The 230,686-nt window shown below is 57.0% G+C and carries 189 protein-coding genes, 2 CRISPR repeat arrays, 1 riboswitch and 1 other annotated feature (1 of these 193 cut by a window edge); of the genes, 77 read left to right on the top strand and 112 right to left on the bottom strand.

The genetic code is table 11. From position 1 onward, the window contains the following. The 3 genes from glnD to FKM52_RS05375 all read left to right on the top strand — a co-directional run. A protein-coding gene (gene glnD, locus FKM52_RS05385; RefSeq protein WP_141175158.1) for a bifunctional uridylyltransferase/uridylyl-removing protein GlnD crosses the window boundary here: on the top strand, positions 1 to 1,994 show its 3' portion. It extends 661 nt beyond the left edge of the window; 1,994 of the gene's 2,655 nt are visible here — the last part of the coding sequence; its start codon lies beyond the left edge, outside the window; it ends in the stop codon at positions 1,992 to 1,994. A gap of 106 nt (positions 1,995 to 2,100) precedes the next feature. After that, positions 2,101 to 2,928, top strand: coding sequence for a 2,3,4,5-tetrahydropyridine-2,6-dicarboxylate N-succinyltransferase (gene dapD / locus FKM52_RS05380; RefSeq protein ID WP_141175157.1), 828 nt, complete (start codon positions 2,101 to 2,103; stop codon positions 2,926 to 2,928). Positions 2,929 to 3,284: 356 nt separating this feature from the next. Beyond that, positions 3,285 to 3,677, top strand: a complete 393-nt coding sequence (locus FKM52_RS05375) for a DUF3461 family protein (protein ID WP_141175156.1) — start codon at positions 3,285 to 3,287, stop codon at positions 3,675 to 3,677. A gap of 36 nt (positions 3,678 to 3,713) precedes the next feature. Here FKM52_RS05375 and FKM52_RS05370 read toward each other — a convergent pair whose 3' ends face one another. From FKM52_RS05370 to dgt, 3 genes are all read right to left on the bottom strand, one after another. Continuing rightward, positions 3,714 to 4,871, bottom strand: a complete 1,158-nt coding sequence (locus FKM52_RS05370) for a CdaR family transcriptional regulator (protein ID WP_141175155.1) — start codon at positions 4,869 to 4,871, stop codon at positions 3,714 to 3,716. 227 nt (positions 4,872 to 5,098) lie between these two features. Further along, positions 5,099 to 6,520: a serine endoprotease DegP gene (gene degP / locus FKM52_RS05365; protein ID WP_141175154.1), complete on the bottom strand. Its 1,422-nt coding sequence runs from the start codon at positions 6,518 to 6,520 to the stop codon at positions 5,099 to 5,101. Positions 6,521 to 6,669: 149 nt separating this feature from the next. After that, positions 6,670 to 8,160, bottom strand: a complete 1,491-nt coding sequence (gene dgt, locus FKM52_RS05360; protein WP_141175153.1) for a dGTPase — start codon at positions 8,158 to 8,160, stop codon at positions 6,670 to 6,672. A 104-nt stretch (positions 8,161 to 8,264) separates the two neighbouring features. Here dgt and mtnN point away from each other — a divergent pair, with 104 nt between their 5' ends. The 3 genes from mtnN to FKM52_RS05345 all read left to right on the top strand — a co-directional run bounded on the left by mtnN (position 8,265) and on the right by FKM52_RS05345 (position 10,105). After that, on the top strand, positions 8,265 to 8,963 hold the full coding sequence (mtnN, locus tag FKM52_RS05355) for a 5'-methylthioadenosine/S-adenosylhomocysteine nucleosidase (RefSeq protein ID WP_141175152.1): 699 nt from the start codon (positions 8,265 to 8,267) through the stop codon (positions 8,961 to 8,963). Next, positions 8,956 to 9,759 (top strand): vitamin B12 ABC transporter substrate-binding protein BtuF, encoded by an 804-nt coding sequence (gene btuF, locus FKM52_RS05350; RefSeq protein WP_141175151.1) that lies wholly within the window; start codon positions 8,956 to 8,958, stop codon positions 9,757 to 9,759. The genes mtnN and btuF overlap by 8 nt, the downstream gene beginning before the upstream one ends. A 91-nt stretch (positions 9,760 to 9,850) precedes the next feature. After that, positions 9,851 to 10,105, top strand: a complete 255-nt coding sequence (locus FKM52_RS05345; RefSeq protein ID WP_141175150.1) for a Csu type fimbrial protein — start codon at positions 9,851 to 9,853, stop codon at positions 10,103 to 10,105. A 51-nt stretch (positions 10,106 to 10,156) separates the two neighbouring features. Here FKM52_RS05345 and erpA read toward each other — a convergent pair whose 3' ends face one another. Together erpA and clcA are read right to left on the bottom strand one after the other, a co-directional pair. Continuing rightward, positions 10,157 to 10,504, bottom strand: coding sequence for an iron-sulfur cluster insertion protein ErpA (erpA, locus tag FKM52_RS05340; RefSeq protein WP_141175149.1), 348 nt, complete (start codon positions 10,502 to 10,504; stop codon positions 10,157 to 10,159). A gap of 88 nt (positions 10,505 to 10,592) precedes the next feature. Continuing rightward, positions 10,593 to 12,002, bottom strand: a complete 1,410-nt coding sequence (clcA, locus tag FKM52_RS05335) for a H(+)/Cl(-) exchange transporter ClcA (RefSeq protein WP_141175148.1) — start codon at positions 12,000 to 12,002, stop codon at positions 10,593 to 10,595. A 169-nt stretch (positions 12,003 to 12,171) separates the two neighbouring features. Here clcA and hemL point away from each other — a divergent pair, with 169 nt between their 5' ends. After that, entirely contained in the window at positions 12,172 to 13,455 is a 1,284-nt protein-coding gene (gene hemL, locus FKM52_RS05330) for a glutamate-1-semialdehyde 2,1-aminomutase (protein ID WP_141175147.1), read from the top strand. Positions 13,456 to 13,483: 28 nt separating this feature from the next. Here the strand turns inward: hemL and fhuB are convergent, their stop codons facing one another. From fhuB to hrpB, 8 genes are all read right to left on the bottom strand, one after another. Further along, positions 13,484 to 15,466, bottom strand: coding sequence for a Fe(3+)-hydroxamate ABC transporter permease FhuB (fhuB, locus tag FKM52_RS05325; protein WP_141175146.1), 1,983 nt, complete (start codon positions 15,464 to 15,466; stop codon positions 13,484 to 13,486). Next, positions 15,466 to 16,341 carry a Fe(3+)-hydroxamate ABC transporter substrate-binding protein FhuD gene (gene fhuD / locus FKM52_RS05320; RefSeq protein WP_141175145.1) on the bottom strand — a complete coding sequence of 292 codons (876 nt, stop codon included), beginning with the start codon at positions 16,339 to 16,341 and terminating at the stop codon, positions 15,466 to 15,468. The genes fhuB and fhuD overlap by 1 nt, the downstream gene beginning before the upstream one ends. A 15-nt stretch (positions 16,342 to 16,356) precedes the next feature. Further along, positions 16,357 to 17,151: a Fe3+-hydroxamate ABC transporter ATP-binding protein FhuC gene (gene fhuC / locus FKM52_RS05315; RefSeq protein ID WP_141175144.1), complete on the bottom strand. Its 795-nt coding sequence runs from the start codon at positions 17,149 to 17,151 to the stop codon at positions 16,357 to 16,359. A 52-nt stretch (positions 17,152 to 17,203) separates the two neighbouring features. Then, on the bottom strand, positions 17,204 to 19,366 hold the full coding sequence (gene fhuA, locus FKM52_RS05310; RefSeq protein ID WP_141175216.1) for a ferrichrome porin FhuA: 2,163 nt from the start codon (positions 19,364 to 19,366) through the stop codon (positions 17,204 to 17,206). 298 nt (positions 19,367 to 19,664) lie between these two features. After that, positions 19,665 to 19,988, bottom strand: coding sequence for a hypothetical protein (locus tag FKM52_RS21900; protein ID WP_246085495.1), 324 nt, complete (start codon positions 19,986 to 19,988; stop codon positions 19,665 to 19,667). Beyond that, a complete protein-coding gene (locus FKM52_RS22075) occupies positions 19,981 to 21,609 on the bottom strand; it encodes a methyl-accepting chemotaxis protein (protein ID WP_281284967.1) in 1,629 nt (542 codons plus the stop codon). The genes FKM52_RS21900 and FKM52_RS22075 overlap by 8 nt, the downstream gene beginning before the upstream one ends. Positions 21,610 to 21,977: 368 nt before the next feature. Further along, positions 21,978 to 24,491, bottom strand: a complete 2,514-nt coding sequence (gene mrcB, locus FKM52_RS05295) for a bifunctional glycosyl transferase/transpeptidase (protein ID WP_141175142.1) — start codon at positions 24,489 to 24,491, stop codon at positions 21,978 to 21,980. A gap of 87 nt (positions 24,492 to 24,578) precedes the next feature. Further along, positions 24,579 to 27,020 (bottom strand): ATP-dependent helicase HrpB, encoded by a 2,442-nt coding sequence (hrpB, locus tag FKM52_RS05290; RefSeq protein WP_141175141.1) that lies wholly within the window; start codon positions 27,018 to 27,020, stop codon positions 24,579 to 24,581. 76 nt (positions 27,021 to 27,096) lie between these two features. On the opposite strand from hrpB, the gene thpR reads away from it, so the two are divergent. The 9 genes from thpR (at position 27,097) to panD (ending at position 34,116) form a co-directional block, all read left to right on the top strand. Further along, positions 27,097 to 27,630 carry an RNA 2',3'-cyclic phosphodiesterase gene (gene thpR, locus FKM52_RS05285; RefSeq protein ID WP_141175140.1) on the top strand — a complete coding sequence of 178 codons (534 nt, stop codon included), beginning with the start codon at positions 27,097 to 27,099 and terminating at the stop codon, positions 27,628 to 27,630. Continuing rightward, entirely contained in the window at positions 27,627 to 28,331 is a 705-nt protein-coding gene (sfsA, locus tag FKM52_RS05280) for a DNA/RNA nuclease SfsA (protein WP_141175139.1), read from the top strand. Before thpR ends, sfsA begins: the two co-directional genes overlap by 4 nt. Positions 28,332 to 28,510: 179 nt before the next feature. After that, complete coding sequence (dksA, locus tag FKM52_RS05275; protein ID WP_038628110.1) at positions 28,511 to 28,966, top strand: RNA polymerase-binding protein DksA; 456 nt, start codon at positions 28,511 to 28,513, stop codon at positions 28,964 to 28,966. A gap of 62 nt (positions 28,967 to 29,028) precedes the next feature. After that, positions 29,029 to 29,961 (top strand): tRNA glutamyl-Q(34) synthetase GluQRS, encoded by a 933-nt coding sequence (gene gluQRS / locus FKM52_RS05270; protein WP_141175138.1) that lies wholly within the window; start codon positions 29,029 to 29,031, stop codon positions 29,959 to 29,961. A 37-nt stretch (positions 29,962 to 29,998) separates the two neighbouring features. Beyond that, complete coding sequence (gene pcnB / locus FKM52_RS05265) at positions 29,999 to 31,405, top strand: polynucleotide adenylyltransferase PcnB (protein ID WP_141175137.1); 1,407 nt, start codon at positions 29,999 to 30,001, stop codon at positions 31,403 to 31,405. Beyond that, entirely contained in the window at positions 31,402 to 31,905 is a 504-nt protein-coding gene (gene folK, locus FKM52_RS05260; RefSeq protein WP_141175136.1) for a 2-amino-4-hydroxy-6-hydroxymethyldihydropteridine diphosphokinase, read from the top strand. The genes pcnB and folK overlap by 4 nt, the downstream gene beginning before the upstream one ends. 100 nt (positions 31,906 to 32,005) lie before the next feature. Continuing rightward, complete coding sequence (gene panB, locus FKM52_RS05255) at positions 32,006 to 32,800, top strand: 3-methyl-2-oxobutanoate hydroxymethyltransferase (RefSeq protein WP_141175135.1); 795 nt, start codon at positions 32,006 to 32,008, stop codon at positions 32,798 to 32,800. A gap of 14 nt (positions 32,801 to 32,814) precedes the next feature. Continuing rightward, positions 32,815 to 33,669, top strand: coding sequence for a pantoate--beta-alanine ligase (panC, locus tag FKM52_RS05250; RefSeq protein WP_141175134.1), 855 nt, complete (start codon positions 32,815 to 32,817; stop codon positions 33,667 to 33,669). A 66-nt stretch (positions 33,670 to 33,735) separates the two neighbouring features. Next, a complete protein-coding gene (panD, locus tag FKM52_RS05245) occupies positions 33,736 to 34,116 on the top strand; it encodes an aspartate 1-decarboxylase (RefSeq protein WP_141175133.1) in 381 nt (126 codons plus the stop codon). Between the two features lie 519 nt (positions 34,117 to 34,635). On the opposite strand, the gene FKM52_RS05240 is transcribed toward panD, so the two are convergent. The 5 genes from FKM52_RS05240 to FKM52_RS05220 all read right to left on the bottom strand — a co-directional run bounded on the left by FKM52_RS05240 (position 34,636) and on the right by FKM52_RS05220 (position 39,089). Beyond that, positions 34,636 to 34,902: a hypothetical protein gene (locus FKM52_RS05240; RefSeq protein ID WP_141175132.1), complete on the bottom strand. Its 267-nt coding sequence runs from the start codon at positions 34,900 to 34,902 to the stop codon at positions 34,636 to 34,638. A gap of 1,089 nt (positions 34,903 to 35,991) precedes the next feature. After that, the gene (locus FKM52_RS05235) at positions 35,992 to 36,246 is read right to left on the bottom strand and encodes a hypothetical protein (RefSeq protein WP_141175131.1); all 255 of its coding nucleotides are present in this window, start codon (positions 36,244 to 36,246) and stop codon (positions 35,992 to 35,994) included. Positions 36,247 to 36,802: 556 nt separating this feature from the next. Further along, positions 36,803 to 37,027 (bottom strand): hypothetical protein, encoded by a 225-nt coding sequence (locus FKM52_RS05230; protein WP_141175130.1) that lies wholly within the window; start codon positions 37,025 to 37,027, stop codon positions 36,803 to 36,805. A gap of 368 nt (positions 37,028 to 37,395) precedes the next feature. Further along, entirely contained in the window at positions 37,396 to 38,166 is a 771-nt protein-coding gene (locus tag FKM52_RS05225) for an ABC transporter permease (RefSeq protein ID WP_141175129.1), read from the bottom strand. Further along, the gene (locus FKM52_RS05220) at positions 38,163 to 39,089 is read right to left on the bottom strand and encodes an ABC transporter ATP-binding protein (protein ID WP_141175128.1); all 927 of its coding nucleotides are present in this window, start codon (positions 39,087 to 39,089) and stop codon (positions 38,163 to 38,165) included. The genes FKM52_RS05225 and FKM52_RS05220 overlap by 4 nt, the downstream gene beginning before the upstream one ends. Before the next feature lie 112 nt (positions 39,090 to 39,201). Here FKM52_RS05220 and can point away from each other — a divergent pair, with 112 nt between their 5' ends. Continuing rightward, positions 39,202 to 39,864, top strand: a complete 663-nt coding sequence (gene can / locus FKM52_RS05215; protein ID WP_141175127.1) for a carbonate dehydratase — start codon at positions 39,202 to 39,204, stop codon at positions 39,862 to 39,864. An 81-nt stretch (positions 39,865 to 39,945) separates the two neighbouring features. Here the strand turns inward: can and hpt are convergent, their stop codons facing one another. Continuing rightward, entirely contained in the window at positions 39,946 to 40,482 is a 537-nt protein-coding gene (gene hpt, locus FKM52_RS05210) for a hypoxanthine phosphoribosyltransferase (RefSeq protein WP_141175126.1), read from the bottom strand. A gap of 240 nt (positions 40,483 to 40,722) precedes the next feature. Here hpt and FKM52_RS05205 point away from each other — a divergent pair, with 240 nt between their 5' ends. Next, positions 40,723 to 42,006 carry a cystathionine gamma-synthase family protein gene (locus FKM52_RS05205; protein ID WP_141175125.1) on the top strand — a complete coding sequence of 428 codons (1,284 nt, stop codon included), beginning with the start codon at positions 40,723 to 40,725 and terminating at the stop codon, positions 42,004 to 42,006. A gap of 642 nt (positions 42,007 to 42,648) precedes the next feature. Here the strand turns inward: FKM52_RS05205 and FKM52_RS05200 are convergent. After that, entirely contained in the window at positions 42,649 to 43,257 is a 609-nt protein-coding gene (locus tag FKM52_RS05200; RefSeq protein WP_181407890.1) for a lytic polysaccharide monooxygenase auxiliary activity family 9 protein, read from the bottom strand. Positions 43,258 to 43,639: 382 nt separating this feature from the next. Then, on the bottom strand, positions 43,640 to 45,244 hold the full coding sequence (gene cueO / locus FKM52_RS05195) for a multicopper oxidase CueO (protein ID WP_141175124.1): 1,605 nt from the start codon (positions 45,242 to 45,244) through the stop codon (positions 43,640 to 43,642). A gap of 194 nt (positions 45,245 to 45,438) precedes the next feature. Between cueO and FKM52_RS05190 the strand changes: the two genes are divergently transcribed. The 3 genes from FKM52_RS05190 (at position 45,439) to speD (ending at position 47,590) form a co-directional block, all read left to right on the top strand. Next, positions 45,439 to 45,786: a YacC family pilotin-like protein gene (locus tag FKM52_RS05190; protein WP_141175123.1), complete on the top strand. Its 348-nt coding sequence runs from the start codon at positions 45,439 to 45,441 to the stop codon at positions 45,784 to 45,786. A gap of 107 nt (positions 45,787 to 45,893) precedes the next feature. After that, a complete protein-coding gene (gene speE, locus FKM52_RS05185) occupies positions 45,894 to 46,763 on the top strand; it encodes a polyamine aminopropyltransferase (protein ID WP_141175122.1) in 870 nt (289 codons plus the stop codon). A gap of 17 nt (positions 46,764 to 46,780) precedes the next feature. After that, entirely contained in the window at positions 46,781 to 47,590 is an 810-nt protein-coding gene (gene speD, locus FKM52_RS05180; RefSeq protein ID WP_141175121.1) for an adenosylmethionine decarboxylase, read from the top strand. 40 nt (positions 47,591 to 47,630) lie between these two features. Here the strand turns inward: speD and FKM52_RS05175 are convergent, their stop codons facing one another. From FKM52_RS05175 to dtnK, 3 genes are read right to left on the bottom strand one after another with little or no spacing between them, the layout of a single operon-like run. After that, the gene (locus FKM52_RS05175) at positions 47,631 to 48,404 is read right to left on the bottom strand and encodes a DeoR/GlpR family DNA-binding transcription regulator (protein ID WP_141175120.1); all 774 of its coding nucleotides are present in this window, start codon (positions 48,402 to 48,404) and stop codon (positions 47,631 to 47,633) included. A gap of 6 nt (positions 48,405 to 48,410) precedes the next feature. Next, the gene (locus FKM52_RS05170) at positions 48,411 to 49,394 is read right to left on the bottom strand and encodes a D-threonate 4-phosphate dehydrogenase (RefSeq protein ID WP_141175119.1); all 984 of its coding nucleotides are present in this window, start codon (positions 49,392 to 49,394) and stop codon (positions 48,411 to 48,413) included. Then, positions 49,384 to 50,646, bottom strand: a complete 1,263-nt coding sequence (gene dtnK / locus FKM52_RS05165; protein WP_141175118.1) for a D-threonate kinase — start codon at positions 50,644 to 50,646, stop codon at positions 49,384 to 49,386. The genes FKM52_RS05170 and dtnK overlap by 11 nt, the downstream gene beginning before the upstream one ends. A gap of 282 nt (positions 50,647 to 50,928) precedes the next feature. Between dtnK and FKM52_RS05160 the strand changes: the two genes are divergently transcribed. From FKM52_RS05160 to FKM52_RS05135, 6 genes are all read left to right on the top strand, one after another. Continuing rightward, positions 50,929 to 52,080 (top strand): iron-containing alcohol dehydrogenase, encoded by a 1,152-nt coding sequence (locus FKM52_RS05160; RefSeq protein WP_141175117.1) that lies wholly within the window; start codon positions 50,929 to 50,931, stop codon positions 52,078 to 52,080. A 2-nt stretch (positions 52,081 to 52,082) separates the two neighbouring features. Further along, on the top strand, positions 52,083 to 52,967 hold the full coding sequence (locus FKM52_RS05155) for a dihydrodipicolinate synthase family protein (protein WP_141175116.1): 885 nt from the start codon (positions 52,083 to 52,085) through the stop codon (positions 52,965 to 52,967). 84 nt (positions 52,968 to 53,051) lie between these two features. Further along, positions 53,052 to 54,467 (top strand): sodium:solute symporter family protein, encoded by a 1,416-nt coding sequence (locus FKM52_RS05150; RefSeq protein ID WP_141175115.1) that lies wholly within the window; start codon positions 53,052 to 53,054, stop codon positions 54,465 to 54,467. Position 54,468: 1 nt separating this feature from the next. Beyond that, complete coding sequence (locus tag FKM52_RS05145) at positions 54,469 to 55,653, top strand: sialidase family protein (RefSeq protein WP_141175114.1); 1,185 nt, start codon at positions 54,469 to 54,471, stop codon at positions 55,651 to 55,653. Positions 55,654 to 55,675: 22 nt separating this feature from the next. Further along, a complete protein-coding gene (locus tag FKM52_RS05140; RefSeq protein ID WP_141175113.1) occupies positions 55,676 to 56,152 on the top strand; it encodes a NanQ anomerase/TabA/YiaL family protein in 477 nt (158 codons plus the stop codon). Then, on the top strand, positions 56,149 to 56,829 hold the full coding sequence (locus FKM52_RS05135; protein WP_141175112.1) for an SDR family NAD(P)-dependent oxidoreductase: 681 nt from the start codon (positions 56,149 to 56,151) through the stop codon (positions 56,827 to 56,829). The genes FKM52_RS05140 and FKM52_RS05135 overlap by 4 nt, the downstream gene beginning before the upstream one ends. Before the next feature lie 60 nt (positions 56,830 to 56,889). On the opposite strand, the gene yacL is transcribed toward FKM52_RS05135, so the two are convergent. Continuing rightward, positions 56,890 to 57,252 carry a protein YacL gene (gene yacL / locus FKM52_RS05130; protein WP_141175111.1) on the bottom strand — a complete coding sequence of 121 codons (363 nt, stop codon included), beginning with the start codon at positions 57,250 to 57,252 and terminating at the stop codon, positions 56,890 to 56,892. Between the two features lie 497 nt (positions 57,253 to 57,749). Here yacL and FKM52_RS05125 point away from each other — a divergent pair, with 497 nt between their 5' ends. Continuing rightward, the gene (locus tag FKM52_RS05125) at positions 57,750 to 61,430 is read left to right on the top strand and encodes a S6 family peptidase (protein WP_141175110.1); all 3,681 of its coding nucleotides are present in this window, start codon (positions 57,750 to 57,752) and stop codon (positions 61,428 to 61,430) included. Positions 61,431 to 61,499: 69 nt separating this feature from the next. Here the strand turns inward: FKM52_RS05125 and acnB are convergent, their stop codons facing one another. Continuing rightward, a complete protein-coding gene (gene acnB, locus FKM52_RS05120; protein WP_141175109.1) occupies positions 61,500 to 64,097 on the bottom strand; it encodes a bifunctional aconitate hydratase 2/2-methylisocitrate dehydratase in 2,598 nt (865 codons plus the stop codon). 737 nt (positions 64,098 to 64,834) lie between these two features. On the opposite strand from acnB, the gene mgtA reads away from it, so the two are divergent. Next, a complete protein-coding gene (gene mgtA, locus FKM52_RS05115) occupies positions 64,835 to 67,522 on the top strand; it encodes a magnesium-translocating P-type ATPase (protein ID WP_141175108.1) in 2,688 nt (895 codons plus the stop codon). 378 nt (positions 67,523 to 67,900) lie between these two features. Here the strand turns inward: mgtA and FKM52_RS05110 are convergent, their stop codons facing one another. Then, positions 67,901 to 68,410 carry a phenolic acid decarboxylase gene (locus tag FKM52_RS05110; protein ID WP_141175107.1) on the bottom strand — a complete coding sequence of 170 codons (510 nt, stop codon included), beginning with the start codon at positions 68,408 to 68,410 and terminating at the stop codon, positions 67,901 to 67,903. 629 nt (positions 68,411 to 69,039) lie between these two features. Here FKM52_RS05110 and FKM52_RS05105 point away from each other — a divergent pair. Next, positions 69,040 to 69,666, top strand: a complete 627-nt coding sequence (locus FKM52_RS05105) for a hypothetical protein (protein ID WP_141175106.1) — start codon at positions 69,040 to 69,042, stop codon at positions 69,664 to 69,666. A 450-nt stretch (positions 69,667 to 70,116) separates the two neighbouring features. Here FKM52_RS05105 and cas2e read toward each other — a convergent pair whose 3' ends face one another. From cas2e to casA, 7 genes are read right to left on the bottom strand one after another with little or no spacing between them, the layout of a single operon-like run. Continuing rightward, a complete protein-coding gene (gene cas2e, locus FKM52_RS05100; protein WP_141175105.1) occupies positions 70,117 to 70,410 on the bottom strand; it encodes a type I-E CRISPR-associated endoribonuclease Cas2e in 294 nt (97 codons plus the stop codon). 2 nt (positions 70,411 to 70,412) lie between these two features. After that, positions 70,413 to 71,330: a type I-E CRISPR-associated endonuclease Cas1e gene (gene cas1e / locus FKM52_RS05095; RefSeq protein WP_141175104.1), complete on the bottom strand. Its 918-nt coding sequence runs from the start codon at positions 71,328 to 71,330 to the stop codon at positions 70,413 to 70,415. Next, positions 71,330 to 72,034 carry a type I-E CRISPR-associated protein Cas6/Cse3/CasE gene (gene cas6e / locus FKM52_RS05090; protein WP_141175103.1) on the bottom strand — a complete coding sequence of 235 codons (705 nt, stop codon included), beginning with the start codon at positions 72,032 to 72,034 and terminating at the stop codon, positions 71,330 to 71,332. The genes cas1e and cas6e overlap by 1 nt, the downstream gene beginning before the upstream one ends. After that, entirely contained in the window at positions 72,034 to 72,759 is a 726-nt protein-coding gene (gene cas5e, locus FKM52_RS05085) for a type I-E CRISPR-associated protein Cas5/CasD (RefSeq protein ID WP_141175102.1), read from the bottom strand. The genes cas6e and cas5e overlap by 1 nt, the downstream gene beginning before the upstream one ends. 9 nt (positions 72,760 to 72,768) lie before the next feature. Next, a complete protein-coding gene (gene cas7e, locus FKM52_RS05080) occupies positions 72,769 to 73,833 on the bottom strand; it encodes a type I-E CRISPR-associated protein Cas7/Cse4/CasC (protein ID WP_141175101.1) in 1,065 nt (354 codons plus the stop codon). A gap of 22 nt (positions 73,834 to 73,855) precedes the next feature. After that, complete coding sequence (casB, locus tag FKM52_RS05075) at positions 73,856 to 74,446, bottom strand: type I-E CRISPR-associated protein Cse2/CasB (RefSeq protein ID WP_141175100.1); 591 nt, start codon at positions 74,444 to 74,446, stop codon at positions 73,856 to 73,858. Beyond that, a complete protein-coding gene (gene casA / locus FKM52_RS05070; RefSeq protein WP_141175099.1) occupies positions 74,439 to 76,010 on the bottom strand; it encodes a type I-E CRISPR-associated protein Cse1/CasA in 1,572 nt (523 codons plus the stop codon). The genes casB and casA overlap by 8 nt, the downstream gene beginning before the upstream one ends. A 925-nt stretch (positions 76,011 to 76,935) precedes the next feature. Here casA and cas3 point away from each other — a divergent pair. Together cas3 and FKM52_RS05060 are read left to right on the top strand one after the other, a co-directional pair. Continuing rightward, on the top strand, positions 76,936 to 79,659 hold the full coding sequence (gene cas3, locus FKM52_RS05065; protein WP_141175098.1) for a CRISPR-associated helicase Cas3': 2,724 nt from the start codon (positions 76,936 to 76,938) through the stop codon (positions 79,657 to 79,659). 221 nt (positions 79,660 to 79,880) lie between these two features. Continuing rightward, complete coding sequence (locus FKM52_RS05060) at positions 79,881 to 80,066, top strand: hypothetical protein (RefSeq protein WP_141175097.1); 186 nt, start codon at positions 79,881 to 79,883, stop codon at positions 80,064 to 80,066. Between the two features lie 91 nt (positions 80,067 to 80,157). On the opposite strand, the gene FKM52_RS05055 is transcribed toward FKM52_RS05060, so the two are convergent. Next, complete coding sequence (locus FKM52_RS05055; protein WP_141175096.1) at positions 80,158 to 80,577, bottom strand: helix-turn-helix domain-containing protein; 420 nt, start codon at positions 80,575 to 80,577, stop codon at positions 80,158 to 80,160. Continuing rightward, the gene (locus FKM52_RS05050; protein ID WP_141175095.1) at positions 80,574 to 80,885 is read right to left on the bottom strand and encodes a type II toxin-antitoxin system HigB family toxin; all 312 of its coding nucleotides are present in this window, start codon (positions 80,883 to 80,885) and stop codon (positions 80,574 to 80,576) included. Before FKM52_RS05050 ends, FKM52_RS05055 begins: the two co-directional genes overlap by 4 nt. Before the next feature lie 157 nt (positions 80,886 to 81,042). After that, positions 81,043 to 82,718: direct repeats of the CRISPR family, unit length 29 nt; unit sequence CGGTTTATCCCCGCTGGCGCGGGGAACAC. A 358-nt stretch (positions 82,719 to 83,076) separates the two neighbouring features. On the opposite strand from FKM52_RS05050, the gene hutI reads away from it, so the two are divergent. From hutI to FKM52_RS05020, 6 genes are all read left to right on the top strand, one after another. Further along, a complete protein-coding gene (hutI, locus tag FKM52_RS05045; RefSeq protein WP_141175094.1) occupies positions 83,077 to 84,309 on the top strand; it encodes an imidazolonepropionase in 1,233 nt (410 codons plus the stop codon). Further along, a complete protein-coding gene (gene hutG / locus FKM52_RS05040) occupies positions 84,306 to 85,259 on the top strand; it encodes a formimidoylglutamase (protein ID WP_141175093.1) in 954 nt (317 codons plus the stop codon). The genes hutI and hutG overlap by 4 nt, the downstream gene beginning before the upstream one ends. Before the next feature lie 69 nt (positions 85,260 to 85,328). Further along, positions 85,329 to 86,066, top strand: coding sequence for a histidine utilization repressor (locus tag FKM52_RS05035; protein WP_141175092.1), 738 nt, complete (start codon positions 85,329 to 85,331; stop codon positions 86,064 to 86,066). A gap of 290 nt (positions 86,067 to 86,356) precedes the next feature. Beyond that, complete coding sequence (gene hutU / locus FKM52_RS05030; protein ID WP_141175091.1) at positions 86,357 to 88,042, top strand: urocanate hydratase; 1,686 nt, start codon at positions 86,357 to 86,359, stop codon at positions 88,040 to 88,042. 1 nt (position 88,043) lies between these two features. Beyond that, complete coding sequence (hutH, locus tag FKM52_RS05025) at positions 88,044 to 89,573, top strand: histidine ammonia-lyase (RefSeq protein ID WP_141175090.1); 1,530 nt, start codon at positions 88,044 to 88,046, stop codon at positions 89,571 to 89,573. An 81-nt stretch (positions 89,574 to 89,654) separates the two neighbouring features. Next, on the top strand, positions 89,655 to 91,043 hold the full coding sequence (locus tag FKM52_RS05020) for an amino acid permease (protein WP_141175089.1): 1,389 nt from the start codon (positions 89,655 to 89,657) through the stop codon (positions 91,041 to 91,043). Between the two features lie 12 nt (positions 91,044 to 91,055). Then, a CRISPR array of direct repeats spans positions 91,056 to 91,755; the repeat unit is 29 nt; unit sequence CGGTTTATCCCCGCTGGCGCGGGGAACAC. A 552-nt stretch (positions 91,756 to 92,307) separates the two neighbouring features. Here FKM52_RS05020 and lpdA read toward each other — a convergent pair. From lpdA to pdhR, 4 genes are all read right to left on the bottom strand, one after another. Beyond that, entirely contained in the window at positions 92,308 to 93,732 is a 1,425-nt protein-coding gene (gene lpdA, locus FKM52_RS05015) for a dihydrolipoyl dehydrogenase (protein WP_141175088.1), read from the bottom strand. A gap of 219 nt (positions 93,733 to 93,951) precedes the next feature. After that, positions 93,952 to 95,964 carry a dihydrolipoyllysine-residue acetyltransferase gene (gene aceF / locus FKM52_RS05010; RefSeq protein ID WP_141175087.1) on the bottom strand — a complete coding sequence of 671 codons (2,013 nt, stop codon included), beginning with the start codon at positions 95,962 to 95,964 and terminating at the stop codon, positions 93,952 to 93,954. Positions 95,965 to 95,977: 13 nt separating this feature from the next. Then, complete coding sequence (gene aceE / locus FKM52_RS05005; protein WP_141175086.1) at positions 95,978 to 98,641, bottom strand: pyruvate dehydrogenase (acetyl-transferring), homodimeric type; 2,664 nt, start codon at positions 98,639 to 98,641, stop codon at positions 95,978 to 95,980. A 242-nt stretch (positions 98,642 to 98,883) separates the two neighbouring features. Further along, entirely contained in the window at positions 98,884 to 99,648 is a 765-nt protein-coding gene (pdhR, locus tag FKM52_RS05000) for a pyruvate dehydrogenase complex transcriptional repressor PdhR (protein WP_141175085.1), read from the bottom strand. Positions 99,649 to 100,188: 540 nt separating this feature from the next. Between pdhR and aroP the strand changes: the two genes are divergently transcribed. The 3 genes from aroP (at position 100,189) to FKM52_RS04985 (ending at position 104,104) form a co-directional block, all read left to right on the top strand. After that, entirely contained in the window at positions 100,189 to 101,544 is a 1,356-nt protein-coding gene (aroP, locus tag FKM52_RS04995) for an aromatic amino acid transporter AroP (protein ID WP_141175084.1), read from the top strand. Positions 101,545 to 101,708: 164 nt separating this feature from the next. After that, a complete protein-coding gene (locus tag FKM52_RS04990) occupies positions 101,709 to 103,124 on the top strand; it encodes a glycoside-pentoside-hexuronide (GPH):cation symporter (protein WP_141175083.1) in 1,416 nt (471 codons plus the stop codon). Next, positions 103,121 to 104,104 carry a glycoside hydrolase family 43 protein gene (locus FKM52_RS04985; RefSeq protein WP_141175082.1) on the top strand — a complete coding sequence of 328 codons (984 nt, stop codon included), beginning with the start codon at positions 103,121 to 103,123 and terminating at the stop codon, positions 104,102 to 104,104. The genes FKM52_RS04990 and FKM52_RS04985 overlap by 4 nt, the downstream gene beginning before the upstream one ends. Here the strand turns inward: FKM52_RS04985 and ampE are convergent. The 3 genes from ampE to FKM52_RS04970 all read right to left on the bottom strand — a co-directional run bounded on the left by ampE (position 104,075) and on the right by FKM52_RS04970 (position 106,779). Further along, entirely contained in the window at positions 104,075 to 104,929 is an 855-nt protein-coding gene (gene ampE / locus FKM52_RS04980) for a beta-lactamase regulator AmpE (protein ID WP_141175081.1), read from the bottom strand. The genes FKM52_RS04985 and ampE overlap by 30 nt on opposite strands. Continuing rightward, positions 104,926 to 105,501 (bottom strand): 1,6-anhydro-N-acetylmuramyl-L-alanine amidase AmpD, encoded by a 576-nt coding sequence (gene ampD / locus FKM52_RS04975; RefSeq protein ID WP_141175080.1) that lies wholly within the window; start codon positions 105,499 to 105,501, stop codon positions 104,926 to 104,928. The genes ampE and ampD overlap by 4 nt, the downstream gene beginning before the upstream one ends. A gap of 75 nt (positions 105,502 to 105,576) precedes the next feature. Further along, positions 105,577 to 106,779, bottom strand: a complete 1,203-nt coding sequence (locus FKM52_RS04970; protein ID WP_141175079.1) for an amino acid deaminase — start codon at positions 106,777 to 106,779, stop codon at positions 105,577 to 105,579. 176 nt (positions 106,780 to 106,955) lie between these two features. Here FKM52_RS04970 and nadC point away from each other — a divergent pair, with 176 nt between their 5' ends. The 4 genes from nadC to hofC all read left to right on the top strand — a co-directional run bounded on the left by nadC (position 106,956) and on the right by hofC (position 111,101). Beyond that, on the top strand, positions 106,956 to 107,873 hold the full coding sequence (gene nadC, locus FKM52_RS04965) for a carboxylating nicotinate-nucleotide diphosphorylase (protein WP_141175078.1): 918 nt from the start codon (positions 106,956 to 106,958) through the stop codon (positions 107,871 to 107,873). Positions 107,874 to 108,074: 201 nt separating this feature from the next. After that, a complete protein-coding gene (gene ppdD / locus FKM52_RS04960) occupies positions 108,075 to 108,524 on the top strand; it encodes a prepilin peptidase-dependent pilin (protein ID WP_141175077.1) in 450 nt (149 codons plus the stop codon). Then, on the top strand, positions 108,524 to 109,909 hold the full coding sequence (gspE, locus tag FKM52_RS04955) for a type II secretion system protein GspE (RefSeq protein ID WP_141175076.1): 1,386 nt from the start codon (positions 108,524 to 108,526) through the stop codon (positions 109,907 to 109,909). Before ppdD ends, gspE begins: the two co-directional genes overlap by 1 nt. Next, positions 109,902 to 111,101: a protein transport protein HofC gene (hofC, locus tag FKM52_RS04950; RefSeq protein WP_141175075.1), complete on the top strand. Its 1,200-nt coding sequence runs from the start codon at positions 109,902 to 109,904 to the stop codon at positions 111,099 to 111,101. Before gspE ends, hofC begins: the two co-directional genes overlap by 8 nt. Here hofC and FKM52_RS04945 read toward each other — a convergent pair. Further along, positions 111,098 to 112,138 carry a GMP reductase gene (locus tag FKM52_RS04945; protein WP_141175074.1) on the bottom strand — a complete coding sequence of 347 codons (1,041 nt, stop codon included), beginning with the start codon at positions 112,136 to 112,138 and terminating at the stop codon, positions 111,098 to 111,100. The two genes, hofC and FKM52_RS04945, sit on opposite strands and share 4 nt — an antisense overlap. A gap of 241 nt (positions 112,139 to 112,379) precedes the next feature. On the opposite strand from FKM52_RS04945, the gene coaE reads away from it, so the two are divergent. Genes coaE through yacG form a run of 3 tightly spaced genes read left to right on the top strand, consistent with a single transcriptional unit; the run spans position 112,380 to position 113,955 of the window. Next, positions 112,380 to 112,991, top strand: a complete 612-nt coding sequence (gene coaE / locus FKM52_RS04940; protein ID WP_141175073.1) for a dephospho-CoA kinase — start codon at positions 112,380 to 112,382, stop codon at positions 112,989 to 112,991. A 4-nt stretch (positions 112,992 to 112,995) separates the two neighbouring features. Then, positions 112,996 to 113,739 (top strand): cell division protein ZapD, encoded by a 744-nt coding sequence (gene zapD / locus FKM52_RS04935; protein ID WP_141175072.1) that lies wholly within the window; start codon positions 112,996 to 112,998, stop codon positions 113,737 to 113,739. A gap of 9 nt (positions 113,740 to 113,748) precedes the next feature. Next, on the top strand, positions 113,749 to 113,955 hold the full coding sequence (gene yacG / locus FKM52_RS04930; protein WP_141175071.1) for a DNA gyrase inhibitor YacG: 207 nt from the start codon (positions 113,749 to 113,751) through the stop codon (positions 113,953 to 113,955). 13 nt (positions 113,956 to 113,968) lie between these two features. On the opposite strand, the gene mutT is transcribed toward yacG, so the two are convergent. The 22 genes from mutT to ilvI form a co-directional block, all read right to left on the bottom strand. After that, positions 113,969 to 114,367 (bottom strand): 8-oxo-dGTP diphosphatase MutT, encoded by a 399-nt coding sequence (mutT, locus tag FKM52_RS04925; RefSeq protein WP_141175070.1) that lies wholly within the window; start codon positions 114,365 to 114,367, stop codon positions 113,969 to 113,971. A gap of 72 nt (positions 114,368 to 114,439) precedes the next feature. Further along, complete coding sequence (gene secA, locus FKM52_RS04920) at positions 114,440 to 117,145, bottom strand: preprotein translocase subunit SecA (protein WP_141175069.1); 2,706 nt, start codon at positions 117,143 to 117,145, stop codon at positions 114,440 to 114,442. A 77-nt stretch (positions 117,146 to 117,222) separates the two neighbouring features. Further along, entirely contained in the window at positions 117,223 to 117,732 is a 510-nt protein-coding gene (gene secM / locus FKM52_RS04915) for a secA translation cis-regulator SecM (RefSeq protein ID WP_141175068.1), read from the bottom strand. 282 nt (positions 117,733 to 118,014) lie between these two features. Continuing rightward, entirely contained in the window at positions 118,015 to 118,932 is a 918-nt protein-coding gene (gene lpxC, locus FKM52_RS04910) for a UDP-3-O-acyl-N-acetylglucosamine deacetylase (protein ID WP_141175067.1), read from the bottom strand. Between the two features lie 99 nt (positions 118,933 to 119,031). Continuing rightward, complete coding sequence (ftsZ, locus tag FKM52_RS04905; RefSeq protein ID WP_141175066.1) at positions 119,032 to 120,192, bottom strand: cell division protein FtsZ; 1,161 nt, start codon at positions 120,190 to 120,192, stop codon at positions 119,032 to 119,034. A gap of 72 nt (positions 120,193 to 120,264) precedes the next feature. Further along, positions 120,265 to 121,521, bottom strand: coding sequence for a cell division protein FtsA (gene ftsA / locus FKM52_RS04900; RefSeq protein WP_141175065.1), 1,257 nt, complete (start codon positions 121,519 to 121,521; stop codon positions 120,265 to 120,267). Continuing rightward, the gene (ftsQ, locus tag FKM52_RS04895) at positions 121,518 to 122,354 is read right to left on the bottom strand and encodes a cell division protein FtsQ (RefSeq protein WP_141175064.1); all 837 of its coding nucleotides are present in this window, start codon (positions 122,352 to 122,354) and stop codon (positions 121,518 to 121,520) included. The genes ftsA and ftsQ overlap by 4 nt, the downstream gene beginning before the upstream one ends. Position 122,355: 1 nt before the next feature. After that, positions 122,356 to 123,276 carry a D-alanine--D-alanine ligase gene (locus FKM52_RS04890; RefSeq protein ID WP_141175063.1) on the bottom strand — a complete coding sequence of 307 codons (921 nt, stop codon included), beginning with the start codon at positions 123,274 to 123,276 and terminating at the stop codon, positions 122,356 to 122,358. Beyond that, entirely contained in the window at positions 123,269 to 124,744 is a 1,476-nt protein-coding gene (murC, locus tag FKM52_RS04885) for a UDP-N-acetylmuramate--L-alanine ligase (protein WP_141175062.1), read from the bottom strand. Before murC ends, FKM52_RS04890 begins: the two co-directional genes overlap by 8 nt. Positions 124,745 to 124,795: 51 nt before the next feature. Further along, positions 124,796 to 125,854 carry an undecaprenyldiphospho-muramoylpentapeptide beta-N-acetylglucosaminyltransferase gene (gene murG / locus FKM52_RS04880; protein ID WP_141175061.1) on the bottom strand — a complete coding sequence of 353 codons (1,059 nt, stop codon included), beginning with the start codon at positions 125,852 to 125,854 and terminating at the stop codon, positions 124,796 to 124,798. After that, complete coding sequence (gene ftsW, locus FKM52_RS04875; RefSeq protein WP_141175060.1) at positions 125,851 to 127,068, bottom strand: cell division protein FtsW; 1,218 nt, start codon at positions 127,066 to 127,068, stop codon at positions 125,851 to 125,853. The genes murG and ftsW overlap by 4 nt, the downstream gene beginning before the upstream one ends. Continuing rightward, positions 127,068 to 128,384 (bottom strand): UDP-N-acetylmuramoyl-L-alanine--D-glutamate ligase, encoded by a 1,317-nt coding sequence (gene murD, locus FKM52_RS04870; protein ID WP_141175059.1) that lies wholly within the window; start codon positions 128,382 to 128,384, stop codon positions 127,068 to 127,070. The genes ftsW and murD overlap by 1 nt, the downstream gene beginning before the upstream one ends. A 2-nt stretch (positions 128,385 to 128,386) precedes the next feature. Beyond that, a complete protein-coding gene (gene mraY / locus FKM52_RS04865) occupies positions 128,387 to 129,469 on the bottom strand; it encodes a phospho-N-acetylmuramoyl-pentapeptide-transferase (RefSeq protein WP_141175058.1) in 1,083 nt (360 codons plus the stop codon). Then, entirely contained in the window at positions 129,463 to 130,824 is a 1,362-nt protein-coding gene (gene murF, locus FKM52_RS04860) for a UDP-N-acetylmuramoyl-tripeptide--D-alanyl-D-alanine ligase (protein WP_141175057.1), read from the bottom strand. Before murF ends, mraY begins: the two co-directional genes overlap by 7 nt. Continuing rightward, positions 130,821 to 132,308, bottom strand: coding sequence for a UDP-N-acetylmuramoyl-L-alanyl-D-glutamate--2,6-diaminopimelate ligase (gene murE / locus FKM52_RS04855; RefSeq protein ID WP_141175056.1), 1,488 nt, complete (start codon positions 132,306 to 132,308; stop codon positions 130,821 to 130,823). The genes murF and murE overlap by 4 nt, the downstream gene beginning before the upstream one ends. Beyond that, on the bottom strand, positions 132,295 to 134,061 hold the full coding sequence (locus tag FKM52_RS04850; protein WP_141175055.1) for a peptidoglycan glycosyltransferase FtsI: 1,767 nt from the start codon (positions 134,059 to 134,061) through the stop codon (positions 132,295 to 132,297). The genes murE and FKM52_RS04850 overlap by 14 nt, the downstream gene beginning before the upstream one ends. Positions 134,062 to 134,076: 15 nt before the next feature. Beyond that, entirely contained in the window at positions 134,077 to 134,397 is a 321-nt protein-coding gene (ftsL, locus tag FKM52_RS04845) for a cell division protein FtsL (RefSeq protein ID WP_141175054.1), read from the bottom strand. Next, a complete protein-coding gene (rsmH, locus tag FKM52_RS04840) occupies positions 134,394 to 135,335 on the bottom strand; it encodes a 16S rRNA (cytosine(1402)-N(4))-methyltransferase RsmH (protein ID WP_141175053.1) in 942 nt (313 codons plus the stop codon). Before rsmH ends, ftsL begins: the two co-directional genes overlap by 4 nt. Before the next feature lie 3 nt (positions 135,336 to 135,338). Further along, the gene (gene mraZ, locus FKM52_RS04835) at positions 135,339 to 135,797 is read right to left on the bottom strand and encodes a division/cell wall cluster transcriptional repressor MraZ (RefSeq protein ID WP_141175052.1); all 459 of its coding nucleotides are present in this window, start codon (positions 135,795 to 135,797) and stop codon (positions 135,339 to 135,341) included. 539 nt (positions 135,798 to 136,336) lie between these two features. Then, the gene (gene cra / locus FKM52_RS04830) at positions 136,337 to 137,347 is read right to left on the bottom strand and encodes a catabolite repressor/activator (RefSeq protein WP_141175051.1); all 1,011 of its coding nucleotides are present in this window, start codon (positions 137,345 to 137,347) and stop codon (positions 136,337 to 136,339) included. Positions 137,348 to 137,542: 195 nt separating this feature from the next. Then, positions 137,543 to 138,034, bottom strand: a complete 492-nt coding sequence (gene ilvN / locus FKM52_RS04825; RefSeq protein ID WP_141175050.1) for an acetolactate synthase small subunit — start codon at positions 138,032 to 138,034, stop codon at positions 137,543 to 137,545. 2 nt (positions 138,035 to 138,036) lie between these two features. Further along, complete coding sequence (gene ilvI, locus FKM52_RS04820; protein WP_141175049.1) at positions 138,037 to 139,761, bottom strand: acetolactate synthase 3 large subunit; 1,725 nt, start codon at positions 139,759 to 139,761, stop codon at positions 138,037 to 138,039. A gap of 736 nt (positions 139,762 to 140,497) precedes the next feature. Between ilvI and leuL the strand changes: the two genes are divergently transcribed. From leuL to leuD, 5 genes are all read left to right on the top strand, one after another. After that, a complete protein-coding gene (gene leuL, locus FKM52_RS22175; RefSeq protein WP_141175213.1) occupies positions 140,498 to 140,581 on the top strand; it encodes a leu operon leader peptide in 84 nt (27 codons plus the stop codon). Positions 140,582 to 140,681: 100 nt separating this feature from the next. Then, positions 140,682 to 142,247 carry a 2-isopropylmalate synthase gene (gene leuA / locus FKM52_RS04810; RefSeq protein WP_141175048.1) on the top strand — a complete coding sequence of 522 codons (1,566 nt, stop codon included), beginning with the start codon at positions 140,682 to 140,684 and terminating at the stop codon, positions 142,245 to 142,247. Positions 142,248 to 142,249: 2 nt separating this feature from the next. Beyond that, a complete protein-coding gene (leuB, locus tag FKM52_RS04805) occupies positions 142,250 to 143,341 on the top strand; it encodes a 3-isopropylmalate dehydrogenase (RefSeq protein ID WP_141175047.1) in 1,092 nt (363 codons plus the stop codon). A gap of 4 nt (positions 143,342 to 143,345) precedes the next feature. After that, on the top strand, positions 143,346 to 144,743 hold the full coding sequence (leuC, locus tag FKM52_RS04800) for a 3-isopropylmalate dehydratase large subunit (RefSeq protein ID WP_141175046.1): 1,398 nt from the start codon (positions 143,346 to 143,348) through the stop codon (positions 144,741 to 144,743). Positions 144,744 to 144,753: 10 nt separating this feature from the next. Continuing rightward, positions 144,754 to 145,359, top strand: a complete 606-nt coding sequence (gene leuD, locus FKM52_RS04795; RefSeq protein ID WP_141175045.1) for a 3-isopropylmalate dehydratase small subunit — start codon at positions 144,754 to 144,756, stop codon at positions 145,357 to 145,359. 56 nt (positions 145,360 to 145,415) lie between these two features. Here the strand turns inward: leuD and FKM52_RS04790 are convergent, their stop codons facing one another. Further along, on the bottom strand, positions 145,416 to 146,594 hold the full coding sequence (locus FKM52_RS04790; protein WP_141175044.1) for a sugar efflux transporter: 1,179 nt from the start codon (positions 146,592 to 146,594) through the stop codon (positions 145,416 to 145,418). 325 nt (positions 146,595 to 146,919) lie between these two features. Between FKM52_RS04790 and sgrR the strand changes: the two genes are divergently transcribed. The 4 genes from sgrR (at position 146,920) to thiQ (ending at position 152,058) form a co-directional block, all read left to right on the top strand. Further along, positions 146,920 to 148,590, top strand: a complete 1,671-nt coding sequence (gene sgrR / locus FKM52_RS04785; protein ID WP_141175043.1) for an HTH-type transcriptional regulator SgrR — start codon at positions 146,920 to 146,922, stop codon at positions 148,588 to 148,590. Between the two features lie 35 nt (positions 148,591 to 148,625). After that, positions 148,626 to 148,743: riboswitch (TPP riboswitch) on the top strand. 45 nt (positions 148,744 to 148,788) lie between these two features. Continuing rightward, positions 148,789 to 149,775 carry a thiamine ABC transporter substrate binding subunit gene (thiB, locus tag FKM52_RS04780; RefSeq protein ID WP_141175042.1) on the top strand — a complete coding sequence of 329 codons (987 nt, stop codon included), beginning with the start codon at positions 148,789 to 148,791 and terminating at the stop codon, positions 149,773 to 149,775. After that, positions 149,751 to 151,361 (top strand): thiamine/thiamine pyrophosphate ABC transporter permease ThiP, encoded by a 1,611-nt coding sequence (thiP, locus tag FKM52_RS04775; protein ID WP_141175041.1) that lies wholly within the window; start codon positions 149,751 to 149,753, stop codon positions 151,359 to 151,361. Before thiB ends, thiP begins: the two co-directional genes overlap by 25 nt. Then, positions 151,345 to 152,058, top strand: a complete 714-nt coding sequence (gene thiQ, locus FKM52_RS04770) for a thiamine ABC transporter ATP-binding protein ThiQ (protein WP_141175040.1) — start codon at positions 151,345 to 151,347, stop codon at positions 152,056 to 152,058. Before thiP ends, thiQ begins: the two co-directional genes overlap by 17 nt. A gap of 4 nt (positions 152,059 to 152,062) precedes the next feature. On the opposite strand, the gene FKM52_RS04765 is transcribed toward thiQ, so the two are convergent. Then, complete coding sequence (locus tag FKM52_RS04765) at positions 152,063 to 152,827, bottom strand: DedA family protein (protein ID WP_141175039.1); 765 nt, start codon at positions 152,825 to 152,827, stop codon at positions 152,063 to 152,065. 278 nt (positions 152,828 to 153,105) lie between these two features. Here FKM52_RS04765 and polB point away from each other — a divergent pair, with 278 nt between their 5' ends. The 3 genes from polB (at position 153,106) to rluA (ending at position 159,199) form a co-directional block, all read left to right on the top strand. Further along, positions 153,106 to 155,466: a DNA polymerase II gene (polB, locus tag FKM52_RS04760; RefSeq protein WP_141175038.1), complete on the top strand. Its 2,361-nt coding sequence runs from the start codon at positions 153,106 to 153,108 to the stop codon at positions 155,464 to 155,466. 155 nt (positions 155,467 to 155,621) lie between these two features. After that, on the top strand, positions 155,622 to 158,525 hold the full coding sequence (rapA, locus tag FKM52_RS04755) for an RNA polymerase-associated protein RapA (RefSeq protein ID WP_141175037.1): 2,904 nt from the start codon (positions 155,622 to 155,624) through the stop codon (positions 158,523 to 158,525). 20 nt (positions 158,526 to 158,545) lie between these two features. Continuing rightward, positions 158,546 to 159,199, top strand: coding sequence for a bifunctional tRNA pseudouridine(32) synthase/23S rRNA pseudouridine(746) synthase RluA (rluA, locus tag FKM52_RS04750; protein ID WP_244316871.1), 654 nt, complete (start codon positions 158,546 to 158,548; stop codon positions 159,197 to 159,199). 1,713 nt (positions 159,200 to 160,912) lie between these two features. Here rluA and djlA read toward each other — a convergent pair. Next, positions 160,913 to 161,737 (bottom strand): co-chaperone DjlA, encoded by an 825-nt coding sequence (gene djlA, locus FKM52_RS04745; protein ID WP_141175035.1) that lies wholly within the window; start codon positions 161,735 to 161,737, stop codon positions 160,913 to 160,915. A 180-nt stretch (positions 161,738 to 161,917) separates the two neighbouring features. Between djlA and lptD the strand changes: the two genes are divergently transcribed. Genes lptD through apaH form a run of 6 tightly spaced genes read left to right on the top strand, consistent with a single transcriptional unit; the run spans position 161,918 to position 168,719 of the window. Continuing rightward, entirely contained in the window at positions 161,918 to 164,278 is a 2,361-nt protein-coding gene (gene lptD / locus FKM52_RS04740; protein ID WP_141175034.1) for an LPS assembly protein LptD, read from the top strand. Between the two features lie 54 nt (positions 164,279 to 164,332). Then, positions 164,333 to 165,628 (top strand): peptidylprolyl isomerase SurA, encoded by a 1,296-nt coding sequence (gene surA, locus FKM52_RS04735; RefSeq protein WP_141175033.1) that lies wholly within the window; start codon positions 164,333 to 164,335, stop codon positions 165,626 to 165,628. Further along, positions 165,618 to 166,610, top strand: a complete 993-nt coding sequence (gene pdxA / locus FKM52_RS04730; RefSeq protein WP_141175032.1) for a 4-hydroxythreonine-4-phosphate dehydrogenase PdxA — start codon at positions 165,618 to 165,620, stop codon at positions 166,608 to 166,610. The genes surA and pdxA overlap by 11 nt, the downstream gene beginning before the upstream one ends. Next, positions 166,603 to 167,424 (top strand): 16S rRNA (adenine(1518)-N(6)/adenine(1519)-N(6))-dimethyltransferase RsmA, encoded by an 822-nt coding sequence (gene rsmA, locus FKM52_RS04725; protein WP_141175031.1) that lies wholly within the window; start codon positions 166,603 to 166,605, stop codon positions 167,422 to 167,424. Before pdxA ends, rsmA begins: the two co-directional genes overlap by 8 nt. A gap of 3 nt (positions 167,425 to 167,427) precedes the next feature. Then, a complete protein-coding gene (apaG, locus tag FKM52_RS04720; protein WP_141175030.1) occupies positions 167,428 to 167,805 on the top strand; it encodes a Co2+/Mg2+ efflux protein ApaG in 378 nt (125 codons plus the stop codon). A gap of 53 nt (positions 167,806 to 167,858) precedes the next feature. Beyond that, positions 167,859 to 168,719 carry a bis(5'-nucleosyl)-tetraphosphatase (symmetrical) ApaH gene (apaH, locus tag FKM52_RS04715; protein WP_141175029.1) on the top strand — a complete coding sequence of 287 codons (861 nt, stop codon included), beginning with the start codon at positions 167,859 to 167,861 and terminating at the stop codon, positions 168,717 to 168,719. Positions 168,720 to 168,894: 175 nt separating this feature from the next. Here apaH and folA read toward each other — a convergent pair whose 3' ends face one another. Next, positions 168,895 to 169,380 (bottom strand): type 3 dihydrofolate reductase, encoded by a 486-nt coding sequence (gene folA / locus FKM52_RS04710; RefSeq protein ID WP_141175212.1) that lies wholly within the window; start codon positions 169,378 to 169,380, stop codon positions 168,895 to 168,897. Positions 169,381 to 170,320: 940 nt separating this feature from the next. Between folA and FKM52_RS04705 the strand changes: the two genes are divergently transcribed. Then, positions 170,321 to 170,851 carry a bactofilin family protein gene (locus FKM52_RS04705; protein WP_160250768.1) on the top strand — a complete coding sequence of 177 codons (531 nt, stop codon included), beginning with the start codon at positions 170,321 to 170,323 and terminating at the stop codon, positions 170,849 to 170,851. 105 nt (positions 170,852 to 170,956) lie between these two features. Here FKM52_RS04705 and FKM52_RS04700 read toward each other — a convergent pair whose 3' ends face one another. The 10 genes from FKM52_RS04700 to ribF form a co-directional block, all read right to left on the bottom strand. Further along, the gene (locus FKM52_RS04700; RefSeq protein WP_244316974.1) at positions 170,957 to 172,093 is read right to left on the bottom strand and encodes a porin; all 1,137 of its coding nucleotides are present in this window, start codon (positions 172,091 to 172,093) and stop codon (positions 170,957 to 170,959) included. Between the two features lie 154 nt (positions 172,094 to 172,247). After that, positions 172,248 to 175,472, bottom strand: coding sequence for a carbamoyl-phosphate synthase large subunit (gene carB, locus FKM52_RS04695; RefSeq protein ID WP_141175026.1), 3,225 nt, complete (start codon positions 175,470 to 175,472; stop codon positions 172,248 to 172,250). Positions 175,473 to 175,498: 26 nt separating this feature from the next. Continuing rightward, positions 175,499 to 176,644, bottom strand: coding sequence for a glutamine-hydrolyzing carbamoyl-phosphate synthase small subunit (gene carA, locus FKM52_RS04690; RefSeq protein ID WP_141175025.1), 1,146 nt, complete (start codon positions 176,642 to 176,644; stop codon positions 175,499 to 175,501). A 468-nt stretch (positions 176,645 to 177,112) separates the two neighbouring features. Then, positions 177,113 to 177,931 carry a 4-hydroxy-tetrahydrodipicolinate reductase gene (gene dapB / locus FKM52_RS04685; RefSeq protein ID WP_141175024.1) on the bottom strand — a complete coding sequence of 273 codons (819 nt, stop codon included), beginning with the start codon at positions 177,929 to 177,931 and terminating at the stop codon, positions 177,113 to 177,115. A gap of 334 nt (positions 177,932 to 178,265) precedes the next feature. Next, the gene (locus tag FKM52_RS04680; protein WP_181407889.1) at positions 178,266 to 178,556 is read right to left on the bottom strand and encodes a hypothetical protein; all 291 of its coding nucleotides are present in this window, start codon (positions 178,554 to 178,556) and stop codon (positions 178,266 to 178,268) included. 495 nt (positions 178,557 to 179,051) lie between these two features. Then, positions 179,052 to 180,005 (bottom strand): 4-hydroxy-3-methylbut-2-enyl diphosphate reductase, encoded by a 954-nt coding sequence (gene ispH / locus FKM52_RS04675; RefSeq protein WP_141175023.1) that lies wholly within the window; start codon positions 180,003 to 180,005, stop codon positions 179,052 to 179,054. Beyond that, positions 180,002 to 180,457, bottom strand: a complete 456-nt coding sequence (gene fkpB / locus FKM52_RS04670) for an FKBP-type peptidyl-prolyl cis-trans isomerase (RefSeq protein WP_141175022.1) — start codon at positions 180,455 to 180,457, stop codon at positions 180,002 to 180,004. Before fkpB ends, ispH begins: the two co-directional genes overlap by 4 nt. Further along, positions 180,454 to 180,966 carry a signal peptidase II gene (gene lspA / locus FKM52_RS04665; RefSeq protein WP_141175021.1) on the bottom strand — a complete coding sequence of 171 codons (513 nt, stop codon included), beginning with the start codon at positions 180,964 to 180,966 and terminating at the stop codon, positions 180,454 to 180,456. Before lspA ends, fkpB begins: the two co-directional genes overlap by 4 nt. Continuing rightward, a complete protein-coding gene (gene ileS, locus FKM52_RS04660) occupies positions 180,966 to 183,782 on the bottom strand; it encodes an isoleucine--tRNA ligase (RefSeq protein WP_141175020.1) in 2,817 nt (938 codons plus the stop codon). Before ileS ends, lspA begins: the two co-directional genes overlap by 1 nt. A 27-nt stretch (positions 183,783 to 183,809) precedes the next feature. Further along, positions 183,810 to 184,748, bottom strand: a complete 939-nt coding sequence (gene ribF, locus FKM52_RS04655; protein ID WP_141175019.1) for a bifunctional riboflavin kinase/FAD synthetase — start codon at positions 184,746 to 184,748, stop codon at positions 183,810 to 183,812. A gap of 317 nt (positions 184,749 to 185,065) precedes the next feature. Between ribF and rpsT the strand changes: the two genes are divergently transcribed. Further along, positions 185,066 to 185,329: a 30S ribosomal protein S20 gene (rpsT, locus tag FKM52_RS04650; protein ID WP_141175018.1), complete on the top strand. Its 264-nt coding sequence runs from the start codon at positions 185,066 to 185,068 to the stop codon at positions 185,327 to 185,329. Positions 185,330 to 185,391: 62 nt separating this feature from the next. Here rpsT and FKM52_RS04645 read toward each other — a convergent pair whose 3' ends face one another. The 5 genes from FKM52_RS04645 to dnaK all read right to left on the bottom strand — a co-directional run bounded on the left by FKM52_RS04645 (position 185,392) and on the right by dnaK (position 192,558). Further along, positions 185,392 to 186,732 carry a ferredoxin reductase domain-containing protein gene (locus FKM52_RS04645; RefSeq protein WP_141175017.1) on the bottom strand — a complete coding sequence of 447 codons (1,341 nt, stop codon included), beginning with the start codon at positions 186,730 to 186,732 and terminating at the stop codon, positions 185,392 to 185,394. A gap of 306 nt (positions 186,733 to 187,038) precedes the next feature. Next, positions 187,039 to 187,944, bottom strand: a complete 906-nt coding sequence (gene nhaR, locus FKM52_RS04640) for a transcriptional activator NhaR (protein WP_141175016.1) — start codon at positions 187,942 to 187,944, stop codon at positions 187,039 to 187,041. Between the two features lie 59 nt (positions 187,945 to 188,003). After that, a complete protein-coding gene (gene nhaA, locus FKM52_RS04635; RefSeq protein ID WP_141175015.1) occupies positions 188,004 to 189,155 on the bottom strand; it encodes a Na+/H+ antiporter NhaA in 1,152 nt (383 codons plus the stop codon). 250 nt (positions 189,156 to 189,405) lie between these two features. After that, the gene (dnaJ, locus tag FKM52_RS04630; protein WP_141175014.1) at positions 189,406 to 190,545 is read right to left on the bottom strand and encodes a molecular chaperone DnaJ; all 1,140 of its coding nucleotides are present in this window, start codon (positions 190,543 to 190,545) and stop codon (positions 189,406 to 189,408) included. 108 nt (positions 190,546 to 190,653) lie between these two features. Beyond that, entirely contained in the window at positions 190,654 to 192,558 is a 1,905-nt protein-coding gene (dnaK, locus tag FKM52_RS04625; RefSeq protein WP_141175013.1) for a molecular chaperone DnaK, read from the bottom strand. 304 nt (positions 192,559 to 192,862) lie between these two features. On the opposite strand from dnaK, the gene satP reads away from it, so the two are divergent. Next, a complete protein-coding gene (gene satP / locus FKM52_RS04620; RefSeq protein ID WP_141175012.1) occupies positions 192,863 to 193,432 on the top strand; it encodes an acetate uptake transporter in 570 nt (189 codons plus the stop codon). Between the two features lie 34 nt (positions 193,433 to 193,466). On the opposite strand, the gene FKM52_RS04615 is transcribed toward satP, so the two are convergent. The 3 genes from FKM52_RS04615 to tal form a co-directional block, all read right to left on the bottom strand. Continuing rightward, positions 193,467 to 194,777 carry an MFS transporter gene (locus FKM52_RS04615; protein ID WP_377092334.1) on the bottom strand — a complete coding sequence of 437 codons (1,311 nt, stop codon included), beginning with the start codon at positions 194,775 to 194,777 and terminating at the stop codon, positions 193,467 to 193,469. Between the two features lie 115 nt (positions 194,778 to 194,892). Next, positions 194,893 to 195,480 carry a molybdopterin adenylyltransferase gene (gene mog / locus FKM52_RS04610; RefSeq protein ID WP_141175011.1) on the bottom strand — a complete coding sequence of 196 codons (588 nt, stop codon included), beginning with the start codon at positions 195,478 to 195,480 and terminating at the stop codon, positions 194,893 to 194,895. A gap of 133 nt (positions 195,481 to 195,613) precedes the next feature. Continuing rightward, the gene (tal, locus tag FKM52_RS04605) at positions 195,614 to 196,567 is read right to left on the bottom strand and encodes a transaldolase (RefSeq protein WP_141175010.1); all 954 of its coding nucleotides are present in this window, start codon (positions 196,565 to 196,567) and stop codon (positions 195,614 to 195,616) included. Positions 196,568 to 196,776: 209 nt separating this feature from the next. On the opposite strand from tal, the gene yaaA reads away from it, so the two are divergent. Continuing rightward, positions 196,777 to 197,553: a peroxide stress protein YaaA gene (gene yaaA, locus FKM52_RS04600; RefSeq protein WP_141175009.1), complete on the top strand. Its 777-nt coding sequence runs from the start codon at positions 196,777 to 196,779 to the stop codon at positions 197,551 to 197,553. Between the two features lie 99 nt (positions 197,554 to 197,652). Here the strand turns inward: yaaA and thrC are convergent, their stop codons facing one another. The 5 genes from thrC to FKM52_RS04575 form a co-directional block, all read right to left on the bottom strand. Then, the gene (thrC, locus tag FKM52_RS04595; RefSeq protein ID WP_141175008.1) at positions 197,653 to 198,939 is read right to left on the bottom strand and encodes a threonine synthase; all 1,287 of its coding nucleotides are present in this window, start codon (positions 198,937 to 198,939) and stop codon (positions 197,653 to 197,655) included. A 3-nt stretch (positions 198,940 to 198,942) separates the two neighbouring features. After that, positions 198,943 to 199,872 (bottom strand): homoserine kinase, encoded by a 930-nt coding sequence (gene thrB / locus FKM52_RS04590; RefSeq protein WP_141175007.1) that lies wholly within the window; start codon positions 199,870 to 199,872, stop codon positions 198,943 to 198,945. A gap of 2 nt (positions 199,873 to 199,874) precedes the next feature. Further along, positions 199,875 to 202,337 (bottom strand): bifunctional aspartate kinase/homoserine dehydrogenase I, encoded by a 2,463-nt coding sequence (gene thrA, locus FKM52_RS04585; RefSeq protein WP_141175006.1) that lies wholly within the window; start codon positions 202,335 to 202,337, stop codon positions 199,875 to 199,877. Positions 202,338 to 202,363: 26 nt separating this feature from the next. Beyond that, positions 202,364 to 202,482, bottom strand: a sequence feature (Thr leader region). Continuing rightward, positions 202,421 to 202,489: a thr operon leader peptide gene (gene thrL, locus FKM52_RS21795; RefSeq protein WP_208852814.1), complete on the bottom strand. Its 69-nt coding sequence runs from the start codon at positions 202,487 to 202,489 to the stop codon at positions 202,421 to 202,423. It overlaps the preceding feature by 62 nt. A gap of 206 nt (positions 202,490 to 202,695) precedes the next feature. Further along, positions 202,696 to 203,376, bottom strand: a complete 681-nt coding sequence (locus FKM52_RS04575; protein WP_141175004.1) for a tRNA/rRNA methyltransferase — start codon at positions 203,374 to 203,376, stop codon at positions 202,696 to 202,698. Positions 203,377 to 203,969: 593 nt separating this feature from the next. Here FKM52_RS04575 and arcA point away from each other — a divergent pair. Further along, positions 203,970 to 204,686, top strand: coding sequence for a two-component system response regulator ArcA (gene arcA / locus FKM52_RS04570; RefSeq protein WP_038628413.1), 717 nt, complete (start codon positions 203,970 to 203,972; stop codon positions 204,684 to 204,686). Positions 204,687 to 204,729: 43 nt separating this feature from the next. Here the strand turns inward: arcA and creA are convergent, their stop codons facing one another. Further along, on the bottom strand, positions 204,730 to 205,203 hold the full coding sequence (gene creA / locus FKM52_RS04565) for a protein CreA (RefSeq protein WP_141175003.1): 474 nt from the start codon (positions 205,201 to 205,203) through the stop codon (positions 204,730 to 204,732). Between the two features lie 197 nt (positions 205,204 to 205,400). Here creA and robA point away from each other — a divergent pair, with 197 nt between their 5' ends. Beyond that, complete coding sequence (gene robA, locus FKM52_RS04560) at positions 205,401 to 206,279, top strand: MDR efflux pump AcrAB transcriptional activator RobA (RefSeq protein ID WP_141175002.1); 879 nt, start codon at positions 205,401 to 205,403, stop codon at positions 206,277 to 206,279. Between the two features lie 38 nt (positions 206,280 to 206,317). Here the strand turns inward: robA and gpmB are convergent, their stop codons facing one another. Continuing rightward, on the bottom strand, positions 206,318 to 206,965 hold the full coding sequence (gpmB, locus tag FKM52_RS04555; RefSeq protein WP_141175001.1) for a 2,3-diphosphoglycerate-dependent phosphoglycerate mutase GpmB: 648 nt from the start codon (positions 206,963 to 206,965) through the stop codon (positions 206,318 to 206,320). A 51-nt stretch (positions 206,966 to 207,016) separates the two neighbouring features. Here gpmB and yjjX point away from each other — a divergent pair, with 51 nt between their 5' ends. Then, positions 207,017 to 207,553: an inosine/xanthosine triphosphatase gene (gene yjjX, locus FKM52_RS04550; RefSeq protein ID WP_141175000.1), complete on the top strand. Its 537-nt coding sequence runs from the start codon at positions 207,017 to 207,019 to the stop codon at positions 207,551 to 207,553. A 6-nt stretch (positions 207,554 to 207,559) separates the two neighbouring features. Here the strand turns inward: yjjX and trpR are convergent, their stop codons facing one another. Next, positions 207,560 to 207,883 (bottom strand): trp operon repressor, encoded by a 324-nt coding sequence (trpR, locus tag FKM52_RS04545; RefSeq protein WP_141174999.1) that lies wholly within the window; start codon positions 207,881 to 207,883, stop codon positions 207,560 to 207,562. Positions 207,884 to 207,927: 44 nt separating this feature from the next. Then, the gene (sltY, locus tag FKM52_RS04540; protein ID WP_141174998.1) at positions 207,928 to 209,859 is read right to left on the bottom strand and encodes a murein transglycosylase; all 1,932 of its coding nucleotides are present in this window, start codon (positions 209,857 to 209,859) and stop codon (positions 207,928 to 207,930) included. A gap of 197 nt (positions 209,860 to 210,056) precedes the next feature. Between sltY and deoR the strand changes: the two genes are divergently transcribed. Then, the gene (gene deoR / locus FKM52_RS04535) at positions 210,057 to 210,821 is read left to right on the top strand and encodes a DNA-binding transcriptional repressor DeoR (protein WP_141174997.1); all 765 of its coding nucleotides are present in this window, start codon (positions 210,057 to 210,059) and stop codon (positions 210,819 to 210,821) included. Between the two features lie 142 nt (positions 210,822 to 210,963). Then, positions 210,964 to 212,631, top strand: coding sequence for an energy-dependent translational throttle protein EttA (gene ettA, locus FKM52_RS04530; RefSeq protein ID WP_141174996.1), 1,668 nt, complete (start codon positions 210,964 to 210,966; stop codon positions 212,629 to 212,631). A 29-nt stretch (positions 212,632 to 212,660) separates the two neighbouring features. Here ettA and FKM52_RS04525 read toward each other — a convergent pair whose 3' ends face one another. Next, positions 212,661 to 213,557, bottom strand: coding sequence for a LysR family transcriptional regulator (locus FKM52_RS04525; RefSeq protein WP_141174995.1), 897 nt, complete (start codon positions 213,555 to 213,557; stop codon positions 212,661 to 212,663). A gap of 95 nt (positions 213,558 to 213,652) precedes the next feature. On the opposite strand from FKM52_RS04525, the gene FKM52_RS04520 reads away from it, so the two are divergent. Further along, complete coding sequence (locus FKM52_RS04520) at positions 213,653 to 214,654, top strand: zinc-binding alcohol dehydrogenase family protein (protein ID WP_141174994.1); 1,002 nt, start codon at positions 213,653 to 213,655, stop codon at positions 214,652 to 214,654. Positions 214,655 to 214,943: 289 nt separating this feature from the next. Here FKM52_RS04520 and FKM52_RS04515 read toward each other — a convergent pair whose 3' ends face one another. The 4 genes from FKM52_RS04515 to serB form a co-directional block, all read right to left on the bottom strand. Continuing rightward, entirely contained in the window at positions 214,944 to 215,852 is a 909-nt protein-coding gene (locus FKM52_RS04515) for a LysR family transcriptional regulator (protein WP_160250778.1), read from the bottom strand. Positions 215,853 to 216,489: 637 nt separating this feature from the next. Further along, positions 216,490 to 217,722 (bottom strand): multifunctional transcriptional regulator/nicotinamide-nucleotide adenylyltransferase/ribosylnicotinamide kinase NadR, encoded by a 1,233-nt coding sequence (gene nadR / locus FKM52_RS04510; RefSeq protein ID WP_141174992.1) that lies wholly within the window; start codon positions 217,720 to 217,722, stop codon positions 216,490 to 216,492. Positions 217,723 to 217,790: 68 nt separating this feature from the next. Further along, positions 217,791 to 219,173, bottom strand: coding sequence for a DNA repair protein RadA (radA, locus tag FKM52_RS04505; protein ID WP_141174991.1), 1,383 nt, complete (start codon positions 219,171 to 219,173; stop codon positions 217,791 to 217,793). Positions 219,174 to 219,189: 16 nt separating this feature from the next. Next, positions 219,190 to 220,164 carry a phosphoserine phosphatase gene (serB, locus tag FKM52_RS04500; RefSeq protein WP_141174990.1) on the bottom strand — a complete coding sequence of 325 codons (975 nt, stop codon included), beginning with the start codon at positions 220,162 to 220,164 and terminating at the stop codon, positions 219,190 to 219,192. A gap of 180 nt (positions 220,165 to 220,344) precedes the next feature. Between serB and FKM52_RS04495 the strand changes: the two genes are divergently transcribed. Beyond that, complete coding sequence (locus tag FKM52_RS04495) at positions 220,345 to 220,998, top strand: YtjB family periplasmic protein (protein WP_141174989.1); 654 nt, start codon at positions 220,345 to 220,347, stop codon at positions 220,996 to 220,998. Between the two features lie 78 nt (positions 220,999 to 221,076). On the opposite strand, the gene deoD is transcribed toward FKM52_RS04495, so the two are convergent. The 10 genes from deoD to prfC form a co-directional block, all read right to left on the bottom strand. Next, on the bottom strand, positions 221,077 to 221,796 hold the full coding sequence (deoD, locus tag FKM52_RS04490) for a purine-nucleoside phosphorylase (RefSeq protein WP_141174988.1): 720 nt from the start codon (positions 221,794 to 221,796) through the stop codon (positions 221,077 to 221,079). A 62-nt stretch (positions 221,797 to 221,858) separates the two neighbouring features. Continuing rightward, the gene (deoB, locus tag FKM52_RS04485) at positions 221,859 to 223,082 is read right to left on the bottom strand and encodes a phosphopentomutase (RefSeq protein ID WP_141174987.1); all 1,224 of its coding nucleotides are present in this window, start codon (positions 223,080 to 223,082) and stop codon (positions 221,859 to 221,861) included. 121 nt (positions 223,083 to 223,203) lie between these two features. Beyond that, a complete protein-coding gene (deoA, locus tag FKM52_RS04480) occupies positions 223,204 to 224,526 on the bottom strand; it encodes a thymidine phosphorylase (RefSeq protein ID WP_141174986.1) in 1,323 nt (440 codons plus the stop codon). A gap of 108 nt (positions 224,527 to 224,634) precedes the next feature. Further along, a complete protein-coding gene (gene deoC, locus FKM52_RS04475) occupies positions 224,635 to 225,414 on the bottom strand; it encodes a deoxyribose-phosphate aldolase (RefSeq protein ID WP_141174985.1) in 780 nt (259 codons plus the stop codon). A gap of 353 nt (positions 225,415 to 225,767) precedes the next feature. After that, positions 225,768 to 226,541: a TatD family hydrolase gene (locus FKM52_RS04470; protein WP_141174984.1), complete on the bottom strand. Its 774-nt coding sequence runs from the start codon at positions 226,539 to 226,541 to the stop codon at positions 225,768 to 225,770. Beyond that, entirely contained in the window at positions 226,538 to 227,593 is a 1,056-nt protein-coding gene (locus tag FKM52_RS04465) for a patatin-like phospholipase family protein (RefSeq protein ID WP_181407888.1), read from the bottom strand. The genes FKM52_RS04470 and FKM52_RS04465 overlap by 4 nt, the downstream gene beginning before the upstream one ends. A gap of 8 nt (positions 227,594 to 227,601) precedes the next feature. Then, a complete protein-coding gene (locus tag FKM52_RS04460) occupies positions 227,602 to 227,787 on the bottom strand; it encodes a CsbD family protein (RefSeq protein WP_141174982.1) in 186 nt (61 codons plus the stop codon). Positions 227,788 to 227,842: 55 nt separating this feature from the next. Next, on the bottom strand, positions 227,843 to 228,004 hold the full coding sequence (locus FKM52_RS04455) for a DUF1328 domain-containing protein (RefSeq protein ID WP_071883711.1): 162 nt from the start codon (positions 228,002 to 228,004) through the stop codon (positions 227,843 to 227,845). A gap of 128 nt (positions 228,005 to 228,132) precedes the next feature. Continuing rightward, a complete protein-coding gene (gene osmY / locus FKM52_RS04450; RefSeq protein WP_141174981.1) occupies positions 228,133 to 228,747 on the bottom strand; it encodes a molecular chaperone OsmY in 615 nt (204 codons plus the stop codon). A 317-nt stretch (positions 228,748 to 229,064) separates the two neighbouring features. After that, positions 229,065 to 230,654 carry a peptide chain release factor 3 gene (gene prfC, locus FKM52_RS04445; RefSeq protein WP_141174980.1) on the bottom strand — a complete coding sequence of 530 codons (1,590 nt, stop codon included), beginning with the start codon at positions 230,652 to 230,654 and terminating at the stop codon, positions 229,065 to 229,067. Positions 230,655 to 230,686: the final 32 nt, after the last annotated feature.

The following is a 230,686-nucleotide window of genomic DNA, read 5'->3' as shown; positions in this document are numbered from 1 at the left end:
GCGATATCCACACATTGCTGTGGGTGGCGCGGCGCCACTTCGGCGCCACCTCGCTGGATGAGATGGTCGGCTTCGGCTTTCTCACCGAGGCGGAGCGTAACGAGCTGAACGAGTGCCAGGCGTTCCTCTGGCGCATTCGCTTTGCGCTGCACCTTACCCTGCCCCGCTACGATAACCGCCTGCTGTTCGATCGCCAGCTAACCGTGGCGCAGCGCCTCAACTATCAGGGCGAAGGCAACGAGCCGGTAGAACGCATGATGAAAGATTTTTTCCGCGTCACGCGCCGCATCAGCGAGCTGAACCAGATGCTGCTGCAGCTGTTTGACGATGCGATTCTGGCGCTGGACGCCACCGATAAGCCGGTGCCGCTTGATGACGATTTCCAGCTGCGCGGCAGCCTGATCGACTTGCGCGACGACGCGCTGTTTAACCGCCAGCCGGCGGCTATTATGCGCATGTTTTGGGTAATGGTGCGCAATGAGAACATCAAAGGCATTTACTCCTCCACCCTGCGCCAGCTGCGCCACGCGCGCCGCAACCTGCAACAGTCGCTCTGTTATCTGCCGGAAGCGCGCCGTCACTTTCTGGCGATTCTCAGGCATCCCGGCGCGGTAAGCCGGGCGCTGGTGCCGATGCATCGCCACAGCGTGCTGTCGGCCTATCTGCCTCAGTGGAGTAAAGTAGTCGGCCAGATGCAGTTCGATCTGTTTCATGCCTATACGGTGGATGAACATACCGTGCGCGTACTGCAGAAGCTGGAAAGCTTCGCCAGCGAAGCGACGCGCTCGCGCCATCCGCTGTGCGTCGAACTGTGGCCGCGCCTGCCGCAGCCGGAGCTGCTGCTGCTGGCGGCGCTGTTTCACGATATCGCCAAAGGACGCAACGGCGATCACTCCATTCTCGGCGCGCAGGATGCGCTGGCGTTCGCCGAGCTGCACGGCCTGAACTCGCGCGAAACGCAGCTGCTCGCCTGGCTGGTGCGCCATCATCTGTTGATGTCGGTTACCGCCCAGCGCCGCGATATCCAGGATCCGGCGGTGATCCAGCAGTTTGCCGAAGTCATGCAGAATGAAAATCGCCTGCGCTATCTGGTCAGCCTGACCGTGGCGGATATCTGCGCTACCAACGAAACGCTGTGGAACAGCTGGAAGCAGAGCCTGCTGCGCGAGCTGTTCTTCGCCACCGAGAAACAGCTGCGGCGCGGCATGGAAAATTCGCCCGACCTGCGCGAACGCGTGCGTCATCACCGCCTGCAGGCGCTGGCGCTGCTGCGCATGGACAATATTAATGAGGAGGCGCTGCATCAGATCTGGAGCCGCTGCCGCGCCGACTATTTCCTGCGCCACACGCCCAACCAGCTCGCCTGGCACGCCCGCCATCTGATGAACCACGATCTCAGCCAGCCGCTGGTGCTGGTCAGCCCGCAGGCGACGCGCGGCGGTACCGAAATCTTTATCTGGAGCCCGGATCGCCCCTATCTGTTCGCCGCGGTGGCGGGCGAGCTGGATCGACGCAATCTCAGCGTGCATGATGCGCAGATTTTCACCAGCCGCGACGGCATGGCGCTGGACACCTTTATTGTGCTGGAGCCGGACGGCAGCCCGCTGGCGCCCGATCGCCACCAGATGATTATCCAGGCGCTGGAGCAGGCGATCGCCCAGACCAGCTGGACGCCGCCGCGCACCCGACGCCAGTCCGCCAGGCTGAAACATTTTAACGTCGATACCGAAGTGCGTTTTCTGCCGTCGTTTAACGATCGCCGCACCTGGCTGGAGCTGGTGGCGCTCGATCGCCCCGGCCTGCTGGCGCAGGTAGGCGAAGTTTTCGCCGATTTAGGCATTTCGCTGCACGGCGCGCGCATCAGCACCATCGGCGAACGGGTGGAGGATCTCTTTATTCTGGCCGACGACGAGCGCCGCGCGCTGAGCGCAAATTTGCGCCACAGGCTGCAACAACGGTTGACACAGGCCCTTAATCCAAACGATAAAGTGTGATCCAGATTGATTTTTTACTACCGTTGTTCATCAGCTATCGGGCCAGCGGCGGCGCCTCGCTCGTTCCTGACCGACGATGAATGAAATAACCAGGATGGAAAAGCAAATGCAACAGTTACAGAGTGTTATTGAGAGCGCGTTTGAGCGCCGTGCCGACATCACGCCCGCCAGCGTGGACGCCGCAACCCGCGATGCGATCAACCAGACCATCGCCCTGCTCGACAGCGGCGCGCTGCGCGTTGCCGAGAAGATCAACGGGCAGTGGATCACCCATCAGTGGCTGAAAAAAGCGGTGCTGCTCTCTTTCCGCATCAATGACAATCAGGTAATTGAAGGCGCGGAAAGCCGCTACTACGACAAAGTGCCGATGAAATTCGCCGCCTATGACGAAGCGCGTTTCAAACAAGAGGGTTTCCGCGTGGTGCCGCCGGCGGCGGTGCGTCAGGGCGCGTTTATCGCCCGCAACACCGTACTGATGCCCTCCTATGTCAATATCGGCGCTTACGTTGACGAAGGCACCATGGTAGATACCTGGGCGACCGTCGGCTCCTGCGCGCAGATCGGCAAAAACGTTCACCTCTCCGGCGGCGTCGGCATCGGCGGCGTACTGGAGCCGCTGCAGGCCAATCCGACCATCATCGAAGACAACTGCTTTATCGGCGCGCGCTCTGAAATTGTGGAAGGCGTTATCGTTGAAGAGGGAGCGGTGATTTCGATGGGCGTCTATATCGGACAGAGCACCAAAATCTACGATCGTGCAACCGGCGAAGTTCACTATGGCCGCGTACCGGCCGGTTCGGTGGTGGTTTCCGGCAACCTGCCGTCAAAAGATGGTTCTTACAGCCTCTACTGCGCGGTCATTGTGAAAAAGGTTGATGCGAAAACGCGCGGCAAAGTCGGCATTAATGAGCTGCTGCGCACCATTGATGAATAATGTTCGGCCTTCAGCCCCGCTTACGCAGCGGGGCTGAGGCTTCCCGGCGTCATACGCGCCTGCGTCACGCCGCGCGCCGTATCGTCCCGGCCGCACATTTCCCGCTTTCGCTTACGCTTCATGCTTGCTTCTCGCCGCCGGCGGCGGCAAAGTAAACACGCGTCTGTTTTTTATGCGGGCGATAATTCATCGCAGCACTTTCTGCGGCGCAATGTGCCGAAGTTCGTCGTTTATGTCTACAGTGTTCACAGGCCCTTTATCCTGCTTAGGCAGAGTGCCGTCCGGCCCGCCAGGCCGGCAAAGTGTAACGGAACCGTCGCGACGCCCCCTATTTCACGTTCACAGGAAGCATTGCCATGTATGACAATTTAAAAAGCCTGGGCATTTCTAATCCGGAAGATATCGATCGCTACAGCCTGCGTCAGGAAGCGAACAACGACATTCTGAAGATTTACTTCCGCAAAGATAAAGGCGAGTTTTTCGCCAAAAGCGTCAAGTTTAAATATCCGCGTCAGCGCAAAACCGTGGTCGCCGACGGTCTTGGTCAGGGCTACAAGGAAGTGCAGGAGATCAGCCCTAACCTGCGCTACGTTATCGACGAGCTGGATCAGATTTGCCAGCGCGATCAGATCGAGATCGATTTGAAACGGAAAATTCTTGACGATCTGCACCACCTGGAGAGCGTGGTATCGAATAAGATCGCGGAGATCGAATCCGATCTAGATAAGCTGACCCGCAGCAGCCGCTAACACAACGCGCCGCGCGCCGCCGCGGCGCTTCCTGCCTCAGGGCTGATCGTCCAGCTGCAGCGCTACATACAGCAATAAGCGATCGTCAAAATGGCTCAGGTTAAGCCCGGTCAGCTCAGAAATCCGGTTCAGCCGATATTCCAGCGTATTACGATGAATAAACAGCGCGCGCGCGGTGGCGGAAGGCTGCACGTTATTGCTGAACCAGGCGATCAGCGTGCGTCGCAGCAGGCCGTTATTATCCATCGCCTTCAGCTTCAGCAGCGGACGCGCCAGCTCATTGGCCTGCCAGCCGCCGCGCAGGCTGTCGAGCAGTACCGGCAGCACCAGATCCTGGTAAAAATAGCTGCGCTGATCCGGCATGCGCTGCTTGCCTACCATCATGGTGGTGCGCGCCGTGCGGTAAGAACGGGCGATGCTGCCCGCACCGGTAAAATAGTTGCCCAGCGCAATGCGGATACGCAGATGCCCGTTCTCTTTCATCCGCCCCAGCAGCTGCTCTACGCGGCGGCGATGTTCATCCTGATCGTAGCGCCCGTGCGCGTTCAGCGCCGGCTTCAGCACCACCATCTCCGTTAGCGACACAATAGCGATCAGGTTATCGCGCTCCGGCGTGATCAGCAGCGTTTGCAGCTGCTGCAGCTCCGCCATCGCGCTGTCCACGCCGAGCTGGCCGCTGTCCACCTCCACCACCGCCGCCACGCGCGGCTGATTAACATCGATGCCGAGCCGCTGCGCCCATTCCATCAGCGCCGGAGAGAGGCTTTCGCTGCGGATCAGGTTGAGCACCAGCTCCTCGCGCAGACGGCTGTCCTGCGCCAGCATATGCAGCAGCCGCGCCTGCTCCAGCATCATCTCCGCCGTCATGCAAACCAGCTCGCCATACTGCCGCAGCGAAACGGGATCGCCGGTCAGGCCGATAACGCCGACAATCTCTCCGGCAATGCGCAGCGGCAGGTTAACGCCGGGACGCACCCCGTGCAAATGACGCGCTACCGCATCGTCAATATCCACGATACGCGCCTGCGACAGCGCCAGCAGCGCGCCTTCGTGCAGTTCGCCAATGCGCTCCCGATCGCCGCTGCCGATAATCCGGCCGCGCGCATCCATAACGTTAACGTTGCTGTCGATAATCTTCATCGTACGCGCAACGATATCCTGGGCCAGACGAGCATCCAGGTGATAGTTAGCCATCATTTACTCCTGCAAAGCCGGGGAGCCACAGCATAGGTGGAGAGCCAGGCTGGCGCATTGTGCGAATGCACAAAACACCGTTTCGGTTGAAAAATTTGCGGCGAATATCACAAACGAGCCGGCGGCCGGCAACACTGCGCCCCAGGCAAGCAGAGGCGGCCGGCAGCTAAAAAAAAAGGCCCGCTTAGCGGGCCAGATAAAGGACAAAGAGCTATTGCAGAAAAATATTACTGCATCAGCAGATAGATATTGCTGTCGCCGCGTTTGATATTCAACGCCAGCACCGACGGTTTGGTATCCAGAATCTTACGCAGTTCACCAAGGTTGGTCACCCGCTGCTGGTTCACGCCAAGGATCATATCGTCTTTTTTCAGGCCGATACGCGCGGCGGCGCTGCCCGGCTTCACGCTGTCAACGCGCACGCCTTTCTGTTCATTAACCACCGCATTGCTCAGATCGGCGCCTTCAATGCCGGTATAGATGGTGGCGGAATCAACCTTATCCTGCGAGCTCTGCTGCAGTTCTACCGTGACCGTCAGCGGTTTGCCGTCACGCAGCAGGCCCAGCACCAGTTTGGTGCCGACCGGCAGCGAGCCGACTTCGGCGCGCAGCGCGGCGAAGCTGGAGATCTGTTTTTTGTTCAGCGAGATAATCACGTCGCCCGCCTGAATGCCCGCTTTCGCGGCGGAGGATTTCGGCATTACCTGGCTGACAAAGGCGCCGCGCTGGGCGTCAACCTTCATCGCCTTCGCCAGCTCAGAGTTAAGCTCGGTGCCCATGATGCCCAGTTCGCCGCGTTTCACCTGACCAAACTCCACCATCTGCGCGGTAAGGTTTTTCACCATATTGCTGGGAATAGCGAAGCCGATACCGATATTGCCGCCGTCCGGCGCCAGAATAGCGGTATTGATGCCGATCAGTTCGCCGTTCAGGTTAACCAGCGCGCCGCCGGAGTTGCCGCGGTTAATCGCCGCATCGGTCTGGATAAAGTTCTCATAGTTTTCCACGTTCAGGCCGCTGCGGCCCAGCGCGGAGACGATGCCGGAAGTCACGGTTTCGCCCAGCCCGTAAGGGTTGCCGATCGCCACGGTATAATCGCCGACGCGCAGCGTATCGGAGTCAGCGATCTTAATCGCGGTCAGGTTTTTAAATTCCTGCAGCTGGATCAGCGCGATATCGGAACGCGGATCCTTACCGATCACTTTCGCCTCATAGCGACGTCCGTCGCTGAGCTGCACCTGAATTTTGGTGGCGTTATCCACCACGTGGTTATTGGTTACCACATAGCCTTTTTCCGCATTAATCACCACGCCGGAACCCAGCGCGCGGAATTTTTGCTGCGGCGCATTGCCGCCGGGCGCCCCGCCCTGGCACATCGGCGAGCCCTGGAACGGCGAGCCCTCCTGACAGAAAGGCGAATTGTCGCCAAAAAACTGCTGGAACTGCTGCGGCAGGCGCGGCGTACGCACCGTCGTGCTGCCTTCAACGTTGATGCTGACCACCGAAGGCATTACCTTTTCCAGCATTGGCGCCAGGCTCGGCAGCTGTTGGGTAGAAGAAGCGGTTTCCGCGGCCATCACATACGCAGGGCTCATTGCCATTCCCAGGCTTAAGGCCAGCGCGCTTAATACAAGAGCTGTTTTTTTCATTCGTCTGTACTCGTATTGAATCCAATGAAGCTAACCATAACGATGGTAGTGTTGATGAGATTAATTTTTTCCCGCAAAGTTCATCGGTAACTGTCGGGCAAAAGTAAAAAAATATTCTTCATCTTTACAAAACTCCTTTTATTACTTCACTATCCAACCGCCATTAAACGCCGGTATTCATCCCAGGCATAAAGATCGGTCATACCGCTAATGTAATCCTGAATCAGACGCGCACGGTAATAACGCTCCCACAACAGCCGCTGATATTTGTGCTCAATCTTCACCGTACGCATATGCTGTTGATAAGCACGCCGATGCTTGCCGGAAAGCTTGTGGAACAGCCGGGTCTCAATGGGATGTCCGGCAAGGAAATCCTCCGTCATTAATGTGGTAAAAGATTCATAATTCAACCCCAGCAGGGGCTGATAAATATCCAGCAACCCCTTAATCACGCGGTAGCCCTGTAATTCCAGCTGTTCAACTTCGGAATGGTTAAATACGTGGCGCCGCGCGACGGTCTTAAATAACGCCAGCAGACGTCCCTCTTCTCCCTCATCTTCCAGCAGCGCATGATTAAAGTCGCCGTTAAATATCGCCGCCAGATTATTCACAAAGCGGTTTACCGCATGGCTCACCAGCACGTTTTGCACGCTGACCCGCAGCGACATGAAAAACTGATCGCTTCTGCCGCGAATTTTCTTAGCGTTCGCCTCGCGCCAGGCATAGCCCACGGTGCGGCTAAAAGCATCGCCGTTACGTACCGTTCCCCACTGCTGCTCCAGGTAGCCATACAGCGTATCGACGTTAAAGATCGCCTTCTCCACCGCATCATCCAGATCGGCGATACAGTAGGAAATGTCATCAGCGGCTTCCATGATCCAGGTTAACGGGAAGCGGTGGTGCTCCGGCAGCTGCGTCGCAGCGCGCAGATCGGCGATATAGTGGCGTTCCGAGAGATAAAAGCCGGGCTTCTTCATCAGCGTGGCGAACGCCGCCGGCTTCTCGCCCTGCCACCAGGCGGGCGCGGTATACTTCAGGATACAGGCCACCTGACAATAGGTCAGGTTCAGCTGCAGCAGCGTATGCACCAGGCGGATCGCCTGCGCATTGCCTTCAAAATGGCACAGATCCTGGCGAATCATGGCGTTAAGGCGGTTAAAGTCGGCGCGCTGCGCGGCGTCGTTTACTCCGGCAATCAGCGGGTCCACCAGTTCGGCAGGCAAATTCGCATCGAACCAGTCATTAATCGCCGCCTCGCCGAAGTGGCCGAACGGCGGATTGCCGACATCATGCAGCAGGCAGGCCATTTCCACCAGGCTCTCAAACGCGCCGCTCAGCTCCTGCAAACCATACTGCTCCAGCCCGCCGCGCGCCTTCAGCGTTTCAAGGATCTCTTTAGCGATATAGCGGCCGGTTTGCTGCACCTCCAGCGAATGGGTCAGACGCGATCGCACCGCGGCGTTGCGCTCCAGCGGAAAGACCTGGGTTTTTTGCTGCAGTCGGCGAATCGCGGCGGAGTTGATAATGCGCCCGCGATCGCTTTCAAAATGGCGGGTAATGGCGTGCTCGCCCTGCGGCGCTTCCCGGCTGTTCCACGGACGCTGAAAGCTGATGCGCTGGCGGAAGTTAATCTTGTCCATCGATTCCCCTTGTTGCGGCATGAAAACATCTCTCTGCGGGCATGTGATAGACTATGCAACACTTCAAACGCTGAATTCCACTTTAATTACTAGCGAGCAACTCTATGAAAGCAGGCATTATTGGTGCAATGGAGCAGGAAGTTACGCTGCTGCGCGATAAAATCGAAAACCGTCAAACTCTTTCCATCGCCGGATGCGAAATCTATACCGGCACCCTGAATGGCGTAGAGGTTGCGCTACTGAAGTCGGGTATCGGCAAAGTCTCTGCGGCGATGGGCACCGCGCTGCTGCTGGAACGCTGCCGTCCCGATGTGGTTATCAACACCGGTTCAGCAGGCGGCCTTGCCGCTTCGCTGCAGGTGGGCGATATCGTGGTATCAGATGAGGTGCGCTATCACGACGCCGACGTTACCGCTTTCGGCTATGAACCGGGCCAGATGGCGGGCTGCCCCGCCGCTTTCCCGGCCGACGATAAGCTGATCGCCGCGGCGGAAAGCTGCATCAAACAGCTGGATCTGCATGCGGTGCGCGGACTGGTGGTAAGCGGCGACGCCTTTATCAACGGTGCGGAGCCGCTGGCGCGTATTCGCGCTACCTTCCCGCAGGCGATCGCGGTTGAGATGGAGGCCACGGCGATCGGCCACGTCTGCCACCAGTTCGCCACGCCTTTTGTAGTGATCCGCGCTATCTCCGACGTGGCGGATCGGGAATCCCATCTCAGCTTTGAAGAGTTCCTCAGCGTGGCGGCGAAACAGTCTTCGCTGCTGGTGGAAAGGCTGCTGGGCCAGCTGGCGCGTGGCTAACAGGCTGCTGGCGCTGCTGGCGCTCTGGATCTGTTCCGGTCTGGCGCTGGCGGCGGGGGCGCCGCGCGTAATTACGCTGGCGCCTCACCTGACCGAACTGGCGTTTGCCGCCGGAATTACGCCCGTTGCGGTTAGCGCCTGGTCCGACTATCCGCCGGAAGCGCGGCAGATTGAGCAGGTGGCTAACTGGCAGGGCATTAAGGTAGAGCGGATTCTGGCGCTGAAGCCGGATCTGGTGCTGGCATGGCGCGGCGGTTCGCCGCAGCGGCAGATCGATCAGCTGCAGGCGCTGGGCATCAAGGTCGCGTGGCTCGATCCCGATTCCGTAGCCGGGCTTTCCGGCGCGCTGCGGCAGCTGGCGCCCTGGAGTCCGCAGCCTGCGCTGGCGCAACAGGCCGCCGATCGGCTGGCGGCGCGCTTTAACGCGCTGCGCGCCCGCTACGCCGATTCCGCGCCGCGCCGGGTATTTCTGCAGTTCGGCCTGCAGCCGCTGTTTACCGCCGCGCGCAATACGCTGCAAAACCAGCTGCTGACGCTGTGCGGCGGCGAAAATATCTTTGCCGACAGCGCGGCGCCCTGGCCGCAGGTGAGCCGTGAACAGGTGCTGACGCGTCATCCCGCTCTGATTATCGTCCCTGGCGATGAGCAGGCCGCCGCGCGCGCCTTGAACTTCTGGCAGCCGCAGCTCAAGGCGACAGTAGTCGCCATCCCGGAAGACTGGCTTAGCCGCGCCGGGCCGCGCAGCGTGCTGGCCGCCGAAAAACTCTGCCAGGCGCTGCACCCAGCGGCGATCTGACTAAAGTTTCCGCCGGTTTTACCGATAGCACTTTTACCGAGCGAAATACTATAAGTCGCCGGGTTGATATCTTTTAACACCAGGAAAAATTATGAAGGCCATTTACTTCGCCTGCGGGCTGTTAATGGCGGCGGGCGCACAGGCGGCGACCATTTCCGGCACCATAAATGTCCGGCTGACGATTACTAACCAGTGTCAGATCAACGGGCAAGCCATCACGCCGCAGGGTCAGCCCTCTGTTAACTGCGTGCCGCAGCCTTCCGCTCAACCGAAAGTAACGTTAAGTACGCTGGAACAGGAGGCGAATATCAAACAGGAAACGCGCCTGATTACCGTTGAATGGTAACGGCGCAAGAAAAACGGCGTGCGTTACCCGGCGGTAAAGCACGCCCGCCTGTCAGACGCTGAACGAAGAACCGCAGCCGCAGGTGCTTTTTGCATTAGGATTAGTGACGATAAAACGTGAGCCTTCCAGCCCTTCGGTATAGTCCACCGAGCCGCCCACCAGATATTGCAGGCTCATCGGATCAACAACCAGCGAGACGCCGGCTTTCTCAATGGTCATATCGCCATCGTTGATTTTATCGTCAAAGGTGAAACCGTACTGAAAGCCGCTGCAACCGCCGCCGGTAATATAGACACGCAGTTTCAGATCGGGGTTCTCTTCATCAGCGATCAGGGTCTTAACCTTGCTGGCTGCCGCATCGGTAAACTGCAGCGGCAAAGCTGCTACTTCATCACTCATTGAATTACTCCGCAATTAATCAGGCCGTAACCTGTCAGGCCAGAAATAGCCGTGCTTGTCAATATTATCTAATAGCCTGGTACAGCAATCAAGTATTCGCGCTCGCACTCTGTGCCTTTTCCGCCTCCTGCTGCTTCGCCAGGGTGCGCGCCAGCAGCGTGGAGTAGATCGGCTTGCCGCCGAGAAACTGCGCCACCAGCGTCGCGCCGAGGCAGGTAATAATCATCGGTAAAATCAGCTGATAGTTATCGGTCATCTCCAGCACCAGCACGATGCCGGTCAGCGGCGCGCGTACCGATGCGGCGAACAGCGCGCCCATACCGGCGATGGCGAAGGTGCCGGGATCGAGCGTCAGCGAGGGCAGCAGCGCCGCGCTGGCCATACCGAACGCGGTGCCCAATAGCGTGCCCAACGCCAGCATCGGCGCGAAAATGCCGCCCGGCGCGCCGGAGCCGAAACAAAGCAGCGTGGTCACCACCCTGGCGATAAAGATAAACAGCAGCGCGCCGACGCTGTAGTGCCCCGCCGTCGCCAGCGGAATCAGGTTAAATCCGCCGCCGGCCGCCTCCGGCTCGATAAGCGCGAGCACGCCGCAAACCCCGCCCAGCAGCGCGCCGATAATCAGCGCTTTTTTCATCACGCCGCCGTGCAGCCGCTGGAAAAAATCCTGGGTGCGGAAAAGCAGCTGGTTAAACAGCACGCCGACGGCGCCGAACAGCATCCCCAGCAGCAGATAGAGCCACAGCGTATTTACCGGCGCGCCGGCAAGCTTGCCGACGGCGATCACCGCCTGCTCGCCGTTAAAGTAGCGGAAAACGATGCTCGACATAATTACGCCGATAAAGACCGCCTTAATCGAAATCAGGCTGTAGCGAAACTGCAGGCGCATCTCTTCGATAATAAACAGGATGCCGGCCAGCGGCGCGTTAAACGCGGCAGAAAGCCCGGCGGCGGCGCCGGTCGCCAGCAGCGAGTGGCGCGCTTCAGCGCTGCGCATCCGGAACAGATCGAGCACCATGCGGCCTACGTTGCCGCCCAGCTGCACGGTCGGCCCCTCCCTGCCCAGCACCATGCCCGCGCCCAGCGTCCCCATGCCGCCGAGAAATTTGACCGGGATAACGCGCCACCAGCGCACCGGGCGCAGCTCCTCCAGCGCGCCTTCGATTTCCGGGATACCGGAACCGCCCGCCTCCGGCGCAAAGCGGCGCACCAGCCAGTAGCCGAACACCGCCAGCACGGCGGAAAGGATAAAGGCCAGCGGAAACGCCAGCCACAGATGATCGCCGGTTGTGGCTACCACGCCCATCCGCCAGAGCTGCACCGCAGTCACCGCTTTTTCAAAGGCGACGCCGACCAGCCCGGCCAGCGTACCGACCACGCCGGCGACCACCAGTATCGCCACCGGCGTCTTATCACGACGCAACAGCATTCGCAGAAAATCGGTACGGCGCAGAGGCACCACATGCAGTTGTTCTGTGGAAGTCGGAGTTTGTTTCATAATACTCGTATCGGAAAGGTAGAAAGATAAGCAAGCCCGCTATAATACGCCGCACCGCAAGCCTGGGCAAAAATTGCCGTTCTGAGCAACAATCTTAGCGCGTGCCTTTCAACGCGCGTATAAGTTCCCTTAGAATAAGCGAGTTTTTACCTAATTCAGGAGCCGATTGATGAGTAAGTCCGAACACCTGTATCACCAGGCGCAGCGTTCTATCCCCGGCGGCGTTAACTCGCCGGTGCGCGCCTTTAACGGCGTCGGCGGCGTCCCCTTGTTTATTGAGCGTGCCGACGGCGCCTGGATTTACGATGCCGACGGCAAAGCCTATATCGACTATGTCGGCTCCTGGGGGCCGATGGTGCTGGGCCATAACCATCCGGCTATCCGTAATGCGGTTATCGAGGCGGCGGAACGCGGCCTGAGCTTCGGCGCGCCAACCGAGATGGAAGTCAAAATGGCGGAGCTGGTTTGCGAACTGGTGCCGTCGATGGATATGGTGCGTATGGTCAACTCCGGCACCGAAGCCACCATGAGCGCTATCCGCCTGGCGCGCGGCTTCACCCACCGCGATAAGATTATTAAGTTCGAAGGCTGCTATCACGGCCACGCCGACAGCCTGCTGGTAAAAGCGGGTTCCGGCGCGCTGACGCTCGGCCAGCCCAATTCGCCGGGCGTACCGGAAGATTTCGCCAAACATACCCTGACCTGTACCTATAACGATCTTGCTTCAGTGCGCGCCGCTTTTGAGCAGTATCCGCACGAAATCGCCTGCATTATCGTCGAGCCGGTCGCCGGCAATATGAACTGTATCCCGCCGCTGCCCGAATTCCTGCCGGGCCTGCGCGCGCTGTGCGATGAGTTCGGCGCGCTGCTGATTATCGATGAGGTGATGACCGGTTTCCGCGTGGCGCTGGGCGGCGCGCAGGCGCACTACGGCGTCACGCCGGATCTGACCTGCCTCGGCAAAATTATCGGCGGCGGTATGCCGGTTGGCGCCTTCGGCGGGCGTCGCGATGTGATGACGGCGCTGGCGCCGACCGGCCCGGTTTATCAGGCCGGCACGCTCTCCGGCAACCCGATCGCCATGGCGGCGGGCTACGCCTGCCTGAATGAAATCGCCCAGCCCGGCGCCCACGCCACGCTGACGGCATTGACCACCCAGCTGGCGCAGGGGCTGCGCGAAGCGGCGCAGGCAGAAAATATCCCGCTGGTGGTTAACCACGTCGGCGGCATGTTCGGCCTGTTCTTTACCGATGCCGCGCAGGTAACCTGCTATGCCGACGTGACGCGCTGCGATACCGAACGCTTTAAGCGCTTCTTCCATCTGATGCTGGAAGAAGGCGTCTATCTGGCGCCCTCCGCCTTTGAAGCGGGCTTTATGTCGCTGGCGCACAGCGCGCAGGATATTCAGCGCACCGTAGAAGCCGCACGGCGTAGTTTTGCCCGCCTGGCATAAGTAACAAGGGCGCCCTGCGGCGCCCTTGTTATATCGTTTTACGCAACAGCCAGATAAAATAAGGCGCGCCGATAAAGGTCGCCAGCAGCCCGGCCGGGATCTGGTTTGGAAACGCCGCCATTCTGCCGCACCAGTCGGCAATCAGCATCAGCCCCCCGCCCAGCAGCGCGGCCACAACCAGCTGCGGCAGCGCGCGGCGAAAGCCGAGCATACGCGCCATATGCGGTGCCATCAGCCCGACAAAACTCAGCGGCCCGATAGTCAGCGTTGCGGCGGCGGTCAGCGCGGCGGCCAGCAGCAGCAGGCTCAGGCGTACCGGCGTCAGCGCGATACCGATGGCGCGCGCCGTCGCGCCGCCGAGCGGCAAAATCGTCAGCCAGCGGCTGGCCAACGGCGCAATCCCCACCAGCGCTACCGCCACCAGCGCGGTACGCGCTGCCTGCGGCGCATCGATACCGTAGGTTGAACCGGAAACCCAGCTCAGCAGCATCGCCATGCGCGGATCGCCGCTGGCCAGCAGCATCGCCAGCAGCGTGGTAAAAGCGGTGCCGATCGCCACCCCCGCCAACAGCATACGCTCCGGCGAAAAGCCGCCGCGCCCCGCTACCAGCATAATCAACAGCAGCGTTGCCGCCGCGCCGAGGCTGCCGGCAGGCAGCAGCCAGCCGAAGGCGTCGCCCGGCACCAAAAACAGCATTAATACCACGCCGCAGGCCGCGCCGGAGCTGATGCCCAGCACTTCCGGGCTGGCCATTGGGTTGCCGGTCAGCCGCTGAATCAGCGTGCCCGCCGCGCCGAGCATCACGCCCGCCGCCAGCGCCGCCGTCATGCGCGGCGCCCGCCACGGCTGCAGCTGATGCCAGAGTTCGCCGCTGGCCCACTGCCAGCCCTGCGCATCGCGTCCCAGCGCCAGCGCCGTCGCCGCCAGCAGCAGCAGTACGCCCAGCGCCGCCAGCGTCCAGAGCAGCACGTGCCGGCGCTCCAGCGGCAGCCGCTCAGCCGGGTTAAGCTGCGGCGGCACGGCGGCGCTACGCAGACGCGGCAGCAGCCACAGCAAAATCGGCGCGCCGGTCAGCGCGGTTAAGGTGCCGGTAGAGACTTCGCGCCAGTGATCGGCCAGCCAGATAACGCACTGATCCGCCAGCCAGAGCAGCAACGCGCCAGTCAGCGGCGCCAGCAGCATGCGGCTAAGCAGGCGCCGGGCGCCCAGCAGCTTCGCCAGCAGCGGCGAGAACAGCGCAATAAAGGCGACGATGCCGACGGCGTTGACCAGCATGGCGCTTAGTACAATCGCCAGCCCCAGCGTCGCCAGCCGCACCAGCGCAAGCGCCATGCCGAGATTTCGCGCTACGCCGTCATCCAGCCCCAGCAGCGTCAGCGGCCGACGCAGCAGCAGCGCCAGCAAAAAGCCCGCCAGCAGGCGCGGCAGCAGAAAGGTCACGTTGCTCCAGTCCTGCTGGCTCAGAGAGCCGGTGCTCCAGAGGAACAGGTTCTGCAGCTGATCGTGTTTGAAAATCGCGAAGATCTGGTTGACCGCGCCGCAGTAAAGGCTCATCACCAGCCCGGCGAGAATCAGCGTCACCGGCGACAGACGTTTTCCCCAGGCGATGCCGAACACCAGCAGGCCGATCAGCAGCGCGCCGATCAGCGCCGCCATATGCTGCGTCAATTGCCCGCCCGGCAGCGCCCAGAGCGTGGCCACCGTAATGCCCAGCTGGGCGCCGCTGGCGACGCCCAGCGTGGTTGGCTCCGCCAGCGGATTGCGCAGCGCCTGCTGGAACAGCACGCCCACCAGCCCCAGCCCGGCGCCGGCCAGCAGCGCGATCGCCAGCCGCGGCAGCAGGCTGAAGTGAAATACCATCTGATCGATATTATCGATATCCGGCTGCCATAGCGCCTCCAGCCACTGCGCCTGCGGCAGATGTTGGCTCAGATTGAAGCCGGTCAGCGCCAGGGCGCCGATAAACAGCGCGACCATCGGCGCGACGGAAAAGGTAAAACGTGCGCGCATTATGCCTCCAGTTCGTGGGCGAGAGTACGGCAAAACTCCATTGCCGAGAGCGTGGCGCCATAAAACCAGATGGTGGGTACGCGCCTGAAACGCTGCTGCCGGACAAAGGGCAGCGACTGCCACAGCTCGGTTGCGCCAACCTGCGCCATCAGCGCCGCATCGCCATGATCGAAACAGATCGCCTCGGCGTCGCGTACGCTGGCCAGCCGTTCAATGCCGACCACCGCGCTGCCCCAAAAGTTGGTTTCGCCCTGCCAGGCGCTTTGCAGCCCCAGTTCCTGTAGCGTTTCCAGAAACAGGCTGCCCTTGCCGAATACGATAACGTGGCGGCTGTCGATCAGCGACATCAGCAGCAGCGGCTTCGCGGCCCAGGGCGCCAGTCGGGCGCGCATCTCGCTGATAAAGCTGGCGAACTGCTGCAGGTGCGCCTGCGCCTGCGGCACTTTGCCGATGCGCTGCGCCAGCTGCATTAAAGAGTGGCGCGCCGAGGTAAGCGGCTTCCCCTCTCCGCTGTTAAAGGCGAATCCCAGGCAGGGCGCAATACGCGCCAGCCTGGCCGGCGAAGGGCCGTAGCCGCTGGAATAGAGAATCAATGAGGGGCGCAGCTGCGTCAGCAGCTCCATATTGGGTTCGGTACGCAAACCGACATCGATCACGCTGGCGGGCAGCTGCGGCTTGCCGACCCAGTCGCGATAGTTGAACAGCTCCGCTGCCGCCATCGGCACCACGCCCAGCGCCATCATCAGCTCTATCGGCAGCCATTCCAGCGCGACGATGCGCCGGTTATCGATCGTTTCCGCCCGCACGCCCTGCTGCCAGAGCAGCGGAGAGAGCGCCATTGCGGCAAGCAGTTGTCGACGGGTTATTGCTGGCATAAGCGCATCCTTGTCTCAGTAAACGAAGCTGACCGGCGCGCCGCCCTGCGGGTGCGGCAGAATGCCCATGGGAATGTTATAGATGCGCTCCAGCACCTCGCTGCGCATGATATCGCCCGGCGCCCCCTGAGCGATGCTCTCGCCCGCGCGCAGCGCAACCAGATAATCACAATAGCGCGCCGCCATATTGATATCGTGCAGCACGGCGATCACCGTCAGGCCGCGCTGCCGGCTGAGATTTTGAATCAGCGCCAGCACCTCAACCTGATGCGCGATATCCAGCGCCGAGGTCGGCTCATCCAGCAGCAGGCAGCGGCTGTTTTGCGCCACCAGCATCGCCAGCCAGGCGCGCTGCCGCTCGCCGCCGGAGAGGCTGTCCACCAGCCGCGCGGCGAACGGCTTCAGCCCCACCAGCGCGATCGCCTCCTCCACCCTGGCGCGATCCTCTTCGCCGTAGCGTCCCAGCGCGCCGTGCCAGGGATAGCGCCCTATCGCCACCAGCTCACGCACCGTCATTCCTTCCGCCGCCGGCAGCTGCTGCGGCAGGTAGGCGACTTCGCGCGCGAAAGCTTTGCTGCTCCACTCCGCCACCGGCTTATCGTTCAGCAGGATGCGGCCTTCGCTGGCGGTCTGGTGACGCCCCAGCATTTTCAGCAGCGTTGATTTGCCGGAACCGTTATGGCCGATCAGGCCGGTGACTTTCCCGGCGGGAAAAGTTAACGAGAGAGGATGCAGCAGCGTGCGCCCCGGCACGCGGAAACTGACGCGATCGAGTGAGAAAGTGGTGCCCTGCGGCGATGAATATGACATGGTTATCTTCAGCGGTAACGGGCGCGACAGAGGCCGCGCCCGGTTAAGTTGGTCAGAAACGGAACGTAGCGGTAGCGACGACCTGGCGTCCTGCGCCCCAGAAGCAGCCGTTGGTCTGGAAGCAGCTGGCAACATACTCACGATCCAGCAGATTATTAACGTTCAACGCAACGCTGGAGCCATACATGCCGAAGCGGCCGAGATCATATTTAACCACCGCATCCCAGACGGCCGCGCTGCCGACTTTAAAGGTATTGGCGGGGTCGCCATAGCTGGAGCCGATCAGGCGTCCGCCCGTGCCCAGCGTCAGGCCGCTTAACGCCCCGTTATTGAAGGTATAATCGCCCCACAGCGATGCCATCTGTTTCGGCACCTGTACCGGCGTATTGCCCTTCAGCGTGGTATCTTGCGTATATTCAGCATCGGTCCATGTATAAGACGCCGTCATATTGACACTCGGCGTGAGCGCGGCTTTTCCTTCCAGCTCCAGGCCGCGAACCCGTATTTCGCCAGCCGGAACCTGGGCATACGGGTTGCCCGGCGCTGTCGTCAGATTATTGGTTTTCGTCAGCTGATAAACCGCTGCGGTCAGCACCAGCGGACGATCTTTCGGCACATATTTTACCCCCGCTTCATACTGCTCGCCTTTTGAAGGCGCATAGGAGACGCGCGGATCGCCAAAGACATCAAAACCGTTGGGCTCAAAGGACTGGCTGTAGCTGAAGTAAGGAGAAATTCCGTTATCGAATAAATAGTTAATGCCGCCGCGCCAGGTAAACTGGCGGTCGGTACGGGCGATGCTGCCGTTGTCGCTGCGCACGGTGGTAGATTGCTGCGACCAGTCATAGCGGCCTCCCAGCGTTAACACCCAGCGATCCCACTCCATCTGATCCTGAACATAGAGCCCGGTCTGCTTCATTTTGTTGAGCTGATAAGGCTCAGCGGCATCAAAATCAAAATCTTCCCAACGCGGGTTATAGAGATCGAGCGCGGGCGCTGAACCAAATTTCGCGTAAATATCATTGCTCATGCGCTGAAAATCAACGCCGGTCAGCAGCGTATGCGCCACCTCGCCGGTAGCGAACTTACTTTGTAGCTGGGTATCTACCGTGAAGTTATGCAAACGCTCGCTATCCACCACGGTGCCGCGCGTTAAATAGTGGCCGACATCGCCGGGAGCGATATCTTTACAGCTTTCGACGGTGCAAATACCGGTACCGTAGACGCTTTTTTGCGCGCTTTTAATCTGGGTATAACGCAGATTCTGACGCAGCGTAAAGGTATCGTTAAACGCATGGTCAAAACTATAGCCAACCATACGCTGATAGCGTGAATAGCTGTTATTCGCCGCGCCTTCGTTAAAGTCGTTCGGCAAACGGCTGCCGTCGGGCAGCGTCTGCACGGTGCCCTCTTTCGGCAGCCAGCCATAATAGCCGGTAGCCGGATCGTTCTGAATATTCGACAAGAACGTAAAGCTGGTTTTTTCATCCGGACGCCAGCTAAAGGAAGGCGCGATGGCGTATCGTTTCTGTTTTGCGTGTTCCTGCTGGTCATCGTTAGCGCGCGCGACGCCGGTCAGGCGATAAGAAAAGGTTCCGTCATCGTCCAGCGCATCGCTAAAGTCGAATCCGGTCTGCATCAGGTTGTCGGAACCCATTTTGAACTGCACTTCGCGCAACGACTCGCTGGTGGGGCGTTTGCTGACCATGGCGACAATGCCGCCAGGGTTGCTGCGGCCATACAGCACTGAGGTTGGCCCGCGCATTAGTTCAACGCGTTCCAGCATATAGGGATCGACAACCGCTTCGTTGTAGAAATTACCCTGAAGTTTAAGACCGTCCAGGTAGTTATTCTGGTTCAGGCCGATGGCTGAGAAGCCGCGGATAATCACCATATCATAGGTGTTGGAAGAGCCGCGGCTGGCAACGGTTACGCCCGGCGTGTAGCCCAGCGCCTCTTTTACCGAAGCGGGCTGGCGCATATCCATTTCCTGACGCGTTACGACCGATACCGACTGCGGGTTCTTCTCAATCGGGGTATCGGTTTTGGTGCCGGTGGCGCTGTGTTTAGCAGCGATAGTCGGCGCCGGGCCCCATGCGCTCTCCTGCGGCACGCCGGCAGAAGCATCCACCACGAGGGTTTCCCCGGCGGCAAACGCCGTACCGCCGCCGGCCAGGGTCAGGGCCACCAGCAGCGCCAGCGGCCGTTTCAACATGCCCGCCGAGGCGGACGCTGCAAGAATAGTTTTATGCGCGTTGACCATTATCTTTTCTCTGATAAAAGGGGAAATATATTAAACAGAAATGTAAACGAGAATTATTCTTATGCTTATTATTGAGGGTGGATGATATGCGAAACAGAGCAACGACTGCAAGCGGTAATGGCCGCCCGCAGCCCAACGCTGGCGAGCTTTCAGGCAACCTCGCGGCTGCTATGTGATAAATCAAAAAGGGCGCCGCTAAGCGGGCGCCCGTAAAGCAAAAAGATAAATAAGGTAAAGGAGCAACCCGACGTCAGGCTGCGGTTCCGGCGCCCTTGTCATCGGTGCGGAACACGGCAACCGACTCACGCAGCGCCCTCGCCTGCTCCGCCATAGAAGCGGAGGCGACGGCAGATTGCTCTACCAGGGTAGCGTTCTGCTGAGTAGTCGTGTCCATCTGGCTAACGGCAATGTTGATCTGCGAAACGCCCGCGCTCTGCTCTTTGGACGAATCGGAGATTTCCTTAACCAGCTGCGTGGTTTGCTCAATGGCCGTTACGCTCTGATGCACCTTCTCCCTGGCATCCTGCACCATGCTGATCCCTTCCATCGAATGGTTAACGGATTTTTCAATCAATCTCTCTGGCCGCCGTTGCCGAGCGCTGCGCCAGCGCGCGCACCTCGCCTGCCACCACGGCAAACCCTTTACCATGCTCGCCCGCGCGCGCCGCTTCAACCGCGGCGTTCAGCGCGAGGATATTGGTCTGGAAGGAGATGCCGTCAATCACGCCGATAATTTCCTGAATCTGGCCGGAGCTGCTGTTGATCTGCTCCATCGACTTCAGCACCGACTCCATCGCTTCGCCGCCGCACAGCGCCGCCTCGGTCGCCGCCTGGGCGATTTCCGCAGCATGACGGGTGTTATCGGCATTTTGATTAATAATCGATGCCAGCTGCTCCATACTGGCGGCCGTTTCCGCCAGCGAGGCAGCCTGCTGTTCGGTTCGGGCGGAGAGATCCTGGTTGCCGTCGGCAATCTCCGCCGAAGAAGAGGCGATTTTGTCCGCGTTCTCTTTAATGGTGAACACCAGCGTGGACAACCTGGCGTTCATTTCCCCCAGCGAGCGCAGCAGCGAGGCGGTTTCGTTATTGCCTTCGGCGTGAATTCGGCTGGTTAAATCGCCTGCCGCTACGTTTTGTGCAATTATTGTGGCTTCATTTAGCGGCCTGGTGACCGTTTTCACAATGTAGACGGCGAAAACAACCGTCACCAGCATCAGCGCCAGTAGTAATCCCAGCAGCTCAAACTGCGCCCGGCGTTTGCTGCTCGCCTGATCGTTCAACAGTATTAATAACGAATCTGCCGCTTCATTACCTACCGTTTCAAATTTGTCCAGAATCCGGGTAAAATGCGAGGTATAGTCATTTACCGTCAGATCCGTCGCCTTATGCTGATTAAAAATATCATAGGCTATCTTTAAAGTATCCATCGCCTCCTGCCAGCTGGTTTCCACCGCGTCGCCAATCTGCGCTTTTAACGCGGGATTAAGGGCAAAGGCTTTGTCAAAGTTTTTATGAAACAGCGCCATGGTGGCTTTGGCCTGTTCGATATGGTAAGCGACGCGCATATAGTCCGTTTCTTTCTTGCCATATCTGTCGGCCAGAACTTCAGCGCCCTCGCTGCGGACGCGCGCCAGCTTATCAATCACGTTCGGGATTTCATTAAAGGTGCTCACAATCAGCTGATAGCTGATCAGATCGGCATCCAGCGATAGCTGATAGAAATCCAGCGAATCGGCGACGACGTCAAGCATCTCATCCAGTATCCGCTCGTGCTGAAGATTATTCTCCATAGCCGACAGCCGTTGCGCGGCAAGCGCGCGCTGCAACGCCTCCCAGCTCTTCGTCAGAACCTGCATTTTTTCCAGCGCCTGCCCGGCGCCGTCCTGCCTCAGCGCGTCAGTCAGCTGGGTATGCAGCCGCTCCGCCTCATTTTTCAGCGCCGCGCGCGCCGTTGCTTCCGGCTTCTCACCGGCAATGACCAGATAGCTTTCCTGCCAGTGGCGTTGATAAACCCCCAGCAGCCTGAGAAACTGTTTTTCTACCGGTACGCCGCCCACTTCCAGGTGCTTTACCGTAATAGCGTGGTTCCCTGTATTAATGAGTAAAGCAGTAGGCAGAATAAACAGAATCAGCGCCATTACGCCCAGTATCGCTAATTTAGCGGAGAGATTGATATTCCTTAATAAGCTTCCCACAGTAAACTCCGTTTTTATTTTATGAGGTAAAGTTAAAGAGAAAAATCGGAAGGCTTAAGACTTACCAGCTGAATATTAACCGCCTTTAAGCCGTCAATTTTGCCTGTTATTACGCGCCCAATTTGTAATTGCTTTATTAAGCGGCAATAGCGAGCGTAATTCTGAAGTAATTATCCTTTTGGTTAATTAAAAAATAACACACAGGAAATCATCAGGGCAAATAAAACAAAAACTTTAACCACAGACGCAACAACGAGAAGCGTTCATCAGGAGAAGAGAGAATAAAGGAAACAGGCTGTAAAGCCGAAAGGGAATTAAAAAATAACGGGCGCCTGGGCGCCCGTTAACTTCCATGCCGCGCGGCGCGATTAGTTGCCGCCGAACATATCTTTAATCCAGCCGGCAACGCTATCGCCGCTTTGCTGCTGCGGCGGCTGTTGTTGTTGCTGTTGCTGCTGTTCCATTTGCTGCTGCATCTGCTGCTGCCACTGCTGCATCTGCTGCTGGCAGAGCGCGTTGGCGTCGGTAGTCCAGACCGGCAGCGTGCGCCAGCCGCTGCTGCCGCTATCGCAGACGAAGTTGCCGGCGGAATCGACGGACATTGAGGCGATATCCTCCGGCGGCGTCAACAGCAGCGGCATCGGCGCCTGGTTTTCCAGATAGCGGCGATAGAGCTGCATCGCCCCGGAAGAACCATACAGCCTGGTAGGCTGGTTGTTATCACGACCTACCCAGGTAATAGCCACCTCTTTGCCGTCGATGCCGGCAAACCAGCTATCGATCTGGTTGTTGGTGGTGCCGGTTTTGCCCGCCAGATGTACGCCCGGATATTTCGCTCCCAGCGCGCGCGCGGTGCCGCGCGCGGCGACCTGCTGCATGGTATAGAGCGTCAGATAAGCCGCCTGGGCGGGCACGACGCGCTCCGCCTGCGGGAAGCTTTGGTTGAGCACGCTGCCATCTTCCGCAATCACCGAACGCACCGCGGAAAGCGGCGCGCGGTTGCCGCCGCTGGCAATGGACTGGAACGCCTGCGCTACCTCAATCGGCGTCAGGTTGAGCGCGCCAAGCAGCATCGCCGGAACCGGATGCAGCTGATCTTTCGGCAGCCCCAGCTTCGTCCAGGTATTGATCACGTTATCCAGCCCCAGCGTCATGCCGAGATTAACCGTCGGCACGTTCATTGAGTTGGTTAAGGCGTCCACCAGCATCACCTTGCCGCTAAAGCGTCGATCGTCGTTCTGCGGTTTCCAGACCTGACCGTTGGACATTTTCAGCGCGACAGGTTCATCGGCGATCCAGGTGTTAAGGCGATAGGTATCGGGCTGCGACAGCGCCGTCAGATAGGTAGCGGGTTTCGCCAGCGAGCCGATGGAACGACGCGCCTGCATTGCCCGGTTGTAGCCCGCAAACTGCGGATCCGCCCCGCCCACCATGGCGCGCACCTCGCCGCTGAAGCGATCGACAATCACCATTGCGGTTTCCAGATCGTGCAAACCGCGCTGTTTTTTCAGCGCCGGCACGCCCTCTTCCACCGCTTTTTCCGCCGCATCCTGCGAAACCGGATCGAGCGTGGTGAAGATCTTCACGCCAGAGAGATCTTTCACCTTGTCGCCCAGCTTCGCCTGCAGTTCGCCGCGCACCATCTGCATAAACGCGGGCTGCGGCGTAATCACGCCGCCCTTCGGCTGAACGCCGAGCGGACGCGCGCTGAGCATGTCATACAGCTCCTGATCGATAACTTTCTGCTGCTGCAACAGGCGCAGCACCAGATTACGCCGCTCCAGCGCCAGCTTCGGATTACGCCACGGATTATAGAGCGAGGCGCCCTTCACCATGCCTACCAGCAGCGCCTGCTGATCGAGGCTCAGCTCATCTACCGGACGCCCGAAGTAATAAAGGCTGGCCAGCGGAAATCCGCGAATCTGATCGCTGCCCGCCTGGCCGAGATAGACCTCGTTCAGATAGAGCTCCAGAATGCGATCCTTGCTGTAGCGCGCATCCATAATCAGCGCCATATAGGCTTCGTTGGCCTTACGCCACAGCGAACGTTTGTTGGTCAGGAACAGGTTTTTCACCAGCTGCTGCGTCAGGGTACTGCCGCCCTGCACCGCGCGCCCGGCGGTGATGTTCGCCAGAAAGGCGCGCCCGATAGAGTAGAAGCTGATGCCGTCATGCTCGTAGAAATGGCGATCTTCGGTAGCAATCAGCGTATCCACCAGCAGATCGGGGAAGCCGGCGCGCGGCACAAACAGCCGCTGCTCGCCGTTCGGCGACTGCAGCATGGTGATCAGCCGCGGATCGAGACGGAAGAAGCCGAAATCACGTCCGTTATCGAGGTTTTTAATCTGGCTGAGCTCACCGTTGCTGAAAGAGAGGCGAGCGCGAATCTGCCCCTCTTTGCTGTCGGGGAAATCAAACGGACGGCGGATCATTTCGATGCTGTTCGCCTGCACGGTGAACTCGCCCGGACGCGTCATGCGCGTGACCTGACGATACTGCGTGCCCTCCAGCAGCGCGATCATCTCTTTTTTGTTCCAGGACATGCCTGGCTCCAGATTGACCATACGGCCATAAACCGCCGCCGGCAGCTGCCAGACTTTGCCGTCGATGCGGCTGCGAATTTCCGAATCGAGCCAGACGCCATAGGCCGCCATCACCACAACCAGCACGATGAATAGCTTAATCAGCCATCCCAGCCATCTTCTTTTTTTGCTGCGCGGCGGCCGCCTTTTTCCTTTACGTGGCACCGGTCTTTCCTCCAGCTCGTCATCATTCTGTTGGTCGTTGTACTCTTCCCTGCGGCGCCCCTGGCCGCCGGCTTTACGCGGCGGCGGCGGCTGTTTTCCTTTGCGCCCGATTGGTTCGCGATCGTTCCCAGACATTGGTTCGTTTCTCCAGATATGGCCGGTTACTCTGTTCTTACTGCAGCGCTTCGGAAAGCGGAACCCTCCGAAAGCGGGCCGATGTCGCTACTGCGGCGCGGCATACTTTTTCGTGCGGCGCGTCGGCTGCGCGCTCGCCGGATCGTCGGGCCACGCATGTTTAGGGTAGCGCCCTTTCATCTCTTTCTGTACCTGCGGATAAGCGCCCTGCCAGAAAGCGGCGAGATCGCGGGTAATTTGCAGCGGGCGCTGCGCGGGCGATAGCAGCTCCAGCACCAGCGGCACGCGCCCTTCAGCAATCGCTGGATTCTGCGCTTCGCCAAACATCTCCTGCAGGCGCACCGCCAGCGCGGGCGGCTTTTCGCTATCGTAGCGAATCGGCAGGCGGCTGCCGGTGGGCACAGTGTAATGAGTTGGCAACGCACTATCCAGCCGCTGGCGCTGCGACCATGTGAGCAAATGTAATAGCGCCCCGACCAGGCTAATCTGGCGCAGCCCTTTGATATCGCGCACGCCGCTCATCTCCGGCAGCAGCCAGCGCTCAAGCGTGGCGAGCAGCGTCTCATCATCCATTGGCGGCCAGCTCTCTTCCGGCAGCCACTGCGCCGCGCAGTGCAATCGCAGCCGCAGCTGCTGCGCCTCTGGCGTCCAGTTAAGCACCGCCAGGCCTTTTTCGCGAATCCAGCGCAGCATCGCCGGGTGCAGCACCTCCGCGTCCGGCTTCGCCAGCGGCGCGGATTTCAGCGCCAGCACGCCGATCTTATCGCGCTGCCAGGCGCGCAGCGTGCCCTTTTCCTCATCCCATTCAATATCGGTTTCGCTACGCAGCAGGCGCGGGCAGTCGCGCTGCAGCGCGGCGATATCAACCGGCAGCGCCAGCAGAATGCGCGCCTCCGCCTGCGCATCGCTTTGCAGCAGCTGCGGCGCGATCAGCCACTCGTGGCGCGTCAGGGCATCGTCATGATCGAGCATCGCGCCTGGTCCGCCCGCCAGCTGATAGCGTCCGCTTTCGCCGCGTCGACGCGCCAGCCGATCGGGATACGCCTGCGCCAGCAGCGCCGGCGCCAGCGTAATATCCAGTTCGCCGCCTGTCGCGTTCAGCCGGCGCAGCAGCTGGCGCGCGCGCTGCTGCCAGCCGTGATGAGAGATAAACAGGTGATCGGCAAGATTACGGCTTCCCTGACGCGGCGGCTCCTCCAGCATCGCCGCCAGCCGGGCGGCGGTGGCCTGCGCATCGCTCCCGCGCGCCGCGATCAGCAGCGCCGCCAGGCGCGGCTCGCTGCCCAGCTTCGCCATCGCCCGTCCCTGCGCCGTCAGCTGCCCTGACTCATTAATCGCGCCGAGCTGCAACAGCAGTTTTTGCGCCGCCAGCAGCGCGGGCGCGGGCGGCTGGTCGATCCAGCAGAGCTGCCCGGCGTCATGACATCCCCACTGCAGCAGATCGAGCCACAGCGCGCTGAGATCGCTCTGTAAAATATCCGGCTCGCCCTGCGCGGCGGCGCGCTCCGCCTGCTCGCGGCTGATTAAATGCAGGCAGATGCCCGGCGATAAACGTCCGGCGCGTCCGGCGCGCTGCGTCATCGAAGCCTGGCTGATACGCTGAGTTTGCAGACGCGTAATACCGCTGCGCGCATCAAAGCGCGCCGTGCGCTCCAGCGCGCTGTCCACCACCAGCCGAATGCCGTCGATAGTTAAGCTGGTTTCGGCAATATTGGTCGCCAGCACCACTTTGCGCTTACCGGCGGGCGCCGGCAGAATCGCCTGCCGCTGCGCCGCCAGCGGCAGCGCGCCGTACAGCGGGCACAGTTGCGTATCTTTATCCACCCGCGAAGCCAGCTGATGTTTTACCCGTTCTATCTCCCCGACGCCGGGCAGGAACAGCAGCAGCGAACCCGGCTCCGTGCGCAGCAGCTGCGCCACCTCGCGCGCCACCGCCTCGTCAAACGGCAGCTGGGGCGCCAGACTGGCGTAGCGGCGCTCTACCGGGAAACTACGCCCTTCAGAAACAATCAGCGGCGCCGCGGGCAGGCGGGCGCTCAGGCGCGCATTATCCAGCGTCGCCGACATAATCAGCAGGCGTAAATCGTCGCGCAGCCCCTGCTGCACGTCCAGCAACAGCGCCAGCGCCAGATCGGCCTGCAAACTGCGTTCGTGAAACTCATCGAGAATCACCAGCGATACGCCTTCCAGCATCGGGTCCTGCTGCAGCATGCGCGTCAGAATGCCCTCGGTCACCACCTCCAGCCGGGTGTGCGGGCCGCTGCGGCTTTCAGCGCGCATCCGGTAGCCAACGGTAGCCCCCGGCTGTTCGCCGAGCTGCTCCGCCAAACTCTGCGCCACGTTGCGCGCCGCCAGACGGCGCGGCTCCAGCATAATAATGCGTCCGGCGAAGCCGCCCTGTTGCAACAGCTGCAGCGGCAGCCAGGTGGATTTCCCTGCGCCCGTCGGGGCCGCCAGCAGCACCTGCGGCGCCTGTTGTAGCGCGGCCAGCACTTCAGGCAGCACGGCGCTTACCGGTAACTCACTCAAACGAAACTCCGTCCAGCATTGGTCTTATGATGGTGCGCATTGTAGCATTCCTCTGTCTTGTTTACCGGAGAGTGTTATGAGCGCACGTCGCCTCTTTTTCGCCATCGGATTACCTGAGCCTCTACCAGAGCAGCTGGTGCGCTGGCGCGCGCAGCAGTTTCCTGAAGAGGCGGGGCGCCCTGTCGCCGCCGCCAACCTGCATCTAACGCTGGCCTTTCTTGGCGAAGTGAGCGACGAGAAGGCGCAGGGGCTGCAGCGGCTGGCGGGACGCATTCAACAGCGCGCCTTTACCCTCGATCTGGATGATGCGGGACACTGGCCGCGCCCCGGCGTGGTATGGCTTGGCTGTCGCCAGGCGCCGCGCGGACTGCTGCAGCTGGCGGAGATGCTGCGCGCGCAGGCGGCGCGCAGCGGCTGCCATCAAAGCCCGCAGCCGTTTCATCCTCATATCACGCTGCTGCGCAACGCCACCCGTCCGGTTGCCCTGCCGCCGCGCAACTTCCACTGGCAGTTCCGCGTCGATCATTTTTCCCTTTATCAGTCGCTTTTCAGCCAGGGACGCACCCGCTATCGCTGCCTGCAAAGCTGGCCGCTGCAGGAGATGCCATGATTTTTCAACCCGCGCTGCGTCCGGCGCGTCTGATTCAGCGTTATAAACGTTTTCTTGCCGATGTGATCACACCCGAAGGCGAAACCTTAACGCTACACTGCGCCAATACCGGTGCGATGACCGGCTGCGCCACGCCCGGCGATACCGTCTGGTTCTCCACGTCAGACAGCCTGACGCGGAAATATCCCAACAGCTGGGAACTGACTGAGACGCAGCAGGGTCATATGATTTGCGTCAATACTCTGCGCGCCAATCAGCTGGTACGTGAGGCGCTGACGGAGGGGCGTATTGCGGAATTATCGGACTACCCCCACCTGCGCGCCGAGGTGAAATACGGCGCAGAACGCAGCCGTATCGATTTTCTGCTTCAGGCACATAACAAACCGGAGTGCTATATTGAAGTGAAATCCGTGACGCTGTTGCAGCAGGGCAAGGGGTACTTCCCGGATGCGGTGACCGTGCGAGGCCAAAAACACCTGCGTGAGCTGGCCTTAATCGCCCAACGGGGCGAACGCGCGGTTATGTTATTTACTGTCCTGCACTCGGGGATTGAGGAGGTTTCCCCCGCGCGTCACATTGATGCGCGCTATGCAGAACAACTGGCGCAGGCGCAACAGAGCGGAGTGGAGATACTCTGCTACCGGGCTGAGATATCTCCGACGGGCATGTGGCTGAATCAGCGGCTAAAACTGACGCTGTGATATTTAATGCGGGCCTGCCGGACCATAAAAAGTCGTGCCGCGCTAAATACGCTGTTCCTCACAGGCTTGTCAAGGCGTGTTCAGGAATAATTGCCAACCTTAACCGCTTCTGTTATTTATAGCGGCCTGTTTTTTTCCCCACTGGGGATCGATAGTGCGTGTTATCCAGGAGAAACAACATGCAAGAAGGGCAAAACCGTAAAACATCGTCCCTGAGTATTCTCGCCATCGCTGGGGTGGAGCCGTACCAGGAGAAACCGGGCGAAGAGTATATGAACGAAGCCCAGCTGGCGCACTTCAGGAAGATACTTGAAGCGTGGCGCAATCAACTCAGGGATGAAGTCGATCGTACGGTATCACACATGCAGGACGAAGCTGCCAACTTCCCCGATCCGGTCGATCGCGCCGCTCAGGAAGAAGAGTTCAGCCTCGAACTGCGCAACCGCGACCGCGAACGTAAACTGATCAAAAAGATCGAAAAAACATTGAAAAAAGTGGAGGATGACGATTTCGGCTACTGTGAATCCTGTGGCGTTGAAATCGGTATTCGCCGTCTTGAAGCGCGTCCTACCGCCGATCTCTGTATCGACTGTAAAACGCTGGCAGAAATCCGCGAAAAACAGATGGCCGGTTAACGGCATGTGAATCATGCAGCGTGGGCGGGAAAGCATACTCCTCACGCTGCAGTTACATAACTATGGCAACGTCTACTCCCTGTATCGGTCGCTTTGCTCCCTCTCCTTCCGGTGAACTCCATTTTGGCTCGCTGATTGCCGCGCTTGGCAGCTGGCTGCACGCCCGCGCCCAGGGCGGACGCTGGCTGGTACGCATTGAAGATATCGATCCGCCGCGCGAGGCGCCCGGCGCCGCCTCAACTATTCTGCAGCAGCTGGAACACTACGGCCTGCACTGGGACGGCGAGGTGCTCTGGCAGTCGCAGCGGCACGAGGCCTACCGCGAGGCGCTGGCCTGGCTGCGTCAGCATCGCCAGAGCTACTACTGCACCTGCACACGCAGCCGTATTCAGCAGATCGGCGGTTTCTATGACGGCTACTGCCGCGATCGCCAACGGGGGCCGCAGCAGGCCGCGCTACGCCTGCGTCAGCATCAGCCGGTTTATCAGTTTCACGATCTGCTGCGCGGCGAGGTTCAGGTTGACGCCGCGCTGGCGGAAGAGGATTTTATTATTCATCGCCGTGATGGGCTGTTCGCCTATAATCTGGCGGTGGTGGTGGACGATCATTTTCAGGGCGTTACGGAAATCGTGCGCGGCGCCGATTTAATCGCGCCGACGGTACGGCAAATCGCCCTGTACCGGCAGCTTGGCTGGCAGGAGCCCACCTGGCTGCATCTGCCGCTGGCGCTTAACCACGACGGCAATAAACTGTCGAAACAGAATCGTGCGCCGCGGCTGCCCGTTGGCGATCCGCGTCCGGTGCTGATCGACGCGCTGCGTTTTCTGGGGCAGGATGTCCCGCAGGCGTGGCAGGATATCACTACCGCGCAGCTGCTTACGCAGGCCGTTGCCCGGTGGAATTTAGCGAAAATACCGCGCAATAACGCATTACCCGCCGTTGAAGCGACAACACCATTCTCAAACGGCGCGCAACAGGCTATGATTAGCCGCTGATTTTACCACCGAATTTTCGTCATTATCGAGGTGTCCCATTTTTACCCGAGTAGCTAATTTTTGCCGTAAGGTCCTGAGTCGTGAAGATGCGACGCCGGCAGAGGTAGAGGAAGACGAACCGCAGATGACCGTCGTCCCTCGTGAAAGTCATAACATCTCGCGCAAAGACATTAGCGAAAACGCCCTGAAAGTTCTTTATCGCCTGAACAAAGCGGGCTATGAAGCTTATCTGGTGGGCGGCGGTGTTCGTGACCTGCTGCTGGGTAAAGCGCCGAAAGATTTTGATGTGACCACCAACGCCACGCCGGAGCAGATGCGCAAGCTGTTCCGTAACTGCCGGCTGGTTGGGCGTCGTTTCCGCCTCGCCCACGTGATGTTTGGCCCGGAAGTGATTGAAGTCGCCACCTTCCGCGGGCACCACCAGGCGGAGGAAGATGATAACGCCCAGCGCGGCCAGAACGGCATGCTGCTGCGCGACAACATTTTCGGCACCATCGAAGATGACGCCCAGCGCCGCGATCTCACCATCAATAGCCTTTACTACAGCGTGGCCGATTTTACCGTGCGCGATTATGTGGGCGGCCTGCAGGATTTGCAGCAGGGCATTATTCGCCTGATTGGCGATCCGGAAACGCGCTACCGAGAGGATCCGGTCAGGATGCTGCGCGTGGTGCGCTTTGCCGCCAAGCTGGAAATGCGTATCGCGGAAACCACCGCCGAGCCGATCCCGCGCCTCGCCACCCTGCTGAACGATGTCCCGCCGGCGCGCCTGTTTGAGGAGGCGTTAAAGCTGCTGCAGGCGGGCTATGGTTTCCGCACCTACCAGCTGCTGCGCGAATATCAGCTGTTCCAGCCGCTGTTCCCGGTAATCAGCCGCGCCTTTACCGAACGCGGCGACAGTCTGATGGAGCGCATGATTGAGCAGGTATTGAAAAATACCGATACGCGCCTGCACAACCAGATGCGGGTTAATCCCGCCTTTCTGTTTGCCGCGATGTTCTGGTATCCGCAGCTGGAAACCGCGCAGCGCATCGCTCAGGAGAGCGGGCTGGTTTATTACGACGCCTTTGCGCTGGCGATGAATGACGTACTGGACGAAGCCTGTCGCTCGCTGGCGATTCCCAAGCGCATCACCACGCTGGTGCGCGATATCTGGCAGCTGCAGCTGCGCATGTCGCGTCGCCACGGCAAGCGGGCGCTTAAGCTGATGGAACATCCTAAATTCCGCGCCGCCTACGATCTGCTGGCGCTGCGTGCCGAAGTGGAGAATAACCCGGAGCTACAGCGTCTGGCGCACTGGTGGGGCGAATTTCAGGCCGCCGCGCCGCCGCAGCAGAACCATATGTTAAAAACCCTCGGCGACGATCCGGCGCCGCGCCGCCGTCCCCGTCGTCCGCGCAAGCGCCCTGCCGCGCCGCGCCGCGAGAACAGCAGCAACGCATGAGCGGGCTGGCAAACACCCGCACGAGCCGGGTTTACCTCGCCTTAGGCAGCAACCTGGCCGATCCGCTGCAGCAGGTGCGCAGCGCGCTTGATGCGCTCGCCGCCATTCCGCAAACGCGGCGGGCGGCGGTTTCCTCTTTTTACCGTACGCCGCCCTATGGCCCGCCCGATCAGCCAGACTATCTGAACGCCGCCGTGGCGCTGGATACCCGGCTGTCGCCGGAGGCGTTGCTCGATCATACCCAGCGCATTGAGCTGGAACAGGGTCGGGTGCGTAAAGCGGAGCGCTGGGGGCCGCGCACGCTCGATCTCGATATTATGCTGTTTGACGATCGCGAGCTGCGCACGCCGCGCCTGACGGTGCCCCACTACGATATGCTCAATCGCGCCTTTATGCTGGTGCCGCTGCTGGAAATCGCGCCGCAGGCGCGCCTGCCGGACGGACGCGCGCTGGCCGCTATCGCCCGCCAGCTGGACTGCACCGCCATTCTCCCCTGGTAGAGGTCTCGTCGCTTTCCGCCCCCGCCCTGCCGCTATAAGAGATTTCCTCTCTTGCTGCGATCCATTACACTGCGCCATCAACGTAGAGAGCGAGGTTGTCATGAAACCTACCACCCTTTCCCACCTGCGCCAGTGGAAACAGACGGGCAGAAAATTTGCCTCCATCACCGCCTATGATTTCAGCTTCGCCCGGCTGTTCGCCGATGAGGGCATCCAGGTAATGCTGGTAGGCGATTCGCTGGGTATGACGGTGCAGGGACACGACTCCACGCTGCCGGTGACGGTAGAAGATATCGCCTATCATACGGCGGCGGTACGCCGCGGCGCGCCGCACTGTCTGCTGCTCGCCGACCTGCCGTTTATGAGCTACGCCACGCCGCAACAGGCCTGCGAAAGCGCGGGCCGCCTGATGCGCGCCGGGGCCAATATGGTAAAGCTGGAGGGCGGCGCCTGGCTGGCGGAAAGCGTAGAGATGCTGACGGAGCGCGCGGTGCCGGTATGCGGGCATCTTGGCCTGACGCCGCAGTCGGTTAATATTTTCGGCGGTTATAAAGTCCAGGGGCGCGATGAAGAGGCGGCGGAACGCCTGCTGAGCGACGCGCTGGCGCTGGAGGCGGCGGGGGCGCAGCTGATGGTGCTGGAGTGCGTGCCGGTAGCGCTGGCGCAGCGCGTTACCGAAGCGCTGGCTATTCCGACCATCGGCATCGGCGCAGGCAACGTTACCGACGGCCAGATCCTGGTGATGCATGACGCCTTCGGCATTACCGGCGGACATATTCCTAAATTCGCCAAAAACTTCCTGGCCGAAGCGGGCGATATCCGCGCCGCGGTGCGCCAGTATGCGCAGGAAGTGGAAAACGCCAGCTATCCCGCGGCGGAACACAGTTTTCAGTAAACAGGAGAAACTTCGTGTTGATTATCGAAACGCTGCCGCTGCTGCGCCGGGAAATCCGACGCTGGCGGCAGGAAGGTAAACGTATCGCGCTGGTGCCAACCATGGGCAATCTGCATGAAGGCCATATGACGCTGGTGGATGAAGCGCGCGAGCGCGCCGATATCGTTGTCGTCAGCATCTTCGTCAACCCGATGCAGTTCGATCGCGCTGACGATCTGGCGCGCTATCCGCGCACGCTGCAGGAGGATTGCGAAAAGCTGAACCGTCGCGGCGTTGATATGGTGTTCGCGCCTGCCCCGGCTGATGTTTATCCCCAGGGGCTGGACAGCCAGACCTTTGTCGAAGTACCCGGCCTTTCCAGCCTGCTGGAGGGCGCCAGCCGTCCCGGCCACTTTCGCGGCGTCGCCACCATCGTCAGCAAGCTGTTTAACCTGGTGCAGCCCGATCTCGCCTGCTTTGGCGAAAAGGATTATCAGCAGCTGGCGCTGATCCGCAAAATGGTGGCGGATATGGGCTACGATATCGATATCATCGGCGTGCCGACGGTACGGGCGAAGGATGGCCTGGCGCTCAGCTCGCGTAACGGCTATCTCACCGCCGACGAACGCAAACTGGCCCCGGCGTTAAGCCAGGTAATGCGCGAGATGGCGCAAAAGCTGGCTAACGGCGAGCGCCACGTAGAGGAGATTATCGACAGCGCGGAACAGGCGCTGCGCGATAAGGGGCTACGTCCCGACGGCCTGGCGATCTGCGATGCGCAGACGCTGCTGCCGCTGAACGTAGAGAGCAAACGCGCGGTTATCCTGATGGCGGCCTGGCTGGGCAAGGCTCGTCTGATCGATAATCAGACGGTGGATTTAACGCAGTAACAAGCGACGGCGATAGCTATAGCGCCGTCCGTTTTTCAATTGGTTGCAGAACAAGGTAATAAAGATATGGTACGCACCATGCTGCAAGGCAAGCTGCACCGGGTGAAGGTTACTCAGGCTGACTTGCACTACGAAGGCTCCTGTGCCATCGATCAGGACTTTCTCGACGCCTCCGGAATTCTTCAGTACGAGGCGATCGATATCTATAACGTCACTAACGGCCAGCGCTTTTCCACCTACGCCATAGCGGCGGAGCGCGGGTCGAAAATTATTTCTGTGAACGGCGCCGCCGCCCGCTGCGCCTGCGCAGGCGATATTTTGATTATCTGCTCTTACGTAAAAATGCCTGACGAAGAGGCGCGCCAGTGGCAGCCGAAAGTCGCCTACTTTGAGGGCGACAACGAAATGAAACGTCTGGCGAAAGCCGTGCCGGTTCAGGTTGCCTGACTATCGCGGCGGGGTGTTTCATCCCGCCGTTTTTTTCTCTTCGCCCCGTCTGCCGCCGCCATCCCGGATCGCCTGGGCCGGAAATCATTGGTACAAATATCCTGCTGAAATGATGGGCCATTTGACGGATCCGCTGTGGATATCGCACGGATTAAAGCCAACCGGTATAGCTAACGCCCCCTTTGCTCATGCTGCCCGGCGGGCATGCACATCGTTTACGCTTCGCTGAGCTTACCGGCGCGCTGTACAGCCTGGCTCAGCACCTGGCTGAAACGGTTAATGGCGAAAAAAGAACATCTAATCCGCTGTCGAAAATAGCTACGCCATCAGGTAGTAAGCGACAGGCGGAAGTTAAGGAACAGCCGCTGGTTTTTAAACTCCGCCAGCAGCTAAACCGAAAAAGATGAAAAAGCCCCCCTGTTATAAAGGGGGCTTTTTTTATTAAAGCACAATAACGGATAATAATTTTACAAAGTAAATTTTGCAGAATTTAATTAAATCTCTAAATTAGCCTTACTGCTATAAAGGCACGGCTTCAGAAGGAAAATCCGGGAAGACGAAAATTGGCGGTACAGGCCTACAACAGCATGGCGGATAGGGAAATAGCCCAATCGGCGGTACAATAATGCCGCATGACGGCCATGTGAATCCCGGATCAATGTCAGCAACCACTGAAGAACCATCATCTATTATTCCTGGCAGAGTTGTAATAGTATTCCAGCCTGCATCCACATCCAAAGCTCCACCAGATACCAGTTGCTTATGTCTTTCGTTAAGTTCGTACATAATATCATCCTTAAATTATTACGTTTCTCTCCTGATTCGGAGGCCTGTAAGCAAGCAATAATTCGCCTGCGGCAATTAAAATATATAATTAAATTTAAACTTACCCATATAGTAAAAGTACGAATTTACGGCACCGGCCTGTTACCAAATACATTTACCGCCAGCGCCGCACGGTAATAAAACTACCTTCAGCAACTGTCTCTGTGGCTCAGCGAGCAATAAGCGCCAGCGGCAGGCACGGTAAATAAAACAGAATCCCCTGCTGAAAATCTGCCAGCTACTAAAAAAGTAAAGATGCATATTCAAAAACCGCGTTGAATATAAAAATACGGCCCGCAGCGCACCATTTGGTGTGATATATTAACGTCCTGCTTATAAAGGGGAAGTTATTCTTTTAGTACTCCAGCAATAATAAATAACGGGTTTATTCTGTTAATCTCGCAGGCTTTAACTAAAATTTACCTTAGCCAAATAGTTTAGCGCCACCTGAAAAATCCCCTGCCAGAAACAAGTCTGCGGAAACACCTGAACTGGCGGCACGGCTTTAACTGTTGGATTAAAAAAACCGAATTATTCCCGCCCTGTAAAAACTACCATCTGTTTCTATGGCATTATTCAGCACAACATTTACATCTAAAGAACTGCCAGATACCCGCTGCTGCTTATTGTTGATTACATACATAGCATCATCCCTAAAAATTTAATTCCCTTCCTGAAGCAGAGGCCAACATGCAGAAAACAATCATCCTGTAACCATTAAAGATATGTTTAACATTAAAATAACCTCTATCGTAAAACAGCGATTTTCCTGCGATCGGTCTGCGCCTGCTGTGGAAAAAATCCCTGTTTTTTGCTCTCTGGTGCGACAGGCCCGGCGCCGTTCTATTACTGCGTTGTACAAACGCCGCGGCGAATATGGCGCCGTAAAGTACGCCGCTGCGAATAAAGCATCACAATAAAAAACAGCGCGGCTGGTGGGTAAGGTGAAATGCTGACTGAACAGTAGCGGCAACAGACCAAAGGGGAAAAGAGGGATTAACCGTACAAATATCTGGCAACGCAAGCGCTGCCAGATAAGGATCTATCAAATTACGCCTGTTGCGACGGCTGCGGGAATAGTGAGGAGATAATGCCGCCAAAGACGCCCATCACCGCGCCCCATATCATTCCCGGAATCGCCAGAATAGGGAAAACGCCGGCAATAACGCTGCCGCCCCAGATAATGGTGACGTCCACACCGTTAATATTACCTTCATAACTGCCGGAGAAATCTGTTGATTCCCAGTTTCCCCAGCTGCCTGAGCCCGATACATGGGCCAGTTGTGCTTCAGTAAGTAAACGCATAGTGTTGACCTTATATTCAGGTTAATTAATTTATAACAGAAATGACAAAACAGGAGATATCCTTTCTCCTGCGCGGGGGAAAATATAAAAAGCGGGTTATACAGACCATCGTAAAAATCCTATTAACGGAATACTGCAATACAAATAGTCTTTGTCATTCCTGATGAAAGCCCCTGAAAATTAATTAATTTTTTCCTGCAAGATCTATTTTCACATCAATAGCAACGGGTAACTATTTTATAACAGAACCGGCGTTAACGTTTTGCGCTTAAAAATAATCACCCCGGTTCTGGCCGCAGCGCAGGATAACGCGGTTTATCGCGGTTAAATATGGCTCAGCGTTAAAAACAGCCGGTGATTCAGGCGGCGATACAGCAGAATAATTGAGGAAAGCCGCTGGCAACTCAGGCAGGAAGGCGATAAAGCAGCTGCTAACTCAAAAGCAATGAGTCATTAACTTAAAACAGAGAAATAAAAAGGAGCCGGTTTAGCCGCTGCGGTTAACAACGGGAATGATTAGCCCGGCAGGTTAAGGCTACCGGGCCGCAATGCCTGATTAAGGCTGAGGTTTTGCTACCGGAGGCGGAAACACTTTAGAGAAGAGATCTTCAGCGTAGTTCCAGAATGAATCCCAGATACCGTTAAAGAAATCCAGCACCGGCTGTACGGTGTAATCCCAAATGGTGCCAAACAAACCACGGTTAGCAGTGTCATCAGCAAAAGTAACGGGCTGTTGTCCACCCGATACCTGAGCCTGCTGTTCTTCATTAAGCAGAAACATAATAATAACCTTCTGATAAGATAAAAAATAACTTCAAGCGTTTAAATATGCAGGATAAACAAGGCGCATTTTCCCGCAATTAAAAGCATACTGGCTCAGGATATTCAGGCCATAGCAAAACTTCTAATGTTATTTTTCACCGGCGCGCAATAGTTTCCGATAATAGGTTTAGTAATAATCCGTTAATTAAATGACCGTGCTGATAAATAAACCAGTTATGAGACCAATCTCAGCGCTATTTTTTAAATGGTTAATACTTACTGCTGCCGCCGCGCTTCAATAAAATTTTTCCCAGCGGCGCTATGCGGATGATAAAAAAGGCGCCCTAACGGCGCCTTTCGCAAATGACCTGTCTATCTGGCCGGATATCAGGTACGCAGGCCGCGCCCGCGCTGAATCAGCGTCCAGGCCAGAAGGTAAAACACGACGATAAAGGCGATCAGTACCGACAGCGTAAACGCCAGCGGCACGTCATTAATGCCCAAAAAGCCGTAGCGGAATCCGCTGATCATATACACCACCGGGTTCAGCTTTGATACCGCCTGCCAGACCGGCGGCAGCAGCGTCAGCGAGTAGAACACCCCGCCTAAATAGGTCAGCGGCGTCAGCACAAAGGTGGGAATCAGGCTGATATCGTCAAAGGTACGGGCGAATACCGCATTCAACAACCCGGCCAGCGAAAACATAATCGCCGTCAGCAGCAGCGTAATCGCCACCATCGGCCAGGAGTGTACGTGAAACGGCACAAAGAACAGCGATACCGCCGTCACCAGAATCCCCACGCAGATACCGCGCGCCACGCCGCCGCCGACATAGCCGGCAATCACGATATGGGTTGGCACCGGCGCCACCAGCAGCTCTTCGATATTACGCTGAAACTTGGCGCTGAAGAAAGAAGAAGCGACGTTGGCATAGGCATTGGTGATCACCGCCATCATAATCAGCCCCGGTACGATAAACTGCATGTAGCTGAAGCCGTGCATATCGCCGATGCGTGAGCCAATCAGGTTGCCGAAAATAATAAAATAGAGCGTCATGGTGATCACCGGCGGCACCAGCGTCTGAATCCAGATGCGGGCGAAGCGGTTGATCTCCTTAGCCCAGATACTTTTTAGCGCGACCCAGTATAAATGCGTCATGCCTGACCTCCCGTTTTTCCCTGCACCAGACTGACAAACAGCTCTTCCAGACGATTCGCCTTGTTACGCATACTCAGCACCTGTACGCCCTGGGCGCTTAGCTGATTGAATACGCTGTTCAGCCCCTGCTCGCGCATGACTTCCACCTCCAGCGTGCTGGTATCCACCAGCCGATACTGGAACCCCTCCAGACGCGGCAGCGGGCTTTTCGCCGCCAGATCGAGGATAAAGGTTTCTGATTTCAGCTTCGCCAGCAGCCCCTTCATCGAGGTATTCTCCACCAGCTCGCCGCTCTGGATAATGCCGATATTGCGACACAGCATTTCCGCCTCTTCCAGATAGTGCGTGGTAAGAATAATGGTGGTGCCCTGCGCGTTAAGTTCCTTAAGAAAAACCCACATGGAGCGGCGTAGTTCAATATCCACCCCGGCGGTTGGTTCATCAAGGATCAGCAGCTTAGGCTGGTGCATCAACGCGCGCGCAATCATCAGGCGCCGTTTCATACCGCCGGAGAGCATACGCGCCCGCTCGCCGCGTTTGTTCCACAGATCGAGCTGGGTCAGATATTTTTCGGCGCGCTTCAGCGCTTCACGACGTTCAACGCCGTAGTAGCCCGCCTGATTCACCACGATCTGTAACACGGTTTCAAACGGGTTAAAGTTAAATTCCTGCGGCACCAGCCCCAGCTGGCGCTTGGCGTTAACCACATCTTTTTCCAGGTCATAGCCGAAGACGCGAACACGGCCGCCGCTTTTATTCACCAGCGAGCTGATAATGCCGATAGTGGTGGATTTACCCGCGCCGTTCGGTCCCAGCAGCGCATAGAAATCGCCCGCCTCAACCGCCAGATCGATCCCTTTCAGCGCCTGCACGCCGCCGGGATAGGTCTTGGTAAGTTTTTCAAGTTCCAGTGCATAAGTCATAGAGAAGTTGCTTACCCTGTTTTGTTTACCGTTATTTTTACCGTTTGAAATTGCCAGTTGTTGTCCTATAGTACGTCAACGCATATTTGCCTGTTACAGACCGATAACCAACATGAAAGATATTGATACACTCATCAGCAACAACCGCGAATGGTCCAAATTACTGGTTGAGGAAGATCCCGGCTTTTTCGAGCGCCTGGCTCTGGCGCAAAAACCCCGCTTTCTGTGGATTGGCTGCTCTGACAGCCGCGTTCCCGCCGAACGCTTAACCGGCCTTGAGCCTGGCGAGCTGTTTGTTCATCGCAACGTCGCAAACCTGGTGATCCATACCGACCTTAACTGCCTCTCCGTCGTGCAGTACGCCGTAGAGGTGCTGGAGGTGGAGCACATCATTATTTGTGGACACTATGGATGCGGCGGCGTACAGGCGGCGGTTGAAAACCCGGAGTTGGGGCTGATCAACAACTGGCTGCTGCATATCCGTGATTTGTGGTACAAGCATAGCTCGTTACTGGGCGAACTGCCGCCGGAGAAACGATTTGATAAGCTTTGCGAAATCAACGTCATGGAGCAGGTCTATAACCTGGGCCACTCGACTATTCTGCAATCGGCGTGGAAACGCGGGCAGAAAGTGACGATTCATGGCTGGGTTTACGGCATTCATGACGGCTGCCTGCGCGATCTGCAGGTTACCGCCACCAGCCGCGAGCTGCTTGAGCAACGTTACCGCCACGGCATTGCTAACCTGCTGAATCATCCTGCAAGCCATCGCTAATCAGCGAGCAGCATCATAGCCCGTCACGCAATGGCGATCTTTAATCGATTGTGCTGTCTGCAACAGCACAATCGCGCACCATTACTCTTCCAGCATCACCACTTTGCCGATATAAGGCAGATGGCGATAGCGCTGGGCGTAATCGATGCCGTAGCCGACCACGAACTCGTCCGGAATTGAGAAGCCGACATAGTCCACTTTCACCTCCACTTCGCGGCGTGAAGGCTTATCCAGCAGCGTACAGATCGCCAGCGATTTCGGTTCGCGCAGGCGCAGGATTTCGCTTACCCGGCTCAGCGTATTACCCGAATCGATAATATCTTCTACAATCAGCACATCCTTGCCGCGGATATCCTCATCAAGATCTTTCAGGATTTTCACGTCGCGCGTGCTGGACATGCCGCTGCCGTAGCTGGAAGCGGTCATAAAATCGACTTCATGAGAGACGTCGATGGTGCGGCACAGATCGGCCATAAACATAAAGGAGCCGCGTAGCAGGCCCACCAGCACCATATCGCTGCCGCTGTCGCGGTAATGTTCGGTAATCTGCTGGCCCAGTTCAGCGATACGATTGCGAATCTCCGCTTCGGAGATCATAACTTCAACGGTGTGTTTCATAGCTTCAGGCTTCGTCATCTGTCGAAAGCAGCGAAGTCTATCACATTTTTCCGCCAGCATACCGCAGTCAGCTCAGCGAACCACCCGGCAAAAAGCAGACATACAGACTGCTAAACGGCTAAAATACCCTATTTAATCATGCATTTGGTTTTAAAGTTAGAACGTTAAGTCATTTATCAGCGACTATTGCGCTGTGGTAGCGTAAAGGCACTTTATGTCGCCGGATCGCCAGGAGAAACCATGAGCGCCGCCCATAGCAAAAAAACCCATATTGGCAATCGCCCTCTACAGCCGGAAACCCAAATGCTGAATTACGGCTACGATCCCGCGCTGTCGGAAGGCGCGGTTAAGCCGCCGGTATTTCTGACCTCCACCTTTGTATTTAAAAGCGCGGAGGAGGGACGCGATTTCTTCGATTACGTTTCCGGACGCCGCGAGCCGCCCGCCGGCCTTTCCGGCGGCCTGGTCTACTCGCGCTTTAACCATCCCAACAGCGAGATCGTTGAGGATCGCCTGGCGATTTATGAACGCGCCGAGAGCAGCGTGCTGTTCTCTTCCGGCATGGCGGCTATTTCCACCACGCTGCTGGCCTTTGTGAAGCCGGGCGACGTGGTGCTGCACTCACAGCCGCTGTATGGCGGCACGGAAACGCTGCTAAGCAAAACCTTTCTTCGCCTCGGCGTGACGGCGGTCGGCTTCAGCGACGGGCTGCATGAAGAAAAGGTACAGGAAGCAGCCGATCGGGCGATGGCCGTCGGCCGCGTGGCGGTAATTCTGATCGAAACGCCCGCTAACCCGACCAACAGCCTGGTAGATATTGCCCTGATGCGCCGCGTGGCGGAGAACATCGGCGCGCGGCAGGGCCAGCGCCCGATTATCGCCTGCGACAATACCCTGTTAGGGCCGCTGTTCCAGCGCCCGCTGGAACACGGCGCGGATATTTCGCTCTACTCGCTTACCAAGTATGTCGGCGGCCACTCTGATTTAATCGCGGGCGCGGCGATGGGCAGTAAGGCGCTGATGACTCAGGTGCGCGCCCTGCGCAGCGCCATCGGCACCCAGCTCGATCCCCATTCCAGCTGGATGCTGGGCCGCTCGCTGGAAACGCTGGCGCTGCGTATGGAGAAGGCTAACCGCAATGCCGAAGCGATTGCTGATTTTTTACGCCAGCATGAAAAGGTGGAAAAGCTGCATTACCTGTCATTTCTGCACGCGGACTCCGCGGCGGGCAGAACTTTCCAGGCGCAGAGCAGCGCCGCCGGCTCGACGTTCTCGTTTGATATTCGCGGCGGCCAGGCGGCGTCGTTCCGTTTCCTTAATGCGCTTCAGCTGTTCAAGCTGGCGGTGAGCCTCGGAGGAACCGAATCGCTCGCCAGCCATCCGGGCAGCACCACCCACTCCGGCGTTCCCGCCGAGGTGCGCCAGCGCATCGGCATCAGCGAGGCGACGATTCGTTTATCTATCGGCATCGAGAACAGCGATGACTTAATTGAGGATTTGCGGCTGGCGCTGGAACAGGCGTAGCCAGACGGCTCCCGGCAGGCTGCGTTGACCACAAGGCAGCCTTTGCTTTCCGGCGCGCAGGAAGGACGGTGCTTTTACTTTGCTTTACCGGGCTTGCTTTACCGGGCGGCGCTATGACGCAGTACTATTTTCATCGGTTTTATCGCTGTCGCCCTTGTACCAGCGCCAGAAGCTATGCAGCATGCCGCAACTCATATAGATACCGGGGAAAATAAATAGCGCGGCGGAAAGATCGCTGAATATCTGGCAGGGCGCGGTAATGATAATCCGCTGGTAATCATGGCAGCCGGTTATTTTAACAAGGTTAAGCAACCTGCCATGAACGGCGCTGTGACGCGCAGCCTGAGTTTTTACTTAGCATAAAAAACCGCCAGATAAACCGTCACAGTTCAAACAAACAGACATTAAACGTTTATTACTCACTAACTGTAAAAGTCTTTTCCAGGTGAATGCATTTATCCGTTTTAAAAAAACATAATTCGCCACGGCTATTAAAAATAGCATAGCGGCTAACCGCACATAACAAGCACTGCTGACCTGCTAAACCAGCTGGCAATGGCGCTCAGCTTATCTGGCAGGCCAGCAATCATTAATGGCAACGGGCCGATGCTTAAATCAGCAATGCCGTTATGATGTTTTCATTCAGACAAAATCAACGTCGATAACCTGGTAGAAAGCATTACCGGTATCAGCGACTTCCCATACTGCCAGGATTACGTGGTAACCGCTGCGCTGCGGCAGCGTCATTTTATGTACCGTCGGCGACGGCGGCGTCAGCTCTTTATTGTGTTCCCAGAAGGGATGCGCGGTAAGCTCCTGTTGATAAAAAGGCGTTGCCTCAAACTGGGCGCGGCTTAAAGGCTGCTGCGGATCCCACTCTTTACGGGTAATAAAGTAGTTCCAGCGGCGAGTTAAATGTTTCGCGCTGTAGTCCCAGGAGACAGTCAGCTGCTGACCGGCGCGCACCTGATGTTTCTTCCAGTGCGTACCGGGTTCATCCAGGAACTGGCCGACGCTCTGGCCGGCGCTGGCAATTTTACCATCGGCCGGCGGCATATTATTCACTACATCATCGCTGGCCAGGCTGTCGCGTAATCCGGCTTTGGTGGCCGGGAAGAATTTTCCGGATTCACGCTGATTTAACGCGCCGTTATCCAGCTTGCCCTCTTCCCAGGCAAAATAGGCGCGGGATTTTGGTGAAAAAACATGGCCGTGCATCGGCATAATACCTTCAGCAGTTTTATTTTCCATTATTGAGATCCTTATTAAATAAATGGTTATTTTAATAACTTATCAGAGCGTAAATTAATTATTTCGCCGACAGGTAAATTCCCATATTTAATTTTGGATTTCAATTTCAATATTTATGGCGATAAATTCAGATCTTATTAATCTACAGCCAGACTAACCTGGTGCTGATTTTACCGATTAAAAACTATCGTTATGCCCTGAATGACGTGGCTGTAAACTATTTTTCTTTGCGGCGCGGCAAATAAAACCCATCGCCAACAATAAATTCTGTTTATCTGGCAATAAGCGTTAGCGGCTACGGCAAATAGCGTGGGCGGACAGGAGGTATTGCGCTGCGCTAACTCCCCGCGGCGGCGAGGAGTTAGCAGGCGGCGCTCCCGCATCAGGCAACGGTGAAGCCCAGCATCATGCCGGTATCCTCATGCTCCAGCAGATGGCAGTGCGCCATATAGGCCTGCTGCGCGCTGGCCGTATGGTTAAAGCGGATCAGCACTTCACTGCGCCAGCCCTCGACGTGCACCATATCTTTCCAGCCCTGACGGTGCGCGGCGGGCGGCTTGCCATCTTCCGTAAGGATACGGAACTGCGCGCCGTGAATATGGAACGGATGCAGCATCATGTCGCCTTCGCCGGATATCGTCCACTTCTCCAGCTGCCCTCGCGGCACGCTAAACGCGGGCTTCGCCATATCAAACGCGACGCCGTTGATCTTATTGCCGTTGCGGAAGTCATAGCCGGCCGCCTTAGCCGCAGGCATGGCATGATGCCCCATAGCCTGATGTGCCGGCTGCGCGCCAGCCGGCGTGGCCATCTCCTGCCCTGCCATAGCGTGCCCAGCCATCTGATGGCCCGCCATTGCCCGATCGCCGTAGCGCTGCTGGAGCGCCTGCATTCCCATCCGATCCAGCTGCGGGTCCATCGACAGCTGTAGCCAGCGCGTCGGCAGATCGTCGCTGGCGGGCAGCGGCGGCAGCGTAACCAGCCTGTCCGGCAGCGTGCCGCTGGCCATCACCCGCAGCGGCAAAATATGCAGCACCGGCAGCGGCGCATCAAAAGGCGCCAGCGTCATGCCCATCTGTTTAACCGGCAGCGTCAGTAAATCAAACGCCTTACCGTTGCTGGTATCCACCAGCACCTCAAAGCGTTCGCCCGGCAGCATCATCAGCGTCTCCACCCTGACCGGCTCGCTCAGCAGGCCGCCATCGCTGGCGATAACGTACAGCGGGCGCCGATCGCTGGCGGTCAGGTTCAGCGAGCGCGCATTACAGCCGTTCAGCAGGCGCAGGCGCAGCCAGCCGCGCGGCACCGCATGCTGTGGCGAAGGCACGCCGTTGGTCAGCATTAAATCGCCAAACCAGCCAACCGCCGCGCGCATAACGTCGAGCTGATAATCAATGGCGTCGCCGTCCGCCGTCAGCTGCTTATCCTGCAGAATGACCGGAATATCATCCACGCCCCAGCTTTTCGGCAGCAGCAGCTTTTCCGCCTCATCGTCGCGCAATATCACCAGCCCGGCCAGCCCTTGCGCAACCTGATGGCCGGTCTGCCCATGCTGATGCGGATGAAACCAGCAGGTCGCCGCTGGCTGATCGGGCGTAATCGTTACCCTGCGTTTTGCGCCGGGCGCGATAACCGCCTGCGGACCGCCGTCCACTTCGCCCGGCACCTCCAGCCCGTGCCAGTGCACCGTTGTCGCCTGCGGCAGGCGATTCTCTAAATCGACGCTCAGCGTTTTTCCGCGCGTCATTTCAATCGCCGGGCCGAGCAGCGCGCCGTTATAGCCCCAGCTGTTAACCGCTTTACCGCGCCAGCGGCTGACGCCGGGCTGCGCGATTAAACGCACTGCGCCATGAACATCAGGCTTCAGCAGATCGGGAATCGGCAGCGCGGGGCGGCTTTCCGCCGCTATCGCCCGGCCGTGCCAGAAAGGGAACGCTCCCGCCGCGCCCAGCGCGGCGGTGAGTTTAAGAAAGTCGCGGCGTTGCATGATGATATCCTTTTATCGCGTCAGGGATCGCTATGCTAAACCCTGCCCTAACGGCAAGGTCAAGTTAAAGGGAATGGCTTAGCCGGACAGAACACGTTGATTTTCGCCGGAAACGCGCATAAAGCGTAAAAATGGCCTGAAGAGCGCCCCTAACTGTGCTAACGTCAGATGTCTGCAATTTTAAGAGAATGATTATGAAGAAAGGCATCCAGGCCCTGTTGCTGTCGGGGCTTCTCGGCTTCTCCTCCACCAGCTTTGCGCTTAGCGAATCAGAAGCGGAAGATCTGGCGGATCTGACCGCCGTATTTGTCTATCTTAAAAACGACTGCGGCTATCAGGATCTGCCTGATGCCCAGATCCGTAAGGCGCTGGTCTTTTTCGCCCAGCAGAACCGCTGGGATCTGGCAAACTATGCCAGCTATAACATGAAGGCGCTGGGCGAAGATAGCTATCGCGATTTAAGCGGCATCGCGGTCTCTAACGACAAAAAATGTAAGTCGCTGGCGCGCGATTCGCTCAGCCTGTTAGCTTACGTTAAGTAATAGTTAAACTGAGACTCTCCTGATGTAAACTTGACCGTGCATCACCCGCCGGAGTTAGCTATGATGTGCCGCCCAATTTTCATGGCTGTTCTGAGGAGAGCCCCATCATGGCCCAAAATGAAATTTGGTATGAAACCCTTCATGCCGGCTTCGGACAATATTTCACGGTAGACAAGGTGCTTTACCGGGAAAAAACCGAGCATCAGGATCTTATCATCTTCGAAAATGCCGCCTTCGGACGCGTGATGGCGCTGGATGGCGTGGTGCAAACCACCGAGCGCGACGAATTCATCTACCACGAAATGCTGACCCACGTGCCGCTGCTGGCCCACGGCAACGCCAAAAAGGTGTTGATTATCGGCGGCGGCGACGGCGGTATGCTGCGTGAAGTCAGCCGGCACGCCGGGCTGCAGCAGATCACCATGGTTGAGATCGACGCCGGGGTGGTCGAGTTCTGCCGCCAGTACCTGCCGAACCACAGCGCCGGCGCCTACGACGATCCGCGCTTCCGCCTGGTGATCGATGACGGCGTTAACTTCGTCAGCCAGAGCGACGAAAAGTTTGACGTGATCATTTCCGACTGCACCGATCCGCAAGGTCCGGGCGAAAGTCTGTTTACCTCGGAATTTTACGCCGGCTGTAAACGCTGCCTGAACGAAAACGGGATTTTCGTGGCGCAGAATGGCGTCAGCTTCCTGCAGCAGGATGAAGCGATCGGCAGTCATCGCAAGCTGGGCCACTACTTTAACGATGTCAGCTTCTACCAGGCGGCCATCCCCACCTACTACGGCGGCATTATGACCTTCGCCTGGGCCAGCGATAATCCGGCGCTGCGCCAGATTGACAGCGCCACCCTGCAGGCGCGTTTCGCCGCAGCGAACTTAACCTGCCGCTACTACCATCCGGCCATCCACATCGGCAGCTTTGCTCTGCCGCAATATCTGTTAAATGCGCTGTCGACAGCGACCGGGCATTGATAAGGAGGTGAACTAAATTGCAAAAGCTGAAACTGCATGGCTTCAACAACCTGACAAAAAGCCTGAGTTTTTGTATCTACGACATCTGCTATGCGCACAGTGAGGCCGAACGCGACGGCTATATTGCCTATATCGACGAGCAATATAACGCCAACCGCCTGACTGAAATCCTGAGCGAAACCTGCTCGATTATCGGCGCTAACGTGCTGAACATCGCGCGACAGGATTATGAACCGCAGGGCGCCAGCGTCACTATTCTGGTCAGCGAAGAGCCGATCGATCCCAGAGATATCGATAATTCTGAGCACCCAGGCCCGCTGCCGGGTTCGGTGGTCGCCCATCTTGATAAAAGCCATATCTGCGTTCACACCTACCCGGAAAGCCATCCGCAAGGCGGACTTTGCACCTTCCGCGCCGATATCGAAGTCTCCACCTGCGGCGTGATCTCGCCGCTGAAGGCGCTGAACTACCTGATTCATCAGCTGGAATCGGATATCGTTACCGTCGACTATCGCGTGCGCGGCTTTACCCGCGACGTTAACGGCGTGAAGCACTTTATCGATCACGAAATTAATTCCATACAGAACTTTATGTCGGAGGATATGAAGGCGATGTATGACATGGTCGACGTAAACGTCTATCAGGAAAATATCTTTCACACCAAGATGTTACTGAAAGAATTCGATCTTAAACACTATCTGTTCAATACCCGGCCGGAAGCGTTAAGCCCGCAGGAACATCAGCGGATTACCAACCTGTTATGGAAAGAGATGCGTGAGATCTACTATGGCCGCAATATCCCCGCCATCGGCCTGAAAACGCAGTAAACGGCGTTAATTTTGGGGCGGCATCCCCGCCCCGCTCTCGCTACAGGGCGTCGGAGGCGGCCAGCGTCAGCTGAAACGGCTCTCTGCCCAGCAGCGTCCGCGCCTCTTCCGCCAGCCGCCGGTCGGTAATCACATCGGTTAACGTCTGCAGCGGCGTAGCGCAAAACAGCGACCAGGAACCATATTTACTGCTGTCCGCCAGCAGCACGCGCCGCTGGGCGTTAGCCAGCAGATCCTGCTTCAGCCCGGCTTTCTCTTCCGTCGGCGTGGTGATGCCCTTCTCCAGACTCCAGGAGTTGCAGCTGACAAAAGCGATATCGGGATGGATGGCGCGCAGCAGGCGGCGTCCATGTTCACCAATGCACGACTGGCTGGAATCATCGATGCGCCCGCCGATAATGGTCACCTCTATCTGGCGAAAACCGGAGAGAAACAGCGCGATATGCAGATCGGCGGTAATCACGCGCAGCGGCAGGTGCGTCAGCTGACGCGCCAGCTCCAGCATAGTGGTTCCCGCATCCAGCACCACCGCATCGCCCGCTTTTACCAGCGCGGCGGCGGCGCGCGCGATCGCCTGCTTCTCCGCCAGGTTGCGCTGAATTTTTTCCGAGGTGGTGGGCTGTTCAGGAATAAAGCGGTTCAGCGTTACGCCGCCGTGCGTCCGGCTGATGACGCCTTCGCGATCCAGCTTGATCAGATCGCGGCGGATGGTCGCCGGCGAGGCGCAAACAGCCGTTACCAGCTGATCAACGGTAACCAGATTATGGCCTTTTAAATAATCCATAATCTGGTCGAGGCGACTTTGTCCTTTCATCTTTCCCTATGCAAGTTGCATCGCAAGTTGAATCGAGGTCGCCATGCTCTCAGACTTCGCTTTACCTGTCCAGGCAATATCAAACGCGGTGCCGTGGTCCGCCGAGGTGCGGATAAAAGGCAGCCCGGCGGTAATATTGACGCCATCATAAAAGCCCAGCAGCTTCAGCGGAATGTGGCCCTGATCGTGATACATCGCCACTACCATATCGTACTGGCCTTCGTGACACTGCAGGTAGACGGTATCCGGCGGACAGGGGCCGGCGGCATCGATGCCTTTCGCCTTCATCGCTTCGATCGCCGGACCGACGATGCGGATCTCTTCATCGCCAAACAGCCCGTTTTCGCCCGCGTGCGGGTTAACGCCCGCCACCGCAATACGCGGATGACTGTAGCCGACGCGGCGCAGGAAGGTATCCGCCATGGCGATCACCGTTTCCACGCGCGCCTGGCTAAGGGTATCGAGAAACTTACGCAGCGCGATATGGGTGGAAACGTGGATCACCTTCATTCGATCGGTATAGAGCACCATTGCATAATCTTTGCTGCCGGTCAGCTGCGCCAGCAGCTCGGTATGACCGGGATAGAGATGCCCGGCGGCGTGCAGCGCTTCTTTGTTCAGCGGCGCGGTGGCGATCGCATGAACCTCGCCAGCCATCGCCAGTTCGGCGGCGCGGCGCACGCAGCGCCAGGCGAGATCGCCCGCCTGCGCCTGCACTTTACCGGCAACCAGCGACGCCGGCTCGGCCAGCGGCTCATTGAGTACGTTAATCACGCCCGGCGCAAATTGCGCCTCGGCAACGCGATTGATTTCGCGCAACTCGACCGGCGGCAGGCCGGCCTGCGCCATAATGCGTTGCAGCGTTTCCAGGCACCCCACCACCACCGCGGGCGCGCCGTTTAATTCCCCCTCAGAAAGCGCTTTGACAATAATTTCCGGGCCGATACCGGCGGGATCGCCCATGGTTACGGCAATTGTCTTAGTGGTCACAGTACATCTCCTCAATAAACGAGAGCGCGTCACAAAGCGTACTCTCTGAACCAAAACCGCCAGCCTTGGTAATCACCGGCAGGTCATCAAGCTCGCTGTTAATAAAGCGGCCGCATGGAATACAGGGCGCAACCTCCTGCTGGATGCGATAGCCCTCGGCGCCCAGCGCCTGCGCCACCGCAATCGCGATATCGCCGCCGGTCAGAAACAGGCCGCCGATGCGCGCCTGGCCGATAATCGCCAGCGTCAACTCGCCCAGCCGCTGGCTGAGCCGTTCGCCCAGCGCCGCGCGGCTGCACTGAAACTGCTGGCTCAGCGCATCTATTTGATGGCGATCCGCTGCGCTGCGGCTGGTGCGTAAAATACAGTGCTGTCCCTCAGCCAGCACGGCGCAGACCCGGCGCGCCAGCGCCTGAACCGCGCGCTCATCGGCCTGCAACAGCTGCGTCACCTCCAGCTCAACCGCCTGCGCGCGCTGGCTGTGCAGCGCCAGCTCAACCTGACGGCGGGTGGCTTCGCTCATCGAACCGGCTACCACCAGTACCGGCAAGGTCTGCTGCGCCGGGCGGTAGGCGTCGGGCGGCAGCGCGCCGGCCAGCCCGGCGGCGCCCACCAGCAGCGGCGTTTCCGGCAGCGCCAGCGCCGCTGCGGCAATCCGGGCTAAATCCTGCTCCGTCAACGCATCCACCACCGCGATAGCGGGCGTTTGCTGCTGACAGCGATGCAGCAGCGCCGGCAGTTCGCCATTGCGCAGCGCCGCCAGGGTAATTTCCCTTACCGGCAGCGCGCTTTGCTGCATCAGGATGGTTTTAATCCGTGAAGCAACAATGGGCGTGCGCGGATCGCTGGCAAACTCGGTTTGCGCCAGCGGCGTGCCGTTGACCAGGCATTCGCCGTTTAACGTAGTGCGGCCCGCGCCGGGAATAGCCGCCGCTACCAGCGCCAGCGATTTGCCGCTGGCAAGCAGCGCCGCCTCGATTTCCGCACCGACGTTGCCGCGAAAAGTGGAATCAATTTTTTTGTAGATCAGCAGTTCCGGGCGCAGCCAGTTAGTTAGCGCCGCCGTTACCGCCTGCGCCGCCGCTTCAGCGTCGCTGGCGCGGCTTTCGGTATTCACGACCAGCACATCGGCACGCGGCGAAGGTTTTTGCCGTAAAGAGAACACCACTTCGGTATGCGCCCCCTTTTTCGCCAGCTGAACCCCGGTATCGTTGGCGCCGGTAAAATCATCAGCAATGACCAGCAATTTCATCGCCTCTCCTTATTCACTAATTGCTGCTTCGTCAGCCGGGCATGGCGTCAGCATGGTGGTTGCCATCGATCTCTGTCTCCCCTGTTCAGGCCGGAAATGCTAATTCCAAACCGTGAATTGATTATATTCAATCATGATTGATTAAATGTGAGCAATCTCAAATTAATAAAAAGCGATATGCCCTATAAATTTGGGCAACCGTGCACCGGCCGCGTTTGAATCTGATGGAATGCAATCATTTACCCTGGCGGCCCCGGCTTTACGAGAGGAAAAGCAGATTTTATGAATATCAACAGCACCCTTATCAGCGGCTTCCAGGCGCTCAACGACATCAGCTATCTGATGCAGAACCGGCGCAACCTGCTGCTGGTAACGGATAAGAACATCATCGCGATTCCTGCGGTGGCGGAACTGATTGAACGGCTGCGCCGCCAGGCGACGACGCTCACTATCATTGACGCCGTGCCGCCCGAACCGAGCCAGCACGACGTGGCCGCGCTGCTGAGCGCGATTGAAGGCGCTCAGGTCGAGATGGTTATCGGCGTCGGCGGCGGCAGCGTTCTGGATGTGGCGAAGCTGCTGTCGGTACTGCGCGCGCCGGCAGCGCCGACGCTGGAGGCGTTGCTGAACGGCGTAAAACCCACCGTGCGCCTGCCTTCGCTATTGATCCCTACCACCGCTGGTACTGGTTCAGAAGCCACGCCGAACGCCATTCTGGCGATCCCGGAGCAGCAGACCAAAGTGGGCATTATCTCGCCGGTAATGCTGCCTGATTACGTGGCGCTGGCGCCGGAGCTGACCACCAGCATGCCGCCCCATATCGCCTCCTCCACCGGCATCGATGCGCTCTGCCACCTGATCGAATGCTTCACCGCCACGGTGGCGAATCCGGTCAGCGATAACTATGCGCTGATCGGCCTGAAAAAGCTGTTCGCCAGCCTGGAAACCAGCGTCGCCGAGCCGCATAACCTGCAGGCGCGGCTGGATATGCTCTGGGCCTCTTATTACGGCGGCGCGGCTATCGCTCACGCCGGTACGCATCTGGTACATGCCCTCTCCTACCCGCTGGGCGGCAAATATCATCTGCCGCACGGCGTGGCGAACGCCATTCTGCTGGCGCCCTGCATGCGCGCCGTACGCCCGGCGGCGGTGAGCAAATTCGCCCAGGCGTGGGATCTGCTGCCCAACGCCGATACCACCCTGAGTGAGGAAGAAAAATCCCACGCGCTGGTGGATTATTTCGCCGCGCTGGTACGCCGTCTGCAGCTGCCCGCCAGCCTTGAAGAGTTGGGGATCGGATCCGATCAGCTGCCCGCGCTGGTCACCTCGGCGCTGGAGGTACAGCGCCTGATCAAGAACGTTCCCACCGCGGTTAGCGCCGATATGGTACGGGACATCTACCTGACCCTGTTCCCGACATCCACGCAGAGGTAACTATGAAACAGAAAATCGCAGGCGTTCTCACCGCCATCGTCACCACTTTTGACGCGCAGGGCGCGTTTAACCCGGACGCCCAGCGCCGGCAGGTACGGCGCCAGCTCGACGCCGGCAACGGTATTTTCTGCGGCGGCACCAACGGCGAGTTTTTCGTGCTGAACGAGCGGGAAAAACTGCTGGTTACCGAAACCTGCGTTGATGAAACGTCGGGAAGCGCGCCGGTAGTGGCGCATATCGGCGAAATCTCCACGCGCGAGACGATTCGTCTGGGCAAACAGGTGGCGCGGCTGGGCGTAGATGCGGTTTCCGCCATTACGCCGTGGTTTGTGCCGCTGAAGCAGGAAGAACTGATCCGCCACTATCAGCAGGTAGCGGACGCGCTGGAGGTGCCGCTGTTCCTCTATAACATTCCGGCGCGCACCGGCAACACGCTCCAGCCGGAAACGGTGCGCACGCTGGCGGCGCATCCGAACATTATCGGCATTAAAGACAGCGCCGGCAGCTATGAAAGCCTGCGCGGATTTTTACAGGCGGCCGAAGGGCTGGACAACTTCAGCGTACTGAACGGCCCCGATTCCCTGATTCATCAGGGCTTCGTCGATGGCTGCTCCGCCTGTATCTCCGGGCTGGCGAACGTCGCGCCGCGCGAAATCAACGCCATCTGGCGCCACTTCCACGCGGGCGAACGCGATGCCTCCCGGCAGGCGCAGGAGAACGTCACCGGCCTGCGTACCGATCTCTACAGCGTCGCCTTCTCTCCCGCCGCGGTGAAAAAAGCGCTGGCGCTGCTGGGACACGATGTCGGCGAAAGCCGCTATGCGGTGCGGTTCAGCGCCGACGATGAGCAGCGCATTCGCCAGATCGTGAAGCAGTACCTGCAATAACAAAAATATAACCACTGCATAGTTACGTGAAAAAAGGGGCCGGCTCTCCGGCCTCAGGGTTCATTACGTCTGAGAGAGGCAATAATGAAAGAATTTACTGCAACAGATACGCTAATCATTATTGGCATTGTGATTGCGTATATCTTATTTACCACCTGGTTAACCTGGCGCCTGCGCAGTAAAAGCGCCGGCGATTTTATGGAAGGTTCACGCGCTATGCCGGCGTTTATCGTCGGTATTATGCTGATGTCCGAATATATCGGCGCCAAGTCGACTATCGGCACCGCGCAGGCGGCGTTTGAAAACGGCTTCGCCGCCTCCTGGTCAGTTATCGGCGCGGCGATCGGCTTTCCGCTGTTTGGTATGCTGCTGGTAAAACGTATTTATAATACCGGCAAAATTACCATCTCCGGCGCCATTGCGGAGAAGTACGGCACCTCCACCAAAAATATTATTTCCATCATTATGATTTATGCGCTGCTGCTGGTGAACGTCGGCAATTATGTCAGCGGCGCGGCGGCGATCTCCACGGTATTAAAAGTCAATCTGCCGGTAGCCGCCTTTATTACCGCCATCGTCAGTACCTTCTATTTCGCCTTTGGCGGGATGAAAGGGATGGCGTGGGTAACGCTGCTGCACAGCGCGATGAAATATTTCGGGATTCTGGTAATTCTCGGCGTGGCGCTACATATGACCGGCGGCGTTTCACCGATGGTGGAGCAGATGCCGAAATTCTACTGGACCTGGGACGGCAATATCGGCGCGGGCACCATTTTCGCCTGGCTTATCGGCACCATCGGCTCGATTTTCTGCACCCAGTTTGTCATCCAGGCCATCTCCTCCACTAAAAACGCCGCCTCGGCGAAGCGCGCTACCTGGATCGCCTTTATCTTCTGTCTGCCGATCGCTATCGCTATCGCCATTATCGGCGTAGCGGCAAAATATCTGCATCCCAATATCAACAGCCTCTACGCGCTGCCGGTCTTTCTTCAGGATATGAGTCCGTGGCTGGCTGGCCTGGTCACCACCTCGCTGGTCGCTTCCATTTTCGTGAGCGTCAGTACCGTTGCGCTGGCCATCGCCTCGCTGATTGTTAAAGACTTCTATGTACCGATGCGCAACCCGACGCCGGAACGTGAATTTAAAATGACGCGCTGGCTGTCGCTGGCGATCGGCTTCCTGCCGCTGCTGTTTGTACTCTTTGTCCCGGAAGTGCTGAAGCTCTCCTTCTTTACCCGCGCCATTCGCCTGTCGATTTCCGTGGTGGCGATGATGGCGTTCTATCTGCCGTTCTTTAAAAGCGCGCGCGGCGCTAACGCCGGGCTGATCGGCGCCTGCGTGGTGACCTCGGTATGGTATCTGCTGGGCGATCCGTTCGGTATTAACAATATGTATATCGCCCTGATTACTCCGGCGGTCATTATGGGGCTGGATCACCTTATTCCGCAGAAACAGCCGGTAGAAAAAAACAAACGTAATATGCAAAACAGTGGAGCCTGAAATGACGCAAGCAACCCCTACTCTCCCTTTTGACGGACAGCTTACCCAGGTTGAGGGCGATCCGCAGCGTCTGATGGCGATGCTGCCTTCCGCCTGTCCGCAGAATCACGCAGCGAACCTGCTGCCGCTGCCGAACGGCGACCTGCTGTGCGTCTGGTTTGGCGGCACCCAGGAAGGTATCGCCGATATTTCCATCTACTGTTCGCGTCTGAACAAGGGCGCCAGCCGCTGGAGCGAGGCGCGTAAGCTCTCTGACGATGCCAGCCGCTCTGAACAGAATCCGGTACTGTTCCTCGCGCCGGATAATGTGCTGTGGCTGCTGTGGACCGCACAGAAATCGGGCAATCAGGATACGGCGATCGTGCGCTATCGCCAGTCGCTGGATATGGGCTGCAGCTGGGGCGAAATCGGCACGCTGCTGGACAAGCCCGGCACCTTTATCCGCCAGCCGATCGTGGTGGTGCCGGACGGCGCCTGGCTGCTGCCGGTTTTCTACTGCCGCACGCGGCCGGGCGAAAAATGGGTCGGCAACGATGATGTCAGCGCGGTGAAAATTTCTCGCGATAACGGCCGTAGCTGGCAGGATGTGGCGGTGCCCGACAGCGTTGGCTGCGTCCATATGAACATCGTGCTGTTAAAAGATGGCTCGCTGCTGGCGCTCTATCGCAGCCGCTGGGCGGATCATATCTGGCAGAGCCGCTCCACCGACGGCGGTCAAAGCTGGAGCGCGCCGCAGCCAACCGAGCTGCCGAACAACAACTCCTCCATACAGGTTACCGCGCTGGCCAATGGCGATCTGGCGCTGGTGTTCAACGCCATGAGCGCGGCAGGCGCCAGCGAGCGACGTACCTCGCTCTACGATGAGATTGAGGATGAGGAAGACGACGCAACGGTCAGCGCCGTTCCGCCGGCAGCGCCCGCCGGACGCAGCGCGTTCTGGGGTGCGCCGCGTGCGCCGATGACGCTGGCGATCTCGAAAGACGGCGGTAAAAGCTGGCCGTGGCAGCGCAATCTGGAAGAAGGCGACGGCTACTGCATGACCAATAATTCGCAGCAGCGCCTGAACCGCGAGCTCTCCTATCCCAGCATCAAGCAGGGGCTGGACGGCAAGCTGCATATCGTCTGGACCTGGCATCGTCAGGCGATTAAATATACCTGCGTCGATGAGAGCTGGGTAACGGGCTGAACCACAGATAAAGGAGAAACCTATGATTACAGGCAACCTGAACGCGCTGGCGCTGGCAATGCTGCCGCAGGTGCTGCACGATCTGCTGGCGCGCCCGGAATGCTCGCTGGCGGCGCTCCAGGCGGCGCCGGACGGCCGGCTGCAGCCGGAAGGCGCCAGCTGGTTCTGCACTATCGGCGACAGCGAAACCTCGCCCGCTGCGCAGCGGCATACGGAATATCACCGGCGCTGGCTGGATATTCAGGTGCTGCTGGCGGGGGAAGAGATTATCCGCTATGACGTTGCCGACGTCAGCGCGGCGCCGGCGGAAGAGCGCAAACCCGACCTGTTTATTATCGCGCAGCCGACGCTGCGTCAGCAGCTGCACCTGCAACCGGGCGACTTTGCCGTTTTCGCGCCGGGCGAAGCGCACCAGGCGCTGTGCGCGCCAGATAAGCCAGCGCGGGTGCGTAAGGCGGTGTTTAAAGTGCCGGTTGAGATGCTGCGGAGCGCGCCATGATGCGCCATGCGCTGGTTACCGGCGCCAGCTCCGGTATTGGCCGCGCCATCGTTGAACGGCTGTTGCGCGAAGGCTGGCAGGTAACCGGACTGAGCCGCACGGCCAGCGGCGAGGCGCACCCCGCGCTGCGTAATATTGCTATCGATCTGCATGATGAGGCGGCTCTGGCGACGCTGCTGCCCACCCTGCCGTCGCCCGATGCTTTTATCCACGCCGCCGGGATGATGCAGGCTGCGACGCTGGGCGCGCTGGACGGCAGCATCAGCAGGCGGCTGTGGCATCTGCATGTTCAGGCGGCGGAGATCATCGCTAACGGCCTGATCGATCGGCTGCCCGACAGCGGGCGCATCGTGCTGATCGGCAGCCGCACTTCGCGCGGCGCGGCGGGACGCAGCCAGTATGTCGCCACCAAGGCGGCCATGGTGGGCATGGCGCGCAGCTGGGCGGCAGAGCTGGCGCCGCGCGGCGTGACCGTTAACGTCGTGGCGCCCGGCGCAACGGAAACGCCGATGCTGAAGCAGCCAGGACGCGCCGGTTCGCCGCCGCAGCGGCCGCCGATCGGGCGCTATATTCAGCCTGACGAAGTAGCGGCGCTGGTCAGCTTTTTACTCTCGCCGGCCGCGGCCGCCATCACCGGACAGGAGATCGCCATCTGCGGCGGCGCTTCGCTAAGCTAGCGACGCGCGGACGATCTCCGCCAGCCGGCCTACAGGGCGACGTTGGGCGCCCTGTCTGTTTTAGCGTCCCTGTAGAAAGGCGCGATATGCGGCGATTACCGCCAGAAAATCCTCCATACCGCAAAAAGAGAGGCTCTCTTCATCGTAGTAACTCATCCCCTCTTCCAGCTCATCGCTGTCAAAAGCCAGCTGGTTGGCGCGAATAATCACCTCTTCACCATCCAGCCACAGGCTGTATTCATGGCCCTGGCGCATCCACTGCCTTTCGCTGCCTTTAACATTCTGCGCGGCGGCCTCAACCTCATCCAGCAGCGCCATATCGCCTTTAACTTCTTCATTGAACCAGTGGCCGACCGCCTCATGGTCCATACTCATACGCACCTTCACCTGGCCGGCAACGTCACGTAAAAATTCGTATTCCATCTTTCTGCCCTCAACCTCAGCGCTGGCGGGCGCACCCGGCGCCCCGCAAGCAATTGCGCTCTGTGGCGCACATTATCGCAGCCCGCCGGCTAAAAAACAGCGCGCACAGGAGAAATATTGCGTCAGACGGCTAACAGCAGCAGAAGATATTCGCCAGAAAGCGGTTAACCAAAAAAGTCCGCCATCTGCATGGCTTAATATAAAAATATCCCCGTCAATCGATAATATATTAATTTTAATTATTTGCAGTCTATTAAATATCACCTTCCCCGCTCGCTCAGGCAATCCCTGAATAAACTGAAATTCTTCTTCACTATTTAAACCTTCTCTCCGCCCTGACGCCAAAAAAGACGATCTCAGGACAACTATTGATAAAAAATTCTTTTATTAATCGCCTCACCATCTTATTTTAATGACAGGAAATAACCATTTTCACATCCTGACAGCTACTGCTAATGATTATTAATGTTAATTATTTTACTCACAAGGATTTGGTAATGAAGCCTCTGTTACGCCGTCTCTGCTGGGGCAGCGCCTTTGTTTCGCTTACGGTTAACGCCGCTATCCTGCGCCACGATATCGATACGCAGGAATATCGTGACTTTGGGGAAAATTTAGGAAAATATCGTCCTGGCACCCAGTTCACGCCGGTATACCGTAAAGATAATACTTTGTCGGGCTATCTCGATTTTCCCATGCCCGATATGAGTATGGTAAATACCGCCGGGTACGCCACGCTGATTTCGCCCTCTTATATTGTGAGCGTCAGACATAATGGCGGCTATAAAAATGCAACCTGGGGCAATAACGCCAAATATGCGACAACCTACACGCTGATCAACCGTAATAACGATCTCTCCGCTGATTTTCACGTTCCGCGTCTGAATAAGGTAGTTACCGATGCGGCGCCGATTCCCTATATCGGCTACAGCGAACTCTCTAAAGAGAAAAATATGTCCCGCTTTCCCTGGGTGGTGCGCGTGGGAGCGGGCAAGCATGGGCAAATCAGCGACGACCAGAGCGAACTGCTGTCGCTGGCCGGCTCCTATCAATGGAAAGCGGGCGGCACTATCTCTTCCGCGGGAATCAAAGTTGATACCATGCTGCGCTGGGCCTTCTGGGCGCCCGACAGCAAGTTCAACTCCCCGCTTTCTCTCGGTACGCAGGGCGGCGACAGCGGCAGTCCGATATTTGCCTACGACAGCCAGGACAAACAGTGGAAGCTGGTGGGGATACACGTTTCGACTAACGGTAAAGGCCTGTACGGGCGCGCTTTTAACGCCGCGATGATAAAAGATTCATGGATTAACAGCGTTATCGCCGCCAACAGCGATCCCGACATAAAGGATCATGCTCAGGGCGGGGAGATCCGCTGGAACAGCGGCGCCATTACCCAGGGGAACAACGTCTGGCAGTGGCACGGTCTGGATGAAAACTATGCCGGCCGGGCGCCTGCGGCAGCCAGCAACGAGGAGCTGGACGCGACCAAAGATCTGCGTTTTAACGGCGACGGCGGCACCATTGTGCTCGATCGCGCCGTAAATATGGGCGCAGGCAAGCTGCAGTTCTCCGCCGATTATCTGCTGCGCAGCGCTGCCGGCGAGAATGCCACCTGGGTTGGCGGCGGCGTGGAGGTGGATAAAGATCGCACCGTACGCTGGCAGGTTAACGGCCTGAAAGACGATGCCCTGCATAAAATCGGCGCCGGTACGCTGCATATTAACGCCAGCGGGGTTAACGCCGGCGCATTAAACATCGGCGACGGCACGGTTATTCTCGATCAGCAGGCGGATGGCGCAGGCAACAAGCAGGCCTTTTCCACCGTTACGCTGGTCAGCGGGCGCGGCACCGTCGTGCTGAACAGCGCCGATCAGATCGGCAGCGATAAGATTCGCTTCGGCTACCGCGGCGGCACGCTCGATCTTAACGGCAATGCGCTGAGCTTCAGCGAGATCAAACACAACGATGACGGCGCGCGCATCGTTAACCATAACGCCAGCCAGGCGGCGCTGCTGACGCTAACCGGGCGCCAGCAGACCTTTCTTGGTCAGCTGGGCGCAAAGGAGAGCAGCGGCCAGCTCAACCTGCGCTATCAGCCGCAAAAGGCCAGCGACAGCCTGACGCTGGCAGGCGGCGCGGTGCTGAACGATCTTGCCGTCGACCGGGGCACGCTACAGCTTGGCGGTCAGCAGGTGCTGCATGCCGGCAAGGTTTACTACAGCAACGACTGGGATGATAAAGAGTATCAGACAGGTTCGCTGTCGGTGGCGACGGGCGCCGCTCTGACGGTGGGCGAGCATGGCCACCTGACCACCAGCGCCAGGCTGGAGCGCGACGCCACGCTGACACTACAAGGCCACGCTTCGCTGGCGGGCGAGGTCGAACTGGCTGACGAGAGCGCTGTGCTGCACGCCGATATCGCCCAGCGCGTCAGTACGCAGGGCGCAATGGCCTCGCGTATTGATGCCGCGGTTAACGGCAAGGGCCGCCTGAAAAAAACCGGCGACGGCCTGCTGATCCTTAACGGCGACGTCAACGCCGGGGGCGGCGTCGCGCTGGAAGCGGGCGAACTGGAAGTAAACGGGCGCATCGCGCCGACATTATGGATGGCCGACGGCACGCAGCTTTCCGGCAGCGGTCAGCTGAGCGCGCTGGTAACGGGCAAAGGGGCATGGCTGCTGCCAGGCAAGAGCGATACGCCTGAAGGGTGGTCCACGCTGCGCATCGATCGGCTGAGCGCCGGCTCCGACAACGGCCTGCAGCTCGACTCCGCTTTCAGCGCCACCGCCACCGATCGCCTGTTAATTAACGGCGATTTGCAGAGCGAACAGAACGCGCCCATTCTGGTCAGCGTGAACGCCAAAGCCGCGTGGACGAACAGCGACAGCAACGCCGACGGCATCGCCGGCAACCGGGAAGGCGTATCGGTGATTCAGGTCGGCGGCAAGGCCAGCGCCGACAGCTTTAAGCTGGCCGGAGACTACGTCGCCCGCGGCGCCTGGGCATGGGGTCTGTACGCCTTCGCCCCCGGCAAAGCGAGCGGCGACGAACGCCTGGTGGCGGGAAACGGCAATCAGTACTGGGATTATCGCCTGCAAAACATCATGCTGGCGGAGAACGACAACCGCACGCCATCGGCAGAGGAAGAGCCGCAGCCGGGCGATCGCCCCGCCGGAGAGGAGCAGCCGGCGCCGGGAGATAATAACAGGCCAGCGCCGCCCTCCTCCGGCGAACATATCCGCCCGGCGGTGATCCCGCAGGTGCCCGCCTACATCTCTATGCCCACGGCGTTTCTGCGCTATGCCGAAAATATACAGAGCCTGATGTCCTCCAGCGTGGCGTCCAGCGCCTCCGGCTTCTTCCTTTCCGGCTATAAGGGCAGCGATGACTATCATTCGCCGGGCAACTTCAGCAATTACGGATATGATTTTGACAGCCGCTATAACGGCTGGCTGATGGGCGCCAGCTGGCAGCTTGTCGATGATGCGCAGCAAAGCGCCGCCGTGAGCCTCGGCGTGGCGAAAGGCCAGCTGAAGCTAACGCCGCGCGCGCGTGACGGCAGCAGCCAGGGGCAGTTTGATACCCTGTCGGTAAACGGCCTGCTGAGCTGGAAAAATGAGGAGGGCTACAGCCTGTCGCTGCCGCTTGGCTATCACCGCTATCACGGCTCCGTCTCCACCACGCTGCGCGGCAAGACGGCTTCACCCAGGGCTAACGGCTGGCATCTTGGCCTGGAAGCGGGAAAAACCTGGCAGTCGGGGCCGCATCAGCTGACGCCGCTGGCGGGCATGCTCTATCAGCGTCTCTCTCTGAACAGCTTTACCGACAGCGATGAGGCGAAAGTGTCGTGGAAAATGCACAGCACGCCGCAGTTCTTTACCGGCATGAAATATCACTATCAGTTCGATTTCGCCCAGCGCGGTCAGCTGCGGCTGGGCAGCGATCTGCGCCTGATACACCGTCCTGGTCACGCCAGTGAAACCATTATCAGCGATGGCGTACAGCCCGCGGTCTTCGCTTCCGGCCAGGGCGGCGACAGCCTGCAGATCAGCACCGATATCGGCCTGCGTCTGAAAGAAAATCTGGAGGTTACCAGCAAGCTGCAGCATCAGCGCCGCCTGAGCCGGGAAGGCGTGGATGACTGGGGCATTATCGGCGGGGTAAATGTCACATTCTGAGGCTCGAACTGCTGAAAAAAAGGCGGAACCAAAGTTCCGCCTTGATCGCCATGATTAACCCAACGAGGCTTATACCGCCGTCTGGAAAATCACCTCTTTCGCTTTCTCGGTGTACTGAGCCAGCTGGTTGAAGTTCAGATAGCGATAGGTATCTACCGCGCTCTTATCCACCTGCGCCATAAACTGCTGATACTCGTCCGGCGTCGGCAGACGGCCCAGCAGCGCGGCTACCGCCGCCAGCTCCGCAGAAGCCAGATAGACGTTCGCGCCGGTGCCGAGGCGGTTCGGGAAGTTACGCGTCGAGGTAGAAACCACGGTAGCGCCATCGGCCACGCGCGCCTGGTTACCCATGCAGAGCGAGCAGCCGGGGATCTCAATACGCGCCCCGCTTTTACCGAATACGCTGTAATAACCCTCTTCGGTCAGCTGCGCCGCATCCATCTTGGTCGGCGGCGCTACCCACAGGCGCGTCGGCAGCTGGCCTTTATGGCTGTCCAGCAGCTTGCCCGCCGCGCGGAAGTGGCCGATGTTGGTCATACAGGAACCGATAAACACCTCATCGATCTTCTCGTTCTGTACCTCGGAGAGCAGACGCGCATCGTCCGGGTCGTTCGGCGCGCACAGAATCGGCTCGTTAATCTCAGCCAGATCGATTTCGATGACCGCGGCATACTCCGCATCGGCATCGCCTTCCAGCAGCTGCGGATCGGCCAGCCATTTTTCCATGCCCTGAATACGGCGCTCCAGCGTGCGGCGATCGCCGTAGCCTTCGGCAATCATCCATTTCAGCAGCACGATATTGGAGTTGAGATACTCAATAATCGGCGCCTTATCCAGCTTGATGGTACAACCGGCGGCTGAACGCTCCGCCGAGGCGTCAGAAAGTTCGAACGCCTGCTCAACTTTCAGCTCCGGCAGGCCTTCAATCTCCAGAATGCGGCCGGAGAAGATGTTTTTCTTTCCTTTCTTCTCGACGGTCAGCAGGCCCTGTTTGATGGCGTACAGCGGGATAGCGTGCACCAGATCGCGCAGGGTGATGCCCGGCTGCATTTTGCCTTTAAAGCGCACCAGCACCGATTCCGGCATATCCAGCGGCATAACGCCGGTGGCGGCGGCAAAGGCTACCAGGCCGGAACCCGCCGGGAACGAAATGCCGATCGGGAAACGGGTATGGGAATCGCCGCCGGTGCCGACGGTATCCGGCAGCAGCATACGGTTCAGCCAGCTGTGGATAATGCCGTCGCCCGGACGCAGCGAAACGCCGCCGCGGTTCATAATAAAGTCAGGCAGCGTGTGATGGGTCTGCACGTCAACCGGCTTCGGATAGGCCGCGGTATGGCAGAACGACTGCATCACCAGATCGGCGGAGAAGCCGAGGCAGGCCAGATCTTTCAGCTCATCACGCGTCATCGGCCCGGTAGTGTCCTGCGAGCCGACCGAGGTCATTTTCGGTTCGCAATACTGGCCCGGACGGATGCCGTCCACGCCACAGGCGCGGCCCACCATTTTCTGCGCCAGCGAGAAGCCGCGCGTGCTCTGCGCCACATCTTTCGCCTGACGGAATACCTCGCTGTGCGGCAGCCCCAGCGCCTCACGCGCTTTGGTGGTCAGGCCGCGCCCGATAATCAGCGGGATACGGCCGCCGGCGCGCACTTCATCCAGCAGCACGTCGGTTTTCAGCTCAAAGCTGGCCAGCAGTTCGCCGGTTGCGTGATTGCGCACTTCGCCTTTGTACGGGTAGATATCAATCACATCGCCCATATTCAGGTTATTAACATCCACCTCGATCGGCAGCGCGCCCGCATCTTCCATGGTGTTGAAGAAGATTGGCGCGATTTTGCCGCCCAGCACTACGCCGCCGCCTTTTTTATTCGGCACGTAAGGGATATCGTCGCCCATAAACCACAGCACCGAGTTGGTGGCGGATTTACGCGAAGAGCCGGTGCCCACGACGTCGCCGACGTAGGCCAGCGGATAGCCTTTCGCCTGCAGCGCTTCGATCTGTTTAATCGGACCAACGGCGCCCGGCTCATCCGGCACTATGCCTTCACGGGCGTTTTTCAGCATCGCCAGCGCGTGCAGCGGGATATCGGGACGCGACCAGGCGTCCGGCGCCGGAGAAAGATCGTCGGTGTTGGTTTCGCCGGTTACCTTGAACACGGTAACGGTGATCTTTTCCGCCAGTTCCGGGCGGTTCAGATACCATTCGGCATTCGCCCAGGAGTGCATTACCTGCTGCGCGTGCGGGTTGCCCGCTTTGGCTTTCTCTTCCACATCGTAGAAGTTATCGAACATCAGCAGCGTATTGGACAGCGCTTTGGCGGCGATGGGCGCCAGCTTTTCATCATCCAGCGCCTCAATCAGCGGATAGATGTTATAACCGCCCTGCATAGTGCCAAGCAGTTCAATCGCTTTTTCAGGGGTTACCAGAGGAGAGGTCGTTTCGCCTTTGGCGACAGCAGCCAGGAAACCGGCTTTGACATAGGCCGCTTCATCAACGCCTGGCGGCACGCGGTTAATTAACAGATCGGACAGAAATTCTTCTTCACCCGCAGGAGGGTTTTTCAGCAGTTCAACCAGCGCGGCCATTTGGGATGCATCTAAAGGTTTAGCAACGATCCCCTGGGCTGCACGCTCGGCAACGTGCTTACGGTATTCATCTAGCACGACGTTCTCCTCGCTCTCATTGTATAGGGCTTTCCGGCCACCTTTTTTTACGGCGATCTGTGGGATGCTTATGTAGGGTGGTGCACCGGTTTCGCGTCGGCCAGCATAGCAGGATTTACCGCACTTGTTAATCCGTTTACAAAAAAGCAACATTATTTGTTAAGGCCGGTTCCCTTACGCCAGGCCTGCTGCTGCATTTTTTTAATCTTATTAACGATAAAATTAATTTATGGCCAGTGCCGTTTTGTTAAGGAAAAAAAATGCGGCTTCTGTTGAAGTGCGGTTAAGGCTGTAAATTTACCGCGCCGGTAAATATTTTTATACTTAGCGCCGTTTAGTTGCTGGAGCCACTGGTGCTTACCTATTCGATCTAACAGACCAGCCCCGCGGTTTGCCGACCGGCAGACAGCGAGCTTTCGGTTCGTCTGTGTTTTGTCAGTGAGAGATGAACCCGATGCTAATCTATCGCCACGCCCTTTTCCCCCCAGGCCGTCAACGGCCCAGGTCACTATCGCGTTATTAACGCTACGCTCTGTGCCGCTTTTTTGCGGCGCCAAACCTGTTATCGCCTGCCGGCGGTTAAGGAGACGTCATGGACGAACCCCCTTGTATGCAACGTAAAACGCGTTGCACAGGAGCCGAGTAACCTCCTCCCTTTCTCTGCAACGCCAACTTATATTTTTGCCGCGATCTCATTTTGAGAGGGATCGGGGTGCGCATAATTTGGAGTAACTGAGATGACTCAGACCATCAAACTGGCAGCGCGTCAGCGCTCTGCTGCGGCCCAACGACGCCTGCCGATCGGCGATGAAGCCGGCGTTAGCGCAGAAACTACGCTGCTGCGCCTGCAGAGCGATGAAAACGGCTTAACCTGCCAGCAGGTTGCCGAACGCCAGGCGCGCTACGGCGCCAATCAGATCGCTACTGAGCGGGCGCCGCATCCGCTCCGCCAGCTGCTGCTGGCGTTTAATAATCCGTTTATTTATGTCCTGCTGGGGCTTTCCGCTATCAGCTTTTTTACCGACTACTGGCTGCCGCTGCGTCAGAATGCGGAAACCGATCTGACCGGTATCGCTATTATGCTGACCATGGTGCTGCTCAGCGCCCTGCTGCGTTTCTGGCAGGAGTTTCGCAATAACAAAGCGGCGGATACGCTGCGGGCGCTGGTAACCACCCGCGTCAGCGTGCGGCGGCGAACAAATAACCACGCCGTAGCGGAAGTAACGGAGGTGACCCAGCAGGAGCTGGTGCCGGGCGATATTATCCTGCTGGCGGCGGGCGATATCGTTCCGGCTGACAGCAAACTGATCGCCACGCGCGATCTGCTGATAAGTCAGTCCGCCCTTTCCGGCGAAGCGCTGCCGGTAGAAAAATCCCATCGCCTTACGGCAGCAGCAGAGACGCAGCCGTTTAACGAAAGCGCGCTGTTTAACGCAGCCTCGGTTTGCCTGATGGGCACGCACGTTGTCAGCGGCGCCGCCACCGCGGTGGTGGTCGCCACCGGCAATCGCACCTGGTTTGGTTCAATGGCGCGCCGCCTGGTCGGCGAACGCCCCGCCACCGCCTTCGATCGCGGCGTCAACAGCGTAAGCTGGCTGCTGATTAAATTTATGGCGCTGATGGTGCCTGTGGTGCTGGTGCTCAACGGCTTTAGCAAAGGCGACTGGCTTGACGCCACGCTCTTTGCGCTGGCGGTCGCGGTTGGGCTAACGCCGGAAATGCTGCCGATGATCGTTAGCACCAATCTGGCGAAAGGCGCTATAGCTATGGCGCGCCGCAAAGTGGTGGTGAAGCGTCTGGAAGCGATTCAGAATCTCGGCGCTATGGACCTGCTCTGCACCGATAAAACCGGGACGCTAACTGAAGATCGTATCGTGCTCGACCGCCATCTTGATTTACAGGGCAACAGCGACGATGCGGTGCTGGCGCTGGCCTGGCTGAACAGCAAGCATCAAAGCAGCCATAAAAACCTGATGGATCGCGCGGTACTGCGGTTTGCGCGGCGCTGCGAGGGGCTGCCGCAGCACTGGCGAAAAATCGATGAGCTGCCGTTTGATTTTGAACGCCGCCGTCTTTCGGTGTTGGTCGCCGATGAACGGGGCGAGCATCATTTAATCTGTAAAGGCGCGCTGGAAGAGATGCTGGCGGTTTCTACCCATCTCTGCATCAACGGCCAGCGTCTGCGGCTGGATGAAGAGTGGCGCAACAGGCTGCGCGCGCAGAGCGCGAGCTTAAACGAGGAAGGCTACCGCGTGCTGCTTATCGGCCAGCGGGAAACCCACGCTACCGGCTGGTATCAGCAGCTCACTCTCGCAGACGAACGCGAATTAACGCTGTATGGCATGTTAACCTTTCTCGATCCGGCGAAAGAGAGCGCGGCGGCGGCGATTAGGGCGCTACAGCAGAAGGGCGTGCAGATTAAGGTGCTGACCGGCGATAATCCAACTATCAGCCGCAAAATTTGCCGCGATGTCGGCCTGACGGCGGGCGAGCCTTTGCTGGGCGAAGAAATTGAACGGCTTGACGATACGCAGCTGGCGCAACGCGTGACGCAGCATACGCTGTTTGCCCGTCTGACGCCGACGCAAAAAGCGCGCATAGTTGGGCTGCTGCAGCAGCAAGGCCATACGGTTGGCTTCCTTGGCGACGGCGTTAACGATGCCGCCGCGCTGCGGGCCGCCGACGTTGGCATTTCCGTCGACGGCGCCAGTGATATGGCCCGGCAGGCCGCCGGTATTATTCTGCTGGAAAAAAGCCTGCTGGTGCTGGAACAGGGCGTAATCGCTGGCCGGCAGACCTTCGGTAATATCATTAAATATCTGAACATTACCGCCAGCTCAAACTTTGGCAATGTTTTCTCCGTGCTGGTCGCCAGCGCCTTTATTCCGTTCCTGCCGATGCTGGCTATCCAGTTACTGTTGCAGAACCTGATCTACGATGTAGCCCAGCTGGCTCTGCCCTGGGATCGGATGGATAAATCTTTTCTGCAGCAGCCGCGCAAATGGGATGCGCGCAATATCGGCCGCTTTATGCTGTGGATGGGTCCGCTGTCGTCAATTTTTGATATCACCACCTTTGCGCTGATGTGGTACGTCTTCGGCGCTAACGGCAGCGAGCATCAGGCGCTGTTCCAGTCCGGCTGGTTTGTTGAAGGTCTGCTTTCCCAGACGCTGGTAGTGCATATGTTGCGCACCCGCCATATTCCCTTTGTTCAGGCCTGCGCCAGCCTGCCGGTAATGCTGGCGACGCTGGCGGTGGTGATAATCGGCATTACGCTGCCCTTTTCACCGCTGGCGGCTACTTTTGGTCTGCAGGCGCTGCCGCTGAGCTACTTCCCGTGGCTGGTTATCACGCTGCTGGGCTACTGCCTGCTGAGCCAGGGCGTAAAAGCCCTCTATATTCGTCGCTATGGCGAATGGTTCTGAAAAGAGGAACAACCTTTAGCATCAGCAGAACATCCGCTGCGGTTTCTCCCCGCGCCATCGCGATGCGGCGCCAGGCGAAACGTTAAACAAGCGCGAAAATAAATCCGGCCGGTTAAAAACGGCCGGGTTTAGCAGCAGAGTTTTTACTGGCGGTGATAAAAGCGCCGCTTACATCCCGCCCGCCGCCTTTATCGCCGTGATTAGCCTGCGCCTGACTACGTCAGGCTAAGCTCAAAGCTCCGGTGGCGCTAATAAGCCAGTTAAAAGGGCCGGCCCGGCTGACGGGCTTTCTTATCGCCAGACCGCCCCTGTTTGCACCGGCGGCTCTCACGTAAAAACATCAAACTGAACGCCTGCCGGCTCAGAAGCCGCACGCGCTCACGCCTGTTTTAAATTTTCCGGGAAATTATCAGGCAGTTCGCTGGCCGGGCAGTTGATGACGCTGTCATCGTTTTCACCCACGTCGCGAATAAAAGTCAGCGTGGCGAATTCATCAATCACTTCGGTTGGATAGGCCGGACCAGCTTCACGATAGCTGGCCATTTCGTCCAGGTGCTCGTTCTGGAAGCAGATGGTTTTTTCCGGGTTATTCATGACCCAGCGCGGGAAGAAAATGGTGCCGTGGAATACTTTGTCGGCAAGGTTAACGCTCAGGCTGACATCCGTACCCGTTGGCTCGGTCCAGGAGATTTTGTAAACGTCGCTTGCCAGGCGCGCCAGATAAACGTGCTGATCTTTAACCCAGCGGTTGCCAACCAGGCCGCTATGAATACGGTAATCTAACGTCTGGCTGTTTTTGACGTAAATTTCATAGTTCCAGCCATTATCATAGGTATAGACCAGATGTTTACCGACTAAACCACTCAGATCGTGTTTATCGAAGCTCATAAAATTCACTCCTCTTAGTTAGGAAGCTAATTATAGCTCAACCGCTTCAGCACGGATCTGTAAACCTAACGACTATTGCCATATATCAAACATCCCGCCTGAAGAATGCAAAAGAAAAAACTTTGTTTGATAAATCCTGCGGATTAATATTTTTTATTAATTTGTCACAGCGATATCCAATCAAACGCTGTATCACGGACAGCGCCAGATATAAAACCTGTGCGGCTTTGCCTGGCAAAGGAATAAACATAACGCGCGGCGCAGGTTGCTTTACTATCGCCCGACGCGTTATCTGCGGCAGCGAGTTAATTAGAAATTAAATAATTAACATATCTAGCAAAAGGCGACGACAGGGCGCGGTTGATAGTTTACTGAACCGGGTGCTATACCCGCGACGTTGCCAGCATAACGGGCTTCGCCTCTCTCTGCCAGCAAGAGAACAACCCGGTCAGCGCTGTTTATCGCCTTCTGTAATTTAAATAAAGAAAGGCTAATATATTGGCTGCAACATAATAGCAAATATAATATCACTCTCTTTTTCTCTGCTATTTGGGCATTGCCAGGCTGTTTATCTTTGCTATTATGCCATGCAGTTTTACCGCAATGGATACTAATGAGACAGGGAAATCATGAGGAAATATATTTTTGCCTTTTGTTTTATGGCGCTTCCTGCGCTGGCGCAAACCGATACTTTTGAGGTAGCTCAACTGAGTATAAAAAATACGATGACGGAGCCTGCTAAAGTTCAGTTTAAAGCGCTCAGGCATATAAAAAACGGGCGTGGAGAAGATTATATTTGCGGCGAAGTTTTTTCGCCGGCCGATCACAGCAGCTATCGTCCGTTCGCCTATAAAGCGGGAAAATATGTTATTGATGGCAGCTATAAATTGCCGGAGGATATTAAATTTTTCACCCAGTCTGGCTGCGGTGGAAAGGAGCTGGAAACCATCGGCTTAACGCGTAAGCAGGCTTCTTACATGTGCGGCATGTCATGGGAAATGATTACGGATGTGGTAGTGTCTGGCTTAACCCTGGAAAAAGCGGCGGATAACGCGCTGGATAAAGTTAAATCTCTCGATCCCAGAATGCCCTCTTCGCAGAAAGATCAGGTGAAAGGTATCTTTATGGACACGCTAAAAGAGATCACCTCAGATAAAAACGTTGTGGATGACATAAAGCTTCACCCTGAGGCCTCTGAAGATGTTTTTATGACCTACTGCAAAGCGAAAATGAGTGAACTTTTCCCAGGAAAGTAAGCCAGAGCAATGCAAGGCTCCGCTGCGGCGGAGCTTTTATTTTTTCATGCGCCTGCATGTCACCAGCAAAAAACTGCCAGTTCTGATGAGCCTCGGCGAAAAATGATCTGCAAACAATCATGCGTTTTCATACGGCACAGGTTGCTTAATATTTCATTTTTGCTGACGGTATTGCGACGAAGAATTGCCGCTATTTGTACGGGTGATAAAGCTAACGTCCCGCTTCATATTGATTCTCAAAACCTTTTAATCACGAATATGCATTTTACGCAATATTGAGATTATTTATCGCTCTATACCAGGCAATCAATAACAAAAACCGAGCTAACTCCCCGCAAGGTTCATTGTTCAAGTCCATGAGCGGTAAAAAGCAATTTATCATCCACAATATTTCCTGATGTGATCACCTTACTCCCGCTCGCATGGAAACGCTTTTTAAAGAACATTAAATTATTGATTATTAACAGGCAGGAAGGAAACTAAACGCAGCCCATCAAGGTCTACCGGAATGCGTCTGTTTTCGCCCCAGGTCTGAAACTCAAAGCCCGACTCGGTGTTTGTTGCCCAGGCCATCACCACATTTCCGGTTTCTGCCAATACCGAGATCTGCTCCCATATCATGGCGCGCATACGCGCTGAGACATCGCCGACATAAACGCCAGCGCGTATCTCAAGTAGCCAAATCGCCAGCCTGCCGCGCAATCTTGGCGGAACATTTTCAGTTACCACAACCAACATACTCATTGTCAGCTACTCCGGTGACCAATGTCACCCAGGGATACGGGAAGCGGGATAGCTACAGGCTGTGCATCTTCAGGAGGCGGCGGCGGCTCAATCTCTCCCGCCGCCAGCACATCCTCAATTAAAGGGATCAGCTTTTCCAGCGTTTTACCGCTACGGAAAATATCCCGGCAGGCAAGGCGAACCTCACGATCTGGCTCCGCGGGCTGGCGGCGCGCCACTTCAAACGCCTTCGGCACTACGGTATCGAATTTGATGATGTCCGCAATGTCATAGACAAATGAGAGCGGCTTGCCGGTATGAATAAAACCGATGGCGGGCGCATAGCCTGCGGCCAGCACCGCCGCTTCTGTTATGCCATATAAACAGGAGGTCGCCGCGCTGATACACTGATTCACCGTATCGCCTTTTGCCCAATCCTTTGGGTCGTAACGCCGTCCGTGCCATTTAACGCCATACTGCTTTGCCAGCAGCGCATAGGTTGCACGAACGCGGCTGCCTTCTATACCACGTAGCTGTTCGACAGAGCGACGAGCCGGTGCAGGCTCGCCAAAACGCAGCTCATACATCCGGCGCACCACCTTCAGACGCAGATCCTGATCCAACGCCAGCTTCGCCTGATAAAGCAGCTTATCCGAACGCGCGCCGCCGGGCTGCCCGGCAGCATAAACCCGCACGCCCGCTTCCCCAACCCACACCAGTAACGTTCCAACCGTAGAGGCAAGCCGCACCGCCGCATGGGAAACTCGCGTTCCTGGCTCCAGCATAATGCAGGCCACTGAGCCTAACGGAATATGAGTACGCACGCCGTTTTTATCGATTAAGACAAATGCGCCGTCGATAACATCTATCTGCCCATATTGTAAAAAAATCATCGAGACGCGATTTTTCAACGGCACGGGGTTAAGAGGAAGCCAGCTCATCAGCGTTTTCTTTTTACCATTAACAGACCACAGCCCAGCGCCTTACTTTTGCCCACTCCATGAAATAGGGCCTGCTCAAATAACGCTGCATCAGTAATACAAAGCGTGCCTTCAAAATCTACGCTGCTGAAAGTAACGGGTTTCTCCTGCGCCTTACGGATAAATTGATGTTGCCGCCAGGCTGTTACGCAAGTACAACGCACGGATGTTTCATCTTCATCTTCACCGGCCCACAGCGAAAATTCATCGATTTCCGGCGCAATCAAACGAAAGCCATACTTTTCGCCCTGTTTTTCAAGCCAGCGCTGCGCCGCCTGCTGCTGCAATTCCGGCCACTGCTCCTGCGGTACGTTCTGCGCTTTCGCCTGATATTTAGCATCCATCATGACATCACTGCGCTTTTTATTACGCGTAACAACGGGGTTAGCGCGTAACTGAAAAGTCAGCGTCATACCTTTAACCAGCTGCGGATTAAAAGGTTTAGTTTCGATATTAAACAGCTCATGCTGCGTCAGCGGCGGAATAGTGGATAAAACGAAAAAACGACCGTGATGATCCTGACGAAACAGGAACGGGCGCGTCTCCTGCTGGGGAAAAAGTTGCCACAGCCATTGATGACTGGCATAAAGCGTCGCTGAATCCCATTTGCTCAGCATTTGCGGGGTCAGCCTGTTAAATAAAAGCTGAATACGAGACAAATACATTATTCCCTCCCCAACAGCTGTCCGTAGAAACGGGCATAGCGCCCAAACTGCCAGCGCCTGCGGCTTAACGGCTGACTGTTGCTGTGCTGTTTTTGCTGGCAATCGATGCTTTGCTCATCAGGATCGTCCCAGTAACAGGCCCCACCCGATGATATAAAACCGGTTAATTCCGCTGCCGAAAGCTCTTCAACGGCACGGATAAACACCTCTTTTAGCGAGCCGCTCATCAGACGCGGCGCCAGCGGCAACGCCAGCGGGCAAGATTTTCTCCCCAGATAGAGCGGAAAATGCGGCGAGAATAGTTTCTCGCACAGCTCGGCAAGCGAATATGGCGCGTCAGGCGTGGCGCTTACCGCCACGTGCCAGTAGCCGTCGCAGCGATATTCACGCTGGGAGATCAATGTCCCGACCTCTTCTGGCGCAAGGCAAAGCTCATCCCGCCGGGTGTAATAGTTGTATTTTTTATTTTCTCGTGGGGCGCTGACGGTATGATAATCACGCAGCCAGCGATCCTGAGTCGCAAGCGCGTGCACCGCCAGATGATAATGCTGATTAAAAACGTTCAGCCTCTGCTCTTCATCCCGGCAGATGCCTACTGCCGCCGCCAGTAATCCCAGCAGAGCGGAACGCCCCGGCACCGTGGCAGAGTGACGCACCTCGCCAGGCGCTTCTTCACCCCATGAAGCAAGCGGCGAATAGAGCTGGAAAACCAAGTATTCCTTCATTATTCATCCTCACTGGCTGACAAAGGCCAGTAATTCCGCCAGCGTTCCCTTACCTTCCGGCACGTTCAGTTCTGCCCAATCGTCAGCGCACTTGCCATAAACGCGATCAAAACTATCCCGCTGCTGTTTCAGGCGCTGGATAGCTGCCGGGATCTGATCGGCATCATATACTGGCTGGAAGAACGCCGCCGCCAGCGAACGCGGCTGCCGCTGTCCAACTTCCGCCAGCGCATAAGAGGCATAGGCGCGGGAGGCAAAGCTGTTTTGTTTGCCGATCGGCGATACGGTTAAGGCTGTTTCCGTCAGCGCGGCGATGGCGCGTTTCGCCAGCTCTTCATTGCCGCCGAGGTTTTTTATTAGCAGATCGCGGCTAATGCAGATATAGGTGTAAAAAAGCGCCGAGGCAAAACTCTGCTCGCCCATATGGCCGGAACCGGCATCTTTTTCTATATCCATATACTTCAGATCGTCAACGGCGGTGAAAAAATCATCCTCAACCGTCACGGCGCTAACCCCCAGCGCATGGGAAACCTGACAGGCGGCCTCGACATTGAAATCCGGCGAAGAGGCCAGCATACGACCAAACAGCGCCATATCAACGGTACGTTGCTCTTTACGCAGCAGCTTCACTTCTTCTTCATTAGGTTCACGCTTTTCGGCGATTAAGGTATCAACCAGCTGTTTGATCAGTTCAATTTCATGTTTACTGAGGTGGGCTATTTGCTCTATTTCAAGTTTTTGTTCAGACGTGGCATTTTTATCTTTTTTAAGTTTGCCAAATTGAGCGGCAATTTTTTCTGCGGCTGCCCTGGCGATTTTTTCCGCAACGCCTGCGTCGTTCATCGGCTTATAGACATATTCTATGCCCATGCGTCGCGTGCGCTTACCGATATTTCCTTTTACCGCCTCATCAAAAGTATCTGAACAGCGCCAGGCGCGCTTCAGGCTTTGCGACGATACGCGCAGGCGCTCAACGCCGCCCATATAAGCGGTTTTCGGACGTCCGGAATCATCACGGTTCAGATTGGCAGGCGCATAGGCAGTTAACAGATGAAGCTGAATAAAAGTCGTCATGGTTAAGTCCTTCTAAAAATAGTTATACGTCACGTGCAGTAAAAAGATATTCATTTGCCCAACGAATACGGTTTCTGGCAAAAGGATTACGATCTTCAGGCTGATGCGCTTCGCGCCGCTGCCACTCTTCCATCCATAAGAAAATGCTATCGGCCAGCGAGAGAATATTGACGCCATAATAATTGCGGAGCTTTACTGCTCTAATCAGTAACTGACAAAGGGTTTCTGGATCGCGCGCTTTTTGCAGACGTTCAAAACGCAGAGAAGACAGAATGGGTCTGGCGCTTTCAGCTTTTTCTCCAAGTTGAGCAGCGAAGCTTAATTTTTGATTCTCATATTTAATATGCACAGCAACGCTGACAAATAACGCCAGCGCCATGTCATCTATCGGACGCAGCGCCATATGTGCTACAAGTCGCTGACGAAGAACGCTATAACCTTCGCTCATCATTACGTCATAAGGAGGCTGCATGCGTTTAATCTTGGCGCGCCAGGCTCGTCCGTTACCCTCTTTGGCATAGCGTTCGGACAACATTGCGAACCAGTCGCGTATCGTCTGTTGCGCCTTTGGACTCGTAATTTTCCGCAACGCCGCGGTATCATTATTAAACACTTTTCGCCTCCTGTTCTTCTTTCGCTAATGCGATTAGATCCTCACGCATTTTTAGCTTGTAATAGCTGCCAATTAATATGCGGCGTGCTTTTATCTGGCGCAGCAGAATATCGTCCGGGCAATCAGGATCGGTTAACGCATCACGGTCAAAAACCTGCAATAGATAGTTAATTAACTCGCTTTCCCAGTTACGTAACGCCTGGCGCGTTGCGAAATCTTTGCGCTGCGGATCGGCCATCAGGGCTTTTAGTAACGTACGAAAGGCGGGTTCGGTTTCCTGCCAGAAAGCAATATCCACCATGCTGAAATCAAACTTAGCCTCTTTGGGATTTTCAAACATAGCGCTTTTTAATGCATATCTGAGCAGCGTTAATGATTCCGTTGCCAGCTGTAGCACCAGAGAAATAGCATCCTGAAAACGTCGGCGTTTGGGGCGAGAAACATTAAGCAGCGGAATACGATGTTGATACCAGCAGCGCGCCTTGGCATTATCCATATCCCAGGCAAAGCACCATAGCCCGGTATCTATTTTGTCCCTGTCGCTGGCATAGCGCACTACTTTTGCCGATTGGCATTTATTAAATTTATCACTATATTCCAGGCTTACGCCCAGCCAGTCTTTATAGCTTAGCCCTCCCGGCTGGCCCTTTAATGCCAGCCAGGGCGCGGAAGGATCTTTCAGCGCCTGACGATAAGGTGAGAGAGGATGCAGCCAGCCATCATACTGCACGCCATAATTTTTAGTGCGCATTTGCAGCAGCAGCTTTTCATGTGGCTCGCCGCATAAATCACAGACACCCGCCTGGGTATGTGAAAAATCCAGCTCAATACGCCGCGGCATGCCCCAGTACGCCTGAAGCGGATGGGCATTTTCCGGCGTGACAACGTTTCCGGCTTTTTCACTGGTTTTTGTCGGCGCTAACCAGGGAAAAACCAGCGGATACTGTTCAGGTTTTAAAGCCTGCTCCTGCGGTAAAATATTGAGCCATAGTTTTTTCCACAGCGGGAATTTTTCCTCCTGCAGCGGAACAACCAGCGTTGTTAGCGGCCCGCCGCCGCGCATTCCCACACGATAGCCCGCCCCACCCGCTGGTGAGTTGGTTTGTACCGCAAAGAGCGCCATAGCCGCACAGTGCGGACAAATTTGTTCAACGCTGCCGCGCTTGACGAAATGATCTTTATTTAGCTTGAGGGTGTTTCCGCCCGGCGCTTCAATCAGCAACCCGGATATTGAACTATTTTCACTATCCAGCGGCTCAAAGCTTTGCAGGAATGACGGTTTCTCTGCACCGAAACGTAAGGCAGGAGAAATGGAACTTAATGCCTGCGTCCATTTTTCGGCATCAATACCGTCATCCCAAACCTCATCCCAGCTATCTTCATCTTCTGGCGCAACGGTGCATTGCAGCACGCCAATCAGCATTTGCCACGCAGCGCCCTGGAAATCAGACCGGGGCCAGGCAACATCCATAATATTGTCATTTAACAGCTCAGACAGAGAGATTTTGGTTTTCTGCCCATCGTTCAGAATGACAGGCAGCCATTTCTCCTGGGTTAAATCCATATCGTTACTCCTGTAATGCTGGCCCAACCGGGCCAGCTGGACGAGTCAGCGCTTTAATCCAGTCAACAGAAATGCCATTAACAACAGCATTTCTCCCTGGGTTAGCACGGTGGTGATCACCATAATGCTCCCTCATTATTTGCTGATGACCGGGGCGTCCTGTTAGAATGAAGTTTCGATGCTTATCCAGACAGATGCCCCACCTCTGACGTGGGCTCTGTTCTGGAACCTCATTACCCATAGCGTCAATAAGGCTAATATACTTCGATTTTCTTTCGCTATCAACTCAATAATAAGAGAGAGGAACATTATGAAGAACATCAGACTAGCCTTGTCATTTTCGGTCTGCTAAGCTTTTCAACTCCCCATAGTTGTGGGGTTGAACCAAGAGACGAACACGTTGCTAGTTTTGTGCTTTATTGTTCCCCGCGTAAGCGGGGATAAACCAGCAGTACATATTTTGCACACTTCTGAATCCGCATCATTTGCCATACACCTCACCCAATATCTGTGTCAAAGCGCACGCCCTGCTTCGGGCTTTTCCAGGAAGAGTGGGCTGGTGTTGCATCAGCACCTGCAACAAATATCCTGGTTGCTTATTAATTATTTCCAATAAGCGTTGCGGTTTTTTCCTTTAAGGCATCAGGCTACGTACAACAACAACGTTGCTCTTATATAATCTGCGGCTCAGGTACGCCGAACACTTTCCGACGCAAAACGAAAAAGGTTTGCACAAAAATTATTAGCATCGAATATTTCTGTCATAACAGATAGCAGCGAAAATAGAAAATTATAAACCCTTATTGGTTGAAATAATAAAACCTACGCTACAAATTATTTATAGTGTGAGAGAAAACCATTTTTTTCGTAAGTCATCCAGCTTACTATTTTCTATAATTCTAATATAACATTTCAGGTAAAAACCATGACAGCATTAACACTCCCGGAATATTTACGCTATTGGGGAAAAACCAACAGATCCGCCAGTGATAAAAATTCTCCTTATCATCTTCTCGCTTATCACTGCCTTGATGTAGCAGCCTGTGGATTTTACTTCGTTAAAAATAACATTTTTAACATTAACGATATGCTGCGTAAATGTGGAATATCAGATAAAGATGGCGCAAACTGGATCGCCTGGCTCTTCGCCAGCCATGATATAGGTAAATTCGCCAGAGGTTTTCAAAAGTTCGCTTTATTTCCAGATACCCCGCTGGTTCGTCCGATTAGCGGCATTGCGGCTTTAGAACGCCATGATACGTTAGGTTTTTATTTATGGACTGAATTATTTAAAGAGTGGTGTAATAATGGTAATAAAATTATTGCAAATATAGAAAAAGAGCATCGGGATAAATTTAAAAGCTCATTAACGACGTGGTTATCCATTAGTACGGGACATCATGGCATCCCGCCGGATACGCAAAGTAGAAGTTCTCTCGCCTTTGATGATGAAGATATTGCTACGGCGGGCCGCTTTCTGGAAGCGTTGTCCCAGCTCTTCCCTTTCACCCTGCCGCAGGAATGGCAACAAAAAGAGAGTAAGAAAAATCTAAGGCAACAAAGCTGGTTTTTTGCCGGATTAATAACGCTGGCTGACTGGATGGGATCAAATGAAACCTTCTTCCCACTTATCAGCAGCCCGATGACTCTGGAAGAATATTGGCCTCTTGCCTGCGAAAAAGCCCAGCGGGCGCTATTGCACGTCCCCGAACCCTCAGCACTTAGAAGCTATAACGGACATCAGGCGCTTTTTCCTTTTATTGAAACGCTGACGCCCCTGCAGCAACGGGCGGCTACGCTGGATATCTCCGCTCCCGGACCACAGTTAATTATTATGGAAGATGTGACCGGCGCGGGTAAAACCGAAGCCGCACTGATTCTGACGCACCGCTTAATGTCAGCGCAGAAAGGTAATGGGCTCTATGTCGGCCTGCCAACAATGGCGACGGCCAACGCAATGTATACGCGGCTGGCAAAGGCTTATCGCGCGCTATTCAGTAATGAAGCCAGACCTTCACTGGTACTGGCTCATGGCGGACGGGAAATGTCCTCTTCCTTTAAAGAGTCTGTATGGCAGCCCGGCGAAGGATCAACGGAAAATTATGCGCAGGACGATGCCAGCGCCCTGGGCGAGTGTCATGCCTGGTTTGCTGACTCCCGTAAAAAAGCGCTGCTTGCTGAGGTGGGTGTTGGTACGTTGGATCAGCTGCTGATGGCAGTAATGCCTTTTCGCCATCAATCACTGCGACTGCTGGGCATGTCTAATAAGATTCTGCTGCTGGATGAAGTGCACGCCTATGATGGCTATATGGTGAAACTACTGGAAGGTCTGTTGCACTTTCACGCGGCACAGGGAGGCAGCGCGATTATTTTGAGCGCAACGCTGCCAGCCGGATTACGAGAGAAATTAGTTTGCGCCTTTAATGAAGGCGCAGCATTTCCTACTAAGGATATTAGCGAAGAGGCGGATTACCCCTGGCTAAGTCATCTTTCTTCTACGGGCCTTACAGAACAACCGCTGGCAACGCGCCCGGAAGTGCAGCGTACTGTCGCCATTAACTGGCTCTACGAGCGCAATAAGGCGTTGGAACTTATCTATCAGGTGGTGGAGTCTGGCGGATGCATCTGCTGGATCCGTAATACAGTTGATGAGGCACTGGAAGTATTTCAGCATTTATTGAATGACAAAAGAATCCCCGAAGAGGATTTGTTGTTATTCCACAGCCGTTTCGCCTTCGCGGATCGAATGACTATTGAAGGAAAAACGCTTAGCTGGTTTGGTAAAGACGCACCGCCTTCCGAACGGAGAGGAAAAGTTTTAATCGCCACTCAGGTGGTTGAACAAAGCCTGGATCTTGATTTTGACTGGATGATTTCTGATTTAGCGCCGATTGATTTGCTTATTCAGCGCGCCGGGCGCTTGCAGCGGCATACCCGCGATGCACAAGGAAATATTAAAAATAGTTTGCCCGATGAACGCCATGCACCGGTACTACATATTCTCGCCCCGGAATGGCAGCCACAAGCAAAACAGGGATGGCTGGGACAAGACTTACGCGGCACCGGCTTCGTATATCAGGATCATGCCTGTTTATGGCGTACGCAGGCATTGTTAAGGGAAACGGGAAAAATAGAGATGCCGGAAAATGCGCGTACATTAGTTGACGGCGTTTATGGGCAAAAAATTACCGCTCCTGCTGACCTGCAAACGCTTGCTGATTTGAATTTTGGCCAAATCCTAAGCAAGCGTTCGGTTGCTGCGCAAAACTTATTACTACGGGATAAGGGCTATGACATAAAATCCAGCGATTTTTTATGGGACAGGGATCGCGATTTTACTACCCGTCTCGGTGAAGAAAGCGTGGATATTTATCTTGCCTGGATGGATGAGGAGCATGTATTGCATCCCCTTGTTGAAGACGGCGAATACTCATGGGAAAAAAGCCGCTTATCCATACGGCTTTCCTTATGGAATGAACTTTACGCCAGTTTTTCAATACCTGACGAAGATCTTCTTGAGCGGTTCCGTAAAAAACAGTATCGCCCAGCCGCCCAGGTTGTATTGGTATCTCCAGAGGGAGAAGCACCTTATTACAGCAGGCGCTTTGGCCTGACAGGTAGAAAAAAGATATTTGACTCAAGCAGCTAACTTTACAGGCTGGGGGAAGATAGCGGGGAAATCTTTTTACTCCTGACAGATACCGGTTTATCCCCGCTGGCGCGGGGAACACACTGACCTGCCCCTCTGCCGGAACCGCCATTACGGTTTATCCCCGCTGGCGCGGGGAACACACTTTCTCGTTGAACAGCAGTTAGAGCCTTACCTTGATTTCATTAAAGGGCATCCTATTGATTGCAAAAGAGTACAGAATGAAATTTGTAAAATCGTTAATGTTCCACGCAATTGAGGGGGTCATTACCTTTCTGGCTGTGATTTTTGCGATGGGGTCTTTCTTCTGGTTTGAAAGCACATGGATAAAGTTTGCAGGGTGTATTGGGGCATTGATAGTTGGCTATGCGCTCTCATACGCAGCCGCCAAAATTAGAGGTGGTTGAGGTTAAAGCCACTCAATTGAGTGGCTTAATCATATGCCTTTAAAGCAAAATTTTGGTGGCCCATATTGGGCTTGAACTGGTGACCAGGCAATTACAGGAACCATTGCGGCTTCACGCCGAACCGTTCCGAAAGCGCCTTGATGTGTGAGATCGTCAGGGAGCGCTGACCGGAGAGGATCTGGCTCACCAGCGATTTAGAGCCGATCTCATTCTTCAGGTCGGAGTATGACAGCTGGTGCTGATCAATCAGCGTGCGCAGCAACGCGACGCCCACCGGCATTTCTGCGACTTCTTTGTTGAACTCCGCAAAACGTTCGCTGTTGTCTTCGTAGTCGGCAATTTTGGCCGCCAGGAAGTCGATCAGCGGGTTTTCGTCGTCGTGGTCAATCAGGTAGTCCACCAGCGCCAGCGCGTCACGGTAGTCTTTCTCTGAGGTGCTGCCCCCCAGCAGGGGGACGGCAGCTACCAGTAGTTTCGTTGCTTCGGTAGCTTTAGTGATGTCGGCGATCATTCTTTGTTCTCCCGATAGTAGCGAGTCAGCTTATCGTATTCAGTGTGGGTGGCGATGTGCTTCACGTAGAAGCGCTTATTCACGAAGTTGATGTAGGCGATCACTCGCAAATTGCTTCCCCCTACATCTAAAACCCACCATTTTTTACGGTACTTAAAATTGTCCAGGCTTGGCACGGCGGCGCGCAGTTCTTCGGGCGTTTTGAAGTCTGTTTCGCGTACCAGACGATACAGTGCCTTGATGGCCGTAGCATCGTTAGGAAATGACCGCGCCGCTTGCTCAAATGGCTCTTTTGAAATGACGTGCATTAAGTGATTCCGTTCAGGCGTTCACATTATGTAAACACCATAACGCACTATAGCCCTGGCTGCAACATGGATTACTATGCTGGTGTGAATGGAATTTCGCCCGCCGCAGCGGGCATGTTTTACAGATCGAAGAGAATGCTGGATTCGTCGCGGGGGCGCGGTTTATCCCCGCTGGCGCGGGGAACACTTCAATTATTTGTTTTTCATTGCAACCGCATTCGGTTTATCCCCGCTGGCGCGGGGAACACTAATATCGTATTCATTCAGGGAGTTAGCAACGCGGTTTATCCCCGCTGGCGCGGGGAACACCCAGGTACTCAACGGCTTCAGCGTCAAGTCATCGGTTTATCCCCGCTGGCGCGGGGAACACATGTGATCGATCTTCTGTCAGAGGAAACAGGGCGGTTTATCCCCGCTGGCGCGGGGAACACATAAATTGCTATCTGGTTGCGATCTGGAGTTACGGTTTATCCCCGCTGGCGCGGGGAACACTGAGGTATCAAATAATCAGTTGAGTCACCAGGCGGTTTATCCCCGCTGGCGCGGGGAACACCCTCTCGTATATTGTTGATATTTATCCAAAAGCGGTTTATCCCCGCTGGCGCGGGGAACACCGGATACGCTCCAGCCAGGTTTTGTTATCTGCCGGTTTATCCCCGCTGGCGCGGGGAACACTGGTGACGCTGCCGATGGCCGAGGAATTGAATCGGTTTATCCCCGCTGGCGCGGGGAACACAGGTTACGGTCGCCAGCCTGCACAATCTCCAGCGGTTTATCCCCGCTGGCGCGGGGAACACCAAACCTCAGTCGTGAAGCCCAACTGGCGGGCCGGTTTATCCCCGCTGGCGCGGGGAACACAGCGTGACGGCGGACACCACTATCCCGGCAGGCGGTTTATCCCCGCTGGCGCGGGGAACACCCATCCGTTGCAATGAATTTAGGCCAAGGATTCGGTTTATCCCCGCTGGCGCGGGGAACACGCGCCGAATGTGAGCGGGCAAACGCCAGCGCCGGTTTATCCCCGCTGGCGCGGGGAACACACGCGCGCCTACGGCATGATTGTCGATCCGGCCGGTTTATCCCCGCTGGCGCGGGGAACACATGGCAATAAACTCAACAACAGCGCAGCGAATCGGTTTATCCCCGCTGGCGCGGGGAACACCATACGTTTTTGGTAGCTACGTGTCTAAAATACGGTTTATCCCCGCTGGCGCGGGGAACACAAAAAAATCAGGTCAACAAGAGTGGTACCATGCGGTTTATCCCCGCTGGCGCGGGGAACACCGCTGCGCCGTGCGGGTGACCTCCGGCATAAACGGTTTATCCCCGCTGGCGCGGGGAACACAAAAATATCCCGGCGGACTTCCTGCTGTAATCCGGTTTATCCCCGCTGGCGCGGGGAACACGCGAATATCTGCATTGCGAATTCCGATTCACGCGGTTTATCCCCGCTGGCGCGGGGAACACCTAAAACACGCATCAAATGGTGCAGACAGCTACGGTTTATCCCCGCTGGCGCGGGGAACACGGTGAAAACGTGGTAGTTGACGAGACGCGTGGCGGTTTATCCCCGCTGGCGCGGGGAACACAGGTTGCTAATCAGAGTGAAGGTGGGCGCGAGCGGTTTATCCCCGCTGGCGCGGGGAACACGAAAATGAAAATGCCACACAAAGACCCCGGCTCGGTTTATCCCCGCTGGCGCGGGGAACACTGTTGATTCCCTGACCAAAGCCCAAAAAAGGGCGGTTTATCCCCGCTGGCGCGGGGAACACTGGGATTCGCTGGGGATTGGTTTCTTGCGGGACGGTTTATCCCCGCTGGCGCGGGGAACACTCTAAAATTATACGATTGATTTATAACAAAAAAAAAAGCACAAAAAATTCCACCAACTTTTTTCGATTTTTAAAGAGCTGTAACTCACTGAAATTAAAAAAATTTAAAACCAAGACAAATTATTTTTTAGCTTTTACCAAACTACTGGTGTTTAACCCCATGATGTTATGAAAAAAATCGCTCCATCTTTTTGATACAACCCACATTAATCCGCTGCTTTTTTCCACAAATCACCTGGCTCCTTAATGTCTGGCAATGTTGTCCATCACAAAGACATAACATCATCGCAGGGTTTTATTGACAGAACTCTTCCGCTACCAATAAATGTATATACAACACATGACAACTGGAAGATATCATTGTGCAACTGTTACCTACCGATATTATCTGGCGGAATATCAAAATAGCGACACTCGATCCTACTCGTCCCAAACCCTATGGCATGCTGGAAAACCACGATCTTGTCCTGCGCGACGATCGCATCCTTACCATCACGCCTTGCGGCGAAGTCTCCGGCGGCATCGTTCACGACGGCGGTGGACGATTGGTCACGCCAGGACTAATTGATTGCCATACCCACCTCGTTTTTGGCGGCAACCGCGCCGCTGAATGGGAGCAGCGCCTGAACGGCGCCTCCTATCAGGAGATCAGCGCCCGCGGCGGCGGCATCAACGCCACGGTCAAGGCAACCCGCGAAGCATCGGAAAATCAGCTGCTGGCGCTTGCCGCTGGCCGCCTGCAACGATTGCTGCGCGAGGGCGTAACCACCGTTGAAATTAAATCGGGCTATGGCCTTTCATTACAAAGCGAAGCAAAAATGTTGCGCGTAGCCGGTCAGCTGGCAGAACGGTATCCGGTAGAAATCAGCCGGACGCTGCTGGCCGCCCACGCCACGCCCGCAGAATATCGTGACGATCGGGACGGCTATATCACGTTGATTTGCGAAACGCTGCTGCCGCAGCTCTGGCAGGAGGGGCTGTTTGAAGCGGTGGATGTCTTTTGCGAAAGCGTCGGTTTCAGCCCGCAGCAGTGCGAACGGGTATTTACCGCGGCGCAACAGCACGGTATTCCGGTAAAAGGGCACGTGGAGCAGCTTTCTCTGCTCGGCGGCGCGCAGCTGGTAAGCCGCTATCAGGGGTTATCAGCCGATCATATTGAATACCTCGATGAAGAAGGCGTTAAGGCGATGAGCGCCAGCGGCACGGTAGCGGTACTGTTGCCCGGCGCGTTCTATTTTCTTCGTGAAAGCCGTCAGCCGCCGGTAACAGCGCTGCGTCAGCATAATGTGCCGATGGCGGTTGCGACCGATTACAACCCCGGCACCAGCCCCTTTGCCAGCCTGCATCTGGCGATGAATATGGCCTGCGTGCAGTTCGGGCTTACTCCGGAAGAGGCCTGGGCAGGCGTCACCCGCCACGCAGCACAGGCGCTGGGGCGGCAAAATACGCATGGTCAGCTTAAAGCCGGGTTCGTGGCGGATTTCTGTCTGTGGGATGCGGATCGGCCGGTAGAAATGGTGTATGAACCAGGACGCAGCCCGCTTCACGCCCGCATTTATCGCGGTCAGCTAACCCAGGAGAATTTTTTATGAAGCAGTGGCGCCCGGTTTCACCTGACGTCTGGCAGGGACGTGATGACACGCAGGAGGCGGCAAATGCGCTGCGCCTGTTCCAGACCACCACGCGCTATAGCGACTTTCATCCCGATCGGACAGACGAAGATATTGTGCTGTTAGGATTTGAGTGCGATGAAGGCGTAAAACGTAATCACGGGCGTCCCGGCGCCGCTCAGGCGCCTGACATTCTGCGGCGTTCGTTAGCCAATATGGCCAGCCATAAGGATCAACCCTCCCTGGCCGATCTGGGCAACATTTTTGTTTCAGCGGATGACCTGGAAGGCGCGCAGCAGACGCTGCGTGAAGCGGTGCTGGCCTGTCAGCGCGCAGATAAGCGCACCCTGGTATTAGGCGGCGGTCATGAAACCGCCTGCGGCCACGGGCTTGGCGTTCTGGATGCTTTTCCGCAAAAAAAGGTTGGCATCATTAATCTGGATGCGCACCTTGATTTACGCCATGCGCCGCACGCAACCTCTGGTACGCCTTTTCGCCAGCTGGCGCAATATTGTGAAGCGCAGCAGCGCGCATTTCGCTACGCCTGTTTCGGTTTAAGCATGGCGGCAAATACCCAGGCGCTGCTGGATGAAGCGGCAAAGCGTCAGGTAACTATTGTGGACGATTTGTGCTGCCTGAACGCGCCTGAAACGGCGCTCGCCACGCTGCATCAGTTTATCGCGCAGCTGGATATTATCTATCTGACGGTAGACCTCGATGTCCTGCCCGGCTGGCAGATGCCCGCCGTTTCCGCGCCTGCGCCGCTCGGTATTCCCGGCGCACAGCTGCTGCGGCTAATTGAGCCAATATGCTGCAGCGGTAAACTTCGGGCGGTGGATCTGGTGGAATTTAATCCCGCTTACGATCGTGATAAACAGGGCGCCAGCCTGGCGGCGCGCATCGCCTGGCAGATAGTCCGCTGGTGGGGATAAATAGCTGAATAATGACCTGAATTGGGTATACTTAGGCCTTCCCGTTCAGCCATCGTAAGGATTGCTCGCATGTTCTCGCCCCGCTCCCGATCAGCATCCGTTACTGCGCCCGTACCGTTTTACGAAAAGGTAAAACAGGCCATCAGCCAAAAGATCAGCGCAGGCGAGTGGCGTCCGCACGATCGCATCCCCTCCGAGGCGGAGCTGGTGGCGCAGTTTGGCTTCAGCCGCATGACGATCAACCGTGCGCTGCGGGAACTTACTGACGAAGGCTGGCTGGTGCGCTTACAGGGCGTGGGCACTTTTGTCGCAGAGCCTAAAGGCCAGTCGGCGCTGTTTGAAATTCGCAGTATTGCCGATGAAATTGCGGCCCGCCGCCATCGGCATCGCTGTCAGGTATTAAAGCTGGAGCAAACGGATGCCAGCTTTAATCTGGCGGCGGCGCTGAGCGTTGAGGAAGGCACGCCGGTATTCCACTCGCTGCTTATTCATTTCGAAAACGATATTCCGGTTCAGATAGAGGATCGCTGCGTTAATGCAGCGGCGGCGCCGGAATATCTACAGCAGGATTTTACCCGTACCACGCCGCACGCCTACCTTTCGCTGGTGGCGCCGCTGACCGAAGGCGAACATATCGTAGAGGCAGTTCAGGCCAGGCCCGAAGAGTGCGCTCTGTTGCAGATTGAGATAAGCGAACCCTGCCTGCTAATCCATCGCCGCACCTGGTCGACGCAGCATATCGTTTCCCACGCGCGCCTGCTTTTTCCCGGCTCCCGCTATCGCTTACAGGGACATTTTATGTCCTGAGTCTGTTAATTATGCCAAAGTAAACAGATTGTGAATGCGTGACAGCGAGCGCAAAATTGCGCAAAAGTCCTTTTCTCATTACCCTTTGATTTATTTATAAAAACTGTATTAAGTCATTTCCTGCTTTTTTCCACCCCTATTTTAATACACTGATATTATTGAATTTTATATGTGTCCTAATTGTTAAAGCAGCATTTGCGCGAATTTGTATAGACAAGTATATATGTTTGCAGCCGCGCCCTGCCTTGCCGGGCCGAAATATAAATGCAAACCCACAGGAGTGAACTGCGATGTCGCAAAGCAAATACCGCAACCAGGAGATCCGCGCCCCGCGTGGAACCACGCTGAATGCCAAAAGCTGGCTGACCGAAGCGCCGCTGCGCATGTTAATGAATAACCTGGACCCCGAAGTGGCGGAAAACCCACATGAGCTGGTGGTCTACGGCGGCATTGGCCGCGCGGCCCGCAACTGGGAATGCTTTGACGCCATTATCGCTACGCTGAAAGAACTGGAAAATGATGAAACCTTGCTGGTGCAATCCGGTAAGCCGGTCGGCGTATTTAAAACCCATGACAACGCGCCGCGCGTGCTGATTGCTAACTCCAATCTGGTACCGCACTGGGCCACCTGGGAACACTTTAACGAGCTGGACGCCAAAGGCCTGGCGATGTACGGACAGATGACCGCCGGCAGCTGGATCTATATCGGCAGCCAGGGAATTGTGCAGGGAACCTATGAAACCTTTGTTGAAGCGGGGCGTCAGCACTATGGCGGCGATCTGACCGGGCGCTGGGTACTGACCGCCGGGCTTGGCGGCATGGGTGGCGCGCAGCCGCTGGCGGCTACGCTGGCCGGCGCCTGCTCGCTGAATATTGAATGCCAGCAGAGCCGCATCGATTTTCGCCTGCGTACCCGCTACGTTGATGAGCAGGCCGCTTCTCTTGATGATGCGCTGGCGCGCATTAAAAAATATACCGCCGAAGGCAGAGCGGTATCCGTGGCGCTGTGCGGCAATGCGGCGGAGATCCTGCCGGAGCTGGTCAAACGCGGCGTGCGCCCCGATATGGTTACCGATCAAACCAGCGCGCACGATCCGCTGCACGGCTATCTGCCTGCCGGCTGGAGCTGGGAAGAATATCAGCGCCGTGCTGAAAGCGAACCGCAGCAGGTAATCATCGCAGCTAAACGCTCGATGGCGGAGCATGTACGGGCGATGCTGGCGTTTAAAGCGATGGGTATCCCTACCTTTGACTACGGCAATAATATCCGCCAGATGGCGCAAGAGATGGGCGTTGAAAACGCCTTCGATTTTCCCGGCTTCGTGCCCGCCTATATTCGTCCGCTTTTCTGTCGCGGCATCGGCCCCTTCCGCTGGGTGGCGCTTTCCGGCGATCCGCAGGATATCTATAAAACCGACGCCAAAGTAAAAGAACTCATCAAGGATGATAAGCATCTGCACCACTGGCTGGATATGGCGCGTGAACGCATTAGCTTCCAGGGATTGCCCGCCCGTATCTGCTGGGTTGGGCTGGAATGGCGCCAGAAGCTGGGGCTGGCGTTTAATGAAATGGTGCGCAGCGGCGAAGTTTCGGCGCCGATTGTAATTGGCCGCGATCATCTTGATTCCGGTTCGGTAGCAAGCCCTAACCGCGAAACCGAAGCGATGCGCGATGGTTCAGACGCGGTATCCGACTGGCCGCTGCTTAACGCGCTGCTCAATACCGCTGGCGGCGCTACCTGGGTTTCACTGCACCACGGCGGCGGCGTGGGGATGGGCTTTTCGCAGCATGCCGGTATGGTGATCGTCTGCGACGGCAGCGATGAGGCGGCAGCGCGCATCGCCCGCGTATTACACAACGATCCGGCAACCGGCGTTATGCGTCATGCCGATGCCGGTTATGAGATTGCCATTAACTGTGCGGCAGAGCAAAACCTGAACCTGCCGATGATCGCCGCAACCCAGGAGAAACGCTGATATGAATCTGACACTGACTCCCGGTACGCTCACGCTGGCGCAGCTGCGTGAGGTTTACAGCCAGCCGGTAACCCTGACGCTGGATGAAAGCGCTATTCCGGCGATTAACGCCAGCGTCGCCTGCGTAAACGCTATCCTTGCTGAAGGCCGCACCGCTTACGGCATCAACACCGGCTTCGGGCTGCTGGCGCAAACCCGCATCGCCGCAGAAGAGCTGGAAGATCTACAGCGCTCTCTGGTGCTGTCGCACGCGGCGGGTATCGGCGAACCGCTGGATGACAATCTGGTTCGCCTGATGATGGTACTGAAGATCAACAGCCTGGCGCGTGGGTTTTCGGGCATTCGCCTGAGCGTGATTCAGGCGCTGATGGCGCTGGTTAATGCCGGGGTTTACCCTTTTATTCCGGCCAAAGGTTCGGTGGGCGCCTCCGGCGATCTCGCTCCGCTGGCGCATATGTCGCTAACGCTGCTGGGCGAAGGCAAAGCGCGCTATCAGGGCGCATGGCTTCCCGCAGCGGAGGCGCTGAAAAAAGCCGGGCTGGAGCCGATTACGCTGGCAGCCAAAGAGGGGCTGGCGTTGCTTAACGGCACCCAGACCTCTACCGCTTTTGCGCTGCGCGGGCTGTTCGAAGCTGAAGATCTGTTTGCTTCGGCGGTAGTTTGCGGCGCGTTAACTACTGAAGCAGTGCTTGGCTCACGACGCCCCTTCGATGCGCGGATTCATACGGCGCGCGGCCAGCGGGGACAGATCGACGCGGCGGCGCTGTTCCGCCACCTGCTGACGGACAGCAGCGATATCGCCAGCTCGCATAAAAACTGCAGCAAGGTGCAGGATCCTTACTCGCTGCGTTGCCAGCCGCAGGTAATGGGCGCCTGCCTGACGCAGATTCGCCAGGCCGCCGAAGTGCTGCTGACTGAAGCCAACGCCGTTTCCGATAATCCGCTGGTCTTCGCCGAAGAGAACGACGTTATCTCCGGCGGCAACTTTCACGCCGAGCCGGTGGCGATGGCCGCAGATAATCTGGCGTTGGCGATTGCCGAGATTGGATCGCTTTCCGAGCGACGCATCGCCCTGATGATGGATAAACATATGTCGCAGCTACCGCCGTTCCTGGTTAAAAACGGCGGCGTAAATTCCGGTTTTATGATCGCCCAGGTCACCGCCGCCGCACTGGCGAGCGAAAACAAGGCGCTGGCGCATCCGCACAGCGTTGACAGCCTGCCAACTTCCGCCAACCAGGAGGATCACGTTTCGATGGCGCCCGCCGCCGGCAGACGACTGTGGGAGATGGCCGCCAATACGCGAGGCGTGGTAGCCGTCGAGTGGCTTGCTGCCTGTCAGGGCATCGATTTACGCGAAGGGCTTAAAACCAGCCCGCTGCTGGAGAAAGCGCGCCATATCCTGCGTGAGCGGGTCGCGTATTACAGCCGCGATCGCTTCTTCGCGCCCGATATTGAATCTGCTATTGAGCTTCTTTCCGCTCGCCATTTAACGGCGCTGCTGCCTGCCGAGCTGCCCAGTTATCGGTAACTGTTGTTTTCTGTACCCTGCCGGGGGCAACCCCGGCCTCTCGCATATTCGTAGTCATACAACTATTCTCAGGACCCTGATATGCAACAACAAAAACCACACCTGCTGCGCGGGCTTAGCGCTCGTCATATCCGCTTTATCGCTCTTGGTTCAGCCATAGGAACCGGGCTTTTTTATGGCTCTGCCGCCGCCATCCAGGCAGCAGGCCCCGCCGTGCTGCTTGCCTATCTGGTGGGCGGCGCTGCGGTATTTATCGTGATGCGCGCGCTGGGAGAAATGGCGGTACGCAATCCGATATCCGGCTCATTTGGCAGCTACGCCCGTCACTATCTCGGCCCGCTGGCGGGGTTTATCACCGGCTGGACCTACACGTTCGAGATGATCATCGTTTGTCTGGCGGACGTTACCGCCTTCGGCATCTATATGGGGCTCTGGTATCCCGACGTGCCGCGCTGGATCTGGGTATTAAGCATTATCTTTTTTATCGGTTCGCTAAATCTCTGCCACGTTCGGGTATTTGGCGAAATAGAGTTCTGGCTATCGCTGATCAAAGTGGCAGCGATTATCGCCATGATTGCCGCTGGCGTCGGCGTGATTATGTTTGGCTTCGGCCATAGCTTTCCGGCAACCGGCGTAGAAAATCTTTGGTCGCACGGCGGCTTTGCGCCGGAAGGCATTGGCGGAATTATCGCCTCGCTTGGAATTGTGATGTTTGCCTTTGGCGGCATCGAAATAATTGGTATTACGGCGGCGGAAGCGCGCGATCCGGAGAAAGTGATCCCGCAGGCGATCAATACCATTCCGCTGCGCGTTATTCTGTTTTATGTCTGTACGCTGTTTATTTTGATGGCGATCTTTCCCTGGAGCAGTATTGGTCAACAGGGCAGCCCCTTCGTCTTGATTTTTGACGGTTTAGGCATGCCGGGCGCGGCCAGCGTGCTGAATATTATTGTCATTAGCGCGACAATCTCAGCGATCAACAGCGATATTTTTGGTGCCGGGCGCATGATGTACGGCATGGCAAATGAAGGCATGGCGCCAAAAAGCTTTTTGCGTCTTGCCAGTAACGGCGTGCCCTGGATGACGGTGATTGTTATGGCAATAGCGCTGCTGGGCGCCGTGGTGCTTAATTACCTGATTCCGGAGCGCGTATTTGTACTTATCGCTTCGCTGGCGGCCTTCGCAACGCTTTGGGTATGGCTGATGATTCTGCTGTCTCATTTTGCCATGCGCCGCAGTTTGACAGCGCAGGAGCGCGAGAATATCCGCTTCCCGGTTCCGTGCTGGCCGATAGCGCCGGTGGTAACGCTGATTTTTATGGTGTTGGTCATTGGGGTATTAGGTGCAGTAGCAGAAACGCGTTTGGCGCTTATCGCCGGGCTGGTCTGGCTGGTAATGTTGACGATGATCTATTTCTGGCGGGTTAAAAAGCGCCCGGCTGGCATCGCGCTGGAACATTCGGAAAGCTAAGAAAACAGATATCAGGTTATCCCTGCTGGCGCGGGGAACACGTCCGCAGAGAGATGAACTCCGGATGCCAGACCGGTTTATCCCCGCTGGCGCGGGGAACACCAGAAATCAAAACCGGCGCCAGAATACGGCGGCGGTTTATCCCCGCTGGCGCGGGGAACACCGCTATATTGGTAGGGGGCGGAGTGAACACGGCGGTTTATCCCCGCTGGCGCGGGGAACACAACAGATCCGGTTATTCTCTCCACGGAAATATCGGTTTATCCCCGCTGGCGCGGGGAACACACCGCCACGGCAAAACGGGAACGGTTTATTGCCGGTTTATCCCCGCTGGCGCGGGGAACACCCCTACGTTGGCGGCGCGTTCTGCACCGATCGCGGTTTATCCCCGCTGGCGCGGGGAACACTTCGTTCTTCTGGAGAAGGTCTGGGAGACGAGCGGTTTATCCCCGCTGGCGCGGGGAACACATCAACACAACGAAAGGAAAGGAGGCGTTATGCGGTTTATCCCCGCTGGCGCGGGGAACACATTTCTATCGTTGATGGCGCAGCGTTATAGACCGGTTTATCCCCGCTGGCGCGGGGAACACACGGTCAGAGATACCGTGTTATCTGTGTTCGGCGGTTTATCCCCGCTGGCGCGGGGAACACCGTTGATTCGAATGACGGTGTCACGATGCAGACGGTTTATCCCCGCTGGCGCGGGGAACACTCTAAAATTATATTACTGATTTATAAATAAAAAAACAGCACCTAAAAATCTACCAACCTTTCCGCATTTTTAAAGAACGCTAAACAATTGAAATAAAATAACTTTTTAAAAACTGATTTTTGATTTTTCTGCTCTACCGAAAACCTTTTAAAAACAAAAGGTAAAGCGGGAATAAAAACCAAAATGACGCCAGATACGACAATATTACCATGCAGATTTCATACACTGACAAACCCATCTCTCAGATTAAAAAACAAAGGCTTTATGACAACTTTGTTTTGCTTTTACTTAATTAACTACACGTACGCTATAAATAAAAAACCAGAAAACAATAGTTATATTCTTTATTATTAATAAGTTAATCAATAAAAAATAAACCTGATATAGCTTCATTAAATGCATTTAGGTTATTTAATTTATTTTGAAAAGCTCTGTTCAAAAGATAGAATTTTCACAATAGAAATAATGAATTAGCTAAGCCGTTATTTATAAAAAGCATAAAAAAACGGCCCCTTGCGGAGCCGTTATCAAACGTATTGAAACCGAAAAAAGTTATTTTTTCTTCGCTTTCGGGTTTGGCAGATCGGTGATGCTGCCTTCGAAGATCTCTGCCGCCAGGCCAACCGACTCGTGCAGCGTCGGGTGTGCGTGGATAGTCAGCGCGATATCTTCTGCATCGCAGCCCATTTCGATCGCCAGGCCAATCTCACCCAGCAGCTCGCCGCCGTTAGTACCAACGATAGCACCGCCGATAATACGATGGGTTTCTTTATCGAAAATCAGCTTGGTCATGCCATCGGCGCAGTCGGAAGCGATTGCACGGCCTGATGCCGCCCACGGGAAGGTTGCCGTTTCATAGCTAATCCCCTTCTCTTTCGCTTCTTTCTCGGTCAGGCCAACCCATGCCACTTCCGGTTCGGTATAGGCGATAGACGGAATAACTTTTGGATCGAAGTAGTGTTTTTTACCGGCGATAACTTCTGCTGCCACGTGGCCTTCATGCACGCCTTTGTGCGCCAGCATCGGTTGTCCAACGATATCGCCGATAGCGTAGATATGCGGTACGTTGGTGCGCATTTGCTTATCAACACGGATAAAGCCGCGCTCGTCAACTTCCACGCCCGCTTTGCCAGCATCAAGGTTTTTACCGTTCGGTACACGACCAATCGCTACCAGCACTGCGTCATAACGCTGCGCTTCGGCTGGCGCTTTTTTACCTTCCATAGAAACGTAGATACCGTCTTCCTTCGCTTCCACGGCGGTAACTTTGGTTTCCAGCATCAGGTTGAATTTCTTGCTGATGCGTTTGGTAAAGACCTTAACCACATCTTTATCTGCAGCCGGGATCACCTGGTCGAACATCTCAACCACGTCGATTTCTGAACCCAGCGCGTGATAAACGGTCCCCATTTCCAGACCGATAATACCGCCGCCCATAACCAGCATACGCTTCGGTACTTCTTTCAGCTCCAGCGCCGCAGTGGAATCCCATACGCGCGGATCTTCATGCGGAATAAACGGCAGCTGAATCGGACGAGAACCTGCGGCGATAATTGCGTTATCAAAATTAATTGTGGTTGCGCCGTTTTCGCCTTCAACCACCAGCGTATTCGCGCCGGTAAATTTACCCAGACCGTTAACAACTTTCACCTTACGGCCTTTCGCCATACCGGACAGACCGCCGGTCAGCTGGTTGATAACTTTCTCTTTCCAGGTACGAATTTTATCAATGTCGGTTTTCGGCTCGCCGAAAACGATGCCGTGTTCCGCCAGCGCTTTAGCTTCTTCAATAACTTTAGCAACGTGCAGCAGCGCTTTAGAAGGGATACAGCCAACGTTAAGGCAAACACCGCCCAGGGTGCTGTAACGCTCTACCAGTACGGTCTCCAGACCTAAATCCGCACAACGAAAGGCTGCAGAGTAACCTGCAGGACCTGCCCCAAGCACCACTACCTGGGTTTTAATCTCTGTACTCATCATGACCTCTTAATTGACTTTCCGGCGGGTCAGACGTCACTTTCCTGCTTCACAGTACGCCCTTCATCCACCGGGACGCGTTCACCGCAAGAGTTTACAGAATTGTTAACAGACTGCAAACCGCTTCGGCTCCGTAAGATCCCATTTCCTTCATTCAGGCAGGTTGAGCGGAGATGACCTGACCTGTAAGAAGGCCGGCTTAAGCCGGCCTTTATCGTGTTACATCACCAGGCGGCGAATGTCGCTCAGGGTGTTGTTGATGATGGTAATGAAGCGCGCACCATCGGCGCCGTCAATTACGCGGTGGTCGAAGGAGAGAGAGATCGGCAGCATCAGGCGCGGCACAAACTCTTTACCATTCCAGACCGGCTCCATTGAGGATTTAGACACGCCCAGAATGGCCACTTCCGGCGCGTTGACAATCGGCGCAAAATGGGTAGTGCCCAGACCGCCGATACTGGAGATAGTAAAACAGCCGCCCTGCATTTCGCCAGCGGTTAATTTTCCATCACGCGCTTTTTTAGAGATAGTCATCAGTTCGCGGGAAAGCTCAACGATGCCTTTCTTGTTAACATCCCTGAATACCGGAACCACCAGGCCGTTAGGCGTATCTACCGCCACGCCGATGTTGATATATTTTTTCAGCGTCAGCTTCTGGCCATCTTCAGAAAGCGAGCTGTTGAAGCGCGGCATCTGCTCCAGCGCGGCAGCCACCGCTTTCATAATGAAGACCACCGGCGTGATTTTCACATCCAGCTTACGCTTCTCAGCTTCCGCATTCTGCTGTTTACGGAACGCTTCCAGATCGGTGATATCGGTTTTATCGAAGTGCGTAACGTGCGGGATCATCACCCAGTTACGGCTCAGGTTCGCGCCAGAAATTTTCTGAATGCGCCCCAGCTCAACTTCTTCCACCTCACCAAATTTGCTGAAATCGACTTTCGGCCACGGCAGCATGCCAGGCAGACCGCCGCCGCTTGCGGCGGCAGGCGCGGATTCGGCGCGTTTTACCGCCTCTTTCACATACGCCTGCACGTCTTCCTTGAGGATGCGGCCTTTACGCCCGGTGCCTTTAACTTTCGTCAGGTTAACGCCGAATTCACGGGCCAGACGGCGAATAACCGGCGTGGCGTGAACATAGGCGTCGTTCTCGGCAAACTCTTCTTTACCGGCAGCCTGCGGCGCAGCGGCAGCCGGGGACGCTTTCTCAGCCTGCGGCGCTGCCGTCGGCGCGGAAGCTTCCTGTTTTGCCGCCGGCGCGGCGCCCTCAACTTCAAACAGCATAATCAGAGAACCGGTGCTGACTTTATCGCCGGTGCTGACTTTATCGCCGGTGCTGACTTTATCGCCGGTGCTGACTTTATCGCCGGTACTGATTTTGATCTCTTTTACCGTACCGGCAAACGGCGCCGGGACTTCCATGGAGGCTTTGTCGCCCTCAACCACGATCAGTGACTGCTCAGCGGTGACTTTATCGCCCGCCTTAACCAGCACATCCGTAACTTCCACTTCGTCGCCGCCGATATCCGGCACGTTGACTTCTTTGGTTGCAGAACCGCCGGAGGCCGCTGGCGCGCTGGCCGCTTCCTCTTTCACCTGCGGTTTCGCCGCCGCGCCGCCGGAAGCTGCGGTTTCGAACACCATAATCAGCGAGCCGGTGCTGACTTTATCGCCGGTGCTGACTTTATCGCCGGTGCTGACTTTATCGCCGGTGCTGACTTTATCGCCGGTGCTGACTTTATCGCCGGTGCTGACTTTGATCTCTTTCACCGTGCCGGCGAACGGCGCCGGGACTTCCATCGAGGCTTTGTCGCCTTCAACCACGATCAGCGACTGTTCAGCTTCGATTTTATCGCCTGGTTTTACCAGCACTTCGGTTACTTCAACTTCGTCGCTGCCGATATCCGGTACGTTTACCTCTTTGCTTTCCGCCGCGGCCGCAGCAGGCTGCGCATCCGCTTGTTTCTCAGCGGCCGGCGCCGGCGCAGCTTCTGCTGCGCCTTCGGCTTCAAAAATCATAATCAGCTTGCCGGTTTCCACTTTGTCGCCGGTACTGACTTTGATCTCTTTCACCACGCCCGCCTGCGGCGAAGGCACTTCCATCGACGCTTTGTCACCTTCAACGGTGATCAGCGACTGTTCTGCTTCAACTTTGTCGCCGACCTTTACCAGGATTTCGGTGACTTCAACTTCATCCGCACCGATATCCGGTACCTTGATTTCGATAGCCATTAATCTTTACCTCTTATGCCAGACGCGGGTTGACTTTATCGGCGTCGATATTGAATTTGCTAATGGCTTCCGCCACCACTTTCTTATCGATTTCACCGCGTTTAGCCAGTTCACCCAGCGCTGCCACCACAACATAGGATGCGTCGACTTCAAAGTGGTGACGCAGATTCTCACGGCTGTCAGAACGACCGAAGCCGTCGGTGCCCAGTACGCGATAGTCGCTGGCCGGAATGTAGCTGCGTACCTGCTCGGCAAACAGTTTCATATAGTCGGTGGAGGCCACCGCCGGCGCATCGTTCATTACCTGAGCGATGTAAGGCACGCGCGCTTCTTCAGTCGGGTGCAGCATGTTCCAGCGTTCGCAGTCCTGACCGTCACGCGCCAGCTCGGTGAAGGAAGTCACGCTGTAGACGTCGGAACCGATACCGTAATCTTTCGCCAGGATTTCCGCCGCTTCGCGTACATGGCGCAGGATGGCGCCGGAGCCGAGCAGCTGCACTTTACCTTTGCTGCCTGCCAGCGTTTCCAGCTTGTAGATACCCTTACGGATACCCTCTTCCGCTCCCTGCGGCATCGCAGGCATGTGGTAGTTTTCGTTCAGCGTGGTGATGTAGTAATAGACGTTTTCCTGCGCGTCGCCATACATACGCGCCAGGCCATCCTGCATGATCACCGCCACTTCATAGGCGTAGGCCGGATCGTAAGAGATGCAGTTCGGAATGGTCAGCGCCTGGATGTGGCTGTGACCATCTTCGTGCTGCAGACCTTCGCCGTTCAATGTGGTGCGCCCTGAGGTGCCGCCGATCAGGAAGCCGCGCGCCTGCTGGTCGCCCGCCGCCCAGCAGAGATCGCCAATGCGCTGGAAGCCGAACATTGAGTAATAAATATAGAACGGGATCATCGGCAGGTTGTTGGTGCTGTAAGAGGTTGCCGCCGCCAGCCAGGAAGCGCCGGCGCCCAGTTCGTTGATCCCTTCCTGCAGAATCTGACCTTTTTCGTCTTCTTTGTAGTACGCCACCTGCTCACGGTCCTGCGGGGTGTACTGCTGGCCGTTCGGGCTGTAGATACCGATCTGACGGAACAAACCTTCCATACCGAAGGTACGCGCTTCATCCGCAATGATCGGCACCAGACGATCTTTGATCGACGGATTTTTCAGCATCACGTTCAGGGCGCGTACGAAAGCGATAGTGGTGGAGATCTCTTTATTCTGCTCTTCCAGCAGCGGACGGAAATCTTCCAGCGTCGGCATTTCCAGCTTCTCGGTGAAGTTAGGCTGACGGCTTGGCAGGTAGCCGCCCAGCTTCTGACGCTGACCGTGCAGATAGTTGTACTCTTCGGAACCTTTCTCGAAGGTCACGTACGGCAGTTTTTCCAGCGCTTCATCCGCTACCGGCACATTGAAGCGATCGCGCACATAGCGCACGCCTTCCATGTTCATTTTCTTAACCTGGTGCGCGATGTTTTTACCTTCCGCGGTATTGCCCATACCATAGCCTTTAATGGTATGCGCCAGAATAACCACCGGTTTGCCTTTGGTATCCTGCGCTTTTTTCAGCGCCGCGTAGATTTTCTTCGGATCGTGACCGCCGCGGTTCAGCGCGAAGATCTCTTCGTCAGACATATCTTTCACCAGCGCAGCGGTTTCCGGATATTTACCGAAGAAGTGCTCGCGCACGTAGGCGCCATCGCGGGATTTAAAGGTCTGATAGTCGCCGTCGACGGTTTCGTTCATCAGCTGGATCAGCTTGCCGCTGGTATCTTTACGCAGCAGCTCGTCCCAGCGGCTGCCCCAGATCACTTTGATCACTTCCCAGCCGGCGCCGCCGAAGATGCCTTCCAGCTCGTTAATGATTTTGCCGTTGCCGGTTACCGGGCCATCCAGACGCTGCAGGTTACAGTTGATAACGAAGACCAGGTTGTCCAGCTTCTCGCGGGTAGCGATAGTGATGGCGCCTTTAGATTCCGGCTCATCCATCTCGCCGTCGCCGAGGAAAGCGTAAACGGTCTGGGCGGAGGTATCTTTCAGGCCGCGATGCTCAAGGTATTTCAGGAACTTCGCCTGATAGATCGCCGACAGCGGGCCAAGGCCCATGGATACGGTCGGGAACTGCCAGAATTCCGGCAGCAGTTTCGGGTGCGGATAGGAAGGCAGACCGTTGCCGTGAACTTCCTGACGGAAATTGTTCATCTGCTCTTCGGTCAGGCGGCCTTCAAGGAAAGCGCGTGCGTAAACGCCGGGAGAAATATGGCCCTGGAAATAAACCAGATCGCCGCCGTCTTTATCGTTACGGGCGCGGAAGAAATGGTTAAAACAGACTTCATAAATGGTGGCAGAGGACTGGAAGGAGGAAAGATGTCCGCCCAGCTCCAGATCTTTTTTCGAGGCGCGCAGTACCGCCATGATGGCGTTCCAGCGAATTGCGGAACGAATACGGCGCTCCAGAGAGGCGTTGCCCGGATATTCCGGCTCATCTTCAACGGCGATAGAGTTGATATAGTTGCCAACGGCGCTGCCTGCAGCAACCTTTACACCGCCCTTACGCGCTTCGTTCAGTACCTGATCGATCAGGAACTGCGCACGCTCAACACCTTCTTCACGGATGACCGATTCGATCGCCTGTAGCCAGTCGCGGGTTTCGATCGGATCCACGTCATTATGTAAACGTTCTGACATGGGGGTATTCCTTATCTGTGTCTAATACGTTGAATTGTCTGGAGCCTGTCTCCCTGCATTCTGGTTCATTGCAAAATGCAAGGAGACAGGCCCGTCGCTAGTTGCCGCGTATCCCTTCATCTTTCACCTGTTGGCGTCAAGCCACTTGCCTGGAGCCCGTCGTCCAATGCTGCCGGACGCCGAAACCGCCGCTGATGACCCGCAAACCACCACGCAAAATCCCGGTTTTATAAGATTACGCGTTATTCCTTACGTTGCTGTAAACGACGCAGGGAGCGTTCACGACGCGTCTGCTCCCGACTTCTGTCCAGCAATATTTCCTCGATGAACGCCAGATGACGATGTGAAGCTTCGCGCGCCTTTTCCGGCTCGCGGGCGACAATCGCCTCAAAAATACTGGCGCGATGGTCGCTCACCTGCGCCAGCATTTCGCGGCGTGAGTAGAGCAATTCAAAATTCTGTCGCACATTTTTTTCCAGCATCGGCCCCATAGATCGTAGCAAATGCAGCAGCACCACATTATGCGCCGCTTCCGTGACGGCAATTTGATACTGCATGACCGCATCGGCTTCGGCATCAAGATCGCCGCTCTGCTGGGCGTGCTGGATAAGCAGGTGGCAGTCGCGAATGCGCTGTAAATCTTCTTCGGTGCCGCGCAGGGCGGCGTAGTAGGCGGCGATCCCTTCAAGCGCGTGGCGGGTTTCCAGCAGGTCAAACTGGGATTCAGGATGATCGGCAAGCAGGGCAACCAGCGGATCGCTCAGGCTCTGCCACAGATTCTTCTGGACGAAAGTGCCGCCGCCCTGACGACGCAGCAGCAGCCCCTTCGCTTCCAGGCGCTGTATCGCTTCCCGCAAAGAGGGGCGAGAAACGTCGAACTGCTTAGCAAGCTCACGCTCCGGAAGAAGCTTTTCGCCGGGGCGCAGCGTCCCCTCCATAATCAGGGATTCAAGCTGTTGCTCAATCGCATCGGAGAGCTTTGGTTGGCGAATCTTACTGTAGGCCATTGTCCCTTCTTCTGCCAGGCGCCGAAGTAAATTGGTAATACCAATTGAAAAAAAGTGACGCTAAAGTAACAAAGTATTCACCTTCTGTCTATACGGCATCAGCCAGAATCATGCGGAATACGATGTGGCGAAACGCCCGAAAACCGCGGCTAAAATACGTTATTTCCCGGCTATCCGCCGATGAAGCGGCAAAATATTCGCCTGTTTGCCCCTAAAATCAGACCGGAATCTTATTTTACGATAACCAGAAAAATTATTCGTGGTTATTCGCATTAATCGGCAAAGGCGGATAAAAAAGCGCCTCAGACGTGACCGAAAAAGCAGCTTTGACATTATTGCGGTCGCCTGCACAGAAAGCAGGTGCAATCTTTCGCGCCTACCATTATTCTTTCCCCCTGGGTAGACTTTTAGCCAAATTGTCCTGCCCTCTCTGTAAACTAATTAATACAAGAATCGTAATTATAAAATTACAAGACATATGCCTGCCCTCTGCGCCAGCGGGCGTCGCACGGCCAGGCACGAAATGACTTAAGGGGTTTTATGGAACAACAGCAGGGCGAGACGCTTAAGCGGGGATTAAAGAACCGCCATATTCAGCTGATTGCATTGGGCGGCGCCGTCGGCACCGGCCTGTTTCTGGGAATTGGACAAACGATACAGATGGCCGGGCCTTCAGTGCTGCTGGGCTACGCCATCGGCGGCTTTATCGCCTTTTTAATCATGCGCCAGCTGGGCGAAATGGTGGTAGAAGAGCCGGTTGCCGGTTCATTTAGCCACTTTGCCTATAAATACTGGGGCAACTTCGCCGGCTTCGCCTCCGGCTGGAACTACTGGGTGCTTTACGTGCTGGTGGCGATGGCGGAGCTGACGGCGGTCGGCAAATATATTCAGGTCTGGTGGCCCGATTTTCCCGCCTGGGCCACCGCCGCCGCCTTTTTCGTCTTAATCAATGTTATCAACCTGACCAACGTCAAGGTCTATGGCGAGCTGGAGTTCTGGTTCGCCATTATCAAGGTGGTGGCGGTGGTCGGCATGATCCTGTTCGGCGGCTGGCTGCTGCTGAGCGGCAACGGCGGCCCGGACGCCTCGGTCAGCAATATCTGGGCGCAGGGCGGCTTCTTTCCGCACGGCATCAGCGGGCTGGTGATGGCGATGGCGGTAATCATGTTCTCCTTCGGCGGGCTGGAGCTGGTGGGGATCACCGCCGCCGAAGCGGACGATCCGACCAAAAGCATCCCGCGCGCCACCAATCAGGTTATCTATCGCATTCTGATCTTCTATATCGGCTCGCTGGCGGTGCTGCTGTCGCTCTATCCCTGGGTTAAGGTCAACGGTGAAAGCAGCCCATTTGTGATGATTTTCCACGATCTGGGCGAAAATCTGGTAGCTAACGTATTAAACGTGGTGTTTCTGACGGCGGCGCTGTCGGTCTATAACAGCTGCGTTTACAGCAACAGCCGCATGCTGTACGGCCTGGCGAAACAGGGCAGCGGCCCGCAGGCGCTGCTGAAGGTCGATCGCCGCGGCGTGCCCTATGTGGCGCTGGGCGTTTCCGCACTGGCCACTGCGATCTGCGTGCTGATTAACTACCTGATGCCGGGCGAAGCCTTTGGTCTGCTGATGGCGCTGGTGGTTTCCGCGCTGGTAATTAACTGGGCGATGATCAGCCTGGCGCATCTGAAATTCCGCAAGGCGAAAGATCGTCAGGGCGTGCAGACGCGCTTCCGGGCGATTCTCTATCCGGCGGGCAACTGGCTCTGCCTGGCGTTTATGGCCGCGATTTTGGTAATTATGCTGATGACGCCGGGCATGGCGATCTCCGTCTGGCTGATTCCGGTCTGGCTGATGGTGCTGGCGGTTGGCTATGCGATAAAGAACAAAACGCAGCAAGCTTAACCTGTTTCCGGGCGCCCTGTGCGCCCGGTTGCATCGCGCCAGACGTTACCCTCCTCACATTTTTCCCGTCGCAGTGATTTTGTCCATCTTCATGACCAGCCTGTATTAGCCGCACAATCATTAAGCCGTAATAATCATTCCACTGTTCTGTGGGAGAAAAAAAGATGAACGGATCGGCGCTTTCCTTTAAAGAAAAGCTGGGTTACGGCATGGGCGATGCGGGCTGCAATATGATCGGCGGCGCTATTATGCTGTTCCTGAACTACTTCTATACCGATGTTTTCGGCCTGGCGCCCGCGCTGGTCGGGGTATTGCTGCTTTCGGTGCGCGTGCTGGATGCGGTTACCGATCCCATTATGGGCGCGATTGCCGATCGCACCCAGAGCCGCTGGGGACGCTTTCGCCCCTGGCTGCTGTGGATTTCGCTGCCCTACGTTCTGTTCAGCGTGCTAATGTTTACCACGCCGGACTGGAGCTACGAGTACAAAGTCATTTACGCCTTTGTCACCTATTTTCTGATGTCGCTGGCCTACACCGCCATCAACATTCCCTACTGCTCGCTGGGCGGCGTAATCACCAACGAGCCGCATGAGCGCGTCTCCTGTCAGTCTTACCGTTTTGTGATGGTCGGTATCGCCACGCTAATTCTTTCTCTGACGCTGCTGCCGATGACCGAATACTTCGGCGGCGGCGATAAAGCGCGCGGCTATCAAATGGCGATGGGCGTTATGGCGGCGATCGGGCTGCTGATGTTTCTCTACTGCTTCGCCACGGTACGCGAACGTATTCGTCCCGCCGTGCCCAGCAATGATGATTTGAAAAACGATCTACGCGACGTATGGAAAAACGATCAGTGGGTGCGCATTCTGCTGCTGACCTTCTGCAACGTCTGCCCCGGCTTCATCCGCATGGCCGCCACCATGTATTACGTCATCTGGGTGATGGGACAATCCACCCATTTCGCCACGCTGTTTATCAGCCTGGGCGTGGTGGGTATGATGATCGGCAGCACGCTGGCGAAGGTATTGACCGACCGCTGGTGCAAGCTAAAGGTTTTTTTCTGGACCAATATCGCGCTGGCTATTTTCTCCTGCGGCTTCTGGTTTCTCGATCCGCAGGCAACGCTGCTGGTAGCGGTAATGTATTTCCTGCTGAATATTTTGCACCAGATTCCCTCCCCGCTGCACTGGTCGCTGATGGCGGACGTGGATGATTACGGCGAGTGGAAAACCGGCAAACGTATTACCGGCATCAGCTTTTCCGGCAACCTGTTTTTCCTGAAGGTGGGCCTTGCGGTGGCTGGGGCGATGGTGGGCTTTCTGCTCTCGCTGTATGGCTATGATGCCGGGGCGAAACAGCAAAGCGCTACCGCGCTGGGTGGTATTACGCTGTTGTTTACCGTGATTCCCGGCATCGGCTATCTGATAACCGCCGGCGTTGTGCGTCTGTTAAAAGTCGATCGCCAGCTGATGGCGACTATTCAACAGGATCTGGCGAAACGCCGGGAAAACTACCGTGAGCTGAGCGCGCTGCGCGACGGCAACGCTTTTGCTATCAAACCAGAAGGAACGGCATCATGACGGCTCTGTGGCCCAATCCACTCATTGAACAGCGGGCGGACCCCTTTATTTTACGTTATCAGGATCGCTACTACTTTATCGCCTCGGTGCCGGAATACGATCGCCTTGAGCTGCGCTGCGCCGGCACCATTCTGGAGCTTGCCCAGGCGGAAGCGGTGGTGATCTGGCGCAAGCCCGACGTCGGCCCGCAGAGCGCCTTAATCTGGGCGCCGGAAATTCACTATATCAACGGTCAGTGGGTCATCTATTTTGCCGCCGCGCCGAGCCGCGAAATTAAAGCCGGTTTGTTTCAGCATCGCATGTATGCCCTGACCTGCGACGATGCCGATCCCCTTAGCGGCCGCTGGGAAGATCGTGGCCGTATCCAGACGCCGCTTGACAGCTTTTCGCTGGACGCCACCACTTTTCAACACCAGGACAAACAGTGGTATCTGTGGGCGCAGAAAGATCCGGCGATCCCCGGCAACTCTAATCTCTATCTGGCGGAACTGGAGAATCCCTGGACGCTGAAAGGCAAACCGGTCATGCTGAGCCGCCCGGAATATGAGTGGGAGTGCGCGGGGTTTAGCGTCAATGAGGGGCCGGCGGCGATCTTCCACGGGCAACGGCTGTTTATCAGCTATTCGGCCAGCGCCACCGATGAAAATTACTGCCTTGGCCTGCTGTGGATCGATATTAACGAAGATCCGCTACAGCCTGCGCGCTGGAACAAATCGGCGCGCCCGGTGTTTACCACCAGCTGGGAAAACCGCCAGTATGGACCGGGACACAACAGCTTTACCGTGGATGAGGCGGGCAACGATCTGCTGGTCTATCACGCGCGCAACTATACGGAAATTGAAGGCGATCCGCTCTGGGACCCGAACCGCCATACACGGATTAAAACTATTCGTTGGGATGCCGGCGGCATGCCTGACTTCGGCGTGCCGCCAGCCGATACCGCTGCGGAATTACACCAGCGTGCCGTAAATAGTGAGTAGCGCCACCACCACCACCAGCGCCAGCGAAACCTTCTTCGCCAGCGATACGGCAATACGCGGCGTTTCTACGCTGTCGCAACGCTCATCGCGCGCCAGCGAATACTGCGCCAGCTGGGTCAATACCTGATACTGCGGGCGGCGCACGTCGCCCAGGGCGGCAAACCAGGCGGGCAGCGCGCGCTCGCCGTGGCCCAGCAGCGCATAGGCAACGCCCGCCAGCCGCACCGGTAGCCAGTCAACCCAGTGCAACACCCGATCGACGCCGGAGTGCGCGCGCTCCAGCGGCGTGCGGTGCTTCGCCAGCCAGCTTTGCCAGGCGCGCAAAAACGCATAGCCGGTCAGTAATACCGGCCCGTAAGCGCCGCCGATAACAAACCAGAACAGCGGCGCCAGATAGAAGCGATAGTTAATCCACAGCAGCGCGTTTTGCAGCTCGCGCAGCGTCTCGCGCTGACCGCACCCGGCCGGCAGGCCGTGGATCAGCGTCAGCTCTTCCGCCATCGCGCCGCTGGCGTTCTCATCGCCGTGGCTGGCCGCCTTAAGATAAGCGTGATAGTGCAGGCGCATCGAACCGGCGCCGATACAGAGCAGGCCGATTAAAATCCAGAACAACAGCTGTACCGCGCCAAAAAATAATCCACGCAGCGAGAGGATAACAATCAGCACCAGCAGCATCGCCAGCAGCGTCATCGCCAGCGTGCGTCCCAGAGAAAAGCGGCGGCGCTGGCGAAAAACAGGCTCAAGACGATGATCGAGCTGCCAGTGTTCGCCCATTTTAAACAGGCGTTCCCAACCTAAAACTAATAATAAGGAAAAAAGCGTCATGCATTCCGCTCCGGTAAAGGTAAGCTGGCGGCCTCCGGCAGACCGCTCAGAAAGCGTGCCCAGTCAAACGCGGGGCCGGGATCGGTTTTGCGTTGCGGGGCGATATCACTGTGCCCGGCAATCCGCGCGGGCGTAATCGGGTAATAGCGCAACAGCAGGCGCGTTATCGCCTGCAGCGCCTGATACTGCGCATCGGTGTAGGGCAGCGTATCGGTGCCCTCCAGCTCGATGCCGATGGAGAAATCGTTGCAGTTCTCCCGGCCCTGCCAGCAGGAAAGCCCCGCGTGCCAGGCGCGCTTATCAAAGGGAACATACTGAACGATTTCGCCGTCGCGACGGATCAGACAGTGCGCAGCGACGCGCAGCTGAGCGATATCGGCAAAGTAAGGATGCGCCGTGGGATCGAGCGTGCCGGTAAACAGCGCATCGATCCACGGGCCGCCGAACTCGCCGGGCGGCAGGCTGATGTTATGCACCACCAGCAGGCTCGGCGTTTCTTCTTCCGGGCGCAGGTTAAAATGCGGCGAAGGTACATGGCGTACGCCCGTCAGCCAGCCCTCTTTTATCTCCATGGCAGGATCTCCCGTTGCTTTTTTTACACAGCCTACCATGAATTCAGCGCCCGCTTTATATTCCTTATGCCGCGTTTAAAAGCAGGTTTGCAGCACTTCACGAACCTTTAGCCGCGCGTCGACCAGACAGAAGCGGCGCCACTTATCGAAGGTCAGACAGGGGTGCGAGGCGCCGAAAGCGATAATATCGCCGGGCTGTAAATCGTGTTCTGCCGGGCCCTGTAAAAACAGGTGCTGATCCATCAACCTGACGACGCGCCACTCCTCGCCCATTGCCGCTGGCTGCGTTGCGCCCTGACGCCAGACGCGCAGCGCGACCGGCATATCGTCATGGGCAATATCCCGCTTGCCCAGCGCCACGATGACCCTGCCCGGCTCCGGCGCCGACTGTACGCAGGCGAACACCTCCATCGCCGGCAACAGAGCGTCCTGCAGCTGCGGCTGGCGCGCCAGCACCTGCTGCTGCGCCCGCTGATAAAGGCCGTGATCGTGCACCAGATAGCAGCCGGGACGCAGCACCGGCAGGAAAGCGTTTTGCGCCTCCTCACGGGAAAAGGCTGCGGCCACGCGATCGTACCAGGCGGAGCCGGAAGCGGTGATCAGCGGCTGCGGCACGCTGAAGGCGCCGGCGTTACGCAGTTTCAGCGCCACGGCCACCAGACGATCGATAAAAGCATCTACCTCCCGCTGCGGCTGAGCGCCGCCGATAACCCCCTCATAACCTTCAATGCCGCACAGCTGGAGCGCGGGCTGCGCCTGAATCGCCGCCGCCACCGCCAATGCCTGCTCATCGCTGCGGCAGCCGCAGCGCCCGTCGGCGACGCCCAGCTCCAGCAAAACGTTCAGGCGAAGCTGCCGTTCAGCAAAAAAAGCGCCCAGCTGGCGCACGTTCTCCACGCTATCCACCAGACAGTAAAAATCGCTGTCGGTCTGACGCACTATATCGGCCACAATCTGCATATTGGCGCGCCCGACCAGCTGGTTAGCCAGCAGGATGCGCCTGATGCCCGCCTGCGCCGCTACCGCGCACTGCACGGCGGTAGCCAGGGTAATGCCCCATGCGCCCGCCGCTATCTGTCGACGAAACAGCGCGGGCGCCATGGTGGTTTTGCCGTGCGGCGCCAGCACTGCGCCGTAGCGATCGGCCAGCGCCTGCATCCACTTCAGGTTATGCTCCAGCGCATCCTGATGTAGCACCAGCGCCGGCAGCGAGACATCGGTTAACAGCGAATCACCGGTTACCGGCAACCCTTTTTCCGGTTGAGTTAAAGTGAACATTGATGATTTCCTTATGATTGCGTTGCTTCATCATTACCTGTTTAGCGCCAAAAGCGCCAGCCTGCGCCATAAAAAGCGCCGCTTGTTTAGTTGGCTAAACTTTTCCTGCCATATCTGGTGCCTGGGGGCCGTTCAGGCTACAGTAAGCGCATCGTTTAAAACCGGACGGAAACCTTATGACACAGCGACGTTATAACCCTGAACATCGACGCACGGCCCTGCTTTCGCGCATTGCCGATGACATACCCGGCGCGGTAGAACAAGCATTAAAAGAAGATTTAGGCGGTGAAGCCAACGCGGATAACGATATTACCGCCAGCCTGCTGCCTGCCGCAACTCAGGCGCAGGCTACCGTCATTACCCGCGAGGCCGGTGTTTTCTGTGGTAAACGCTGGGTAGAGGAAGTGTTTATTCAGCTCGGCAATCAGGCGCAGCTGGAATGGTACGTGGCGGACGGCGACGCCATCCAGCCGGAGCAGAAGCTGTTTACTGTTTCAGGCCCGGCGCGCCTGCTGTTAACCGCTGAACGCACCGCGCTGAATTTTGTCCAGACGCTCTCCGGCGTCGCCAGCGAAGTCAGCCGCTACGTCAGCCTGCTGGAAGGTACGCAAACCCGCCTGCTCGATACGCGGAAAACGCTGCCGGGGCTGCGTACCGCGCTAAAATATGCGGTGCTTTGCGGCGGCGGCGAAAACCATCGCCTCGGCCTGGCGGATGCGTTTCTTATTAAAGAGAATCACATTATCGCCGCGGGATCGATTCGTCAGGCGGTGGAAAAAGCGCTCTGGCTGCACCCGGACGTGCCGGTTGAGGTTGAGGTTGAAACCCTGGACGAGCTGCGGCAGTCGCTGGCAGCCGGCGCGGATATCGTGATGCTGGATAATTTTACCCTGGAGCAGATGCGTGAAGCGGTGAAAATAACCCAGGGGCAAGCGCTGCTGGAGGTGTCCGGCAACGTTACCGCCCATACGCTGCGCAGCTTTGCGGAAACCGGCGTTGACTATATTTCCGTAGGCGCATTGACCAAGCATGTCCGCGCGCTCGATCTTTCGATGCGTTTTCACCAGGCGGCGCTTGCTCCCTCTTCCCTGTAATATCCGCTGATGGCGTGGCGCCCCGGTGCGCCACGCTGCTCTTCTGCCGGTGTAAATTGCGCGCCAGCTTCCAGCATTTTGTCGTTTCCCGCAATGAATGACGCATTATTACATGCCGCCTTCCAACCTGCCGCATCGCTTCTCGCTCCCTGCGGCAAACCCGGCTAACGTCTGTCCGGTTCCCCACAAGGAGAGGCGAATATGAAACAGCAAGGCTTTACGTTAATTGAATTAATGATCGTTATCGGTATTGTCGCCATTCTCAGCGCTATTGGCATTCCCGCCTACCAGAGCTATCTGCAGAAAGCCGCGCTGACCGATATGCTGCAAACGATGCTGCCTTACAAAACGGCGGTAGAACTGTGCGCGGTGGAGCATGGCGCTACATCCGGCTGTAGCGCGGGCAGCAACGGCGTACCCGCCGGGAAAGGTTCGCGCTACGTCGCCTCCGTTAGCATCGCGTCAGGCGTGATTACGCTAACCGGACGGGAAAGCCTGAGCGGCCTGACGGTTACGCTCAGCCCGCACTGGCAGAGCAATGAGGGCCAGATGGCGTGGCGGCGCAGCTGCGACAGTAAAAACAGCAGCCTGCAAAATAATTGCCGTAACGTTTTTCGCTTTGACGATCAGGCTACGGAAGAGAAAGTGTAATGGGCGCCATCAATTCACGGCTGGCTGAGATCTGCCGTCAGCATCAGGCTCTGCTGCTGCGGGAAGAGGAAGAAAGCATCACCGTTGCCGTTAGCGGCGCGCCCGCGCCGTTACTGCTGGAAGCGCTGCGCTTTGCCGATCAGCGTCAGATTATGCTGGAGGAGTGGCCGCAGGCGAGGCTTGAACAGCGGCGGGCCGTTACGCCACAGGCGGATGAACGCGCCGGCGCGCCCGCGGCCTCAGTCGCGACGCAAATCGATCGGATATTACTGCACGCTGTACAGCGCCGCGCATCCGATATCCATATCGAACCATGCGCCGAAGGAGTGCAGGTACGCCTGCGGATCGACGGCGTGCTGCAGCCGCTGCAAACCTTTAGTTCGGCGCAGCAGGCGCCGCTAATCGCCCGGCTGAAAATCCTTGCTAACCTCGATATCGCAGAGCGCCGTTTGCCGCAGGACGGTCAGTTCAGCCTGTCATTGCAGGGCGAAGCGACGGCGTTTCGCCTCGCCACGCTGCCGGTGCGACGCGGCGAAAAGGCGGTAATACGCCTGCTGCAAAGCGAATCGCAGGATTTGCGGCCGGAACAGCTCGGCATGTCGCCAGCGGCGCTGGCGCATTTTTACCGGGCGCTGGCGCAGCCGCAGGGGTTGATCCTGGTTACCGGCCCTACCGGCAGCGGCAAAACTTTTACGCTTTACAGCGGCCTGAGCCACCTCAACCAGCCGGAAAAAAACCTCTGTAGCGTGGAAGATCCGGTTGAAATTCCGCTGGAAGGCGTTAACCAAACGCAGATTAACCCACGCGCCGGGCTTGATTTCCAGCGTGTGCTGCGCGCCCTGCTACGTCAGGACCCCGACGTGATTATGCTGGGCGAGATACGCGATACCGAAAGCGCGGAGATTGCGCTCAAGGCGGCGCAAACTGGCCATCTGGTGCTTTCCACCCTGCACACCAACTCAACGACCGAAACGCTGACCCGTCTGAGGCAGATGGGGATTGCGGGCTATTTGCTGGCCTCGGCGCTGCGCCTGGTGATTGCGCAACGCCTGGCGCGGCGGCTGTGTCCGCACTGCCGCTTCCCCGCCGAAAAGGTCGAGGGCCTGCCCGCGCGCCTGTGGCCGGGTAGCCTGCAAAACTGGCAGGCTACCGGCTGCGATCACTGCTTCTCCGGCTACTATGGACGGCTGGCGCTGTTTGAACTGTTACCGATAAATACGGAGCTACAGGCGGCTATTGCTGCAGACGCCGACAGCGAAACCCTGATGGCGCTGGCCCAACGGCAGAATCTTCCCAGCCTGCTGGCATCGGGGCTTGATGCCGTTAACCGGGGCGAGACATCGCTGGCGGAAATTTATCGGGTTATAGGCCTGGAGCATGACTAGCTGTCGCCTCTGGCACTGGCAGGCGATAAACGAGCGCGGCGAGCTGATAACGGGCAGCTGGCTGTTAACCGACGATCGGCCAATTATGAAGCTAATGGCAGAACGGCAGTATCTGCCGTTAGCCTGCAAGCGGGGCAAATACTACCGCGCCCGCGACTGGGCGCCGCGGCAGAAAATTGCGCTGATGCAGCAGCTGGCTACCCTGCTTAAGGCAGGTCTGACGCTCTCTGCCGGGCTCTGTCTGTTAAGCGAGGGGGAAAAGCATGCCGGATGGCGCGCGCTGCTGCAGGCGTTACAGGAGGAGGTGGCGCAAGGCTCATCGTTTTCCAGCGCGCTGGCGCAGTGGCCGATGATATTCCCGCCGCTCTACGCCGCACTGATGCAGGTTGGCGAACTCACCGGCCAGCTCGATAGCTGCTGCTTACAGCTGGCGCATCAGCAGGAGCGGCAGCTAAGGCTGCAGAAGAAGGTGATGACCGCCCTGCGCTATCCGCTGTTTATTCTGCTGGTGGCGCTGGCGGTAGCCGTTGCCATGTTGCTGCTGGTACTGCCGGAATTTGTCGCCATCTACCAAACCTTTAACGCGCCACTGCCCGCTTTTACGGCAGCGGTGCTGGCCTTCTCGGCGGGGCTACAGCAGCGTTTTCTTCCTCTGCTGGGTATAGCCATTGTCGCTATCGCTTGCTGGCGCTACCAGCGTCGGCGCCGACCGGGATGGCAACGGAACGAACAACGCTGCCTGCTGCGCCTGCCGTTACTCAGCCAGCTTTGGCGCGGCAGCCTGCTCAGCCAGATATTTACCACCTTAACGCTAACGCAGCAGGCGGGCCTGCCGCTGCTGCATGGGCTGCAGGCAGTAGAACAGACGCTGACGCCGTTACTGTGGCGCGAAGCGATGCAGCAGCTGCAGCAGCGCGTCGCGCAGGGCATGCCGCTGCATCTGGCGATTGCCGACAGCACGCTGTTTACGCCGCTCTGCCGGCAGCTGATAAAAGTGGGTGAAGAGGCGGGCGCGCTGGATCATCTGCTGGCGCGCCTGGCGCAGTGGCATGAAAACCAGACGCATGAGCTGGCTGATTCGCTGGCGGCAACGCTGGAGCCGGTAATGATGGTCATCACCGGCGCCATTGTCGGCACGTTAGTCATCGCTATGTACCTGCCCATCTTTAACCTGGGCGCGGTGCTGAATTAGCGATTAAAAACGCGGTTTTCCTGCTCCGCCACGCGAATAAAGGTGGTGCGCTTGGTAAGCTCTTTCAGGCGCTCGGCGCCAACATAGGTACAGGCTGAACGCAGCCCGCCCAGGATATCGCGGGCGGTAGCATCTACCGGGCCGCGCAGCGGCAGCTTAACCGTTTTACCTTCGGCTGCGCGATACTCAGCTACGCCGCCGACGTGCCGCTTCATCGCAGATTCAGAGCTCATACCGTAAAACAGCATAAACTGCTCGCCGTTTTCTTCGATGATATGGCCTTCGCATTCATCATGCGCCGCCAGCATACCGCCCAGCATAACGAAATCCGCGCCGCCGCCGAAGGCTTTAGCTACGTCTCCCGGCACCGAGCAACCGCCGTCGCTGACAATCTGTCCGCCCAGGCCATGCGCGGCGTCAGCGCATTCGATAACCGCAGAAAGCTGCGGATAGCCGACGCCGGTTTTCACCCTGGTGGTACAAACTGAACCTGGGCCGATACCCACCTTAACGATATCCGCGCCGGAGAGGATTAGTTCCTCAACCATTTCACCGGTGACCACATTCCCGGCACAGATGGTTTTGTTCGGAAAAGCTTCACGCGCGCGCTGCAGGAAGGCGACAAAATGCTCGGAGTAACCGTTTGCCACATCGATACAGATAAAATTCAGCGTCGGCGAGAGCGCCAGCACCGCTTTCAGCTTATCGAAATCAGCGTCGGACGTACCGGTGGAAACCATAACGTGCTGCAGCACCTGCTCCGGCACGCGCTGGATAAAGAGGCGCCATTCATCAACGCTGTAGTGCTTATGGACTGCGGTAAGAATATCAAAGCCGGCCAGCGCTTCGGCCATGCTGAACGTGCCAACAGTATCCATATTGGCCGCAATAATCGGCACGCCAGACCAGGCGATGCCGGAATGCTTGAACGTGAACTGGCGGTTGAGCTCTACCTGTGAGCGGCTTTTTAACGTAGAGCGCTTGGGACGAATAAGCACATCTTTAAAGCCTAGTTTTAAATCTTCTTCAATACGCATGACATCATTCCTGGGTTTTTGGCGACGATCTGACGATCGGGTGCTGCAGCCAGCTCCAGTGACGTTATCATACGCGGTAAAAACGCGCATACAAGACTGCGAAAACACCTTTAAGTACGCTACAATCCCGTAAATTTACCTGAAGACAGGCGATGCGATCGCCATTGCAGAAATTACCGCGGGCGGTAAGCGTTAATCTCAGGCTAACCGGCTTTTACCGGCGAAACAGGATATCCAGAAGATGCCCTACACTGTTGCGCTGACCGGAGGTATTGGCAGTGGAAAAAGCACCGTTGCTCATGCTTTCGCGCATTATGGCGTAGATATTATTGATGCTGACGTGATCGCCCGGCAGGTTGTCACGCCGGGCCAGCCCGCGCTGGCGGCAATTACGGCTCGCTTTGGTTCGCCCATTCTTCATGCAGACGGCACGCTCAATCGCCCCGCGCTGCGTCAGAAAATATTCAGTTCCCCGGCAGAAAAGGCCTGGCTGGAGCGGCTGCTGCACCCGTTGATCCACGCCGAAACGCGCCGGCAGATCGCTGCGGCGCGCTCTCCATGGTGCCTGTGGGTAGTGCCGCTGCTGGTGGAAAACCGGCTGGAGAAGCAGGCCGATCGGGTGCTGGTAGTTGATGTCGATCCCGCAGTGCAAATTGAGCGTACCATGGCGCGGGACGGTATTACGCGCGCCCAGGCCGCCAAAATTATTGCCGCTCAGGCAACGCGCGCGGCGCGACTGGCCGTAGCGGACGACATTATTGAAAACAGCGGGCAGCCCGATGAAATACTGCCGCTGGTTGCCAAACTGCATCAACGCTATCTGGCGCTGGCTACGGCAACAAAACAGGATTAACAGCATGAGCAAAGTGGTACTTTTTGAACATCCGTTAAATGAAAAAATGCGCACCTGGCTGAGAATAGAATTTTTACTGCAGCAGCTGCAGGGCAGCGCCACGATCACCGATCACCTTAGCGCTCTGACTTTTTTCCGTAATATCAGCGAGCTGCTGGACGTTTTCGAACGCGGCGAGCTACGCACCGAGGTGCTTAAAGAGCTGGAGCGGCAGCAGCAAAAGCTGCTGGCGTGGTGCGATGTGCCCGGCGTCGATACCGAGCGCGTCGAAGCGCTGCGCAAGCAGTTAAAGAGCCGCGCCGGAGATTTAATGTCCGCGCCGCGCATCGGCCAGCAGCTGCGCGAAGATCGGTTAATTGCGCTGGTGCGCCAGCGTCTGAGCATCCCCGGCGGCTGTTGCAGTTTCGATCTGCCCGCGCTGCACGTCTGGCTGCATCTCGATCAGCCGCAGCGCGACGCGCAGGTGGCCTTCTGGATGGGAACGCTCGATCCGCTACGTCAGGCGCTGTTTATGATCCTTGAGCTGATCCGGCAGTCGGGGGTGTTCCGCCATCAAACCAGCCTGAACGGCTTTTATCAGGATAATGCCGACGGCGCTGACTTACTGCGCCTGCAGTTAACGCTGGAGGATAGCCTGTATCCGCAGGTATCGGGTCATAAAACCCGCTACGCTATTCGCTTTCTGCCGCTGGATAGCGAACGCGGCGATGTTCCGGCGCGTCTTGATTTCAATCTGGCCTGTTGTTAGAGGTATGCCATGAGTAATGATGTGACTAAAGTCGCCTGCCCTACCTGCGGCAAAGCGGTGGTCTGGGGAGAGCAAAGCCCGTTTCGCCCGTTCTGCAGCAAGCGCTGCCAGCTTATCGATTTGGGTGAATGGGCCGCCGAGGAGAAACGCATCCCCAGCAGCAATGATTTATCAGACAGCGATGGCTGGAGCGAAGAGGAGCCGCCTCAACACTGATTATCCGCGCCGCTTACGAACGCGCTTCGGCCAGCAGGCGCGCAACCAGCTGGTGATTCGCCGGCGGAAACTCGTCGGCAATCAGTTCGCGCTGGGGCACCCAACGCTGCGGCTGGCCTTCCCGCCCCCAGGGTTCCCCCTGCCATTGCTCGACAAGGAAAAAGTGCAGCGTAACGCGCACATCCTGGTAAGCGTGATCGGCATGAGCGAAAGCGGTGGCCGCCAGCACCACAATCCCGGTCTCCTCCAGCAGCTCACGCTTCAGCGCCTGTTCCGGCGTCTCGCCCGGCTCAATTTTCCCGCCGGGAAACTCCCACATATTCGCCATATGCGAGTCGGCCGGACGGCGCGTCAGGAAAATTTCCTGCTGCGCGTTGCGGATAATGCCAACAGCCACCTGAAGATGTTTCATTTTCGCATCCTTGATAACGGAATTAATAAAAAGGGAGCACGCGGCTCCCTTTTTGGTTTTAGCTTAGCGTAATCAGGCCAGGCGCCCGTGGCACTGTTTATATTTTTTACCTGAACCGCAGGGGCAAGGATCGTTACGTCCCACTTTGCGCTCGCCGGTTTCCGCTGCCAGCGCAACGGCAGCCTGCGTTTCATCATCAACGTGGCTCAGCTGCTGCTGTCGCGCCAGGCGTTCCGCCTCTTCACGACGCTGCGCTTCCATCGCCTCAACCTCTTCCGGCATACGCACCTGTACTTTGCTCAGCGTACTGATCACCTCATATTTCAGTGATTCCAGCATCGCCGCAAACATCGCAAAGGATTCACGCTTGTATTCCTGCTTCGGATCTTTCTGCGCATAGCCGCGCAGATGGATCCCCTGACGCAGATAGTCCATCGCCGCCAGGTGCTCTTTCCATAGCGAATCCAGCGTTTGCAGCATCACGCCTTTTTCAAAGTTGCGCATCATCTCAGCGCCGACCACTTCCTCTTTACGCTGGTAGACTTCCATCGCCTGGGTAAGGATGCGCTCGCGCAGCGTTTCCTCATGCAGCTCCGGCTCTTTATCCAGCCATTGCGTAATCGGCAGGTCGAGATCGAAATCGTTTTTCAGGCGCTCTTCCAGCCCGGCAACATCCCACATCTCTTCCAGCGACTGCGGCGGAATATAACTGTCGATGGTAGTTTTAAACACATCTTCGCGGATGCTGTTTATGGTTTCGCTAACGTCAGCAACGTCCAGCAGTTCATTACGCTGCGAGTAGATAGCGCGACGCTGGTCGTTAGCCACGTCGTCATATTCCAGCAGCTGCTTACGAATATCGAAGTTACGGCTTTCCACCTTGCGCTGGGCGTTGGCGATCGCTTTGGTCACCCACGGGTGCTCAATCGCTTCGCCCGGCTTCATACCCAGCTTACGCATCATATTCGATACGCGATCGGAAGCGAAAATACGCATCAGCGCATCTTCCATTGACAGGTAAAAACGGGAAGAACCCGGATCGCCCTGACGTCCGGAACGTCCACGCAGCTGATTATCGATACGGCGCGATTCGTGACGCTCGGTGCCGATAATGTGCAGACCGCCAGAGGCCAGCACCGCATCGTGACGCACTTTCCAGGCTTCTTTGATTGCCGCGATCTGCTCTTCGGTCGGGTTTTCCAGCGCGGCGACTTCAGCCTGCCAGCTGCCGCCCAGCATGATATCGGTACCGCGGCCCGCCATGTTGGTGGCGATGGTTACCGCGCCCGGCTGGCCCGCCTGCGCAACGATATCCGCCTCACGCGCGTGGAATTTTGCGTTCAGCACGTTGTGCTTGATGCCGGCGCGCGTCAGTTCGTTAGAAACCACCTCCGATTTTTCAATCGAGATAGTACCGACCAGAATCGGCTGACCGTTCGCCGTACGCTCGCGAATGTCTTCGATGATCGCATCGATCTTCTCTTTCTCGGTCATATAGACCAGATCGGGCAGATCCTTACGCACCATTGGGCGGTTAGTCGGCACCACGATGGTATCCAGCTTGTAGATCGAGCTGAACTCAAAGGCTTCGGTATCCGCCGTACCGGTCATACCGGCCAGCTTCTCATACAGACGGAAGTAGTTCTGGAAGGTAATGGAGGCCAGCGTCTGGTTTTCGTTCTGGATCTCAACGCCTTCTTTCGCTTCCACCGCCTGATGCAGGCCGTCTGACCAGCGACGTCCCTGCATGGTGCGGCCGGTATGCTCATCGACGATGATCACTTCGCCATCTTTTACGATGTAGTCAACGTCGCGGGTAAACAGCGCATGCGCGCGCAGCGCGGCGGTAACGTGATGCATCAGCATGATATTGTTCGGCGAGTAGAGCGATTCGCCCTCCGCCATAATGCCTTCCTGCACCAGCAGCTCTTCGATGGCCACCAGGCCGCGCTCGGTGAGATGCACCTGACGTGCTTTTTCATCTACCGAGAAGTGGCCTTCGCCCTGGAAAGTATCGGAATCCTCTTTCTCCTGGCGAATCAGATGCGGGATGATTTTGTTAACTTTGATATAGAGCTCAGAGCTGTCTTCGGCCGGGCCGGAGATAATCAGCGGCGTGCGCGCTTCATCGATCAGGATGGAGTCAACCTCATCCACCAGCGCATAGTGCAGCTTGCGCTGTACGCGCTCTTCCGGGCTGAAGGCCATGTTATCGCGCAGGTAGTCGAAGCCATACTCGTTGTTGGTGCCGTAGGTGATATCGGCGGCATAGGCTTCGCGCTTGGCGGGCGCCGGCATACCCGGCAGGTTAATCCCTACGGAAAGGCCGAGGAACTCAAACAGCGGACGGTTGTTTTCCGCATCGCGCTGCGCCAGATAGTCGTTGACGGTCACTACGTGTACGCCTTTGCCGCTCAGGGCATTCAGGTAGGCCGGCAGCGTCGCGGTCAACGTTTTACCTTCACCGGTACGCATCTCGGCGATACAGCGATCGTTCAGTACCATCCCGCCGAGCAGCTGTACATCGAAGTGGCGCATGCCGAATACGCGGCGGCTGGCCTCACGTACCGTAGCAAAAGCTTCCGGGATCAGGCTGTCCAGCGCTTCGCCTTTTTCCAGGCGGGCGCGAAACTCCTGGGTTTTCGCCTTCAGCTCGTCATCGCTGAGCTTTTCAAAATCGGGCTCCATCTTATTGATGACGTCTACCACCTTACGCATACGACGCAGCGTACGGTCATTACGGCTACCAAAAACTTTGGTTAATAAATTAATTAGCATAGTGAATACATTCTCATCTTCACCGCTCTCTCTGCGGTTCGTTTTTTATAGTGATATGGTTTTTAATAAGGGCTGGTTTAGCTAAGAATGTACGGACCCGCGCGGATCCCCTGCACCTGGGCCAGCCAGATGCCGACATGATAATCCGGCGTAACGGAAGCTGCGGGCTGCTGCGTATGGCGAATGATAACCGGCTGTCGCGGCTCACGGGTAAGCAGGGCGTTAAGCGTATCCAGCAGCGCCAGTTTCTGCACGGCCAGCGGCAGCGCCTCTTTCACATCGGGCAGATGCTGCGGCGTCAGCGCAAAAGAGAGATGGCGGATAACGGTGCGGATGGCATGCTGATGCCAGTAATCGACGGTAAAACTGGCGCGACGGGCGTTGGCCTGCAATAACGCAAGGTTATCAAACCGCGCGCCGCTGCCGGTGATCGATTTTTTCGCCGTGGCCTGCGGGCGATTATTTTGTTCCGCGCTCTGCGCATGGGCTACAGGCAGGCCAAGGCTTGCCGCCACCATGCCAAATAAGAGATGCGGCCAAAGATAACGCCTGCCTAATTGTCGCCAACGATGAAAAATAGCGATCACAACGTTTTCCGTCTGACAGGGTAGCCCCTGTCCATCTTCAATGAATAATTAACGGCTCCGTTCCCTCTGACGTAAAACGCCTGTTGCCGTCTTTAACGAGGGCAAATCTTACCATCATTGCGCGCTTTAAACATCAGATCGTCGCGGGAGGAGAAGAAAAGAGCGGTATTCTGTCCATAGCGGCGCAAATAATGTACGCCGGGCGCAGATACAAAAACGACTGGCTTTGCCGGTCGGAGAGAGTGAACCAGCGCTACCAGTCGTTTTACGCGGTTAAGGCCGTTACGCCAGAACCAGATTTGTTGCCCTGAATGCCACCGGCAGTTCAGCTTCGTCCTCAAAGGTCGCCCATTCCCAGGCTTCCTGCTTCGCCAGTACCGCCTGCAACAGCTTGTTGTTCAGCGCATGACCAGATTTGTAGGCGGAAAACGCGCCGACAATATTGTGGCCGCACATAAACAGGTCGCCAATCGCATCCAGCATTTTGTGACGAACAAATTCATCTTCGAAGCGTAAACCTTCTTCGTTCAGCACGCGGAAATCATCTAACCCGATCGCGCAATCTAAACTACCGCCCAGGCACAGGCCTTTCGACTGCAGATACTCGATTTCACGCATAAAGCCGAAGGTTCTGGCACGGCTGATTTGACGCATGAACGCTTCCGTAGAGAAATTCAGCTGGTAACGCTGCGAGCTGGAATCGATCGCCGGATGCTGGAAATCGATGGTGAAATCGAGCGAGAAACCGTTGTAGGGTTTGATCTCAGCCCATTTGTCGCCATCTTCAACGCGCACCGCCTGCTTAACGCGCACGAATTTCTTCGGCGTGTTCAGCTCTTCGACGCCCGCGTCAACCAGCAGGTAGACGAAAGGCGCGGCGCTGCCGTCCATAATCGGCACTTCCGGCGCGTCAACTTCGACAATGATGTTGTCGATGCCCAGACCCGCCAGCGCTGCGTTCAGGTGTTCTACGGTGGAAATACGTACGCCTTCATCATTCACCAGGCAGGTACTCAGCATGGTGTCGCGCACATATTTTGCATCAGCCGGAAAATCAACCGGTGGATTCAAGTCAGTGCGACGATAGATGACCCCGGTATTAGCCGGCGCAGGGCGTAACGTCAGGGAGACTTTTTTGCCGGTATGCAAACCGACGCCAGTCGCCTGAACAATACGTTTTAGTGTCCGTTGTTTGATCATCGTATTATCTCGCAAAATATCATCCGACCGTCAGTCTATATTACTGACGGGCGAAGATTTTAGCACAAAGAGCGGAGAATCCCAATTCTCGGCTTATTCCTAATCCGCCTGCTTGCGCAGAAAAGCAGGAATATCCAGGTAATCGGGCTCTTTGCCAGACTGCGAACTCTGATCGTTAACCACTTTCGCTGCAGGTTTCTGCGGCTCCTGCGGCAGCGGCGACATGCCGTGCTGCTGGTAACGATGATCCATAACCGGCTGGCTGGCCGCCTGTTTATTGGTCACCAGGGTGATTTCCGGACGTTTATCCATGCCGATGCCGGTCGCTACCACGGTCACGCGCAGTTCGTCGTTCATTTCCGGATCGAGAGAAGTACCGATCACCACGGTGGCGTTGTCGGAAGCGAAAGCGCGAATGGTGTTGCCCACGGTTTCGAACTCATCCAGACGCAGGTCGAAGCCAGCGGTGATGTTGACCAGCACGCCGCGCGCGCCGGAGAGATCGATATCTTCCAGCAGCGGGCTGGAAATCGCCATTTCAGCCGCTTCTTCCGCACGATCTTCGCCGCAGGCGACGCCGGAGCCCATCATGGCGTAGCCCATTTCGGACATTACGGTACGTACGTCAGCAAAGTCGACGTTCATCAGGCCCGGACGGGTAATCAGCTCGGCGATGCCCTGTACCGCGCCTTTCAGCACGTCATTGGCCGCACCAAAGGCGTCCAGCAGCGAGATGCCGCGGCCCAGCACTTTCAGCAGCTTGTCGTTCGGAATGGTGATCAATGAATCGACATGCTTGGAAAGTTCGGCGATGCCCTGCTCGGCAAACGCCATGCGCTTTTTGCCTTCGAAGTTAAACGGCTTGGTCACCACGGCAACGGTCAGGATGCCTAAGTCTTTCGCCACTTCCGCCACGACCGGCGCAGCGCCGGTGCCGGTGCCGCCGCCCATGCCGGCAGCGATAAATACCATGTCCGCGCCGTCTAATGCGGAACGCAGCGCTTCGCGATCTTCTTCAGCAGAAGTACGACCCACTTCAGGATTCGCGCCTGCACCCAGACCTTTAGTAATGTTGGTGCCGATTTGGATGGTCTGGCCGACTGCAGTCTTGCGCAATGCCTGTGCGTCCGTATTCACCGCGAAGAACTCAACGCCTTCGATGCGCTCGCGGACCATATGCTCTACGGCGTTACCGCCGCCCCCGCCGACGCCGATGACTTTAATCACCGCGTCGTTGGTTAATTCCATTGGTTCAAACATAATTTCTCTCCGTTATGTGCCTGTCGCCTGGAGATCATAAAATAGAGCTAGCATGATCCCCTTTTAGAAAAATTAAAACTCTTTTTTCAGCCAGCTGTTGATACGTTTAAACCAGTTGCCGACTGAAACGCGTTTTTCGACATCCGCCTCACCATTCAGGTGGGACTCTTTTCCATAGTGCAGAAGGCCTACCGCCGTTGAGTAGTAAGGCTCCTGCGCATAATCCGTTAGCCCAGTGATATTTAAAGGCTGCCCAATGCGCACCTGGGTATGAAAAACCCGCTGCGCGCAGGCCGCCAAACCTTCAATTTGCGCCGCGCCGCCGGTCAGGACGATGCCTGCCGCCAGATGATGCTTCACGCCCTGCTGACGCAGCTGTTCCTGCAGCTGCAGAATTTCATCATTCACCAGGTTGAGCAGCTCGGTATAACGCGGCTCAATCACCTCGGCTAAAGTCTGACGCTGTAGGCTGCGCGGCGGACGTCCGCCAACGCTGGGCACCTCAACGTTCTCATCTTTGCCGACGATCGAACCCAGCGCGCAGCCGTGGCGAACCTTGATGGCTTCCGCGTCGGTCGGCGGCGTGCCGAAGGCATAAGCGATATCGCTGGTCACCACGTTCCCTGCATAGGGGATAACCTTGGTGTGACGCAGCGCGCCGCCGGTATAGACCGCAATATCCATCGTGCCGCCGCCGATATCGACTACGCACACGCCCAGTTCGCGCTCATCTTCCGTCAGCACCGCAAAGCTGGATGCCAGACCGGCGAAAATGAGTTGGTCAACTTTCAGACCACAACGTTCAACGGCTTTAACAATGTTTTTCGCCATATCGTTGTGGCAGGTGATCAAATGCACCTTCGCCTGCATACGCACGCCCGACAGTCCGACCGGGTTTTTAATCCCTTCCTGATAGTCGATGGCGTACTCCTGCGGAATCACATGCAGAATGCGATGTTCATCGCGCACGCGCACCGATTTCGCGGTGTGTACTACGTTCTCGACATCTTCCTGAGTGACTTCCTCTTCAGAAATCGGAACCATCCCGATTTCGTTCTGACAGCTGATATGTTTGCCGGATAACGCCAGATAAACTGACGAAATCTGGCAGTCCGCCATCAGTTCCGCCTGGTCGATGGCGCGCTGCACGCACTTCACCACCGACTCCAGATCGTTTACGCCGCCTTTATCCATGCCGCGGGACGGGCAGCTGCCCACCCCAATAATGTTGACCATGCCATCGGGCAGAATTTCCCCTACTAAAGCGGCGACCTTGGCGGTGCCAATCTCAAGTCCTACTACCAGTTTTCTGTCCGTCGCCTTGATCATTGTTGTTTAGCCTGTGCCTGATTCTGTTGCTGATTACTGTCCTGTGGCTCAATAAATGCCGGAGCCCAGCCAACGGCAGCGCCGGAGTCATAGCGCAAATCGACATAACTGACGCGCTTATTATCTGCGGCGGCCTGCTGCTGTATCATCGGCCAGAGTTCGATAAATCGCTTAAGTCGCCTCATGTTATCGCTACGGCCCAGCTCAATACGTACATCATCGCTGGTGACCAGCTGCCATGAGTGGCGAGCGGTCATGGATGCTGCTTTAACGCGAAACTTACTGGCGGCCAAAACCGCGCTCATCTGCCGCCAGCCTTCCAGCACATCCTGCTCGTTGCCTTCAGGGCCATACAGCAACGGTAGCGTTTCTTTGCCGATATGGTTAGCTGGAACGCTAAAAGATTTACCTTCCGCATCAACCATATGTAAATCATTCCACCGCGCTACCGGCACATACTCAACCAGATGAATCTTTAATTCGTCCGGCCACTGCTTGCGCACGCTGACTTGTTTGATCCACGGCAAGCGTTCGATCTGCTGCTGCAGCACATTTACATCTTGTGACATAAAAGTGCCGGGCGCGCCCAGCGACAAAATGGCCTGGCGAATATCGTCGTTGGTGGTGTAATGGGTTTTTCCCGTCACCACCAGCCTTGAAAGCGGCAGTCGCGAGGCGTCATTCATCCATTTCAGCACCACCACGCCGCCCGCCAGCATGGTGCCGATCACCAGCAGCAGGAACAGAATGCCTGCCAGGCGCGAGCCATTGCTGCGTCCGGTGCGCGCTTTTTCCTGCGCCTCCCGACGTACGTTCAGAGCGGCCTGCGACATCTTAGTCGGCCAGCTCCAGAATACGCGCCACCAGCTGGGAGAAAGTCATCCCCGCCTGTTTCGCCGCCATCGGCACCAGACTGTGGCTGGTCATTCCCGGCGAGGTGTTCACTTCCAGCAGGCAGAAGCTGCCGTCGCCGTCCATCATCACATCTACCCGTCCCCAGCCGCTGCAGCCCAGCGCGCGCCACGCTTTCAGCACCAGCTCATTCAGCTCCGCCTCTTTTTCCGCGCTCAGGCCGCCTGGACAGAAGTATTGAGTATCGTCAGAAATGTATTTTGCTTGATAGTCATAAAAGTCGCTGGCTGGCTGAATGCGAATTGCAGGCAGAATCTGCTCGCCAACGATGCCGACGGTATACTCCGGGCCGCTGAGGAATTTCTCTACCAGCACGTCATCGTCATGGCGAAACGCCTCTTCCAGCGCCGCCGGCAGCTCGGAGGGCTGGTTAACGCGCGTAATGCCGACGCTGGAGCCTTCGCTGCTCGGCTTAACGAACAGCGGCATGCCCAGCTGGGCGATACGCTGCGCCAGCGCGTCGTTCAGCCCCGCTTCCATCTGCTGGCGATTGATCATCACATAAGGCGCTACCGGCAGCCCCATGCCCTGCCACAGCAGCTTGGAGCGCCATTTATCCATGGTAATCGCCGAGGCCATCACGCCGCTGCCGGTATAGGGGATGTCGAGAAAATCGAGCACGCCCTGCAGGGTACCGTCCTCCCCGCCGCGCCCGTGCAGCGCGATAAAGACCCTGGCAAACCCTTCTTCTTTTAACCGCATAACCGGAAAATCGCGCGTGTCGATGCCGTGCGCGTTAATGCCAGCTTCTTTCAGGCCCGCGAGCACTGCTTCGCCTGACATCAGTGAGACGTCGCGTTCGGCGGAGTTACCGCCCAGCAATACCGCTACTTTTTCAGCCATGGTGTTCCTCTTCATTGGTCTGCGGTTTCAGTTTCTGCTCGGCCAGTCGGCGCGCGATTTTACCTACGTTGCCCGCGCCCTGAACCAGAATTAAATCGTTGCCGCTCAGCGTCGGCGCCAGCATATCCAGAATCGCCTCATGATCCGGCACCAGGATCGGATCAACCTTGCCGCGCCCGCGAATGGTGCGGCAGAGCGAGCGGCTGTCCGCGCCGGGAATCGGCGGCTCGCCGGCGGCATAAACATCCAGCATCAGCAGCACGTCCACCTGCGACAGCACGTTGGCGAAATCATCATAGAGATCGCGCGTACGCGTGTAGCGATGCGGCTGGAAGATCATCACCAGCTTTTTATCCGGCCAGCCTGCGCGCGCCGCTTTGATGGTGGCGTCCACCTCGGTGGGATGATGACCGTAATCGTCTACCAGCATCGCGCTGCCTGCGGCGCCGTTCACCGCATTTAGCGGGAACTCGCCGAGAAAATCGAAACGGCGTCCGGTGCCCTGGAAACTCTCCAGCGCGCGGAGGATATCTTCATCTTCGATGCCCTCTTCCGTCGCTACCGCAACTGCCGCCGCCGCATTCAGGGCGTTGTGACGTCCCGGCGCATTCAGCGTAACGCGCATCAGCGGCTTATCCTGACGCACCAGAGTGAAATGCCCCTGCGCGCCGCGCTGCTGATAATGCTCAATACGCACGTCAGCGTCTTCGCTGAAGCCGTAGGTGGTAATCTGACGCCCGACGCGCGGCAGCAGATCGCGAATCACCGCATCGTCCACGCACAGCACCGCGCGTCCGTAAAACGGCAGGTTGTGCAGAAAATTAATAAACGTCTGCTTCAGATTTTCGAAGTCGCCCTGGTAGGTATCCATATGGTCGGCTTCGATATTGGTGACGATGGCGACCATCGGCTGCAAATGCAAAAACGAAGCGTCGCTCTCGTCCGCTTCGGCAATCAGATAACGGCTGCTGCCGAGGCGCGCGTGCGTACCGGCCGCCTTCACCAGGCCGCCGTTAACGAAAGTCGGATCGAGTCCGCCCTCGGCATAAATACTGGTGACCATCGCCGTAGTGGTGGTTTTACCGTGCGTCCCCGCAACCGCGATGCCGTGGCGGAATCGCATCAGCTCCGCCAGCATCTCCGCGCGACGGATTACCGGAATGCGCGCTTCGCGCGCGGCGATAATTTCCGGGTTATCCTGGGTTATCGCGCTGGAGACCACTACCACGCTGGCATCGCTAACGTTTTCCGGGCGATGATGAAAATAGATCGTCGCGCCCAGCCCGGTGAGGTGCTGCGTCACCGCGTTCGGCGCCAAATCGGAACCGCTAATCTGATATCCTTCGTTGGCCAACACTTCGGCGATACCGCCCATGCCGGCGCCACCGATGCCGACAAAGTGAATGTGCCGGACGCGACGCATCTCGGGCACGATAGAACGCAGTTTCGCCAGTTGTTGAGTATTCATCGTTTCTTTTGCCTGTCGGTATCGTTGATACCTTATCTTTTGCTGATGCCGTTAACGCGCTGCGGCGCTGACTTCCGCCGCGACACGTTCGGTGGCATCGGGAATCGCTACCTGACGCGCTTTCTGCGCCATCAGCAGCAGCGTAGGACGATCCCACTGCTGTAACGTTTCCGCCACCACGTCCGCAGTAAACTGCGGCTGTTCAAAAATTCGCGCGGCGCCCGCTTTTTCCAGCGGCAGCGCGTTCCAGTACTGCTGACGATCTTTATGCTGAAAAGGCACGAATATCGCCGGCAGTCCCGCCGCCGCCACTTCACTGACGGTCAGCGCGCCGGAGCGACACACCACTACGTCAGCCCAGTCATAGGCCGCCGCCATGTCATCAATAAACTCAGCAATTTTATGCTGCGTCTGCCCGACGTTTTCATAATCGGCCTCTACCTGGCGCTGATTACCTTTACCGGTCTGGTGCCAGATAGCGACGCTATCTCCCATACGCGCCGCCACCTGCGGCAGGGTCTGGTTAAGTACGCGCGCGCCCTGGCTGCCGCCAATCACCAGCACCCGAATCGGCCCTTCACGACCGGCCAGACGCTGTTCAGGACTGCTTAACGCCAGCACATCGGTACGTACCGGGTTGCCCACCACCTCGGCATGTGGGAAAGCGCCGGGAAACGCCTGCATCACTTTGGTCGCCAGCTTCGCCAGCCACTTGTTGGTCAATCCGGCAATACCGTTTTGTTCATGCAATACGACCGGAATACCGCAGCTCCACGCCGCCAGGCCGCCGGGGCCGGAAACATAGCCGCCCATACCCAGCACCACATCGGGTTTCCAGGCTTTCATAATGCGGCGCGCCTGACGCCAGGCGTTGAAAATCCTGAACGGCGCGGCCAGCAGCGCCTTAATGCCTTTCCCACGTAATCCGCTGATGCGGATAAAATCGATATCGATGCCGTGCTTCGGCACCAGATCGGCCTCCATACGGTCGGCCGTGCCCAGCCAGCGCACCTGCCAGCCCTGCGCCATCAGATGATGAGCGACGGCCAGGCCCGGAAAGACATGCCCACCGGTTCCGCCAGCCATCACCATCAACCGCTTTCCACTCATCGCGCACCTCGGGTAAACGCCTGCGCTTTACTCAGGCGCGTTTCATAATCTATGCGTAACAACAACACGATGGCCGTCGACATAATAATCAGACTGGAACCACCGTAACTGATTAACGGCAACGTCAGGCCTTTGGTCGGCAGCATACCCGCCGCCGCGCCGACGTTAACCAGCGCCTGGAAACTGAACCAGACGCCAATAGAGCAGGCGAGAAAACCGGAAAAACGCTGGTCGATTTCCAGCGCGCGTCGGCCAATGGACATCGCCCGAAAAGCGACGAAGAATACCATTAACAGCGCCAAAACCACACCGATATAACCGAGTTCTTCTCCGATAATGGAGAAAATGAAGTCGGTATGCGCTTCCGGTAAATACTCCAGTTTCTGTACCGAGTTGCCTAAACCCTGCCCCCAAAATTCGCCGCGTCCGAAGGCCATCAGCGACTGAGTAAGCTGGTAACCGCTGCCGAATGGATCCTCCCACGGATCCCAGAAGGAGGTAACGCGGCGCATACGATAGGGCTCAGCGATGATCAACAGGATCACCGCAAAAATCCCCGATCCGATAATCGCCAGGAACTGCCACAGCTTGGCGCCCGCCAGAAACAGCATCGCCAGCGTGGTGACGAACAGCACCACCACGGTGCCCAGATCGGGTTGCGCCAGCAGCAGCACCGCCAGCACCACCATTACCCCCATCGGCTTACAGAAGCCCCAGAAGTTGTTGCGCACCTCTTCTACCTTGCGCACCAGATAGCTGGCGAGATAGCAAAACAGCGACAGCTTGGAAAGCTCGGCGGGCTGAATACGCAGCGGCCCCAGCGCGATCCAGCGCGAGGCGCCGTTTACCGAGCTGCCTACTACCAGCACGATCAGCAGCATTACCACCGAGGCCAGCAGCATCACATTGCTGTAGCGTTGCCAGACCTCCATCGGCACGCGCAGCGTGACCAGCGCCAGCGCCAGAGCGAGCAGCAGATATAAGGCGTCACGCTTGGCGAAGAAAAACGGATCTTCTGACAGACGCTGCCCCACCGGCATCGAAGCGGAGGTCACCATCACGAAGCCGACGATCGCCAGCCCGAAGGTCAGCCACAGCAGGGTGCGATCGTACAGCACCATGGTGGCCGCATCGCCGCCGTCGCGCGCGCCCATTACCCATTCGCGCAGGCGCGTTACCACGCCGCCCGCCATCCCGGCGCCCGGAATACGCATCAGCCCAGCTCCCGCGCCAGCTGCGCGAAGGCGTCGCCGCGCTGCTCAAAGTTACGGAACTGATCGAGGCTGGCGCAGGCGGGCGACAGTAGTACGATATCGCCGGAACGTACCTGCGGCGCGATAGCGGCCATCGCTTGCGCCAGGGTGTCGGTCAGGGTAGAAATTTCAGGGCGCAGCGCCGCCAGCGCGGCGCCGTCGCGCCCATAGCAGTAAACGCGAATCGCGTCGCCCTGCAAATAGCGCTGCAGCGGGATGAAATCCGCTGATTTGCCATCGCCGCCCAGCAGCAGCCAGAGCGTGCCCTGCGCCTGCAAGCCGCTTAACGCCGCCTCGGTGCTGCCGACGTTGGTCGCCTTGGAATCATTAATCCAGCGTACGCCGTTGCGCTCGTGCACCAGCTGAAAACGATGCGCCAGCCCCTGAAAAGTGGTCAGCGCTTTCAGGCTGCTGGCGCGCGGAACGCCGGCCGCATCGGCCAGCGCCAGCGCCGCCAGCGCATTGGTATAGTTATGCAGCCCTACCAGCTTCATCTCGCTGGTGTTCAACACTTTTTCGCCGCGTACCCGCAGCCAGACGCTGCCCTGCTGCCGGTTGAGATGATAATCGCCGACGTCCACGCCGAAACTGATGCAGCGCTCATCCGCTCCGCGTACCGGCATCGTCAGCGCATCATCCGCATTGACCACGCAGGCCGCCGCGTTGTCATAGATGCGCAGCTTGGCGGCGCGATACTGCTGCAGCCCCAGCGGATAGCGATCCATATGATCTTCAGTGACGTTAAGAATGGTCGCCGCCGCCGCCTTCAGGCTGCATGTCGTTTCCAGCTGGAAGCTGGAGAGTTCCAGCACGTAAAGCTGGGCGGGCTGTTTTAACAGACTGAGCGCGGGCAGGCCGATATTGCCGCCAACGCCCACCGTCCAGCCGGCGGCTTTCGCCATCTCGCCCACCAGCGTGGTGACCGTGCTTTTGCCGTTAGAACCGGTAATGGCGACAATCGGCGCCTGCGCCTCGCGGCAGAACAGCTCAATATCGCCGACGATCTCTACGCCCGCGTCGGCGGCCTGCGCCAGCAGCGGATGCGAGAGCGTAATGCCCGGACTGGCGACGATTAGATCCGCCGCCAGCAGCCAGTCGCCGTTCAGCGATCCCAGATGACGCTCGACGCTGTCAGGCAGCTTTTCCAGGCCGGGAGGCGAGACTCGGGTATCCATCACGCGCGGCGTCACGCCCTGCGCTAAAAAGAAATCAACACAGGAGAGGCCGGTCAGCCCCAGCCCGATAATGACAACTTTTCTACCCTGATAGTCAGCCATAGTTAACGCACCTTAAGGGTTGCCAGGCCAATCAGCACCAGCATCAGCGAAATAATCCAGAAGCGCACGATAACGCGCGGTTCCGGCCAGCCTTTCAGTTCATAGTGATGATGAATCGGCGCCATGCGGAAAATACGCTGGCCGCGCAGCTTGAACGATCCCACCTGCAAAATAACGGAGAGCGTTTCCACCACAAACACGCCGCCCATAATCACCAGCAAAAACTCCTGCCGCAGCAGCACCGCGATAGTGCCCAGCGCGCCGCCCAGCGCCAGCGAGCCGACATCGCCCATAAATACCTGAGCGGGATAGGTATTGAACCACAGGAAGCCGAGCCCGGCCCCGACGATAGCGGTGCAGACAATTACCAGCTCACCGGCGTGACGCAGATAGGGGATATGCAGATAGCCGGCGAAATTCATGTTGCCGGTTGCCCAGGCAACCAGCGCAAAGCCCGCCGCCACGAAGACCGTCGGCATAATCGCCAGCCCGTCCAGGCCATCGGTCAGGTTGACCGCGTTGCTGGTGCCGACAATCACAAAGTAGGAGAGCAGAATATAGAGCAGCCCCAGCTGCGGCATTACATCTTTGAAAAAGGGCACCACCAGCTGCGTAGCCGGCGTATCTTTGCCGACGGCGTACATCGCGAAGGCTACCGCCAGCGCGATCAGCGACTGCCAGAAATATTTCCAGCGGGCGATCAGCCCTTTGGTGTCTTTACGCACCACTTTGCGGTAATCATCGACAAAACCGACGACGCCGTAGCCTACCAGCACCGTCAGCACGCACCAGACGTAGGGATTAGAGGGATAGGCCCACATCAGCACCGAAATAGTGATGGAGGCGAGGATCATAATGCCGCCCATGGTCGGCGTGCCGCGCTTGCTGAAGTGCGATTCCGGCCCTTCGCTGCGCACTACCTGACCAATCTGCAATTTTTGCAGCCAGGCGATCATTCGCGGCCCCATCCATAACGAGATAAACAGCGCGGTCAGCAGGCTGACGATGGCGCGAAACGTCAAATAGGAAAAGACGTTAAAGCCGGAATAAAAAGCGACCAGATGTTCGGCCAGCCAAACTAACATGTTTCTTTCTCCTGTAAGGCACGCACTACCTGCTCCATGGCGGCACTACGAGAACCTTTAACTAAAACGGTAATAGCCTGATGTTCGGCAAGCAGCGCCGACAGGCGGGCAATCAATGCGGCCTTATCAGCGCAATGCTCGCCGACGCCGCTGGCGTCGCTGATATGCTGGCTTAGCGTCCCTACGCTCAGCACCTTATCAAGGCCGGCGCGAGCGGCGGCCTCCCCTACTTCGCGATGGCACGCTGCCGCCTCGGCGCCCAGCTCCGCCATATCGCCGGTGACCATAACGCGATAGCCCGGCATCTCCGCCAGCACCTGAACGGCGGCGGTCATCGAGCCGACATTGGCGTTATAGCTATCGTCGAGCAGCAGTTTCTGCGGCGCCAGCGTGATGGGAAACAGGCGTCCCGGCACTGCCTGCAGCGACGCCAGCCCCTGCGCGATCGCTTCCAGCGGCGCGCCTGCCGACAGCGCCAGCGCGCTGGCCGCCAGCGCATTAGCGATGTTATGCCGCCCCGGCAACGGCAGCGTCACCGCCAGCGCGCCCTGCGGCGTATGCAGCGTAAAATCGGTGCCCTGCGGCTTCACCACCACATCGGTAGCGTAGAAATCCGCCGCTGCGCCTGCTGTGGCAGAGAAGCGCCAGACGCGCTGCTGGTCAAGCTGCCGTTGCCAGTTCGCCCAGTCGTTGCTGTCGACGTTGATAATTGCCGTGCCGTTTTCCGGCAGGCCAAGGAAGATCTCGCCTTTCGCTTTCGCTACGCCAGCCAGCGAGCCGAACCCCTCCAGATGAGCGGCGGCGAGGTTGTTAACCAGCGCGCTTTCCGGGCGCGTCAGGCTGGTAGTCCAGGCGATTTCGCCCTGATGGTTGGCGCCCAGCTCTATTACCGCATAGCGGTGTGCGCTGGTTAAACGCAGCAGGGTCAGCGGAACGCCGATGTCATTATTCAGATTGCCGGCGGTATAGAGCGTTTCGCCGCACTGACGCAGAATAGCGGCGGTCATCTCCTTCACCGACGTTTTGCCGGAGGAGCCGGTAAGCGCCACAACGTGAGCGCTTACCTGCTGACGAACCCAGGCCGCCAGCAGACCTAACGCGATACGCGTATCGCTGACCACTACCTGCGGCACATCAACCTGCAAGCGCTTACTTACCAGCAATGCCGCCGCGCCGCCGGCGATCGCCTCGTCCGCGAAATCGTGCGCGTCGAAACGTTCTCCCTGCAGCGCAATAAACAGCGAGCCTGAGGTAACTTTGCGGGTATCGGTAGTCACCTCGCCGATGGTTAACGCCTCACCAATCAGCGTTCCGTTAGTTACCTGCGCCAGGGTAGCGAGAGAGAGGCTAATCATGCGATTACCCCCAGCAAACGCGCCACGGTGACGCGATCGGAATAGTCGAGGCGGCGGTTGCCGATAATCTGGTAATCTTCATGCCCTTTACCCGCTACCAGCACGATATCCTGCGGCTGCGCCTGCATAATGGTATTGGTGACCGCCTGCGCGCGCCCTGCCATCACGCGGGCGCGGCCCGGATCGAGCAGGCCGCCAAGAATGTCATTAACGATCGCCGCCGGATCTTCGCTGCGCGGGTTATCATCGGTGATTACCACAACGTCCGCGCACTGTTCGGCAATCGCTCCCATAAGTGGGCGCTTACCTTTATCACGATCGCCGCCGCAGCCAAAGACGCACCACAGTCTGCCGCTACAGTGCAGACGCGCCGCTTCCAGCGCTTTTTCCAGCGCATCGGGCGTATGGGCGTAATCCACTACTACGGTAGGCTTATTGGGCGCGTTAAACACCTCCATGCGTCCACATACCGGCTGAAGCTGACGCGCGCTGGCAACCAGCTTCGCCAGCGGATAGCCCAGCGTCAGCAGCGTCGCCAGCGCCAGCAGCAGGTTACTAACGTTAAAGGCGCCCATCAGGCGGCTTTCAATTTCGCCGTCGCCCCAGCTGGAAGAGAACTTAACCGTCGCGCCGTTATCGTGGTAGCGAACTTCAGTCGCCTTCAGCCAGCGCCCGTGCCTGTCCGGCAGCAGGTTATTTTCCATCGTCACGGCGACCGCATCGGGCAATTTTTCCAGCCAGCGGCGGCCGACTTCATCGTCGGCATTAATAATCGCTTCGCCAACCTGATGTTCAGCAAACAGCAGCCACTTTGCTGACTCGTAGCGCGTCATATCGCCGTGATAATCAAGATGATCGCGGCTGAGGTTGGTAAACACGGCGGCGGCGAAAGGCAGCGCCGCCACGCGATGCTGCACCAGACCGTGCGAAGAAACTTCCATCGCCGCCAGGGTAGCGCCCTGCTCCACCAGGCTGTGCAGCATCTGCTGTACGTCCACCGCCGAACCGGTGGTGTTTTCCGTCGGCGCCAGCTGCCCGTAAAGCCCGTTGCCGACGGTGCCCATTACCGCGCCGGTTTCGCCCAGCAGGTTAGCCCACTGCGCCAGCAGCTGAGTGGTGGTGGTTTTGCCGTTGGTGCCGGTTACGCCAATTAAACGCAGCTGTTCGCCCGGCTGCTGATAAAAACGTCCGGCCAGCGCCGAAAGGCGCTGCGGCAGCTGTGCCAGATAAATCACCGGCACGCCGTGCATTTCCGTTATTTCGCCATCCGCCGCCTCGCCTTCGGCTTCGGCAATTACCGCCGATACGCCCTGCGCGATAGCCTGCGGAATAAAACGGCGCCCATCAACGTTATGGCCTGCGACGGCCACAAACAGATCGCCGGACGCCGCCACGCGGCTGTCCAGAGTCATTTCACGAAGCGGACGCTCCGGCGCGCCAGGCACCCACGGAGCCAGTAAGTCGCGCAAGTTACGATCTGTCACTTGAACCCTCTTTCTTGTTGTTAACCAACTCATTCTTTTCGCCGACCGGCAGCGCATCCGGCTCAACATTCATGGTGCGCAGCACGCCGCCCATGATGGCGCCGAATACCGGGGCCGACACCGCACCGCCGTAATATTTCCCCGCCTGCGGATCGTTAATCACCACCACCAGCGCAAAGCGCGGCTGGCTGGCTGGCGCGACGCCTGCGGTATAGGCGATATATTTGTTGACGTAGCGCCCATCAGGCCCGACTTTTTTCGCCGTACCGGTTTTAATGGCGATGCGATAGCCTTTAATGGCCGCTTTTACGCCGCCGCCGCCCGGCAGCGCCACGCTTTCCATCATATGAACCACGGTTTTCACCAGCGATTCAGGGAAGACGCGCTCGCCGGGTACCGGCGGATCGACTTTCGTGATCGAGAGCGGACGCGCGATGCCATAGCTGCCGATGGTGGCGTAAACGCGCGCCAGCTGGAGCGGCGTCACCATCAGCCCATAGCCGAATGAGAAGGTGGCCCTTTCAATATCGGACCACCTTTGTTTGTGGGGATACAGGCCACTGCTTTCCCCTACCAACCCCAAATTGGTTGGTTTGCCCAGCCCAAAGCGTGAATATGTTTCCACTAGCGCTGAGGAGGGCATCGCTAACGCCAGTTTTGACACCCCGACGTTACTCGATTTCTGCAAAATACCGGTAAGCGTAAGCTCGCTGTAGCGCGCCACGTCTTTGATTTCGTGCCCGTTTACCCGGTAAGGAATGGTGTTCAGCACGCTGTTTTCCCGCACCACGCCGCGCTGCAGCGCGGTCATCACCACCATCGGCTTCACCGTGGAGCCAGGTTCAAAAATGTCGGTAATCGCGCGGTTGCGCATCACATCCTTGGGCGTATTGCTGAGATTGTTCGGGTTGTAGGCCGGGCTGTTAGCCATCGCCAGCACTTCGCCGGTATTGACATCCACCAGCACGGCGGTGCCCGACTCCGCTTTGTTGAAGGCCACGGCGTTGTTCAGCTCGCGGTAGACCAGCGCCTGTAAACGCTCATCGATGCTGAGCGCCAGATTATGCGCCGCCTGACTATCCACCGAGGAGATATCTTCAATAACGCGCCCGTAGCGATCTTTACGCACCGTGCGCTCGCCAGGCTGACCGGTCAGCCAGCGATCGAAGCTTTTCTCCACTCCTTCGATGCCCTGCCCGTCAATATTGGTAAAGCCGATCAGATGCGAGGTGACCTGGCCGGCGGGATAGTAGCGGCGCGACTCTTCGCGCAGATGAATGCCCGGCAGCTTCAGTTTTTTAACGTAGTCGCCAATCGACGGATTGACCTGACGCGCCAGATAGACGAAGCGCCCTTTGGGATTGGCGTTAACGCGGCTGGCCAGCTGATCGAGCGGTACGGAAAGCGCATCGGCCAGCGCCTGCCAGCGGCTGTCGAGGGTAATGCCGCCATGCTCGTGCAGCTCTTTAGGATCGGCCCAGATGGCGTTAACCGGCACGCTCACCGCCAGCGGGCGTCCGGCACGATCGGTAATCATGCCGCGCGCGGTAGGAATCGCCTGCACGCGCAGAGAGCGCATGTCGCCCTCGCGCACCAGGCGTTCAGGATTGATGACCTGCAGCCAGGCAACGCGCAGCAGCAGCCCTACCAGCGCCACGAGGATACCGCCGCACAGCAACGCAAAACGCCAGCTTACGAAGCTGGCCTGATCGTCCTGTTTTTTCAACTTAGGCGCCCTGGTAGCGGATCTCATGGAGTCCGGGATTCCTTATTGCTGTACCACAATATTTTCCTGTGACGGGTCGACATGCTGCATCTGCAGTTTTTCCGTCGCCGTACGCTCAACGCGGCTGTGGTCGCCCAGCGCGTTCTCTTCCAAAATCAAATTACGCCACTCAATATCGAGCGCATCGCGTTCCAGCACCAGCTGCTCGCGCTGCGCCGTCAGCAGACGCGTTTTATGCGCCGTGGTCACCACCAGCACGGCGGAAACCAGCACCGCCGCCAGCAGCAGCAGCGGGATCTTGCCATGGCGCAGCAGATCGCCGCCGATAACCCCAGGCAGGCTGTGCCGCTCGTTGCCGATCATGATGCGGTTCTCTCCGCTATACGCAGCACCGAACTGCGCGCGCGCGGATTTTCAGCCACTTCCGCCTCGCCCGGCATCATCTTGCCGAGCGCTTTCAGCTGGCGTCCGCCCAGCTTTTGCAGCTGCGCTTCGGTCATCGGCAGGCCGGCCGGCACCTGCGGCCCGCGGCTCTGTTCGCGCATAAAACGTTTCACCAGCCGATCTTCCAGCGAATGGAAGCTGATAATCGACAGCCGCCCGCCGGGCGCCAGCGCGCTCAGCGAACCTTTCAGCGCCTGTTCGATCTCCTCCAGCTCGCTGTTGACCCAAATACGAATGGCCTGGAAACTGCGCGTTGCCGGATGCTTGAACTTGTCTTTAACCGGCGTCGCGGCGGCAATCACCTCCGCCAGCTCTTTGGTGCGCGTCATCGGCTGAAGCCGGTTGCGCTCAACGATGGCGCGCGCGATACGTTTCGCAAAGCGCTCCTCGCCGTAGGTTTTCAGCACAAAGGCGATATCGTTCTCTTCCGCCTGCAGCAGCCATTCAGCGGCGGAAAGGCCGCGTGTGGGATCCATGCGCATATCCAGCGGCCCGTCGCGCATAAAGGAGAAGCCGCGTTCAGCATCGTCCAGCTGCGGCGAAGAGACGCCCAAATCGAGTAGGATGCCATCCACTTTGCCGGTTAAGTCGCGCGCGTCTGCGTACTCCGCCAGCGCGGAAAAAGGGCCGTGGATAATCGTAAAGCGCGGATCGTTAATCGCGGCGGCGGCGGCGATAGCCTGCGGATCGCGGTCGATAGCGAACAGCCTGCCCTGCTCTCCCAGCCGGGAAAGGATCAGGCGTGAATGTCCACCCCGACCGAAAGTGCCATCGATATAAACGCCGTCGGCTTTAATGTTGAGCGCGTTGACGGCCTCATCTAACAGCACCGTGGTATGTATAAAGTTATCCTGCATAAGCTATAGCGACAAATCCTGCAACCGCTCTGACAGCGGTTCCTGAGCGGCTTGCTCAGCGTCAATATCTTCCCTGACTTGTTGATACCAGGTCTGTTCATCCCACAGTTCAAACTTATTGAACTGTCCAACCAGCATCACTTCTTTTGTCAGATGCGCATGCTGACGCAGCGTGCTGGCCAGCAGCAGCCGTCCGGCGCTATCCATCTGACACTCGCTGGCATGACCCAACAGCAGCCGCTGCACGCGGCGCTCGGCGGGATTCATGCTGGATAAGCGAGATAATTTTTGTTCAATAATTTCCCACTGGGGTAAGGTATAAAGCAGCAGGCAGGGCTGATGGAGGTCAATGGTGCAAACCATCTGGCCTTGCGCTTCCTCAATTAGCGTTTCGCGATAACGCGTTGGCACGGCCAGCCGCCCTTTGCTATCGAGGTTGACTAAGGTAGCGCCACGAAACATGTCAGCTGATGCCCTCAGTTACCCTTTTTTGCCACTTTATCCCACAATTTCCCACGAAAGGAGTTTACGGAGCGGAGGAAATCATTGTCAAGCTACGTGGGAAGCCTGAGGGAATTATTTCCTGCGATGAGAAAAGACAGAAAGAGAGAAATGAAGTTTTATTTATCGCACAGGGAAAAATAAACTAATGAATAGTGGTAAAAAATTCAAAGCAGCTATTAGGGTGAGCAAAAAGAAAACAGTTTTTGATGGCGGCCGCCGGGGGTTGTAGTTTGCGACAGCGGCGACATTTTAGGGTCTTTCTGATAAAAAAGCGCTGCAAAAGCGCGCAACGGCGCTACTGACCTGACTCTTTTCCTGTCGGCCAATAAACAGACCGTAAAGGAGTTAAAAACCATTCCGCCGATTTACTTTAATTTACTTAATACTCTATCGGCGTCATGGTAATTAGGTTTTTCTTTTATTAATGGCGAAATTAAAAGCGAAAATATTTAAAGATGTAAAAAAGGCGGCGCCTTACCGCCTGCGCCAGCGGCTAATTAAGACGTTTTACGACTTAATTTACCGCGCCGCACCAGATTACGACGGATGCGGGTCAAACCAGGCTTGGGCCGACGCGGCTCATCAAGGCTCGCCAGCACCAGCTCCAGCACCCTTTCCGCTACGTCGCGATGGCGCTGCGCCACTGCAAGAACCGGGCACTCAAGGAAATCAAGCAGCTCATGATCGCCGAAGGTGGCGATCGCCAGCTCGCCGGGCAGGCGCCCTTCACGCCGCAGCGTGGTATCCATCACCCCCTGCAGCAGGCCGAATGAGGTGGTAAACAGCGCATCGGGCATCGGATGCTCGTCAAGGTATTTGTCAAACAGCGCCGCCGCCGCCACGCGTTCAAAGCTGTTGGCATAGATAAACTCTATCGGCCGATCGTCATCCTGCCAGGCGGCGCGAAAGCCCATCTCGCGCAGGAAGCTGACCGAAAGCTCCGGCAACGCCCCCAGATAGAGCACGTTCTTCACCGGCAGCTGCCGCAGCTCCGCCGCCAGCGCCTGCGCATCTTCCTGGTCGGCGCCCACCACGCTGATAAAGTGCTCACGATCCAGCGCGCGATCCAGCGCGATAATCGGCAGCGAATGATTCACCCAGCGCTGATAGAAAGGATGCTCCGGCGGCAGCGAGGTGGAAACAATGATGGCGTCAACCTGACGCTGCAGCAGATGCTCAATGCAGCGCATTTCATTATCCGGCTGATCTTCCGAACAGGCGATTAACAGCTGATAGCCGCGCTGCCGCGCCTGACGCTCCAGATAGTTGGCGATGCGCGTGTAGCTGGTGTTTTCCAGATCGGGGATCACCAGGCCGATAGAGCGGGTTCTGCCCGCCCTGAGGCCGGCGGCGACCGCGTTTGGATGGTAGTTATGCTCACGCACCACGGCCATCACTTTTTCTACGGTTTTATCGCTGACACGATATTGCTTCGCCTTGCCGTTGATGACATAGCTGGCGGTAGTGCGCGACACGCCGGCAAGACGCGCTATTTCATCCAGTTTCACAATGACTCCAAATTATTAATGCCAGCCTACGCAACAATAGCCGCAGCATGGCTAAGGATAAGCTTTTTGTTACATCTAACCGCAGAAAGCGTCAGCGGGCAACCGCTTTTGATGGCAAAAATGAGGCATATCAGAAAAAGAAAAAACCCGGCAGAACGCCGGGTTAGCAATAAAATGAATAATTACGCTGGCGTATTAACGCATAATGCGCTCGCCGCGGGAAACGCCAACCACGCCGGATCGCGCCACCTCGACGATTTCAGCGACATCGCGCAGAGTGGCCAGGAAAGCGTCCAGCTTATCGCTGGTGCCGGCCAGCTGAACCGTATACAGCGTCGGCGTCACGTCTACGATCTGGCCGCGAAAAATTTCGGTAGTGCGCTTCACTTCCTCACGTCCATAGCCGCTGGCCTGGATTTTCACCAGCATTACCTCACGCTCAATATGCGAGCCCTGGCCCAGCTCGCTGACGCGCAGCACATCCACCAGCTTATGCAGCTGCTTTTCGATTTGCTCCAGCGCCTTATCATCGCCGACGGTTTGTATCGTCATGCGCGACAGCGTCGGATCTTCGGTGGGAGCTACCGTCAGGCTTTCAATGTTGTAGCCGCGCTGCGAAAAGAGACCAACCACGCGGGATAATGCGCCGGATTCGTTTTCCAGCAGAACCGATATAATACGCCGCATAATTATGTCCTCTCCGTTTTGCTTAACCACATTTCATCCATACTGCCGCCGCGGATCTGCATCGGATAGACATGCTCGCTGCCGTCCACGTTGACATCAACAAACACCAGCCGCCCTTCTGCTACCGTTTTCAGCGCCTGCGCCAGCTTCTCTTCCAGCTCCGCCGGATGGGAGATGGAAATGCCGACGTGCCCATAGGCTTCGGCGAGGCGCACAAAGTCGGGCAGCGATTCCATATAGGAGTGGGAGTGGCGGCCGGAATAGATCATATCCTGCCACTGCTTCACCATTCCCAGGTAGCGGTTATTGAGGTTCAACACCAGCAGCGGCAGGTTATATTGCAGAGCCGTCGACAGTTCCTGAATATTCATCTGGATGCTGCCGTCGCCGGTTACGCACACCACGGTTTCTTCAGGCAGCGCCAGCTTCACGCCAATCGCCGCCGGCAAACCAAAGCCCATGGTGCCCAGCCCGCCGGAGTTGATCCAGCGGCGCGGGTAATCGAAGGGATAGTAGAGCGCGGCAAACATCTGGTGCTGCCCCACGTCCGAGGTGACGTAGGCGTCGCCCTGCGTCAGGCGCCACAGGGTTTCAATCGCCGCCTGCGGCTTGATCTTATCGCTGTTGCGATCGAACGCCAGACATTTACGCGCGCGCCAGCCGTCGATGCTGCGCCACCAGTCGCGCAGGCTGTCAAAATCCTGCGTAGTCTGATCGGCAGGCAGCAGCTCCAGCATCTGCTGTAGCACCTGACGCGCATCGCCCACCACCGGAATATCCGCGGCCACCGTTTTGGAAATAGAGGCGGGATCGACATCGATATGCAGCACGGTAGCGTCCGGGCAATACTTCGCCAGATTATTGGTGGTGCGATCGTCAAAGCGTACGCCGACGGCGAAGATCACATCGGCATGATGCATCGTCATGTTCGCTTCATAGGTGCCGTGCATGCCCAGCATGCCCAGGTTCTGTCGATGGGTGCCGGGAAAAGCGCCCAGACCCATCAGCGAATTGGTTACCGGCAGGTTCAGCTTTTCGGCAAGGGTAAGCAGCTCCGCATGGCAGCCGGAGATAATCGCGCCGCCGCCGACGTACATTACCGGCCGTTTTGCCGCCAGCAGCGTCTGTATAGCACGCTTTATCTGGCCCTTATGGCCCTGCGTGGTGGGATTATAGGAGCGCATGCTGACGCTTTCCGGCCAGACGTAGGGCAGCTTATGCGCCGGATTAAGAATATCTTTCGGCAGATCGACCACTACCGGGCCGGGGCGACCGCTGGCGGCCAGCCAGAACGCCTTTCTCAATACGCCGGGGATCTCTTCCGTATGCCTGACCAGAAAGCTGTGCTTTACCACCGGACGCGATATGCCAACCATATCGCACTCCTGAAACGCATCGTAGCCGATAAGCGAGGAAGGCACCTGGCCGGAGAGCACCACCATCGGCACCGAATCCATATAAGCGGTAGCGATACCGGTAATCGCATTGGTAGCGCCCGGCCCGGAGGTCACCAGCACGACGCCCACCTCGCCGGTAGCGCGCGCATAGCCATCCGCCATATGCACCGCGCCCTGCTCGTGCCGCACCAGCACATGATCGATACCGCCCATGGTTTGCAGCGCGTCATAGATATCCAGCACCGCCCCGCCCGGATAACCAAAAACATGCTTTACGCCCTGATCGATTAACGATCGGACCACCATTTCAGCTCCTGACAACATCTCCATTTTTGCCTCCCGGCTTTCAGTTTGCTCTTTGCTCAGGCATCCGCCCGCCAGCGCCGCGCACGACGGCTCTGTGCAGAGATAAACGCAGTGTTAATGCTACAACCCAGAAATAGCTTTCAGGGTCAGGTACAGGGGGAATGAAGCCCTTGCAGATGTATTTATCCTCGCCTTGGTCAATTACCATAACCGCAGTTTTCTTGTCGGGTAAACCCCCAACCTGTCGGCGCCCCGGCGGATATTTTCTTTGTTACGCTAACAAGCGGCTTAATTAGCAGAAAAAACGCTAAAACCAGGGCGATTAATTAGCGGATTATTCTGTCTGTTCGGTTATTCATAGTAAAAACTTATCATTAGCACTTTTTTTTAACGCACGCGACCGGTAAAAATAATCAGCCAGTGCGGGACTAACTAAATATGCTGCTTTATCTGATTCATTTACTATTTTATCTGGCGTAAACCCCGACTCTACGCCACAAAAATGTCTGATATCGCCATTAATACGGCGCCGACACTGTGCCGCCAGTCAGGAAAAATTAACGTAACTCACTGATTTTTAAAAACTAACTGTAAAGCGCGCATGGTTAAATCACTTATTCTGCAGCAGAGTTTTCCGCTGGCATTTATCTCTTTTTATTTAACATTGCTGGCTCCGCTGCGCTTTCGCAATGAGGGTTGACATCGTTAACGCAATCAAGTACCAATAAAAACAGCACAGAATTTAATGGAGCCTGATTAAATGATTCATTCATTCCGCCTGGTTGAACTACTACTAAACGCATCTTACTTGCGCGGTAGTCGTGTGGGCGGAATCAATCACTGATTCAGGCTTGTAAAACGAAAAAACCCGCGCCAAGGCGCGGGTTTTTTTATGCTCGTGACGCAGGCGAACTGGTTAAAGCCAAACTGAAAAGGAAAAGACGATGAGCCAACAAGTCATTATTTTCGATACCACGCTGCGCGACGGCGAGCAGGCGTTGCAGGCCAGCCTGAGCGTTAAAGAAAAATTGCAAATCGCGCTGGCGCTGGAGCGCATGGGCGTCGACGTCATGGAAGTCGGCTTTCCCGTCTCTTCTCCCGGTGATTTTGAATCGGTGCAAACCATCGCCCGCACCATTAAAAACAGCCGCGTCTGCGCGTTAGCGCGCTGCGTTGAAAAAGATATCGATGCCGCTTATGAAGCGCTGCGCGTTGCAGAGGCGTTTCGCATCCACACCTTTATCGCCACCTCGCCGATGCATATCGCCACCAAGCTGCGCAGCACCCTGCCGGAGGTAATTGAACGCGCGGTTTACATGGTGAAGCGCGCCCGCAACTACACCAGCGACGTGGAATTCTCCTGCGAAGATGGCGGACGCACGCCGATTGACGATCTGTGCCGTGTGGTTGAGGCCGCGATTAATGCCGGCGCCACTACCATTAATATCCCCGATACCGTCGGCTACACCCTGCCGCACGAATATGCTCAAACCATCGCCTCGCTGCGCGAGCGCGTCCCCAATATCGACAAAGCGATTATTTCGGTACATACCCATGATGACCTGGGCATGGCGGTAGGCAACTCCATCGCGGCGGTGATGGCTGGCGCACGCCAGGTCGAAGGCACGCTGAACGGCCTCGGCGAACGCGCCGGCAACTGCGCGCTGGAAGAGGTGATCATGACCATCAAAACCCGCGCCGCGCTGATGAATGTCCATACCAACATTCAGCATCAGGAAATCTGGCGTACCTGCCAGACGGTAAGCCAAATCTGCAATATGCCGATCCCGGCTAATAAGGCGGTGATTGGCTCCAATGCCTTCGCCCACTCCTCAGGCATTCATCAGGACGGCGTGCTGAAGAACCGCGAAAACTACGAAATCATGACGCCGGAATCGATCGGCCTGAACCAGATTCAGCTGAACCTGACGTCACGCTCCGGCCGCGCTGCGGTTAAGCATCGCATGGAAGAGATGGGCTATCAGGAAAGCGACTATAACCTGGATACGCTGTATGACGCTTTCCTGAAGCTGGCGGATAAAAAAGGCCAGGTGTTCGATTACGATCTGGAAGCGCTGGCCTTTATCAACCGCCAGCACGAAGAGCCGGAATATTTCCAGCTGCAGGATTTCAACGTGCAGTCAGGTTCGGCGATTACCGCCACCGCCTCCGTCCACCTGAAATGCGGCGAAGCGGTACAGTCGGAAGCCGCAACCGGCAACGGCCCGGTGGATGCCGTTTACCAGGCGATTAACCGCATCACCGATTTCGATATTGAGCTGGTGAAATATCAGCTCAGCGCCAAAGGCCACGGCAAAAACGCGCTGGGCCAGGTTGATATCGTCGTCAACTATAACGATCGGAAATTCCACGGCGTCGGCCTGGCGACCGATATCGTTGAGTCCTCCGCTAAAGCGATGGTCAACGCGTTAAACAACATCTGGCGCGCCAAACAGGTTGAGCAGGAACTGCAACGCAAATTCAAAAAAGAACAGAAGGAAATGGTGTAAACATGACGCAAACTCATCATATCGCCGTCCTGGCAGGAGACGGCATCGGTCCTGAGGTTATGGCCCAGGCGATGAAAGTGCTGGAAGCCGTTCGTCAGCGTTTCGCGATGCGAATTACCACCAGCGAGTATGACGTCGGCGGGATTGCCATCGATCGTCACGGCGAGCCGCTGCCGGCGGCTACCGTACACGGCTGTGAACAGGCGCAGGCGATCCTGTTCGGCTCGGTCGGCGGCCCGAAATGGGAACACCTGCCGCCTACCCGCCAGCCGGAGCGCGGCGCCCTGCTCCCGCTGCGTAAGCACTTCAAGCTGTTCAGCAACCTGCGCCCCGCCAGCCTGTATAAGGGGCTGGAAGCCTTTTGTCCGCTGCGTAGCGATATCGCCGATCGCGGTTTCGATATTTTATGCGTGCGCGAGCTGACCGGCGGCATCTACTTCGGTCAGCCGAAAGGGCGCGAAGGCAGCGGCAAATATGAGAAAGCCTTTGATACCGAGGTGTATCACCGTTTTGAAATTGAGCGCATCGCCCGTATCGCCTTTGAATCGGCGCGCAAGCGTCGTAGCAAAGTGACCTCGATTGATAAGGCTAACGTGCTGCAAACCTCGGTGATGTGGCGCGAGATCGTGAATGAGGTGGCACAGGATTATCCCGATGTTCAGCTGAACCATATGTATATCGATAACGCCACCATGCAGCTGATTAAAGATCCGGCGCAGTTTGACGTGCTGCTTTGCTCCAACCTGTTCGGCGATATCCTCTCTGACGAGTGCGCGATGATCACCGGCTCGATGGGCATGCTGCCTTCAGCCAGCCTGAATGAGCAGGGCTTCGGCCTGTATGAACCAGCCGGCGGCTCGGCGCCGGATATCGCCGGAAAAAATATCGCCAACCCGATTGCGCAGATCCTGTCGCTGGCGCTGCTGCTGCGCTACAGCCTGGAGGCGGACGAGGCGGCTAACGCCATCGAAAACGCCATTAACCGTGCGCTGGAAGCGGGCTATCGCACCGCCGATTTGGCCGGCGACGGCCCCGCCGTAAGCACTGATGAAATGGGATCGATCGTCGCCCGCTTTATCGCTGAGGAAAAATAATAAAATGAAAACCTTATACCAGAAGCTGTTTGATGCCCATGTCGTGTATGAAGCGCCCAACGAGACGCCGCTGCTCTATATCGATCGCCACCTGGTGCATGAAGTCACCTCGCCGCAGGCGTTTGACGGCCTGCGCGCCCATGGCCGCAAAGTGCGTCAGCCAGCAAAAACCTTCGCCACTATGGATCATAACGTCTCAACCCAGACTAAAGATATCAACGCCTCCGGCGAGATGGCGCGCATCCAGATGCAGGAGCTGATCAAAAACTGCGCCGAGTTCGGCGTGCAGCTCTATGACCTGAATCATCCTTATCAGGGTATCGTGCACGTTATCGGGCCGGAACAGGGCATGACGCTGCCGGGCATGACCATCGTTTGCGGAGATTCGCATACCGCCACCCACGGCGCCTTCGGCGCGCTGGCCTTCGGCATCGGCACCTCAGAAGTGGAGCATGTGCTGGCGACGCAGACGCTGAAGCAGGGCCGCGCCAAAACGATGAAAATCGAAGTAAAAGGCGCAGCGGCGCCGGGCATCACGGCGAAAGATATCGTGCTGGCGATCATCGGCAAAATCGGCAGCGCAGGCGGCACCGGCTATGTGGTTGAGTTCTGCGGCCCGGCGATTGAGGCGCTGAGCATGGAAGGCCGTATGACGCTGTGCAATATGGCGATTGAGATGGGTGCGAAAGCGGGGCTGGTGGCGCCGGATGAGGTAACCTTCAACTATCTGCAAGGCCGCCAGTTTGCGCCGCAGGGCGAACAGTGGCAGCAGGCGGTCAACTACTGGCGTACCCTGAAATCGGACAGCGGCGCGCATTTCGATGCGGTTGTCGCCGTCGATGCCGCTGAGATTGCGCCGCAGGTAACCTGGGGCACCAACCCCGGCCAGGTGATCGCCGTGAATCAGCAGATCCCCGATCCCGCCTCTTTCCACGATCCGGTCGAGCGCGCCTCGGCGGAAAAAGCGCTGGCCTATATGAACCTGCAGCCAGGCATTAAGCTGACCGACGTCAGCATCGATAAAGTATTTATCGGCTCCTGCACCAATTCGCGCATTGAAGATTTACGCGCCGCCGCCGCCGTCGCCAAAGGACGCAAAGTGGCGCCGGGCGTGGTGGCGATGGTGGTGCCCGGCTCCGGCCCGGTCAAAGCGCAGGCGGAAGCGGAAGGCCTGGATAAAATTTTCCTCGACGCGGGCTTTGAGTGGCGCCTGCCGGGCTGCTCAATGTGCCTGGCGATGAACAACGATCGCCTGAATCCCGGCGAACGCTGCGCCTCTACCAGCAACCGTAACTTTGAAGGGCGTCAGGGACGCGGCGGACGCACGCACCTGCTCAGCCCGGCAATGGCCGCCGCCGCCGCAATCGCCGGCCGTTTTGCCGACATTCGCGAACTGAATTAAGGATACCATCATGGCGAACAAATTTACTCAGCATACCGGCATTGTGGCGCCGCTGGACGCCGCCAACGTCGATACCGATGCCATTATTCCCAAACAGTTTCTGCAAAAGGTAACGCGCAGCGGCTTTGGTCAGCATCTGTTTCACGACTGGCGCTTTGACGATGAGGCAGGCAAACAGCCCAACCCAAACTTTGTGCTGAACCAGCCGGCGTTTCAGGGAGCCAGCATCCTGCTGGCGCGGGAAAACTTCGGCTGCGGATCGTCGCGTGAACATGCGCCCTGGGCGCTGACCGATTTCGGTTTTCAGGTGGTTATCGCGCCGAGCTTCGCCGATATCTTTTACGGCAACAGCTTTAATAACCAGCTGCTGCCGGTACGGCTGAGCGAAGAGGAGGTGGATGAGCTGTTCCGCCAGGTCGCGGCGCAGCCGGGCATGACCTTTACGGTAGATTTAGTGAGTCAAACCGTAACCGCGGGCGATAAGCGCTATACCTTTGAGATCGACAGCTTCCGCCGTCACTGCATGATTAACGGACTGGACAGCATTGGCCTGACGCTGCAGCACGAGGCGGCGATTACCGCTTACGAGCAGCGGCAGCCCCTGTTCCTGCACTGATGCTTCAGCCCCTTCCCGCCCGGCTGCGGCGGGAAATTTTCCTGTTTTAATACGGGCTATACGTTGCGCACCTGCGTCGCCAGCGCAAAGGCCAGCAGCGCTATGCCCAGCGCCAGCCAGTAAACGGCGTAATGACCAAACGACTGCGCCAGCGTTCCCTGCAGCAGTCCCGCCAGAATAGTGCCGGTTGAAATACTGTTGGTAAACAGCGTGGTCGCCGCTCCTGGCCGCCCCGGCATCAGATCCTGAAACCACAGCATTCCGATTCCAGCGATAATGCCGATAAACATCGCGTTAAAGATTTGCAGCAGCATCAGGGCGGCGCGCGACTGAAACAGCACCAGTCCCAGATAAAACAGCACGCCGGCAGCGACCGCCAGCAGCATAATGCGCCGTTTGCCGGTACGTTTCACAAAATGGCCCGCCAGCAGCATGATCGGGATCTCCAGCCCGGCGGCGGTGCCCATCAACAGCCCTGCCAGACGCTCCGGCAGCCCCAGCACGCTGCTGATATAGAGCGGCATATCGATGATATACATGGTATTGCAGGTCCACATCATCATCGAAGCGACAAACAGCAGCCGTACATCCTTATCGCGCCAGGCGCTGATCTGCGTCAGCAGCACCGCCGGCGAGGGCTCTACGCGCGGCACCGAAGGCAGGGCGAAAGCCACCAGCGCCAGACAGACCAGAAACAGCAGCGCGGCGACGACAAACATCACGGTAAAACCGTAGTTAAGCGCCAGCGCAAAAGAGAGCGGCGGGCCGATCACCCAGGCCAGCGAGAGCTGGGCGCGCATCACCGAACTGAACATTACCACCTCGCGCGCGGAGCGATCGGCATACTCACGCGCCAGGGCGAAAATTTGCGGCATAGCCACGCTGGCCAGCGCGGAAAGCAGCACGCCCAGCGTAATCAGCGTCAGGTAGTGGCGGTTGAAGGCGAACAGCAGCGCGTTCGCCAGCGCCATCGCGCAGCAAAACAGGATCAGCCGGCGCCGGTCGCCGCGGTTATCGGAGCGTTTTGCTAACAGCAGGCTCACCGTAATTCCCGCCACGGCGTTTACCGTATAGAACAGCCCTACCCAGAATGGCCTGACGCCCACCTCATGGGAAAGGAACAGGCTCAGCGTCGGCGCCTGCAACGCGCCGGCAATGCCCACCATAAAAGAGACAGCCATAAACGCGATGTAGACCGGATTAAGTCGGCGGCGGCGCGTCAGCAGAAATTTCATAACGGTTCCTGTAGCTGGAAGAAAACGGCAAGCGTGGGTAAGAGGCGCCGCAAACCTGGCTGGGCAATGCTTAGCGCGATTATCGCTGTAGAAGAAAGCACAGGAGAAAGAAAAAAGCCAGCAGCATAAAGAGCTGCTGGCGGTGTAATTGCACCCTACTCAGAAATAAAAAATGGGGGCGACAGCGTCGAAATGACGCGGCGCTTCCGCATCGATGAAAATACGCCAGCCGGTCAGGCTGCCTCCCGCACTTTCATCTGTTGCTATTATGAGCATAATAAGGGGACGGAAAAACTGACGGATTATCTTACGGAGCTCCCCTTTTATGCCCTCTTCGCGCCTGCAGCAACATTTTATTCGTCTCTGGCAGCTCTGTGACGGACAGCCGCAGGAGACTACGCTGGCGCAGCTGGCGTCGCAAATGCACTGTTCACGCCGGCATATGCGTAATCTACTTAACGCGATGCAGGAGCAGGGCTGGCTGAGCTGGCAGGCGGAAGCGGGACGCGGCAAACGCTCACAGCTGAGCTTTTACTCCACCGGACTGGCGCTCAGGCGGCAGCAGGCCGAAGCGCTGCTGGAGCAGGACCGCATCGATCAGCTGGTGCAGCTGGTGGGAGATAAAAACCAGGCGCGGCAGATGATCGCCTCCCGGCTGGGACGTAGCTTTCGCCAGGGGAAACATATTCTGCGCATTCTTTACTATCGCCCGATGCTGAACCTGCTGCCCGGCTCGCCGCTACGGCGCTCGGAAACCCACCTGGCGCGCCAGATTTTTAACGGCCTGACGCATATAAATGAGGAAAACGGGGAACTGGAGCCAGATATCGCCCACCACTGGCAGGCGCTGTCGCCGCAGCACTGGCGTTTCTACCTGCGTCCGGCCATTCAGTTTCACCATGGGCGCGAGCTGGATATGGCGGACGTGATCGCCAGCCTGCGCCGTCTGACGTCTCAGCCGCTGTTTTCTCACCTGACGCGCATTGAATCACCCACGCCCTGGACGCTGGATATCCAGCTGAGCCAGCCCGATCTCTGGCTGCCCTGGCTGCTGGGCAGCGTCAGCGCCATGATTCTGCCGCGCGAGTGGCCGGATCTGCCCGACTACCATCGTCATCCGCTAGGCACCGGCCCCTACTCCGTGGAGCTTAACCAGCAATCCCAGCTAAAAATTCAGGCGTTCGATGACTATTTTGGCTATCGCGCGCTAATCGATGAGGTCAATATCTGGGTTCTGCCGGAAATCGGCGAAGATCTGGACTACGCCGGCGTAAAGGTTCAGGGCGCTAAAGCGGATCGGCAGGAGGAAACCTCGCAGGAGAGCCGCCTGGAAGAAGGCTGCTACTTTTTACTGTTCGATCGACGATCGGCAAAGGGTGGCGATGAACAGGTGCGCCGCTGGGTCAGCACGCTGTTAAACCCGATCGCCCTGCTTAGTCATGCCAGCCCCGGCTATCAGCGCTACTGGTTTCCGGCATGGGGTTTGCTGCCGCGCTGGCACCATCGCCAGAATACGCAGCAGGTCGCCAAACCGGCGGGCCTCAGCTCGCTGACGCTGACCAGCTACCGCGACCACAGTGAGCACCGCGCGCTGATTAAACTGCTGGCGCCGCTGCTGGCGGCGCATAATGTGCAGTTAAACGTACAGGAGATCGATTACGCTAACTGGCACCACGGCGCGGCGGAAAGCGATATCTGGCTCGGCAGCGCCAACTTTACGCTGCCGCTCGGCTTTTCCGTTTTCGCCCTGCTCTGTGAACTGCCGCTGCTGCATTACTGCATCGATATTGACTGGCAGGCCGATGCCGAACGCTGGCGCAGCCAGCAGCTGACGCTGGCCGACTGGTGTAAAAAGCTGGTAGAAAACCATTACCTGCACCCGCTGTTTCATCACTGGCTGGTGCTGGAAGGACAGCGCAGCATGCGCGGCATGCGCATGAACACGCTCGGCTGGTTTGATTTTAAATCCGCCTGGTTCGCGCCGCCTGAATCCTGACGCTTTCGTTAACCAGGCGAAAAGTCTACACTAAGCCGTTCTCAACGGGGTGTGAAGAGACGCAGGCGACAGCTGACGCGCCGCTTCACTGAGAGAGACCCGTCGAACCTGATCCGGTTAATACCGGCGTAGGGATTTGAGATGCGTTGTATCCTCAGATCATGCGCCCTGTTATTTATCCTCCTCAAGGAGCGCAACGTGTTGAAAAAAGTTTTGCCCGTTCTGCTGTTGCTGTCTGCCCCTGTTTTCGCCGCTAAGCCTACCCTGACCGTCTATACCTACGACTCCTTCGCCGCAGAATGGGGCCCCGGCCCGGCAGTGAAAAAAGCGTTCGAGCCGCAGTGCGGCTGCGAACTGAAATTCGTCGCGCTGGAAGATGGGGTTTCGCTGTTAAACCGCCTGCGTATGGAAGGTAAAAACAGTAAGGCCGATGTGGTATTGGGGCTGGATAATAATCTGGTGCAGGCGGCGGAACAGACCGGCCTGTTCGCTGCCTCTCAGGTAGATACCGCTAAACTGGCGCTGCCGGGCGGCTGGCATAACAGCACCTTCATCCCTTACGACTACGGCTATTTCGCCTTCGTCTATGATAAAAGCAAGCTGAAAAATCCGCCGAAAAGCCTGAAAGAGCTGGTAGAAAGCGACCAGCAATGGCGCGTGATTTATGAGGATCCGCGCACCAGCACGCCGGGGCTGGGGCTGCTGCTGTGGATGCAAAAGGTATACGGCGACGAAGCGCCGCAGGCGTGGCAGAAGCTGGCGCAAAAAACCGTCACCGTCACCAAAGGCTGGAGCGAAGCTTATGGGCTGTTCCTGAAAGGGGAAGGCGATTTGGTGCTGAGCTATACCACCTCGCCCGCTTACCATCTGATTGCCGAGAACAAAGATCGCTACGCGGCGGCTGATTTTGCCGAAGGCCACTATTTACAGGTTGAGGTGGCGGCGCAGTTGAAAAACAGCCCGCAGCCGCAGCTGGCGCAGCAGTTTATGCAGTTTATCGTCAGCGAGCCGTTCCAGCAGGCGATCCCCACCGGCAACTGGATGTACCCGGTAACCCATATCAGCCTGCCGTCAGGCTTTGATCGCCTGACCGTGCCGAAAACCGCGTTGCAGTACACGCCGCAGCAGGTGGCGCAACAGCGCGCCGCATGGATTAACGCATGGCAACGCGCCGTCAGCCGCTGATTCCCGGCTGGCTGTGGCCGGGGCTGCTGACCGCTACGCTGCTGATCGGCGTGGCGCTGCTGGCCTGCGGCGCGCTCTGGCTTAACGCGCCGGAGCGCGACTGGCGCGGCCTGCTGCAGGAGAGCTATCTGCAGCACGTCATCGCCTTTTCCTTCTGGCAGGCGCTGCTTTCCGCCCTGCTGTCGGTAATACCGGCGATTGCGCTGGCGCGCGCGCTCTGGCGACGGCGCTTTCCGGGGCGACGGCTGCTGCTGCGTCTCTGCGCGATGACGCTGGTGCTGCCGGTGCTGGTAGCGGTATTCGGCCTGCTGAGCGTCTACGGCCGCGAAGGCTGGCTGGCGCAGCTCTGCGCCCTGGCCGGCATCGAATATCATTTCTCGCCCTACGGGCTGCAGGGCATTTTGCTGGCGCATGTCTTTTTTAACCTGCCGCTGGCGACGCGTCTGCTGATGCAGGCGCTGGAGAATATTCCCGGCGAGCAGCGCCAGCTGGCCGCCCAGCTGGGCATCGAGGGCTGGCATTTTTTCCGTCTGGTGGAGTGGCCGTGGCTGCGCCGCCAGATCCTGCCCGCAGCGGCGCTGATTTTTATGCTCTGCTTCGCCAGCTTCGCCACCGTGCTGTCGCTCGGCGGCGGCCCGCGGGCCACCACCATTGAGCTGGCGATTTTTCAGGCGCTGAGCTACGACTACGATCCGGGCCGCGCCGCTCTGCTGGCGCTGTTGCAGATGGTATGCTGCCTGGGGCTGGTTATGCTCAGCCAGCGGCTCAGCAAAGCGCTGCCGACCGGCGACGTTTCGCTCAGCGGATGGCGCGCCGCCAACCGCGGCGCTGGCCGCCTGGCGCGTGACGCGCTAATCATCGCGCTGGCTCTGCTTTTGCTGCTGCCGCCGTTGCTGGCGGTGATCGTTGACGGCGCCCGCCAGGGCGTCAGCGGGCTGCTGCAACAGTCTGCGCTGCGGCAGGCGGCCTGGACTTCGCTGCGTATTGCGCTGGCTGCCGGTCTGCTGTCGGTAGTGCTGACGATGCTGCTGCTCTGGAGCAGCCGTGAACTACGCCTGCGCCAGCGGCTGCTGGCGGGCCAGGCTCTGGAAATGAGCGGAATGCTGATTCTCGCCATGCCGGGTATCGTACTGGCGACCGGCTTCTTTTTGCTGTTCAACAGTACGCTGGGGCTGCCGCAGCGGGCGGACGGCATCGTTATTTTTACCAATGCGCTGATGGCGATTCCTTATGCGATGAAGGTGCTGGAAAATCCAATGCGCGATATCGCCGAACGCTACGATCGTCTTTGCCTGTCGCTGGATATTCACGGCTGGCGGCGCGTGCGGATAGTGGAGCTCAGAGCGCTGCAGCGGCCGCTGGCGCAGGCGTTAGCCTTTGCCTGCGTGCTCTCCGTTGGCGATTTTGGCGTAGTGGCCTTATTTGGCAATGCTGATTTCCGCACGCTGCCGTTCTACCTCTATCAGCAAATCGGCGCCTACCGCAGCGCCGACGGCGCGGCTACCGCCCTGCTGCTGCTGCTGCTCTGCTTTTTGCTGTTTACGCTAATTGAGAAACTGCCGGGACGCCATGCTAACGCTGAATAATCTCACCTGGATGTATCAACATCTGCCGATGCGTTTCTCCCTGTCGTTGCAGGCGGGCGAGCGCGCCGCGCTGTTAGGGCCGAGCGGCGCCGGTAAAAGCACGCTGCTTAGCCTGATCGCCGGTTTTCTCCCGGCCCACGGCGGCAATATCGTACTAAACGGCGCCGATCATACTCACAGCACGCCCGCCCAGCGTCCGGTTTCGATGCTGTTTCAGGAAAATAACCTCTTCGCCCACCTTACCGTGGCGCAAAATATCGGGCTTGGCCTGCATCCGGGTCTGAAGCTGAATGCGGCGCAGCAGCAGCAGGTGGCCGCCATTGCCGGGCGCGTCGGTCTGGAAACCTCGCTGACGCGTCTGCCCGCTCAGCTTTCCGGCGGACAGCGGCAGCGGGCGGCGCTGGCTCGCTGCCTGATACGCGCGCAGCCAATTCTGCTACTGGATGAGCCTTTTTCGGCGCTGGATCCGGCGCTGCGCAAGGAGATGCTGGCGCTGGTAGACGAGGTTTGTCGTGAACAACGGCTAACGCTGCTGATGGTATCGCACAGCCTTGAGGATGCCGCCCAGATTGCCGCGCGCAGCCTGCTGGTGGTTGATGGACGTATCTACTGGGATGGCGCAACGGCAACGCTACTGCAGGGCGAAACGGAGGCGGCGGAAGTGTTAGGCATCCGTCATCGCCCTGACGCCCGCTAATGGCTTAACCAATAAAAACCCCGATCAGCAGCTGGCGGAAAACCGGCATCATCGGATGAAACTGAATAGCGGCCAGGCTGCCGATGCCGACAATCAGACCAAGCGGCGCCAGCCAGCGCAGCCGCTGCGGCGGCAGATAAGGCGTCGCCCAGTCCTGCTGCCTGCCGGCGCGCCACCAGCGCCAGCCGAGCCAGGCGCCCAGCCAGACCAGCACCACCACCGCCAGCAGCAGCCATTTAAAACTGCCGCTCTGCGCATCCTGCGGAACATCGATGGCCACGCCGGCCAGGATTCCCGGCAGCAGATAAAGCGGCGGCCAGAGGACGCAGCCGATGATATTCGGCGGCAGAAACTTACGCACCGGCAGCTCCAGCATACCTGCCGCCAGCGGCAGCAGCGGACGCGTCGGCCCTACAAAACGTCCCACCAGAATGGTAAACATGCTGTGCTGATGCAGCGCATGTTCCGTTTTATCCAGCATCTTTTTATGCTTTTGCAAATATTTCCAGCGGTGCAGCGGCCCCTGAAACTTCCAGCCGATGCCGTATGAGATCCAGTCGCCCAGCAGGCAGCCGACTATCCCCGCCGCCCAGGCGGGATAGAGGCCCAGCTGCCCGCTGCCCACCAGCGTTCCCAGGCTGGCCATCATTACCGTTCCCGGCAGCAGCAGCCCCACCAGCGCCAGCGATTCAAGGAAGGTAACTAACGCCACGGCAAACAGCGCCCATTCCAGCGATTGGGTAATCAGATGTTCCAGCCAGGCTTCCATACAAATCCTCAGAGTCGATTATCGCCTGGATTTTGCTGAGCGAAGCTCATAGCGTCAAGTGTTGATTTGTATGGGGATATTGACGTCCGTTGACGGGCGTTTACCTGCTGACGAGAAGCGATAAGCTAATTTCATTGTTTCAATCAAGACGCGGGAAAATAATCTTTTCAATCAAGACCCTTGCTGAATTTAACTATCATTCACTCCTCATATCCCCTGAAGAACTGTATAAATAACCATGTTATACTAAGCGCCGATTTCACTAACAAGGGCACCGGGTGAGCAACACACGCGCAGGCTTTTTGCTGACGCGCCACTGGCGCGATACGCCTCATGGCACCGAAATCGTTTTCTGGCTGGCGACCGACGAAGGGCCGCAGCGGCTGGTGCTGCCGCCGCAGGAATCGGTGGCTTTTGTGCCTGCGGCCTGGCGGCAACAGGTGCAAGCGCTGCTGGCCGACGAACGCCACTGGCGGCTGGCGCCGCTCGGCCTGAAAGATTTTCGCCAGCGCCCGGTGCTGGGCCTCTATTGTCAACAGTATCGTCAGCTCCAGCGGCTGGAAAAACGGCTGCGCGAGCATAATATCCCGCTATATGAAGCGGACATCCGCCCGCCCGAACGTTTTTTAATGGAGCGTTTTATTACCGCGCCGGTCTGGTTTAGCGGTCAGCCTGCGGGCGACAGCCTGATTAACGCACGCCTGAAGCCGCATCCCGACTACCGCCCACGGCTAAAATGGGCCTCGCTGGATATCGAAACTACCCAGCATGGCGAGCTTTACTGCATCGGCATTGAGGGCTGCGGCGATCGCGTCGTCTGGATGCTGGGCCCGGAAAACGGCGATGCCAGCCAGCTCGATTTCGAGCTGCACTACGTTAACAGCCGTCCGCAGCTGCTGGAAAAACTGAACGCCTGGTTCGCCGCCAACGATCCTGATGTGCTGATTGGCTGGAACCTGGTGCAGTTCGATCTGCGCGTGCTGCAAAAACATGCCGATCGCTACGCGATTCCGCTGCGCCTGGGGCGTAATCAGATGCCGCTGGAGTGGCGCGAGCACGGCTTTAAGCCCGGCGTTTTTTTTGCCCAGGCGCAGGGCCGTCTGATTATCGACGGTATCGAAGCGCTAAAATCCGCCTTCTGGAATTTCGACTCGTTCAGCCTGGAAGCGGTCTCGCAGCAGCTGCTGGGTGAAGGCAAAGCGATCGATAATCCCTGGCAGCGTATGGAGGAGATCAACCAGCGTTTTGCCAATGATAAGCCCGCGCTGGCGCGCTACAACCTGAAGGACTGCGAGCTGGTCACGCGCATTTTTCAGAAAACCGCGCTGATGCCGTTTCTGCTGGAACGCGCCAGCGTTAACGGGCTGGCGGCGGATCGACACGGCGGCTCAGTGGCGGCGTTCAGCCACCTTTACTTTCCACGCATGCATCGCGCCGGCTTTGTCGCGCCGAATCTCGGCGACGTCGCGCCGGAAGCCAGTCCCGGCGGCTATGTCATGGATTCACGTCCAGGGCTGTACGATTCGGTGCTGGTGCTGGATTATAAAAGCCTCTATCCCTCGATTATCCGCACGTTTTTGATCGATCCGGTTGGCCTGGTTGAAGGACTGGCGCATCCCGACGATCGGGACTCGGTGCCGGGCTTTCGTCAGGCGCGTTTTTCACGTCATACTCACTGCCTGCCAGCGATCGTCAGCCAGATCTGGCAGGGGCGCGAGGAGGCGAAGCGTCAGGGCAATCAGCCGCTGTCGCAGGCGTTGAAAATCATTATGAACGCCTTCTACGGCGTGCTCGGCACCAGCGCCTGTCGCTTTTTCGATCCGCGTCTCGCTTCTTCCATTACCATGCGCGGGCACGAGATTATGCAGCAAACGCGCCAGCTGATTGAAGCGCAGGGTTATCAGGTGATCTACGGCGATACCGATTCCACCTTCGTCTGGCTGAAGGCGCCCCATGACGAGGCCAGCGCCGATGCAATCGGGCATCAGCTGGTCAGCTATGTCAATCAGTGGTGGCGCCAGCATCTGCGTTCCCTCTACCAGCTGGAAAGCGCGCTGGAGCTGGAATATGAGACTCATTTTGTGCGCTTTTTGATGCCGACTATCCGCGGCGCCGAACAGGGCAGCAAAAAACGCTACGCCGGCCTGATCCGCAGGGCGGGCGAGGAACGTATGGTGTTTAAAGGGCTGGAAACGGTGCGCACCGACTGGACGCCGCTGGCGCAACAGTTTCAGCAGGCGCTCTACGGGCGCATTTTTCGCCACCAGCCGTGGCAGGACTACGTGCGCGAAACGGTGCGCCAGCTGCTGGACGGCGAGCTGGACGCCCTGCTGGTCTATAAAAAACGCCTGCGCCGTCCGCTGCATGAATATGAGCGCAACGTGCCGCCGCACGTGCGCGCCGCCCGTCTTGCCGACGAACAGAATAAGAAGCTGGGGCGCCCGCTGCAGTATCAAAAAGGCGGCGCCATTCGCTACGTTATCACTACCGCAGGCCCGGAACCGCTGGAGGCGCGCCGCGCGCCGCTGGACTACGATCACTATCTGACCAGACAGCTGCAGCCCGTTGCCGATGGGATATTGCCTTTTATACAGGATGACTTTGCTACACTGATTACCGGACAGCTGGGCCTTTTTTGACAGGTGACGAATGCGTTACCTTCCAGTACCATAGCGCCCTTCCTGAATTCACCGCTCCTGGGCCTCAGCCAGACAAGTTTATTGTCGGGCCGCAACGCTATTGTCCGGGCGGGAGCATGACATCTGTTATTACGAGAATCGCGAGCTAAACACCTATGCCTTTTACACTTGGTCAACGCTGGATCAGCGACACGGAAAGCGAACTGGGACTGGGAACCGTAGTTGCCCTGGATACCCGTATGGTTACCCTGCTTTTTCCTGCTACCGGTGAAAACCGACTCTATGCCCGAAATGATTCTCCCATTACCCGTGTGATCTTCAACCCCGGCGATACCGTCACCAGCCATGAAGGCTGGCAGCTGGAGGTGGCTGAAGTACGCAATGATAATGGCCTGGTAACCTATATCGGTAGCCGTCAGGATACGCAGGAGCCAGCGGAACTGCGCGAAGTCCTGCTCGACAGCAAGCTGACGTTCAACAAACCGCAGGATCGTCTGTTCGCCGGGCAGCTGGATCGTATGGATCGCTTTGCCCTGCGCTTTCGCGCGCGCCGCTACCAGAGCGAGCAGTATCGTCTCTCCGTCAGCGGCCTGCGCGGTATGCGCACCAATCTGATCCCTCATCAGCTGCATATCGCTCACGACGTGGGACGTCGCCACGCGCCGCGCGTGCTGCTGGCGGATGAGGTTGGTCTGGGCAAAACCATCGAGGCGGGGATGATTATTCATCAGCAGCTGCTGGCCGGCCGCGCCGATCGCGTGCTGATCGTGGTGCCGGAAACCCTGCAGCATCAGTGGCTGGTGGAGATGCTGCGCCGCTTTAATCTGCGCTTCTCATTGTTTGACGATGCGCGCTACGCTGAAGCGCTGCACGACAGCGATAACCCATTCGATACCGAGCAGCTGGTGATCTGTTCGCTCGATTTTGTACGCCGCAACAAGCAGCGTCTGCAACAGCTGGCGGAAGCGGAGTGGGATCTGCTGGTAGTAGATGAAGCGCACCACCTCGCCTGGAGCGAAGGCGAGCCGAGCCGTGAGTATCAGGTGATTGAGCAGCTGGCGGAGCAGATCCCCGGCGTGCTGCTGTTGACGGCAACGCCGGAACAGCTGGGCATGGAGAGTCATTTCGCCCGTTTGCGCCTGCTCGATCCGGATCGCTTCCACGATTTTGAACAGTTTGTCGCCGAGCAGCGCAACTATCGTCCGGTTGCCGATGCGGTCGCCATGCTGCTGGAAGATAAAACTATCGGCAACAATGAACTGAATCTGCTGAGCGATCTCATTGGCGAGCAGGATATTGAACCGCTGTTGCAGACCGCTAACGGTCAGGGCGAAGGCAAGCTGGCGGCGCGTGAGGAGTTAATCCGCATGCTGATGGATCGCCACGGCACCAGCCGCGTGCTGTTCCGTAATACCCGCAACGGCGTGAAAGGCTTCCCACACCGCGAGCTGCATCAGATTCGTCTGCCGCTGCCGACGCAGTATCAGACCGCGATTAAGGTTTCCGGCATTATGGCGGCGCGCAAATCTGCGGAAGAACGCGCGCACGATATGCTCTATCCGGAACAGATTTATCAGGAGTTTGAGGGCGACAGCGGCACCTGGTGGAATTTCGATCCGCGCGTTGAGTGGCTGATGGGCTACCTGACCAGCAACCGCAGCGAGAAGGTGCTGGTGATCTGCGCCAAAGCCGCTACCGCGCTGCAGCTGGAGCAGGTACTGCGCGAGCGCGAAGGTATCCGCGCCGCCGTATTTCATGAAGGGCTGTCGATTATCGATCGCGACCGCGCCGCCGCCTGGTTCGCCTCGGAAGAGGATGGCGCGCAGGTGCTGCTCTGCTCGGAGATCGGCTCCGAAGGCCGCAACTTCCAGTTCGCCAACCGCCTGGTGATGTTCGATCTGCCGTTTAACCCCGATCTGCTGGAGCAGCGCATCGGGCGTCTCGATCGTATCGGCCAGACGCGCGATATCCAGATTATGGTGCCTTATCTGGAGAAAACCGCGCAGTCGGTGCTGGTGCGCTGGTATCACGAAGGGCTGGATGCCTTTGAGCATACCTGCCCTACCGGACGCGCGGTATACGATAGCGTACACGATACGCTGATCGGCTACCTGGCCGCGCCGGAGAACAGCGAAGGGCTGGATGAATTTATCGTCGCGTGCCGTAAGCAGCATGATGCGCTGCGCGCGCAGCTGGAACAGGGGCGCGACCGTTTACTGGAACGGCATTCCAACGGCGGCGAGAAAGCGCAGGCGCTGGCGGAAGAGATTAGCCGTCAGGATAATAATATCGAGCTGGTGAATTTCGCCCTGAACCTGTTCGATATTATCGGTATTAATCAGGAGGATCGCAGCGATAATCTGATCGTGCTGACGCCTTCCGATCATATGCTGGTGCCCGATTTTCCCGGCCTGCCGGAAGAAGGCTGCACTATTACCTTCGATCGCGCTCAGGCGCTGGCGCGTGAAGATGCGCAGTATATTACCTGGGAGCACCCGATTATTCGCAACGGGCTTGATTTGATTCTTTCCGGCGATACCGGCAGCTGCGCCCTGTCGCTGCTGAAGAATAAGGCGCTGCCGGTGGGTACGCTGCTGATTGAGCTGATTTACGTGGTGGAAGCGCAGGCGCCGAAGCATCTGCAGCTGACTCGTTTCCTGCCGCCGACGCCGGTGCGTCTGCTGGTGGATCGCAAAGGCACCAACCTGGCCGATAAGGTAGAGTTTGAGAGCTTTAACCGTCAGCTGAATGCGGTGAATCGTCATAACGGCAGTAAGCTGGTGAATGCGGTGCAGCAGGATGTGCATGCGATTCTGCAGCTGGCGGAGCCGCAGGCGGCGGAAGCGGCGCGCAAGCTGATTGATGCCGCGCGCGCCGAAGCGGATGAAAAGCTGAGCGCGGAACTGGAGCGTCTGGAGGCGCTGAAGGCGGTGAACCCCAATATCCGTGATGATGAGCTTGCCGCGCTGGAAAGTAACCGCAGCGAAGTGTTAGCCAGCCTGAACGATGCCGGATGGCGTCTGGATGCGCTGCGCCTGATCGTTGTATCTCATCAGTAAGCACGCCGGAGACGCAAGCTATGGAACCTTATAACCCGCCGCTGGAGCCCTGGCTGCACGTGTTGTATCAGGATGCGCACATTATGGTGGTCAATAAACCAAGCGGGTTGTTATCCGTACCGGGACGTCTTGAGGAGCATAAGGATAGCGTGATGACCCGTATTCAGCGCGATTATCCGCAGGCTGAATCGGTGCATCGGCTGGATATGGCCACCAGCGGCGTGCTGGTGGTGGCGCTGACCAAGGCGGCCGAACGCGAGCTGAAGCGTCAGTTTCGCGATCGCGAGCCGGAGAAGAGTTACGTAGCGCGCGTCTGGGGTCATCCTGAGAAAGATGAAGGGCTGGTGGATTTACCGCTGATCTGCGACTGGCCGAACCGTCCGATGCAGAAGGTCTGTTTTGAGACGGGCAAGTCGGCGCAGACGGAGTATCAGGTGCTGGCGCGGGCGGCGGATAATAGCGCCCGCGTTCAGCTAAAGCCGATTACCGGACGTTCGCATCAGCTGCGCGTGCATATGCAGGCGCTGGGGCATCCGATTTTAGGCGACAGGTTTTATGCACATGACGCCGCACGGGCGATGGCGCCTCGTTTGTTGTTGCATGCGGAATCATTGGCGATTACCCACCCTTCGTTTGGTAACAGGATGACGTTTCGTCAGCCGGCAGATTTTTGAGGTCACGGCATTAGGGCGGGTTTGGTGATATCGCAGCGGACTGGCGCCGGAGTTGGTTTAGGGGTGTCGTAACGGGCTGGCGCCCGGGGCTGATCCGGGAGTGTCGTAACGGGCTGGCGCCGGAGCTGGTCCGGGAGTGTCGCGGCGGAATAAGCGCGGCTGGTGCCAGCTTAGTGAACGTCAGCCACGGGCAGGCCGTTCCGTAAAGACGTCGTCAATCCATCCCTGGAGACTCCGCCGCGTCATCCCTGACGCGGAGGCTTTACTCCACGGCCTGCCCGTCGCTTCCCATACCATTGTGCCCGTCTGCCCGCCGCTTTATCAAAGCTGTGCTATCCAGACCGCCCTTTTTTTGGCCTGGATGAGAGCTGACTGCTGTTGCTTAGCTTTCGACGCTGCCTACCATTTTTCGCTTCTTTTCATCTGTTAATATCGCCCGCCCCTTCTGAACGTCACTTTCCTGTTTGACTACCAGCTTTTTTGCCTGGTCTGACTCCTGCCTTTTGTTGAACTGGAGTTACAGCCTTCTCCTGGCAGGCAAATAACGTGCTGGAACCGGTGAGAAGCGACAATTGGCGGGATAGCCAGGTTACGGAGTGAGGCGTCAGGGGAAGATGAGGAGCTGGCTGGCAAGACGGGCCNGAACCGGTGAGAAGCGACAATTGGCGGGATAGCCAGGTTACGGAGTGAGGCGTCAGGGGAAGATGAGGAGCTGGCTGGCAAGACGGGCCTCCCGCGCCAGGGAGGGCGCGGGCGGAGGCCCAGGGACGGGTTTATGACATCCCGCCGGACAGACAGCCCCTCTTCTGACCGGCACTACTGAAAAACAGGCACATAGCCAGACAGCAACAACTCGCCGCAACCGCCAGATCGACGTCTATCCAGCGTACCAGTGAATACATCTCCAGCCGGCACAGTCATTACGGTTGGATAGCAAGGTTACGGAGTGAGGTATCAGGGGAAGAAAAGGGGCTGGCTGGCAAGGCGGGCCTCCCGTGCCAGGGAGGGCGCGGGCGGAGGCCCCAGGGACGGGTTTATGCCGTCCCGCCGGACAGACAGCCCCTCTTCTGACCGGCACCACTGAAAACAGGCACATAGCCAGGCAGCAACAAACTTGCCGCAACCGCCAGATCGACGTCTATCCAGCGTACCAGTGAATACATCTCCAGCCGGCACAGTCATTACGGTTGGATAGCAAGGTTACGGAGTGAGGTATCAGGGGAAGAAAAGGGGCTGGCTGGCAAGGCGGGCCTCCCGTGCCAGGGAGGGCGCGGGCGGAGGCCCCAGGGACGGGTTTATGCCGTCCCGCCGGACAGACAGCCCCTCTTCTGACCGGCACCACTGAAAACAGGCACATAGCCAGGCAGCAACAAACTTGCCGCAACCGCCAGATCGACGTCTATCCAGCGTACCAGTGAATACATCTCCAGCCGGCACAGTCATTACGGTTGGATAGCAAGGTTACGGAGTGAGGTATCAGGGGAAGAAAAGGGGCTGGCTGGCAAGGCGGGCCTCCCGTGCCAGGGAGGGCGCGGGCGGAGGCCCCAGGGACGGGTTTATGCCGTCCCGCCGGACAGACAGCCCCTCTTCTGACCGGCACCACTGAAAACAGGCACGTAGCCAGACAGCAACAACTCGCCGCTGACCGGCACCGCCATTAAATAAATATTTAACCGGCGCGACGGTAACTACATAGTTAATCAGCGCGACATACTACTTAAAGTTGCGTTCCCGACGAATCAAATCCCAGGCGGCCTGAATCTCTTGCGCCTTCTGCTTCGCCATCTCCATCATCTCCGGCGGCAAACCTTTTGCCACCAGCTTATCGGGATGATGCTCCGACATCAGCTTGCGCCAGGCGCGCTTAATCGTCATATAATCATCGTCAGGCTTCACGCCCAGCACCTTACAGGCGGCTTCCAGCGTCGGCCCCTGCTGCGGGCCGTAATAGCGCCCGCCGTGCGAGGCGCCGCCCCATGACTGACCGCGGCCAAATTGCTGACCACCTTCCATCATGCGTAAAAATTGCTCAAACTGAATGCGCGAAATGCCCAGTTCTTCCGCAATCACATACAGCACCTGACGCTCCTTCGGATGAAGCGAACCGTCAGCAAACGCCGCCTGAATCTGAATCTCCAGAAACATCCGCAGCAGATCGAAACGTCCAAAACATGCGCTGCGTAAATCGCGCAGCCTGGGGCGCAGCGGATAATCGCTCTGCTTACCCTCACGAAACGCCTGCTGCGCCTGAACGCGCGCCACGCCGTGCAACTGCATCCGATCCATCTGCAAAGACGCAATCTGGATATCCGCCTCGGTCACCCGTCCTTTAGATTTGGACAAATGGCCCATCACCTGGAACGTGGTGCGAAAAAAAATTGTCTGCCGGGTCTGATTATTTGCGAAATAAGCCCTTCCCTGCGTTTCGCGGATTTTATCTACCAGATGGCCGAGCAACAGCCCGATCAGCAGCCCCCAAAAGCCCGCGCCGGAAATCAAACCCAGCAGCAGACCAATTACTTTTCCCCAATAGCGCATATACTCCTCAATTCGCCATGCCGAAGGCTAAAAATTGCATTATCATACCTGTCATTTACCTCACTGCCTAACGGCAACGCGGACAGGCACGGATTAACACTGGCACAACGCAGTACAGTACGTTAGTCTCTGACCGTTTTGTCGGCATGATGCCAGTTAACGGAATTATCGATACCGCGTATGAAAAAACGTATACCTACACTGCTGGCCACGATGATTGGCGCAGCGCTTTACAGTCAGTACACCCTTGCCGACGATCTGATGTCGCAGTGTATGCTGGGCGTACCAAGCTATAATCGTCCTCTGGTTCAGGGTGATGCGAATCAACTGCCGGTAACGATACATTCTGATAATGTCAGGGGAAACTACCCTGACGATGCCGTATTCACCGGTAAAGTGGATATCCAGCAGGGCAACAGCCGCCTGCAGTCCGATGAAGTTCAGCTGCATCAGCGCCAGCTGCCCGGCCAGACCGATCCGGTTCGCACCGTCGATGCGCTGGGTAATGTGCATTATGATGATAATCAGGTCATCCTGAAAGGTCCGAAAGCCTGGTCAAATTTAAACACCAAAGATACCAACGTCTGGAACGGCAACTACCAGATGGTAGGACGCCAGGGGCGCGGCGATGCCGACCAGATGAAACTGCGCGGCAACAACCGCTACACCATCCTGGAAAAAGGCTCCTTTACCTCCTGCCTGCCCGGCAGCAATAGCTGGAGCGTGGTGGGTTCGCAGATCATCCAGGACCGCGAAGAACAGGTGGCGGAAATCTGGAACGCGCGCGTTAAAATCGGCGCCGTCCCGGTCTTTTACAGCCCTTACCTGCAGCTGCCCATCGGCGACCGCCGCCGATCCGGCTTCCTGATCCCCAATGCGAAATACAGCAATAATGATGGCCTGCAGTTCGCGCTGCCTTATTACTGGAACATCGCGCCGCAGATGGATGCCACCATCACGCCGAACTACCTGAGCAAGCGCGGCCTGCAGTGGCAGAACGAATTCCGCTACCTTTCGCAGGCGGGATCCGGGCTGATTGAATTTGATTACCTGCCGAGCGACGACGAGTACAAACACGACGCGGCAGCGCGTAACTCCAGCGACGGCGACAGTAACCGCTGGCTGTTCTACTGGCGCCACTCCGGCGTTTATCAGCAGCACTGGCGTTTTAACGCCGACTATACCAAAGTCAGCGATCCCTGGTACTTCCAGGATCTCGATTCCAGGTACTACTCCACGACCGACGGCTACGCCTCGCAGAAATTCAGCGTCGGCTATGCGGACACCAACTGGGATGCCACCCTCTCCAGTAAAGACTTCCAGGTATTCGATACCAACCGGACGCGCAATGTTTATCGCGCGCAGCCGCAGTTCGACTTCAACTATTATAAAAATGATGTCGGCCCGTTCGATACCCATCTTTACGCCCAGGCGGTACAGTTCACCAACGTCAACGACGATCTGCCGGACGCGGTGCGTCTGCACCTGGAACCTACCATCAACCTGCCGCTCTCCAACGACTGGGGCAGCATCAACACCGAAGCAAAACTGCTGGCGACCCACTACCAGCAGAGCGACGTCGAATATTACAACGCCCAGACGCGCAATGCGGATAATCAGCTAAAAGAAGATGTTAACCGCGTCATGCCGCAGTTTAAGGTAGATGGACGCATGGTATTCGATCGCAATATGAACTGGGCGGAAGGCTACACCCAGACGCTGGAGCCGCGTCTGCAATATCTGTATATCCCGTACCGCGATCAAAGCCATATCCAGGCCTATGACTCCACGCTGCTGCAAACTGACTATACCGGCCTGTTCCGCGATCGTACCTACAGCGGACTCGATCGTATCGCCTCGGCTAACCAGGTCGCCAGCGGCCTGACCACGCGTATTTATGATAACGATCTGGTTGAACGTTTTAACCTTTCCATAGGTCAAATCTACTCGTTTACTCCGTCGCGCACCGGATTGAACGCCACCAGCGAGCAGGATGATACCGGCAGCCTGATTTGGGCCGGCGACTCCTACTGGCGCGTCAGCGATCGCTGGGGCGTTCGCGGCGGTCTGCAGTACGATACGCGTCTGGATAATGTTGCGCAGGGCAACGCGGTGCTGGAATATCGCCGTGACGCCGACCGCATGGTGCAGCTGAACTACCGCTACAGCAGCCCGGAATATGTGGCCAGCGCGCTGAACCGCAACATTAGCAACAACCCGATTTACGAGAACGGTATCTCGCAGGTCGGCATGACCGCCAGCTGGCCAATTGCTGACGCCTGGTCAATCGTGGGAGCTTACTACTACGATACCAAGGAAAAACAGGCAGCTGAACAACTGGTGGGTCTGCAGTACAGCTCGTGCTGCTACGCCATCCGCGTGGGTTACCAGCGCAAAATCAACGGCTGGGAAAACGACAACAGCAAGTATGAAAACCAAATCTCATTCAACATTGAGTTGCGTGGCCTGAGTTCGAACTATGGGCTCGGCAGCAACCAAATGCTACGTGAGGGCATTATGCCTTACCAGCGCGCTTTCTGATGTTGTAATGTTTGACAAGCAAACCCGCAGTGCGGAAAGAAAAATGGAAAACGTATGAAGAACTGGAGAATGCTGATACTGGGTGTGGCGCTGGCCGCCAACACCGCGATCGCAGCCCCGCAGGTAGTTGATAAAGTCGCCGCCGTGGTCAACAACGGCGTCGTGCTGGAAAGTGACGTTGACGGCATGATGCGCTCGGTAAAAGCGCAGGCGCAGCAGGCCGGACAGCAGCTGCCCGACGATCGTACACTGCGTCATCAGATTGTCGAACGTCTGGTAATGGACAACATTATTCTGCAAATGGGCAAGCAGATGGGCGTGCAGATCACCGATCAGCAGCTGGATCAGGCGATCGGCAACATCGCCGCGCAGAACCGCATGACGATGGATCAAATGCGCAGCCGTCTGGCGTACGATGGCGTAAACTACAACGCCTATCGTGAGCAGATCCGCAAAGAGATGCAGATAGCGGAAGTGCGTAACAATGAAGTGCGCCGTCGCGTCACCATCCTGCCGCAGGAAGTCGATACGCTGGCCACGCAGATGGGCGCGCAAAACTCGCAGGGCACCGAACTGAATATCAGCCATATTCTGCTGGCGCTGCCGGAAAACCCATCGCAGCAGCAGGTTGACGAGCAGGAAAAACTGGCGAAACAGCTGGTTGGCGAGCTGCGCGGCGGCGCGGACTTCGGCAAGCTGGCGGTCACCTATTCCGCCGATCCGCAGGCGCTGCAGGGCGGTAATATGGGCTGGGGTAAAATCGAAGAGCTGCCGACGCTGTTCGCCCAGGCGCTCAGCACCGCTAAAAAAGGCGATATCGTCGGCCCGGTTCGCTCCGGCGTCGGCTTTCATATCCTGAAAGTGAATGACCTGCGCGGCGAAAGCCAGAATATCTCCGTTACCGAGGTTCATGCGCGTCATATCCTGCTGAAACCATCGCCGATTCTGACCGATGCCCAGGCTCGTCAGAAAATGATGCAGATCGCCAGCGATATTAAAAGCGGCAAACTCAGCTTCGCCGCCGCGGCGAAACAGTTCTCCGACGATCCCGGCTCGGCCAACCAGGGCGGCGATCTGGGCTGGAACTCGCCGGAAATCTACGATCCGGCTTTCCGCGATGCGCTGCTGCGCCTGAATAAAGGCGAAACCAGCCAGCCGGTACACTCCTCCTTCGGTTGGCACCTGATCCAGCTGCTGGATACGCGTAAAGTTGATAAAACCGACGCGGCGCAGAAAGAGCGCGCTTATCGTCTGTTGTTCAATCGCAAGTTTGCGGAAGAAGCGCAAACCTGGATGCAGGAACAGCGCGCCAGCGCCTACGTTAAGATTCTGGATGCCAATGCTCAGTAATACCCGCGTAGTTATCACTCCCGGCGAACCCGCCGGGATTGGTCCTGATGTGGCAATACAGCTGGCGCAGCGTGACTGGCCGGTTGAACTGGTGGTCTGCGCTTCGCCCCGGCTGCTCGCTGAACGCGCGCAGCGCCTCGGCCTGCCTCTCTCTCTCGATGAATATCAGCCAGATGCGCCGGCCCGGCCGCAGCGAGCGGGCACGCTTACCATTCTGCCGGTAGCGCTGGCGGCGCCGGTTGCCGCAGGCGAGCTTGCGGTAGCCAACAGCCGCTATGTGCTGGATACGCTTACCCGCGCCTGCGACGGCTGCCTGAGCGGAGAGTTCGCCGCGCTGATTACCGGCCCGGTGCATAAAGGCGTTATTAACGACGCCGGCATCTCCTTCAGCGGCCACACCGAGTTTTTCGCCGAGCGCGCCGCCTGCGAGCGCGTAGTAATGATGCTGGCGACCGAAACGTTGCGCGTGGCGCTGGCGACTACGCATCTGCCGTTAAAAGCGGTATCAGACGCTATTACCGAAGCAAGCCTGCATGAGGTAATCACCATTCTGCATCAGGATTTGCAGCGTAAGTTCGGCATCGCCCGGCCGCATATTCTGGTGTGCGGGCTGAACCCGCACGCGGGCGAAGGCGGACATATGGGCCGCGAAGAGATTGATACCATCATTCCGGCGCTGGATAAGCTACGCCAGCAGGGAATGCGGCTGACCGGCCCGCTGCCGGCGGATACGCTGTTCCAGCCGAAATATCTGCAGCAGGCCGATGCGGTGCTGGCGATGTATCATGATCAGGGCCTGCCGGTGCTAAAATACCAGGGCTTTGGCCGCGCGGTAAATATTACCCTTGGCCTGCCTTTTATCCGTACCTCCGTTGACCACGGCACCGCGCTGGAACTGGCCGGTCAGGGCAACGCCGATGCGGGAAGCTTTATTACGGCGCTTAATCTCGCCATTACTATGATCAAAGAAGTCAATGAATAATCGCGTCCACCAGGGGCACTTCGCCCGCAAACGTTTCGGACAAAACTTCCTTAACGACACCTACATTATCGACAGCATCGTTGCGGCTATCCATCCCCAGCCCGGCGAGGCGATGGTGGAAATCGGCCCCGGCCTCGGCGCCCTGACCGAACCCGTGGGCGAACGTCTCGATGCGCTGACCGTTATTGAGCTGGATCGCGATCTGGCCGCGCGTTTGCAAACGCATCCGTTTCTTGGGCCAAAGCTGACTATCTACCAGCAGGATGCCATGACTTTCGATTTCTCCCGTCTCGCCGCGGAGAAAGGCCAGCCGCTGCGCGTCTTCGGCAACCTGCCCTACAATATCTCTACGCCGTTGATGTTCCACCTTTTCAGCTATACTGATGCGATCAAAGATATGCACTTTATGCTGCAAAAAGAGGTGGTCAACCGCCTGGTGGCCGGGCCAAACAGTAAAGCCTACGGGCGTCTGAGCGTAATGGCGCAATATTATTGCCAGGTCATCCCGGTACTGGAAGTTCCGCCGGAATCCTTTACGCCAGCGCCGAAAGTTGATTCCGCCGTAGTCCGTCTGGTGCCGCATGCTACGCAGCCAAATCCGGTAGCCGATGTGCGCGCGCTGAGCCGCATCACGATGGAAGCCTTCGGTAAACGGCGGAAAACGCTGCGCAACAGCCTCGGCCATCTGTTCAGCGCCGAAGTAATGGAAAGCCTGGGCGTTGATGGCAGCCTGCGGGCGGAAAACGTCACCGTCGCGCAATATTGTCAGTTAGCAAACTGGTTAACTGCGCATCCTGAGACGCAGGAGAGTTAACAGATGAATGAATCGTCCCGAGTGTGTGTTCAGGTACAAAGTTTTTACGTCGAATCGCAATCTGCCCCGGATGAAGATCGCTACGTGTTCGCTTATACCATTACTATCCGCAATCTGGGGCGAGACAACGTGCAGCTGCTAAGCCGCTACTGGTTAATCACCAACGGCAACGGACGCGAGACGGAAGTTCAGGGAGATGGCGTGATCGGCGAGCAGCCGCATATCGCGCCGGGGGATGAGTATCAGTACACCAGCGGCGCGGTGCTGGAAACCCCGATGGGCACCATGCAGGGTCATTACGTGATGATTGACGATCGGGGCGAGCAGTTTTACGTTGATATACCGGTTTTCCGCCTCGCGGTTCCCTCGCGCATTCATTGATGAACAACCCGGCTGCGGCCGGGTTTGCCGTTTCTTATCCGGGTAACGAATTCATGAGTACATATCTGATTGGCGACATCCACGGCTGCTACGATGAAATGCAGTCTCTGTTGCAGCAGGTCGCCTTTGACGCTGAAAAAGATACGCTGTGGCTCACCGGCGATCTGGTGGCGCGCGGCCCCGGCTCGCTGGAGGTGCTGCGCTATGTGCGTTCACTGGGCGGGGCGGCGCGTATCGTGCTGGGCAATCATGACCTGCATCTGTTAGCGGTATACGCCGGCATCAGCCGCAATAAGCCGAAGGATCGTATTACGCCGCTGCTGGAAGCGCCCGACGTTGATGAGCTGATTAACTGGCTGCGTCGACAGCCGCTGCTGCAGGTGGATGAAGAGAAAAAGCTGGTGATGGCGCATGCGGGCATTACGCCGCAGTGGGATATCGCCACCGCGCAGATGTGCGCGCGCGAGGTGGAATCAGTATTGGCAAGCGACAGCTATCCCTTGTTCCTCAACGCGATGTATGGCGATATGCCTAACAACTGGACGCCGGAGCTGACCGGGCTGGCGCGCCTGCGTTTCAGCACCAACGCGCTGACGCGTATGCGCTACTGCTTTCCCAACGGGCAGCTGGATATGATCTGTAAAGAGGCGCCCGGCTCTGCCCCACCGCCGCTCAAGCCCTGGTTCGATATTGCCGGCCCGGTAGCGCGCGACTATACCATCATCTTCGGCCACTGGGCTTCGCTGGAAGGGAAAGGAACGCCGGAAGGGGTTATCGCGCTGGATACCGGCTGCTGCTGGGGCGGCACGCTCACCATGCTGCGCTGGGAGGATCGCCAGCTGTTTATTCAGCCGTCCAACCGCCTGCAGAGCGTCAGCGACGGAGAAATCTCGTCCACCGCCGTACGCTCATAGCCGCTACGGCGGCAGTCAACGAAACTATCCCGCCGCGCTTTTCTGCGCTGGCTTACGGGCAAATCGGTTCAAAAACTGACCTTGCTGCTTATCGCGCCGGCGGCGCAGAAAAAGGCGGGAAGATAAATAAACAGCCCTGCTGAACAGGGCCGCGAAAAGGGTCTTCAGCACGCCATTAGCGACGGCGCTCAAGGATTTCAAAACAGTAGCTGTGGGAGTTCTTGTTATCGGCGTCGTGGAATTCGCTAAATACCGACTGCCACTCATCCGGCTCATAGTCAGGGAAATGGGTATCCCCTTCCACTTCCGCATCAATATGCGTCAGGTAAAGCCGATCGGCGCGATCGAGCATCTGCTCGTAAATGCGTCCGCCGCCGATCACCATAATCTCTTCCGCATCGCCCGCCGCCGTCAGCGCCTGCTCCAGCGAACCTACCCAGGTTACGCCTGCCGTTTTCGGGTCTGGCTGGCTGCTGACCACGATATTGTGGCGTCCCGGCAGCGGACGTCCGATTGACTCCCAGGTCAGGCGTCCCATCACTACCGGTTTGTTTAACGTGTTGCGCTTAAACCACGCCAGATCCGCAGGCAGGTCCCACGGCATGGCGTTTTCCATCCCAATAACGCGATCGGCTGCTAAAGCCGCTATCAGGCTTATCATCATAGGTTACTCTACAGGGTGTAAAACTGGCGCCATCATACGGAAAGGTGAAACTTTCGTCGATAGGCTGATGAAGGGATTTACGTAAAGGTTGTTAAAGCACGCCGCCAGGCCTGGGGGCCGTCTTTGCCGGCAGCAGGCGAGACGATATAACGGCGCAGTATGAAACGGGAAAGCGATAGCAAAAGTCGCAGTTCTGTCGGTAACCCCCCCGGAAGATACCGCTATAGCAGTAAAACTGCGCGCTTCTTCTGCGCACCGCAAGAAAATGCCCTGCCCGCCCGGCGTTAAATTACGTACAAGGCAGGCGTTATATCGCCGGTTAATATCAATTATCCCATAAATTAATATCCGCCAATTAATTTATGCTGATATATAACCTCTGAAGATAACTTTTATATAACATTAGCGCTGGTTATTCCGCAGTAAAAAGAGAAAACCCGGCTTGATTCCTGAGACGAAATAACGATAATTTTACGGGCTGAGCCTTTGATCATTCCACGGTTCCCTTTATACAGGAACGCCCTCTCGCTGCTGGAAAAACGTTTAGCGCAAAACTGGTCAGGGATAAGAATCAACCTATTATTTGCGGGAGGTATCTTTTACTAATTAAGAACAAATTATTAAACATATCGGATCGAAAACGCAATACCTCTGAAATATAAACAGCCCTGCTTTTTCAAGCTGATGCTACTGAAGAAAATATTATCTATCCACACAGATGTGGAAACCGATCCGGGTTATTCACTCCTTTTTACACAGCATATGGAGCCCTGGTAAAGCCAAGATGGACAGGCAATACGTTTTTTTTAATACTGGACTTTGCTTCTGGTTCCTGGGATTGATAACCAGTTTCTATTCTTCCACATGGACAGTGATTTTAGGTCTGCTGGCAGCAGGTTCATTTTTACTTTATGTATTACAACGGAAGGTTTTTCGCATGTTCAGAAAACAAAACAAACCAGCAGAAGTTGCCACGGAGAAGGAAATCGCCCCGCTTACGATGCCGGTTGAAAAGGTTGATTTCGATGCGCCTCAGCCGCAGGAAAAAATAAGCAATACCGTGGTCGCCCGCGATGTCTGCTTCGAAGGGAACATTACGGCAGTGGGTCAGGTATATGTTTACGGTGAGGTGCAGGGTAATATCACCGTTAAAGACGGGCTGGTAAAAGTGATGAGAAACGGCCTGGTGAACGGCAATATTACCTGTCTTGAATTGATTATTAACGGCAACGTACAGGGCGAATGTAAGGCGCAATCAATTGATATTGATGAACACGCCAACATACATGGCACGCTGAATTATGAAGCGCTGTCGGTGAAAAAAGGCGGTATATTTGTCGGCAGCGCGGATACCTCTCGTAAAAGCGCCATCAAAACCAACGTTATCGGCCTGACCGCTTCCTCTGCCGCCAGCGAATCGTCGCTAACGTCGGAAGAGAAGAAAGAGAGCAAGCTGGCGAAAAAATAACGCGCCCGCGCCATGACGCCCCGACGCGCCGGCCTACCGAAAATTATCGGCCTGAAGGCATACGCTGCCTTCAGGCCGTATCTTTCACTTAGCCGCGCGCCGTTATCAGAAATCGTAACGCAGGCGAACCAGATTCATATCGCCGAGGTCGTCGCTGCTGGAAGTAAAGACGTGCTCGTAGTCGATACGGAAGCCGTAATCCAGCTGTAACGTTACGCCCACGCCGTTATCAATACGCTGGTAATCACGCCCGCTGGTATATTCCAGACGATCGCCCATCACATAAGGCTGCACCGATTTCAGCGCGTAGCGCTGGACCGGAATGCTGTAGCCGAGGTAATACTCTACGCCCCAGGCTTCGCTGGCAAAATAGTGATCAACGCTGCGCTTTTTGCTGGGCGAAAAGTTCTGATACCAGCCGCCGCCGACGGCCAGCGTCCAGTTATCCGGCTTCCAGCTCAGCGCCGTGCCGATAATATTCTGGTCGTAGCCTTTGCTGTCGCCGCTGCCCGGATTGCGCATTTCAGCACGGGTATAGTTCCACGCCGTGCCCCAGGTAACATTCGGCGTCAGATGGTAATCCACGCCCAGCGATCCGCCGCCCTGACGCTTATAGCGCAGGCCGTTGCCCGGCAGGTATTCAGTATCTTCCAGCAGCCAGGCGGCATAAATATCGGCGTCGCCAAAGCTGTTTTTATATTTCAGCTGCTTACGCGCGCGGTAGCTGCCGTCATAATCGCCGTTAATGCCGATGCCGGACGCCTGGGCCAGCATATCGTAATCCCAGATATCGGTTTTAGCGCCCACCACATCATAATAAACGCTGTTCTGCTGCCCAAACGTCAGCTGGCCCCAGCGCTGGCTTTTGAAACCGGTATAGAGCTGACGGCGCGAGGTATCGCGCGCGCCTTCGGCGTAGTGATTATCCCAGTTAAACAGCGCCGGAATATTAACGCCCAGCTCGTAGTAGCCCAGCCAGCTGATATCCTGCGTCAGATAATATTCAGCGCCAAAGCGGAAACGCGTGCCGCCATCAAAGCCGTTACGTTTATAAGAGCCGCGATCGCTGTCGCCGGTAACGTTATTAAACTGCGGACGGATGCTGCCGCCGACGGCAAACTTCAGACGGCTTAACGCATCACCCGGCTCCGCGGCCGGTTTGATCAGGGTAATTTCTGCCTGACTGGCAAAAGGCAGCGCGGCCAGCAGGCCAACGCCAAAATAACGGGAAACAGCGCACATTGTTAGTTTCATTAATATTCTCAGAACGTTATGGATAGCTCAGCGCGATATTTTTGCGCCGTCGGGGAGCAGGCCAGGCCCCTGAAAGCGCCTGCCGACAGCCATAAAAAAACGGCTCCCTGAGGAGCCGTTATCGGTTGAAAAGAGAATATATTTAACGGTTTATTTTTGCATGCATTTCCTGCACGGAAATAACCTGTTCCGTGGGATCGGCATTCAGCGCCATCGCCGTAGCGAAACCGCCGTTCAGCGTGGTGTCGTAGTGTACTTTATACTGCAGCGCGCTGCGGCGGATCACGCGGGAATCTTCAATCGCCTGGCGTCCGGCGGTGGTATTGACGATATAGCTGTACTCACCGTTTTTCAGACGATCCTGGATATGCGGACGCCCTTCATGCACCTTATTCACCAGGCGCGGATTGATGCCCGCCTCGCCCAGCACCACCGCCGTGCCGTGGGTGGCATCCAGCTCGAAGCCATACTTCAGCAGCTTGGCGGCAAGATCAACCACCCGTTTTTTATCGCCTTCGCGTACCGACAGCAGTGCGCGCCCCTGCTTCTTCATATTGGACTGCGAACCGAGCATCGCCTTAGCAAACGCTTCGGCGAAGGTGCGACCAACGCCCATTACTTCACCGGTGGAGCGCATTTCCGGCCCCAGAATCGGGTCTACGCCAGGGAACTTATTGAACGGCAGCACCACCTCTTTCACGGAGTAATAAGGCGGAATCACCTCTTCGGTAACGCCCTGCTCCGCCAGCGATTTGCCCGCCATAACGCGCGCGGCCACTTTCGCCAGCGGCACGCCGGTCGCTTTCGAAACGAAAGGCACGGTACGCGCGGCGCGCGGGTTAACCTCAATCAGGTAAACCTCATTATCTTTCACCGCAAACTGTACGTTCATCAGGCCGCGCACGCAGAGCTCAAAGGCCAGTTTTTCTACCTGCTGACGCATCACGTTCTGGATATCGTTGTTCAGCGTATAGGCAGGCAGCGAACAGGCAGAGTCGCCGGAGTGAACGCCAGCCTGTTCGATATGCTCCATAATGCCGCCAATCAGCACGCGTTCGCCGTCGCAGATTGCATCGACATCCACTTCCACCGCATCATCAAGGAAGCGATCCAGCAGCACCGGCGCATCGTTGGAAACCGAAACCGCGGTCTGGAAGTAGCGCTTAAGATCCTGCTCGTCGTAGACGATTTCCATCGCCCGTCCGCCCAGCACGTAGGAAGGACGCACCACCAGCGGATAGCCGATTTCTACCGCACGCTGCACCGCCTGATCCAGCGCGGTCACCGTGGCGTTAGCCGGCTGCTTCAGGCCGAGGCGCTCAACCGCCTGCTGGAAGCGCTCACGGTCTTCCGCGCGGTCGATGGCGTCCGGGCTGGTGCCGATAACCGGTACGCCCGCCGCTTCCAGCGCACGCGCCAGCTTCAGCGGCGTCTGCCCGCCATACTGCACGATCACGCCTTTCGGCTGTTCGATACGCACGATTTCCAGCACATCTTCCAGCGTCACCGGTTCGAAGTAGAGACGGTCGGAGGTATCGTAGTCGGTAGAAACGGTTTCCGGGTTGCAGTTGACCATGATGGTTTCGTAACCATCTTCGCGCAATGCCAGCGCGGCGTGTACGCAGCAGTAGTCAAATTCGATACCCTGGCCGATACGGTTCGGCCCGCCGCCCAGCACCATAATCTTCTCGCGATCCTGGTTCGGGTTGGCTTCACACTCCTCCTCATAGGTGGAGTACATATAGGCGGTATCGGTAGCAAACTCTGCGGCGCAGGTATCCACGCGCTTGTAAACCGGATGCAGCTGGTACTGCTGACGCAACTTGCGGATTTCCACTTCGCTGACGCCGGCCAGCTGCGCCAGACGCGCATCGGCAAAGCCTTTGCGCTTCAGAGCGCGCAGGAAATCAGCGTTGAGGCCGTTGACGCCTTCCTGCGCCACGCGCTCTTCAAGGCGCACCAGCTCTTCAATCTGTACCAGGAACCAGCGATCGATATTGGTGAGGTTGAAAACGCCATCTACCGACAGACCGGCGCGAAACGCGTCGGCCACGTACCAGATACGCTCGGCGCCGGCGTCTTTCAGCTCGCGGCGAATGCGCGTCAGCGCGTCGGCATCGTCAAGATTAACTTTCGGATCGAAGCCGTTAGCGCCCACTTCCAGCCCGCGCAGCGCTTTCTGCATTGATTCCTGCAGCGTGCGGCCAATCGCCATCACTTCGCCTACCGATTTCATCTGGGTAGTCAGGCGATCGTTGGCGCCGGCAAATTTTTCGAAGTTAAAGCGCGGGATCTTGGTAACGACATAGTCGATAGAGGGCTCGAACGAGGCAGGCGTACGTCCACCGGTGATATCGTTCATCAGCTCATCAAGCGTATAGCCCACCGCCAGCTTCGCCGCCACCTTGGCTATCGGGAAGCCGGTCGCTTTTGAGGCCAGCGCAGAGGAGCGCGAGACGCGCGGGTTCATTTCGATAATGATCAGGCGGCCGTTTTTCGGATTTACCGCAAACTGCACGTTGGAGCCGCCGGTTTCCACGCCGATCTCACGCAGCACCGCCATCGAGGCGTTACGCATGATTTGATATTCTTTGTCCGTCAGCGTCTGCGCTGGCGCAACGGTGATCGAGTCGCCGGTATGAATGCCCATCGGATCGAAGTTTTCGATAGAGCAGACGATGATGCAGTTATCATTTTTATCGCGCACCACCTCCATCTCATACTCTTTCCAGCCGATCAGCGATTCATCAATCAGCAGCTCTTTAGTCGGAGAAAGATCGAGGCCGCGCTCGCAAATCTCTTCAAACTCTTCGCGGTTGTAAGCGATGCCGCCGCCGGAGCCGCCCATAGTAAAGGAAGGGCGAATGATACATGGGAAGCCGACATCTTCCGCCACCTTCAGCGCCTCTTCCATGGTATGCGCGATACCGGAGCGCGCCGTTTCCAGGCCGATCTTCTTCATCGCCTTATCGAAACGCTGGCGATCTTCCGCCTTATCGATAGCGTCGGCGGTGGCGCCAATCATGGTAACGCCGAACTCTTCCAGCACGCCCTGACGCTCCAGCTCCAGCGCGCAGTTCAGCGCGGTCTGGCCGCCCATGGTCGGCAGCACCGCATCCGGACGCTCTTTTTCAATGATTTTACGCACCACTTCCCAGTGGATTGGCTCTATATAGGTGGCGTCCGCCATTTCCGGATCGGTCATGATGGTCGCCGGATTGGAGTTGACCAGAATAACGCGGTAGCCCTCTTCGCGCAGCGCTTTACAGGCCTGGGCGCCGGAGTAGTCGAACTCACACGCCTGGCCGATAACGATCGGACCAGCGCCCAGAATCAGGATGGATTTTATATCGGTACGTTTTGGCATTTTCTCTGTTCCTTTCCTGAAAAGGGTTACTGTCCGGCGCGAGCCGCTTGAATCAGTTCGATAAAGTGGTCGAACAGGGGCGCTGCGTCATGCGGGCCGGGGCTGGCTTCAGGATGGCCCTGGAAGCTGAACGCCGGTTTGTCAGTGCGGTGAATGCCCTGTACCGTCTGGTCGAACAGGGAGATATGCGTCACGCGCAGGCTGTCAGGTAATGAACGTTCATCTACGGCGAAACCGTGGTTCTGCGCAGTGATCATCACGGTATTGTTATCGAGATCTTTCACCGGGTGGTTGCCGCCGTGATGGCCTAATTTCATTTTTACCGTTTTAGCGCCGCTGGCCAGCGCTAACAGCTGGTGTCCCAGGCAGATGCCGAAAACCGGGATGTCCGTTGTCAGAAAACGCTGGATGGCGCTGATGGCGTAGTCGCAAGGTTCCGGGTCGCCAGGGCCGTTTGATAAGAAGATGCCGTCCGGATTCATTTTCAGCACCTCTTCCGCCGGCGTCTGCGCGGGAACGACCGTCAGACGGCAGCCGCGATCCACCAGCATCCGCAGAATATTGCGCTTTACGCCGTAATCATAAGCGACCACATGGTAAGGCAGCTCGGCTTCTGTTTTCGGTGCCGGCAGCTCCCCTGCCAGCGTCCAGCTGCCCTGCAGCCAGCTGTAGCTTTCGCGCGTGCATACTTCTTTTGCCAGGTCCATGCCTTTCAGGCCGGGAAACGCCTGCGCTTTTTGCAGCGCCAGCTGCGCGTCTGCGCTATCGCCCGCGATAATGCAGCCGTTCTGAGCGCCCTTCTCGCGCAGCAGACGGGTTAATTTACGGGTATCGATATCGGCAATGGCCACGATGTTGTTGCGTTTCAGCCAGGAGGAGAGATCTTCTTCGTTGCGGTAGTTGCTGGCGATAAGCGGCAGATCGCGAATCACCAGGCCCTGAGCATGTACCTGAGAAGATTCTTCATCAGCGGCGTTGCTGCCGACATTACCAATATGGGGATAAGTGAGAGTGACGATCTGGCGGGAATAGGAAGGGTCTGTGAGGATTTCTTGATAACCGGTCATTGAAGTATTGAAAACTACCTCCCCCACTGCCGAACCTGTGGCCCCAATGGCCCGACCGTGGAATTGGGTTCCGTCTTCCAGAACCAAAATCGCTGACTTATTCAAAACGTCCTCCAGGGAATAAACAGTCATAATATTTGCATATTAATTCATAAAGCACGGATGAATCAATGCAAAAACCGCCTGACCGGTCGATTTTTGGCAAATTGCGCGCATTCTAATGACCGACCTGGTGCTTGTCTACCATAAAAAGCGATTTTTTTATCTTATTTTGGCGCACTGAGGGCGAAAGGGGAGTATTCACCACGAAAAAGACAATTCTGAGGCCATGAAAAACGGTTGCCTGGCAAAAACCAGTGAAAAAAGCGCAGGGAAGCCACAAAAAGTGGACCAGATGGTCAAATTTACCTTAAGCCGCGACGATAATTCGCAGATAAAATCAGATTATAAGGCTTTTAGCCTGCTTAAAAACCAAAATCCCAGTTAAAACAAATAAAATAAAAGGGCTTAATAAAGCCCTTTAAATACAATAAATTAAACAGATTAACTTTAACTGAAAGGCGAGAAATCCGTTTAATCCTGCAGGTTAAGCACGTCAGACATGCTAAATAACCCTGATTTATGAGCACCGCACCACCTGGCGGCGCGAATAGCGCCATTAGCGAAAGTCATGCGGCTGGAGGCCTTGTGCGTTAGCTCAATGCGCTCACCGATATCGGCAAACATCGCGGTATGTTCTCCTACAATATCTCCTGCCCTGACGGTAGCAAAACCAATGGTGTGCGGCTGCCGTTCGCCGGTATGCCCTTCACGGGCATAAACCGCGTGTTCATCAAGCTTCCAGTCCATGGCGCTGGCAATGGCTTCACCCATTGCCAGCGCCGTTCCGGAAGGCGCATCCACTTTGTGGCGATGGTGAGCTTCAATAATTTCTATATCTGCATACTCCCCCATCACCTGCGCGGTTTTTTCCAGCAGCTTCAGCAACAGGTTTACCCCGACGCTAAAATTGGCGGAAAACACAATAGCGATATCGGCTGCGGCTGCGCTGATGGCGCGCTTACCGGCCTCATCAAACCCGGTAGTGCCAATCACCATGCCTTTACCATGTTGTCGACAGAATGCGAGGTGCGCGAGCGTTCCCTCCGGACGCGTGAAATCGATAAAGATGTCAAAATCGTCTTTCACCGCCTGCGCATCGCTTTGCACCACAATGCCGGTTTTGCCTGCGCCCGCCAGTTCCCCGGCATCAACGCCCAGCAGCGACGATCCTTCCCGCTCCAGCGCGGCGCCCAGCGTTACGCCCTTCATCTGCAATGCCGCCTGAATTAACTGACGCCCCATCCGACCACCTGCGCCCGCAATAGCGACGCGAACTTCTGCCTCATGCATAATTATTCTCTTACGTTAAATAAATTCATCCGCTTCCAGAGTAACGGCCCGTGCTTAAAGCCGCCAGATGAAAACGCCGGTAATTAGAATTTAATGATAAACAGCGGCAGGCATCAGTAAAAGCCATAACGCCTGCGCCCGCGTCCCACGGTTATTAAACCGACAGGATAACGCCTTGCGTGCGGCGTGGCGGTTTAACGGCAAAGGGTTTGGTAAACAGGGAGAAATATAAAGCGGATAACGGCGGGATTGCGGCAGGCTCAGTTAGCCTGGTAAGGCTGGAACGCGCCGACAAAAGCTGCGGCGCATTCCAGTTAACAGCGGCAACGCGTAATTATTCTACGCTCGCCGCGGCTTCGTTGCGGCTGCTGCGTGCTTTATCAATAATGTTGGTCACCAGGCCAAAAATAGCCATTGCGCCTGAAAGCGCCGTACCGAAAATACCTACCGCCATAGCGCCGAAGCCCAGTCCCAGCGTCGGCACGCCGAGGATGGCGCCGCCAATAATAACCGGGATAGAAACGGCCAGACCAGCGAAGCCAAAGCCAAGCATTGCATCCCCGGACATAGCTTCTTCAGATCCACCGCTGATATGCTGCAGTTCGGCTACGTTTAACTCTCTCATTTTTAACTCCTTTTAACTTTATGATTAGAATTGAAAAGGGTGATGCAGCGTCAAACATTATCCAACAAGACAAAATATTCTGCCTAAAAGTCATGCACCACCCGAACCTGACTTTAAAATATATTTTCCTGTCGATCAGCTAACGAAACAGACAAAACAAAGTAACCATAAATAAATTATGGTTAAAAAAAGCGTGCCGAAAGAACAAACTAACGGGAAAACAGAACGGATTTAAGAACGGAAAAGTAATGGAGAAAAGATGCAGGGCGCGACGATAGCGAGCGATCAAATGGCGCTGGCGCGCGATAGAGGGGCAAGGTGAGCGATGGGAACGCCGGGATGAGCGTTAAAAACACAGCAGCGAGCGTTAAAACGGCAACAGTGAGCGCTAAGTCAACATTAATGAGCGATAAAGCAGGCGATAATCAGCGATAACAAAAAATGCTGGTAAGGCGGCTGGTAAGCTGCCCGACGCAAACGCGCCGGGCAAAGGGATTAGCTGATTTGGCGCGCTTCGAGACGCAGTTCCTTCGGCACTTCAAAAACGATGTTTTCTTCGCGTCCGCTCAGTTCGGTAACCTCTGTACCGCCTAATGCGCGCAGGCGTTCGACCACTTCCTGCACCAGAATATCGGGCGCGGAGGCGCCGGCCGTCACGCCGACGCAGCCGATGCCGGCTAGCCAGCTTTCCTGAATATCTTCGGCGGAATCAATCAGCTGCGCACGCTTGCCGGCGCGCTGCGCCAGCTCAGCCAGCCGGTTTGAATTGGATGAATTTTTCGAACCGACAACCAGCACGACGTCCGCCGCCGCCGCCAGGCTACGTACCGCTTCCTGACGATTGGTGGTGGCGTAGCAGATATCATCCTTTCGTGGCCCGATAATATGCGGGAAGCGCTGGCGCAGAGCATCAATCACCGCTGAAGTATCATCCACCGACAGCGTGGTCTGCGTCATAAAGCAGAGGTTATTTTCGTTCTTCACCTGCAGCTTAAAAACATCTTCCGGCGACTCAACCAGATACATGCCGCCCTGTGGGTTGCTGTACTGCCCCATCGTGCCCTCCACTTCCGGATGCCCGGCGTGGCCGATAAGAATAGCTTCGGTGCCTTTGCGGCTGGCGCGCGCTACTTCCATATGGACTTTCGTCACCAGCGGGCAGGTGGCATCAAACAGCATAGTCAGCTGACGCGCCTTCGCTTCGGCACGCACCGCCTGCGATACGCCGTGAGCGGAGAAGATCAGAATCGCGCCGTCCGGCACTTCAGCAATCTCTTCAATAAAGATCGCGCCGCGCTCGCGCAGGCTATTGACCACATAACGGTTATGCACCACTTCATGACGCACGTAGATTGGCGCGCCATACATCTCCAGCGCGCGTTCTACGATGCTGATGGCGCGATCGACGCCCGCGCAAAAACCGCGCGGGTTCGCCAGCAGGATTTTCATGCCTGATCCTCCAGCGCCGGATCGATTTCCAGCACTTCCACATCAAAGTGAACCGTGCGTCCTGCTAACGGATGGTTAAAATCAACGGTAATGGAATCGCCGGCAACCTCACGAATAACGCCCGGCATTTCACTGCCGTCCATACCGGTAAACAGCATAATCGCTCCCACCTCCGGCTCTCCCGTCTGCATAAAATCGCGCCGCGAGAAATACTGCACCAGATCGGGGCTGACGCTGCCGAATGCCGCCTCAGGCTCCAGCGTAAACGCTTTTTTATCACCGGCGCGCAGCCCCAGCAGCGCCGCTTCCAGCGCTGCAGAAAGACTGCCGTCGCCAAGGCGAAACAGCGCCGGCTTACCGTTGGCGCGCGTGGATTCCGCGGTGGAGCCATCGTCCAGCTTTAAGGTGAAATGCAGCAGCACCGCGCTATCGCGCTGAACCGAATCGCTCATGCCTTGCCCTTTTGCTTCGTCTGTTTACCGGAGGGCGTCAGAAAGCCCTCCAGCACGATTAGCGCGGCGCCGACGCAGATACCACAGTCGGCGATATTGAAGGTGGCGAAATGCCACCCGCCAATGTAGAAGTCGATAAAATCGACCACGAAGCCGTGCCAGGCGCGATCAAACAGGTTGCCCAACGCGCCGCCAATGATCAGCGCGTAGGCGATATTGTTAAGTTTCTGGCTGGCGGCGGTGCGATACATCATCACCAGCAGCGCGACCACGATAGCGACAGCAATACCGGCAAAGAACCAGCGCTGCCAGCCGCCCTTATCGGCGAGGAAGCTGAATGCCGCCCCGTAGTTATGGGCATAAAACAGATTAAAGAACGGCATGAGCGGCATCGTTTCGTGCAGCGCAAGGTTATTCATTACCCATTGCTTGCTGGCGAAATCGACGCCGATAACCACCAGCACCAGCCAGAGCCAGCGCAGTCCGGTTGCAGAAAAAGATTTACGCATCAGGCAAATTTACGCTCTTCGCCGTTACCGGCTACGTTAGTGACGCAGCGTCCGCAGATATCCGGGTGCGCGGCGTCCAGACCAATATCGGTAGTGTAGTGCCAGCAGCGCGGACATTTCTCGCCTTCCGCCTTGTGCAACGCAATTTTCAGACCTTTCAGCACTTCGCTCTGCTGCGCCTCTTCCGGCGCCAGCGCGTAGTCCGCTACCTGCGCGCCGGAGGTCAGCAGCACAAAGCGCAGCTCGTTGCCCAGCGCGGTCAGCTTCTCAGCCAGCGCCGCATCGGCATACAGCGTTACCGTCGCTTCCAGCGATCCGCCGATGCGCTTGTCGCTGCGCGCCTGCTCGATCACCTTGTTGACTTCGCCGCGTACTTTCAGCAGCTCAGCCCAGAAAGTATCGTTCAGCGCTTCGTTATCTGCCAGGCCGAACAGCCCATCAAACCACTCTTCGGTAAAGACATACTGCGCGCGTTTACCCGGCAGATAGCTCCAGATTTCATCGGCGGTAAAGGACATGATCGGCGCCATCCAACGCACCAGCGCCTCGGCGATATACCAGAGCGCGGTCTGGCAGCTGCGGCGCGCTACGCTGTCGCTTTTCGCGGTGTACTGGCGATCTTTGATGATATCGAGATAAAACGATCCCAGCTCTACCGAGCAGAACTGCATCAGACGCTGCACCACTTCGTGGAAATCATAGTTAGCGTAAGAGGCGATGATATCCGCCTGCGCCGCCTGCGCACGCCCCACCGCCCAGCGATCGAGCACCACCATCTCTTCCGGTTTCACCAGGTCGGTTTCGGGATTGAAGCCGTTCAGGTTAGCCAGCAGGAAGCGCGCGGTGTTGCGAATCCGGCGATAGGCGTCGGCGGAACGTTTCAGGATCTCATCGGAAACCGCCATTTCACCGGAATAGTCGGTGGAGGCCACCCACAGACGCAGGATATCCGCGCCCAGCTTATTCATCACGTCCTGCGGGCTGACGGTATTGCCCAACGATTTGGACATTTTGCGGCCCTGGCCGTCTACGGTAAAGCCGTGAGTCAGCACCTGACGGTATGGCGCTTTGCCTTTCATCGCCGTGGAGATCATCAGCGAAGACATAAACCAGCCGCGATGCTGATCCGAACCTTCCAGATAGATATCGGCGCTGTGACCGTGGAATTCCGGGCGTACATCAACCACGGATGCGTTGGTCGATCCGGAATCGAACCAGACGTCCAGCGTATCCGGCACTTTGCGGTAACGATCGGCATCATCGCCCAGCAGATCGCGCGGATCGAGATCCCACCATGCCTGGATGCCGTCCTGCTCAACGCGCTGCGCTACTTTTTCCATCAGCGCCAGCGTATCAGGATGCAGCTGTTCGGTTTCGTTATGTACGAACAGCGCCATCGGCACGCCCCAGGTGCGCTGACGAGAGATACACCAGTCAGGGCGGTTTTCTACCATTGATTCAATACGCGCCTGGCCCCAGTCAGGGATCCACTGCACGCCTTTAATCTCTTTCAGCGACTGCGCGCGCAGCCCTTTCTGATCCATACTGATAAACCACTGCGGCGTCGCCCGGAAGATGATCGGCGTTTTATGACGCCAGCAGTGCGGATAGCTGTGCTGCATTTTTTCCACATGCAGCAACGCGCCTTTGTCGCGCAGCAGCGTGACGATCATATCGTTCGCTTTGAACACGTTAACGCCGTCCAGCTCAGGCAAGGTTCCCGGCAGATAGCAGCCGTCCGGGCCAACCGGGTTAGCGGTTTCCAGGCCATATTTCTGGCCGATCACATAGTCGTCCGGACCGTGGCCGGGCGCCGTATGGACCGCGCCGGTACCGGCATCCAGGGTTACGTGCTCGCCCAGCACCACAGGCACGTCAAAGGCGAGGAACGGATGCTGGAAACGCATCAGCTCCAGCGTCGCGCCGGTAGCGGAGCCGAGCACCGTCCACTCGCTGATGCCAGCGCGCTGCATTACGCTTTCCACCAGATCTTTCGCCAGAATCAGCGCGCGGCCTTCAATCTGTACCAGCTGGTATTCAAATTCAGGATGCAGCGAAATAGCGCGGTTAGCCGGCATGGTCCACGGCGTAGTGGTCCAGATAACCAGCGCGATCGGCCCCTGCACGTCGCTGGCGCCGAACTTAGCGGCGACGGCGGCAACATCGGTAGCGTTAAACATCACGTCGATAGAAGGCGACGTTTTGTCATAATATTCCACTTCCGCTTCCGCCAGCGCGGAGCGGCAGTCGAGGCACCAGTGCACCGGCTTCGCGCCTTTGTGCAGATGACCGTTGCCGATGATTTTACCCAGCGCGCGAATGATGTTGGCTTCGGTCTGGAAATCCATCGTCAGATAGGGGCGTTCCCAGTCGCCCAGCACGCCCAGACGGATAAAGTCCGCTTTTTGTCCCGCCACCTGTTCTGCGGCATATTTTCGGCAGGCGGCACGGAATTCCGCAGCGCTGACTTTTTCGCCCGGCTTGCCGATCATCTGCTCAACTTTATGCTCAATCGGCAGACCGTGGCAGTCCCAGCCCGGCACGTAGGGCGAATCGAAGCCGGAGAGGCCCTTAGACTTAATAATAATGTCTTTCAGAATCTTATTGACTGAGTGACCAATGTGAATGCTGCCGTTCGCATAGGGAGGGCCATCGTGCAGAATAAAGGTTTTTTTCCCTTTTTTGGCTTCGCGGATGATGCCGTACAGATTATCGTCATACCAGCGTTGCAGCATACCCGGTTCGCGTTTGGCCAGATCGCCACGCATCGGGAACCCCGTTTCCGGCAAATTCAGGGTAGATTTATAGTCACTCATCAGATTCTCGATTCCGTGTTTCGGTTGTTACACCGGTGTTTTAAGCCCAAAGAATTCGCGGGCCGTCACCACATCTTTAGCAATTTGCTCTTTAAGCGCATCCAGCGAGGGAAAACGCTGCTCGTTACGTATTTTTTGGCGCAGCACCACCTCAATATGGCGGCCATACATATTCATCGTCACATCCAGCAGATGCACTTCCAGCTGCTGACGCAGCCCCGCTACCGTCGGGCGCGTGCCGATATTGGCCACGCCGGGCAGCGGCTGCGCGCTTAGCCCATGAACCTCAACGGCATACACGCCTTTTACCGGCGAGACGATACGCCGCAGCAGAATATTCGCCGTAGGAAAGCCGATAGTGCGGCCCAGCGCATCGCCGTGCACTACCCGGCCTGAAAAGGCAAACGGATGTCCCAGCAGCGTTTCGGCCAGCGCCAGATTATCTGCGGCCAGCGCCTGGCGAATCGCCGTACTGCTGATGCGTTTGCCGCCTTCACAGAAGGTTTCGGTGCTGATGACGTCAAAGCCATGCTCCACGCCCGCCTTCTGTAATAACAGGAAATCCCCTTCGCGACCAGCGCCGAAACGGAAATCATCGCCAACGGCGAGAAACTGTACGCCCAGCTTATCCACCAGCAGATCGTTAACGAAGCTTTGCGCGCTGACGGCGGCGAAGCGACGATCGAAGCGCACGCACAGCACGGCATCGACGCCCTCCTGCGCCAGGTATTTCAGTTTATCACGCAGGCGCGTCAGGCGCGCCGGCGCTTTATCGGTCGCAAACAGCTCAAGAGGCTGAGGCTCGAAAAGCATAACCATTACGGGCAGGCCGCGCCGCTGCCCTTCTTTGCGTAGCCGGGCTAACAGCGCCTTATGGCCGCGATGCACGCCATCGAAATTGCCGATAGTCAGCACACAGCCGCGATGCTGCGTCCGGAGATTGTGAATGCCGCGTATAAACTTCATGGCTGACTCAAGTTGGTGGAAATCCGCGGATTATACCTTGTACAACCGTCAAGGTTAACCCGTTACGGCGCCTTTCCCGTTTTCTGACAATGATTTCCTTGCAACTCTGACGTAGCGCCGCAGCAAACGCTTTTTTTCTTGCGAAATACTGTATTCAGCAGAGCGAAACTGGTAGAATCTTGCGCCATCAATTACGTAACCGGGCGTTGTTTGTAAAACGGCGCTTATTTGCACAAATCCATTGACAAAATAAGGCGTAAAAGGCATAGTCCTCGGCCTTTGATTTGTCCGTATAGAACATATTTGGGAGTTGGACCTTGGCTAATATCAAATCAGCTAAGAAACGCGCCGTAACATCTGAGAAACGTCGCAAGCATAACGCAAGCCGTCGTTCCATGATGCGTACTTTCATCAAGAAAGTATACGCAGCAGTTGAAGCTGGCGATAAAGAAGCTGCACAGAAAGCATTTAACGAAATGCAACCGATCGTGGACCGTCAGGCTGCTAAAGGTCTGATCCACAAAAACAAAGCTGCACGCCATAAAGCTAACCTGGCTGCGCAGATCGGTAAAATGGCTTAATCGCCTTTTGCTAATCAGCTTTGCAAGAACCGGCCACAGGCCGGTTTTTTTTTGTCCGCGCTTCAGGAATCCCAGATTGCGCCGTAAGCTGCAATGCCCTGCGCCTCGCAGCCTTCCACCACATAATCCGTTAGCGGACGATTAGCGATACAGATCACCGCCTCCGCATTAATCTCCCTGACTTTTTGACAGGCCAGCAGCAGCAGGTCCGGCTTGCCGTGCGCATCGGTATCCCAAATCAGCACGCCAGGGTGCGCCGCGATGATTTCATTGACAAAGGCCTCTCCATAGGTGACCAGCGGATTGCGCGTTGACCAGATAAGCTTGCAGGGACGCGGATTGTTCACCAGATGCGGCAGCAGTGGGCCGATGCCGCTACCGGTCGCCACATAGACTACCGAGTTAAAAATCTTATTCATACTGCCGACGCCCGGCGTTGGAATACCTTTAAACCAGACGTGCGACGGCGGATTATCGATAAAGCGCCCGGTCCAGTCGCCGGCGCGTGAAATCAGCATGCGGCAGCCGGGGCGGGAAACCAGCGGGATATTGGCAAAGGCGTGCCACTCCGTCAGCGGCGTCAGACTGATAGCCAGCGTTGAGCCGGGAAAAGGATCGTGCGGCAGGGCAAACTCAATAATCACCGCGTGAGCCGAAGGGCGCAGTACCTTTATCGGTACGCGCCGCAGGCGTAGCCACGGCAGCAGGATGCTGAAGCTAATGGTTGCCAGCCCCCAAAAGGCGAAGGCGTGGCTGATATGCTGCCAGCGCCATTCACCGTGATGGCTGTCGCGAATAAACCACAATACCTGCAGCCAGGAGAGCGCCAGCGAGCTCCAGCCCGCATAGCGATGCATATGCTCAAACAGATTATGATAACGCTGCCTGATCTGCGGCAGCGCGGTCAGGGCGATCAGGCTAAGTATCACTACCAGCAGCGTGTTTACGCTCAGCAGCTGCAGCGACAGGTTGCCCTGCGCCCGCTGCTGGCAAAAGGCGGCCAGCGTAAACAGCAGCAGCCAGACGCAGCTAAAAGTAGCGCAACCGGAATGCAGCCCGCCAAAGTGGTAAACCTTCGCCAGATGACGACGCAGCGCCAGCGGCCAGTGCGTCGGCGTGCGCCAGACCAGGCGAAACAGCGCGTTGATTAAATATTGCTGGCGAATAAGTACCGTAACGCAAAGATTGGCAATTACCATATTGCCGAAATGCGCTAACGAAATATGGCGATTATCCCACCAGCTGCCGCTGGTAAACGCCCAGCTCATTATGGTCAAGTTAATCATGCTGACCGTAATAAACAGCATCTGATAATAAGAAAGCGCAGGCAAAGCCAGCTGCCGTGTTAACCCCGAATGAGAAACCTCTAATACCGACGCCGTTTTATTTTTTTCGTGGTGCATACTTCGCTCCTGAAATGACCTTATTCCGTCCGTTGGATGGACGTCATAACACCACCGTCAGCGCGCCGGCGAGATATGGGGTCCTCAAGGTTGTGAGTTGACAGCACGTAGCGTAAAGAAAGGTAAAATGGCAGTAAATGGCTAAGGAAAAAATGAGAATTTTGCCTGGGCGTTGCGCGTCAGGATAAATAAAACCAAAGCCAAATTAATTAAGCAATGACTGGATCGAATAATAACAACAACTCCCTGTTCTGTCCGCCTGGGTCGGGCGTTAAAACGGAAAGCCGCGGCGGAAACAGCGCCGGATTAATCAGAATTTTGCCCGTGCTGAAATAACGCCGAAAAATCATGATTGCAAATACGCTGTACCGCCGGATGTTGAATCATGCGTTCGGCAAAGATGACATAATACTCTTCCTTTACCTCATCCAGCCGCCCAACCTCGCTGATAGCCTCATCGTTATAGATATCCTGGCCATACAGCGTAGGGGCGATAAAAATAGCATTATTCGCGGCGCCAAAGGCTTTCATCAACGCCGCATCGTCAAACTCGCCGAGAATCTCTACCTGTAGTTCCTGAGCGTTGATCCAGCGCTGTAGCTGCCGTCCCAGCATCGATCGCCGTCCGGGGATCAGCAGCTTGCGTTCCTGCAAACAGGCGGGAAAAGGCTGCTGCGGCAGCGGCGGCGTGCACCAGAAGCTGATGCCGCACTCGCCCAGCTTGACTGAAAATAAGCCCTCCTGCTGGGTGGAATCCACCGGACAGTCGGAGAGAATCATATCCAGCTTGTGCTGGCTAAGCTGCTCCAGCAGCATCTCATGGGTGGATTCAAAACAGCGCAGATGGATGCGCTCCTCATCCTGCACCGCCGTTTCCAGCACCTGGCTTACCAGCCGCTTCGACAGCGCATCCGCTACGCCGACGTCAAACAGCAGGTTCGACTCTTTGCGGTAGTTGACGATATCCATCATCTCCTGGCTGAGCGTAAACATGCGGTCGGCGTAGCGAAACACCAGCTGACCCAGCTCGGTGGGCACTACGCCCCGCCCCTGACGCCGGAACAGCTTGCCCTGCAGGCGCTCTTCCAACGACTTGATTTGACCAGTTACGGTTTGCGGCGTCAGAAACAGCTTCTCTGCCGCGCTGACGATCGATCCCTGCCGGCAAACCTGCCAAAAATAGTAGAGGTGGTTGTAGTTAATCTGTGACATAGCTTCCGGTTCCCTGCGCTTCGCCTCTGCGCCAGCGAAGCGCGACATCTTTTCGTTGCTTAATTTAACCGGCTGCGCAGCAGCAGATAACCGGCCACCGCCGACAGCAGCGAGCCGCACAGAATTCCCAGTTTGGCTAATACCATCAGGCCGGCGTCAAGCTCGCCATAGGCCAGCGAGGCGATAAAAATCGACATGGTGAAGCCTATGCCGCACAGTACGCCCGTGGCGGCGATATTTCCCAGGCTGCTGCCCTGCGGTAGTCTGGCGATGCCCAGCTTAATGCCCAGCCAGCAAAAAAGCGTAATGCCCAGCGGCTTACCAATAAACAGGCCAAGAATAATCCCCAGCGGCAGCAGGGAGAACAGATCGCCCGGCGCAACGCCGTCCAACGCCACGCCCGCATTGGCAAAGGCGAACAGCGGCAGTATCAGCCAGGTCACCCAGGGATGCAGGCCATGCTCCAGCGCTCTGGCGGGTGATTTCCCCTGCTTTTCCGCCAGCGGTACGAAAAAGCCGACGATAACGCCTGCCAGCGTAGCGTGCACGCCCGATTTTAACACCGCAATCCACAGTATGGCGCCAACCAGCATATACACCGAGGTGCGACGCACGTTAAAACGGTTTAACAGCGCCAGCACGATAATAGCGGCGGCGGCGATAATCAGCGACAGCAGCGAAAGGCCGTGGGTATAAAACAGCGCGATAATTACTATCGCACCGAGATCGTCAATAATCGCCAGCGCCATCAGAAAAATTTTCAGCGCCGGCGGCACCCGGCTGCCCAGCAGCGCCAGCACGCCGAGCGCAAAGGCGATATCCGTGGCGGTAGGCACCGCCCAGCCGCTGCGCACCGCCGCGTCGCTGCCGTTCAGCAGCAGAAAGATCAGCCCCGGCGCCAGCATGCCGCCGAGCGCGGCAATCAGGGGAAACATCGCCTTTTCGCGACTGGCTAACGCGCCGCTAACCATTTCACGTTTCACTTCCAGCCCGATCGCCAGAAAGAACACCGCCATCAAGGCATCGTTAATCCATAACAGCAAATTTTTGTTGATATGCAGTTCGCCAAAGCGAAACTCCACCGGCATCGCCAGCAGCGAACTATAAAGGTGCTGGGTTGACGCCAGGTTCGCCAGCAGCATGGCCATTGCCGCCGCCGCAATAAGCACCATGCCGCCGGATGCTTCACTAGTGAAGAAACGCTTAACCATTTTAGGCTCCTTTAACCTGAACAAATTACTTTTACCGCTAAGCATACGCGCTTTAATGATTCGGTAAAAACAGGTTATATAGCTTGCATCACTCGAAAAAAACGAACTGAAGACGCAGTTATCGCTGGGCGGTGGAGAGCAATCTGAGGTCGGGCGCCGGCAAAGCGATAACGCAGCTGGCGGCAGAAACGGCTTATGTATAAGAAAAAACGCCCCTGATGGGGCGTCTGTAAGGAAGGATGCAGCGCGCTTAGCGCGTCAGATCGTCGAAGAATTTTTTCACGCCGTCAAAGAAGCTTTTCGAGCGCGGGCTGTTTTTCTCGCCGCTGGGCCCGCCGAAGCTCTCTTCCAGTTCGCGCAGCAGCGATTTTTGTTTCTCGCTCAGGCTAACCGGCGTTTCCACCACGACGCGGCACAGCAGGTCGCCCTGGCTACCGCCGCGCACCGATTTCACTCCTTTGCCGCGCATGCGGAACAGCTTGCCGGTTTGGGTTTCCGCGGGCACTTTCAGCTTCACGCGGCCATCCAGCGTCGGAACTTCAATTTCGCCGCCCAGCGCCGCCATGGCAAAGTTAATCGGTACTTCGCAGTAAAGGTTATTATCTTCACGTTCGAAGATCGGGTGTTTCTTCACCGAAACCTGAACGTAAAGATCGCCCGCCGGCGCGCCATGATCGCCCGCTTCGCCTTCGCCGCTCAGACGAATACGATCGCCGGTATCCACGCCCGCCGGGATTTTCACCGACAGCGTTTTCGATTTCTCTACGCGACCGTGGCCGTGGCAGGCGTTGCAGGGATCTTTAATTATTGAGCCGCGTCCGTGACAGGTGGGGCACGCCTGCTGCACGGTGAAGAAGCCCTGGCGCATCTGCACCTGGCCCGCACCGTGACAGGTGGGACAGCTTTGCGGCTGGGTGCCCGCTTTGGCGCCGCTGCCGTGGCAAACCTCGCACTCCTGCAGCGTCGGGATACGGATCTCTTTGGTCACGCCGCGGACCGCTTCTTCCAGCGTCAGCTCCATGTTGTAGCGTAAATCGGCGCCACGGGCAGCGCGCTGCCGACGGCCGCCGCCAAAGATATCGCCAAAAACGTCGCCAAAGATATCGCTGAAGTCTGCGCCGCCGCCGAAGCCGCCGCCAAAACCACCGCCGCCCATACCGCCCTGTTCAAACGCGGCATGGCCGTACTGATCGTAGGCCGCACGCTTCTGCGCATCGGTAAGCACCTCATAGGCCTCTTTCACTTCCTTGAATTTGGCTTCTGCTTCCTGATCGCCCGGATTGCGGTCAGGATGGTACTTCATCGCCAGGCGTTTATAGGCCTTTTTGATTTCACGCTCTTCCGCAGACTTCGGAACGCCTAAAATCTCGTAATAGTCTGTTTTCGCCATTGTTATATTTCCTGCCCTTAACATGCGTGCACGGGCGTGGAGAAACTCCTACGCCCGTGCTGGTTACCAGCGGTTGTCAGGGCAACCGCCGCGCCCGGTCAGGGGCAATTATTTTTTGTCTTTAACTTCTTCGAATTCCGCATCGACAACGTCGTCGTCTTTCTTCGCAGAAGCATCAGCGCCGTCGGCCGGCTGTCCCTGCTGCTGAGCGAATTCCATCAGCTTGCCGGAAACCTGCATCAGCGCCTGGATTTTCGCTTCGATATCCGCTTTGTCTTCACCTTTCAACGCAGTGTTCAGCTCGTTCAACGCGCTTTCGATCGGCGCTTTGTCGTCAGCGGAGAGTTTATCGCCCGCTTCGTCCAGCTGTTTACGCGTGCTGTGGGCAATTTGATCGCCCTGGTTGCGCGCCTGCACCAGCTCTTCGAATTTACGGTCGGCTTCTGCATTCGCTTCCGCGTCGCGGACCATTTTCGCGATTTCATCTTCGTTCAGACCGGAAGACGCTTTAATGGTGATCTTCTGCTCTTTACCGGAGTTTTTATCTTTCGCAGACACGTGCAGAATACCGTCGGCGTCGATATCGAAAGTAACTTCGATCTGCGGCATACCGCGCGGCGCCGGCTGAATGCCGTCGAGGTTAAACTGGCCCAGCGATTTGTTATCCGCCGCACGTTTACGCTCGCCCTGCAGCACGTGAATAGTTACCGCAGACTGGTTGTCTTCCGCAGTAGAGAAGACCTGGCTGTGTTTGGTCGGGATAGTGGTGTTCTTGCTAATCAGCGAAGTCATCACGCCGCCCATGGTTTCGATCCCCAGCGACAGCGGGGTAACGTCCAGCAGCAGAACGTCTTTCACGTCGCCCGCCAGCACGCCGCCCTGTACCGCAGCGCCTACCGCGACCGCTTCATCAGGGTTAACGTCTTTACGCGGCTCTTTACCGAAGAACTCAGCCACTTTTGCCTGCACCATCGGCATACGCGTCTGACCACCGACCAGAATAACGTCATTGATATCAGAAACGGAGAGGCCGGCGTCCTGCAGCGCGACTTTCAGCGGCTCGATAGAGCGGGCTACCAGATCTTCTACCAGCGATTCCAGTTTGGCGCGCGTAACCTTGATGTTCAGGTGTTTCGGACCGGTTGCGTCCGCCGTGATATACGGCAGGTTAACGTCGGTCTGCTGCGCGGAGGAAAGTTCGATTTTCGCTTTTTCCGCCGCTTCTTTCAGACGCTGCATCGCCAGCGGATCGTTATGCAGATCGATACCCTGATCTTTCTTGAATTCCGCTACCAGGTAGTTAATCAGACGGCTGTCGAAGTCTTCGCCGCCAAGGTGGGTATCACCGTTGGTCGCCAGCACTTCAAAGGTTTTTTCGCCGTCAACTTCATCGATTTCGATGATGGAGATATCGAAAGTACCGCCGCCGAGGTCATACACCGCGATAGTGCGGTTGCCCTGGCCTTTATCCAGACCGTACGCCAGCGCGGCGGCGGTCGGTTCGTTAATAATACGTTTTACTTCCAGACCAGCGATACGGCCGGCGTCTTTGGTTGCCTGACGCTGCGCATCGTTGAAGTAAGCCGGTACGGTGATAACCGCTTCAGTTACCGGTTCGCCCAGATAATCTTCCGCCGTTTTCTTCATTTTTTTCAGCACTTCCGCAGAAATCTGCGGCGGCGCCATTTTCTGGCCTTTCACATCCAGCCAGGCATCGCCGTTGTCGGACTGGGTGATTTTGTACGGCATGATTTTCAGATCGCGCTGTACTTCTTCATCCTGGAAGCGACGACCGATCAGGCGCTTAATAGCAAACAGCGTGTTCTGCGGGTTGGTCACGGCCTGACGTTTAGCAGGCTGACCGACCAGCGTTTCACCATCCTGGGTGTAGGCAATAATTGACGGTGTGGTGCGATCGCCTTCGGCATTCTCCAGCACGCGCGCTTTAGCGCCATCCATAATGGCAACACATGAGTTGGTTGTACCGAGGTCAATACCAATAATCTTACCCATCTAAACGTCTCCCACTTAAATTCATTGCAAATCAGGTTATGCACACTTAATGCGGGCAATTTTCGCCGTTTCAACTCCCGGCGCCGCGCTTTTTTTCCGGGTGCATGCCTCTGGATGCCAAATAAGATGGGGACAACCCTGACGGCATCAAGGGGTAAGTTAAAAAAAATTCGGTTTTACCACCCTTCAGATCAACGTTTGCCAATCAGCCGATCATTATGATGCCGCGCACGCTCACGAAAGCGGCCATTTTTTACCCTTTACCTGTTCAACTCTTTCACTTTTTCTTTTACGCAGAGGACATATGCACAACCACAAGCTGGCAAATCCCGGCCCTCTTGGCCTGATGGGATTCGGGATGACCACCGTCCTGCTGAACCTGCATAATGCAGGCTTCTTCCCGCTTACCTCCGTCATTATCAGCATGGGCATCTTTTTTGGCGGCCTGGCGCAGATCCTGGCCGGGCTGCTGGAATATAAAAAAGGCAACACCTTCGGCCTGACCGCCTTTACCTCCTACGGCTGCTTCTGGCTGAGCCTGGTAGGTATTCTGCTGCTGCCGGGCATGGGGCTGGCAGAGCCGACCGACGCCGTCTTCCTCGGCGTTTATCTGGCGCTGTGGGGCGTGTTTACGCTGTTCATGTTCTTCGGAACCCTGCGGGCCAACCGGGCGCTGCAGTTTGTTTTCGCCAGCCTGACGCTGCTGTTCGCGCTGCTGGCGATCGGCAATATTAGCGGTAGTAAAGCGCTGCTGACCTTTGCCGGCTATGAAGGCATCCTCTGCGGCGCCAGCGCGATTTACCTGGCGATGGCGGAAGTGATTAATGAGCAGCTGGGCCGTCAGGCGCTGCCCATCGGCGAAGTTAAAGGCTGATTTAGCGCCCTGCCCTGAACGGCAGGGCTTTTTTTTAGCCGCAGATATCGGCGCGCGCGGCAGCCGGCGCGCTATTGCTGTCGCGCTTCAGCCAGAGACCCAGCAGCAATCCCATCAGGCAGAGCGCCAGTACATAGTAAGCGGGCGCCAGCGGCGTAAGCGCCATCAGCAGCGTGACGCATATCGGCGTCAGGCCGCCGAAAACGGCGTAGGCGATATTATAAGAAAAAGAGATGCCGCTAAAACGCACCGCAGGCGGAAAGGATCTCACCATAATACAGGGCACGATGCCCACCACGCCGACGCTGAAACCTGCCAGCCCATAGCCGAAAAACAGCGTTTCCGGGTGACTGCCGATCCGGTAGTAGAACAGCCAGCTGCACACGGCCAGCAGCAGGCTGCCGGTAATCAATGTCCGGCCGGCTCCCCAACGATCTGCCGCCTGTCCGGCGCAGATACAGCCGATTAGCAGCATAACGGTAGCGATGCTGTTGGCCTGCAGCGACAGCGCAGGCGCGATGCCGTACTGTTTTTGCAGCCAGGTCGGCGTCATCAGAATCACCACCACAATACCGGCGGAAAGCAGCCAGGTCAGCAGCATGGAAACCACCACCGCCCGCCGGTGATGCTGTAACACGTTACCCAGCGGCAGCGTTGCCGAGAGCGCCTTACGCGCCTGCATCTGCTGAAATACCGGCGTCTCTTCCAGCCAGCGTCGCAGGTACATCGCCAGCAGGCCGAAAGCGCCGCCCAGCAAAAAAGGAATGCGCCAGCCGACGGCGGCAACCGTCTCTGGCGATAGCAGGGAGTTGATCAGCGTGGCGATCAGCGAACCCAGCAGGATGCCAGCGGTCAGCCCGGCAGTAAGCGTGCCGCAGGCGATGCCGATGCGCTTTTCCGGCACGTGCTCGGCGACAAAAACCCAGGCTCCCGGCACCTCGCCGCCGATAGCCGCCCCCTGCAACATGCGCATCAGCAATAACAGCAGCGGCGCCGCAATGCCGATAGCGTGATAGTCGGGCAATAAACCTATCGCCAGCGTCGGCAGCGCCATCAGCAGAATACTCAGGCTGAACATCTTTTTACGCCCTACCCGATCGCCGAAATGGGCCATAATCACGCCGCCCAGCGGACGCGCCAGATAGCCCGCGGCAAAGATGCCGAAGGTTTGCAGCTGGCGCAGCCATTCAGGAATGTCGGCGGGAAAGAAGCGTTCGCCAATCAGCGCGGCAAAGAAAACAAAAATAATAAAGTCGTAGAATTCCAGCGCGCCGCCAAGCGCGGCCAGCGATAGCGTTTTGTAATCCTGCCGGTTAAGCCGGCGCGAGTGAGGGTGATCCAGCATAAGATGCGCTTCCTGAGAAAAAGTTAACGTTTCGCTGTAAAGCAACAGTTACTATAACGTAAACTTTTCTCTCCACACCAGTCAGGCTGGATCTTATACCTGATAAAGCCGATCTTCAGCCGTTTGTATCACGGCGAGCGCTTTTTGGACGAAAAGCTGCTACGACATGCGGGTGCGTTTCAACGTAGGGCCCTTCGAGCAGCTGAATGCAGTAAGGCACGCTGGCGAAAATGCCGTGCACCAACACTTTCCCCTGCTCATCTTTCAGCCCTTCCAGCGTCTCTTTAATCGATTTCGGCTGGCCCGGCAGGTTAAGAATCAGCGACTGCTTGCGGATAACGCCGGTCTGCCGCGATAGCAGCGCGGTCGGCACAAAGTGCAGGCTAATCTGGCGCATCTGCTCGCCATAGCCGGGCATCACCCGATCGGCTACCGCCAGCGTGGCGTCGGGCGTAACGTCGCGCCGCGCCGGGCCGGTTCCGCCGGTGGTCAGCACCAGATGGCAGAAACGCTCATCCACCAGCTCGCAAATCGCCTGTTCGATAAGCGGCTGCTCATCCGGCACCAGGCGGGTTTCAATGGTAAAAGGCGTCGCCAGCGCGGCGGCAAGCCAGCTTTCCAGCGCGGGAATGCCCTGATCCTGGTAAATGCCGTTGGCGGCGCGATCGGAAACGGAAATAAGACCAATGCGTAACGTATTCATATGATTATTCATAACGGGTAGTGCTGCGAAGCGAGCAGTCGGGTTGCAGGAATGGCGGCAAGGATACTACAGGGTGAGAAAGGATGCCTAACGCATCCTGCCGCAGCCGTGACCCGGCTGCGGCAAATCAAGCTTACAGCAGATCGGCAATCATTTTTTCCAGCTTGCCCTGGTCAACCGCAAAGTTGCGGATGCCCTGCGCCAGCTTATCAACCGCCATCGGATCCTGATTGTGCTGCCAGAGGAACTCAGCTTCGGTCATTTTCGCCGGACGCGCTTTCACTTCGCCGCTAAAGGAGAGTTTCCGCTCCACGCTGCCTTCGCTTTCCGCCAGCTCTTTCAGCAGGCCCGGAGAGATCGTCAGGCGATCGCAGCCGGCCAGCTCAAGGATTTCGCCAACGTTACGGAAGCTGGCGCCCATCACCACGGTTTCGTAACCGTGCTGTTTGTAGTATTGGTAGATTTCGCTGACGGAAACCACGCCCGGATCTTCATGCGGCGCATACTCTTTCTTGTCGGTATTGGCTTTATACCAGTCGAGGATACGGCCCACGAACGGCGAGATCAGATAGACGCCCGCTTCAGCGCAGGCGCGCGCCTGAGCGAAGGAGAACAGCAGCGTCAGGTTACAGTTGATACCCTCTTTTTCCAGCTGCTCGGCAGCACGAATCCCCTGCCAGGTGGAAGCCAGCTTGATCAGAATACGATCGTTGCTGATGCCTGCATCGTTGTAGAGTTTAATCAGGCTGCGCGCTTTCGCGATGCTCGCTTCAGTGTCGTAAGAGAGACGGGCGTCAACTTCAGTAGAGATACGTCCAGGGATCAGCTTGAGGATTTCCAGGCCGATATTCACCGCCAGCTTGTCGGAAGCGTACTGAATCTGCTCTTCTTTATTGCTGCTCTGCTGGCGCGCCCAGCTAACGGCCTCGTCAATCAGTTTACGGTATTCAGGAATCTGGGCGGCGTTAAGAATCAGAGAAGGGTTGGTGGTGGCATCCTGCGGCTGGTAAAGCTTCATTGCTGCGATATCACCGGTATCAGCAACAACGGTAGTGAGCTGACGTAAAGAAGTAAGTTTGTCCGTCATAGTTTGTTCTCTTGAAATGTCACTGTCGGGGGGAAAAGTCTGTTGCGATAATATCATGCACAATCCGGCGCGCAATGCGCTGATGGTGCGAATCCCGCAGGCCGCACCGATAGCAACGATTTGCCGCATCCGGCGCTTTTTTTGTTAAAATCCGCGCAAATAACTGGAAAAAGTTAACAGAACCTGCGGGTTACGCTAAGGAACTATCAATGTTAATGGTCATTTCCCCGGCCAAAACGCTGGACTACGCTACGCCGCCGGCGACAGATCGCTATACACAGCCCGCACTGTTGGAAAAATCACAGCAGCTGATTGAGGTAGCCCGCCAGCTTACGCCGGCAGCCATCGCCTCGCTGATGCATATCAGCGATAAGCTGGCGTTGTTAAATGCCGGACGCTTTAATGACTGGCACCCCGATTTCACCCCGCAGAATGCGCGCCAGGCGATTCTCGCCTTTAAGGGCGATGTCTACACCGGCCTGAGCGCAGAAGATTTTAGCGAGGCGGATTTCGACTTCGCCCAGCAGCACTTACGTATGCTGTCGGGCCTGTATGGCGTGCTGCGGCCGCTCGACCTGATGCAGCCCTACCGCCTGGAGATGGGGACGAAACTGCCCAATCCACGCGGCAACGATCTCTACAGCTTCTGGGGCGATACGCTGACGCAGGCGCTGAATCAGGCGCTGGCGGCCCAGGGAGACGAGCTGCTGATCAACCTCGCCTCGGATGAATATTTTAAGGCGGTGCAGCCGCGCAATATTCACGGACGCATCGTTAAGCCCGTGTTCCTCGATGAGAAAAACGGCAGGTTTAAGGTGATTAGCTTCTATGCCAAAAAGGCGCGCGGCCTGATGTGCCGCTATATCATCAAAAACCGCCTGACCGACGCGGCCCAGCTGACCGCTTTCGATCTGGACGGCTACTTTTTCGATGAAGCCGACAGCCGCGGCGATGAGCTGGTATTTAAGCGTTACCAGCAGCCGTAAACCGCAGCAGCTCACGGCCTGAAAGCGGCACGCTTAGCGCCGGGCGAAACGGGAAGCCGGGCGCCGTGCAGCGCGCCCGCTTTGCCAGACGTCGAACCTTCACAGCTGCGTTAAGAACGCGCGCAGTTGGGCAAAGTCAGGCTTCATCTGATGCGACAGCAGCGGCAGCTCGGCGCGCGCCGCCAGCTCGGCGGGCAGCGGCAGCGTCTGTTGCAGTATCTCTTCCACGCTCTCTTTAAACTTCGCCGGATGCGCGGTGCCGAGAAACAGACCGAACTCGCCCGGCTGTAGCTGGTCGCGCAGCATGCGCCAGGCGATGGCGGCGTGCGGCTCAGAGATGTAGCCCAGCTGCGCCAGCTCGCGCATCGCCGCGCGGGTGGTCTCATCATCCACCGCGCCGAAGCCCAGATCGCTCAGACGCCAGGTTTTACGGCGGAACAGCTCTTCCACACGCGGCCAGTTATTAGGCTGGCTGACATCCATCGCATTAGAGAGCGTGGCGACGGTAATATTCGGCTGCCAGGCGCCGCTGGCGAGAAAACGCGGCACGGTATCGTTACTGTTAGTCGCGGCGATAAAGCGTTTTACCGGCAGCCCCAGCGATTTCGCCAGCAGGCCCGCGGTGAGATCGCCGAAATTGCCGCTCGGCACCGAAACCACCAGCTGGTTGCGTTTTTCCTGCGGCAGCTGCGCCACCGCTTCAAAGTAGTAACAGATCTGCGCCAGCAGGCGGCTGATATTGATCGAGTTCGCCGAGTTCAGGCCGATCGCCTGCTTCAGCGCCTCATCGTCAAACGCCTGCTTCACCAGCGCCTGGCAGGCGTCGAAATCGCCCTCAATGGCGATGGTGTGGATATTGCCGCCCAGGGTGCAGAACAGCTTCTCCTGCAGCGGGCTGATTTTGCCCTGCGGATAGAGGATCACCACGCGCACGTTTTCCATGCCGTAAAACGCATGGGCTACCGCGGCGCCGGTATCGCCGGAGGTGGCGGTCAGGATGGTGATCTGCTCGTCGGCGCCGCTGATATAAGAGAGCATCTGCGCCATAAAGCGGCCGCCGAAATCTTTAAACGCCAGCGTCGGGCCGTGAAACAGCTCCAGGCAGGCGATATCGTCGGTCACCTGCGCCAGCGGCGCCGGAAAAGCGAAGGCCGCCTTAACGCGCTGCGCCAGCTGATGCGCGGCGATTTCATCGCCGATATAAGCGGAAAGAATTTTGCTGCTGCGGGTGACGAAATCCATCTCCAGCATGGCGTCGATTTCGGTCAGCTCGAACTCCGGCAGCTCCAGCGGGAAGAAGAGCCCCTGCTGCTTACCCAGCCCCTGCTTTACCGCCTGCGCAAAGCTTACCTGCTCGTTGTGATCCTTTAAATTATAGAGTTTCATGCGTTATCCCAGTTTTCGTGCGCCAGCCGTATCGGCACGGCAAATATGAACAAAGCCTTCCTCATTTTGCAGATAGTTCTGCTGCAGCCAGTGCGCCATGCGCTGCGCCGTCTCAGGGCGATCGCAAACGGCAAACAGCGTCGGGCCGGAGCCGGAAATGCCGCAGGCCAGCGCGCCGATCTCCTGCGCCGCCTGACGCGCCGCGGCAAAGCCCGGCAGCAGCTTAGCGCGGTAAGGCTCGGCAATTACGTCGCGCATCAGCTTTGCCGCCAGCTGCGGCTGCGCGGTATGGCAGGCGTGAATAAAGCCCGCCAGATAGCGCCCGTGCTTAATACAATCCTCTTTGCGATACTGCGCGGGCAAAATCGCCCTGGCTTCGGCGGTGGAAACCTTAATGCCGGGATAGGCCATCACCCACAGCCACTCATCAAAACCGGGCACCGCCTGGCTGATAATGCCGTTCTCTTCCAGCATCAGCTGCATGCCGCCAAGGAAACAGGGGGCTACGTTATCGTAATGGACGCTGCCGGAGATGCGCCCTTCCAGCTCGCCCATTAGCGTCAGCAGCTGCGTATCATCCAGCGGCCGATCGCAAAACTCATTCATCGCCATCAGGCCCGCCACCACCGAACAGGCGCTGGAGCCGAGGCCGGAACCGATCGGCATATTTTTTTCCAGCGTCATGCGTACCGGCACGGTTTTGCCGATAGCTTCGCAGAAGCGCGCCCAGCACTGGTAAACGATATTTTCCTGCGGATTAGCGGGCAGCTTGCTGACAAAGCGCCCCTGATTCACCAGGCTGAAAGAATCTGCCGCCTCAACGCTGACGCAGTCGCCCAGCAGCGAGCCATCTACCGGCGAAACCGCCGCGCCCAGCACGTCGAAGCCGACGCTGACGTTGCCGATTGAGGCGGGCGCATAAATTTTTACCATTTTCACACTCCTAACTTCCATGACAGCGTGCGTAACAGGTCGGCAAAGACCCCGGCGGCGGTTACATCGTTGCCCGCGCCGTAGCCGCGCAGCACCAGCGGAATCGGCTGATAGTAGCGGCTGTAAAACGCCAGCGCGTTTTCGCCATTTTTTACTTTATACAGCGGATCGTTGCCGTCTACCGCATCGATCTTCACGCGGCAGCGCCCGCCCTCTTCGATCGCGCCGACAAAGCGCAGCACCTTAGCGTCATCACGCGCCGCCGCCACGCGTTGGGCAAAGACGGCATCCAGCTCTGGCAGGCGTTGCATAAAGGTATCGACATCGGGAATAGCGGTAAATTCTTGCGGCAGCATCGCTTCGATTTCAATATCGCTCAGCTCCAGCTCATAGCCCGCCTCACGCGCCAGAATCAGCAGCTTGCGCGCCACATCCATACCGGAGAGATCGTCGCGCGGATCGGGTTCGGTAAAGCCCATTTCGCGCGCCAGTCGGGTCGCTTCCGAAAGCGACATGCCTTCATCCAGCTTGCCGAAAATAAACGAGAGCGAGCCGGAAAGTATGCCGGAGAAGCTGATCAGCTCATCGCCCGCGTTGAGCAGGTTTTGCAGGTTTTCAATCACCGGCAGCCCGGCGCCGACGTTGGTATCGTAGAGGAACTTACGGCGTGATTTCGCCGCCGCGCTGCGCAGCTGCTGATAATATTGCCAGCAGGAGGTGTTCGCCTTTTTATTCGGCGTTACCACATGGAAACCTTCAGCCAGGAAATCAACATAGCGATCGGCAACCGTCTGGCTGGAAGTACAGTCGACGATCACCGGGTTCAGCAGGTGATACTCCTTAACCAGCCGCGTCAGGCGGCTATGATCGAAAGGCTCATTGGCTTCCTGCAATGCGCTTTGCCAGCAGCTGAGATCGATGCCGTGCACGTTAGTCACCAGCGCCTTCGAGTTGGCAATACCGCAGACGCGCAGATCGATATGTTTGTTCTTCAGCCATACCTGCTGGCGATGCAGCTGCTCCAGCAGCGCGCCGCCGACGCCGCCGACGCCGACGACAAAGACTTCGATCACCTGGTCGGTATTGAACAGCATCTGATGCACGACGCGCACCGCGGTGGTCACCTCATCGTTATTCACCACCACCGAAATTGAGCGTTCGGAAGAGCCCTGGGCGATAGCGACGATATTGATATTGGCGCGCGCCAGCGCCGCAAAGAATTTGGCGGAGATGCCGCGCTGGGTGCGCATGTTATCGCCGACCACGGAAACGATCGCCAGCTGCTCCATAACGTCCAGCGGCTCCAGCAGGCCGTTTTTCAGCTCCAGACTGAACTCCTCCTCCAGCACCCGGCGCGCGCGCGCCTGCTCGATCTGCGGCACGCAGAAGCTGATGCTGTATTCGGAAGAGGATTGGGTAATCAGCACTACGGAGATGCCGGTACGCGACATCGCGGCAAAAACGCGCGCCGCCATGCCGATCATCCCCTTCATGCCCGGCCCGGAGACGTTGAACATCGCCATATTATTCAGGTTGGTGATGCCTTTTACCGGATTAGCGTCATCGTTACTGTTGCCGCCAATCAGCGTGCCGGGCGCCTGGGGATTGGCGGTATTTTTAATCAGGCAAGGGATCTGGAACTGGGCGATAGGGGCGATAGTGCGGGGATGCAGAACCTTAGCGCCGAAATAGGAAAGCTCCATCGCTTCCTGGTAGGACATCGATTTCAGCAGGCGCGCATCCGGCACCTGACGCGGATCGCAGGTATAAACGCCGTCAACGTCGGTCCAGATTTCGCAGCAGTCGGCGCGCAGGCAGGCCGCCAGCACCGCCGCCGAATAGTCGGAGCCGTTACGTCCCAGCACCACCAGCTCGCCGCGCTCGTTGCCGGCGGTAAAGCCCGCCATCAGAATGATATTTTGCGCCGGGATCTGGCTGGCGGCGATGCGGCGCGTAGACTCGGCGATATCTACGGTGGATTCCAGATAGTGGCCGTGCGCCAGCAGCATGCTGACCGGATCGATGACGCTGACGCGGTGCCCGCGCGCCTGCAGCAGCGCTTCCATTATGGCGATGGAGAGCTTTTCACCGCGGCAGATGATCGCGGCGTTGACGCTATCGGGGCACTGCCCCAGCAGAGCAATGCCGTGCAGCGTTTGCTTCAGCTGCGCGAACTCTTTATCCACCAGCGCCTGTAGCCGCTGCCAGGCGAAGCCCGGCTGCGCCGCCTGCAGCCCGCTCAGCAGAGCGGCGAAAATCTGTTCGGCGTCGCTGATATTCGGCGTGGCATCCTGTCCGCTGATGGTTTTCTCAATCATCGCAACCAGGTGGTTGGTAATTTTAGCGGGCGCGGACAGTACGGTCGCTACCTGTCCCTGCTGCGCATTGCTTTCCAGAATGTCGGCAACCCGCAGAAAACGTTCCGCATTCGCCACTGAGGTTCCGCCGAATTTCAGCACTCGCATCGTTAAAGATCTCCTGAATTTAAGCCGAAAAAAAAGCCCGCACCTGGTTGGGTGCGGGCTTTTTCTCTTTTTTCCTGTATGCGTCAGCCCGCACCGTTACCTGTGGTAATGGTGGTAGTAATAGTGGTGGTGTTCAGGCTGTTTGTACGCATGTGATTTTTGTCTGTCTGTTTTGTCTCTGTCTGCTTTTCAGAAGTAAAGCAATCGCCGGGTGAAGTCAATGGATTTATCGGCGGCGCGCGTCAAAGCCTGCGGCAATCCAGCGGCTAAACCCGCGCTTCCTTTAGTTAAAAATACCGGGATCACCCATAAAACCAGCTCTTCAAACCGATATTAACGCCAACAACAAATTATTACGCTAAAGTTTTTTTTCAATATCGTGTAATAGCCGATGCAACATCGCGTTATCGCGCTGTTGCAGCAGGCCGATACGCTGCTGAAGCCAGTCGGCAAGCTTTGCGTCATCAGCCACGTTTAGCCGGGCAAGCAGCGACATCAGGCGCTGGCGCAGCGCGCTCAGCTGCTGGCTATCCGCCTGCTCGCTCACCGTCGGCGCCACCTGCATAAGCGAGGATAGCTGGTAGCAGTAGACCATGACCGCCTGCCCCAGGTTAAGCGAGGGATAATCATTCGCCATAGGGATGCCGGTCAGCAAATCGACCTGCGCCAGCTCCTCGTTGGTCAGGCCGCTATCTTCGCGTCCGAATACCAGCGCCATGCTGCTCACCCACTGCTGCTTCTCGCGCAGGATATTCTCCACCTGCTGCGGCGTGGCGTAGTAGCGAAACTTAGCCCGGCTGCGGGCGGTAGTGGCGACCGAAAAATCGATATCCTCCAGCGCGGCGGCAAGAGACGGGTAATGCTGAATGTTATCAACAATCTCGCCGGCGCCATGCGCCACAACGCGCGTCGCCGGCAGCCGCCAGGCATCGCTTTGTACAATACGCAGTTCGCTAAACCCCATTGTTTTCATCGCTCGTGCCGCAGCGCCAATATTTTCCGCACGGGCAGGAGAGACAAGAATAAGTGGAAAACGCATAAAAACCCTGAATGTTATCTTAACCTGAGCGCACACTCTGACACGAGGGCATGTTAAATAACAGCATTACAAATTTAACAATTGCATAACCATGCGCTATGCGACAACAATTTTTGTATTTAACGCCTTTAAACTATTTAACCTGACAGAACATTAATAACATATAAATATCATAAATAAGCCCTTATAAATCAAAATTGTATTTTATTAATTAACTGAGTAAACTTTCGCGCAATAGCAGGAGGTCAAGTCCTGATAACTGTGAGCTAAGCTGGCATTCTGATGAGCATTTTTCACAAAAGTGTTAACGTGCTACACTTGATTTGATATAAGTCAACGAAGCGTTGTTTTAGTGCTTATCGGTTGTACTCTATGCTGTTATGTTGCTGTTAATACAGCTAGGATAGCGGCCATTTGGCACTGCCGGGGCATGCAGGATTCATCCTTATGGCTGAGCTGACAATGTTGTTGACGTTGATGGACGGTGCATCAAGAACATAATTCTGTACTCAGTTAACCCGCGATCATTTTCCGGCGTTAACGGCAGTACACCCTGTTTCCGATTTTGTTGGCAAATTTTAGGTAGCGAACTCATGCAGATCCCGCATATTCTTATCGTTGAAGATGAATTAGTCACGCGTAACACTCTGAAAAGCATTTTCGAAGCCGAAGGCTACGAAGTGTTTGAAGCGACGGATGGCGCAGAGATGCATCAGGTATTGACCGATAATGATATTAATCTGGTAATCATGGATATTAATCTACCGGGTAAAAATGGTCTGTTACTGGCGCGTGAACTACGTGAACAAGCGAACGTCGCACTGATGTTTTTGACCGGCCGCGATAATGAAGTTGATAAAATCCTTGGCCTGGAAATCGGCGCGGATGATTACATCACCAAGCCGTTTAACCCGCGTGAATTAACCATTCGCGCCCGCAATCTGCTTTCCCGTACCATGAACCTTTCCGCTACCAGCGAAGAGCGTAAACAGGTTGAGAGCTATAAATTTAACGGCTGGGAGCTGGATATCAACAGCCGCTCGCTGATTAGCCCCAACGGCGAACAGTATAAGCTGCCGCGTAGTGAATTCCGCGCCATGCTGCACTTCTGTGAAAACCCAGGCAAAATTCAAACCCGTGCCGATCTGCTGAAGAAAATGACCGGGCGCGAATTGAAGCCGCACGATCGTACAGTCGACGTAACTATCCGCCGTATCCGTAAGCACTTTGAGTCCACCCCGGACACGCCGGAAATCATCGCCACCATCCATGGCGAAGGCTACCGCTTCTGCGGCGATCTGCAGGAATAATGAGAAACAAACGGCGAGATTTCTCGCCGTTTTGCTGTCAGCGCTAGCGCTGCCACGGCATAATCGGCACGGCGCTCAGGGCGTTTTTCGGCGAGCCTTCCACCACTTTGTCTGAATAAGAAAGATAGATCAGCGCGTTGCGCTTCGCATCGAAAAAGCGAACCACCTGTAGCTTCTTAAACAGCAGCGAAGTACGCTGACGGAAAACCGTTTCCCCCTGCGCTTTACCTTTAGCAATACGTTCGCTTAGCGTTATCGGCCCTGTCTGCTGACAGGAGATGGCCGCGTCGGAGGTATCTTCCGCCAGCCCTAAGCCCCCTTTGATGCCCCCCGTTTTCGCCCGGCTGATATAGCAGGTGACATTTTTCACGTCCGGATCGTCAAAGGCTTCTACCACAATTTTATGATCGGGACCGAACATCTTAAACACCGTATCCACCGAACCGATCTCTTCCGCTGCAGCGCCCGCGCTAAAAAAAACCGCCGCCGTAATTATCAGTAATTTCTTAATTATCATATTATTACCATTAAATATTATTAGACTTGCTGGCGAAAACCGCACGCCAGAGATAAGCCGGACTAACATTATGTAGCCCCGTTGCAAGGGTATAGCACAATCCACCAGGTAAAACCTTCGGCGTTTTTTGCGCATTTAGTGCTATGATCGCGCGACTTTGCCTTGCCTGCGCCTATCTAAGTACAAGAGGATGTTTTATGGACCAAGCTGGTATCATTCGCGATTTGCTTGTCTGGCTGGAGAGCCATCTCGATCAGCCGCTGTCACTGGATAACGTGGCGGCCAAAGCGGGCTATTCTAAATGGCATCTGCAAAGAATGTTTAAAGAAGTCACCGGCCATGCCATCGGCGCCTATATTCGCGCCCGGCGCCTGTCGAAAGCCGCGGTCGCGCTGCGCTTAACCAGCCGTCCGATTCTGGATATCGCGTTACAGTATCGTTTTGATTCGCAACAAACCTTTACCCGCGCTTTTAAAAAGCAGTTTAGCCAGACGCCGGCCTGGTATCGTCGCGCTTCGGAATGGAACGCTTACGGCCTGCGTCCGCCAATTCGTCTGGATAACGCGCCGCTGCCGGAAGCGCATTACGTTACGCTGCCGGAAACGCTGCTGGTAGGGCAAACGCAGAGCTATACCTGCACGCTGGAGCAGATCTCGCGCTATCGTGATGAGATGCGCACCCACTTCTGGCAGCAGTTCCTGCTGGAAAACGACACCGTACCGCCGGTGCTGTATGGCCTGCATCAGGTGCGCGCCAGCCAGGAGAAGGATGACGAGCAGGAGATCCTCTATACCACCGCCGTACCTTCCGATCAGCTGGCAAAAACCATGCAGTCGGCGCAGAGCGTACTGCTGGAAGGCGGGGATTATGTCCAGTTCAACTATCAGGGGCCGCGCAGCCAGCTGCAGGATTTTATCCTGATGGTATATGGCACCTGTATGCCGACGCTGCAGCTAACGCGCCGCTATGGTCAGGATATTGAACGTTTTTATACCCACGGCGGCAAGAAACGCGCTGAACCGCCGGCGGAGATCCGCTGCGAGTATTTAATTCCGATCAAACGCGTCGCCGGCTGACGCTCTACGGGCCCGTCCAGCGGGCCCGCAGACTTTACTCAGCGCTGCAGCTCATCCAGCGCGGGCAGATCGAGATGCGAAACATCGCCCGCCGTCTCCACCACCCATCCTTGCGCCAGCCATGCGCTTTGCTGATGATCGACGCGCGACAGCGAGCAGTTGCGCAGCCGCAGGCGCCGTTCAGCGTGAGCCGGCAGGCCCAGCAGGGTGCCAATCAGCACGCCCAGCGCAATACCGTGGCTGACCAGCAGCGGGCGACTGCCGGCAGGCAAATCAAAGCAGGCGTTCAGCGCCTGGCGCATGCGCGCCGCCAGCTCCGCCAGACTCTCCCCTGCGGGAATCCGTCCATCCACCGTGCCGTCCAGCAGCGTGCGGCGCCAGGCCTCCTCCTGCTCGCTGAGCGAATCGATCGGGCGCTGCTCCAGCACGCCCATATTCAGCTCGCGCAGCCGCGCATCCAGCGTAACGCCGCAGCCGCAGGCGTCGGCGATAATTTCCGCCGTGCGCCGCGTGCGTCCTAAGTCGCTGCTGATAACATGCGTGATTCCCAGGCTTCTGGCCCTTTCGCCTACCTGGCGAGCCTGATATTCCCCTTTTTCAGTCAGTGCGCTATCAGACTGCCCCTGAATGCGCCTGGCCGCGTTCCACACCGTTTCCCCGTGGCGAACAAGATAGACCTGTAACATGCTTTTTTTCCGTTATACTGCGTCAAAATTGCGTAGAAGGTTCAAGTAATTATGTACCATGTTGTTGCTGCCACCATTAATCCGGCAAAAATTAGCGCTATTGCCCAGGCTTTTAACGATGTCTTTGGCGAAGGATCCTGCCATATCGAAGGCGTTGAGGTCGACAGCGGCGTAGCCGCACAGCCGCTGACAAATACAGAAACGCGAACTGGCGCACGCCAGCGCGTAATGAACGCCCGCCAGGTGAGGCCGGAGGCCGATTTCTGGGTGGCGATCGAAGCGGGCATCGAAGGCGAAGACGCCTTTGCCTGGATGGTAATTGAAAACCATCAGCAGCGCGGCGAATCCCGCTCCGCCAGCTTTACGCTGCCTGCGCGAATAATGACGGGCATTCATGCCGGACGCGAACTGGGCGAAGAGATGGCGCAGCTCACCGGCATCGATAATATCAAGCACCAGGGCGGCGCGATTGGCGTTTTCACCCGCGGCCTGCTGACGCGCACCAGCGTTTACTATCAGGCGCTGGTGCTGGCGCTCTGCCCGTTTCATAACGCCGTCTATCAGCAGGCGACGCCGCAAGCGCACTAGCCAGAGCTACGGATTGATCGACAGCTCCCCGGCCAGCCAGGCGGTCAGCGCGGGCGGCGCGGCGCGCAGGCTGTTGGAGCCGCGCGTGATAGTGGCGATGCCCACGCCCAGCTCGTTTTTCAGCTCGCGCTGGCTCATTTCGCCGCGCAACAGCTCTTCAATAATGCGCAGGCGCGTGCCGAACGCTTCGCGTTCATCCGGCGTCATCATCAGCTGTAGCAGCGGCAGCTGTAGATCCAACGGAAAAGCGCGTTCCAGCAGGCTGACGAAGCGCAGCCAGTTTTCATCCTGCGGATGTTCCGTTACCGGAGTCGGGGCGTGTGGGGTCATGAAAATCTTCCGTACTCATTGGCGAGTACGGAAGAGTAGCATATTCAATAGCGCCGCCGCCACTCGCTATCAGACAGGATATTATCCGGCTGGTTGAGGAAGTGACGATAATAAGCATCGTAGGCCAGCACGTTTTTCACATAGCCGCGCGTTTCAGAAAACGGGATCGTCTCAATAAACGCCACCGCGTCGAGCTGTCCGTTGCTGATCCGCTGCCAGGTGCGCACCCGGCCCGGCCCGGCATTATAGGCGGCGGAAGCGAAAATCCGGTTGCGATCGAACTGCTGATAAACATACTCCAGGTACTGCGTACCGATCTGAATGTTGGTCTGCGGATCGAGCAGCTGGCTGCTGTTGACGTAGCCCGGAATACTGTACATCTTCACCGTATGGCTGGCGGTGGCAGGCATAATTTGCATCAGCCCGCTGGCGCCCACCGGCGATCGCGCCTTTGGATTCCAGGCGCTCTCCTGACGCGCAATCGCCATCGCGTAGCTGATCGGGATGGCTTTACCCTGAGTATGCTGAATAAACTGCGGCTGCCAGGCGAGCGGGAAGCGTTCTGCCAGATGATTCCACAGCTTGCCCGTAATGGTGGCCTGCACGCTCAGATCCCACCAGCCGTGGTTCAGCGCATAGCGCGCCAGCATCTGCTGCTGAGTCGCGGTTTTACTGGCGACCAGGCGGCTCCATTCGGTACGCGCCAGGTTGTCCATGCCCCAGTACATCAGCTCACGCACGCGGGCGATCTCCGCCCCGTTATCCAGGCTGCTGTCGGGACGCGGCGCCTCATCCACCCGCAGCGGATAGGTCACGCCAAGCCGCTGCGCCGCCACCATCGGATAGAAGCCGCGCTCCTGCATCAGCTTACGCAGGATCTCCTCCGCCTCCTGCTTGCGCCCGCGCTCCAGCAGCAGATCGGCCTGCCAGTACTGCCATTCATCTTTTTCCTTGGCATCGGGATCGAGCCGGGCAATCCAGGTGTTTAAACCGCGCCGATCGTTACTGCTGAGCGCCAGGCGCACGCGGCGTTCAATTAGCGCCGTCGAGCCGCTTTTCATGATAACGCTGTCGCGCCAGCGCGCCTGTTCGCTGGTCGCCTCATTCCCCATCAGGCGCCAGGCGACCGCTTCACGCAGTTCCTGCGTCTCCTGCTCGCTCATCTGCTGCAGGCGCGCCAGCGTCGGGATCATGGCGCGCGCGTTTTCCGCATCGCCACGCGCCACGCGGGCAAAGGCCAGCGAGACGGCCTGACGGGTAAAATCAGTTGGCCCGACGCTGCGGGCAAACGCTTCCAGCGTTCCCGGATTGTTTTGCAGCGCCGTGACCGCATCCGCCATAGTTTTATAATCAGCGGGCAGCTGTTTAGCGAGGAAATTCACCAGGCTGCCGTTGCCGGCCACCATCGCCAGACGAATACGCTCCAGAGTCGTAATCGGCGACTGCTCCCCCGCCGCCTGCCACACGGCAAACAGCTTGTCGCAGCTGGCCGGCAGCGAACTGCCGCGCAGCCAGATTTTTTTCGCCCCTTCCCAGGCTACCTGCTGCTGGCCGGTAGCCCATTTGGCGTAGTACCAGTTACAGCGCGCGGCGACCGGCTGCGGCTCTTCAGGGCTGAACACCAGCAGGCCGCGCCAGTCCTCGCGTCGCGCCAGCTCGTTAACGAAGCGCGCGGCAAGCGAATGTACCGGCGGCAGCGTAGGATAGCGCCTGATAAAATTATTGATGGCCAGGCCGGTTTCCTGATCGAGATGCTCAGAAAGTTCACGGTATTCCAGATAGGGGTAGAGCGGATAATCTTTCAGCGTCGGCATCAGCTGCGCCACCACGTCCATCTGCTTATTATCCCAGGCCTGTTTAATTTGCTGGTAGCGATTGCGCTGTTGGTCCAGCGAATCGGCCATTACGCTGCCGCTAACGGCCAGCAGGCAGACGCCGGCCAGCCAGTATCGCCATCTCTCCTTCCTGTGAGTCACTACTCGCTCTCCTCTCTCTGTTAACCGGTTCGGCGATATGCCAGGCTCCTTTCATGCTAACCAGGCCGCAGGCGTCGTGCCATGTTCTTCACAAAATTTACTTTTTGCAGCGGAAGATTGCGCGGCGATTTGCGGCGGCTGACGCTCTGGATTTTTAGGGTTAACATAGAGGAAACAAATAACCAGAGAACGCGATCATGGAAACCCGGCGCGAAGAGCGGATCGGCAAGCTGGCGCAGGCGCTCAGGCGCATCGATAAAATTCATCTGAAAGAAGCGGCCCGTCTGTTGGGCGTTTCGGAAATGACCATCCGGCGCGACCTCAACGAGCAGGCCTCCTGTCTGGTGCTGCTGGGCGGCTACATCGTCAGCGATCCCAAGAGCGCGCAGGCGCACTATTTTGTCTCCGATCAGCAGTCGCACAACGTTAATAAAAAGCAGCGGCTGGCGAAGCTGGCGGCCAGCCTGATCAACGCCAACGATACCGTTTTTTTTGACTGCGGCACCACCATGCCCTGGGTGATCGATGCGATAGATGAGGAGCTGCCCTTTACCGCGGTCTGTTACGCCATCAATACCTTCCTGGCGTTAAAGGAAAAAAAGCGCTGCCGCGTTATCCTCAGCGGCGGTGAATTTCATCCCGATAATGCGGTTTTCTCGCCGCACGGCAACCTTTCTCTGCTTGATGAGATCTGCCCTACGCTGGCCTTTATTTCAGCGGCCGGGCTCGATGCCGGCCAGGGCGCCACCTGTTACAACTTTAACGAACTGCCGATGAAGCAGCAGGCCATGGCGCGGGCGCAGCGTACCCTGCTGCTGGCGGACAGCAGTAAATATCACAAGGTATTACCGGCGCGGATTGGCGATCTGTCCCGCTTTGATACCATTATCAGCGACGAAGCGCCGTCAGAGCCGCTGGCGACCTGTCTGCGACAGCAGAATATTCCGCTGATGCTGCCGTAAAACGTGGGCGGCGCGCAGCAGCGAAAAGCAAACAATCAGCAGCGTGATGGCTGTGATTAAGCAGGGAAAACCGCTAAACTTGCCGTTCTGAACGGGCGAAGATCTCCCGATTACCATACAGACCATAAGAGGCTCATTTCACGTGGCTCAATTCGTCTACAGTATGCATCGCGTCGGCAAAGTCGTGCCGCCGAAGCGTCACATTCTTAAGAACATCTCCCTTAGCTTCTTCCCCGGCGCCAAAATCGGCGTGCTGGGTTTGAACGGCGCGGGTAAATCCACCCTGCTGCGTATTATGGCGGGCATCGATAAAGATATCGAAGGCGAAGCGCGTCCGCAGCCGGGCATTAAAATCGGCTATCTGCCGCAGGAGCCGCAGCTGAACCCGGAGCACACCGTACGTGAATCGGTGGAAGAGGCGGTTGCTGAAGTGGTCGGCGCGCTGAAGCGTCTGGATGAGGTTTACGCGCTGTATGCCGAACCGGATGCCGATTTCGACAAGCTGGCCGCTGAACAGGGCAAGCTGGAAGAGATTATCCAGGCGCACGACGGACATAATCTCAACGTCCAGCTGGAGCGCGCCGCTGATGCGCTGCGCCTGCCGGACTGGGAGGCGAAAGTCGCCAACCTCTCCGGCGGCGAGCGCCGTCGCGTCGCGCTGTGCCGCCTGCTGCTGGAAAAACCGGACATGCTGCTGCTGGATGAACCGACCAACCACCTGGATGCGGAATCCGTGGCCTGGCTGGAGCGCTTCCTGCACGACTTCGAAGGCACCGTAGTGGCGATTACCCACGACCGTTACTTCCTCGATAACGTCGCCGGCTGGATTCTGGAGCTGGACCGCGGCGAAGGCATTCCGTGGGAGGGCAACTACTCCTCCTGGCTGGAGCAGAAAGATCAGCGCCTGGCGCAGGAGGCTTCTCAGGAAGCGGCGCGTCGTAAATCTATTGAGAAAGAGCTGGAGTGGGTGCGTCAGGGCGCTAAAGGCCGCCAGTCTAAAGGCAAAGCCCGTCTGGCGCGCTTTGAAGAACTGAACAACACCGAATATCAGAAGCGTAACGAAACCAACGAGCTCTTTATTCCACCTGGGCCGCGCCTGGGCGATAAAGTGGTGGAAGTCAGCAACCTGCGTAAGTCTTACGGCGATCGCCTGCTGATCGACGATCTCTCCTTCTCGGTGCCGAAAGGCGCGATTGTCGGCATCATCGGCCCGAACGGCGCGGGTAAATCAACGCTGTTCCGCATGATGTCAGGCCAGGAGCAGCCGGACAGCGGCACCATAACGCTGGGTGAAACCGTGAAGCTGGCATCGGTCGATCAGTTCCGCGACAGCATGGATAATGCCAAAACCGTCTGGGAAGAGGTGTCCGGCGGCCTGGATATCATGAAGATCGGCAATACCGAAATGCCCAGCCGCGCCTACGTTGGCCGCTTTAACTTTAAAGGCGTCGATCAGGGCAAACGCGTCGGCGAGCTCTCCGGCGGCGAACGCGGACGTCTGCATCTGGCGAAACTGCTGCAGGTTGGCGGCAATATGCTGCTGCTCGATGAACCGACCAACGACCTGGATATCGAAACCCTGCGCGCGCTGGAAAACGCCCTGCTGGAGTTCCCAGGCTGCGCGATGGTGATTTCGCATGACCGCTGGTTCCTTGACCGCATCGCTACTCATATCCTCGACTATCAGGATGAGGGCAAGGTGGAGTTCTTCGAAGGCAACTTTACCGAATACGAAGAGTATAAGAAACGCACCCTCGGCGCTGACGCGCTGGAGCCGAAGCGCATCAAATACAAACGTATCGCTAAATAACCGCAAAAGCGGCCTGCGGGCCGCTTTTTTTATTGGTAAAACTCGCGAAACGCCGCGCTTTGCAGGGCGAAATCGATAAAGCGCGCCAGCGCGGGCGAGTTTAACTTACGTCCCGGATAAACCAGCCACAGCTCATTGCCTTCCATTTCCCACTCCGGCAACACCGGCGTCAGCTCACCGCGCGTCAGCGCCTCCCCGGCAAGAAAGCGCGGCAGCAGCGTAACGCCGGCATGATTAAGCGCGCACTCGCGCGCGTAAAGCAGATTATCGGTTAAGTGCGCCGACGGCAACAGCCAGCGGTAATGCTCCGCGCCGCGCCGCAGCAGCCACTCAGCCCAGGCGCGGTGGGCGATACAGCGCTGCTCCGCCAGCTGCCGGGGATGGCTTATCGCCCCGCTCTTCGCCAGGTAGTTCGCGCTCGCCACCAGCAGGCGCTGACAGACGCCGACGCGCCGTCCAATTAGCGACGAATCCTGCGGTTTGCCGGTACGCAGCGCCACATCAAAACCCTCCTGCACCAGATCGCGGATATCATCCGAAACCGACACCTCCAGCGTCACGTCCGGGTAGCGCTGCTGAAACTCAACGTTACAGCGCGCCAGCAGCGTAGCGCCAATGCCGGCGGGGCTGGTAATGCGCAGCCGCCCGCTTGGATTATCGCGCAGGCGTTTGATTGCCAGATCCGCGCGCTCGCTGGCCTGCATCATCTCCTGACAGTGGATCAAATAGCGTTCCCCGGCGAACGTCAGGTTGAGCTGGCGGGTGGTGCGATTAAGCAGGCGCAGCCCCAGCGCCTGCTCAAGCTGACTGATGCGCTGGCTCACGCTCGATTTAGGCAATCCGGCGCGCTGCGCGGCGGCGGTAAAGCTGCCGCTTTCGGCGACCAGCGCAAACAGCGCCATATCGTATAACCGCTTTAATTCCATTGTTCACCTGAGACGAACACTTTGTGAGTTATTGTCCATCTTATCACCGCACCCGCCGCCTTCTACACTTATCCCATTCACTAAGGAGAAATGAGATGACCATGAGAGCCGTTGCCGTCAATCCGCAAAAGCCGGAGCAGTTTATTGAGATTCAGCAAGAGAAACCTACGCCCGGCGAATATGACCTGCTGGTGGAAGTAAAAGCCGTATCGGTAAACCCGGTCGATACCAAAGTTCATAAAGGCGTGCAGAAAAGCGGCCTGCAGCAGCCGCGTATTTTAGGTTGGGACGCCAGCGGCGTGGTGGTGGAAACCGGCAGCAGGGTCACCGGTTTTAAGGCAGGCGATGAGGTTTACTACGCCGGCGATATCACCCGTCCGGGCAGCAACAGCACATTACAACTGGTAGATGCGCGCATCGTCAGTCGTAAACCTGAAAGCCTCGACTTTGGCGCGGCGGCAGCGATTCCGCTAACCGCCCTGACCGCCTGGGAAGGTCTGTTTGAGCGTTTACGCATTACCGAAGCCAGCGAAACGCAAACCCTGTTGATTATCGGCGGCGCGGGCGGCGTTGGTTCACTGGCGATACCCTTAGCCAGGCTGCACAGCAAAGTAAAAGTTATCGCCACCGCATCCCGCCCCGACTCGGCGCAGTGGTGTAAAGATCGCGGCGCGGATCTGGTCATCAACTATAACAACATGCCTGAGGAGCTGGCGCAACACGGTATTCAGCAGGTGGATTACATCTTCTGCCTGAATGATACCGACGGCCACTGGCAGGCTATCGGCAAGCTGATTGCGCCGCAGGGGCAGGTCTGCACCATTGTTGAGAACAGCCGCCCGCTGGACATGGAGCAGTTAAAACTGAAAAGCGCGGCGCTGCACTGGGAATTTATGTTTACCCGCAGCATGTATTCCACGCCGGATATGGCGCGTCAGGGAGAAATTCTGCATGAGGTAGCGCAGCTGCTGGATGCGGGCAAGTTAACCACAACCTTAAATGAAACGCTGAAGGGGCTAAGCGTTGACAGCGTAAAACAGGCGCATGAGAAGGTGCTGGAAGGCCATATGCGCGGCAAGGCCGTGATTGTCTATTAATTCGCTTCAGACGGTAAAACGCCCCGAAATCGGGGCGTTAATAACAACGGGCCATTGCTCTTACGTTAAGCGGCTTTTTTATTTATTCAGTCAGTTTTTATAATTTTATCATCGCCGCCTTCTCCCCCTCTCGCTCAGGCAAAATGGCAGAACAGCACATCAACAGCGAAACGCAACAACCGGACATCAACGGCTACATAACAGACGTTAGCGAAAATGAAGTCCGCAAAAGGCGGTATCAATTAGTCTCAACCCACCTTCCCTGCTCTTAATCGTTTGCTGCCGACGCTTAAAACTCCAACAGATCTTTCGAGATATCGCGTAACCACTTATGTGAAGAGCAGTTATGATAACGCGGGTGCCATGCCTGGATAATCCGCACCTTCGGCAGCTCAAACTGCGGCTTAAAGAACTCCACTTCAAGGTTCATTCTTTGCAGGCCGTCAACCACATACATAGGCACGATGCCCAGGCTGTTAGTCTGGATCACGTTCTCAATCATCGGCAGATATCCGGCGCTGACCCCGTGGATTTTTCTTTTATAGCCACGTTCGCGATACAGGCTTTCCATCTCTTCTTTCAGCTTATTCTTTGAGACGATCAGCATGTACTCTTTCAGCACCTTAAGCGACTTTTCCATCTGCAGCACCGGATGATCTTTCTTGGCGATAAAAACGCAGTCGCTGTGACCGATAGTACGAATTTTCACCTCCGGGCTTAATGTCTTGTCTTCGCCGATATAGAGGTCGATATCTTCACTACGCAGCATGCAGGTAGAGGCGTTGTCATAGTTGAAGTTGAATACGTGGTTGGTGTTTTCCTGGATGCTTTTCTTCATCAGCTTGTAGCTGAGCTTCGACATCAAAATATCGTTGGTAACGATATTGAAAGAGCGCGGCAGCTCGCTACCGTTCATTTCAATGTTTTGATGCAGCACGTTTTGTATATTATCCAGCAGCTCTCTGAGCTGAGGTTTCAGGCGCACGGCTAAGGGGGTTAGCTCAAGGCTCATGCCGGAGCGGACTAAAAGCTGATCCTGAAAAGTATCTCTGATTTTATTCAGAGATTTACTAATGGCGGGCGGCGTGACGTTCAGCTTATCTGCTGTTTTGCTGACGCTTTTTTCATTCAGCAACGTATCGAGTATCGGCAGCAGGTTTAAGTCCATTCTTACCAAATGATTAATATCTTTATACATAATTATTACACTCCCTTGATTCTTTCCGGTTATAGCCTCTCTACGCACCATCAGATGTGTAGGATGATATTGCCTGGAATAATGTATAGATGCCGTTTTGCGCGTATAGCTTCAAAGCCGCTGAAGCAATAGATGCATTAACTCTTTTTGCCTGGGTTAGAGTAAAATCCGTTTACTTTTCTAAAATAGTCAGCCAATTAATCGAAAGTTAACTATATATTCACCACAGTTTAAGTAGTCAAAGGCAGAATAAAAATACACGGCCAAAGATAGTTAATATAGTCCTGACAATATATAAGCTATGTCTCAAGTTAACGTTACTCCGTATTCTCCCTGCTTAAAGAAAAAAGTTAGTCCCGACGACCATAAAATTCAACTTATAAATTAAAGCCGTTAAGATAGCAAAAAAAATAGCCATTTAACGCTTTGATTTATAGTGCTAAAGCTTAAAAATCAATAATTAGCGCTCTTAAGAACCGCGCACCACAGCCTGAAACCGTAAAGCTGTGGCTTGGGTAAATCTGTTTTAATTATTAAAACATTAGGCTGATTCAGTTAGGGTGCATTATCAATGAGAACATTCCGAATCAAAAAAGCAAACTGAAAGTATCAGCATACGCACAGCCTGCCTGATCTATTAGTTACCATTCTCCAGCATATTTCTCACCAGCTCTACGCAGCGCAAAAAGCGCTCATCGTAACTTTCTTCGCTTATATGTTCATATTTAATCTGATTTTCATTCAACATTTTTATCAATAACTCCTGGAACTCTTTTCGATCGCTTGCGCTGCCCAGGCTGCGCAAGCCGTCAGCCACCCACGGTACGTTATTTTCCAGCAGGATGACCAAATCAAAACGGTACTCATCGATCAGCGCCTGCACAAAGGGATGTTCACGACCCTCATATTTTTTGCAAAAAGCCTGAGTAGTAACAAAATCAGTATCGATAAAGGTAACCCTGTTGGCATACTTAACGGCGAAATCGATATACTGCGCGTGGCCCAGCGCAATCTTGTCATAATCGGAGTACTGCAGCGCCATTTCATCGCCGCCAAGGTGCGAAAAGACGTAATCGCGTCCATATTCCCATGCGCTGGAGGTGTTAAAAATATTGGCGAGCTTGTTGACCATGATCGACTTGCCGCTGGATTCGCCCCCCAGGATAGCAACGGTACGCACGAAAAACGGCTTTACCTCAGTAGGAATATACTCCCAGTAGCGAAAAGGATTTTGGCGTATCTGTGCGCCGCTGATATTCATAAAGGAACGCTGAGGATCGATGACCACGGTTTCAATGCCCAGATGCTGACGATACTGCGGCGCATCCATCTCCTCGCTGGTATAAACGCAGCCTGGCTCAATCCCCTTCTCCGCCATAAAGGCGGTAATTCCACGGCTCCAGACATCCCAGCCGTGCGGATAGGGTTCCATTCCCTCTTCATTAAAGGCGTGGATACGAATATTCTTCTGATATTTGAAGGTCTGCAGCAGCCAGCGCAAGCGATCGCTGACGGTCGGCTGCTGCGACATCGCGCTGTTTTCAAACAGCTGCCGATCGCGCGGCTCATCGTGCCCCATAATAATGTGCAGCTCATCAACCTGGCTGCAGGCGCGCTGAATAAGATAAATATGACCGGTGTGCAGAGGATAGAACTTGCCAAACACCACGCCGACGGTTTTTTCCCGGCGTGGAAAAGCCAGTCCGAGAAAGCGATGCAGCGCCTCCAGCTTTTGCGCGCTGGGGCTTTTGATTTTAGCGTTCAGCAGCTGGCTCAGATAACCTTTGGTCATGCCGCTGGCGTCCGCTACCTGCTGTAAGGTATGCCCCTGCTGGCGAATGGCGGTTTTCAGATATTCGAATGATGACATAATGCCTCCTGCAAAAAGGGGTGAGCCCAGGCCCACCCCAACAACAGATTACTTCCCGCGATAAGAAATTATAACTCATCCAGAATCGCCAGTGCGTCGGCCAGCTTTTTCACCGGGTAAACCTGCATATTTTCCGGCATCTTTTTCGGCGCGTTCGCCGCCGGGACAATAGCGCGACGGAAGCCGTGCTTGGAGGCTTCAGAAATACGTTCCTGCCCGCTCGGCACCGGACGAATTTCGCCCGCCAGCCCCACTTCGCCGAAAATCACCAGATCCTGCGGCAGCGGGCGATCGCGCAGGCTGGAAACCATCGCCAGCATCAGCGCCAGATCCGCGCTGGTTTCGGTAACCTTGACCCCGCCAACCACGTTAACGAACACATCCTGATCCGCCATCTGCAGGCCGCCATGACGATGCAGCACCGCCAGCAAAATCGCCAGACGGTTTTGCTCCAGCCCAACCGCGACGCGGCGCGGATTGGCCATCATTGAGTGATCCACCAGCGCCTGAATCTCTACCAGCAGCGGACGAGTGCCCTCCCAGACCACCATCACCGAGCTACCGGCGGTCACCTCATCGCCGCGCGAAAGGAAAATCGCCGACGGGTTGCTGACCTCGCGCATTCCCTGCTCGGTCATGGCGAACACGCCCAGCTCATTTACCGCGCCAAAGCGGTTTTTATGGCTGCGCAGCGTGCGGAAACGGGAATCGGCGTCGCCGTCCAGCAGCACGGAGCAGTCGATGCAGTGCTCCAGCACCTTCGGCCCGGCCAGCGAGCCATCTTTGGTAACGTGGCCGACCATCACGATCGCCACGCCGCGCGTCTTGGCGAAACGCGTCAGATAAGCGGCGGTTTCGCGCACCTGCGCCACGCTGCCCGGCGAAGACTGGATCTCCGCCATATGCATCACCTGGATGGAGTCGATAACCATCAGCTTCGGCTGCTCCTGTTCGGCGATCAGGCAAATCTGTTCGATGCTGGTTTCCGACAGCATATTCAGATCTTCCGTCGGCAGCCCCAAACGGTGCGCGCGCATCGCCACCTGCTGTAGCGATTCTTCGCCGGTGACATACAGCGTTTTCATCTGCGCCGACAGTTTGCACAGGGTTTGCAGCAGCAGGGTACTTTTCCCGGCGCCTGGGCTGCCGCCGATCAGTATGGCGCTGCCCGGCACCACGCCGCCGCCAAGGACGCGGTCAAACTCTTTAAAGCCGGTAGAAAAGCGCGGCAGCGCCTCCAGGCTGATTTCCGACAGCTTCTGCACGCGGCTGGCGCCGGCCGTACCGGCATAGCCGGAGAGGCGTTCATTGCGCGCCGCGGCTGGCGAGGCGGCCAGCCTCACCTCGGTGATGGTGTTCCAGGCGTGGCAGGCGCTGCATTGCCCCTGCCAGCGCGGATAGTCTGCGCCGCATTCATTGCAGACAAAGGCACGTTTTACCGCTTTAGCCAATTCAGTACCTCAATGATTAAGACTCATGATTCAGGCTGCCGCTGAGGATGCAGAATACGCCCATCAGATCGGCGTGACGGATCGTCACTTCAGTTTGCTCGTTAACTTTCGGCTTGGCGTGATAAGCGATGCCTAACCCGGAGGCTTTAATCATCAACAGATCGTTCGCGCCATCGCCAATCGCCACCGCTTGCTCTACAGGGATCTCATAACGCTGCGCCAGCTTCGCCAGCAGCTCCGCTTTATATTGCGCGTCTACTATCGGGCCAGTCACTTCACCGGTAAAAACCCCGTCGCGTATTTCCAGTTCGTTGGCGGCAACGGCGTCCAGATGAAGCCGATCGCGCAGGTGCTCCGCAAAAAAAGTAAAGCCGCCGGAGGCGATCGCCACCCGCCAGCCCAGCGCCTGCAGCTTTTGCACCAGGGTACAAAGCCCCGGCGTCAGCGGCAGCGCATCGCGCACCTGGCGTAAAATGTTGGCGTCGGCCCCTTTCAGCGCCGCCACGCGCTGACGCAGGCTGGCGGTAAAATCAAGCTCGCCGCGCATCGCCCGTTCGGTCACTTCCGCCACCTGCTCGCCGCAACCGGCCAGGCGGGCAATTTCATCAATACACTCGATCTGAATCGCCGTGGAATCCATATCCATCAGCAGCAGCCCTGGTTTTTTCAGGTGCGGAATTTTGCCCAGCGGCGCCACGTCCAGCCCCGCCTCATGGGCCAGACGCGCGGCGCGCGGCGTCAAAGAACCCGCCAGCCGGATCACCTGATAGTCATCGACGCACCAGGCGCTGACGATCACCATCGCCGCGCCCAGCTGACGCTGGTACGCCGTCAGGCGCGCCTTATCAAGCTGGTGCCCGTAGAGCAGCCAGCCGGTACGCCCGGCGCGATAATCCAGCGGCATCACTTCATCGCCGCTCAGTGAAAGAGGCAAGCCTGGCCAAAGAGAGACATCGGAAGGCAGGTCGCACCAGGTCAAACGATTAGGCATTACAACTCCTGTGGGGAAGATGATCGACTGTCGCCATTATAAAGGCGTTGCTTTGGCATCCGGGCCAGGCCACAGCCGGTAGAGAAAACCTCGCAAGAGGCTACCCTGACAGCCGCGCTTCTGGCAACATAAAGTCGCAAAAACAGACTCCCCGCTGTTGATTATGATTTAAGGTTGGAAATGGCTAAAACCCGGCTCAAATTTCGTCTGCACCGCACGGTCATTGTGCTGATTTCTCTTACGCTGCTGGTTGTGCTGATGCAGGGCGCGTCATGGTTCAGCCAGGGCCATCAGATGGCGCGCTCCGAGCAGGTTGAAGATCTGGCGCGCGCGCTGACGCGCCAGGTGGCCTTTACCCTGACGCCGCTGATGGATAATCAGGATGAAAACCGCGCGCAAATCAGCGCTATTTTACAACAGATGACGGCAAACAGCCGCATCCTTGACGCCTCCGTTTATGACAGCGAAGGCTCGCTGGTGGCGCACAGCGGCGAAAATATCAGCGTGCGCGATCGGCTGGCGCTGGATGGCAAGCGCGCGGGCAGCTACTTTAACCATCAGCTGGTGCAGCCGATGGATAATCACGACGGGCCGCAGGGCTTTCTGCGCGTTACCCTGGATACGCACGTGCTGGTTACCGAGGCCAAACAGGTGGACAACACCACCAATATCCTGCGGCTGATGATGCTGCTGGCGCTGGCGATTGGCATTATTCTCACCCGCACCCTGCTGCGCGATCGTCGTACCCGCTGGCAGCAGTCGCCGTTCCTGCTGACCGCCAGCACGCCGGTAAAAGAAGATGATGACGCGGGCGACGAGGCGGAGAAGCCATAAACCGTGGCGAACAGCGATAAAAAAGCGGCGGATCTCAGAAATGAATAACCGGACGAGGCGCGCCCGTCCGGCCAGTTTTTAAGCTTTATCGCCCAGCAGCACGGATTCCAGCGCAATCTTAATCATATCGCTGAAGGTGGTCTGGCGTTCAGCCGCCGTGGTCTCTTCGTGGGTGCGAAGATGGTCAGAAACGGTACAGATAGCCAGCGCTTTCGCTCCGAACTCCGCCGCCACGCCATAGATGCCCGCCGCTTCCATCTCAATGCCGAGAATGCCATATTTTTCCATTACGTCGAACATTTGCGGGTCCGGCGTATAGAACAGATCGGCAGAGAACAGGTTGCCCACGCGCGCTTCAATACCCAGCGCTTTCGCCGCGTCTGCCGCATTACGCACCATATCGAAATCCGCGATGGCGGCGAAATCGTGATCTTTAAAGCGCATACGGTTTACTTTAGAGTCGGTGCAGGCGCCCATGCCGATAACCACGTCACGCAGCTTCACATCAGGACGCACCGCGCCGCAGGAACCGACGCGAATAATTTTCTTCACGCCGAACTCAGTGATCAGCTCTTTGGTATAGATGGAGCAGGAAGGGATGCCCATGCCGTGGCCCATCACCGAAATGCGCCGGCCTTTATAGCTGCCGGTATAGCCCAGCATGCCGCGCACGTTGTTCACTTCTACCGCATCTTCCAGGAACGTTTCTGCGATATGCTTAGCGCGCAGCGGATCGCCCGGCATCAGTACCACGTCCGCGAAATCACCCATTTCAGCATTAATATGAGGCGTTGCCATTGTCTGTATCCTTGAAAAATAAATGACGCCAGCGCAGGCTGGCGTTAAAAGAAAGCCGCGTATTACAGCATGCTTTTGCCATAGTCCATATCGGAAAGGCCGAAGTATTTCGCTACCGTCTGCCCGATATCCGCAAAGGATTCACGATAGCCGAGGAAGCCCGGTTTGATGCCCGGCCCATACATCAGTACCGGAATATGCTCGCGGGTATGCTCGGTGCCGTGCCAGGTAGGATCGCACCCGTGATCGGCGGTAAGGATCAGGATATCGCCTTCTTTCACCAGCGCCATCAGTTCCGGCAGGCGACGGTCAAACAGCTCCAGGCCGCCCGCGTAGCCCGCCACGTCGCGACGGTGCCCCCAGGTAGAGTCGAAATCCACGAAGTTGGTAAAGACAATCGAGTTATCCGGCGCTGCGGTCATCTCTTTCACCGTGGCGTCAAACAGCGCATCCAGCCCGGTCGCCTTCACTTTTTTCGTGATGCCGACGTGCGCATAGATATCGGCGATTTTCCCGACGGAAATCACTGCGCCCTGCTTCTCTTCTACCAGTTTTTTCAGAATGGTGGGAGACGGCGGCTCAACGGCCAGATCGTGACGGTTGCCGGTACGCTGGAAATTCCCCGCCTTATCGCCGATAAACGGACGCGCAATCACGCGGCCAATGTTGTAATCCCCTTTATCCAGCTCTTCGCGGGCGATTTCACACAGGTCGTACAGGCGTTGCAGGCCGAACGTCTCTTCGTGGCAGGCAATCTGGAACACCGAGTCGGCAGAGGTATAGAAAATCGGCTTGCCGGTTTTCATATGCTCTTCGCCGAGCTTGTCCAGAATGACCGTACCGGAGGCGTGGCAGTTGCCGAGATAGCCCGGCAGCCCGGCGCGCTCCACCAGTTTGTCCAGCAGCGCCGGCGGGAAGCTGTTTTCAGTATCGCTGAAGTAGCCCCAGTCGAACAGCACCGGCACGCCGGCGATTTCCCAGTGGCCCGACGGCGTATCTTTCCCGGAAGAGAGTTCGCTGGCGTAGGCGTAAGCGCCAATAATTTCCGCATTCGGGTCCAGGCCCGGCGGAAAGGTGCCGGTTGAGGCTTCCGCCGCCTTGCCCAGTCCTAGCGCGGTCAGGTTCGGCAAATGCAGCGGCCCTTTACGTCCTACGTCCGCTTCGCCGTTAAAGCAGGCCTGCGCGATGTGGCCCAGCGTATCCGAGCCGGTATCACCGAATTTGTCAGCGTCTTTACTGGCGCCGATCCCAAAGGAGTCCAGCACCATAATAAATACACGTTTCATGTGACTCTCCTGCGCCTTAAGCGCGATGAGAAAAAATAAAAAAGCGATCGGAACAGTATGACCGTTAACCCCGCCCTACATCAAGTCGCGGGTGCGTCGACCGCCTGCGGTTCGTCCGGGGCTACTGGCTAATTTTGCGATAGATAACCGGCGTTGCCGCCGGTTTGCCTGCGCCCAGGGTAATGGCGGCTTTTACCGCCTGCGCCGCTTCCTGCCAGCGCGCTTCGCTGTCGGCATGGATAACTGCCAGCGGACGCTGGTTATCCACGCTTTCGCCCAGCTGCACCATGTCGCTGAAGCCCACGCTGTAGTCAATAGCGTCGCTGGCGCGTCGGCGTCCGCCGCCCAGCGCCACCACCGCCATACCGAGCGCGCGCGTATCCATTGCGTTAACAATGCCGGGCGCATCGGCATAGACCGCTTTGCTCAGCATCGGCGCGGGCAGATAGCGATCCATATGGTCAATAAAGTCAGCCGGGCCTTTTTGCGCTGCCACCATGCGCGCAAACACCTCCGCCGCGCTGCCGTTATCCAGCACTTTTTGCAGCTGCGCGCGCGCTGCCGTTTCATCGGGCGCCAGCCCGCCGGAAATCAGCATTTCGCTGCACAGCGCCAGCGTCACTTCCAGCAGGCGCGGATTGCGGTAGCTGCCGGTCAGGAACTGCACCGCCTCGCGCACTTCCAGCGCGTTGCCGGCGCTGGAAGCCAGCACCTGATTCATATCGGTCAGCAGCGCGGTGGTTTTACAGCCCGCGCCGTTCGCCACCCCGACAATCGCCTGCGCCAGCTGCACGGAAAGCTCGAAGGTCGGCATAAAGGCGCCGGAACCGACTTTGACATCCATCACCAGCGCGTCCAGCCCTTCCGCCAGCTTTTTCGCCAGGATCGAAGCGGTAATCAGCGGGATAGAATCTACGGTGGCGGTAATATCGCGCGTGGCGTAAAAACGTTTATCCGCCGGCGCCAGCGAGTTAGTCTGGCCGATAATCGCCACGCCGTTCTGCTTAATCATTGCGCGAAAACGCGCGTCGTCGGGGAAAATATCGAAGCCGGGAATCGCTTCCAGCTTATCGAGGGTGCCGCCGGTATGTCCCAGCCCGCGCCCGGAGATCATCGGCACATAGCCGCCGCAGGCCGCTACCATCGGCCCCAGCATCAGCGAGGTCACATCGCCGACGCCGCCGGTGGAGTGTTTATCCACTACCGGGCCGTTCAGATTTAACGCGCGCCAGTCCAGTACGCTGCCGGAATCGCGCATCGCCATCGTTAGCGCAACCCGCTCCGACAGCGTCATATCATGAAAGAAGATGGTCATCGCCAGCGCGGCGATCTGCCCTTCCGAAACGGAATTATCGCGCACGCCGTTAATAAAGAAGCGGATCTCTTCTTCGCTCAGCGCGTGTCCGTCACGTTTTTTTCGAATAATTTCTTGAGTCAGAAACAAGGTAACCCCCCTGTTTAGCGGATCGGTCATTCAGGCCTGGTGTGTCCCCAACCGTACGGAAGGGTAAGGTTTAGCGGACGCATAGCGCCCGCGGTTGAGAAAGGAAAATCAGTAGCTGCTGGTGCTGCGCGCGCTCTGGTAGCCCGCGGCATTTAACAGGCTGGCCAGCAGGCTGGAGGCGCCAAAACGGAAATGACGCGCATCGGCCCAGTCGCTGCCGAGGATCTCATCGGCCAGCTGCAGATAGAGCGCGGCATCTTCCGCCGTGCGCACGCCGCCGGCGGGCTTGAAGCCAACGCGATCTTTAACGCCCTTATCGCGGATGACTTCCATCATAATCTTCGCCACTTCCGGCGTGGCGTTCACCGCAACTTTGCCGGTTGAGGTTTTAATGAAATCAGCGCCGGCATCAATGGCGATTTCGGAAGCCTGGCGAATCAGCGCCGCTTCTTTCAGCTCACCGGTTTCAATGATCACCTTCAGCAGCACGTTAGCCGCCGCGCACGCCTCTTTACAGGCTTTTACCAGCTTAAAGCCGGTTTGCGCGTCGCCGGCCATCAGGGTACGGTACGGGAACACCACATCAACCTCATCCGCGCCGTAGGCGATCGCCGCACGGGTTTCCGCCAGCGCGATATCAATATCGTCATTGCCGTGCGGGAAATTGGTTACGGTGGCGATACGGATATCGGGCGTGCCCTGCGCGCGCAGCGCTTTACGCGCTACCGGGATAAAACGCGGATAGATACAGATAGCGGCGGTATTGCCCGCCGGAGATTTCGCCTGCTGACACAGCGCGATCACCTTCGCGTCCGTATCATCATCGTTAAGGGTGGTCAGATCCATCAGTTTCAGCGCACGCAGCGCGGCAGCGGTTACATCAGTCATAATGCTCTCCAGACAAATTGAGCGAGCTTCCACCAGTGGAAGACTCAACACGAGGTCTTGGTTCCTTGAAGAGGATTGAGATCCATCTCGCCTTGCCAGCGATGCTGTTTCGCTTTGATGTTACGATTTTAACACCGCAGACAGACTCATTGTTGTGCGTAAGCTCACAATTAATTAAGAAACGCCACTATTACTTTTACATTTATAGTGACAAATCTCACATAAAAGCGCGACAGGCCGCAACCGGAACCGCTTTCTCAGCCCATAATAGCGCAGAAGGGCAAATGTGAAAATTATCACATTTACCCTTTTTTAACCGTCAGCCAGCCGCAAAAACTATCAGGCCGCAATCTTTAGCGTAGCTGAAACAGCCGCATACTGTTATCGGCAATGGCGGCGGCAATCGTCTCCGGCGGCTCGTCGCGCAGCTCGCACAGGGTTTGCCATACGTTGATTATCCGCTCCGGCCGGTTCGGTTCGCCCTGGAAGCCGTTCAGCGGCATATCGGGCGCATCAGTTTCCAGCAGCAGCGAAGAAAGCGGGAGCTGAGCGATAGTCTGGCGCGTTTTGCTGGCGCGCGGATAGGTAATGGTGCCGCCCACGCCGATAGCGTAGCCGGCGGCGATAAAGGCCTGCGCCTGTTGCAGACTGCCGGCGAAGCCGTGCACCACGCCGCGCCGCGGCACTTCGGTACGGCGCAAATGCTGCGCCAGTTTGTCATGGGTACGGCGCGAATGCAGAATCACCGGCAGATCGTAATCACGCGCCAGCCGCAGCTGAGCATCCAGGAAATATTGCTGCCGATCGAAACGGGGATCGTCCATATAGAGATCGAGACCGATCTCCCCGATCGCCACCAGCTTCGCCGGCCGCTGCTGCAAATGCTGCTCCAGCGCGGCCAGCGCGGCATCGCTGTGCTGCTGTATGGCGATCGGATGCAGCCCCAACGCGGCATAGAGCGCCGGATAGCGCTGCGTCAGCGCCAGAATATTATCGAAGCGTGTAGCATCGATCGCCGGCACGATGAGCCGCTGCACGCCGGCGCGCGCCGCCAGCGCCAGGCTCTCCTGTTCACTATCGCTAAAAGGAGGGAAATCAAAATGGCAGTGGGTATCAATAAAGGTCACGCCAGCGAACCCTTATCGTAGTCAGCATCATTTTCCGCATTTTTCTTCGCTACCTCATTGAGATTTACTGAGACCATAGCCGGTTCATTGGCTACCGGCGCCGGCGGCGTAATCACCGCCGACGTCTGCGGCAGGAGATCATGATTAAGCCAGCGCCCCAGCGTGGCAAGGAAATAACGTCCGCAGCGGCGCCCTAAATGATAATCCTGATTAAGCGTATGCAGACGGCTGCCCAGCGCGCTGCTGGCCAGCGGACGCGGCGGATAGATCTCAATAATTCTTAAATCACCGGGCGGATGTTCAATAAACTGCTGAATCTCATAGTAGCTTTTTTCATGCTGCTGTAGCAGCGTCATCCACGGGCTGCCGGCAAACCAGCGCTCCATACGTTTTATCCAGTGCGGCGTATAAAACATCTGCGAAGGTACGGTGCGAATAACCACAATGGTTTTGGCGCCGCGTCGCGCCGCTTCGCGTACCGGAACCGCATCGGTGATGCCGCCGTCAAGATAGGGAATATCGTCAAGTAAAATGCCGCTGCGGTAAAAGCCGGGAATGGCGCTGGAGGCCTTAATCAGATCGAGCCAGTTAGCGCTGGTGGGCGCGAAATAACGGGCGGAATAGTCATCGCTGCGGCAGGCGCACATATAGAATTCGCGGCCGGCGGCCAGCAGTTTTTCCGCCTGCGTCATCGCCAGCGGCAGCTCCTGACTGGTAATGCGGGTTAGCCAGTCGAGATCGATCAGGTGACCGCCGCGCACAAAGCGCAGCGGATCGAAAAAGAGTTTGTTGGTGGTGTAGCGCGTGATCACCCGGCGGGCATAGCCCTGTTGACCACAAACAAAAGCGGAAAGGTTTTGCGCTCCGGCGGAGGTGCCGAGATAGAGTTGAAAGGGATTAAAATGAGCACGCTGAAATTCATCCAGCACGCCCGCAGTAAAAATACCGCGCTGCCCTCCCCCTTCACAAACCAGCGCCATTTTTCCGGGGAGAAAAGGGCGTTGCGCTAACGCCGCTATATGCCCAGGCGTTACCGGAATATGTATGCCCACAATATTATTCAGCGTGTCCGTTTTTCGGCGGTCGCCTCATTTTGCTCCCTGCCGTAATCCTCCTGCAAAATTCCGGAGAGCCAGTCATTGTTTCCTGCCATCCAGGCGTCGTCGCTATCAAACCACTCCGCCCATATTAGCGCCATTTGACCTTTCCATTGTTTCCATTTGCCTACAACAATGTCGCTATTCATGACTGGCCTCCGCTAATTTCACTGAATCTTTTTGCTCAGCGTAAAGTCTGTTTACCTAGGGGCGTTTGCGTCCGGTAAACAGGCTGACGAGGAACAGGATAATACCAACAACGAAAACGATTTTAGCGGCCCATGCTGCCGTACCGGCCAAACCACCAAAGCCCAACGCTGCTGCAATCAAAGCGATTACCAGAAATATAATACCCCAACGAAACATAAGCCTCTCCTTTACCATAGTGAAAATCGAACTGCTTACTCAGCTAATTCAGGGGGCAATGCCCCATGAACGTTCTTTTTTTACGGGTCCACACACCGGCGCGGCGGTTCAGCCGCGCCGTTCAAGCGTTAAGGTTTTACCGTCAGGTCATTTTTAACGCTTTTCACGCCTTCAATAGCTTTGGCGATACTTTCAGCACGCTCCGACTGTGCCTTATTCTCTACCGCGCCGGAGAGCTGAACCACGCCGTTAGTGGTTTCCACTTTCACTTTCCGGGACGGCACAATGTCATCCGCTAACAATTTAGCTTTGATTTCGCTGGTGGTAGCGGCATCGCCGGCATAACCACTCACGGACTGTTTTTCGCTGTCTTTTACGTGTAGTTTGTCGCTGACGGATTTCACGCCCTCAACTTTCTTCACCAGAGCCACGGCTTTTTCCGCCTGATCCTGAGAGGAAACAAAACCGCTCAGGGTAACTACGCCCTTATCGGTTTCTACTGAGATATCCGTACTTTTAACCGTTTCGTCATCTACCAGAGCTGCTTTGGCTTTAGCCGTGATGGCGCTGTCATCCATAAAACCATCGACTTTCTTCATAGAACTATCGATTTTTGACCCTGCGCTATCCGCCGCATTTTCTGTTTTCTGCGAGACGGATTCATCAGCCAGTGCGGCGCCGCTCAGCAGCGCAGAACCCACCAGCACAGCCATCAGGGTCTTAGTAATCTTAGTCTGGTTCATCGATATCTTCCTTCTATGCGTTATTCCACTCACAATCGTAAGCGTGGCGGCAACAAACCGCGCTGCCGCCGAAAAGGACGCCGGGGGCTACTGCGCCACCGCTTTTTACGTCCGACAAACTAAGCATAGACAAGGATCGGCATTCGGCTCGTTTTTCTGGTTAAAAAACAGGTAAGAAGGGGATTTCAGGGCGTTTTTAAGAGGAGTCTGTAAAAAGAGGAGAACAATCTGCGGTGGTACTGAAAAAGAACATCGCGCAGCGCAGCGGTTGGCGGCGCGATGTTTACAGAACGCGCCGCAAAAGGACGCGTTGCCGGTTAGTGTTCGCGCGTTTTGCGGAACGTTACCTCAGGATAGCGTTCCTGCGTCAGGTTAAGGTTAACCATGGTCGGCGCGATATAGGTCAGGTTATCGCCGCCGTCCAGCGCCAGGTTAATTTCATTCTTACGCTGGAATTCGTCGAATTTCTTCGCGTCGCTGCATTCCACCCAGCGCGCGGTCGACACGTTGACCGATTCATAGATCGCTTCCACGTTGTACTCGCTTTTCAGGCGCGCCACCACCACGTCAAACTGCAGAACGCCGACGGCGCCCACGATCAGATCGTTGTTGGCGATGGGGCGGAACACCTGTACCGCGCCCTCTTCCGACAGCTGCACCAGCCCCTTCAGCAGCTGTTTCTGCTTCAGCGGATCGCGCAGACGGATGCGACGGAACAGTTCCGGCGCGAAGTTCGGAATCCCGGTGAACTTCATATTCTCGCCCTGGGTAAAGGTATCGCCAATCTGGATGGTGCCGTGATTGTGCAGACCGATAATATCGCCAGGATAAGCCTCTTCAACGTGCGCGCGATCGCCCGCCATAAAGGTCAGCGCATCGGATATCACCACATCTTTGCCAAGGCGTACCTGGCGCAGCTTCATACCCTTTTCATATTTACCCGACACCACGCGCATAAAGGCCACGCGGTCGCGGTGTTTCGGATCCATATTCGCCTGGATCTTAAAGACGAAGCCGGAGAATTTCTCTTCGCTGGCCTCAACGGTGCGCGTATCGCTCTGGCGCGGCATCGGCGCGGGCGCCCAGGCAACCAGCCCGTCAAGCATATGATCGACGCCGAAGTTGCCCAGCGCCGTACCGAAAAACACCGGCGTCAGCTCGCCCTGCAGGAAAGCTTCCTGCTCAAACTCGTGGGAAGCGCCCTGTACCAGCTCCAGCTCATCGCGCAGCTGCGCCGCCAGATCTTCGCCCACCGCCTGATCCAGCTCAGGGTTATTCAACCCTTTAACGATGCGCACTTCCTGGATGGTATGGCCCTGACCGGACTGATAGAGGTAGGTTTCATCCTTATAAAGGTGATAAACCCCTTTGAACAGCTTGCCGCAGCCGATCGGCCAGGTGATGGGCGCGCAGGCGATCTTCAGCTCGTTCTCCACCTCATCGAGCAGCTCCATCGGATCGCGAATATCACGGTCCAGCTTGTTCATAAAGGTCAGAATCGGCGTATCGCGCAGGCGGGTAACTTCCATTAGCTTGCGGGTACGATCCTCAACGCCTTTCGCCGCGTCGATCACCATCAGACAGCAGTCGACGGCGGTCAGAGTACGATAGGTATCTTCAGAGAAGTCTTCGTGCCCTGGAGTATCCAGCAGGTTCACCAGGCTATCGCGATAAGGGAACTGCATCACCGAGGTGGTAATAGAGATACCGCGCTGTTTTTCCATCTCCATCCAGTCTGATTTGGCGTGCTGGTTGGAGCCGCGACCTTTTACCGTACCGGCGGTCTGAATCGCCTGTCCGAACAGCAGGACTTTTTCGGTAATGGTCGTTTTACCGGCGTCGGGGTGAGAAATGATGGCAAAGGTGCGGCGACGCGACACTTCTTGCAAAAATGCAGCATTAGACATCGATAAGTTCTTCTGTTGATGCTGTGACGCGG

The organism is Mixta tenebrionis (genome assembly GCF_006517625.1).
Taxonomy (GTDB): Bacteria; Pseudomonadota; Gammaproteobacteria; order Enterobacterales; family Enterobacteriaceae; genus Mixta; species Mixta tenebrionis.
Note: the sequence above shows the minus strand (reverse complement) of the source record. Positions and strands in the feature narration are given on the sequence as shown.

What these genes read in the sequence shown, in the direction of transcription:
- dapD (WP_141175157.1), top strand. Translation starts at nt 2,101, where the DNA reads ATGCAACAGTTACAGAGTGTTATTGAGAGCGCGTTTGAGCGCCGTGCC.
- FKM52_RS05375 (WP_141175156.1), top strand. Translation starts at nt 3,285, where the DNA reads ATGTATGACAATTTAAAAAGCCTGGGCATTTCTAATCCGGAAGATATC.
- FKM52_RS05370 (WP_141175155.1), bottom strand. Translation starts at nt 4,871, where the DNA reads ATGGCTAACTATCACCTGGATGCTCGTCTGGCCCAGGATATCGTTGCG.
- degP (WP_141175154.1), bottom strand. Translation starts at nt 6,520, where the DNA reads ATGAAAAAAACAGCTCTTGTATTAAGCGCGCTGGCCTTAAGCCTGGGA.
- dgt (WP_141175153.1), bottom strand. Translation starts at nt 8,160, where the DNA reads ATGGACAAGATTAACTTCCGCCAGCGCATCAGCTTTCAGCGTCCGTGG.
- mtnN (WP_141175152.1), top strand. Translation starts at nt 8,265, where the DNA reads ATGAAAGCAGGCATTATTGGTGCAATGGAGCAGGAAGTTACGCTGCTG.
- FKM52_RS05345 (WP_141175150.1), top strand. Translation starts at nt 9,851, where the DNA reads ATGAAGGCCATTTACTTCGCCTGCGGGCTGTTAATGGCGGCGGGCGCA.
- erpA (WP_141175149.1), bottom strand. Translation starts at nt 10,504, where the DNA reads ATGAGTGATGAAGTAGCAGCTTTGCCGCTGCAGTTTACCGATGCGGCA.
- clcA (WP_141175148.1), bottom strand. Translation starts at nt 12,002, where the DNA reads ATGAAACAAACTCCGACTTCCACAGAACAACTGCATGTGGTGCCTCTG.
- hemL (WP_141175147.1), top strand. Translation starts at nt 12,172, where the DNA reads ATGAGTAAGTCCGAACACCTGTATCACCAGGCGCAGCGTTCTATCCCC.
- fhuB (WP_141175146.1), bottom strand. Translation starts at nt 15,466, where the DNA reads ATGCGCGCACGTTTTACCTTTTCCGTCGCGCCGATGGTCGCGCTGTTT.
- fhuD (WP_141175145.1), bottom strand. Translation starts at nt 16,341, where the DNA reads ATGCCAGCAATAACCCGTCGACAACTGCTTGCCGCAATGGCGCTCTCT.
- fhuC (WP_141175144.1), bottom strand. Translation starts at nt 17,151, where the DNA reads ATGTCATATTCATCGCCGCAGGGCACCACTTTCTCACTCGATCGCGTC.
- fhuA (WP_141175216.1), bottom strand. Translation starts at nt 19,366, where the DNA reads ATGTTGAAACGGCCGCTGGCGCTGCTGGTGGCCCTGACCCTGGCCGGC.
- mrcB (WP_141175142.1), bottom strand. Translation starts at nt 24,491, where the DNA reads ATGTCTGGGAACGATCGCGAACCAATCGGGCGCAAAGGAAAACAGCCG.
- thpR (WP_141175140.1), top strand. Translation starts at nt 27,097, where the DNA reads ATGAGCGCACGTCGCCTCTTTTTCGCCATCGGATTACCTGAGCCTCTA.
- sfsA (WP_141175139.1), top strand. Translation starts at nt 27,627, where the DNA reads ATGATTTTTCAACCCGCGCTGCGTCCGGCGCGTCTGATTCAGCGTTAT.
- dksA (WP_038628110.1), top strand. Translation starts at nt 28,511, where the DNA reads ATGCAAGAAGGGCAAAACCGTAAAACATCGTCCCTGAGTATTCTCGCC.
- gluQRS (WP_141175138.1), top strand. Translation starts at nt 29,029, where the DNA reads ATGGCAACGTCTACTCCCTGTATCGGTCGCTTTGCTCCCTCTCCTTCC.
- folK (WP_141175136.1), top strand. Translation starts at nt 31,402, where the DNA reads ATGAGCGGGCTGGCAAACACCCGCACGAGCCGGGTTTACCTCGCCTTA.
- panB (WP_141175135.1), top strand. Translation starts at nt 32,006, where the DNA reads ATGAAACCTACCACCCTTTCCCACCTGCGCCAGTGGAAACAGACGGGC.
- panD (WP_141175133.1), top strand. Translation starts at nt 33,736, where the DNA reads ATGGTACGCACCATGCTGCAAGGCAAGCTGCACCGGGTGAAGGTTACT.
- FKM52_RS05240 (WP_141175132.1), bottom strand. Translation starts at nt 34,902, where the DNA reads ATGTACGAACTTAACGAAAGACATAAGCAACTGGTATCTGGTGGAGCT.
- FKM52_RS05235 (WP_141175131.1), bottom strand. Translation starts at nt 36,246, where the DNA reads ATGCGTTTACTTACTGAAGCACAACTGGCCCATGTATCGGGCTCAGGC.
- FKM52_RS05230 (WP_141175130.1), bottom strand. Translation starts at nt 37,027, where the DNA reads ATGTTTCTGCTTAATGAAGAACAGCAGGCTCAGGTATCGGGTGGACAA.
- FKM52_RS05225 (WP_141175129.1), bottom strand. Translation starts at nt 38,166, where the DNA reads ATGACGCATTTATACTGGGTCGCGCTAAAAAGTATCTGGGCTAAGGAG.
- FKM52_RS05220 (WP_141175128.1), bottom strand. Translation starts at nt 39,089, where the DNA reads ATGACTTATGCACTGGAACTTGAAAAACTTACCAAGACCTATCCCGGC.
- can (WP_141175127.1), top strand. Translation starts at nt 39,202, where the DNA reads ATGAAAGATATTGATACACTCATCAGCAACAACCGCGAATGGTCCAAA.
- hpt (WP_141175126.1), bottom strand. Translation starts at nt 40,482, where the DNA reads ATGAAACACACCGTTGAAGTTATGATCTCCGAAGCGGAGATTCGCAAT.
- FKM52_RS05205 (WP_141175125.1), top strand. Translation starts at nt 40,723, where the DNA reads ATGAGCGCCGCCCATAGCAAAAAAACCCATATTGGCAATCGCCCTCTA.
- FKM52_RS05200 (WP_181407890.1), bottom strand. Translation starts at nt 43,257, where the DNA reads ATGGAAAATAAAACTGCTGAAGGTATTATGCCGATGCACGGCCATGTT.
- cueO (WP_141175124.1), bottom strand. Translation starts at nt 45,244, where the DNA reads ATGCAACGCCGCGACTTTCTTAAACTCACCGCCGCGCTGGGCGCGGCG.
- FKM52_RS05190 (WP_141175123.1), top strand. Translation starts at nt 45,439, where the DNA reads ATGAAGAAAGGCATCCAGGCCCTGTTGCTGTCGGGGCTTCTCGGCTTC.
- speE (WP_141175122.1), top strand. Translation starts at nt 45,894, where the DNA reads ATGGCCCAAAATGAAATTTGGTATGAAACCCTTCATGCCGGCTTCGGA.
- FKM52_RS05175 (WP_141175120.1), bottom strand. Translation starts at nt 48,404, where the DNA reads ATGAAAGGACAAAGTCGCCTCGACCAGATTATGGATTATTTAAAAGGC.
- dtnK (WP_141175118.1), bottom strand. Translation starts at nt 50,646, where the DNA reads ATGAAATTGCTGGTCATTGCTGATGATTTTACCGGCGCCAACGATACC.
- FKM52_RS05160 (WP_141175117.1), top strand. Translation starts at nt 50,929, where the DNA reads ATGAATATCAACAGCACCCTTATCAGCGGCTTCCAGGCGCTCAACGAC.
- FKM52_RS05155 (WP_141175116.1), top strand. Translation starts at nt 52,083, where the DNA reads ATGAAACAGAAAATCGCAGGCGTTCTCACCGCCATCGTCACCACTTTT.
- FKM52_RS05150 (WP_141175115.1), top strand. Translation starts at nt 53,052, where the DNA reads ATGAAAGAATTTACTGCAACAGATACGCTAATCATTATTGGCATTGTG.
- FKM52_RS05145 (WP_141175114.1), top strand. Translation starts at nt 54,469, where the DNA reads ATGACGCAAGCAACCCCTACTCTCCCTTTTGACGGACAGCTTACCCAG.
- FKM52_RS05140 (WP_141175113.1), top strand. Translation starts at nt 55,676, where the DNA reads ATGATTACAGGCAACCTGAACGCGCTGGCGCTGGCAATGCTGCCGCAG.
- FKM52_RS05135 (WP_141175112.1), top strand. Translation starts at nt 56,149, where the DNA reads ATGATGCGCCATGCGCTGGTTACCGGCGCCAGCTCCGGTATTGGCCGC.
- yacL (WP_141175111.1), bottom strand. Translation starts at nt 57,252, where the DNA reads ATGGAATACGAATTTTTACGTGACGTTGCCGGCCAGGTGAAGGTGCGT.
- FKM52_RS05125 (WP_141175110.1), top strand. Translation starts at nt 57,750, where the DNA reads ATGAAGCCTCTGTTACGCCGTCTCTGCTGGGGCAGCGCCTTTGTTTCG.
- mgtA (WP_141175108.1), top strand. Translation starts at nt 64,835, where the DNA reads ATGACTCAGACCATCAAACTGGCAGCGCGTCAGCGCTCTGCTGCGGCC.
- FKM52_RS05110 (WP_141175107.1), bottom strand. Translation starts at nt 68,410, where the DNA reads ATGAGCTTCGATAAACACGATCTGAGTGGTTTAGTCGGTAAACATCTG.
- FKM52_RS05105 (WP_141175106.1), top strand. Translation starts at nt 69,040, where the DNA reads ATGAGGAAATATATTTTTGCCTTTTGTTTTATGGCGCTTCCTGCGCTG.
- cas2e (WP_141175105.1), bottom strand. Translation starts at nt 70,410, where the DNA reads ATGAGTATGTTGGTTGTGGTAACTGAAAATGTTCCGCCAAGATTGCGC.
- cas1e (WP_141175104.1), bottom strand. Translation starts at nt 71,330, where the DNA reads ATGAGCTGGCTTCCTCTTAACCCCGTGCCGTTGAAAAATCGCGTCTCG.
- cas6e (WP_141175103.1), bottom strand. Translation starts at nt 72,034, where the DNA reads ATGTATTTGTCTCGTATTCAGCTTTTATTTAACAGGCTGACCCCGCAA.
- cas5e (WP_141175102.1), bottom strand. Translation starts at nt 72,759, where the DNA reads ATGAAGGAATACTTGGTTTTCCAGCTCTATTCGCCGCTTGCTTCATGG.
- cas7e (WP_141175101.1), bottom strand. Translation starts at nt 73,833, where the DNA reads ATGACGACTTTTATTCAGCTTCATCTGTTAACTGCCTATGCGCCTGCC.
- casA (WP_141175099.1), bottom strand. Translation starts at nt 76,010, where the DNA reads ATGGATTTAACCCAGGAGAAATGGCTGCCTGTCATTCTGAACGATGGG.
- cas3 (WP_141175098.1), top strand. Translation starts at nt 76,936, where the DNA reads ATGACAGCATTAACACTCCCGGAATATTTACGCTATTGGGGAAAAACC.
- FKM52_RS05060 (WP_141175097.1), top strand. Translation starts at nt 79,881, where the DNA reads ATGAAATTTGTAAAATCGTTAATGTTCCACGCAATTGAGGGGGTCATT.
- FKM52_RS05055 (WP_141175096.1), bottom strand. Translation starts at nt 80,577, where the DNA reads ATGATCGCCGACATCACTAAAGCTACCGAAGCAACGAAACTACTGGTA.
- FKM52_RS05050 (WP_141175095.1), bottom strand. Translation starts at nt 80,885, where the DNA reads ATGCACGTCATTTCAAAAGAGCCATTTGAGCAAGCGGCGCGGTCATTT.
- hutG (WP_141175093.1), top strand. Translation starts at nt 84,306, where the DNA reads ATGAAGCAGTGGCGCCCGGTTTCACCTGACGTCTGGCAGGGACGTGAT.
- FKM52_RS05035 (WP_141175092.1), top strand. Translation starts at nt 85,329, where the DNA reads ATGTTCTCGCCCCGCTCCCGATCAGCATCCGTTACTGCGCCCGTACCG.
- hutU (WP_141175091.1), top strand. Translation starts at nt 86,357, where the DNA reads ATGTCGCAAAGCAAATACCGCAACCAGGAGATCCGCGCCCCGCGTGGA.
- hutH (WP_141175090.1), top strand. Translation starts at nt 88,044, where the DNA reads ATGAATCTGACACTGACTCCCGGTACGCTCACGCTGGCGCAGCTGCGT.
- FKM52_RS05020 (WP_141175089.1), top strand. Translation starts at nt 89,655, where the DNA reads ATGCAACAACAAAAACCACACCTGCTGCGCGGGCTTAGCGCTCGTCAT.
- lpdA (WP_141175088.1), bottom strand. Translation starts at nt 93,732, where the DNA reads ATGAGTACAGAGATTAAAACCCAGGTAGTGGTGCTTGGGGCAGGTCCT.
- aceF (WP_141175087.1), bottom strand. Translation starts at nt 95,964, where the DNA reads ATGGCTATCGAAATCAAGGTACCGGATATCGGTGCGGATGAAGTTGAA.
- aceE (WP_141175086.1), bottom strand. Translation starts at nt 98,641, where the DNA reads ATGTCAGAACGTTTACATAATGACGTGGATCCGATCGAAACCCGCGAC.
- pdhR (WP_141175085.1), bottom strand. Translation starts at nt 99,648, where the DNA reads ATGGCCTACAGTAAGATTCGCCAACCAAAGCTCTCCGATGCGATTGAG.
- aroP (WP_141175084.1), top strand. Translation starts at nt 100,189, where the DNA reads ATGGAACAACAGCAGGGCGAGACGCTTAAGCGGGGATTAAAGAACCGC.
- FKM52_RS04990 (WP_141175083.1), top strand. Translation starts at nt 101,709, where the DNA reads ATGAACGGATCGGCGCTTTCCTTTAAAGAAAAGCTGGGTTACGGCATG.
- FKM52_RS04985 (WP_141175082.1), top strand. Translation starts at nt 103,121, where the DNA reads ATGACGGCTCTGTGGCCCAATCCACTCATTGAACAGCGGGCGGACCCC.
- ampE (WP_141175081.1), bottom strand. Translation starts at nt 104,929, where the DNA reads ATGACGCTTTTTTCCTTATTATTAGTTTTAGGTTGGGAACGCCTGTTT.
- ampD (WP_141175080.1), bottom strand. Translation starts at nt 105,501, where the DNA reads ATGGAGATAAAAGAGGGCTGGCTGACGGGCGTACGCCATGTACCTTCG.
- FKM52_RS04970 (WP_141175079.1), bottom strand. Translation starts at nt 106,779, where the DNA reads ATGTTCACTTTAACTCAACCGGAAAAAGGGTTGCCGGTAACCGGTGAT.
- nadC (WP_141175078.1), top strand. Translation starts at nt 106,956, where the DNA reads ATGACACAGCGACGTTATAACCCTGAACATCGACGCACGGCCCTGCTT.
- ppdD (WP_141175077.1), top strand. Translation starts at nt 108,075, where the DNA reads ATGAAACAGCAAGGCTTTACGTTAATTGAATTAATGATCGTTATCGGT.
- gspE (WP_141175076.1), top strand. Translation starts at nt 108,524, where the DNA reads ATGGGCGCCATCAATTCACGGCTGGCTGAGATCTGCCGTCAGCATCAG.
- hofC (WP_141175075.1), top strand. Translation starts at nt 109,902, where the DNA reads ATGACTAGCTGTCGCCTCTGGCACTGGCAGGCGATAAACGAGCGCGGC.
- FKM52_RS04945 (WP_141175074.1), bottom strand. Translation starts at nt 112,138, where the DNA reads ATGCGTATTGAAGAAGATTTAAAACTAGGCTTTAAAGATGTGCTTATT.
- coaE (WP_141175073.1), top strand. Translation starts at nt 112,380, where the DNA reads ATGCCCTACACTGTTGCGCTGACCGGAGGTATTGGCAGTGGAAAAAGC.
- zapD (WP_141175072.1), top strand. Translation starts at nt 112,996, where the DNA reads ATGAGCAAAGTGGTACTTTTTGAACATCCGTTAAATGAAAAAATGCGC.
- yacG (WP_141175071.1), top strand. Translation starts at nt 113,749, where the DNA reads ATGAGTAATGATGTGACTAAAGTCGCCTGCCCTACCTGCGGCAAAGCG.
- mutT (WP_141175070.1), bottom strand. Translation starts at nt 114,367, where the DNA reads ATGAAACATCTTCAGGTGGCTGTTGGCATTATCCGCAACGCGCAGCAG.
- secA (WP_141175069.1), bottom strand. Translation starts at nt 117,145, where the DNA reads ATGCTAATTAATTTATTAACCAAAGTTTTTGGTAGCCGTAATGACCGT.
- lpxC (WP_141175067.1), bottom strand. Translation starts at nt 118,932, where the DNA reads ATGATCAAACAACGGACACTAAAACGTATTGTTCAGGCGACTGGCGTC.
- ftsZ (WP_141175066.1), bottom strand. Translation starts at nt 120,192, where the DNA reads ATGTTTGAACCAATGGAATTAACCAACGACGCGGTGATTAAAGTCATC.
- ftsA (WP_141175065.1), bottom strand. Translation starts at nt 121,521, where the DNA reads ATGATCAAGGCGACGGACAGAAAACTGGTAGTAGGACTTGAGATTGGC.
- ftsQ (WP_141175064.1), bottom strand. Translation starts at nt 122,354, where the DNA reads ATGTCGCAGGCCGCTCTGAACGTACGTCGGGAGGCGCAGGAAAAAGCG.
- FKM52_RS04890 (WP_141175063.1), bottom strand. Translation starts at nt 123,276, where the DNA reads ATGGCTGAAAAAGTAGCGGTATTGCTGGGCGGTAACTCCGCCGAACGC.
- murC (WP_141175062.1), bottom strand. Translation starts at nt 124,744, where the DNA reads ATGAATACTCAACAACTGGCGAAACTGCGTTCTATCGTGCCCGAGATG.
- murG (WP_141175061.1), bottom strand. Translation starts at nt 125,854, where the DNA reads ATGAGTGGAAAGCGGTTGATGGTGATGGCTGGCGGAACCGGTGGGCAT.
- ftsW (WP_141175060.1), bottom strand. Translation starts at nt 127,068, where the DNA reads ATGCGTATTCCGGGCGCCGGGATGGCGGGCGGCGTGGTAACGCGCCTG.
- murD (WP_141175059.1), bottom strand. Translation starts at nt 128,384, where the DNA reads ATGGCTGACTATCAGGGTAGAAAAGTTGTCATTATCGGGCTGGGGCTG.
- mraY (WP_141175058.1), bottom strand. Translation starts at nt 129,469, where the DNA reads ATGTTAGTTTGGCTGGCCGAACATCTGGTCGCTTTTTATTCCGGCTTT.
- murF (WP_141175057.1), bottom strand. Translation starts at nt 130,824, where the DNA reads ATGATTAGCCTCTCTCTCGCTACCCTGGCGCAGGTAACTAACGGAACG.
- FKM52_RS04850 (WP_141175055.1), bottom strand. Translation starts at nt 134,061, where the DNA reads ATGAGATCCGCTACCAGGGCGCCTAAGTTGAAAAAACAGGACGATCAG.
- ftsL (WP_141175054.1), bottom strand. Translation starts at nt 134,397, where the DNA reads ATGATCGGCAACGAGCGGCACAGCCTGCCTGGGGTTATCGGCGGCGAT.
- rsmH (WP_141175053.1), bottom strand. Translation starts at nt 135,335, where the DNA reads ATGCAGGATAACTTTATACATACCACGGTGCTGTTAGATGAGGCCGTC.
- mraZ (WP_141175052.1), bottom strand. Translation starts at nt 135,797, where the DNA reads ATGTTTCGTGGCGCTACCTTAGTCAACCTCGATAGCAAAGGGCGGCTG.
- ilvN (WP_141175050.1), bottom strand. Translation starts at nt 138,034, where the DNA reads ATGCGGCGTATTATATCGGTTCTGCTGGAAAACGAATCCGGCGCATTA.
- ilvI (WP_141175049.1), bottom strand. Translation starts at nt 139,761, where the DNA reads ATGGAGATGTTGTCAGGAGCTGAAATGGTGGTCCGATCGTTAATCGAT.
- leuL (WP_141175213.1), top strand. Translation starts at nt 140,498, where the DNA reads ATGATTCATTCATTCCGCCTGGTTGAACTACTACTAAACGCATCTTAC.
- leuA (WP_141175048.1), top strand. Translation starts at nt 140,682, where the DNA reads ATGAGCCAACAAGTCATTATTTTCGATACCACGCTGCGCGACGGCGAG.
- leuB (WP_141175047.1), top strand. Translation starts at nt 142,250, where the DNA reads ATGACGCAAACTCATCATATCGCCGTCCTGGCAGGAGACGGCATCGGT.
- leuC (WP_141175046.1), top strand. Translation starts at nt 143,346, where the DNA reads ATGAAAACCTTATACCAGAAGCTGTTTGATGCCCATGTCGTGTATGAA.
- leuD (WP_141175045.1), top strand. Translation starts at nt 144,754, where the DNA reads ATGGCGAACAAATTTACTCAGCATACCGGCATTGTGGCGCCGCTGGAC.
- FKM52_RS04790 (WP_141175044.1), bottom strand. Translation starts at nt 146,594, where the DNA reads ATGAAATTTCTGCTGACGCGCCGCCGCCGACTTAATCCGGTCTACATC.
- sgrR (WP_141175043.1), top strand. Translation starts at nt 146,920, where the DNA reads ATGCCCTCTTCGCGCCTGCAGCAACATTTTATTCGTCTCTGGCAGCTC.
- thiP (WP_141175041.1), top strand. Translation starts at nt 149,751, where the DNA reads ATGGCAACGCGCCGTCAGCCGCTGATTCCCGGCTGGCTGTGGCCGGGG.
- thiQ (WP_141175040.1), top strand. Translation starts at nt 151,345, where the DNA reads ATGCTAACGCTGAATAATCTCACCTGGATGTATCAACATCTGCCGATG.
- FKM52_RS04765 (WP_141175039.1), bottom strand. Translation starts at nt 152,827, where the DNA reads ATGGAAGCCTGGCTGGAACATCTGATTACCCAATCGCTGGAATGGGCG.
- rapA (WP_141175037.1), top strand. Translation starts at nt 155,622, where the DNA reads ATGCCTTTTACACTTGGTCAACGCTGGATCAGCGACACGGAAAGCGAA.
- rluA (WP_244316871.1), top strand. Translation starts at nt 158,546, where the DNA reads ATGGAACCTTATAACCCGCCGCTGGAGCCCTGGCTGCACGTGTTGTAT.
- djlA (WP_141175035.1), bottom strand. Translation starts at nt 161,737, where the DNA reads ATGCGCTATTGGGGAAAAGTAATTGGTCTGCTGCTGGGTTTGATTTCC.
- lptD (WP_141175034.1), top strand. Translation starts at nt 161,918, where the DNA reads ATGAAAAAACGTATACCTACACTGCTGGCCACGATGATTGGCGCAGCG.
- surA (WP_141175033.1), top strand. Translation starts at nt 164,333, where the DNA reads ATGAAGAACTGGAGAATGCTGATACTGGGTGTGGCGCTGGCCGCCAAC.
- pdxA (WP_141175032.1), top strand. Translation starts at nt 165,618, where the DNA reads ATGCTCAGTAATACCCGCGTAGTTATCACTCCCGGCGAACCCGCCGGG.
- rsmA (WP_141175031.1), top strand. Translation starts at nt 166,603, where the DNA reads ATGAATAATCGCGTCCACCAGGGGCACTTCGCCCGCAAACGTTTCGGA.
- apaG (WP_141175030.1), top strand. Translation starts at nt 167,428, where the DNA reads ATGAATGAATCGTCCCGAGTGTGTGTTCAGGTACAAAGTTTTTACGTC.
- apaH (WP_141175029.1), top strand. Translation starts at nt 167,859, where the DNA reads ATGAGTACATATCTGATTGGCGACATCCACGGCTGCTACGATGAAATG.
- folA (WP_141175212.1), bottom strand. Translation starts at nt 169,380, where the DNA reads ATGATAAGCCTGATAGCGGCTTTAGCAGCCGATCGCGTTATTGGGATG.
- FKM52_RS04705 (WP_160250768.1), top strand. Translation starts at nt 170,321, where the DNA reads ATGTTCAGAAAACAAAACAAACCAGCAGAAGTTGCCACGGAGAAGGAA.
- FKM52_RS04700 (WP_244316974.1), bottom strand. Translation starts at nt 172,093, where the DNA reads ATGTGCGCTGTTTCCCGTTATTTTGGCGTTGGCCTGCTGGCCGCGCTG.
- carB (WP_141175026.1), bottom strand. Translation starts at nt 175,472, where the DNA reads ATGCCAAAACGTACCGATATAAAATCCATCCTGATTCTGGGCGCTGGT.
- dapB (WP_141175024.1), bottom strand. Translation starts at nt 177,931, where the DNA reads ATGCATGAGGCAGAAGTTCGCGTCGCTATTGCGGGCGCAGGTGGTCGG.
- FKM52_RS04680 (WP_181407889.1), bottom strand. Translation starts at nt 178,556, where the DNA reads ATGAGAGAGTTAAACGTAGCCGAACTGCAGCATATCAGCGGTGGATCT.
- ispH (WP_141175023.1), bottom strand. Translation starts at nt 180,005, where the DNA reads ATGAAAATCCTGCTGGCGAACCCGCGCGGTTTTTGCGCGGGCGTCGAT.
- fkpB (WP_141175022.1), bottom strand. Translation starts at nt 180,457, where the DNA reads ATGAGCGATTCGGTTCAGCGCGATAGCGCGGTGCTGCTGCATTTCACC.
- lspA (WP_141175021.1), bottom strand. Translation starts at nt 180,966, where the DNA reads ATGCGTAAATCTTTTTCTGCAACCGGACTGCGCTGGCTCTGGCTGGTG.
- ileS (WP_141175020.1), bottom strand. Translation starts at nt 183,782, where the DNA reads ATGAGTGACTATAAATCTACCCTGAATTTGCCGGAAACGGGGTTCCCG.
- ribF (WP_141175019.1), bottom strand. Translation starts at nt 184,748, where the DNA reads ATGAAGTTTATACGCGGCATTCACAATCTCCGGACGCAGCATCGCGGC.
- FKM52_RS04645 (WP_141175017.1), bottom strand. Translation starts at nt 186,732, where the DNA reads ATGCACCACGAAAAAAATAAAACGGCGTCGGTATTAGAGGTTTCTCAT.
- nhaR (WP_141175016.1), bottom strand. Translation starts at nt 187,944, where the DNA reads ATGTCACAGATTAACTACAACCACCTCTACTATTTTTGGCAGGTTTGC.
- nhaA (WP_141175015.1), bottom strand. Translation starts at nt 189,155, where the DNA reads ATGGTTAAGCGTTTCTTCACTAGTGAAGCATCCGGCGGCATGGTGCTT.
- dnaJ (WP_141175014.1), bottom strand. Translation starts at nt 190,545, where the DNA reads ATGGCGAAAACAGACTATTACGAGATTTTAGGCGTTCCGAAGTCTGCG.
- dnaK (WP_141175013.1), bottom strand. Translation starts at nt 192,558, where the DNA reads ATGGGTAAGATTATTGGTATTGACCTCGGTACAACCAACTCATGTGTT.
- satP (WP_141175012.1), top strand. Translation starts at nt 192,863, where the DNA reads ATGCACAACCACAAGCTGGCAAATCCCGGCCCTCTTGGCCTGATGGGA.
- FKM52_RS04615 (WP_377092334.1), bottom strand. Translation starts at nt 194,777, where the DNA reads ATGCTGGATCACCCTCACTCGCGCCGGCTTAACCGGCAGGATTACAAA.
- mog (WP_141175011.1), bottom strand. Translation starts at nt 195,480, where the DNA reads ATGAATACGTTACGCATTGGTCTTATTTCCGTTTCCGATCGCGCCGCC.
- tal (WP_141175010.1), bottom strand. Translation starts at nt 196,567, where the DNA reads ATGACGGACAAACTTACTTCTTTACGTCAGCTCACTACCGTTGTTGCT.
- yaaA (WP_141175009.1), top strand. Translation starts at nt 196,777, where the DNA reads ATGTTAATGGTCATTTCCCCGGCCAAAACGCTGGACTACGCTACGCCG.
- thrC (WP_141175008.1), bottom strand. Translation starts at nt 198,939, where the DNA reads ATGAAACTCTATAATTTAAAGGATCACAACGAGCAGGTAAGCTTTGCG.
- thrB (WP_141175007.1), bottom strand. Translation starts at nt 199,872, where the DNA reads ATGGTAAAAATTTATGCGCCCGCCTCAATCGGCAACGTCAGCGTCGGC.
- thrA (WP_141175006.1), bottom strand. Translation starts at nt 202,337, where the DNA reads ATGCGAGTGCTGAAATTCGGCGGAACCTCAGTGGCGAATGCGGAACGT.
- FKM52_RS04575 (WP_141175004.1), bottom strand. Translation starts at nt 203,376, where the DNA reads ATGCGTTTTCCACTTATTCTTGTCTCTCCTGCCCGTGCGGAAAATATT.
- arcA (WP_038628413.1), top strand. Translation starts at nt 203,970, where the DNA reads ATGCAGATCCCGCATATTCTTATCGTTGAAGATGAATTAGTCACGCGT.
- creA (WP_141175003.1), bottom strand. Translation starts at nt 205,203, where the DNA reads ATGATAATTAAGAAATTACTGATAATTACGGCGGCGGTTTTTTTTAGC.
- robA (WP_141175002.1), top strand. Translation starts at nt 205,401, where the DNA reads ATGGACCAAGCTGGTATCATTCGCGATTTGCTTGTCTGGCTGGAGAGC.
- gpmB (WP_141175001.1), bottom strand. Translation starts at nt 206,965, where the DNA reads ATGTTACAGGTCTATCTTGTTCGCCACGGGGAAACGGTGTGGAACGCG.
- yjjX (WP_141175000.1), top strand. Translation starts at nt 207,017, where the DNA reads ATGTACCATGTTGTTGCTGCCACCATTAATCCGGCAAAAATTAGCGCT.
- trpR (WP_141174999.1), bottom strand. Translation starts at nt 207,883, where the DNA reads ATGACCCCACACGCCCCGACTCCGGTAACGGAACATCCGCAGGATGAA.
- deoR (WP_141174997.1), top strand. Translation starts at nt 210,057, where the DNA reads ATGGAAACCCGGCGCGAAGAGCGGATCGGCAAGCTGGCGCAGGCGCTC.
- FKM52_RS04525 (WP_141174995.1), bottom strand. Translation starts at nt 213,557, where the DNA reads ATGGAATTAAAGCGGTTATACGATATGGCGCTGTTTGCGCTGGTCGCC.
- FKM52_RS04520 (WP_141174994.1), top strand. Translation starts at nt 213,653, where the DNA reads ATGACCATGAGAGCCGTTGCCGTCAATCCGCAAAAGCCGGAGCAGTTT.
- FKM52_RS04515 (WP_160250778.1), bottom strand. Translation starts at nt 215,852, where the DNA reads ATGTATAAAGATATTAATCATTTGGTAAGAATGGACTTAAACCTGCTG.
- nadR (WP_141174992.1), bottom strand. Translation starts at nt 217,722, where the DNA reads ATGTCATCATTCGAATATCTGAAAACCGCCATTCGCCAGCAGGGGCAT.
- serB (WP_141174990.1), bottom strand. Translation starts at nt 220,164, where the DNA reads ATGCCTAATCGTTTGACCTGGTGCGACCTGCCTTCCGATGTCTCTCTT.
- FKM52_RS04495 (WP_141174989.1), top strand. Translation starts at nt 220,345, where the DNA reads ATGGCTAAAACCCGGCTCAAATTTCGTCTGCACCGCACGGTCATTGTG.
- deoD (WP_141174988.1), bottom strand. Translation starts at nt 221,796, where the DNA reads ATGGCAACGCCTCATATTAATGCTGAAATGGGTGATTTCGCGGACGTG.
- deoB (WP_141174987.1), bottom strand. Translation starts at nt 223,082, where the DNA reads ATGAAACGTGTATTTATTATGGTGCTGGACTCCTTTGGGATCGGCGCC.
- deoC (WP_141174985.1), bottom strand. Translation starts at nt 225,414, where the DNA reads ATGACTGATGTAACCGCTGCCGCGCTGCGTGCGCTGAAACTGATGGAT.
- FKM52_RS04460 (WP_141174982.1), bottom strand. Translation starts at nt 227,787, where the DNA reads ATGAATAGCGACATTGTTGTAGGCAAATGGAAACAATGGAAAGGTCAA.
- FKM52_RS04455 (WP_071883711.1), bottom strand. Translation starts at nt 228,004, where the DNA reads ATGTTTCGTTGGGGTATTATATTTCTGGTAATCGCTTTGATTGCAGCA.
- osmY (WP_141174981.1), bottom strand. Translation starts at nt 228,747, where the DNA reads ATGAACCAGACTAAGATTACTAAGACCCTGATGGCTGTGCTGGTGGGT.
- prfC (WP_141174980.1), bottom strand. Translation starts at nt 230,654, where the DNA reads ATGTCTAATGCTGCATTTTTGCAAGAAGTGTCGCGTCGCCGCACCTTT.